At 44.5% G+C, this 228645-nt stretch carries 238 protein-coding genes, 2 tRNA genes, 1 other RNA gene and 1 pseudogene (1 of these 242 only partly in view); 168 read left to right on the top strand and 74 right to left on the bottom strand.

The features are described from left to right. The 7 genes from KFK88_RS09150 to KFK88_RS09120 all read left to right on the top strand — a co-directional run. Positions 1-1005, top strand: partial view of a thrombospondin type 3 repeat-containing protein gene (locus KFK88_RS09150; protein WP_223578777.1) — the end only. It extends 2910 nt beyond the left edge of the window; only the last 1005 of its 3915 coding nucleotides appear in the window; its start codon lies beyond the left edge, outside the window; its stop codon occupies positions 1003-1005. 205 nt (positions 1006-1210) lie between these two features. After that, the gene (locus KFK88_RS09145) at positions 1211-2887 is read left to right on the top strand and encodes a DUF1800 domain-containing protein (RefSeq protein WP_223578775.1); all 1677 of its coding nucleotides are present in this window, start codon (positions 1211-1213) and stop codon (positions 2885-2887) included. 10 nt (positions 2888-2897) lie between these two features. Next, positions 2898-4235 carry a DUF1501 domain-containing protein gene (locus KFK88_RS09140; protein ID WP_223578773.1) on the top strand — a complete coding sequence of 446 codons (1338 nt, stop codon included), beginning with the start codon at positions 2898-2900 and terminating at the stop codon, positions 4233-4235. A 170-nt stretch (positions 4236-4405) separates the two neighbouring features. Beyond that, on the top strand, positions 4406-4873 hold the full coding sequence (gene msrB / locus KFK88_RS09135) for a peptide-methionine (R)-S-oxide reductase MsrB (protein ID WP_223578764.1): 468 nt from the start codon (positions 4406-4408) through the stop codon (positions 4871-4873). Next, positions 4863-5393, top strand: coding sequence for a peptide-methionine (S)-S-oxide reductase MsrA (gene msrA / locus KFK88_RS09130; protein WP_223578762.1), 531 nt, complete (start codon positions 4863-4865; stop codon positions 5391-5393). Before msrB ends, msrA begins: the two co-directional genes overlap by 11 nt. 29 nt (positions 5394-5422) lie before the next feature. Continuing rightward, positions 5423-5704 carry a DUF427 domain-containing protein gene (locus KFK88_RS09125; RefSeq protein WP_223578760.1) on the top strand — a complete coding sequence of 94 codons (282 nt, stop codon included), beginning with the start codon at positions 5423-5425 and terminating at the stop codon, positions 5702-5704. Positions 5705-5727: 23 nt separating this feature from the next. Beyond that, positions 5728-6009, top strand: coding sequence for a GNAT family N-acetyltransferase (locus tag KFK88_RS09120; RefSeq protein ID WP_223578759.1), 282 nt, complete (start codon positions 5728-5730; stop codon positions 6007-6009). On the opposite strand, the gene KFK88_RS09115 is transcribed toward KFK88_RS09120, so the two are convergent. Next, on the bottom strand, positions 6006-6503 hold the full coding sequence (locus KFK88_RS09115; protein ID WP_223578758.1) for a peptide-methionine (S)-S-oxide reductase: 498 nt from the start codon (positions 6501-6503) through the stop codon (positions 6006-6008). The genes KFK88_RS09120 and KFK88_RS09115 overlap by 4 nt on opposite strands. Positions 6504-6842: 339 nt before the next feature. Between KFK88_RS09115 and rpsJ the strand changes: the two genes are divergently transcribed. The 28 genes from rpsJ to rplQ all read left to right on the top strand — a co-directional run bounded on the left by rpsJ (position 6843) and on the right by rplQ (position 20512). Beyond that, entirely contained in the window at positions 6843-7154 is a 312-nt protein-coding gene (gene rpsJ, locus KFK88_RS09110; protein WP_223578757.1) for a 30S ribosomal protein S10, read from the top strand. A gap of 49 nt (positions 7155-7203) precedes the next feature. Beyond that, positions 7204-7836 carry a 50S ribosomal protein L3 gene (gene rplC, locus KFK88_RS09105; protein ID WP_223578756.1) on the top strand — a complete coding sequence of 211 codons (633 nt, stop codon included), beginning with the start codon at positions 7204-7206 and terminating at the stop codon, positions 7834-7836. A 17-nt stretch (positions 7837-7853) separates the two neighbouring features. Then, positions 7854-8456 carry a 50S ribosomal protein L4 gene (rplD, locus tag KFK88_RS09100; protein WP_046561882.1) on the top strand — a complete coding sequence of 201 codons (603 nt, stop codon included), beginning with the start codon at positions 7854-7856 and terminating at the stop codon, positions 8454-8456. Continuing rightward, positions 8453-8749 (top strand): 50S ribosomal protein L23, encoded by a 297-nt coding sequence (gene rplW, locus KFK88_RS09095; protein WP_223578755.1) that lies wholly within the window; start codon positions 8453-8455, stop codon positions 8747-8749. The genes rplD and rplW overlap by 4 nt, the downstream gene beginning before the upstream one ends. A gap of 14 nt (positions 8750-8763) precedes the next feature. Beyond that, positions 8764-9591 (top strand): 50S ribosomal protein L2, encoded by an 828-nt coding sequence (gene rplB / locus KFK88_RS09090; protein ID WP_223578754.1) that lies wholly within the window; start codon positions 8764-8766, stop codon positions 9589-9591. A gap of 11 nt (positions 9592-9602) precedes the next feature. Continuing rightward, entirely contained in the window at positions 9603-9881 is a 279-nt protein-coding gene (rpsS, locus tag KFK88_RS09085; RefSeq protein WP_046561879.1) for a 30S ribosomal protein S19, read from the top strand. A 15-nt stretch (positions 9882-9896) separates the two neighbouring features. Then, complete coding sequence (gene rplV / locus KFK88_RS09080; protein WP_068993306.1) at positions 9897-10229, top strand: 50S ribosomal protein L22; 333 nt, start codon at positions 9897-9899, stop codon at positions 10227-10229. A 9-nt stretch (positions 10230-10238) separates the two neighbouring features. Next, positions 10239-10940 (top strand): 30S ribosomal protein S3, encoded by a 702-nt coding sequence (rpsC, locus tag KFK88_RS09075; RefSeq protein ID WP_223578753.1) that lies wholly within the window; start codon positions 10239-10241, stop codon positions 10938-10940. A gap of 11 nt (positions 10941-10951) precedes the next feature. After that, positions 10952-11359 carry a 50S ribosomal protein L16 gene (gene rplP / locus KFK88_RS09070; RefSeq protein WP_223578752.1) on the top strand — a complete coding sequence of 136 codons (408 nt, stop codon included), beginning with the start codon at positions 10952-10954 and terminating at the stop codon, positions 11357-11359. Then, on the top strand, positions 11359-11550 hold the full coding sequence (gene rpmC / locus KFK88_RS09065; RefSeq protein WP_046561875.1) for a 50S ribosomal protein L29: 192 nt from the start codon (positions 11359-11361) through the stop codon (positions 11548-11550). The genes rplP and rpmC overlap by 1 nt, the downstream gene beginning before the upstream one ends. After that, positions 11550-11807 (top strand): 30S ribosomal protein S17, encoded by a 258-nt coding sequence (rpsQ, locus tag KFK88_RS09060; protein ID WP_046561874.1) that lies wholly within the window; start codon positions 11550-11552, stop codon positions 11805-11807. The genes rpmC and rpsQ overlap by 1 nt, the downstream gene beginning before the upstream one ends. 110 nt (positions 11808-11917) lie before the next feature. Continuing rightward, positions 11918-12286, top strand: a complete 369-nt coding sequence (rplN, locus tag KFK88_RS09055) for a 50S ribosomal protein L14 (RefSeq protein WP_046561873.1) — start codon at positions 11918-11920, stop codon at positions 12284-12286. Between the two features lie 14 nt (positions 12287-12300). Continuing rightward, entirely contained in the window at positions 12301-12618 is a 318-nt protein-coding gene (gene rplX, locus KFK88_RS09050; protein WP_223578751.1) for a 50S ribosomal protein L24, read from the top strand. Between the two features lie 24 nt (positions 12619-12642). Beyond that, a complete protein-coding gene (gene rplE / locus KFK88_RS09045) occupies positions 12643-13182 on the top strand; it encodes a 50S ribosomal protein L5 (protein WP_223578827.1) in 540 nt (179 codons plus the stop codon). Positions 13183-13192: 10 nt separating this feature from the next. Then, the gene (gene rpsN, locus KFK88_RS09040) at positions 13193-13498 is read left to right on the top strand and encodes a 30S ribosomal protein S14 (RefSeq protein WP_223578750.1); all 306 of its coding nucleotides are present in this window, start codon (positions 13193-13195) and stop codon (positions 13496-13498) included. An 18-nt stretch (positions 13499-13516) separates the two neighbouring features. Beyond that, positions 13517-13909, top strand: coding sequence for a 30S ribosomal protein S8 (gene rpsH, locus KFK88_RS09035; protein WP_223578749.1), 393 nt, complete (start codon positions 13517-13519; stop codon positions 13907-13909). 12 nt (positions 13910-13921) lie between these two features. Next, positions 13922-14452 (top strand): 50S ribosomal protein L6, encoded by a 531-nt coding sequence (rplF, locus tag KFK88_RS09030; protein ID WP_223578748.1) that lies wholly within the window; start codon positions 13922-13924, stop codon positions 14450-14452. Between the two features lie 12 nt (positions 14453-14464). Continuing rightward, a complete protein-coding gene (rplR, locus tag KFK88_RS09025) occupies positions 14465-14818 on the top strand; it encodes a 50S ribosomal protein L18 (protein WP_223578747.1) in 354 nt (117 codons plus the stop codon). A gap of 10 nt (positions 14819-14828) precedes the next feature. Beyond that, positions 14829-15332, top strand: coding sequence for a 30S ribosomal protein S5 (rpsE, locus tag KFK88_RS09020; protein WP_046561866.1), 504 nt, complete (start codon positions 14829-14831; stop codon positions 15330-15332). Between the two features lie 4 nt (positions 15333-15336). Continuing rightward, a complete protein-coding gene (gene rpmD, locus KFK88_RS09015; protein ID WP_223578746.1) occupies positions 15337-15519 on the top strand; it encodes a 50S ribosomal protein L30 in 183 nt (60 codons plus the stop codon). A 4-nt stretch (positions 15520-15523) separates the two neighbouring features. After that, the gene (rplO, locus tag KFK88_RS09010) at positions 15524-15961 is read left to right on the top strand and encodes a 50S ribosomal protein L15 (protein ID WP_223578744.1); all 438 of its coding nucleotides are present in this window, start codon (positions 15524-15526) and stop codon (positions 15959-15961) included. Next, positions 15961-17292, top strand: coding sequence for a preprotein translocase subunit SecY (secY, locus tag KFK88_RS09005; protein ID WP_223578742.1), 1332 nt, complete (start codon positions 15961-15963; stop codon positions 17290-17292). The genes rplO and secY overlap by 1 nt, the downstream gene beginning before the upstream one ends. 17 nt (positions 17293-17309) lie before the next feature. Further along, on the top strand, positions 17310-17423 hold the full coding sequence (gene rpmJ, locus KFK88_RS09000; RefSeq protein ID WP_046561862.1) for a 50S ribosomal protein L36: 114 nt from the start codon (positions 17310-17312) through the stop codon (positions 17421-17423). A gap of 87 nt (positions 17424-17510) precedes the next feature. Beyond that, positions 17511-17867 (top strand): 30S ribosomal protein S13, encoded by a 357-nt coding sequence (gene rpsM, locus KFK88_RS08995; protein ID WP_223578740.1) that lies wholly within the window; start codon positions 17511-17513, stop codon positions 17865-17867. Positions 17868-17881: 14 nt separating this feature from the next. After that, positions 17882-18271: a 30S ribosomal protein S11 gene (gene rpsK, locus KFK88_RS08990; RefSeq protein WP_223578738.1), complete on the top strand. Its 390-nt coding sequence runs from the start codon at positions 17882-17884 to the stop codon at positions 18269-18271. An 18-nt stretch (positions 18272-18289) separates the two neighbouring features. Further along, a complete protein-coding gene (gene rpsD / locus KFK88_RS08985) occupies positions 18290-18910 on the top strand; it encodes a 30S ribosomal protein S4 (RefSeq protein ID WP_223578736.1) in 621 nt (206 codons plus the stop codon). A gap of 24 nt (positions 18911-18934) precedes the next feature. Continuing rightward, positions 18935-19915, top strand: coding sequence for a DNA-directed RNA polymerase subunit alpha (locus tag KFK88_RS08980; RefSeq protein WP_223578734.1), 981 nt, complete (start codon positions 18935-18937; stop codon positions 19913-19915). A gap of 192 nt (positions 19916-20107) precedes the next feature. Beyond that, on the top strand, positions 20108-20512 hold the full coding sequence (gene rplQ, locus KFK88_RS08975) for a 50S ribosomal protein L17 (protein WP_223578732.1): 405 nt from the start codon (positions 20108-20110) through the stop codon (positions 20510-20512). 63 nt (positions 20513-20575) lie between these two features. Here rplQ and KFK88_RS08970 read toward each other — a convergent pair whose 3' ends face one another. Genes KFK88_RS08970 through KFK88_RS08960 form a run of 3 tightly spaced genes read right to left on the bottom strand, consistent with a single transcriptional unit; the run spans position 20576 to position 22312 of the window. Then, positions 20576-21262: a hypothetical protein gene (locus KFK88_RS08970; RefSeq protein WP_223578730.1), complete on the bottom strand. Its 687-nt coding sequence runs from the start codon at positions 21260-21262 to the stop codon at positions 20576-20578. After that, the gene (locus tag KFK88_RS08965; RefSeq protein ID WP_223578729.1) at positions 21263-21907 is read right to left on the bottom strand and encodes a class I SAM-dependent methyltransferase; all 645 of its coding nucleotides are present in this window, start codon (positions 21905-21907) and stop codon (positions 21263-21265) included. A 33-nt stretch (positions 21908-21940) separates the two neighbouring features. After that, a complete protein-coding gene (locus KFK88_RS08960; RefSeq protein ID WP_223578728.1) occupies positions 21941-22312 on the bottom strand; it encodes a YkvA family protein in 372 nt (123 codons plus the stop codon). An 83-nt stretch (positions 22313-22395) separates the two neighbouring features. On the opposite strand from KFK88_RS08960, the gene KFK88_RS08955 reads away from it, so the two are divergent. Beyond that, a complete protein-coding gene (locus KFK88_RS08955) occupies positions 22396-23340 on the top strand; it encodes a cation diffusion facilitator family transporter (protein ID WP_223578727.1) in 945 nt (314 codons plus the stop codon). 12 nt (positions 23341-23352) lie between these two features. Here KFK88_RS08955 and KFK88_RS08950 read toward each other — a convergent pair whose 3' ends face one another. Next, positions 23353-23907: a response regulator gene (locus KFK88_RS08950; RefSeq protein ID WP_223578726.1), complete on the bottom strand. Its 555-nt coding sequence runs from the start codon at positions 23905-23907 to the stop codon at positions 23353-23355. Between the two features lie 183 nt (positions 23908-24090). Between KFK88_RS08950 and KFK88_RS08945 the strand changes: the two genes are divergently transcribed. The 10 genes from KFK88_RS08945 to KFK88_RS08900 all read left to right on the top strand — a co-directional run bounded on the left by KFK88_RS08945 (position 24091) and on the right by KFK88_RS08900 (position 32054). Beyond that, entirely contained in the window at positions 24091-24690 is a 600-nt protein-coding gene (locus KFK88_RS08945; RefSeq protein WP_396326654.1) for a transglycosylase SLT domain-containing protein, read from the top strand. Positions 24691-24825: 135 nt separating this feature from the next. Continuing rightward, entirely contained in the window at positions 24826-26076 is a 1251-nt protein-coding gene (gene glyA / locus KFK88_RS08940; RefSeq protein WP_223578724.1) for a serine hydroxymethyltransferase, read from the top strand. A 22-nt stretch (positions 26077-26098) separates the two neighbouring features. Next, complete coding sequence (gene nrdR / locus KFK88_RS08935) at positions 26099-26560, top strand: transcriptional regulator NrdR (protein ID WP_223578723.1); 462 nt, start codon at positions 26099-26101, stop codon at positions 26558-26560. A 14-nt stretch (positions 26561-26574) separates the two neighbouring features. Continuing rightward, positions 26575-27693 (top strand): bifunctional diaminohydroxyphosphoribosylaminopyrimidine deaminase/5-amino-6-(5-phosphoribosylamino)uracil reductase RibD, encoded by a 1119-nt coding sequence (ribD, locus tag KFK88_RS08930; protein ID WP_223578720.1) that lies wholly within the window; start codon positions 26575-26577, stop codon positions 27691-27693. A gap of 2 nt (positions 27694-27695) precedes the next feature. Next, complete coding sequence (locus KFK88_RS08925) at positions 27696-28298, top strand: riboflavin synthase (RefSeq protein WP_223578718.1); 603 nt, start codon at positions 27696-27698, stop codon at positions 28296-28298. Positions 28299-28308: 10 nt separating this feature from the next. Continuing rightward, complete coding sequence (gene ribBA, locus KFK88_RS08920; protein WP_223578716.1) at positions 28309-29427, top strand: bifunctional 3,4-dihydroxy-2-butanone-4-phosphate synthase/GTP cyclohydrolase II; 1119 nt, start codon at positions 28309-28311, stop codon at positions 29425-29427. 114 nt (positions 29428-29541) lie between these two features. Next, entirely contained in the window at positions 29542-30015 is a 474-nt protein-coding gene (gene ribH / locus KFK88_RS08915; protein WP_223578714.1) for a 6,7-dimethyl-8-ribityllumazine synthase, read from the top strand. Positions 30016-30048: 33 nt separating this feature from the next. Continuing rightward, the gene (nusB, locus tag KFK88_RS08910) at positions 30049-30477 is read left to right on the top strand and encodes a transcription antitermination factor NusB (protein ID WP_223578712.1); all 429 of its coding nucleotides are present in this window, start codon (positions 30049-30051) and stop codon (positions 30475-30477) included. A gap of 37 nt (positions 30478-30514) precedes the next feature. After that, complete coding sequence (thiL, locus tag KFK88_RS08905) at positions 30515-31534, top strand: thiamine-phosphate kinase (RefSeq protein ID WP_223578710.1); 1020 nt, start codon at positions 30515-30517, stop codon at positions 31532-31534. A gap of 22 nt (positions 31535-31556) precedes the next feature. Next, the gene (locus KFK88_RS08900; RefSeq protein WP_223578708.1) at positions 31557-32054 is read left to right on the top strand and encodes a phosphatidylglycerophosphatase A family protein; all 498 of its coding nucleotides are present in this window, start codon (positions 31557-31559) and stop codon (positions 32052-32054) included. 640 nt (positions 32055-32694) lie between these two features. Here the strand turns inward: KFK88_RS08900 and dxs are convergent. Genes dxs through xseB form a run of 3 tightly spaced genes read right to left on the bottom strand, consistent with a single transcriptional unit; the run spans position 32695 to position 35735 of the window. After that, the gene (dxs, locus tag KFK88_RS08895) at positions 32695-34536 is read right to left on the bottom strand and encodes a 1-deoxy-D-xylulose-5-phosphate synthase (protein WP_223578706.1); all 1842 of its coding nucleotides are present in this window, start codon (positions 34534-34536) and stop codon (positions 32695-32697) included. A 39-nt stretch (positions 34537-34575) separates the two neighbouring features. Then, positions 34576-35466: a (2E,6E)-farnesyl diphosphate synthase gene (gene ispA, locus KFK88_RS08890; protein WP_223578705.1), complete on the bottom strand. Its 891-nt coding sequence runs from the start codon at positions 35464-35466 to the stop codon at positions 34576-34578. Positions 35467-35474: 8 nt separating this feature from the next. Further along, positions 35475-35735, bottom strand: a complete 261-nt coding sequence (gene xseB, locus KFK88_RS08885) for an exodeoxyribonuclease VII small subunit (RefSeq protein ID WP_223578703.1) — start codon at positions 35733-35735, stop codon at positions 35475-35477. Between the two features lie 257 nt (positions 35736-35992). Between xseB and KFK88_RS08880 the strand changes: the two genes are divergently transcribed. The 7 genes from KFK88_RS08880 to KFK88_RS08850 all read left to right on the top strand — a co-directional run bounded on the left by KFK88_RS08880 (position 35993) and on the right by KFK88_RS08850 (position 44352). Beyond that, the gene (locus KFK88_RS08880) at positions 35993-37111 is read left to right on the top strand and encodes an MlaE family ABC transporter permease (protein WP_223578701.1); all 1119 of its coding nucleotides are present in this window, start codon (positions 35993-35995) and stop codon (positions 37109-37111) included. Between the two features lie 2 nt (positions 37112-37113). Continuing rightward, positions 37114-37914, top strand: coding sequence for an ABC transporter ATP-binding protein (locus tag KFK88_RS08875; RefSeq protein ID WP_223578699.1), 801 nt, complete (start codon positions 37114-37116; stop codon positions 37912-37914). A gap of 30 nt (positions 37915-37944) precedes the next feature. After that, the gene (locus KFK88_RS08870) at positions 37945-38922 is read left to right on the top strand and encodes an MlaD family protein (RefSeq protein ID WP_223578697.1); all 978 of its coding nucleotides are present in this window, start codon (positions 37945-37947) and stop codon (positions 38920-38922) included. Further along, on the top strand, positions 38919-39494 hold the full coding sequence (locus KFK88_RS08865) for a PqiC family protein (protein WP_223578695.1): 576 nt from the start codon (positions 38919-38921) through the stop codon (positions 39492-39494). Before KFK88_RS08870 ends, KFK88_RS08865 begins: the two co-directional genes overlap by 4 nt. 162 nt (positions 39495-39656) lie before the next feature. After that, a complete protein-coding gene (locus KFK88_RS08860; protein ID WP_223578693.1) occupies positions 39657-41339 on the top strand; it encodes a glutamine--tRNA ligase/YqeY domain fusion protein in 1683 nt (560 codons plus the stop codon). Between the two features lie 339 nt (positions 41340-41678). After that, positions 41679-43526, top strand: a complete 1848-nt coding sequence (locus KFK88_RS08855) for an AsmA family protein (protein WP_223578691.1) — start codon at positions 41679-41681, stop codon at positions 43524-43526. 58 nt (positions 43527-43584) lie between these two features. Next, complete coding sequence (locus KFK88_RS08850) at positions 43585-44352, top strand: DUF4097 family beta strand repeat-containing protein (RefSeq protein ID WP_223578689.1); 768 nt, start codon at positions 43585-43587, stop codon at positions 44350-44352. 57 nt (positions 44353-44409) lie between these two features. On the opposite strand, the gene KFK88_RS08845 is transcribed toward KFK88_RS08850, so the two are convergent. Continuing rightward, the gene (locus KFK88_RS08845; RefSeq protein ID WP_223578687.1) at positions 44410-45006 is read right to left on the bottom strand and encodes a class I SAM-dependent methyltransferase; all 597 of its coding nucleotides are present in this window, start codon (positions 45004-45006) and stop codon (positions 44410-44412) included. 91 nt (positions 45007-45097) lie between these two features. Here KFK88_RS08845 and uup point away from each other — a divergent pair, with 91 nt between their 5' ends. From uup to KFK88_RS08825, 4 genes are read left to right on the top strand one after another with little or no spacing between them, the layout of a single operon-like run. Beyond that, complete coding sequence (gene uup, locus KFK88_RS08840; protein ID WP_223578685.1) at positions 45098-46999, top strand: ATP-binding cassette ATPase Uup; 1902 nt, start codon at positions 45098-45100, stop codon at positions 46997-46999. A gap of 35 nt (positions 47000-47034) precedes the next feature. After that, on the top strand, positions 47035-47616 hold the full coding sequence (gene smrA, locus KFK88_RS08835) for a DNA endonuclease SmrA (RefSeq protein WP_223578683.1): 582 nt from the start codon (positions 47035-47037) through the stop codon (positions 47614-47616). A 10-nt stretch (positions 47617-47626) separates the two neighbouring features. Further along, positions 47627-48028, top strand: coding sequence for a hypothetical protein (locus KFK88_RS08830; protein WP_223578681.1), 402 nt, complete (start codon positions 47627-47629; stop codon positions 48026-48028). A gap of 17 nt (positions 48029-48045) precedes the next feature. Beyond that, positions 48046-49068 carry a lipid A deacylase LpxR family protein gene (locus tag KFK88_RS08825; protein ID WP_223578679.1) on the top strand — a complete coding sequence of 341 codons (1023 nt, stop codon included), beginning with the start codon at positions 48046-48048 and terminating at the stop codon, positions 49066-49068. Positions 49069-49075: 7 nt separating this feature from the next. Here KFK88_RS08825 and greB read toward each other — a convergent pair whose 3' ends face one another. The 3 genes from greB to KFK88_RS08810 all read right to left on the bottom strand — a co-directional run bounded on the left by greB (position 49076) and on the right by KFK88_RS08810 (position 50928). Further along, a complete protein-coding gene (gene greB, locus KFK88_RS08820) occupies positions 49076-49561 on the bottom strand; it encodes a transcription elongation factor GreB (RefSeq protein WP_223578677.1) in 486 nt (161 codons plus the stop codon). A gap of 7 nt (positions 49562-49568) precedes the next feature. Then, a complete protein-coding gene (locus tag KFK88_RS08815) occupies positions 49569-49781 on the bottom strand; it encodes a hypothetical protein (protein ID WP_223578675.1) in 213 nt (70 codons plus the stop codon). A gap of 169 nt (positions 49782-49950) precedes the next feature. Further along, positions 49951-50928 (bottom strand): transporter, encoded by a 978-nt coding sequence (locus tag KFK88_RS08810; RefSeq protein ID WP_223578673.1) that lies wholly within the window; start codon positions 50926-50928, stop codon positions 49951-49953. A gap of 263 nt (positions 50929-51191) precedes the next feature. Here KFK88_RS08810 and KFK88_RS08805 point away from each other — a divergent pair, with 263 nt between their 5' ends. The 5 genes from KFK88_RS08805 (at position 51192) to KFK88_RS08785 (ending at position 56038) form a co-directional block, all read left to right on the top strand. Beyond that, positions 51192-52352, top strand: a complete 1161-nt coding sequence (locus KFK88_RS08805) for a sensor histidine kinase (protein WP_223578671.1) — start codon at positions 51192-51194, stop codon at positions 52350-52352. Continuing rightward, positions 52349-52891 (top strand): response regulator transcription factor, encoded by a 543-nt coding sequence (locus KFK88_RS08800; RefSeq protein WP_223578669.1) that lies wholly within the window; start codon positions 52349-52351, stop codon positions 52889-52891. The genes KFK88_RS08805 and KFK88_RS08800 overlap by 4 nt, the downstream gene beginning before the upstream one ends. A gap of 82 nt (positions 52892-52973) precedes the next feature. Then, the gene (locus KFK88_RS08795; protein ID WP_223578667.1) at positions 52974-55199 is read left to right on the top strand and encodes a TonB-dependent receptor family protein; all 2226 of its coding nucleotides are present in this window, start codon (positions 52974-52976) and stop codon (positions 55197-55199) included. Between the two features lie 129 nt (positions 55200-55328). Further along, positions 55329-55667, top strand: coding sequence for a YqcC family protein (locus KFK88_RS08790; RefSeq protein ID WP_223578665.1), 339 nt, complete (start codon positions 55329-55331; stop codon positions 55665-55667). Positions 55668-55672: 5 nt separating this feature from the next. Next, entirely contained in the window at positions 55673-56038 is a 366-nt protein-coding gene (locus KFK88_RS08785; protein ID WP_223578663.1) for a TraR/DksA family transcriptional regulator, read from the top strand. Positions 56039-56057: 19 nt separating this feature from the next. Here KFK88_RS08785 and KFK88_RS08780 read toward each other — a convergent pair whose 3' ends face one another. Continuing rightward, on the bottom strand, positions 56058-56441 hold the full coding sequence (locus KFK88_RS08780) for an MGMT family protein (RefSeq protein ID WP_223578661.1): 384 nt from the start codon (positions 56439-56441) through the stop codon (positions 56058-56060). Positions 56442-56560: 119 nt separating this feature from the next. Here KFK88_RS08780 and KFK88_RS08775 point away from each other — a divergent pair, with 119 nt between their 5' ends. After that, a complete protein-coding gene (locus tag KFK88_RS08775) occupies positions 56561-57082 on the top strand; it encodes a DUF937 domain-containing protein (protein WP_223578659.1) in 522 nt (173 codons plus the stop codon). Between the two features lie 117 nt (positions 57083-57199). Here KFK88_RS08775 and KFK88_RS08770 read toward each other — a convergent pair whose 3' ends face one another. The 4 genes from KFK88_RS08770 to KFK88_RS08755 form a co-directional block, all read right to left on the bottom strand. Continuing rightward, entirely contained in the window at positions 57200-57739 is a 540-nt protein-coding gene (locus KFK88_RS08770; RefSeq protein ID WP_223578657.1) for a cytochrome b, read from the bottom strand. Positions 57740-57859: 120 nt separating this feature from the next. Beyond that, the gene (asd, locus tag KFK88_RS08765) at positions 57860-58711 is read right to left on the bottom strand and encodes an archaetidylserine decarboxylase (protein ID WP_223578655.1); all 852 of its coding nucleotides are present in this window, start codon (positions 58709-58711) and stop codon (positions 57860-57862) included. 183 nt (positions 58712-58894) lie between these two features. Beyond that, the gene (gene rsgA / locus KFK88_RS08760; protein ID WP_223578654.1) at positions 58895-59866 is read right to left on the bottom strand and encodes a small ribosomal subunit biogenesis GTPase RsgA; all 972 of its coding nucleotides are present in this window, start codon (positions 59864-59866) and stop codon (positions 58895-58897) included. A gap of 20 nt (positions 59867-59886) precedes the next feature. Then, positions 59887-60255 (bottom strand): 4a-hydroxytetrahydrobiopterin dehydratase, encoded by a 369-nt coding sequence (locus KFK88_RS08755; protein WP_223578653.1) that lies wholly within the window; start codon positions 60253-60255, stop codon positions 59887-59889. Between the two features lie 107 nt (positions 60256-60362). Here KFK88_RS08755 and orn point away from each other — a divergent pair, with 107 nt between their 5' ends. The 14 genes and pseudogenes from orn to KFK88_RS08680 all read left to right on the top strand — a co-directional run bounded on the left by orn (position 60363) and on the right by KFK88_RS08680 (position 75936). Next, positions 60363-60920, top strand: coding sequence for an oligoribonuclease (gene orn, locus KFK88_RS08750; RefSeq protein WP_223578652.1), 558 nt, complete (start codon positions 60363-60365; stop codon positions 60918-60920). A gap of 8 nt (positions 60921-60928) precedes the next feature. Beyond that, entirely contained in the window at positions 60929-62518 is a 1590-nt protein-coding gene (locus KFK88_RS08745) for an NAD(P)H-hydrate dehydratase (protein ID WP_223578651.1), read from the top strand. Between the two features lie 14 nt (positions 62519-62532). After that, positions 62533-63033 carry a tRNA (adenosine(37)-N6)-threonylcarbamoyltransferase complex ATPase subunit type 1 TsaE gene (tsaE, locus tag KFK88_RS08740; RefSeq protein ID WP_223578650.1) on the top strand — a complete coding sequence of 167 codons (501 nt, stop codon included), beginning with the start codon at positions 62533-62535 and terminating at the stop codon, positions 63031-63033. 55 nt (positions 63034-63088) lie between these two features. Further along, positions 63089-64405 (top strand): N-acetylmuramoyl-L-alanine amidase, encoded by a 1317-nt coding sequence (locus KFK88_RS08735; protein WP_223578648.1) that lies wholly within the window; start codon positions 63089-63091, stop codon positions 64403-64405. 20 nt (positions 64406-64425) lie between these two features. Next, a complete protein-coding gene (gene mutL / locus KFK88_RS08730) occupies positions 64426-66240 on the top strand; it encodes a DNA mismatch repair endonuclease MutL (protein WP_223578646.1) in 1815 nt (604 codons plus the stop codon). Positions 66241-66259: 19 nt separating this feature from the next. Beyond that, positions 66260-67204 carry a tRNA (adenosine(37)-N6)-dimethylallyltransferase MiaA gene (gene miaA, locus KFK88_RS08725; protein ID WP_223578644.1) on the top strand — a complete coding sequence of 315 codons (945 nt, stop codon included), beginning with the start codon at positions 66260-66262 and terminating at the stop codon, positions 67202-67204. A 180-nt stretch (positions 67205-67384) separates the two neighbouring features. Next, positions 67385-67732, top strand: a pseudogene (gene hfq, locus KFK88_RS12030) (RNA chaperone Hfq); the annotation flags it as partial. A 122-nt stretch (positions 67733-67854) separates the two neighbouring features. Continuing rightward, the gene (gene hflX, locus KFK88_RS08715; protein ID WP_223578640.1) at positions 67855-69144 is read left to right on the top strand and encodes a ribosome rescue GTPase HflX; all 1290 of its coding nucleotides are present in this window, start codon (positions 67855-67857) and stop codon (positions 69142-69144) included. Between the two features lie 114 nt (positions 69145-69258). After that, complete coding sequence (hflK, locus tag KFK88_RS08710; protein WP_223578638.1) at positions 69259-70314, top strand: FtsH protease activity modulator HflK; 1056 nt, start codon at positions 69259-69261, stop codon at positions 70312-70314. After that, on the top strand, positions 70307-71194 hold the full coding sequence (gene hflC, locus KFK88_RS08705) for a protease modulator HflC (RefSeq protein WP_223578636.1): 888 nt from the start codon (positions 70307-70309) through the stop codon (positions 71192-71194). The genes hflK and hflC overlap by 8 nt, the downstream gene beginning before the upstream one ends. Before the next feature lie 87 nt (positions 71195-71281). Next, positions 71282-71467, top strand: coding sequence for a DUF2065 family protein (locus KFK88_RS11935; protein WP_263296394.1), 186 nt, complete (start codon positions 71282-71284; stop codon positions 71465-71467). Between the two features lie 226 nt (positions 71468-71693). Next, complete coding sequence (locus KFK88_RS08690) at positions 71694-72995, top strand: adenylosuccinate synthase (RefSeq protein WP_223578634.1); 1302 nt, start codon at positions 71694-71696, stop codon at positions 72993-72995. Between the two features lie 113 nt (positions 72996-73108). Further along, positions 73109-74302, top strand: a complete 1194-nt coding sequence (locus KFK88_RS08685; protein ID WP_223578632.1) for a DUF418 domain-containing protein — start codon at positions 73109-73111, stop codon at positions 74300-74302. A gap of 155 nt (positions 74303-74457) precedes the next feature. Beyond that, positions 74458-75936 carry a catalase gene (locus tag KFK88_RS08680; protein WP_223578630.1) on the top strand — a complete coding sequence of 493 codons (1479 nt, stop codon included), beginning with the start codon at positions 74458-74460 and terminating at the stop codon, positions 75934-75936. A gap of 42 nt (positions 75937-75978) precedes the next feature. On the opposite strand, the gene efpL is transcribed toward KFK88_RS08680, so the two are convergent. From efpL to KFK88_RS08665, 3 genes are all read right to left on the bottom strand, one after another. Beyond that, a complete protein-coding gene (gene efpL, locus KFK88_RS08675) occupies positions 75979-76548 on the bottom strand; it encodes an elongation factor P-like protein EfpL (protein ID WP_223578628.1) in 570 nt (189 codons plus the stop codon). A 288-nt stretch (positions 76549-76836) separates the two neighbouring features. Continuing rightward, positions 76837-78339, bottom strand: a complete 1503-nt coding sequence (locus tag KFK88_RS08670; RefSeq protein WP_223578626.1) for a S10 family peptidase — start codon at positions 78337-78339, stop codon at positions 76837-76839. A gap of 160 nt (positions 78340-78499) precedes the next feature. Then, positions 78500-80248 (bottom strand): choice-of-anchor I family protein, encoded by a 1749-nt coding sequence (locus tag KFK88_RS08665; RefSeq protein ID WP_223578624.1) that lies wholly within the window; start codon positions 80246-80248, stop codon positions 78500-78502. A 388-nt stretch (positions 80249-80636) separates the two neighbouring features. Between KFK88_RS08665 and KFK88_RS08660 the strand changes: the two genes are divergently transcribed. The 6 genes from KFK88_RS08660 to argH are packed head-to-tail and all read left to right on the top strand — an operon-like array spanning position 80637 to position 87545. Then, positions 80637-81641 (top strand): N-acetylornithine carbamoyltransferase, encoded by a 1005-nt coding sequence (locus KFK88_RS08660; protein ID WP_345252454.1) that lies wholly within the window; start codon positions 80637-80639, stop codon positions 81639-81641. A 10-nt stretch (positions 81642-81651) separates the two neighbouring features. Then, positions 81652-82869 (top strand): argininosuccinate synthase, encoded by a 1218-nt coding sequence (locus KFK88_RS08655; RefSeq protein ID WP_223578620.1) that lies wholly within the window; start codon positions 81652-81654, stop codon positions 82867-82869. Then, positions 82869-83978, top strand: a complete 1110-nt coding sequence (locus KFK88_RS08650) for an acetylornithine deacetylase (RefSeq protein WP_223578618.1) — start codon at positions 82869-82871, stop codon at positions 83976-83978. Before KFK88_RS08655 ends, KFK88_RS08650 begins: the two co-directional genes overlap by 1 nt. After that, positions 83971-85293, top strand: a complete 1323-nt coding sequence (locus tag KFK88_RS08645) for an acetylglutamate kinase (protein ID WP_223578616.1) — start codon at positions 83971-83973, stop codon at positions 85291-85293. The genes KFK88_RS08650 and KFK88_RS08645 overlap by 8 nt, the downstream gene beginning before the upstream one ends. Next, entirely contained in the window at positions 85290-86231 is a 942-nt protein-coding gene (gene argC / locus KFK88_RS08640; protein ID WP_223578614.1) for an N-acetyl-gamma-glutamyl-phosphate reductase, read from the top strand. The genes KFK88_RS08645 and argC overlap by 4 nt, the downstream gene beginning before the upstream one ends. 6 nt (positions 86232-86237) lie before the next feature. Further along, positions 86238-87545, top strand: a complete 1308-nt coding sequence (gene argH, locus KFK88_RS08635; RefSeq protein WP_223578612.1) for an argininosuccinate lyase — start codon at positions 86238-86240, stop codon at positions 87543-87545. A 53-nt stretch (positions 87546-87598) separates the two neighbouring features. Here the strand turns inward: argH and hldE are convergent, their stop codons facing one another. Then, positions 87599-89020: a bifunctional D-glycero-beta-D-manno-heptose-7-phosphate kinase/D-glycero-beta-D-manno-heptose 1-phosphate adenylyltransferase HldE gene (gene hldE / locus KFK88_RS08630; RefSeq protein WP_223578610.1), complete on the bottom strand. Its 1422-nt coding sequence runs from the start codon at positions 89018-89020 to the stop codon at positions 87599-87601. Between the two features lie 156 nt (positions 89021-89176). On the opposite strand from hldE, the gene KFK88_RS08625 reads away from it, so the two are divergent. From KFK88_RS08625 to rlmB, 3 genes are all read left to right on the top strand, one after another. Further along, complete coding sequence (locus tag KFK88_RS08625; RefSeq protein ID WP_223578609.1) at positions 89177-89470, top strand: hypothetical protein; 294 nt, start codon at positions 89177-89179, stop codon at positions 89468-89470. A 147-nt stretch (positions 89471-89617) separates the two neighbouring features. Further along, complete coding sequence (rnr, locus tag KFK88_RS08620; RefSeq protein WP_223578607.1) at positions 89618-92017, top strand: ribonuclease R; 2400 nt, start codon at positions 89618-89620, stop codon at positions 92015-92017. A gap of 15 nt (positions 92018-92032) precedes the next feature. Next, positions 92033-92773 carry a 23S rRNA (guanosine(2251)-2'-O)-methyltransferase RlmB gene (gene rlmB, locus KFK88_RS08615; protein WP_223578605.1) on the top strand — a complete coding sequence of 247 codons (741 nt, stop codon included), beginning with the start codon at positions 92033-92035 and terminating at the stop codon, positions 92771-92773. Here rlmB and KFK88_RS08610 read toward each other — a convergent pair. The 5 genes from KFK88_RS08610 to asnA all read right to left on the bottom strand — a co-directional run bounded on the left by KFK88_RS08610 (position 92770) and on the right by asnA (position 97510). Beyond that, positions 92770-93711 (bottom strand): 5-oxoprolinase subunit C family protein, encoded by a 942-nt coding sequence (locus tag KFK88_RS08610; RefSeq protein ID WP_223578603.1) that lies wholly within the window; start codon positions 93709-93711, stop codon positions 92770-92772. The two genes, rlmB and KFK88_RS08610, sit on opposite strands and share 4 nt — an antisense overlap. Continuing rightward, positions 93701-94381: a 5-oxoprolinase subunit PxpB gene (pxpB, locus tag KFK88_RS08605; protein ID WP_223578601.1), complete on the bottom strand. Its 681-nt coding sequence runs from the start codon at positions 94379-94381 to the stop codon at positions 93701-93703. Before pxpB ends, KFK88_RS08610 begins: the two co-directional genes overlap by 11 nt. Continuing rightward, positions 94381-95142, bottom strand: coding sequence for a 5-oxoprolinase subunit PxpA (gene pxpA / locus KFK88_RS08600; protein WP_223578599.1), 762 nt, complete (start codon positions 95140-95142; stop codon positions 94381-94383). Before pxpA ends, pxpB begins: the two co-directional genes overlap by 1 nt. Positions 95143-95161: 19 nt before the next feature. After that, on the bottom strand, positions 95162-96379 hold the full coding sequence (locus tag KFK88_RS08595) for an Nramp family divalent metal transporter (protein ID WP_223578597.1): 1218 nt from the start codon (positions 96377-96379) through the stop codon (positions 95162-95164). 138 nt (positions 96380-96517) lie between these two features. Further along, a complete protein-coding gene (asnA, locus tag KFK88_RS08590) occupies positions 96518-97510 on the bottom strand; it encodes an aspartate--ammonia ligase (RefSeq protein ID WP_223578595.1) in 993 nt (330 codons plus the stop codon). Between the two features lie 159 nt (positions 97511-97669). Here asnA and asnC point away from each other — a divergent pair, with 159 nt between their 5' ends. Further along, entirely contained in the window at positions 97670-98137 is a 468-nt protein-coding gene (gene asnC, locus KFK88_RS08585; RefSeq protein WP_223578593.1) for a transcriptional regulator AsnC, read from the top strand. Positions 98138-98141: 4 nt separating this feature from the next. Here asnC and thrC read toward each other — a convergent pair whose 3' ends face one another. Genes thrC through thrA form a run of 3 tightly spaced genes read right to left on the bottom strand, consistent with a single transcriptional unit; the run spans position 98142 to position 102825 of the window. Continuing rightward, positions 98142-99425, bottom strand: a complete 1284-nt coding sequence (gene thrC / locus KFK88_RS08580) for a threonine synthase (protein WP_223578591.1) — start codon at positions 99423-99425, stop codon at positions 98142-98144. Then, positions 99407-100384 (bottom strand): homoserine kinase, encoded by a 978-nt coding sequence (gene thrB / locus KFK88_RS08575; protein WP_223578589.1) that lies wholly within the window; start codon positions 100382-100384, stop codon positions 99407-99409. Before thrB ends, thrC begins: the two co-directional genes overlap by 19 nt. Beyond that, positions 100384-102825 carry a bifunctional aspartate kinase/homoserine dehydrogenase I gene (thrA, locus tag KFK88_RS08570; RefSeq protein ID WP_223578587.1) on the bottom strand — a complete coding sequence of 814 codons (2442 nt, stop codon included), beginning with the start codon at positions 102823-102825 and terminating at the stop codon, positions 100384-100386. The genes thrB and thrA overlap by 1 nt, the downstream gene beginning before the upstream one ends. 394 nt (positions 102826-103219) lie before the next feature. Here thrA and rpsF point away from each other — a divergent pair, with 394 nt between their 5' ends. From rpsF to rplI, 3 genes are read left to right on the top strand one after another with little or no spacing between them, the layout of a single operon-like run. Beyond that, positions 103220-103615, top strand: coding sequence for a 30S ribosomal protein S6 (rpsF, locus tag KFK88_RS08565; protein WP_223578585.1), 396 nt, complete (start codon positions 103220-103222; stop codon positions 103613-103615). Between the two features lie 14 nt (positions 103616-103629). Beyond that, positions 103630-103857 (top strand): 30S ribosomal protein S18, encoded by a 228-nt coding sequence (gene rpsR, locus KFK88_RS08560; RefSeq protein ID WP_223578583.1) that lies wholly within the window; start codon positions 103630-103632, stop codon positions 103855-103857. Between the two features lie 24 nt (positions 103858-103881). Next, the gene (rplI, locus tag KFK88_RS08555) at positions 103882-104346 is read left to right on the top strand and encodes a 50S ribosomal protein L9 (RefSeq protein ID WP_223578581.1); all 465 of its coding nucleotides are present in this window, start codon (positions 103882-103884) and stop codon (positions 104344-104346) included. Positions 104347-104400: 54 nt separating this feature from the next. Here rplI and KFK88_RS08550 read toward each other — a convergent pair whose 3' ends face one another. The 7 genes from KFK88_RS08550 to KFK88_RS08520 form a co-directional block, all read right to left on the bottom strand. Further along, a complete protein-coding gene (locus KFK88_RS08550; RefSeq protein ID WP_223578579.1) occupies positions 104401-105951 on the bottom strand; it encodes an amidohydrolase family protein in 1551 nt (516 codons plus the stop codon). A gap of 82 nt (positions 105952-106033) precedes the next feature. After that, positions 106034-107065, bottom strand: coding sequence for a helix-turn-helix domain-containing protein (locus tag KFK88_RS08545; protein WP_223578577.1), 1032 nt, complete (start codon positions 107063-107065; stop codon positions 106034-106036). A gap of 102 nt (positions 107066-107167) precedes the next feature. Beyond that, positions 107168-107446 (bottom strand): hypothetical protein, encoded by a 279-nt coding sequence (locus KFK88_RS08540; protein ID WP_223578576.1) that lies wholly within the window; start codon positions 107444-107446, stop codon positions 107168-107170. Further along, entirely contained in the window at positions 107433-107858 is a 426-nt protein-coding gene (locus tag KFK88_RS08535; RefSeq protein WP_223578575.1) for a hypothetical protein, read from the bottom strand. Before KFK88_RS08535 ends, KFK88_RS08540 begins: the two co-directional genes overlap by 14 nt. 2 nt (positions 107859-107860) lie before the next feature. After that, positions 107861-108256, bottom strand: a complete 396-nt coding sequence (locus KFK88_RS08530) for a hypothetical protein (protein WP_223578574.1) — start codon at positions 108254-108256, stop codon at positions 107861-107863. Positions 108257-108267: 11 nt separating this feature from the next. Beyond that, positions 108268-108672, bottom strand: a complete 405-nt coding sequence (locus tag KFK88_RS08525; protein WP_223578573.1) for a thiol-disulfide oxidoreductase DCC family protein — start codon at positions 108670-108672, stop codon at positions 108268-108270. 3 nt (positions 108673-108675) lie between these two features. Beyond that, entirely contained in the window at positions 108676-109491 is an 816-nt protein-coding gene (locus tag KFK88_RS08520; RefSeq protein ID WP_223578572.1) for a tetratricopeptide repeat protein, read from the bottom strand. 198 nt (positions 109492-109689) lie between these two features. Here KFK88_RS08520 and dnaB point away from each other — a divergent pair, with 198 nt between their 5' ends. The 13 genes from dnaB (at position 109690) to KFK88_RS08455 (ending at position 124332) form a co-directional block, all read left to right on the top strand. Further along, complete coding sequence (gene dnaB, locus KFK88_RS08515; RefSeq protein WP_223578570.1) at positions 109690-111078, top strand: replicative DNA helicase; 1389 nt, start codon at positions 109690-109692, stop codon at positions 111076-111078. Positions 111079-111095: 17 nt separating this feature from the next. Further along, positions 111096-112190, top strand: a complete 1095-nt coding sequence (gene alr, locus KFK88_RS08510) for an alanine racemase (protein WP_223578569.1) — start codon at positions 111096-111098, stop codon at positions 112188-112190. Further along, complete coding sequence (locus KFK88_RS08505; protein ID WP_223578568.1) at positions 112190-112603, top strand: secondary thiamine-phosphate synthase enzyme YjbQ; 414 nt, start codon at positions 112190-112192, stop codon at positions 112601-112603. Before alr ends, KFK88_RS08505 begins: the two co-directional genes overlap by 1 nt. Beyond that, positions 112604-113305 (top strand): PepSY domain-containing protein, encoded by a 702-nt coding sequence (locus KFK88_RS08500; protein WP_223578567.1) that lies wholly within the window; start codon positions 112604-112606, stop codon positions 113303-113305. It begins immediately after the preceding gene. Between the two features lie 215 nt (positions 113306-113520). Then, the gene (gene htpX / locus KFK88_RS08495; RefSeq protein WP_223578566.1) at positions 113521-114417 is read left to right on the top strand and encodes a protease HtpX; all 897 of its coding nucleotides are present in this window, start codon (positions 113521-113523) and stop codon (positions 114415-114417) included. 122 nt (positions 114418-114539) lie between these two features. Next, positions 114540-115511, top strand: a complete 972-nt coding sequence (gene dusA, locus KFK88_RS08490; protein WP_223578565.1) for a tRNA dihydrouridine(20/20a) synthase DusA — start codon at positions 114540-114542, stop codon at positions 115509-115511. A gap of 46 nt (positions 115512-115557) precedes the next feature. After that, positions 115558-116547, top strand: coding sequence for a hypothetical protein (locus KFK88_RS08485; protein ID WP_223578564.1), 990 nt, complete (start codon positions 115558-115560; stop codon positions 116545-116547). Between the two features lie 21 nt (positions 116548-116568). Further along, on the top strand, positions 116569-117537 hold the full coding sequence (locus tag KFK88_RS08480; RefSeq protein ID WP_223578563.1) for a hypothetical protein: 969 nt from the start codon (positions 116569-116571) through the stop codon (positions 117535-117537). A gap of 4 nt (positions 117538-117541) precedes the next feature. Then, positions 117542-118477 (top strand): hypothetical protein, encoded by a 936-nt coding sequence (locus KFK88_RS08475; protein WP_223578562.1) that lies wholly within the window; start codon positions 117542-117544, stop codon positions 118475-118477. A gap of 74 nt (positions 118478-118551) precedes the next feature. Further along, a complete protein-coding gene (locus KFK88_RS08470) occupies positions 118552-119088 on the top strand; it encodes an SRPBCC family protein (protein ID WP_223578560.1) in 537 nt (178 codons plus the stop codon). Positions 119089-119231: 143 nt separating this feature from the next. Next, positions 119232-122087 (top strand): M16 family metallopeptidase, encoded by a 2856-nt coding sequence (locus tag KFK88_RS08465; protein WP_223578558.1) that lies wholly within the window; start codon positions 119232-119234, stop codon positions 122085-122087. 119 nt (positions 122088-122206) lie between these two features. Next, positions 122207-123319, top strand: a complete 1113-nt coding sequence (locus tag KFK88_RS08460; RefSeq protein WP_223578556.1) for a phospholipase A — start codon at positions 122207-122209, stop codon at positions 123317-123319. A 110-nt stretch (positions 123320-123429) separates the two neighbouring features. Continuing rightward, a complete protein-coding gene (locus tag KFK88_RS08455) occupies positions 123430-124332 on the top strand; it encodes an MBL fold metallo-hydrolase (RefSeq protein ID WP_223578554.1) in 903 nt (300 codons plus the stop codon). Positions 124333-124337: 5 nt separating this feature from the next. Here KFK88_RS08455 and KFK88_RS08450 read toward each other — a convergent pair whose 3' ends face one another. Continuing rightward, the gene (locus tag KFK88_RS08450; protein ID WP_223578552.1) at positions 124338-125021 is read right to left on the bottom strand and encodes a fumarylacetoacetate hydrolase family protein; all 684 of its coding nucleotides are present in this window, start codon (positions 125019-125021) and stop codon (positions 124338-124340) included. 71 nt (positions 125022-125092) lie between these two features. On the opposite strand from KFK88_RS08450, the gene KFK88_RS08445 reads away from it, so the two are divergent. The 4 genes from KFK88_RS08445 (at position 125093) to KFK88_RS08430 (ending at position 128099) form a co-directional block, all read left to right on the top strand. Beyond that, a complete protein-coding gene (locus KFK88_RS08445) occupies positions 125093-125548 on the top strand; it encodes a copper chaperone PCu(A)C (protein WP_223578550.1) in 456 nt (151 codons plus the stop codon). Positions 125549-125575: 27 nt separating this feature from the next. Beyond that, the gene (locus KFK88_RS08440) at positions 125576-126583 is read left to right on the top strand and encodes a DUF2333 family protein (protein ID WP_223578548.1); all 1008 of its coding nucleotides are present in this window, start codon (positions 125576-125578) and stop codon (positions 126581-126583) included. Positions 126584-127008: 425 nt separating this feature from the next. Continuing rightward, the gene (locus KFK88_RS08435; RefSeq protein ID WP_223578546.1) at positions 127009-127575 is read left to right on the top strand and encodes an RNA polymerase sigma factor; all 567 of its coding nucleotides are present in this window, start codon (positions 127009-127011) and stop codon (positions 127573-127575) included. After that, positions 127572-128099: a hypothetical protein gene (locus KFK88_RS08430; RefSeq protein WP_223578544.1), complete on the top strand. Its 528-nt coding sequence runs from the start codon at positions 127572-127574 to the stop codon at positions 128097-128099. The genes KFK88_RS08435 and KFK88_RS08430 overlap by 4 nt, the downstream gene beginning before the upstream one ends. Positions 128100-128193: 94 nt before the next feature. Here the strand turns inward: KFK88_RS08430 and ppa are convergent, their stop codons facing one another. Further along, positions 128194-128724, bottom strand: coding sequence for an inorganic diphosphatase (gene ppa, locus KFK88_RS08425; protein WP_223578542.1), 531 nt, complete (start codon positions 128722-128724; stop codon positions 128194-128196). 206 nt (positions 128725-128930) lie between these two features. Between ppa and KFK88_RS08420 the strand changes: the two genes are divergently transcribed. Both KFK88_RS08420 and KFK88_RS08415 read left to right on the top strand, forming a co-directional pair. Then, complete coding sequence (locus tag KFK88_RS08420; RefSeq protein ID WP_223578540.1) at positions 128931-130931, top strand: sodium-translocating pyrophosphatase; 2001 nt, start codon at positions 128931-128933, stop codon at positions 130929-130931. A gap of 151 nt (positions 130932-131082) precedes the next feature. After that, positions 131083-132519 (top strand): B-box zinc finger protein, encoded by a 1437-nt coding sequence (locus tag KFK88_RS08415; protein WP_223578538.1) that lies wholly within the window; start codon positions 131083-131085, stop codon positions 132517-132519. A 31-nt stretch (positions 132520-132550) separates the two neighbouring features. Here the strand turns inward: KFK88_RS08415 and KFK88_RS08410 are convergent, their stop codons facing one another. After that, positions 132551-134017 (bottom strand): rhomboid family intramembrane serine protease, encoded by a 1467-nt coding sequence (locus tag KFK88_RS08410; RefSeq protein ID WP_223578537.1) that lies wholly within the window; start codon positions 134015-134017, stop codon positions 132551-132553. A gap of 151 nt (positions 134018-134168) precedes the next feature. On the opposite strand from KFK88_RS08410, the gene KFK88_RS08405 reads away from it, so the two are divergent. Both KFK88_RS08405 and KFK88_RS08400 read left to right on the top strand, forming a co-directional pair. After that, positions 134169-134789 (top strand): energy transducer TonB, encoded by a 621-nt coding sequence (locus KFK88_RS08405; RefSeq protein ID WP_223578536.1) that lies wholly within the window; start codon positions 134169-134171, stop codon positions 134787-134789. Positions 134790-135039: 250 nt separating this feature from the next. Further along, positions 135040-135465 carry a hypothetical protein gene (locus tag KFK88_RS08400; protein ID WP_223578535.1) on the top strand — a complete coding sequence of 142 codons (426 nt, stop codon included), beginning with the start codon at positions 135040-135042 and terminating at the stop codon, positions 135463-135465. Between the two features lie 162 nt (positions 135466-135627). Here KFK88_RS08400 and KFK88_RS08395 read toward each other — a convergent pair whose 3' ends face one another. Further along, entirely contained in the window at positions 135628-136893 is a 1266-nt protein-coding gene (locus KFK88_RS08395; protein WP_223578534.1) for a 6-phosphofructokinase, read from the bottom strand. A 321-nt stretch (positions 136894-137214) separates the two neighbouring features. Between KFK88_RS08395 and mpl the strand changes: the two genes are divergently transcribed. The 6 genes from mpl (at position 137215) to KFK88_RS08365 (ending at position 142265) form a co-directional block, all read left to right on the top strand. Further along, positions 137215-138567, top strand: coding sequence for a UDP-N-acetylmuramate:L-alanyl-gamma-D-glutamyl-meso-diaminopimelate ligase (mpl, locus tag KFK88_RS08390; protein ID WP_223578825.1), 1353 nt, complete (start codon positions 137215-137217; stop codon positions 138565-138567). Then, entirely contained in the window at positions 138564-139187 is a 624-nt protein-coding gene (locus KFK88_RS08385; protein ID WP_223578533.1) for a flavin prenyltransferase UbiX, read from the top strand. Before mpl ends, KFK88_RS08385 begins: the two co-directional genes overlap by 4 nt. 150 nt (positions 139188-139337) lie before the next feature. Further along, positions 139338-140273 carry an ABC transporter ATP-binding protein gene (locus KFK88_RS08380; RefSeq protein ID WP_223578532.1) on the top strand — a complete coding sequence of 312 codons (936 nt, stop codon included), beginning with the start codon at positions 139338-139340 and terminating at the stop codon, positions 140271-140273. Next, positions 140270-141031, top strand: a complete 762-nt coding sequence (locus tag KFK88_RS08375) for an ABC transporter permease (RefSeq protein WP_223578531.1) — start codon at positions 140270-140272, stop codon at positions 141029-141031. The genes KFK88_RS08380 and KFK88_RS08375 overlap by 4 nt, the downstream gene beginning before the upstream one ends. Next, complete coding sequence (locus KFK88_RS08370) at positions 141024-141629, top strand: LON peptidase substrate-binding domain-containing protein (protein ID WP_223578529.1); 606 nt, start codon at positions 141024-141026, stop codon at positions 141627-141629. Before KFK88_RS08375 ends, KFK88_RS08370 begins: the two co-directional genes overlap by 8 nt. Before the next feature lie 87 nt (positions 141630-141716). Then, positions 141717-142265, top strand: a complete 549-nt coding sequence (locus KFK88_RS08365) for a hypothetical protein (protein WP_223578527.1) — start codon at positions 141717-141719, stop codon at positions 142263-142265. Positions 142266-142680: 415 nt separating this feature from the next. Here the strand turns inward: KFK88_RS08365 and fabV are convergent, their stop codons facing one another. Continuing rightward, positions 142681-143862, bottom strand: a complete 1182-nt coding sequence (gene fabV, locus KFK88_RS08360; RefSeq protein WP_223578525.1) for an enoyl-ACP reductase FabV — start codon at positions 143860-143862, stop codon at positions 142681-142683. Between the two features lie 201 nt (positions 143863-144063). Here fabV and KFK88_RS08355 point away from each other — a divergent pair, with 201 nt between their 5' ends. Next, positions 144064-145245, top strand: coding sequence for an ankyrin repeat domain-containing protein (locus tag KFK88_RS08355; protein ID WP_223578523.1), 1182 nt, complete (start codon positions 144064-144066; stop codon positions 145243-145245). Positions 145246-145350: 105 nt separating this feature from the next. After that, entirely contained in the window at positions 145351-146022 is a 672-nt protein-coding gene (locus KFK88_RS08350; protein ID WP_223578522.1) for an SMI1/KNR4 family protein, read from the top strand. Positions 146023-146207: 185 nt separating this feature from the next. Here the strand turns inward: KFK88_RS08350 and KFK88_RS08345 are convergent, their stop codons facing one another. After that, on the bottom strand, positions 146208-146930 hold the full coding sequence (locus KFK88_RS08345; RefSeq protein WP_223578520.1) for a hypothetical protein: 723 nt from the start codon (positions 146928-146930) through the stop codon (positions 146208-146210). Positions 146931-147110: 180 nt separating this feature from the next. Between KFK88_RS08345 and KFK88_RS08340 the strand changes: the two genes are divergently transcribed. From KFK88_RS08340 to KFK88_RS08320, 5 genes are all read left to right on the top strand, one after another. After that, complete coding sequence (locus KFK88_RS08340; RefSeq protein WP_223578518.1) at positions 147111-148826, top strand: DUF3592 domain-containing protein; 1716 nt, start codon at positions 147111-147113, stop codon at positions 148824-148826. 201 nt (positions 148827-149027) lie between these two features. Beyond that, positions 149028-149873, top strand: a complete 846-nt coding sequence (locus KFK88_RS08335) for a hypothetical protein (protein WP_223578516.1) — start codon at positions 149028-149030, stop codon at positions 149871-149873. Positions 149874-150090: 217 nt separating this feature from the next. Further along, positions 150091-151473 carry an ATP-dependent RNA helicase DbpA gene (gene dbpA / locus KFK88_RS08330; protein ID WP_223578514.1) on the top strand — a complete coding sequence of 461 codons (1383 nt, stop codon included), beginning with the start codon at positions 150091-150093 and terminating at the stop codon, positions 151471-151473. Positions 151474-151771: 298 nt separating this feature from the next. Beyond that, positions 151772-152020: a YHYH domain-containing protein gene (locus KFK88_RS08325; protein WP_223578512.1), complete on the top strand. Its 249-nt coding sequence runs from the start codon at positions 151772-151774 to the stop codon at positions 152018-152020. 77 nt (positions 152021-152097) lie between these two features. Next, on the top strand, positions 152098-155238 hold the full coding sequence (locus KFK88_RS08320; protein ID WP_223578510.1) for a P-loop NTPase: 3141 nt from the start codon (positions 152098-152100) through the stop codon (positions 155236-155238). Positions 155239-155341: 103 nt separating this feature from the next. Here KFK88_RS08320 and KFK88_RS08315 read toward each other — a convergent pair. From KFK88_RS08315 to KFK88_RS08270, 10 genes are all read right to left on the bottom strand, one after another. Continuing rightward, positions 155342-155418, bottom strand: a tRNA-Met gene (locus tag KFK88_RS08315). Positions 155419-155590: 172 nt separating this feature from the next. Next, a complete protein-coding gene (gene ychF / locus KFK88_RS08310) occupies positions 155591-156682 on the bottom strand; it encodes a redox-regulated ATPase YchF (protein WP_223578508.1) in 1092 nt (363 codons plus the stop codon). A 26-nt stretch (positions 156683-156708) separates the two neighbouring features. After that, positions 156709-157302: an aminoacyl-tRNA hydrolase gene (gene pth, locus KFK88_RS08305; RefSeq protein WP_223578507.1), complete on the bottom strand. Its 594-nt coding sequence runs from the start codon at positions 157300-157302 to the stop codon at positions 156709-156711. Between the two features lie 34 nt (positions 157303-157336). Further along, on the bottom strand, positions 157337-158026 hold the full coding sequence (locus KFK88_RS08300; RefSeq protein WP_223578506.1) for a 50S ribosomal protein L25/general stress protein Ctc: 690 nt from the start codon (positions 158024-158026) through the stop codon (positions 157337-157339). 282 nt (positions 158027-158308) lie between these two features. Continuing rightward, the gene (locus KFK88_RS08295; RefSeq protein WP_223578505.1) at positions 158309-159256 is read right to left on the bottom strand and encodes a ribose-phosphate pyrophosphokinase; all 948 of its coding nucleotides are present in this window, start codon (positions 159254-159256) and stop codon (positions 158309-158311) included. Between the two features lie 63 nt (positions 159257-159319). Further along, a tRNA-Gln gene (locus KFK88_RS08290) sits at positions 159320-159394 on the bottom strand. Between the two features lie 13 nt (positions 159395-159407). Then, on the bottom strand, positions 159408-160280 hold the full coding sequence (gene ispE, locus KFK88_RS08285; RefSeq protein WP_223578504.1) for a 4-(cytidine 5'-diphospho)-2-C-methyl-D-erythritol kinase: 873 nt from the start codon (positions 160278-160280) through the stop codon (positions 159408-159410). 3 nt (positions 160281-160283) lie between these two features. After that, on the bottom strand, positions 160284-160970 hold the full coding sequence (lolB, locus tag KFK88_RS08280) for a lipoprotein insertase outer membrane protein LolB (protein WP_223578503.1): 687 nt from the start codon (positions 160968-160970) through the stop codon (positions 160284-160286). 53 nt (positions 160971-161023) lie between these two features. Beyond that, positions 161024-163000, bottom strand: a complete 1977-nt coding sequence (locus tag KFK88_RS08275) for a tetratricopeptide repeat protein (RefSeq protein WP_223578502.1) — start codon at positions 162998-163000, stop codon at positions 161024-161026. 57 nt (positions 163001-163057) lie between these two features. Further along, on the bottom strand, positions 163058-163306 hold the full coding sequence (locus KFK88_RS08270) for a hypothetical protein (RefSeq protein WP_223578501.1): 249 nt from the start codon (positions 163304-163306) through the stop codon (positions 163058-163060). 40 nt (positions 163307-163346) lie between these two features. Between KFK88_RS08270 and hemA the strand changes: the two genes are divergently transcribed. The 11 genes from hemA to tldD all read left to right on the top strand — a co-directional run bounded on the left by hemA (position 163347) and on the right by tldD (position 177727). Next, positions 163347-164615 (top strand): glutamyl-tRNA reductase, encoded by a 1269-nt coding sequence (gene hemA, locus KFK88_RS08265; RefSeq protein ID WP_223578500.1) that lies wholly within the window; start codon positions 163347-163349, stop codon positions 164613-164615. Positions 164616-164681: 66 nt separating this feature from the next. Next, complete coding sequence (prfA, locus tag KFK88_RS08260; protein WP_223578823.1) at positions 164682-165773, top strand: peptide chain release factor 1; 1092 nt, start codon at positions 164682-164684, stop codon at positions 165771-165773. Positions 165774-165790: 17 nt separating this feature from the next. Further along, positions 165791-166630 (top strand): peptide chain release factor N(5)-glutamine methyltransferase, encoded by an 840-nt coding sequence (gene prmC / locus KFK88_RS08255; protein ID WP_223578499.1) that lies wholly within the window; start codon positions 165791-165793, stop codon positions 166628-166630. A 238-nt stretch (positions 166631-166868) separates the two neighbouring features. Further along, positions 166869-167912 (top strand): rod shape-determining protein, encoded by a 1044-nt coding sequence (locus KFK88_RS08250; RefSeq protein WP_223578498.1) that lies wholly within the window; start codon positions 166869-166871, stop codon positions 167910-167912. Positions 167913-168044: 132 nt separating this feature from the next. Beyond that, positions 168045-168926, top strand: coding sequence for a rod shape-determining protein MreC (gene mreC / locus KFK88_RS08245; protein WP_223578821.1), 882 nt, complete (start codon positions 168045-168047; stop codon positions 168924-168926). Then, positions 168916-169404, top strand: a complete 489-nt coding sequence (gene mreD / locus KFK88_RS08240) for a rod shape-determining protein MreD (protein WP_223578497.1) — start codon at positions 168916-168918, stop codon at positions 169402-169404. The genes mreC and mreD overlap by 11 nt, the downstream gene beginning before the upstream one ends. A gap of 27 nt (positions 169405-169431) precedes the next feature. Continuing rightward, a complete protein-coding gene (locus KFK88_RS08235) occupies positions 169432-170037 on the top strand; it encodes a Maf family protein (RefSeq protein WP_223578496.1) in 606 nt (201 codons plus the stop codon). Between the two features lie 22 nt (positions 170038-170059). Further along, positions 170060-171553, top strand: a complete 1494-nt coding sequence (gene rng / locus KFK88_RS08230; protein ID WP_223578495.1) for a ribonuclease G — start codon at positions 170060-170062, stop codon at positions 171551-171553. Between the two features lie 11 nt (positions 171554-171564). Next, entirely contained in the window at positions 171565-175449 is a 3885-nt protein-coding gene (locus tag KFK88_RS08225; protein ID WP_223578493.1) for a YhdP family protein, read from the top strand. Next, a complete protein-coding gene (locus KFK88_RS08220) occupies positions 175449-176264 on the top strand; it encodes a carbon-nitrogen hydrolase family protein (RefSeq protein WP_223578491.1) in 816 nt (271 codons plus the stop codon). The genes KFK88_RS08225 and KFK88_RS08220 overlap by 1 nt, the downstream gene beginning before the upstream one ends. 32 nt (positions 176265-176296) lie before the next feature. Then, positions 176297-177727 carry a metalloprotease TldD gene (tldD, locus tag KFK88_RS08215; RefSeq protein ID WP_345252448.1) on the top strand — a complete coding sequence of 477 codons (1431 nt, stop codon included), beginning with the start codon at positions 176297-176299 and terminating at the stop codon, positions 177725-177727. A gap of 65 nt (positions 177728-177792) precedes the next feature. Here the strand turns inward: tldD and yjgA are convergent, their stop codons facing one another. After that, a complete protein-coding gene (gene yjgA, locus KFK88_RS08210; RefSeq protein WP_223578489.1) occupies positions 177793-178320 on the bottom strand; it encodes a ribosome biogenesis factor YjgA in 528 nt (175 codons plus the stop codon). A gap of 123 nt (positions 178321-178443) precedes the next feature. Here yjgA and pmbA point away from each other — a divergent pair, with 123 nt between their 5' ends. Beyond that, positions 178444-179826, top strand: coding sequence for a metalloprotease PmbA (gene pmbA / locus KFK88_RS08205; RefSeq protein WP_223578487.1), 1383 nt, complete (start codon positions 178444-178446; stop codon positions 179824-179826). Between the two features lie 16 nt (positions 179827-179842). Here pmbA and mgtE read toward each other — a convergent pair whose 3' ends face one another. From mgtE to KFK88_RS08155, 10 genes are all read right to left on the bottom strand, one after another. Then, on the bottom strand, positions 179843-181222 hold the full coding sequence (gene mgtE, locus KFK88_RS08200) for a magnesium transporter (RefSeq protein WP_223578485.1): 1380 nt from the start codon (positions 181220-181222) through the stop codon (positions 179843-179845). A 101-nt stretch (positions 181223-181323) separates the two neighbouring features. Next, entirely contained in the window at positions 181324-182172 is an 849-nt protein-coding gene (rapZ, locus tag KFK88_RS08195; protein ID WP_223578483.1) for an RNase adapter RapZ, read from the bottom strand. Beyond that, positions 182169-182651 (bottom strand): PTS sugar transporter subunit IIA, encoded by a 483-nt coding sequence (locus KFK88_RS08190; protein WP_223578481.1) that lies wholly within the window; start codon positions 182649-182651, stop codon positions 182169-182171. Before KFK88_RS08190 ends, rapZ begins: the two co-directional genes overlap by 4 nt. A 7-nt stretch (positions 182652-182658) precedes the next feature. Continuing rightward, the gene (hpf, locus tag KFK88_RS08185) at positions 182659-182946 is read right to left on the bottom strand and encodes a ribosome hibernation promoting factor (protein WP_223578479.1); all 288 of its coding nucleotides are present in this window, start codon (positions 182944-182946) and stop codon (positions 182659-182661) included. Positions 182947-183428: 482 nt separating this feature from the next. Then, positions 183429-184154 (bottom strand): LPS export ABC transporter ATP-binding protein, encoded by a 726-nt coding sequence (lptB, locus tag KFK88_RS08180; protein ID WP_223578477.1) that lies wholly within the window; start codon positions 184152-184154, stop codon positions 183429-183431. A 1-nt stretch (position 184155) separates the two neighbouring features. Then, positions 184156-184989, bottom strand: coding sequence for an LptA/OstA family protein (locus KFK88_RS08175; protein WP_223578475.1), 834 nt, complete (start codon positions 184987-184989; stop codon positions 184156-184158). Further along, entirely contained in the window at positions 184986-185540 is a 555-nt protein-coding gene (lptC, locus tag KFK88_RS08170) for an LPS export ABC transporter periplasmic protein LptC (RefSeq protein ID WP_223578473.1), read from the bottom strand. Before lptC ends, KFK88_RS08175 begins: the two co-directional genes overlap by 4 nt. Next, positions 185540-186079, bottom strand: coding sequence for a 3-deoxy-manno-octulosonate-8-phosphatase KdsC (gene kdsC / locus KFK88_RS08165; protein ID WP_223578471.1), 540 nt, complete (start codon positions 186077-186079; stop codon positions 185540-185542). Before kdsC ends, lptC begins: the two co-directional genes overlap by 1 nt. Beyond that, complete coding sequence (locus KFK88_RS08160; RefSeq protein WP_223578469.1) at positions 186079-187059, bottom strand: KpsF/GutQ family sugar-phosphate isomerase; 981 nt, start codon at positions 187057-187059, stop codon at positions 186079-186081. The genes kdsC and KFK88_RS08160 overlap by 1 nt, the downstream gene beginning before the upstream one ends. Before the next feature lie 45 nt (positions 187060-187104). Beyond that, positions 187105-188094, bottom strand: coding sequence for a calcium/sodium antiporter (locus tag KFK88_RS08155; protein ID WP_223578467.1), 990 nt, complete (start codon positions 188092-188094; stop codon positions 187105-187107). 353 nt (positions 188095-188447) lie between these two features. Between KFK88_RS08155 and KFK88_RS08150 the strand changes: the two genes are divergently transcribed. Both KFK88_RS08150 and murA read left to right on the top strand, forming a co-directional pair. Beyond that, positions 188448-188693, top strand: coding sequence for a BolA family protein (locus KFK88_RS08150; RefSeq protein WP_223578465.1), 246 nt, complete (start codon positions 188448-188450; stop codon positions 188691-188693). Positions 188694-188730: 37 nt separating this feature from the next. After that, entirely contained in the window at positions 188731-189990 is a 1260-nt protein-coding gene (murA, locus tag KFK88_RS08145) for a UDP-N-acetylglucosamine 1-carboxyvinyltransferase (protein WP_223578463.1), read from the top strand. A 62-nt stretch (positions 189991-190052) separates the two neighbouring features. On the opposite strand, the gene KFK88_RS08140 is transcribed toward murA, so the two are convergent. Both KFK88_RS08140 and KFK88_RS08135 read right to left on the bottom strand, forming a co-directional pair. After that, positions 190053-191222 (bottom strand): S1C family serine protease, encoded by a 1170-nt coding sequence (locus KFK88_RS08140; protein ID WP_223578461.1) that lies wholly within the window; start codon positions 191220-191222, stop codon positions 190053-190055. A gap of 15 nt (positions 191223-191237) precedes the next feature. Further along, complete coding sequence (locus tag KFK88_RS08135) at positions 191238-191945, bottom strand: ZapG family protein (RefSeq protein ID WP_223578459.1); 708 nt, start codon at positions 191943-191945, stop codon at positions 191238-191240. Positions 191946-192071: 126 nt separating this feature from the next. Between KFK88_RS08135 and KFK88_RS08130 the strand changes: the two genes are divergently transcribed. The 4 genes from KFK88_RS08130 to zapE all read left to right on the top strand — a co-directional run bounded on the left by KFK88_RS08130 (position 192072) and on the right by zapE (position 195233). Beyond that, entirely contained in the window at positions 192072-192770 is a 699-nt protein-coding gene (locus KFK88_RS08130; protein WP_223578457.1) for a DUF2238 domain-containing protein, read from the top strand. Positions 192771-192954: 184 nt separating this feature from the next. Beyond that, a complete protein-coding gene (locus KFK88_RS08125) occupies positions 192955-193305 on the top strand; it encodes a hypothetical protein (RefSeq protein ID WP_223578455.1) in 351 nt (116 codons plus the stop codon). 197 nt (positions 193306-193502) lie between these two features. Further along, the gene (locus tag KFK88_RS08120) at positions 193503-194141 is read left to right on the top strand and encodes an alpha/beta hydrolase (protein ID WP_223578454.1); all 639 of its coding nucleotides are present in this window, start codon (positions 193503-193505) and stop codon (positions 194139-194141) included. Positions 194142-194144: 3 nt separating this feature from the next. Beyond that, complete coding sequence (gene zapE / locus KFK88_RS08115; RefSeq protein WP_223578453.1) at positions 194145-195233, top strand: cell division protein ZapE; 1089 nt, start codon at positions 194145-194147, stop codon at positions 195231-195233. Positions 195234-195291: 58 nt separating this feature from the next. On the opposite strand, the gene KFK88_RS08110 is transcribed toward zapE, so the two are convergent. Then, a complete protein-coding gene (locus tag KFK88_RS08110; protein WP_223578452.1) occupies positions 195292-195633 on the bottom strand; it encodes an HU family DNA-binding protein in 342 nt (113 codons plus the stop codon). Between the two features lie 342 nt (positions 195634-195975). Between KFK88_RS08110 and rplM the strand changes: the two genes are divergently transcribed. The 7 genes from rplM to KFK88_RS08075 all read left to right on the top strand — a co-directional run bounded on the left by rplM (position 195976) and on the right by KFK88_RS08075 (position 200913). Then, positions 195976-196404 (top strand): 50S ribosomal protein L13, encoded by a 429-nt coding sequence (gene rplM, locus KFK88_RS08105; RefSeq protein ID WP_223578451.1) that lies wholly within the window; start codon positions 195976-195978, stop codon positions 196402-196404. A gap of 11 nt (positions 196405-196415) precedes the next feature. Next, positions 196416-196805, top strand: coding sequence for a 30S ribosomal protein S9 (gene rpsI, locus KFK88_RS08100; RefSeq protein ID WP_223578450.1), 390 nt, complete (start codon positions 196416-196418; stop codon positions 196803-196805). A 310-nt stretch (positions 196806-197115) separates the two neighbouring features. Beyond that, positions 197116-197703, top strand: coding sequence for a ubiquinol-cytochrome c reductase iron-sulfur subunit (gene petA, locus KFK88_RS08095; RefSeq protein WP_223578449.1), 588 nt, complete (start codon positions 197116-197118; stop codon positions 197701-197703). Further along, entirely contained in the window at positions 197703-198914 is a 1212-nt protein-coding gene (locus KFK88_RS08090; RefSeq protein WP_223578447.1) for a cytochrome b, read from the top strand. Before petA ends, KFK88_RS08090 begins: the two co-directional genes overlap by 1 nt. Further along, positions 198911-199798, top strand: a complete 888-nt coding sequence (locus KFK88_RS08085) for a cytochrome c1 (protein WP_223578445.1) — start codon at positions 198911-198913, stop codon at positions 199796-199798. The genes KFK88_RS08090 and KFK88_RS08085 overlap by 4 nt, the downstream gene beginning before the upstream one ends. 51 nt (positions 199799-199849) lie before the next feature. After that, entirely contained in the window at positions 199850-200482 is a 633-nt protein-coding gene (gene sspA / locus KFK88_RS08080; RefSeq protein WP_223578443.1) for a stringent starvation protein SspA, read from the top strand. Further along, positions 200482-200913: a ClpXP protease specificity-enhancing factor gene (locus KFK88_RS08075; protein WP_223578442.1), complete on the top strand. Its 432-nt coding sequence runs from the start codon at positions 200482-200484 to the stop codon at positions 200911-200913. The genes sspA and KFK88_RS08075 overlap by 1 nt, the downstream gene beginning before the upstream one ends. 46 nt (positions 200914-200959) lie before the next feature. On the opposite strand, the gene KFK88_RS08070 is transcribed toward KFK88_RS08075, so the two are convergent. Genes KFK88_RS08070 through KFK88_RS08055 form a run of 4 tightly spaced genes read right to left on the bottom strand, consistent with a single transcriptional unit; the run spans position 200960 to position 204371 of the window. Then, the gene (locus KFK88_RS08070) at positions 200960-201487 is read right to left on the bottom strand and encodes a BON domain-containing protein (RefSeq protein ID WP_223578440.1); all 528 of its coding nucleotides are present in this window, start codon (positions 201485-201487) and stop codon (positions 200960-200962) included. Between the two features lie 3 nt (positions 201488-201490). Beyond that, positions 201491-202078, bottom strand: a complete 588-nt coding sequence (locus KFK88_RS08065; protein WP_223578438.1) for a phosphoheptose isomerase — start codon at positions 202076-202078, stop codon at positions 201491-201493. 17 nt (positions 202079-202095) lie between these two features. Next, complete coding sequence (locus KFK88_RS08060; protein ID WP_223578436.1) at positions 202096-202464, bottom strand: YraN family protein; 369 nt, start codon at positions 202462-202464, stop codon at positions 202096-202098. Positions 202465-202523: 59 nt separating this feature from the next. Continuing rightward, positions 202524-204371, bottom strand: a complete 1848-nt coding sequence (locus tag KFK88_RS08055; protein ID WP_223578434.1) for a penicillin-binding protein activator — start codon at positions 204369-204371, stop codon at positions 202524-202526. A gap of 65 nt (positions 204372-204436) precedes the next feature. On the opposite strand from KFK88_RS08055, the gene rsmI reads away from it, so the two are divergent. From rsmI to rnpB, 3 genes are all read left to right on the top strand, one after another. Further along, complete coding sequence (gene rsmI / locus KFK88_RS08050) at positions 204437-205336, top strand: 16S rRNA (cytidine(1402)-2'-O)-methyltransferase (protein ID WP_223578431.1); 900 nt, start codon at positions 204437-204439, stop codon at positions 205334-205336. Positions 205337-205347: 11 nt separating this feature from the next. Further along, entirely contained in the window at positions 205348-205884 is a 537-nt protein-coding gene (locus tag KFK88_RS08045) for a DUF3016 domain-containing protein (protein ID WP_223578430.1), read from the top strand. Between the two features lie 90 nt (positions 205885-205974). Then, positions 205975-206327: RNase P RNA component class A (gene rnpB / locus KFK88_RS08040), an RNA gene on the top strand. A gap of 551 nt (positions 206328-206878) precedes the next feature. Here the strand turns inward: rnpB and KFK88_RS08035 are convergent. The 3 genes from KFK88_RS08035 to KFK88_RS08025 form a co-directional block, all read right to left on the bottom strand. Continuing rightward, on the bottom strand, positions 206879-207406 hold the full coding sequence (locus tag KFK88_RS08035) for a TrmH family RNA methyltransferase (RefSeq protein WP_223578428.1): 528 nt from the start codon (positions 207404-207406) through the stop codon (positions 206879-206881). A gap of 233 nt (positions 207407-207639) precedes the next feature. Then, a complete protein-coding gene (locus tag KFK88_RS08030; RefSeq protein ID WP_223578426.1) occupies positions 207640-207870 on the bottom strand; it encodes a hypothetical protein in 231 nt (76 codons plus the stop codon). A 326-nt stretch (positions 207871-208196) separates the two neighbouring features. Continuing rightward, positions 208197-209147, bottom strand: coding sequence for a glutaminase (locus KFK88_RS08025; protein ID WP_223578424.1), 951 nt, complete (start codon positions 209145-209147; stop codon positions 208197-208199). A 637-nt stretch (positions 209148-209784) separates the two neighbouring features. Here KFK88_RS08025 and mraZ point away from each other — a divergent pair. The 16 genes from mraZ (at position 209785) to lpxC (ending at position 228139) form a co-directional block, all read left to right on the top strand. Then, positions 209785-210240, top strand: a complete 456-nt coding sequence (gene mraZ / locus KFK88_RS08020) for a division/cell wall cluster transcriptional repressor MraZ (protein WP_223578422.1) — start codon at positions 209785-209787, stop codon at positions 210238-210240. A gap of 2 nt (positions 210241-210242) precedes the next feature. Beyond that, positions 210243-211187, top strand: a complete 945-nt coding sequence (gene rsmH, locus KFK88_RS08015) for a 16S rRNA (cytosine(1402)-N(4))-methyltransferase RsmH (protein WP_223578420.1) — start codon at positions 210243-210245, stop codon at positions 211185-211187. Continuing rightward, a complete protein-coding gene (gene ftsL, locus KFK88_RS08010) occupies positions 211184-211531 on the top strand; it encodes a cell division protein FtsL (RefSeq protein WP_223578418.1) in 348 nt (115 codons plus the stop codon). The genes rsmH and ftsL overlap by 4 nt, the downstream gene beginning before the upstream one ends. A gap of 39 nt (positions 211532-211570) precedes the next feature. Continuing rightward, entirely contained in the window at positions 211571-213337 is a 1767-nt protein-coding gene (locus KFK88_RS08005) for a peptidoglycan D,D-transpeptidase FtsI family protein (protein ID WP_223578416.1), read from the top strand. Beyond that, the gene (locus KFK88_RS08000) at positions 213330-214889 is read left to right on the top strand and encodes a UDP-N-acetylmuramoyl-L-alanyl-D-glutamate--2,6-diaminopimelate ligase (protein WP_223578414.1); all 1560 of its coding nucleotides are present in this window, start codon (positions 213330-213332) and stop codon (positions 214887-214889) included. The genes KFK88_RS08005 and KFK88_RS08000 overlap by 8 nt, the downstream gene beginning before the upstream one ends. Next, on the top strand, positions 214886-216283 hold the full coding sequence (locus KFK88_RS07995) for a UDP-N-acetylmuramoyl-tripeptide--D-alanyl-D-alanine ligase (protein ID WP_223578413.1): 1398 nt from the start codon (positions 214886-214888) through the stop codon (positions 216281-216283). The genes KFK88_RS08000 and KFK88_RS07995 overlap by 4 nt, the downstream gene beginning before the upstream one ends. Before the next feature lie 2 nt (positions 216284-216285). Beyond that, positions 216286-217365, top strand: coding sequence for a phospho-N-acetylmuramoyl-pentapeptide-transferase (gene mraY / locus KFK88_RS07990; protein WP_223578410.1), 1080 nt, complete (start codon positions 216286-216288; stop codon positions 217363-217365). Between the two features lie 15 nt (positions 217366-217380). Beyond that, a complete protein-coding gene (murD, locus tag KFK88_RS07985; protein WP_223578408.1) occupies positions 217381-218706 on the top strand; it encodes a UDP-N-acetylmuramoyl-L-alanine--D-glutamate ligase in 1326 nt (441 codons plus the stop codon). Beyond that, positions 218703-219929 carry a putative lipid II flippase FtsW gene (ftsW, locus tag KFK88_RS07980; RefSeq protein WP_223578406.1) on the top strand — a complete coding sequence of 409 codons (1227 nt, stop codon included), beginning with the start codon at positions 218703-218705 and terminating at the stop codon, positions 219927-219929. The genes murD and ftsW overlap by 4 nt, the downstream gene beginning before the upstream one ends. After that, complete coding sequence (gene murG / locus KFK88_RS07975; protein ID WP_223578404.1) at positions 219922-221112, top strand: undecaprenyldiphospho-muramoylpentapeptide beta-N-acetylglucosaminyltransferase; 1191 nt, start codon at positions 219922-219924, stop codon at positions 221110-221112. Before ftsW ends, murG begins: the two co-directional genes overlap by 8 nt. After that, positions 221099-222553 (top strand): UDP-N-acetylmuramate--L-alanine ligase, encoded by a 1455-nt coding sequence (gene murC, locus KFK88_RS07970; RefSeq protein WP_223578402.1) that lies wholly within the window; start codon positions 221099-221101, stop codon positions 222551-222553. Before murG ends, murC begins: the two co-directional genes overlap by 14 nt. Continuing rightward, the gene (locus KFK88_RS07965; protein ID WP_223578399.1) at positions 222550-223566 is read left to right on the top strand and encodes a D-alanine--D-alanine ligase; all 1017 of its coding nucleotides are present in this window, start codon (positions 222550-222552) and stop codon (positions 223564-223566) included. Before murC ends, KFK88_RS07965 begins: the two co-directional genes overlap by 4 nt. Before the next feature lie 5 nt (positions 223567-223571). Then, complete coding sequence (locus KFK88_RS07960; protein ID WP_223578397.1) at positions 223572-224357, top strand: cell division protein FtsQ/DivIB; 786 nt, start codon at positions 223572-223574, stop codon at positions 224355-224357. A gap of 4 nt (positions 224358-224361) precedes the next feature. Then, positions 224362-225588, top strand: coding sequence for a cell division protein FtsA (gene ftsA / locus KFK88_RS07955; RefSeq protein ID WP_223578395.1), 1227 nt, complete (start codon positions 224362-224364; stop codon positions 225586-225588). 111 nt (positions 225589-225699) lie between these two features. Further along, positions 225700-226869 carry a cell division protein FtsZ gene (ftsZ, locus tag KFK88_RS07950; RefSeq protein ID WP_223578393.1) on the top strand — a complete coding sequence of 390 codons (1170 nt, stop codon included), beginning with the start codon at positions 225700-225702 and terminating at the stop codon, positions 226867-226869. Between the two features lie 355 nt (positions 226870-227224). Beyond that, the gene (gene lpxC, locus KFK88_RS07945) at positions 227225-228139 is read left to right on the top strand and encodes a UDP-3-O-acyl-N-acetylglucosamine deacetylase (protein ID WP_223578391.1); all 915 of its coding nucleotides are present in this window, start codon (positions 227225-227227) and stop codon (positions 228137-228139) included. Positions 228140-228179: 40 nt separating this feature from the next. Here lpxC and KFK88_RS07940 read toward each other — a convergent pair whose 3' ends face one another. Beyond that, positions 228180-228497, bottom strand: coding sequence for a DciA family protein (locus KFK88_RS07940; protein WP_223578389.1), 318 nt, complete (start codon positions 228495-228497; stop codon positions 228180-228182). Positions 228498-228645: the final 148 nt, after the last annotated feature.

The following is a 228645-nucleotide window of genomic DNA, read 5'->3' as shown; positions in this document are numbered from 1 at the left end:
GACGCTGATAACTGTCCGTTAGTACAGAACCCTGGGCAGCAGGATGTTGATAATGATGGTGTTGGCGATGTTTGTGACGTCGATGACGATAATGACACCATCGACGATGAGATTGATAATTGTCCTGCGGTATCAAACCCTAACCAAGAAGACGCTGATGGGGATGGCATTGGGGATGCTTGTGATGACTCTAATGACCAAACCGATAGTGACGGTGACGGTGTTGACGATAATACCGATAACTGTCCTGCTATTAGTAATCCGAATCAAAGAGATTCTGATGACGATGGGATCGGCGACCTGTGTGACAGGGATGGCCTAGATACAGCTGTGTCTGGCGGTGGTAGTAACTCTTTATTCTTGATATTGATGTTAGGAGTATTCATGCTTTATCGAAAAGCTAAAAAAGATACTTTCAAAAGTGTCAGTGTTTGCCTTATGGCATTAGTAGGGTGTGTGCTTATTACGCCGAATGCTAGTGCGAATGAAGGCGAAGCCTACAGTTGGTATGGGGGGGTAGGTTATGGTTTTAGCCAAGTAGATCCTGAAGGAGGTAGCATGGGGTGGAGCACATCCGATGATACTGACTCAGGCTTTAAGGTTACTGCTGGGACTCAAATTAACGAGAGCTTTGCCTTGAATCTTAGTTACAATGATTTGGGTGAGGCTGGACTAGGCAATAGCAATCCTGCAGTAACGGAAAGGTCAGGCGTAGAATATAAAGTCTACGCATTTATGGTTGATTATGCACCTTGGACTTTTAAAGATGGTGTAAACTTTTATGGAAAATTTGGTGTCTCGTCAATAAAAAATGAGGTCACTAATCAAGTTAGCTTTGATGGTTCAGATATTACACCAGCATATGACGATAAGACGGTGACTCAACTGGCGCTTGGTTTAGGGGTAAAGTGGGACTTAAGTGATACTTTCTTCATGAAAACCGAGCTTGAACGATTTGATCGGGATGCGTACTTTATCAGTCTTCAGGTCGGTGGGTACTTTTAACAAATAAGTGAAGGTTTTCCCGCTTAGTTATTCTAAAGCCCTCTATATTGAGGGCTTTTTTTTGGCCAAAGGCTAACGGTGAGTCTGTTAGTCAGACCCTACTATTTTGAGAAACAGTTGACGAACGAGTGTGATAGTGTCGAAAGATTTTACATGTCGATGAGTTTAGTATGACAATCTGTGTCACTCATAATATGTATGAATAATGATATCAAAAATACAAGGGAGCATTTTTCTTGGACTGCTCTTTTTCTTAACGGCGTGTGGAGGCGGGGGCGACAGCGAAGAGTCTAATACACCAGATCCTGGGGCTGGTGAAGACCCTCCGGCTCATGTAGAGCCACCGAGCTCAGGTAAGGCATCCCGTTTTTTACAACAAACAACGTTCGGTGCAACGCCTAGTTCGATTCAGCGAGTGGTTGATTTAGGCTATGAGGACTGGATTGATTGGCAAATGTCGCTATCGACTTCAAGACATACAGCTTATTACAACCGTTTCAATTACAACCCTGATGATACCTGGAGCTTGTATGTTGATGCGTGGTGGCACCGTTCCCTGAAAGCGGAAGATCAGTTGCGGCAGCGAGTAGCATTTGCTTTGAGCGAAATTTGGGTGATTAGCCAATATGGCGTAAGTTCTGGTGGCGTTGAGGGGAATCGTTCCTTGTCCAACTATTATGATATTTTGCTTGAGCATAGCTTTGGTAACTATCGAGATTTGATGCAGGATGTCACGCTTAGCCCTGTGATGGGCGAATACTTGAGTATGTTGCGGAATCGCAAGCCAGATCTAGAGCGGAATATTCGTCCAGACGAGAACTATGCACGTGAGTTAATGCAGCTATTCACAGTGGGCTTAGTCGAGCTCAATCTTGATGGTAGCCCAAAGCTCGACTCTCAAGGCAATACCATCCCTACTTACGATCAAGAAGATATTGAAGGTCTTGCACACGTCTTTACCGGCTGGACATGGCAAAATGCCGAGACTTTTTGGTGGTGGAGCGAAAGTCGTGACTTAGAAAGTCCGATGAAGGCATTCCCGGAATTCCACGCCGAAGGTGAAAAGCGAATTATCAATGGTGGTGTTATTCCAGCGGGACAGACTCCGGAACAAGATTTACAGCAAGCGCTGGATCATATTTTTAACCATCCCAATGTGGGCCCCTTCGTTTCTAAACAATTGATTCAGAAGTTGGTCACTAGTAACCCATCGCCAGACTACGTAGAGCGAGTGGCGACAGTGTTTAATGATAATGGGGACGGTGTGCGTGGTGATATGGCAGCGGTGGTTAAAGCTATTTTGTTGGATGATGAGGCGGTGACAGGAGTTGCATCACACGATAAGCCTTTTGGTAAGCTGAAAGAGCCTATCTTAAAGTTATCGGCCTTTTGGCGTGCCTTTAACGCGAACACCGGCTCGGGAACATTCGAATTTCGATGGGTCGATAGTGACTTTGGGCAAGGCCCGTTAAAATCACCGAGTGTGTTTAATTTCTTTTCCCCTAACTATCAGCCGGCGGGCACCTTAAAAGATGCAGATATCACCGCGCCAGAATTTGAAATTCATACCGAAGGCACTATGGCTAAGATGACGAACCATCTGCATTGGCGTTCGTTGAGCATGAATAATTTTGAGCGTACTTCTCCGGACGCTAAAGATATCATCGTGAATTATAACAGGGAGCGTGACTTGGCGAGCTCAAGCCATGAAGAGCTGATCGAGCATCTTAACATTCTATTGCTCGCTGGCAGTATGAGTGATCGCATGAAGACCGTGCTGACTGACTATTTAGCCACCATCAGCGACGATGATTATGAACGTAAAGCGATAGAAGCCGTGTCATTAGTCATCACATCACCAGAATTTGCCGTGCAACGATAGGAGCCTAAGAATGAAAAGAAGAGATTTTATCAAGTTAGGCTCTGCGGCTATTGCGACCTCAGGGTTGATGAACATTAGTCAAAGCGCTCATGCGCTTAATATTCCGACGGGGGATTACAAGGCTCTGGTCTGTATTTTCCTATTAGGGGGTAACGATGGTTTCAATATGGTGGTGCCGACCAGCAACTTCGACTATGACGAGTATGCTGCTTCGCGTCAAAATATGGCAATCCCCAAAGCGGACTTGTTGCCTGTGTCACCGATTTCTCATGGTGGCAGTAGCTTTGGCTTCCACCCACAACTTTCTGAGTTAAAAGGTCTGTTTGATAGTGGACGTGTGGCAGTTATGTCCAACGTCGGGAATTTAATAGAGCCGTTATCTCGGCAGCAATTTCTTGAGCGGAGTAAGTCCTTGCCGGATCAGTTGTTTTCACATAATGACCAGCAGGATCAATGGCGTTACGTAGACCCACAAGTTCAAAAGTCTGGGCTGGGTGGGCGTGTGATGGACTTGGCAGTGCCGAATAACCAAGACCCACTTTTGACAGGTATTGCTATCGATGGTCGAACCAACTGGCTTAGTAGCCAGCTCAATTTGGATTTATCGATTGGACGTAATGGTTTTGATCAATATGGCTACATTGCATCGGATAAGAACTGGACTCAAGACCGCCGAGCGGCCTTTAGAGAATTACTGAATAACAATTATAACGACCCTTTTATCGACGAGTTTAAAGGATTGCAGTCCAGAACCATGGAGCTCGTCGAGCGAGTCGGCGCACAGATTGATAATGTTCCTGACTTTACCACCGCTAAGCCGGATAGTCGTTTGGCGACACAGCTTGAAATGGTCGCGAAGCTGATTGCGATTCGAGCTGAACTCGGTATGGAGCGTCAGGTATTTTATGTCGGCATGGGTGGCTTTGATACCCACGATGGGCACATTACTCGTCAGCAGGAACTGTTTACTGAACTTAGCCAGAGTATGAGTTATTTCTACGATGTCACCACGGAGCTCGGTGTGCAAAACAATGTCACTAGTTTCACCAGTTCAGAGTTCGGTCGAACCTTAACCAGTAATGGCGATGGTACCGATCATGCCTGGGGAAATCACCAATTAGTCATGGGTGGTGCCGTTCGTGGTGGTGATATTTATGGTCAAGTGCCAAGCCTTGAAATTGACGGTCCTGATGATGCCAATAACGATGGTCGCATCATTCCAACCACCTCGGTAGAACAATACATGGCAAGCCCGCTGCGTTGGTTTGGTTTAACCGATAGCGAGCTGAATAGCGTGATGCCAAATCTGTCCGCATTCAACGCCAACGCTGTGGACTTTATGCTTTAGTTTGACTCTCTGAAACCTGTGTTAGTCTTTTTAGCCCCTTTATTAGGGGCTTTTTTCTAGCTGTAACATTTTGCATCTATGTGAATCTAATCAATGTGATTGTTCTGATCCTATCAATTAATGCCCAATTACATTTTTTGATGTTTTAATCAATGGGAGGTGCCGACACGATGAACTGGCATGATGTAATTTCATACGCAAACAATGGTAACCCTCAAGGTCCTCGAAAGGTATCTAAGTCTGAAGCGGAGTGGCAGCAACAGCTGTCTGCCGAGCAGTACCGCGTGATGCGCTTAAAAGGCACGGAGCGAGCGTTTGCTGGCGAACATTGCAACGTGTTTGAAGCTGGAATCTATGCCTGCGCTGGTTGTGGCGAGAAGCTGTTTGATGCTAATCATAAATTTGAATCGGGCTCAGGCTGGCCGAGCTTTACCGAGCCTTTGGCAGTTGGTGTGATACGCTATGATATGGATAATACTTATGGCATGACACGAATTGAGGTCAGTTGTAATGTTTGTGAAGGGCATTTGGGCCACGTTTTTCCTGACGGCCCTGAACCGAGCGGCTTGCGTTTTTGTATTAACTCAGTGTCTTTGATAAAAGCGTCGGAAAAAGAGGAGGGTGCTAATGACTCATAAAGCTACGTTTGGTGGTGGCTGTTTCTGGTGTGTTGAAGCTGTGATGCAACAATTAAAAGGTGTTGAGTCCGTAGTATCAGGCTATACCGCAGGCGATACCGATAACCCAACCTACCGAGAAGTATGCTCTGGGGAGTCTGGTCATGCCGAAGTGGTTCAGGTGACATTCAATCCTGACGAGGTGAGTTTTCGTGATTTGGTTGAAGTTTTTCTGACATCACACGATCCAACCCAAGTCGATGGGCAGGGCGCCGATATTGGCACTCAGTACCGCTCAATGATCATGTACCATACCGATGAGCAACGGCAGGTCGCAGAGGAAGTCATGAACGAGATGGCGCCTCTTTTTGATGCTCCTTTGGCAACAGAGTTAGTGGCTGAAGAGACCTTCCACCGGGCGGAGGACTATCACCAAGATTATTATGCCAATAACAGTCTGCAACCTTATTGTATGGCGGTGATTAACCCAAAATTGAACAAATTGCGTCAAAAACACGCGGATAAATTAAAAAGCACCTAGATGCAACGTCATCAACACAAGGAGTCACTATGAAAGCTGTATGGAATAACGTGATAATTGCGGAATCGAAAGATACGATCATTGTTGAGAATAATCATTACTTCCCGCCAGATTCCATTATTACCGAGTATTTTTCGCCATCAGAGCACAAAACTGTGTGTTCGTGGAAAGGAGAGGCCCACTATTATGATATAACGGTAGCAGGGCAGACCAACCATGATGCTGCCTGGTATTACCCACAGCCGCTACAAAAGGCGGAGCCAATAAAAGGCTACATTGCTTTTTGGCGCGGGGTAGAGATTGAAGGTTAAGGCTATTAACTGAGGAGGCGTTAGTGACCTATCAAGCAATTCATCATCCTATGGAAAACCTGTTCACGGTCGTGTTGGATCAGGGGCATGAAGCAAAAGTCACCTATACTCAGCAGGGCATGACGTTGCACTTGAACTATTCTGAGGTTCCAGAAGCGCTGCGTGGCAAAGGCTATGGCAGCGTTATGATGGAAGCTGTATTGCATGCGATTGAACAAGAAGGCTTTAAAGTGGTACCAGAATGCTCTTATATCAAGCATTACATGGATACACATAAAGACTGGGCGCACCTTAGAGCCAGTTAAGCACCTTTTAAATGTCGAGAGTAGCGTGACTTCAGTTTGGCCAACTTGGGGTCAATATAGGTCTTACAGAAAGGCTTATCTGCATGTTTTAAGTAATACTGCTGATATTTTTCGTCATTGAGTTTAAAGTCACGGAAAGGTAGTACCTGAGTGATGTAGCGCTTGTCATCAGCGTTGGCCAATTGAGCGATAAGCGACTTGGCTTCCGATGCTTGAGCAGGGTTAAACGTATAGACAGCACTGCGATACTTTTCCCTAAAGGCATGCATTGATGTGCTGCTATGAGTTAGTAAGTGAATATGAATTAGATCTTTCATTGGGATGGCGTCAGGGTCAAAGCGGAGTAATACCGCTTCGGAAAAGCTACTCGCATCGCCATCTGAGGCAATCCAACCTTGCTTGACGTCACTAACCCCCTTCAGATTAGCGAAAACAGCTTCTGTGCACCAGTGACAACCGCCGCCAAACCCAATGTGTTCCTTCTTTACGGTCATTATCTTTTTTGAAAAACCCTAAATAATCTATACTATAAGGTAAGAGTGCGGAACCAAAGTAATGTTACAGAATGGCCCGTAACGCTTGAAATTATTTAGGTTTCTGCCTTGCAATCCCTTTTCCGATCCCCTATAATTCGCGTCCCTTTGTAGGCGTAACGGCCACAATTAGGGTTGTTCTTGCGAAGCAATCTCAGACTTTATTGCAAAGTAAGTTATTGATTTTGCTAACAACAGGCTCGATTTGAGTCTGAAACAAGTTTGGTAACCGCACCCCTCACGAGTAGTAGGGTGGAGCGGTTTTTTATGTTCTTTTAATTAATAGTGGAGTTCTTTGCAATGGCAAAGCAACGTATTCGAATCAGATTGAAAGCGTTTGATCACAAGTTGATTGACTTATCGACTTCAGAGATCGTAAACACCGCTAAGCGTACTGGTGCACAGGTTAAAGGTCCTATTCCTTTACCGACGCGTAAAGAGCGCTTCACCATCTTGACTTCACCACACGTGAATAAAGATGCACGTGATCAGTATGAAATTCGTACGCACAAGCGTTTAGTGGACATCATCGAGCCAACAGAAAAAACTGTTGATGCGTTGATGAAGTTGGATTTGGCAGCTGGTGTTGATGTTCAAATCAGCCTTACTTAAGGCAAACATCAGTAGCAAGGTTATAACCATTTCGGTTGAGGTTTAAAACATGGCTATCGGAATAGTAGGTATAAAACGAGGTATGACTCGTGTCTTCACTGAAGACGGCGTGTCTATCCCGGTTACCGTAGTAGAAGCCGACCCAAATCGCATCACTCAGCTTAAAACAGCTGATGTTGACGGTTATGAAGCGGTTCAAGTCACTACAGGAAGCCGTAAGGCAAACCGTATCAGTAAAGCAGAAGCTGGACATTATAAGAAAGCTAATGTTGAAGCTGGTCGTGGTTTGTGGGAGTTCCGCGTGGACTCATTGGAAGGTTTCGAAGTTGGCGGTGAAGTCAAAGTTGAAGTTTTCGAGGAAGGTCAGAAAGTTGACGTAACTGGTACCTCTAAAGGTAAGGGTTATGCTGGCGCAATTAAGCGTTGGAACTTCCGCGGTCAAGACAGTACACACGGTAACTCATTAGCACACCGTGCACCTGGTTCAATTGGTCAAAACCAAACTCCAGGTCGTGTATTTAAAGGCAAGAAAATGTCAGGCCACATGGGTGCTGAGCGCGTAACGGTACAAACTCTAGAAGTTGTACGTGTTGACGCTGAGCGCAATTTGTTATTAATCAAAGGTGCCGTCCCAGGCGCTACTGGCGGTGATGTGATTGTACATCCTGCTGAGAAAGCCTAGGCCAAGAGGAGTTGACTATGGAACTTAGTTTGACATCTGGCGGCGCAATAAAGGTTTCTGAAGTAGCTTTTGGCCGTGAATTTAACGAGTCATTAGTTCACCAAGTAGTAGTTGCATATATGGCAGCTGCTCGTGCCGGAACACGTGCACAGAAGAACCGTAGCGCTGTAAGCGGTGGTGGTAAAAAGCCATGGCGTCAAAAAGGTACAGGTCGTGCCCGTGCTGGTACTATCCGTAGCCCATTATGGCGCAAAGGTGGTGTAACTTTCGCTGCGCAACCACAAGACTACACTCAAAAAGTTAACCGCAAAATGTACCGCGGTGCGATCCAAAGCATTCTTAGTGAATTGGTTCGTCAAGAGCGTTTGATTGTAGTAGAAGAATTTGCTGTTTCAGCTCCAAAAACAAAAGAGCTGGTTGGCAAGTTAAAAGAGTTAGATGCAAAAGAAGCGTTGATCGTGACTGAAGAAGTTAACGAAAACCTATTCTTAGCGTCTCGTAACTTACACAAAGTTGACGTTCGTGACGTTCAAGCAATCGACCCTGTCAGCCTAATCGGCTTTGACAAGGTTGTCATGACTGTCGCGGCTGTTAAGAAAGTAGAGGAGATGTTGGGATGAACCAAGAGAGAATCTTAAAAGTTCTTCTAGCGCCTCACGTTTCTGAAAAAGCGACGATTTTGGCTGAAAACGATAACCAATTCGTTTTCAAAGTAGCTAAAGACGCTAACAAGCGTGAAATCAAAAAAGCTGTAGAAACTTTGTTCGAAGTGGAAGTTGAAAGTGTTCGCACTTTGAACATGAAAGGTAAACGTAAGCGTTTTGGTCTACAAGAAGGCCGTCGTCCAAACTGGAAAAAAGCTTACGTCTCATTGAAGCCTGGTCAAGACCTTGACTTCGCAGGCGGCGAGTAACAAGGAGATTAGTAATGGCAATTGTAAAAGCTAAACCAACTTCTCCAGGACGCCGCTTTGTCGTTAAAGTGGTGAATTCTGACCTGCATAAGGGTAAACCTCATGCGGCTTTATTAGAGAAGAAATCAAGAAATGGTGGTCGTAATAACGATGGTCGCATCACGACTCGTCACGTTGGTGGTGGTCACAAGCAACACTATCGTATTATCGACTTCAAGCGAAACAAAGATCAGATCGCTGGTAAAGTAGAGCGTCTTGAGTACGATCCAAACCGTAGTGCACACATCGCACTTATCTGCTATGCAGACGGTGAGCGTCGTTACATCATTGCACCTCGTAACTTGAATGCTGGTGATTCTATCGTTTCAGGTGAGCGCGCTCCGATTCGTGTCGGTAACGCCTTACCAATGCGTAACATCCCTGTAGGTACTACAGTTCATAACATTGAATTGAAGCCTGGCAAGGGTGCGCAAATAGCTCGTAGTGCTGGTGCTTATGCTCAGATCGTTGCACGTGAAGGCAACTACGTGACCTTGCGTTTACGTTCAGGTGAAACTCGTAAAGTTTTAGCTGACGGCCGCGCAACTATCGGTCAGGTAGGTAATTCAGAGCACATGCTACGTAGTTTGGGTAAAGCTGGTGCCAAGCGTTGGCGCGGTGTTCGCCCGACGGTTCGTGGTGTCGCTATGAACCCAGTAGACCACCCACATGGTGGTGGTGAAGGACGTACCTCTGGTGGTCGTCATCCTGTGTCTCCATGGGGTACGCCTACTAAAGGTAAGAAAACACGTAGCAACAAGCGCACAGACAAGCTAATTGTCCGTCGCCGTAACAAACGATAGAGGATAGCACAGTGGCACGTTCGTTAAAGAAAGGCCCATTCATTGACCTTCACTTATTGAAGAAGGTTGAAGAAGCTGCGGCCTCTGGTTCTAAGAAACCAATTAAAACATGGTCTCGTCGTTCAACTGTTTTCCCGGAAATGGTTGGTCTGACGATTGCCGTTCACAATGGTCGTCAACACGTACCAGTCTTCGTTTCTGAAGACATGGTAGGCCACAAGTTAGGTGAGTTTGTATTGACTCGCACCTACCATGGTCATGATGTTGATAAGAAAGCCAAGAAGCGATAAGGCGAGGAGTGAAAGATGGAAGTAGCAGCTAAATTGCGTAATGCCACCATCTCGGCACAGAAGATGCGTCTTGTCGCCGATCAGATTCGTGGCTTACCAGTAGAAAAAGCGTTGAACACTCTTGAATTCAGCCCAAAGAAAGCGGCTCGTATTATCAAGAAGGTTCTTGAGTCTGCGATTGCTAACGCTGAGCACAATGAAGGCGCTGACATCGACGAATTGAAAGTTTCGACTATCTTCGTTGACGAAGCGGCGACAGCTAAGCGTATGCGTCCGCGCGCGAAAGGTCGTGGCGACCGCATTTTAAAGCGTAATAGCCACGTCACCGTTAAAGTATCGGATAACTAGGAGAAGGTAATGGGTCAAAAAGTTCATCCTACCGGTATCCGCTTAGGTATCGTAAAAAAGCATACGGCAACTTGGTATGCTGAGCGCGGCGATTTTGCGGATAACTTGGAAAGTGATATCAACATCCGTAACTGGTTGTTAAAAGAATTGAAGCATGCTTCAGTATCTCGCATCGAGATCGAGCGTCCAGCGAAAGCGATTCGTGTGACTATTCACACAGCGCGCCCTGGTATCGTTATCGGTAAGAAAGGTGAAGATATTGAGAAATTGCGTGGCAAGATCGCTGCTATGGCGGGTGTGTCTGCGCAAGTTTCTGTTGAGCAAGTTCGCAAGCCTGAGCTTGATGCTCAACTGGTTGGTGACAATGTTGCACAACAGCTAGAGCGTCGTGTGATGTTCCGTCGTGCGATGAAGCGTGCCGTTCAAAATGCTATGCGTCTTGGTGCTGAAGGTATCAAGATTGAAGTAAGTGGTCGTTTAGGTGGTGCTGAGATTGCTCGTACTGAGTGGTATCGTGAAGGTCGTGTACCTTTGCACACACTACGTGCGAACATCGATTACGCGACATCTGAAGCGAATACTACTTACGGTATCATCGGCATTAAAGTATGGATTTTCAAAGGTGAAGTTCTTCCTGGCCAAGAAATTGAAGAGCCAAAAGAAGAGAAAAAACCTCGCCGCAGAAAACCTGCTCCTAAAGCGAAGAAATAGGGGTAAGTATTATGTTATTGCCAAAAAGAACGAAATATCGTAAGCAGCATAAGCTGCGTAACCGTGGCTCTCAAGCTCATAGCGTAAGCTTTGGTGAGTTCGGTTTAAAAGCTACGGGTCGTGGCCGTATGACAGCTCGCCAGATTGAGGCTGCTCGTCGTGCGATGACTCGTCACATGAAACGTGCTGGTAAAGTTTACATTCGTGTATTCCCTGACAAGCCAATCACTAAAAAGCCTTTAGAAGTTCGTATGGGTAAAGGTAAAGGTAGTGTTGAATATTGGGTAGCTCAGGTTCAGCCAGGTCGTATGTTATATGAAGTTGAAGGTATCTCTGAAGATTTAGCGCGTGAAGCGTTTGCTTTAGCAGCAGCTAAGCTTCCATTCAAAACGACCTTTGTTAAGCGGACGGTGATCTAATGAAAGCGACAGAATTGAAAGATAAGAGCGTTGAAGAGCTCAACGTAACTTTGAACGAGCTTTTGCAAGATCAATTCAAGTTACGTATGGAAAAGGCTACGGGCCAAGTGACAGAAACACACAAGTTGCGTGAAGTACGTCGTGATATCGCCCGTGTTAAAACCATTATCAACCAAAAGGCAGGTTCATAATGAGCACTGAAACAATTCAACGCACATTACAGGGCAAAGTCGTCAGCGACAAAATGGACAAGTCCATTACTGTTTTGGTTGAGCGTCACGTGAAGCACCCTCTATATGGGAAGTTCATCAAGCGTTCAACTAAGATCCACGCTCATGACGAAGCTAACGAGTGCAAATTGGGTGATGTGGTGAGAATTGCTGAGTGTCGTCCTCTATCAAAAACTAAGTCTTTTAAGCTAGTTGAGATAGTCGAGAGCGCTCGCTAATTGAACCATAGTTAACCCTGAAGTGATTAATTTCGCCTCGGGGTTAGGATTTTTACTAATTTAATGGTATACTCCTGCGCCTTTTAGCGCGGGATTAAGCGGAGAAAACCATGATCCAGATGCAATCAGTACTAGACGTAGCGGATAATTCAGGCGCGCGTCGTGTAATGTGTATTAAGGTACTGGGTGGTTCGCATCGTCGTTACGCCAATATTGGTGACATCATCAAGGTGAGCGTAAAAGAAGCGATCCCACGCGGTAAGGTTAAAAAAGGTGACGTTCTAAACGCAGTTGTAGTTCGTACTCGTAAAGGTGTTCGTCGTCCAGACGGCTCTTTAATCAAGTTCGACGGTAACGCTGCTGTAATTTTGAACAGCAACCTACAGCCGATTGGTACTCGTATCTTTGGACCTGTTACTCGTGAACTACGTGGTGACAAGTTTATGAAGATCGTGTCTTTGGCACCAGAAGTACTTTAAGAGAGACGAGAATCATGCAAAAGATTAAAAGCGGCGACGAAGTCATCGTAATCGCGGGTAAAGACAAAGGTAAGCGTGGTAATGTTGACCGCGTTCTTGCCGATGGTCGCGTGATTGTGAGTGGCGTAAACATTATTAAGAAGCACACTAAGCCAAGCCAAAATCCTGACGGTTCTATCAACGAAGGTGGAATTATCGAGAAAGAAGCAGCGCTAGAAGCTTCGAATGTAGCAATCTACAACCCTTCAACGGGTAAAGCTGATCGTGTTGGCTTTAAAGTTGAAGATGGTAAGAAAACGCGCTTCTTCAAGAAAACTGGCGAAGCGATTTAATAGTTAACATTTAGGTAATAAATGATGGCGAAACTGCACAACTTTTACAAAGATACTGTTGTACAGCAGCTTCAAGAGAAGTTTGAGTACAAATCAGTTATGCAAGTCCCACGCATTACCAAGATCACATTGAACATGGGTCTGGGTGAAGCTCTTGCGGACAAGAAGATCCTTGAGCACGCGGTTAGTGATATGACTGCTATCTCAGGCCAAAAGCCTATCATCACTAAAGCACGCAAATCTGTTGCGGGCTTTAAAATTCGTGATGGCTACCCAATTGGCTGTAAAGTGACTCTTCGTGGCGAGCGTATGTGGGAATTCTTAGAAAGATTTATCTCTATCGCGGTACCACGTATTCGTGACTTCCGTGGTTTGAACCCTAAATCTTTCGACGGCCGTGGTAACTACTCTGTAGGTATCAAAGAGCAAATCATTTTCCCAGAAATTGATTATGACAAGGTCGACAAGGTTCGTGGTATGGATATTACTATCACCACTACGGCAAACTCGAATGAGGAAGGCCGCGCTTTATTGAGTGCGTTTAACTTCCCATTGAAATCATAAGAGGCACGCTATGGCTAAAAAATCTATGATCGAGCGTGAATTAAAGCGTGCAAAAACGGTTGAAAAGTACGCTGCAAAACGCGCAGAGCTAAAAGCAATCATCAACAACCCTAACTCGTCTGAAGATGAAGTTTGGGAAGCTCAGGTGAAGCTTCAAAAGCTACCACGTAATGCAAATCCTGTGCGTCAACGTAACCGTTGTCGTGTCACTGGTCGTCCACACGGTTACCTTCGTAAATTCGGTATGTGTCGCAACAAGTTGCGTCAGCATGCGATGAAAGGTGACGTGCCTGGTTTGGTTAAAGCTAGCTGGTAAGCTGTTGGAGAATCACTCATGAGTATGCAAGATCCTATAGCAGATATGTTGACTCGTATTCGCAACGGCCAAACTGCTGCGAAGAAAACTGTCGAGATTCCTGCTTCAAAAATTAAGAAAGCTATCGCTGAAGTATTAGTTGATGAAGGTTTCATCAATGGCTACAGCGTTAACGAAGGCGCTATCCCAACAATGACTGTCGAATTGAAATATTATCAAGGTCGTCCAGTTATTGATGAGCTAAAGCGTGTTAGCCGTCCTGGTTTGCGTATCTATAAGAAAGTTGATGAACTTCCTAAAGTCATCGGCGGTCTAGGTATCGCAGTTATTTCAACCTCTAAAGGTGTGATGACCGACCGTGCCGCGCGTAAAGCGGGTCATGGTGGCGAGATCATCTGCACTGTATCGTAAGGGAGAATTGAGATGTCACGTGTAGCAAAAGCCACTGTATCTATCCCTTCAGGTGTTGAAGTAAACATCAAAGATGGCGTGATCAGTGTAAAAGGTTCTAAAGGTCAGCTTGAAGAAAGAATGCATGATGACGTAGAAGTCAAAGTTGAAGATGGCGCGGTTTCATTCGCTCCTTCTAGTGCTTCTAAAAGCTGGGCTATGGCAGGTACTTACCGCGCATTAGTTAACAATATGGTAACGGGTGTAACTGAAGGCTTTGAGAAAAAGTTGAAGCTTATCGGTGTTGGTTACCGTGCGCAGGTTCAAGGTAAGAAATTGAACTTAACCCTGGGTTTCTCTCACCCAATCGAATTTGAGATTCCAGAAGGTGTGACTATTGAAGCTCCTTCACAAACGGATCTTATCGTAAAGGGTCCGAGCAAGCAGGTCGTCGGCCAAGTTGCGGCTAATATCCGTAGCTATCGTCCACCAGAGCCATACAAAGGCAAAGGTGTTCGTTATGTTGACGAGTACATTGTTCGTAAAGAAGCCAAGAAGAAATAGTAGGGCAGGGTCATGAAAAAGAAAATTCAACGTTTGCGTCGCGCGGCTAGAACCCGTGCAAAAATGCAGGAACTAGGTGTAACGCGCCTAGTGGTGAATAGAACCCCTCGCCACATTTACGCTCAAGTAATCAGCGGTGAGAACGGTAATGTAATCGCAAGTGCTTCGACTGTGGAAAAAGCCGTTCGTGGTGACGTTAAGTACACAGGTAACCTAGATGCTGCTAAGCAGGTAGGTACTTTGGTTGCTGAGCGCGCTATCGAGGCGGGTGTAAAGCAAGTTGCTTTTGACCGCAGTGGATTCAAATATCACGGACGTGTGGCAGCATTAGCTGACGCCGCTCGTGAAAAAGGCTTACAGTTCTAAGGTGTGAAGCATGGCAAAAGATATGAATAACCAAGAAGGTTTAGTTGAAAAGTTAGTCAACGTAAACCGCGTTGCTAAAGTAGTTAAAGGTGGTCGTATTTTCGGTTTCACGGCTTTAACTGTTGTTGGCGACGGTAAGGGTAAAGTAGGTTTTGGTCGCGGTAAATCGAAAGAAGTACCTGTAGCGATTCAAAAGGCGATGGAACAAGCTCGTCGCAACATGATTCAAGTAGAGCTTAAAGATGGCCATACTTTACAACATGCATTGAATGCCCGTCACGGCGCATCAAAAGTTTACATGCAACCTGCATCAGAAGGTACTGGTATTATTGCCGGTGGTGCGATGCGTGCAGTTTTTGAAGTGCTAGGTATCCAAAACGTCTTGGCAAAAAGTGTTGGTTCTACAAACCCAATTAACATCGTTCGTGCAACGATTAACGGTTTGACCCAAATGACTTCGCCAGAAGCTATGGCTGCCAAGCGTGGTAAATCAGTAGAAGAGATTTTGGACTAAGACGATGGCAAAGAAAATGATGAAAGTAACGCAGACGCGTTCTAGCATTAGCCGCTTAGAAGCTCACAAAGCTTGTTTGCGCGGTCTAGGTTTGCGTCGCATTGGTCATACTGTAGAAGTTGAGGACACTCCTGCAACTCGCGGTATGGTAAACAAAGTTTACTACATGGTTAGTGTTGAGGAGTAATATCATGCGTTTAAATACATTGATGCCAGCTCCTGGTAGTAAGAAAGACCGCAAGCGTGTAGGCCGTGGTATCGGCTCAACTGACGGTAAGACTGCTGGTCGCGGTCACAAAGGTCAGAAGTCACGTTCTGGTGGTTTCAACAAGATCGGTTTTGAAGGTGGTCAAATGCCTTTGAAACAGCGTTTACCAAAATTCGGCTTTAACTCGCGTAAAGCTTTGGTATCTGCTGAAGTTCGTTTGAACGAGCTTTCTAAAGTAGAGGGTGAAGTTGTTGATATGCTGACTTTGAAAAAAGCGGGCATTATCGGTGACAGCATCGAAAACGCTAAAATTATCTTGTCTGGCGAAATCGATCGCGCAGTAACCGTTTCTGGTGGCGTTCGTGTCACTAAAGGCGCGCAAAAAGCTATCGAAGCAGCTGGCGGTAAGGTTGAAGCATAATGGCATTATCACCACAGCAATTAGCTAAAAGCGGTGGTTTGGGTGAGCTCAAGCAGCGTTTGCTGTTTGTGCTCATTGCTATTGTGGTCTTCCGTCTTGGTTCTTTTATTCCAGTTCCTGGCGTTGATCCAAAAGCTCTTGCAGACTTTTTGAGTCAAGACACGATTTTTTCTTTATTCAATGTCTTCTCTGGCGGGGCAATGGAGCGTGCTTCTGTTCTTGCATTAGGTATCATGCCGTACATCTCGGCGTCGATTATCATGCAAATCTTGAGTTACGTTGATCCTCGATTGAAAGAGATTAAGAAGGAAGGCGAGAGTGGTCGCCGCAAAATCAACCAATACACTCGTTATCTAACAGTTGGTTTAGCAACTGTTCAAGCATTTGGTATGGCAACACAATTACCAAGTATGATTCCGGGACTGGTTGAGAATCCTAACTTTTCGTTCTACTTTGTCGCTATCGCTACATTGGTTACAGGTACAATGTTCCTAATGTGGTTAGGTGAACAGATTACGGAACGAGGTATCGGTAACGGTATCTCAATTATTATTTTGGTGGGTATCGTTGCAGGTTTCCCACAGGCTATTAAGCAAGTATTCTCACAAGCTTATGACGGTCAGCGTGATGTGCTAGGTATCCTAGTTTTCGCGGTGTTTGCACTAGCAGTGATCTACTTCATCGTATGGTTCGAAACGGCTCAACGTCGTATCACTATCAACTATGCGAAACGCCAGCAAGGTAATAAAGTTTTTGCAGCTCAAAGCAGCTTCTTACCAATGAAGTTGAATATGGCGGGTGTTATCCCAGCTATTTTCGCCTCTAGTATCGTACTTTTCCCAGGCACACTATTGTCTTGGTTCGGTAATGCTGGAGAAGTGAGTTGGTTAAGTACTTTAGCTCAGAATTTACAACCTGGTAACCCTGTGTATATGTTGCTATATGCCGCAGGTATTATTTTCTTCGCTTTCTTCTATACAGCGTTAACGCAAAACCCGCGTGATACTGCTGATAACTTGAAGAAATCCGGAGCATTTATTCCAGGTATTCGTCCTGGCCAACAGACGGCGAGCTATCTTGATAAAGTGACAACTAGACTAACGTTCTGGGGCGCGCTTTACATGACAGCTGTATGTTTGTTACCAGAGTTCTTGATTTTGCTATTTGAATATCCGTTCTACTTCGGTGGTACGTCGTTATTGATTATTGTAGTTGTTGCTATGGACTTCATGGCTCAAGTACAAGCGCACTTAATGTCGCAGCAATACGATTCGGTATTGAAAAAGGCAAATCTTAAAAAGCATGGCCCATCCGGTCGTGTTCGTCGCTAAGCATGTTGGAGTAACAAATGAAAGTTCGTGCTTCTGTTAAGAAAATGTGCCGTAACTGCAAAGTGATTCGTCGTCACGGCAGTGTTCGCGTTATCTGTGTTGACCCTCGCCATAAACAGCGTCAAGGTTAATTAGATAATTGTTTGATTTTTAGGCGTGATGTGGCTAAAATGGCCGCCCTTTCACGCCTGCTTATTTAATTTAGGAGATATTGTTAAATGGCTCGTATAGCTGGTATTAACATTCCGGTACATAAGCATGCTGATGTCGCATTGACCGCTATCTATGGTATCGGTCGTCCTCGTGCACAGAAAATCTGTGCTGATGCAGGGGTTGAACCTACTGCAAAGATCAAAGATTTGAACGAAGACCAAATTGAGAATCTACGTAACGAGGTGAGCAAATTTACCGTTGAAGGTGATTTGCGTCGCGAAATCAACATGAATATTAAACGTTTGATGGACTTGGGTTGTTTCCGAGGCATCCGTCACCGTCGTAACCTACCTTTGCGTGGGCAACGTACGAAGACAAATGCTCGCACCCGTAAAGGTCCTCGCAAACCGATTAAGAAATAGTTTGGTGGAACATAATGGCTAAATCACCTCGTACTACTAAGAAAAAAGTTAAAAAGACCGTAGTTGATGGTATGGCGCATATCCATGCGTCGTTTAACAACACCATCATTACGATCACAGACCGCCAAGGTAATGCTCTTGCATGGGCAACATCTGGTGGCTCTGGCTTCCGTGGTTCACGTAAATCTACTCCTTTCGCTGCACAGGTAGCTGCTGATCGCGCTGCTCAAGTAGTAAAAGAAATGGGTATGAAAAATGTTGAAGTATTCGTTAAGGGTCCTGGACCAGGTCGTGAATCAGCGGTTCGCGCACTTAACGCTGCTGGCTTTAAAGTCACCAACATTACTGACGTGACACCTATTCCACACAATGGTTGTCGCCCGCCTAAAAAGCGTCGTGTGTAACAATAACGGGAGTTTATAATGGCTAGATATCTAGGTCCAAAACTTAAATTGTCACGTCGTGAAGGTGTCGATCTAGGACACAAATCAGGCGTTCGTGCAATTGAAACCAAATGTAAGATTGAAGTTGTTCCTGGTCAGCATGGCGCTCGTCGTAGCCGTCTTTCTGACTATGGTTTACAGCTTCGTGAAAAGCAAAAAGTTCGTCGTATCTACGGTGTTCTAGAGCGTCAATTCCGTAATTACTACAAAGAAGCTGACCGTCTTAAAGGCGCTACAGGTTCTAACTTGTTGCAATTGCTTGAGTCGCGTTTAGACAACGTAGTTTATCGTATGGGTTACGCTTCTACGCGTGGCGAAGCTCGTCAACTTGTTAGCCACAAAGCGATTTTGGTTAACGGTGAATCGGTGAACATTCCTTCTTACTCAGTTAAAGCGGATGATGTGATCTCTGTTCGTGAGAAGTCACAGAAGCAAGCACGTATCGTCGCAGCTCTTGAGCTAGCGGCACAACGTGACAAGCCTGAGTGGATTGAAGTCGATGCAAAGAAAATGGAAGGTCAGTTCAAACGTCTTCCTGAGCGTACTGAATTAGACGCTAGCATCAACGAAAACCTAATTGTAGAGCTTTACTCTAAGTAATTTTTAATCCTTGAGAGGGATAGTATGTCAGCAACTGAATTTCTGACTCCGCGTCAAATTAAGGTCGAATCAGACGAGGGCACTAAAGCTCGCGTTATCTTGGAACCTTTTGAACGTGGATTTGGACACACTTTGGGTAACTCACTGCGTCGCATCTTATTGTCTTCAATGCCAGGTGCCGCAGTGACAGAAGTAGAAATCGACGGCGTCCTTCACGAATACTCAGCGATTGAGGGTGTTCAAGAAGACGTAATCGATATCCTTTTGAACTTAAAAGGGTTGGCAGTTCGCCTTGAAGATAAAGAAGAGGTTACTCTTACTTTACAAAAGAAAGGCGAAGGCGTCGTGACTGCTGCTGACATTGAAGAAGTTTCTGGTGCTGAAGTAGTGAACAAAGATCACTACATTGCTACTTTGAATAAAGGTGGCGCTTTAACTATGCGTATCAAGATTGTTCTTGGTCGTGGTTATGAAGCATCAAACACTCGTAAGCAACCAGAGGGCGAAGACAAGCCAATTGGTGTACTACAAGTAGATTCTTCTTTCAGCCCAATGAAGAAAGTATCTTACACCGTAGAATCTGCGCGTGTAGAGCAGCGTACAAACTTAGACAAGCTAGTTCTTGATCTTGAAACGAACGGCACAATTGACCCAGAAGAAGCTATTCGCCGCAGTGCGACGATTCTTCAACAGCAATTAGCAGCGTTTGTTGACTTGAAAGATGAGAAACAAGCTGAGCCTGAGAAAGAAGAGCCAGAAATTGATCCGATTCTATTGCGTCCGGTTGATGATCTGGAGCTAACAGTACGTTCTGCTAACTGTTTGAAAACTGAGAATATCCATTATATTGGTGACTTGGTTCAGCGTACCGAAGTTGAGTTACTTAAAACTCCAAACCTTGGTAAGAAATCTTTGACTGAAATCAAAGACGTACTTGCTTCACGTGGTTTGTCATTAGGTATGCGTCTTGAAAACTGGCCTCCATCAAGCATTCTTGGCGAGTAATCGTTAAGTAAGCTCAATTTAGCCAAGTTTTCTAACAAAATTAAGCGCAAGGTTATCCTTGCGCTTTTTTACTAAGTTAGTCATTGTTGAAAGTTTTGACTTAAATCAAAATTTTGAATGAGAAGCTGATTTAAATTTATCGTTTTTCCAGTACTACAGCAGGCTGGAATTAAATAGAGTGAGGAACTCAATATGCGTCATCAAAAATCAGGTCGTAAATTAAACCGTAATAGCTCACACCGTAAGGCAATGTTCCGTAACATGACTGCGTCATTGATCGAGCATGAACTTATTCGTACAACTTTGCCAAAAGCAAAAGAACTACGTCGTGTTGCTGAGCCTTTAATTACTTTAGCGAAAAAAGACACAGTAGCTAACCGTCGTTTAGCTTTTGCACGTATTCGTAGCAACGAAGCCGTAGCAAAGTTATTCAGCGAGCTAGGTGTTCGTTACCAAGATCGTCCAGGTGGTTACCTGCGCATCTTGAAGTGTGGCAACCGTCCTGGCGATAATGCTCCTATGGCATACGTTGAATTGGTTGACCGCCCAATCGTTGAAGACGAAGACGATTTTGAAGTTGAAGAAACTGAAGAGTAATCTTTAGTTTTAGAGACTGACGATTAGAAAAGCCCGCTTAAAGCGGGCTTTTTTGTATGCAATCTATGTTTTGTTATAAGCTCGAATCAACCACTGCGCCTCATCAGCAAGCATTAATACATATTTGCCCAACCTGTATACATTTGAATCGTGCTTAGGATTATTAATGCCGTAGTTCCTGCTAAACTCACTGTCATTTTTTGATTTGAAGCCTTCAATATTCCAGTGCGTCCCATGTAGAAGAAAAATATTCTGAGCCTCATGCAGCTCAGGAGATTTACTCCAAAATTTCGTTGCTAGGATAAGTTCTTTAAATTCAATCCAGTCTATATGTGAAATTTCTATATGATTGACTTTTGAAAGGTGAGTTGGTGGACAGCTATATATATCTTCAGTGGTTCTATTCCTAATACAGCTGGATACATGATAGCTATTGCGGTTTCGCTTTTTTACGGAGACCGAGTAAGTATCACTCCACTCCCAATGATTTATCCTAATAATCAGGTCAGGCTCATAATCACCTGTGAAGGTAAATCTATAGCTCTCTTTAATACCTTGCAAATAGTTTAGATAACTAGGTTCTTGTATGTCGTGATAATAACGAAAGGCCAAGTATTCAGTTCGTTCAGTCGTATTGATTTGTTCTTCATCAATCGTTTCAACCTGTGCAAAAGGGTCGTAAACAACAGCTGATTTTGGAGAACAACCAGTAATGACGATTAATAGAGTAAGTAGTAAAAATATCGGCATTTAGCTACCACTTGGGTTTTTGATATGAAGAATATCGCCTTCAAAGTACTCTGGCTCACTGGCGTACCAATCAATCAGGTCACTGTCTTCAAAGTAATCTAAGCATAGCTCCGCTAGTTCATAGAAAGGTTCGCGGCCGGGATCAGCAATAATGACTTCTTTGACACCTGCCTGAAAAGCTCTTTTGATTAGATTGAAATGAATTTTGGTTAACTTGTCCCAAAAGCAAATATCAGCGCCAATCAAAATGTCATAGTTTGACAGCTCTTTCTTAGTCAGCTTTTCAAAGCTGGCTTGTTTGGTGGTAACTTCGACTTCGTTCAACGCTGCTTGAACTTCAAAAAATGGAAAGACTTCGTCATCACGATCGACACCGGTTACTTTTGCAGAGGCATGCTGTGCGCAGAAAATACTGGCAGGTCCCCAACCACAACCTAACTCCATGACTTTTTTCTTATATCCCAGTGTCTCATTGTGAAGGAAGTAGTCCATCAATACAAAGCTGCTGTTCCAGGTCTTATGGCCGTGAATCGATGGGGTGTAATGTTTTTTTAGCTTGCGGACGAGGCGGTGGTTATTTTCAAGCAGTAATATTCCGTAAGCTTGAAAGATATTCTTTTCCGGCAATTCTTGTAATAACGGCATGGCGTTGTCGTCGTCGGTAATTTGTTTTACAGTTTAGGCGGTACGAGTCAATTTGTTAAGTTTCTCTCGTGCTTTTTGGATATGAGTATCATTAATGGATTTCGCTACTTTGGCAAAAGCCAGTGCTAACACACCAAGATCGTCAGTCCAGCCACCCGGCAGCAAATCGGGGATTACATCAAAAGGCATAACGAAATACCCCAGTGCACCCAGAATTATAGTTTTTTCTTTCTTTGGAGTGGCCGGGTCGTTGAAGCAGTAATAGAGGATAAGCAGTTTTTCCAGTGCTTCCTTTCCTATATTTACTGCAAAACGTTTTATCTTTTTCCAAAAGCCTTTGTCAGAGTAGTAATGCTTAGCAGTGATCTCTTCCTTATCGTTACTTTTAGGGGGTGTTTTTACCATTGTATTACATCCTCGGTATTAACTTTTTACATCGTAACTTGTTGGCTGATATAGTTAAGACCTGAATTTTAGTGAGGAGTTCTATGCATCATCACGGGCACAGTCATGCAAACGATGATGAGGGTCATCATCATCCAGTAGCTAGCCGAAAGCAAATGTTGTGGGCAGTGATACTCACTGGCAGTTTCATGTTAGTGGAAGTTGTTGGTGGCTTGATCTCTGGATCATTGGCACTGCTAGCCGACGCAGGGCACATGCTAACCGATGCCGCGGCTTTACTATTAGCGTTTTACGCTATGACTTTGAGTGCGAAACCTGCTGATAGCCAAAGGACCTTTGGTTATGGTCGCTTGCAAGTCCTTGCAGCCTATACTAATGGTATTTTTCTAATAGGCTTGACGATTTGGATTGTGTGGGAAAGTATTCAGCGTTTTTATGAACCCAACCCAATCCAGAGCGCTACAATGCTCGTTGTTGCGACATTAGGCTTAATCGTGAACATTGTTGTGTTTAAGATTTTACACAGCGCCAGTGGCACAAATATCAATGTGCGCAGTGCCATGTTGCACGTACTAGGTGATTTACTGGGTTCCGTAGGCGCCATTGCGGCGGCTCTAATTATTTGGCAGTGGGGTATTTTATGGGTTGACCCTCTTCTCTCTATTTTTGTCTCAGTGCTAATTTTACGTAGCGCTTATCATGTCATAAAAGATTCGTCGCATATTTTACTCGAAGGTAAACCACAAGAGTTGGATACACAGCAGATCCACAATGATTTGATGGCTTTGGACGGTGTTGTTGATATCCATCACATGCATTTGTGGAGTATCAGCGAGCAAGAGCCGCTGATGACGTTTCATGCCTTGATAAAGGATGATTATCCAGGTGATGACATGATTGATGTGATGTTAGAGCTACTACGTGTTAAGCACGGCTTAACTCACGCGACCATCCAGGTTGAACGCTCGAATTGCGTTGAAAACACGGAAGCCGTGGCATGTATTGATACAGCCACTAACCCAAAGTAATTTGGCGGGATTTTACCTTTGAACTTCAGCGAGGAAACGTCGTTGGTTCTCAATGCCTTCAAGTTTACGAGCGAGTTTGTGCTGTAACTCTTGAATACTTTTTGAATGAGGGGCTGTTGATTTGACCAGACTTTCAGCTTGATCGGTATATTTAGACAAGACTTTGGCCAGTCCGGATAGTTGCTGGTGAGTAAAGAACTGCCCTCGGCTAAAGAGAGTTCGCTTGATGCGATTAAACAGTTGCAATTCCTCGGTATCATGCCGGAAGAAGTGAGGAATATTGTGCTTGGTTATCCATTTAGAGATTGAACCATCGTTATCTTCAGAATAAACGATGATGGGAGCACGATCGGACATTAATGCTTGTAGCTTGCGCATCATCGGATAGCCCAAAGAGTTGTTTAAGGTAACCACCACTATTTGTACTGACGGACGCGACAGACGCAAGAAGTTAAGCGCTGTTTTATAATCGTCGACATAATCATATTTATAGCCAGACTGCTCCAAATGTTTAGCAGTACCCGCTAAAATGTGCGTGTTGTCGTCGACCAGTAAAATTGTGCTCATAAATTAGCTGCTTAATATCTTAAATCAGTGGTTGAATATCCCTTGCTAGTCGTGGAGACTAACCATAACTCGTGACATTTGCCGGTGAAGCATTATTTTTGCGGGCATTTTAGCATTGTTCGAGACATGATAAATTCATTTCTCAAAAAAACTTGTTATAAATTGTGAAAGGATACGTTTTTGATCAAAAAAGTGTTAATAATACTGACAGCTATTGGCGTATTGAGTTCATGTGCAACTTATAAGCCGAGTAATGTCAATGACTTGTGCAGCATCCTATCGGAAGAAGAGTGGTATGAATCTGCGTTAGATTCACAAGAAGAGTGGGGCACCCCCATTCATGTACAACTTGCCATTATGCACCAAGAGTCAAAATTCAATCGAACTATTCGTCCGGATATGGAGTGGTTCCTAGGCTTTATCCCGATAGGGCGCCCTTCGGATGCTTATGGGTATGCGCAAGCTCTCGAAAGCACGTGGGAGACTTACATCAAATCAACGGGTAACTGGAATGCTAAGCGTGATGAGTTTGATGACGCCATTCATTTTATTGGTTGGTACACCTACCATTCACACAAAAAACTGGGTATTTCGAAGTGGGACGCAAAAGCACAGTATTTGGCTTATCACGAAGGCTGGGGTGGCTACAAGCGCGGTACTTATCGCAGTAAATCTTGGTTGGTCAAAGTCTCGGATAAAGTAAAGCGACGCTCTTTAGACTATGCGCGGCAATACAAGCGTTGCCGTCCGCAACTTGACGACAACATTCGAGGCTGGTTCTAGGTTTTTACGAATATATTGAAAGGTTATATGTGGCACCATAAGTGGTAAGATATGCCGACTATTTATGGCGCATTTCGCTATTGGATCGGTTAGAATGAGCCCAATTTTGAAAACGAACATCAGAGGAATTTAGGTATGTTGGGTAATACGACGTCTCTAAGAGATTTTGACCCAGAATTGGTCGCTTCAATCGACGCTGAAGAAAAGCGTCAGGAAGAGCATATTGAGTTGATCGCGTCTGAAAATTACACCAGTAAACGTGTCATGGAAGCGCAAGGCTCTGTCTTAACAAACAAATATGCTGAGGGCTATCCAGATAAGCGCTATTACGGCGGTTGTGAGTATGTCGATGTCGCGGAAAAGTTAGCGATTGAGCGTGTTAAAGAGTTATTTGGCGCTGATTATGCAAACGTCCAACCGCACTCAGGCTCACAAGCTAACGCTGCCGTGTACATGGCATTGATCAAGCCGGGTGACACGATTCTAGGCATGAGCTTGTCGGATGGCGGTCACTTAACTCACGGCTCTAAAGTGAGCTTCTCAGGTAAAATTTATAACTCGGTTGAATATGGCGTTGATGAGAATGGCTATATTGACTATGACGAAGTTGAGAGCTTAGCACTTGAGCACAAGCCAAAAATGCTAGTAGCAGGTTTCTCTGCTTATTCGCGTACGGTTGATTGGTCGAAATTCCGTGCAATCGCAGACAAAGTAGGTGCTTACTTATTTGTCGATATGGCGCACGTTGCGGGCTTGATTGCTGCTGGCGAATATCCAAACCCTGTGCCTCACGCGCATGTGGTGACCTCGACAACGCACAAAACGTTAGCTGGCCCTCGTGGCGGTGTGATTTTAGCTCAAGCTAATCCTGAGTTAGAGAAGAAACTTAATTCTGCGGTATTCCCTGGCGGTCAGGGCGGTCCTTTGATGCACGTTATCGCGGCGAAAGCGGTTGCCTTCAAAGAAGCGTTAAGCGATGAATTTAAAGCGATGCAGAAACAGGTGAAAGCAAATTCTCAGGCCATGACGAAAGTCTTTGTTGAGCGTGGAGTGGATATTGTTTCTGGTGGCACTGAGAACCACTTGTTCCTAGTGGATTTAATTAGCAAAGATATTACCGGTAAAGACGCTGAAGCCGCTCTAGGTAAGGCAAATATCACGGTTAACAAGAATACCGTTCCAAATGAACCGCGCTCACCGTTTGTGACCAGTGGTTTGCGTTTAGGTACGCCAGCAGTCACTACTCGTGGCTTTAAAGAAGCTGAAGTGACAGAGCTTGCTGGTTGGATTTGTGATATTCTTGACGACATCGAGAACGAACAGGTCATTAACGACGTTAAAGCTAAGGTGATGGAATTAACGAAGCGTTTCCCTGTATATAAATAATCAATAGGAAGGATTAACGGCCATGTATTGCCCATTCTGCGCTAACCCAGACACCAAGGTGATTGATTCACGTTTAGTGGCTGATGGGAGTCAGGTTCGCCGCCGACGCGAATGTTTGTCGTGTGGCGAGCGTTATACGACGTTCGAAAGCGCAGAGTTGGTGATGCCAAAAATCATCAAATCAGACGGTACACGGGAACCGTTTGATGAACTTAAGATGAGAACGGGCTTGGCTAAAGCGGTGGAGAAGCGTCCAGTCAGTGTTGAGGACTTAGAAGCCGCCATTAACAAAATCCTTTCCAACCTCCGTGCGTTAGGTGAGCGAGAAGTCTCAGCTAGCGTTGTCGGAGAAGAAATCATGAAAGCATTACGCGCATTAGACGATGTGGCTTATGTGCGTTTTGCTTCTGTCTATCGCCGTTTTCAGGATGTTCAGGCGTTCCGTGAGGAAATTGATAAGTTACAGAGCGATAGCGACAAGTAATCTGCTCGGAATTTATGAGTTTTAATTCAAATGATGCGCGCTTTATGGCGCGAGCACTCCAACTAGCTCGTCGAGGCTGGTTCACTACTCGCTCGAATCCTCGAGTCGGTTGCGTATTAGTTAATGATATCAACGGTAAATTGACTGTCATCGGCGAGGGCTGGCATCAAAAAGCTGGCTTTGCCCATGCTGAAGTCAATGCTATGGAACACGCCAAGGCCAATGGGCATGATGTTAATGGCGCTACGGCCTATGTTACTTTGGAGCCTTGCTCGCATGAAGGCAAGACACCGCCCTGTGCCAAAGGCTTGATTGACGCTGGGGTATCACAGGTGATTTGTGCAATGACCGATCCGAACCCGCAAGTTGCCGGTCGTGGGATTCAAATGCTCCGTGATGCAGGAGTCTCTGTTGGCAGTGGCTTGATGGAGCAGGAAGCGAAGGAGCTAAATCTTGGTTTTATCAAGCGTATGACATCAGGCATACCGCGAGTGGTTGCGAAGACAGCGGTAAGTGTTGACGGCCGAACAGCAATGGCCAGCGGTGAGAGCCAGTGGATTACTGGACCTGAGGCGCGAGCTGAGGTGCAACGTCTGAGAGCTCAAAGTGGCGCTGTGATTACAGGCTCTGGAACTGTATTATTCGATAACCCTTCGATGAATGTTCGTGACAAGGATTTAGTGGGTGATCCTTACTTTGAACAGCCTTATCGAGTAATAATCGATTCTAAGCATCAAGTGAAGCCTGATTCAGAGATTTTTAAGAATCAAGGTCAATGCTGGTTAGTATCAGCTTCAAAGCGACAAGAAACGTTTAGTGCTAATGTTACTTTGTACCAAATTGCTGCGGGTGAGGATGGTTTCGTCGATCTGCGTGGTCTACTAAAGCTTCTGGCCGAAGAGGGCATTAACGATGTCTTGGTCGAAGCGGGAAGCGAGCTGCTTGGTGCTTTCTTACAGCTAGACTTGATTGATGAGCTGCAAGTTTTTATGGCGCCGAAATTACTAGGCAGTGCGGCCAAGCCAATGGCTAAACTGCCGTTTGACACAATGAGTCAAGCAATAAATCTGGAGCTACAGGATGTTCGGCAGATTGGTCAGGATCTAAAATTAACCTATCAACGAGTGAGCTAATTGTGTTTACTGGAATTATTGAAGCAACTGGTTTTATCGAGAGCATTGAAGCAAAAGGCGGCGATGCGCGTTATGTCTTTAATACGGGTAAGCTCGACTTAACCGATGTACAGCTGGGTGACAGTATCGCCTGTAATGGTGTGTGCTTGACGGTGATCGAAAAGTTACCCCAAGGTTTTGCTGCCGATGTGTCGGTTGAAACCATCGATGTGACCTGTATGAAGCATTATGCAGACAATCAGCCGGTGAATTTTGAGAAAGCAATGCTACCAACAACACGTTTTGGGGGCCACATGGTCAGTGGTCATGTGGATGCTATCGGCGAAGTTGTCGCGATTGAAGAGGCCGCGCGTTCGATTCAATACAAAATCAAAGCACCACAAGAAGTACTCAAGTACATTGCTATTAAAGGCTCAATTACCGTTGATGGCACAAGTTTAACGGTCAATGACCTTGAAAAAGACCAGTTTAGCCTTAATTTAGTACCTCACACACTGCAGGAAACTATCGCCGATAGTTATCAAGTAGGGACGCAGGTGAATTTAGAGATTGACCTAATCGCGCGCTACTTAGAGCGCTTAATGCACGCAGATAAAGCCGAGTAAGGCCAACGTTATGAAGCTAAACAGTATTGAAGAAATCATCGAAGACATCCGTCAGGGCAAAATGGTCATTCTTATGGATGATGAGGACCGCGAGAATGAAGGTGATCTCATCATGGCTGCCAGCCAAGTTCGTCCTGAGGACATTAACTTCATGGCGCGATATGGTCGTGGCCTGATTTGTTTACCTATGACGCGTGAGCGCTGTGAGCAAATTAACCTACCGCTTATGTCAGCCAGTAATGGAGCTAAATTTAGCACCAATTTCACTGTGTCAATTGAAGCTGCAACAGGCGTGACAACGGGTATTTCAGCCGCTGACAGAGCTAGAACGGTTCAAGCTGCGGTGGCACCAAACGCTAAGCCGGAAGATATCGTACAACCGGGTCATATTTTCCCGATCATGGCGCAAGAAGGTGGTGTATTGAATCGTGCTGGCCACACCGAAGCGAGCTGTGATTTAGCGCGCTTAGCAGGCTTTGATCCTGCTGCGGTCATCGTTGAAATTTTAAATGAAGACGGCACCATGGCTCGTCGTCCAGACTTGGAAGTGTTTGCTCAAGAGCATGGCTTGAAGATGGGCACCATCGCCGATTTGATCGAATACCGTACCGAAAAAGAGCAAACCGTTGAGAAAATTAGTGAATGTCACTGGCCAACAGAGCATGGTGATTTTAGGTTGCATACCTTTAAAGATACCATCGACGAGCAAATTCACTTTGCTTTAGTTAAAGGCAACCCAACTAACGATAAGTCTACGTTAGTGCGTGTTCACTTAACCGATAGCCTTTCAGACTTATTGGAATCGCAACGCGGTAAAAGCAAAAGCTGGACCGTGAGCGACTCAATCGAGAAAATTTCAGAAGAAGGCGAGGGTGTCTTGGTTCTTATTGCGAAAAAAGAATCGAGCGATGAATTGCTGGATCGGGTTCGTCAGTTCGAGCGCGAAGACCATGGTGAAACCTTAACTCAAGAGCAAAAGCGTAAAAAGAAACGTACCGTCGGTATCGGCTCTCAAATCCTTGTAAACTTAGGCGTGAGAAAGATGCGCTTACTAAGCTCTGGCACGCAATACACAGCGCTTGGTGGTTATGGCTTGGAAATTGTTGAGCACATAACGCCTGAAAAATAATCTTAAAAATTAGTGATTTCGCCACGGTTATAATACAATACCTGCCTGTAACCGTGGTGAAGCATGCCTTCCCCAAATAATTCAGCACCATTTCACAGTAAGAGCCTGCGCTTTATGAGCGACTTTAAACTAGACTTTTCAAAGACACAGTATCAAGGTGGTAAGATTGCCATCGTCCATGCACGTTTTAATCAACCGATCATTGATATGATGATTGAGGGTGTGGAGCAAAAGTTTGCGGAGCTTGAGGTTCCTGCTGACAAGGTTGCACGTTTTGATGTGGCTGGTGCCTATGAGTTACCGTATGCGACACAGCAAGTGGCCCTAAGTGGCGAGTTTGATGCTGTGATTGCGATTGGTGTTGTCATTCGTGGTGACACGCCACACTTTGACTATGTCTGCGCGGAATCGAGTCGAGGTCTAATGGATGTCTCGATTAAGCATAATCTTCCTGTGATTTTCGGCATCCTGACCGTGAATACAGATGAGCAGGCTGAAGAGCGGGCTAACCCGAAGAAAATGAATAAGGGTGGTGAAGCCGCGGCAACTGCGATCGAAATGATTAACTTAACCCGTAAACTAGGTTAACTACCCAAGCTAACTGAGAGTAAGAGCGTTTATATGGAACAAAATTTTAAACCAGCAGCACGTCGTAAAGCACGTGAATACGCGATGCAGGCAATTTATCAGTGGCAAATGACGGGTAATGCCTTGAATGAGATTGAGGCACAATACCTATTAACCATGAATAGCAAGAAAGTCGATATTGAGTACTTCCAAGAACTGTTCAGCGGTGTTTTGACAAGTTTAGATGATCTTGATGATGTGGTTGCTCCTGCCATCGACCGAAAAATGGAAGAAATTGATCCGGTAGAGCGTGCGATTATTCGTTTGTCTGCGTTTGAATTAAAAAACCGAATTGATATTCCACGCCGAGTGGTTATCAATGAAGGCATCGAGTTAGCGAAAACATTCGGTGCGACTGATGGCCATAAATTTATCAATGGTGTGCTGGATAAAATCAGTAAAACACTACGTCCTCACGAATGAAGCGGGGCAATAACGTAAGGGCTTAAGTTGCACTAATATGGCCGAATTTGACCTCATAGAGCGTTACTTTACTTTTGAGTATGACTTTACTCAAGCTTCTAATGGTTCGGCCAATAACAAATCATCTCAGAAAAACAAAAAGCCGAAAGTGGTCAAAGGTATTGGCGACGACTGCGCCATTTTTGAAATCCCTGAAAAATATCAACTGGTTACTTCAACCGATACTTTGGTCGATGGAGTTCACTTCTTTTCTGACCTAGAGCCTGAGTTGATTGCACATAAAGCACTTGCTGCTAACGTTAGCGACCTAGCCGCTATGGGCGCTAAGCCATTAGCGTTCACACTATCGATTAGTTTGCCAGAAGTGAATCAAGACTGGCTGAAGAGTTTCAGTGAAGGACTAAAAAACGCCAGCAAATTATTTAAAGTGCCTTTAGTTGGTGGCGATACGACACAAGGCCCGCTCAATATCAATATCACCGCTTATGGCTCAGTCAAAAAAGGTCGACTGCTTGAGCGGAATAACGCAGAAGTTGGTGACGATATCTGGGTCACTGGGTACTTAGGCGAAGCTGCCGCTGCATTGGAGTTGTACGACAAAGCTTTGGTTCAAAAAGCAGCACTGAATCATAGCGAAGCTGAATTATGGAAAGCGCTAACTCAGCCTATCCCACCACTAAAGTTTGCTCGAAAACTCACTAAATTATCACGTTGCGGGCTCGATATTTCCGACGGCTTAACCGCCGATTTAGGTCATATACTGTCAAAGAGCCAGTGTGGCGCAAAAGTATGTGTAGAGTCACTTCCTGTTTCTGAAGCTCTTGTGAACTTCGTCGGACTTGAGCAAGCAAGGCAGTATGCGCTGAACGGTGGTGATGACTATCAGCTCTGCTTCACTGCATCAAGTAAACACCGCAACAAAATTTTGAACTTGGCTGAGCGCTGCCAGATAAACGTCACTCGAATCGGTAAGGTGCAAGACGAGGGCTTACAATTAAACCTAAACGGACAGCCTTTCGAAAGTAATCGCGTCAGCTGGCAACACTTTAACCAATAACACCTAAAAGAATAAACACATTATGACGGTACCGCTAGCTGATAAAACTTTAATCAAAAGAATGGTCTTCACCAACCCTTTGCACTTTTTATCCTTTGGTTTTGGTTCGGGCTTAATGCCAAAAGCCCCTGGAACTTGGGGCACTATAGCCGCCATCCCAGTTTGGTACGGATTATCTTTTCTGACACTCCCTTACTACCTTCTTGCCACGCTCGTTTTGTCGATAGTCGGCATTGGGCTTTGCCACTACACTGCCAAGAAACTTGGCGTCCACGATCACCCCGGAATCGTCTGGGATGAAATCTGTGGCTACCTTATTACCATGATCGCCATTCCCGCAACATGGCAATGGGCACTTGCTGGTTTTGTATTATTCCGCTTCTTTGACATCCTAAAACCATGGCCGATCAAGTGGCTCGACAAAAAAGTTCATGGTGGATTTGGGATTATGGTGGATGATTTATTGGCGGGAGTGTTTGCTTTGGGGATTTTGCATTTAGCTCTTTTTCCTTTTAGTTAGTCATATTTTCTGTACTAGTTTCGCTTTCTTTTGGTTACTTTTCTTGCTTGTCCAAGAAAAGTAACCAAAAGAAAGCCCCCTGACGTTAGGCCTTACAGGCTTCCCTCATTCAAAAAAGTTACTGACGCGCCGTCAAACTCGACCTCCTGTCTCGTTTTGACTAAATTGGGCTATCCTTGCCCAATTTACGCTATAACTTTTCTTCTTTCGGCTAACTTTAAGGGGATAATCGTAGCCTGTCAGTGTTTTGCTATAGTTAAAATTTTGGTGAGAAATGTAAGGTTAGCTCCAGATACCCCATTATATTGAGCTGAACGAAGAAGCAGTCATAGCAATTCAAATCGTGGATGATTTGAATAGTGAAATTCAGCCCATGGAGGGACTGTATTTCACGGTGCGTTAAGTGACTGATACTGAGTGAAGGTAATTATTCGTAGAATAATCTCAATATAGGGGCGTCTTTTCTTTTCGCCCTTTTCTTTGGACGAGCAAAGAAAAGGGTAAGAGCGTAGGGAAACTTATAAAGGCCAAAGATTCCAAATTAAATTTGGAATGACAATACTTGAGGGGTAACCAATGCTAAGTTACAAATATAATACAGATTCCCGCCTACGCGGGAATGACGAGATAAAAAGGAAGGTTACGAAACAACCTTAACAATATCGTCTGCAGTCAAACCAATTCTTTCCAGTAAATCCCCGGTACTACCATGTTCAACAAACCTATCTGGCAGTCCTAGATTTTTGACTTTAACTTGGATCTCGTTGTTGAGGATAAATTCGTTGATGGCTGAACCGGCGCCGCCTTGTACGGCGTTTTCTTCGATAGTGAGAAATTGGTCGTGAGTTTCAGCAAGGTCACGAATCAACTGCTCATCAAGTGGTTTGACGAAGCGCATGTCGGCTACCGTAGCGTTAATTGTTTCAGCCGCTTCTAGTGCGGTTTGTACCATTGAGCCGAAGGCTAGGATAGCGATTTTTTCACCTTGGCGCTTCACTTCACCTTTACCAATCTCGAATGGCGTGAAAGATTTTTCAGCTTGTATACCTGAGCCCATGCCGCGTGGGTAACGGACTGCAACCGGACCTTCGTAGAGGTAACCAGTGTATAGGCATTGGCGACATTCGTTTTCGTCGCTTGGCGCCATAATGACCATATTAGGAATGCAGCGTAGGTAACTGAGGTCGAAGGCGCCATTGTGGGTCGCACCATCGCCGCCGACTAGTCCTCCACGATCGATTGCAAACAAAACGTCGAGATTTTGTAGTGCAACGTCGTGGATCAGCTGATCATAGCCACGCTGTAAAAACGTGGAATAAATGGCACAAACAGGTTTTAATCCTTCGCAAGCTAAGCCTGCGGATACGGTAACCGCATGTTGCTCGGCAATGCCGACGTCGTAATAACGTTCTGGGAATTCTTTTGAGAAGCGAATCAGATCAGAACCTTCCCGCATGGCTGGTGTAATACCCACAACACGCTCGTCTTTAGCAGCAATATCACACATGAAGTCGCCGAAAATGTTGGAATAGGTCTTTGGCTTAACGCCTTTGGGTAATTCGCTGGTTTTCGGATCAAAGATCGGCACGCCGTGGTAAGCAATCGGGTCGTTCTCTGCTGGGGCGTAACCTTTGCCTTTGCGCGTGACCACGTGTAAGAACTGTGGGCCTTTTAATTCTTTGATGTTGTTCAGCGTGGTTAATAAGGTCGGTAAGTCATGTCCGTCGATGGGGCCATTGTAGTTAAAACCTAGCTCTTCAAATAAAGTACCCGGTAAAACCATGCCTTTCATGTGTTCTTCGGCACGACTGACAAACTCTGACAATGGCTTAATCCCATGCAGGGCTTTTTTTCCAGTTTCACGAACCCGTTGGTAAAAACGCCCAGCTAGCAGCTTCGCCAAGTAGCGGTTCATGCCACCGACGTTTTCTGAAATCGACATTTCGTTGTCGTTAAGAATCACGAGCAAGTTAGCGTCGGTATCAGCAGCGTGATTCATGGCTTCAAACGCCATGCCGCCCGTTAAGGCACCGTCACCAATGACTGCGACACATTGACGTTCTTCGCCACGTTGTTTTGCAGCAAGAGCCATACCTAAAGCGGCGCTGATAGAGGTACTGGAATGTCCTACGGCAAAGGTATCGTACTCAGACTCGCTACGAACAGGGAACGGGTGCAGTCCATCCGTTTGACGAATGGTATGCAGTTGTTCACGACGACCCGTTAACACTTTATGAGGGTAAGCTTGGTGACCTACGTCCCACACAATGCGGTCCTCAGGTGTTTCAAACATATAGTGCAAGGCAACGGTTAACTCGACAGTGCCCAAACCTGCGGCAAAATGTCCGCCACACTGACTGATGGTATTAATTAAGTATTGGCGCAGCTCATCAGCCACATCAACCAGTTGATTTTTATCAACTTTTCGAAGGTCGTATGGGGTCGTGATTTGCGTCAATAAAGGATAAAGATCAGTGCTCATAGGTCTAAAACGTTCTTAAAAAGGTGCTTGTGAAAATATTCACGATTTTCGATGAACAATAAATTTAGCCAAATCGGCTAATAACTGTGTATTGTAGGGTAACTTAGCCAAGGCTTGTAGCGCTAATTGTAATAAATCGTCGAGTTTTTGACGTGAGCCGTCGATGCCCAATAGCGCTGGATAGGTGTTTTTCTCTTTTTCGAGATCTGAGCCTTGCGGTTTGCCGAGCGTTTCTGTGTCGGATTCGATATCCAGGATGTCATCTTTAACTTGAAAAGCTAGGCCAATAGCGTCGGCATAGTCGACCAGTGCGGTTCTCTCATCTGGCTTTAAAGGGCCAGAACATAAGGCGCCAAGTAATACACTGGCCTTGATTAAAGCGCCAGTTTTCATGCGGTGCATATTTTCCAGCATTGGCAAGTCGATGACCTTTTGCGTGGACTCCAAGTCAATGGCTTGGCCGCCGCCCATGCCAAGAGAGCCGCTCGCAACCGCCAGTTCACGAATCATTTCAAGCTGCTGCGGCTGTGCTTGAGCACTAAACTCAAATGATGATAGCTCTTGGAACGCCTGAGTATGCAGAGCATCGCCTGCTAAGATTGCCGTAGCTTCGTTGAACTGGATGTGACAGGTCGGTTTGCCTCGACGAAGATCGTCATCGTCCATCGCTGGCAAGTCGTCATGCACCAGAGAGTAACAGTGAATTAACTCAACAGCTAGAGCAGGTGACGACAGGTCGTGCTCTGTCGCGCCCAGCGCTTGCCCTGTAGCAAAAACTAGAATCGGACGAATGCGCTTACCACCATTCAACGCGCCGTAACGCATGGCTTGGTGGAGTGTATGCGGCACCGAGTCACTTTGTGGCAGGCGAACTTCGAGTAATTGAGATACCTGGCTTTGCCAGTGCTGTAGGTGTTGTTCAATCGTCATGTGAGGAATTATTCGTCTGGTGCGTCGAAATCTTGTTCTTGGCTATCCATCAAGTCATTGTCCATCAAGATCGTTACTTTCTGCTCAGCTTCTGACAGCATTTGTTGACATTGACGAGACAGTTTTACCCCTTTCTCAAATACTTTTAGCGCATCTTCCAGAGGTAATTCGCCAGACTCAAGCTGTTCAACGATAGACTCAAGCTCGGAGAGTTGGGTTTCAAAGTTGGTTTTGGAAGCTTGTTTCGCAGGCACTTTTTTTGCAGACATAGGTCTTCACGGAGAATTCATTAAGGCCTGCTATTGTCCTATATTGTGCATTAAAAGAAAAGCGGCTCAGTAGCTACTGTCTGTCACAACAACCCATAGCAACTATTTGTGAAACTATCTGTGAGCGCTAAGGCGAATAAAGCACCAGTTGCCTCCACAGTCAGCGTTAGCTACTATGGTAACAGTAATGCGAGAAAAGCTATCACCATCAAATACTTAGAAGCACTATTAAGAAAAACAGAGAAAAAGAATAGGGAATGAGTACGAGCCGATACCAGATAAGCGATGACAATGGTCAGAAAGCCCTGAAGCTTTTTGGCGATTGGACGATTCGGCATAGTGGGCAAGACTCAGAAGCTATCTTGGATCATTTTAAACAGTCCCCGTTTGAGGTGATTGATGGTGGCGCTGTTGAGCAGTGGGATAGCTCGCTAATCAGCTTATTATTACGCCTAGATACCTTTGCTAAAGAAGGGCAGCAACAGCTTCATTTTCAATCGTTACCACGCGGTGCTCATGAGTTAGTTGAACTAGCCAACACAGTACCTGAGCGTCAAGGGGCGGACAAAAAGAAAGAGCAACCGACACTATTAGCACATATCGGTGACAAGGTGCTGACTGACTATCGTGAAGCGCTCGGTTTTTTCTTTTTTCTCGGCGAAAGCGTCAAAAGTTTTTACCGTTTAATTCGAGGAAGAGCCCGATTCCGTGGACGTGATTTAAGAGAGATCCTTTCTGACACGGGGCCAGAAGCTTTGCCTATCGTGACGTTGATCAGTGTCTTAGTCGGAATCATTTTGGCTTTTGTCGGCGCGGTCCAGTTAAAGCAGTTTGGTGCAGAGGTCTATGTGGCGGATTTGGTTGGAATTGCTATGGTCCGTGAAATGGGCTGTATGATGACCGGTATTATCATGGCTGGGCGGACTGGCGCGGCCTTTGCGGCTCGAATAGGCACCATGCAGGTCAATGAAGAAATTGATGCTTACCGAACGCTCGGCATCTCGCCGATGGACTTTATTGTCTTGCCACGGATTTTGGCGCTGATCATTATGATGCCGCTGTTGTGCCTTTATGCGAACTTTCTGGGGATTTTGGGCGGTGCCATGATCAGTGTTGGTGCCATGGGCCTTACGTTTACCGAATATTGGACACAAACCATTAACGCTGTGGATATGACGGATATTAGTTTGGGTTTAGTCAAAGCCTTTATCTTCGGTATCGTGATTGCTATTACGGGCTGCATGAACGGCATGCTATCGGGCAGAAGCGCTTCTGCTGTAGGTAATGCGGCGACGTCTGCGGTGGTGGCTGGCGTGGTCTTTATTATTGTGATTGATGGCTTATTCGCCATCATTACCAGCTTGTTAGGGATTTAGTCATGGCTGATAAGTCGTCAAGCAATAGTATTATTAAAGCCGAAGACCTCACCATGGCTTATGGTGATTTTGTGGTACAAAAAGATTTAACCTTCGATATTAAATCACAGGACATTTTTATCATCATGGGCGGTAGTGGTTGCGGTAAAAGCACGCTGTTGAAGCACTTTATTGGGCTCAAGCAACCTGCTACTGGGCGGGTCCTGTTCCATTCGGATAGCCAGCAGAATCAGCGCGAAAGCGATTATATCGATTTCTGGCAGGCCGAAGAAAGTAGGCGACAGCGCCTCATGCAGCGCTGCGGTGTACTCTATCAAAGCGGGGCTTTGTGGAGTTCAATGACGCTTGCGGAAAATATTGCTCTACCGATTGGCGAATATACGGACTTGTCCGAAAGTGATATTCGACATTTAGCCTCATTAAAGCTGGCGCTGGTTGGCCTCAAGGGCTTCGAGGATTATTACCCTTCGGAAATTAGTGGCGGTATGAGAAAGCGTGCGGGCTTGGCGCGAGCGTTAGCGCTAGAACCTGATATTTTATTTTTAGACGAACCCTCTGCGGGGCTTGACCCGATTAGCGCTAGGCTATTGGATGACCTGATATTACAGCTTCGTGATAACCTAGGCTGTACTTTAGTCGTGGTGACCCATGAATTGGCGAGTATTTTCGCCATCGGTAATAATTCGGTATTTTTGGATGCTGAAACGAAAACCATGTTGACGACAGGTGATCCAAACGAGCTAGTGAAGCACTCTGAGCATGAAACGGTTCGACGGTTTTTGACTCGCGGCGCAGAAGAATAGCGCTTACGCGACATAACAGGAAGGCAAGCAATGAGCAACAAATCACAATCGACAGCTATCGGCGGCTTTGTATTAGGCGCCATTGTATTGTTGGTAGGCGCCATTTTGTTTTTTGCTAAGGCACGATTTAACGAGCCTGTGAATCACTTTGTGATGTTTTTTGATGGCTCCTTAGCAGGCTTAGATGAAGGTTCTCCGGTGGTCTTTAAAGGTGTTAAGGTCGGTTCTGTTAAAAAGATTGAAGTGGTGTCTGATCGAGAAAGCTTGGATATCTACACTCCCGTCTACGTCAACATTTACCCTGATAGTTTTAAGGGGTTGAATGGACATGCTGGCGAAGAGGACATGAAGGATATCACCAATCGAATCGTGGAAAAGGGGCTCAAGGGTACGTTAGAAACGCAAAGTCTGGTCACGGGCAAGATGCGAATTGCCTTAGAGTTTAGGCCCGAAATTCCGATTAAGCGACGAGGCATTATTAAGGATGTAACCGAGTTTCCAACGGCACCAAGCGCGCTGAGCGTGTTTGCTGACGAGGTGTCTAAGTTACCTTTGGCCGATATTGCCAATAATATGAACACCTTGCTAGAAAATGCGAATGATGTGATCAGCGCCGCCGATTTTGGTACCAGTCTTAATAACCTCAATGAAACGATCAGTCGCTATCGAGAGGTTGCGGATACGTTTAATAATGAAATTAAGCCTGTGGCGATTGAGTTTAAAGAAACCATGGATGAGTATGAGAAGTTTGCAAAGAACCTGAATGACACGGTTCCAAGCCTAATCACCAGCATGGAAAAGCGGTTTGAGGGCCTAGAGAAGGTCCTAACGGATACACAACAGTTAGTCGAGTCCGTTGAGCACACCTATGGGCAAGACTCCGAAGTGCAATTCCAGCTCAATCAAACTCTAGAAGAACTGTCAAAAGCGGCACACTCGATTCGAGTGTTAACTGACTATCTAGAACGTCATCCTGAGGCCTTGATTTACGGGAAGGATAAACAATGAACTATCGATTAATTACCCTATTAGCAATGACTGCGTTGTTAGTAAACGCTTGTTCAACGCGCTCCCCAAATTCTAATTTCTATCTGTTGGAGAACGAGCTGAATGATGTCGAGCGTACTGAAACAGTGAGGGTTGGCTTAGGGCCTGTAAGTGTGGCGGATTATTTGCAAAAGCCGCAAATCGCCATTCGCACTAACACTAGCCAGATTGTCTTTTCCGAGTTCGACCGCTGGGCTTCTGATCTGCGTGGTCTGATTATTACTTCTTTGCAGCACGACTTGAGTAACGAATTAAACTCTAACAATGTGTTCGAATACCCTTGGAGGAAGTCCGATCAGATTGATTACGCTATTCAACTGGACATCAAACGCTTTGACGCCAGTTTTGAGGACTCGTCGGCTTACTTGGAAGCCAAAATGGTGCTATCAAGCAAGAGTGGGCAGTCGATGGCTCGCTCTTTTGCCTTAAGTGAAAACTTCACTGGCGGCACATATGCCGCTGTCGTTTCAGCAGAACGCCGACTATTAGCCCGTCTCGCACAGCAAATGGCGCAAATCATCCAGCAGCAATAAGCTTGCTTTTTTGCGCCAAGCCCCCATTTTAGGCTAATAGCTATCGCATTAGTCATTGTTTCTCGTTAAAATCACTGGCTTGTGAAATGAAATTGCCTGCTCTGGGCAAATGAGCCAGTGGCTCGATTTAATACAACTAGATACTGTGTGAGCAATTCCAATATGTCTGAGACTAACTCAACAGAAAAAAACACTGAAAATTCAACGCCGACTAACTTTATCCGTAATAAGATCAACCAAGATCTTGCTGAAGGTAAAAATGACGGTCGTGTGCATACGCGTTTCCCGCCGGAACCAAATGGTTATCTGCATGTGGGGCATGCGAAATCAATTTGTTTAAATTTTGGAATTGCAGAAGATTACCAGGCGCCTTGTAACTTGCGCTTTGATGACACTAATCCAGCAAAAGAAAGCGAAGAATTTGCCCGTTCAATTGAAGACGATGTGCGCTGGTTGGGCTTTAAATGGGAAGGCGAGGTACGTCATTCTTCGGATTATTTCGATGAATTGTACAATTTTGCTGAAGAGCTTATTTACAAAGATCTGGCGTATGTTGACGAACAGCCTGCGGAAGATATCGCTAAAAACCGTGGTAATTTCCAAACACCAGGCAAAGAAAGCCCATATCGCAATCGTCCTGTTGAGGAGAGCCTAGAGCAATTCCGTAAGATGAAAGCGGGTGAGTATGCTGATGGTCAAATGGTATTGCGCGCTAAAATTGATATGTCACACCCGAACATGTTGATGCGTGATCCTGTGTTGTATCGTATTCGTCGTTTACATCACATCCGCACTGGCGATGAGTGGTGCATTTACCCGATGTACGACTTTACCCACTGCATTTCCGATGCGTTGGAAGGAATTACCCACTCACTATGTACGCTAGAGTTCGAAGTTAATCGTCCCTTGTATGACTGGGTCTTGGACAATATCGATGCGCCAGCTCGACCTCAGCAGATTGAATTTTCCCGTTTAAACTTAGCGTATACAATTACCTCGAAACGTAAGCTGACGCAATTGGTTGAGAGCGGCAAAGTCGATGGTTGGGATGATCCGCGTATGCCAACCATTGCGGGTATGCGTCGTCGAGGCTACACACCACAGTCTATCCGTGATTTTTGTAAGGCTGTCGGCATCAGTAAGGTCAATAGCGTCAGCGACATGACCTTACTGGAAGACGCGGTGCGTAACCATTTAAACGATACCGTTGAGCGTCGCATGGCAGTGCTAGATCCTATTAAGGTGATTATTACCAATTACCCAGAAGAGAAAGAAGAGACGGTACAAGGCAAAAACCACCCTAAAGATGATGATATGGGGACTCGTGACTTGCCGTTTACTCGTGAGCTTTATATTGACCGTGCGGATTATCGTGAAAGTGCCAACAAGAAATATAAGCGACTGGTCAAGGATGGCGAAGTTCGACTGCGTAATGCGTATGTGATCCGAGCTGATGAAGCGATTTTGGATGAGAACGGTGACGTCAAAGAACTTCATTGTACTTATGACCCAGAGACACTAGGTAAAAATCCTGAAGGTCGTAAAGTTCGTGGTGTGATTCATTGGGTTTCTGCGAAGTATGCCAAAGAAGCCACGGTTCGTTTGTACGATCGCTTGTTCAATGTGCCAAATCCAGGTGCGATGGATGACTTTAATGAGGCGCTAAACCCTGAGTCATTGACCGTTATCAAGGCCATGGTTGAACCAAGTGTGGCGGATGCTGAGCCTGAAACACGTTTCCAGTTTGAGCGAGAAGGTTACTTTACAACGGATCGCTATGAGCACAGTGCGGATAATATTGTGCTGAACCGTACAGTGACTTTGCGTGACTCTTGGAATGGGTAGTCAGAATACTTAGTTTAAAGCTCAGTACTCTGCTGCAGAAAAAAGAAAGGCCAACCCGTGGGTTGGCCTTTCTTTATGACTAACAACTCTTTAAACACTATTTTCAAGAAGTTTTACAAAGTAAGACGTATATCTACATGACTTTGTTTTGACTTCTAAACTCTTTAAAAAAGAGCAACTTATCTTAATAACAACAACAAAGAATCTTTACCTTTCAAATATTTAGTCTGTAATTTTTACAAATAGTTCAAATAAATAGTGATAAATTCGGTTGGAACATTTTTATAACAAGGTTACTCTAAGTCACATACACCCAAGTTATTGATATTGCGAGTGATTATGAAACGTTTATTTAAATGGATTTTAGGTCTGTTGGGCACGATTGTCGCATTGGTTTTAGTGCTGGGCATCGTGGCTGTCATTTTCTTCAACAGCGATGAGCTTAAAAATCAATTAGTTAAGAAGGTTAAAGCCGAAACTACCGCTGATTTGGTGATTGAGCAGGAGTTGTCGCTAGGCTTTTTCCCATGGCTACAAGTTGAAACTGGTGGCGTGACGCTATCCCAGCCAGCTAGCTTTAAAAGCGATAAGACCTTATTAAAAGTGGATAAAGTCGCTGCCAGCATTAAATTAATGCCCCTATTAAGTGGTGATATTGAAGTCGGCTCTGTCGAGTTGTCTGGCGCTGAACTGAATTTGCTACGCGATAAAGCTGGGCGCTCCAATATAGAAGCGTTAGTCAACGCTAAGGATAAAACGGTAGAGGCTGAGGAAACTCAATCAGATGCTGCTTCTAAGCGGGGTGCTTTAAGCTTAGATAGTTTGTCCTTAAAAGACTTCACACTGAATCAGTATGATTACTCACAGAAGCTAAGCCAAAGCTTCCATCTAAACAGTCTTGAAGTCAGCGACTTTAAGCCTGAGTCGACAACGCCCGTATCAGCTTCTGGTAGCTTGAAAGCAGGTGACTCACAATCTGAGTGGAGCTTATCTGGTGACTTGTGGGTTGGCGGTGACTTTAAGCAGTTTAAAGTTGGCGGACTGGATGCGGAGCTTGAAGGGCTAAGTGAGCAGCTTAAAACTATCGGCTTAAGCGGCGACCTTGAATTGAGTATGGCAGACAAAACAACCCAGTTAAATCATCAGGGTAAGGTAAACTTAAATGGTCAGCCGATCAGCATGCAGTTGAACGCTGGATTCAGTACTTTTAAAGATATTGACGTGAAATTGAGCGCCGAGCGTTTGGAGCTAGAGCAGTTCATGGCGGCGAGTGCTGGAGAGAAAAACTCTAAACAATCTGGTGCCATGGATCTTTCGCCTGTGGCTGATTTCTTAAAGCGTGCCCGAGTTAAAGGGCAACTGGATGTTGGTCAGTTGATTCTCAAAAATGCGACTTTTAGCAATGTGTCGGCTAACTTGAGAAATAAGGGGGCGACACTGTTTCTTGATCCTTTTAAAGCGGATGCGTTCCAAGGTCACATGGAAACCGTCGCCAGTGTTGATTTTGCGGCAAAACCTTTGGCGTTATCGGTCCAGCCTGATTTCGATAATATTCAGATTGGTGATTTACTCGCAGCATTTTTTGAGCTCGACAAGTTATCGGGGTTAGGCGAATTAAACCTAAACATGAAAACCAAGGGTGCTGATGTTAAGCAAATGCTTCAGAACCTCAATGGTAACGGTAACCTCCAGCTGACGGATGGTGCTTTTAATGGAATTGATATTGAGAAATTGATTCAATCAGGCCTGAGTTTGCAATCGTTAAATAAAGAAAGCTATAGCGGTAAGACTAGCTTTGCCAACCTGAGCAGCAACATTAAAGCGAACCAAGGCTTAATTGAGCTACCTGACTTCAAACTTAATTCACCAGTGTTTGATTTGGTCGGAAAAGCATCAACTAATGCTAATCAGGAAACGTTGGCAGGTAATTTTCAGTTGGTCTTAAAGGGCCAGTTAAAAGAAGTCGTCGAGGAGAAGTATCCTAAACTTAAGGGCAAGAAGTTACCGTTTGAGCTTAAAGGGACATGGGCAGAGCCTAAAGCCAGCATTGATATCGAGGCCATGCTCAAAGCTGAATATCAGGGTAAGATCGATGAAAAGAAGAAGGAGCTTGAAGATAAAGCCAAAGATGAGTTGAAAGATAAGCTGGGTGATATCTTTAATCGAAAAAAAGACAATGACAAATAAACCCTTTTGCTACCGTTTGCATCAAAAGAGTAAATGGTAGCAATAATTGAGGTATACAATGAATACAGTAAATAAGTGGATCGGTGTGGTTTCGGCAGTGAGTTTGGGTATTGCTTCACTGGCAGTTATGGCGAATGAGTCGAAAGATTATTCGAAAACGTATGAGTTCTCGAGTTCAGGTAGTATCAACCTAGATAACATCAACGGTAACATCTCTGTTTCGGGTTGGGATAAAGACGAAATTCTACTTGAGTACACAGTGACTGCTGATGATGCTGACGATATTGACAATATCAAAGTCGAAGTGAAGCACAGTAATGATGACTTTGACGTAGAAGTCGACATCAATTCTGGCGGCTTTATGAATTGGGGTGGCAATTCAGGCCAAGTGTCCTTTTCGCTCAAAGTACCTCAAGGCGCTTCACTCGATTCGATTGAATCGGTAAACGGCAACATCAGAATTGAAGGTGTGACGGGTGAAATTAAAACAGAAACCGTCAATGGCAAGATCATGATTAAAAACGCTTCTCAAGACGTGAAGTTTGGTACAGTGAACGGAAATGTTGAAGTCCATTTGGATCAATTATCAAGTTCAAGCCGAGTGAAAGGCGATACCGTCAATGGCGATATTGAAGTTTACTTGCCAGAAAATGATGGTTTTGAATTACGCACAGAAACTGTTAATGGTGACCTGAGTAACGACTTTGGTATCGAAGTTGACGAAGGTGAGTATGTTGGTGCAGACATGGACGGTCAGTACAAAGGCGGCGGCGCGAGCCTTAAGTTTGATACGGTGAATGGTGATATCGACGTCCGTAAGAAGTAATAAAGTCATTTTGCACAGTCTAAAGTACCGCTCAGCATCATGTTGGGCGGTATTTTTTTATGGAGCCTTTTTCTGCATGATGACGGTGTCGTTACCCGGAAACTCAAGGTGATAGTTGAACCGTTGCGCTATCCACTGAAAGGTTTCTTCTGAGAAAAAGCAGATATGGGTTGGATCATTCTTATAGTGCCAGCTTGCAAAGGCTTCTTTGCTGGTGGGGCGTTTGGTCATAATCCCTAGAAACCCTTGGTCATTAAGAAGCTGATCAAACCGTGCAAGCTCTTGGTGCGGCTGGCTGAAGTGTTCAATCGCTTCGGTACAGGTAATAAAGTCATAAGCTTTGCAAAGTGCAGCTTCATTGGGCTGATAGTAAATATCGTAATTCTGAACGGAGAAACCTTGGGCTTCGAGCATCGGCTTGATGGTCGGCCCAGGCCCGCAGCCGAAATCTAGCCCCTCGGCACCTTCAGGCAGTCGTTGAGCGAGCGGCGCGAGTAGTTTGTTAAGAAATGCTCGGTAGCCCTCATCTTCAGGCGAGTTTTGATGAAAATCATAGACTTGCTTCTCAGCCTCATGATCTAAGTGAAACAGTGGCGGCACGAAAATTAGCTGGCACTGACCACAAACCTCATACTCACGGTTTTTATCGCGCATATAAGGTTTTGTGTCATGTGATAAGCAAAGAGGGCAAGCAGTAGCCATGATTTTCAGTTAAAATGTGCCAAAGTTTTGATGATGTATTCTAATGTCTTTAGTTACCCTACAACAAGTTGAAGTTGGCTACGGCGGGCCAGCCCTGCTGGATAAGGTCGATTTTGCTATCGAACCTGGTGAACGAATCTGTATTATCGGCCGTAATGGCGTCGGTAAATCGACCCTGCTGAAAGTGGTCAATAAAGAAATTGTGCCTGATGACGGGGCATTACGCTTTCAAGAAGGCGTCAAAGTCGCCAAGTTGACTCAGGAAGTTCCCTCAGACACTCGTGGTACGGTATTTCAGGTGGTGTCATCGGGGCTTGGTAATATTGGTGAGCTACTACAATCGTTTTACCAGCTGAGCACCAGTACGGATAGCGCAGCACTTGAGAAAATGGCGCAGGTGCAGCAGCAAATCGAAGCTCAAGACGGCTGGGCGATCGATCAGCGTGTTCAATCTGTGATTAACCGTTTAGGGCTTGATGGACAAGCTCAGTTCGAGGCGCTGTCGGGTGGTATGAAGCGTCGTGTCTTGTTGGCGCAAGCGCTGGTGGAGCAGCCTGATGTGTTGTTGCTCGACGAGCCAACGAACCACCTTGATATTGATTCGATTGAGTGGCTGGAAGGGTTTTTAAAAGCCTACAAAGGCAGCATTCTTTTTATTACGCACGATAGACGTTTCTTGAAAAACCTTGCCACGCGAATTGTTGAGATTGATCGTGGGCAGCTAACCTCTTGGCCCGGTGATTATGGCAATTACTTGCGTCGTAAAGAAGAGCGCTTGGCCGCTGAAGAAAAGCAAAATGCAGACTTTGATAAAAAGCTGGCGCAAGAAGAAGTCTGGATCCGACAAGGCATTAAAGCTCGCCGTACTCGTAACGAAGGGCGAGTGAGACGTTTAGAGTCCGCACGGAAAGAACGAGCTGAGCGACGAAACCTGATCGGTAATGTCGATATGAAAGCGCAGCAGGCCGAATTGTCAGGGAAGAAAGTCATCGAGGCCACGGGCATTCATATGAGTTATCAGGGACGCCAGCTTATTGATGACTTCTCCACGCTCATTATGCGTGGCGATAAAATCGGTGTAGTTGGGCCCAATGGTTGTGGTAAGTCGACACTGCTGAAGATCTTATTGGAAGACCTGAAGCCAGAGCAAGGCACCGTGAAATTAGGGACCAAGTTGGATATTGCGTACTTTGATCAGCACCGTGCTCAGTTAGATGAGTCTAAATCGGCTATGGATAATGTGTCTGAAGGAAAAGACATGATGAGTATTAACGGTAAAGATCGCCATGTTATCAGTTATATGCAAGACTTTTTGTTCACGCCTGAGCGCGCTAGAGCACCAATTACTGCATTGTCAGGTGGCGAGCGTAACCGCTTGTTACTCGCAAAAATTCTGGCAAAACCTTCTAACCTGCTGATTCTCGATGAGCCAACCAATGACTTGGATATTGAGACACTTGAGTTGCTCGAAGAAATGTTAGATAGCTACAGCGGAACCATGCTTTTGGTTTCTCACGATCGTGACTTTATTAATAATGTCGTCACCAGTACGATTGTTTTCGAAGGCGAGGGTGAAGTCAAAGAATACGTTGGCGGCTATGATGATTGGCTACGTCAGCGACAGATGCAGCAACCGAAGGCTAAAGGTTCTAGTGCATCAGAAAAACAAAGCAAAACGAAACCTCGTCGCAAGTCTGCTAAACTGAGCTATAAAGATCAACGGGAGCTTGACCAGCTTCCTACAGATATCGCTAAGCTGGAAGAGCGTATTGAGGAACTGCATGCTGCGATGGCGTCTCCAGACTTTTATCAGCAGGACAGTGGTACTATTGCTCAGGCGAACGAAGAACTGGCAAGTCTAGAAACGAAGTTGGAACAGTGTTTTGAGCGTTGGGAGGCCCTAGAGGCACAAAAAGAAGCGCTCGAAAGCGAAGCTAATGAGTAAGTTCTAACAGTGACAGAACAGTAAATGGTGGTGTTATGGCACAAGATGATTTTGATTTATTTAAGAAAGAGTTGAAAGGTGTGAAACCCATCAAGAATGATCGTGTGAATTTGCATTCACCAGCAGATGAACCGTCATTATCGCAATTAGCTCGACAAGAAGCCGCTTTGGGGCGTAAGCCCAATCATGATCCTAACTACTTAACCACGGACTTTATTGAGCAGGTCGAGCCGAATTCGTGGTTAGAGTTCAAAAAATCAGGTGTTCAGGACGGCGTTTACAAAAAATTGAGGTTAGGTAAGTATGATATACAGGCTCATACGGATTTACATCGCCTAACCGTAAAACAGGCTCGTGATGAAGTGTTTTACTTTATCAAGGCTTGTGTGAAGCGTGGCAAACGAACGGTATTGATTACCCACGGTAAAGGGGAGCGTAGCGTTCCGCAAGCCGTTTTGAAAAGTCACGTCAATCATTGGCTACAGCAGCATGATTTAGTGATGGCATTTCATAGTGCCCAACAAAAACATGGTGGCTTGGGATCGGTTTATGTGTTGCTTAAGAAGAATGAAGAGGAGAAGCAACTGAACCGAGAAGCCTACAATAAAACGGTTTAAGGACAGAAAGATGACACAGAAAGAACGCGTGTTGGTTTTGACTCAAGAAGAGTCTACGAGCACATGGCGTAAGACGCGAAATTTATTGTTATTACAAGTGAAGTTATGGATAGATGCACTGAGGGATTTTGCTCTAATGCCGGTTGGACTGGTGTGCTATTTGCTGGATTTAGCGAGTGATAGCAAAGAAGATCGTTATTGGAATCGTTTAATGAAGTGGGGACGTCAAAGTGACCACCACATTAATTTATTCCAGCACGAGTCGTTTGATAAGAAAAAGGCAGTAACCGTAGATGACCTCGCCGATATCGTCGAGGATGTTTTGAAAAAAGATGTTAAAGATTCGCAAAACACACAACAGTTAGTGGAAACCATTAAACAGCGTGTTAAAACACAATTTCGTCCAGACTAGCAGAAGGAAATTTTCCCATGCGGAATTTACTCGCGGTACTGGGTTTTGCGGTTACTCCAGTGGTAGCGCTCGCCGAACCTAAAGAAGAAGCCTTCACCGGTGAAGAGCCTGGTGTAGGAGCTTTCGCAACATTGACATTAGAAAATGATTTATTCGCAGGGAAAGATGGTGGTTATACCAATGGTATTGGTTACAGCTGGGGTTATGGTCCTTATGATGACTATGCAGAAACTAGCGCTCCAAACTGGCTCGTCGGAATGGGGGAATATCTATTCTTAGATACTGACGATTCTCGAGAAAAGGCCGTAAGCTTCAGTATTTTCCAAGGTATGCAGACACCCGAAAATATTCAAGAAGAAGAGTTGATTGAAAATGATCTTCCTTATGCTGGATTACTGGGTTGGCGTGGGACTTTGTACGCTTGGGATAATGATGTTGCTGATCAGTTTTCAGTCATTGTGGGCATGGTTGGCCCTGCGTCATTGGCGGAAAAGACGCAAAAAGCAGTGCATGATATAACGGACTCAGAAAAGCCTAGAGGTTGGGACAACCAACTACACAATGAACTCGTCTTTAGTATCAATGCTCAACGCAGCTGGCGCTTTGATATGACCAATGGTGACGGTTTCGGTATGGATTTTCTAACTTTTGCAAGCGGCAGTTTAGGAACCTTTAATTCAGAAGTTGCTGCCTCTGGAATGGTTCGCTTAGGCTCTGGTCTTGAAGAAACGTTTCCAGCAGTAAGCATTTTGCCAGGGCGTGATATTAATCCTTTAGCAGGTTCTGAGGGCGATCATTTTTATATGTTCTTAGGTGCGCAGGCTCGGTATGTATTTAATGATATCTTTGTTGATGGAAACACTTTCCGAAACAGTCACTCAGTAACCTTGAAACACGAAGGTTTCATCGTTTCAACGGGCGCTGTTTGGAACTGGGAGCAGTGGGGGCTTTTATTTTCTGTAGCTGAAACCAGCTCTACTTTTGAGGAACGCGATGGTAAAGGACGTTTTGGATCACTGAGCGTAAGTTACCGTTTTTAAATGCTTTTTATTGGTGAGGGCTGGGGTAGCTAATCTCGACTATCCACAGCCTTTTGCTTTCTTCCGGAAGTTTGACAACCACTTCATCATCGAGTTCTTTTCCTAGCAACGCTCTTGCCATTGGCGAGTCCACGCTGATGTATTCCGGCGCGACATCAAACTCATCAGAACCAACAATTCGATAAACGGTTTCTTCATCGGAATCATCAACAACGGTTACCTTAGCCCCAAAAAACACTTTATCTTGCTGACTTGGTGTATGCTCGATGACTTGCATCTCTGCGGTGCGTTTTTGAAGGTATCGAACGCGGCGGTCGATTTCACGAAGCTGCTTTTTTCGATAGATGTATTCGGCATTCTCACTGCGATCACCTTCTGCCGCTGCCGCGTTAATGGCGCGAGTGACCTCGGGGCGTAAGTTTTTCCATAAATGAGCAAGCTCATTGCGTAGGCGCGTAGCCCCTGCTGCAGTAATCAGGTTCGAGCGTTTCATTTAGGTTTTACAGGGTATCGTCGTCTTTCTTTTGTGAGCTTTCTTCAAGTTGTTTGTTGATAGTATCAACGCGCTTATTCATTTCCTCTTCAACAGCTTTAGCTTTATCAAGTTGCTGCTGTTTGTAATCGCTCAACTCAGTTCGTTCCTCTTTTTCAGATCCGCAACCAGCGAGCATTAACAGCGTAGCTGATAGGGTGAGTAAGGCTCGGTAATTCATAATATCACCTACAATTCTTTAAACGGCCATTATAAAAAGTGTCACCAATATCAACAAGGGTTGAGTTGGCAACAATTGAGGGCAAAAAAAAGCTGGCCAAAGGCCAGCAACTGTAGTGGAGACTTATCTTATTATAGTAAAATCTTAGTGAGTATTAATTCTGTTTCTGCTAGAGCGCGTACTGCCAGCCGAGAGTTGCGTTCCAGTCATTGCCCAGTTGTGGTCCATCAAGGTTTTGGTGAACGGTTTTCTTTAGTTCTATGGCTAGGCGATGATGCCCATCAATTTTAATATTTGCGCCAAGGCCTAAGTCCCAAAAGTAACCGCTACGCAGATCAGTGCGGGCCGTTGGAACCATCATTGGGTTTAAATCGTCGTCTTGTCCTTTGATATCTCTTTGATTGGTATAGGTAACCGTAGTATTCAGTGATACTTGCTGGTTCAGGTTGTACGCAAACCAACTGTTGAGGTTAAAGCGATTACCTAGGCGATAATCGAGGTCATTGTAGCCAGTCCTAAACAGCTGCTTACCTTGTACTCCCCAAGATGACTGCTCAAAAAACTCAGTATGTGTAGCGCCTATTTCGATGTCGTAGGTACCTGAACCCAGCTGCATCGGATACGGAAGGCGGGCATAGCCCATTGGCGTCTGATCTTGCTCTTTGATACTGCCAGTCGGTAGCGATAGAGCAAGATTGATATGGCTCGCTGAGTTGTTATCTTTGTTGATATTGAGCAAGGTACCGATTTTTGTGTCCGAAATACCCGATGTCTCAGTCGTAAAGTTTATGCCCATGCGCGTGACATGATCCATTGAGGTGCTGAGGTAGTTCGCCATCAACATTAAGGTAACATCATCACTCGGTGCATACATGGCTCCTAGCATGTGCATATCCATGTCCATGCTTTGTGGTGACACCATAAAGTTTTGTAAGACTTGTTCCGTACTGACTTTATCGCTACCGACATAGTTATCTGCCATGCTCATGGTCATAAAGCGGTATGAGACCATCCACTCACCTTCGCTATGGGTATGGTCGCCCATGATTGAAATCGGTGCGTGACTGTCTGGTCGAGAACTGTTGTCTGCTAGGGCGGAAGCGGTAAATAACGTTGTTGATAGTGCAAGTAATGCTTTGAGTGACATCGTCATAATCTTTGGGTTGATGAATAAAACTGTGGCAATTGTAGTGTGTTGTGCCAAAGCTGAACATGCGACATATTGTCGCACTCAGTGATAAAGTGTCGCTCAACCCTAGGGAGTAGGGCTTGGTTGAATTATAATCATCGACAATAGCTTCTCTGGCAACTGTGTTGGGCATTGTGATCGATCATAAAAAGTTTACCCAAAGCATTTTAATTTCTCTGAGTTGGATTAGGGCGATCGCACTGATCATGCAGGTGGTTTACATGCTGTGGTTTGTGAACCCTATTCACATGATGGTCTGGGTGTTGATTGTGGTTCAGGTTTGCTTGTTGTTGTCAGGTTGGATAAACCAAAAGTTGCGCCTAAGTCAAAAGGCACTGTTAATTAATTTATTGCTGGACGTATTGCTGCTTGGTGGATACGTGTATCTGACAGGGGGAGCTTCCAACCCGCTGATTTCTTTACTGCTACTACCAATTGTGACCGCTTCAGTAGCGCTAAAGCGCTATGTGGCGGTGGTCGTGCTGGTAACTGCTGGGTTAGTTTACTCTCTGCTGTATGTGATCGATCAGCCACAGCATCATCATGCTAGTAACTTTTCGTCACACCTACTCGGCATGTGGTTGGTATTTATCGCCAGTGCGGGTTTAATTTTTTATGTGGCCAGCTATTTATCTAACGCCATAAGACAGCAACAAAAGCGTATTCAACAGCATGAGCAGCGACAATTAAGAGACGACTATTTGACCGCTCTTGGCTTATCGGCGGCGGATGCCGCTCACCAGTTAAATACCCCATTGTCATCTTTAACTGTATTGCTGGATGACATGATGGATGGTGATAGTCATAACGAACAGGACATGCGTGTAATGCAGCAGCAAGTTCAGCGCTGTCATAACATTACACAATCGATCCAGCAGCAGTTCGACGAGCTTAAGTCGGGTGAGTTTAGAACAATTGCCATCAAAGAATTGGTCGGTGTTGTGGCACGCAACTTCCGACTGCTTTACCCTGAAGTTCAGTTATTGGTTGAGAATGGCTCACTAGAAGGTAGGGTGCACAGCCATATTGGGTTGCAAAGCGCGCTCTTAAATTTACTGGATAATGCTGCTAAAGCATCCCAAAGTCTGGGTAAGAGTGAAGTTCACTTGAAATTGCATGACGATGATAGTTATTGCTATATCGATATTATTGATCAGGGGGCGGGCTTAACGGATGAGGATATTGATCGTTACGGTTGGCGCCCTCGTGAGGATCGCAACAGTCCCGGCGGTATGGGCATCGGTACCTTGATTTCTAATGCCAGCATCGAGCAGGTCGGCGGATATTTGAGAGTTTTGCCTTACAAACCCGGTGCAAAAATTCGAGTAGCGCTACCTTTACAAGCAAGCGGCTATGATAGTCATGTGGGAGCGTCGTCTTGACCGAAAGCTCTAATAAACAACTGTTACTGATTGAGGATGATGAAGTCTTTGCTCAAGTATTGAGCCGCTCTCTAGCTGCAAAAACTATCGATGTCACCGTGTGCTACTCGGTTGAAGAGGCGAAGCAGAGGCACCAGACACTTCAATTAGATTACATCATTCTTGATCTCTTCCTAGGAGATGATTCGGGACTCTCAATATTACCGGAGCTTCGAGAGCGCCATCCAAATACCAGTATTCTGGTCTTAACGGGTTATGCCAGCATCGCCACAACCGTGCAGGCAGTGAAATTAGGGGCGGATAACTACCTTCCTAAACCCGCTACCGCAAAGCAAATACTTCAGGCCTTATCGCAGCAGAGTTTAGACTCAACCAAAGTTCCTGAGGCTGAGCCGATATCAGTAGATCGTCTGGAGTGGGAGCATATTCAGGCAGTTTTGGCCCAACACGAGGGTAATGTTTCGGCTACAGCCCGAGCGTTGGGCATGCACCGTAGAACACTCCAACGCAAACTTGCCAAGAAACCTTCACAAAAATGAAATATGTGTTGGTAATCATTATCATTTAGATTTATAATCCCGCCGGAAAGTCAATTCTACAGATAACGAGTTAGGTAAAAACATGAAAGCTCCTTTTCATTTGAGTATCGTAGCGTCTGCTGTGATATTGGGGACAGCGATTGCAACGCCAGCAATTGCTGAAGAGAAACAAAAGGAAGACTTAGAGACCATCACGATTATTGGTGATAGCTCAAGTGCTAAAAAAGTTGCGGGTTCTGCACATATCGTAACTGAAGCTGAGCTAGAAGCGTTTAAATATAGCGACGTTAATCGTGCGGTTCGTCAAGTGCCTGGTGTTTATGTACAGCTAGAAGACGGTTTAGGGTTACGCCCAAATATCGGCCTTCGTGGCACCGGCACCAGCCGCACAGGTCGTGTGAGCTTGATGGAAGATGGTGTCTTGATTGCGCCAGCACCATACGCAGCATCGTCTGCTTACTATTTCCCAACATTTGATCGCATTACTGGCATCGAAGTATTAAAAGGCCCAGCAAGCATCAAGTATGGTCCTTTCACTGTTGGTGGTGCCGTTAACTTGATTTCACGCCAAATACCGCAAGATGGTCAAGGCCAACTAAAGCTGGAGAAGGGCGAGCATGAAGAGCAGCACGGCTACTTCTACTATGGCGATAGTTTCGATAACTTTGGTTACTTGGTTGAATTGAATGATCACCAGTCAGATGGTTTCAAAACAATTGACCGTATTGGCCAAGAGACAGGTTTTGAGAAGCGCGATCAAGTGGTCAAGCTTCGCTTTAACACTGATTCTGACGCAGCAGTATATCAGCAACTGGACATCAAACTGCAAAACTCTCATGAAGAGTCAGATCAGTCTTACATGGGATTAACGGACGTAGATTTCGCCGCAGATCCTTACAGAATGTATGGTGTATCTGAAGATGATAACTTCGTAGGTAAGCACCAACAGGTTGTTTTAAGCTATTTCGCCGATCTAAGCGATAGCTTGAACTTAAACGTCACGGCTTACCAAAACGACTTTGCGCGTAACTGGTATAAAACTGGCAAGTTCTACATGGAAGATACCGCGAATCCTGGCAGCTACAACAGCGTCAGCTGGTCTTCGGTTATCGGTGAAATTAACACCAACCCAGGTAGCACATTAGCAAATTACTACCAATCAATTCTTAATGGCGCGGATAGCGGCAATGACTTAATTGATAAAGTTGATGGTAATCGTGCTTATTTAAGTGAAGGTATTCAAGCGCGTTTAGATTGGAACTTCATGACAGGCAGCGCTGACCACTTATTACAACTGGGCATTCGTGTACACGAAGACGAAGCGGATCGTTTCCAACGTCGCGGTTTCTTCGCGCAAGAAAATGGTCAGTTAGTCGTAGTTGACCCAGGCGTATGGGGTGATGCAGGCAACCGTATCGACTCGGCAGAAGCTAACTCTTACTACATCATGGATACTATCACATGGGGTGACTGGACGTTTACGCCAGGCCTACGTTATGAAGACGTTGAGCTAAAGCGTGAAAACTGGGGTTCTGCGCCAGATCGCTCAGCAGCGGCGAGTGTTCGCACAAATAGCGTATCAGAAGTACTACCAGGCTTCGGTGCGGTATGGGATGTAAACGCTACCACAAGCATTTTGTTTGGTGCGCATAAAGGTTTCGCACCTCCAGGAAGCAGTGCTGATGACAAGCCTGAAGAAAGCTGGAACTATGAGCTAGGTCTTCGCTTCAGCGGTTCTCAGTACTCGAGTGAGTTGATTGCTTTCTACAGCGACTACGAAAACTTGCTTGGTGAGTGTACGTTAGCTAACAGCGGTTGTGATATTAACAACGAAGGCGACAAATTTAACGGCGGTAAAGCTGAAGTTAAAGGTGTTGAGCTTCTGGTTACTGGTGAGTTCGCTGAACACTGGCCAGCACGTTTGAGCTATACTTTCACGGATACTGAATTTGGTAGCTCTTTCGACAGTAACGTTTGGGGTGATGTCACAGCGGGTCAACCGATCCCTTACATCCCTGAGAACCAAGCGCAGTTGATGTTTGGTTATGACAACTCTGAGTGGAGTGTGCTAGCAAGCGTTAACTACTTTGACTCACTATGTACTAAGCCTGCTTGTGGTGAGTTTGAGCGTACGGACGAGCGTACTTTAGTTGACTTATCTGGTGAAATTCAAGCCAATGACAATGTTGCTTTCTACGCAACCATTGAGAATATCACTGATGAAGACTCAATTGTCGCTCGCGAGCCTTATGGCGCACGTCCAGACAAGCCAAGAACAGCTAAAGTTGGCGTTAGATTATCATTCTAATACCAAGTGTTTGTTCGAAAAGCCCGCCTTTTGGCGGGCTTTTTTGTGGTGACTGGAAATGTAACGTTCTCTGCAACAGAGCGTCAAATGGTGTAATATTAAGGTGATACTTTAGACATAGTGATACAAATGAAACAGATAGACTGGTTTGATGAATATTTAAAAGTGTTTGATAAGATTGAGCAGCGGTTGATGGAGCTTGGCTTGTGGTCGCAAAAGCGTCCTGCGCCTGAAGCATTGGAGAGCTCAATGCCTTTTTGTGTGGATACGTTAAAACTTGAGCAGTGGTTGCAGTTTGTCTTCTTGCCGAGAATGCGACGCAGTGTTGAGCGAAAGCAGCTTCCACCGGGCCCAGCGCAGATTGCGCCCATCGCAGAAGAAGCCTTCAAAGAAAAGAATGATACTGACAAGTTAATTCGCGCTATCCAAAAATTTGATGAAGTGTCGCACTTAAGCCATCTACACTAAACACCATGAAACCAGCTCAAATCGAACGTTATGAAAAAGAACTAATACAGCTCGAAGCGGAGCTGATGGGGTTTCTAGGGCTGTCCTCAGAATCAAGTCAAGCGGTTGAGTTGGACCAGGCGCGCATGGGGCGGGTATCACGCGGTGATGCCATGCAGCAACAGGCGATGGTTAGCGCTGCCCACCAGCGAGATCAAAAGCATCTTATTGCAGTACGAAAAGCCTTAAAGCGTATCAAGAATGACGATTATGGATTCTGTTTAGAGTGCGGGGAAGAGATTAACCTCAAGCGATTAGATGTCTCACCAGAAACCGAGTTGTGCTTGGATTGCCAGTCGCTGCAAGAGCAGCGTCAAAAAACTCGGTCCTAGTGGGCTAACCAAAGGCGGTTTATCGGAAAAAGTCTTCTGCTTGAATCCCTGAATTCTGGCTTGAAGTTTTTTTATCCCCTTCAAGCGGGTGCTTCCAAGCGTACAGTTTCAAGTCTACTTTGCCCTTTATCACTTTAACGCCTTCTTTTTCCAGCAATGACTGTTGTATTGCGAAATGGTCGCTGTCTGAGTTAAAAGCAATTTTTCCATCCGCACCAATGACCCGCTGCCATGGTAGTTTTTTCCGGTTTGGCGCTGATCCAAGAGCTTTGCTGACATGACGTGCATGCCGCGGAAAGCCTGAGAGTTTGGCGATAGCGCCGTAACTGGTGACTTTCCCTTTAGGAATTTTACTGACCCAGTAATAAACCTGTTGACGAAAGTGCTCCATTTGTTCACTCATCGGTAACTCCGAATAAAGCCAGAAGGTAAATATTTTTAAACTCTAGCATACCACTTTTGCTTATGAATAGAGCCCGGAGTATAGTGATTTTTTCAAAGGAGTATTATCAGGAGCCCTTCATGCAAGACTTAGTAAATATGGTCTTAGGATCGCAAAACTCAGGTGCTGTCGAGCAAATTGCTAAACAGTTTAATTTGGACACTCAGCAAACATCGAATGCACTGGAGCAGTTACTGCCTTCCTTAAAGCAAGGTATGAAGCACAACACGCAGCAGCAAGGTGGTTTAGAATCGTTATTAGGTGCATTGTTGAATAGTGGCAACCAGGCTTATGTTGAGCAGCCTGAAAAGCTGGCTGAGCCACAAGCGGTGGATAATGGTAATGCCATTTTGGGGCACCTGTTAGGTAGCAAAGAAACCAGTCGTCAGGTAGCCGAGCAGGCTGCTACAAAAACAGGTATTGATAGCGGTATTCTAAAACAAATCCTGCCTTTGGCTGCTAATATGCTAATGGGGTCTCTGACCAAGCAAACAAATGTCGAAAAAGAGCAACAGGGCTTTCTGCAAGGTTTCTTGGATTCCGATAATGATGGTTCGGTACTGGATGATGTAGCTGGTATGGCGAGTAAACTGTTCCGTTAAACTCGTTACAGCCGAAGTAAAAAGCCCTGACTATGCAGGGCTTTTTTGTGCGCTTTAGGCGAGTATTCACGGGCTGCGTGTTAAGCGTCTGGGCGATAAAGAAAACCCAATGATGAGTTACAGCATACGTTTTAGAACGTCAGTGTTTTTGTCTTTATCGAGGAAGCGATGCTTTAATGACCCGAGAAGATGTAACACGATGAGACCCAGTAATATGTAGGGTAAAATGCCGTGTGCATCGAGTGCGCCCTGAGAGCTTTCCATGTTGTCTTCGACAAACCCAGGAATTTCTACCCCAAACCATTCGACAGGGAAGCCCGCAAAGTCCGACATCATGTAGCCTGATATCGGCACTAATAACATTAGTAGATACAGCAGGAAGTGAACCGTTTTGGTTAAAACCTTTTCCCACCAAGCAAGCTCTTGAGGGATCTTGGGGACTGGGCTGAAAAAACGGACTAATAAGCGGATTACGACTAAACCAAGCAGGGTTATACCAACCGATTTGTGGATAGGGTAAATGTCGTATTTTGTTGGGTGCTCGTCGGGAAGGCCTGCCATGTACCAACCAACACCAATCATGCCCAGAATCAGTACTGCAATGAGCCAGTGTAGGATACGCATCAGTAAGGTATATTTTGTGGTCTCTGTTGCCATAGTGGTGACTCCAATTATTTTAATTATCAACTGCTTGGAGTAAGAATGGCAGAGATGCTTTTTAAAGGCAAGTTGGCGCTATTAAAGAATAGCGCCAGGATGGGGCTTTTGGAGACTGAGTTACTTAGTTGTAGCGAGCGCTGTTCCCATGACTGTTGGTGCGTAAGCTTTCATGTTGTCTTCCCATGCGATGGTATCTTTAGGGAATAGCAAGATCACGGTTGACCCCAGTTTGAATCGGCCCATTTCTTCGCCTTTTTCGAGGGTGATGCTCTTATCGTGATAATCCCAAGTTTTAATATCGTCACGTGTCGGCGGTGTGATAGTCCCTTCCCAAACCGTTTCGATGCTGCCAACGATAGTTGCACCGACTAAGACCATCGCCATTGGGCCAATGTCAGTATCGAACATAGCGACCACACGCTCGTTGCGCGCAAATAGATTGGGTACGTTACGCGCGGTCAAAGGGTTCACACTAAACAAGTTACCCGGTACATGAAGCATTTTAGTCAGCTTGCCTTTCATCGGCATGTGGACCCGATGATAATCTTTGGGTGACAAGTAAATCGTTGCAAACTCACCATTTTCGAAAGGTTTCGATAACTCAGCATCGCCACCCAGTAACGTCTTGGCGCTGTAACGATGACCTTTCGCCTGAAAAATAAAACCTTTCTCAATGGGACCTAACTGACTGACTTTGCCGTCTGCAGGGTTGACGATAACTGAATCACCTTCCGCAATTGGACGAACACCTTCCTTTAGGCTGCGCGTAAAGAAATCATTAAAAGTTTCATAATCCTCAGGATTTTCACGCTCGGCGATACTCATGTCGATGCCGTACTTTTTGATAAACCACTTCGCAAAAGCGTTTTTGATCGTTGGGTTTTTACTTTCCGCGATCTTGCCCATTAGAATCGACAAGCCGTGTTGCGGTATTAGATATTGTAATAAGACTTTGAGTTTATCAGCCATGGTGGTTTAGGTGTTTGCTTTAATTGATTGAATTGTAACTTAAATTAGTAAAACAGACTATTGTTATGCTCTTAGGTCAGAAATTCTTTCTTTTGGTTCCTTTTCTTGGCCACACAAGAAAAGGAACTCGCTATAAGAGCGAAAAGCACTATTTAGATAAGTGATTGATTGAAATTTTGAAATTTAACTAAACTGCTGATCGTAGTTCTGGATCAGGTGATGGTAATTCTTGATTCTAGACTCTGCTATGTCACCGCTTTTAGCGGCAGCTAATACAGCACAGCCAGGTTCTTTGATGTGCTTGCAGTCACGGAATTTACAGTGTTCGGCGAGCTTGTAAATTTCAACAAACCCTTGCTGAATATCATGATCTTCTAGGTGCCACAAACCAAACTCACGCACTCCAGGGGAGTCGACGAGGTATGTGTCATCGTCGAGCTTGTACAGCCTTGAGGCAGTGGTGGTATGAGTGCCGAGGCCTGAGGTTTCAGAAATATCGGCGGTGGCGACTTCGAGCTCTGGGAACAGGTACTTGATCAGTGTGGATTTGCCGACGCCAGACTGACCTGCTAATAATAATTGCTTGCCTCGTAAGTCTTTGACCAGTTCATCCACTTGGTCGCCATGCTTAGCGCTAATAAAATAAATGGGGTAACCAATATCTTGGTATGTTTTTAAGCGTTGCTGTATGTCTGCGCGTTCTTCATCGCCCAGCAAATCCCACTTATTAAACACCAGCCACACGGGAATATTGCTGGATTCGGCTGCGACTAAATAACGGTCGAGGAGCATTTCTGAAAAACCAAGCTCAGGCGCTAATAGCAGGGCTACTAGGTCGATATTGGCGGCTACGGGCTTAATGCCGTGATGTGGGGTCGGGCGCTTTAAAAGAGATGTGCGATCTTCAAACCTGACAAGCACGCCCGTATCCAGCTTTTCTTGGCGCTGAAAGGTTGCTTTGTCGCCCACTACAGGAACTTCTTTGGCGCGTCTCAAAAAGCAGCGGATGGTTTCGAAATTTTGGTCAGCAATATCGACCTGCTGACCAAAACGGCTGATCACAATCCCCTGTTCTTCAGGCCCAAGCTCTTCGGAATTGACCTCGTCAGGAACTTCCTGACGCTGTTTTTTATTGTGTTTACGTTTCTTTCCCAATGCTTAGGCCTTGTTTGATATTAGTCTTGAAAGTTCGGTCCGAATGAACCGTTATTGTCCAACGCATCGATGTGCGCCGCACAAATCAGATCGTTGAGGCATAAACTATTGCCCGCATCGTGCGTGGTGTAGCGGACTAAGCAGTGGCCATAGCTGACTTCAAGATCTGGGTGGTGGGCTTGTTTATTAGCAACCCAAGCCACAGCATTGACAAACGCCATGGTGTGGTAATAGTTTTTGAATTTGAATTTGCGTGATACTTCGCCTTTATCAGCATCGTAATTCCACTCGGGAAGCTGCTCTTTCAGCAACGAGTCGCGAGTGTCATTATCCAGAGGCTTTTTTGAGTCGTCGTTATGTACACATTGCTGAGATGCTAACTGTTCCATAATTACTCCAAAATTCGTTTCTTAGATCTGCATGAGTTAAAATTTGTGTCTATAATAACTGAAGTAACACCATATTTTTAGCAAAACTCAACAAACGGGAGTGTTTTGTGGCACAAAACGCAGATAATTTGATTTGGCTGGATCTCGAAATGACAGGGTTGGATCCTGAAACCGACAAGGTGATTGAAATCGCGACCATCGTGACTGATAAGGACCTGAATATATTGGCTGAAGGCCCTGTATTGGCGATTCATCAAGACGACGACACGCTGGAAAACATGAACGAGTGGTGCGTCGAGCAGCACGGTAAGTCAGGACTTACTAAGCGTGTGAAGGACAGCCGCGTCGATGAAGCCGAGGCTTCTCGCCAAACCATTGAGTTTTTGAAACAGTGGGTGCCGGAAGGTAAGTCGCCAATGTGCGGCAATTCTATTTGTCAGGATCGCCGCTTTATGGTGAAGCATATGCCTGAATTGGAGCGTTATTTCCATTACCGCCACTTGGACGTGAGTACCCTAAAAGAGCTGGCTCGTCGCTGGAAGCCTGCTATCTTGCCTGGTTTTAAGAAAAGTGCGACGCATTTGGCTCTGGATGATATTCGAGAGTCAATTGCAGAGTGTGCCTACTACCGCGAGCACTTTATCGACCTGACTGAGAAAAGCTAAGTTTTCGTATGCAGCCACTGTTTTCTGTCGACAGCATTAAAACGATCGAGCGTGCCTTTGTTGAGCAGCAAGGAATCGCGCTATACGAGCTAATGCAACGTGCTGGCGCTGCCGCTTTTGAACGAGCGAGAGGATTGTGGCCACAAGCAAACCACTGGGTGATCGCAACCGGCGCCGGAAATAATGCGGGCGACGGTTTGGTGGTCGCGCGTCATGCCTTGAGAGCTGGCTTTGATGTAACCTTGATTGCGTTGAAGCCTTACAGTGAATTTGAAGGTGATCCGCAGCAAGCGTGGCAAGAACTGCTGTCCATCAAAAAAGAAACCCACCAAAGGTTTGATATCCTTGGTTATGAAGAGGCGCTGGAAAAGGATTTATCGTTCGGTGACGTTGTGGTTGATGCCTTGTTGGGAACTGGTGTTAAGGGTGATTTAAAAGAGCCATACTGGCAAATTATTGAAAAGCTCAACCAGCTTAACTGCGCCAAGCTTGCTTTGGATATTCCGACGGGCATATATGCCGACAGCGGTAATTGTGCTAAGAAAGAAGGGCTGGATACGGTTTTTAGCGCGGACGCCACGGTGAGCTTTGTGGGTTTGAAAGTGGGTCAACGGTTAAACCATGCTCTGGCTCATCAAGGCCAGTTGATTTTAGAACCTCTTGGGGTTCGTAACCCGTTAGCTTTTGGCGTTACAGCAGAAGCTTGGTGGAGTGATATCCATCACTTAAAGAGTAAGTTACCACGCCGCTCCGAAGTTGGGTCTAAGTTTGACTGTGGGCACGCGCTTATTGTCGGTGGCGGGCAACACCTTGGTGGTGCAGCAATCTTAGCAGCGACTACAGCTATTCGCACGGGCGCTGGACTTGTGTCTTGTTGGCTGCATCAAGATAATCAAAGCGCTGCTTTGGCGAGCTACCCAGAAGTCATGTGGCGAGGCTTTTCATCTGACGCAGATTTTAGTGATCTGAGAAACTTAGAGCGTTATCAAAGTCTTGGATTTGGGCCTGGCTTGGGGCGTGATGATGTCGCTGGGCAAATATTCACTAATCTTATGTCTTCGGTCGTGGATAACGATATTGACTGCGTGCTGGATGCTGATGCTCTGTATTGGTTAGCTGAAAAATCATCCACAAAATTGCCCGAGCGAGTCATTATTACGCCTCATGCCAGTGAGGCACGACGTTTACTTAACGCACAGCAAGATGACGTGCTGTCGTCTGGTCGAATTGAGCCGCAGTTAAGCGTAGATACAGCTTATATTGAGCACAATCGTCTGAAAGTCGCTCGACAATTAGCAAAAAAGTATCAGGCAATTTGTGTGCTTAAAGGTGCTGGGACCGTGATTAGCGATGGTGAGCAGACTTTTGTGATGGCTGGAGCCAGTGCTGCCATGATGACGGCAGGTTTGGGTGATGTTCTAACAGGACTCATTACCAGTTTCATCGCGCAAGGAGCGGAGCCAATGGGTGCTGCGCTGCTTGCTACTGAGTTACATTACGAGGCGGCGATAGTTGCAGCTGGAAACCGACGTCGCGGTGTTGTGGCCTCTGAAGTGATTGAAGCACTCAATGTTTGGATCAATCAACTGGAACACTAATTGGGGGATAACCATTGGAAACTAAGGTATGTGACAAGCCGCGTTTAAGCTTTTTATTAACCAATGAGCATGAAACCGTTGCTTTAGGTTTAGCCTTATCGGAACTGTTACCCCTACCATTTGTCATTTATATGTATGGTGATTTAGGGGCTGGCAAAACAACATTTGTTCGAGGCTTGCTACAAGGAATGGGGCATCAAGGTGCCGTGAAGAGCCCTACTTATACGCTGGTTGAACCCTACAATCTGCAGAGTAAGGCGGTGTATCATTTTGATTTGTATCGCTTGGCTGATCCCGAAGAACTGGAGTTTATTGGAATTCGTGAATATCACGACGATGATGCGCTACTGATATTCGAATGGCCTGATAAGGGTGAGGGCATGATCCCTGAAGCAGACTTAGTGATTGGACTTGAGTATATGGACCGTGGGCGTAAAGCCGACTTTATGTTTAGTGATGTAGCGCTAGGCCAAGATATAGCGCAAAAAATCCGGCAAATACTGGCCGAAGACTAGCCAAGGCGCGCTATTTTGTGCCAAAATCAAATGGAGCAGTAACTGCAAAGTGACAATGATAAAAACGAAACTGACCAGAACATTACTTGCCGCGACCTTAATGTTTGGCTTTGCAGCTCAAGCTGCAGTGATCAAAAGCATGAGGTTTTGGCAATCTCCTGAATCGACGCGTGTGGTTTTTGACTTAACATCACCCGTTGAGCATGAACTGACTGTCTTAAAAAATCCTGACCGAATTGTTGTTGATATCCCCGAATCTCGCGTATCCGTTGATCTAAGCCAGCTTGAGATTAAAAGTGATCTGGTTAAACGGGTTCGTCAAAGCAAACCACCGAAAGAAGGTGTGTTGCGTTTGGTATTAGATCTTACCAAAAGCGCAGAGCCTAAAAGCTTCTCTCTAAAACCCTATCAAGAATACGGTGATCGTCTGGTCATAGACTTAGTGGACGAGAAGCGTGAAGTGATTAAGCCACCAGAGTCAGCGACCGGTGCTGACCGAGACATTGTGATTGCCGTTGATGCGGGACACGGTGGTGAAGACCCTGGCGCGATGGGGCCTAGTGGCACCCGAGAAAAAGATATTGTGTTGATGTTGTCTAAAGAACTTGTATCGGCGATTAATGCAGTGGATGGGCTAAAAGCGGTCATGGTTCGAAAAGGGGACTACTATATTCCACACCGTCAACGGACTGATATTGCTCGCAAGCATCGGGCCGATTTATTTGTTTCTGTCCACGCCGATGGATTTAAAAGTCCACACGCGAAAGGCGCGTCAGTTTGGGTGCTAAATTTATATGGCGCTAAATCTGAGGTGGCGCGCTGGATGAAGCTGCAGGAAGAGAAATCTGAACTGCTGGGTGGTGTTGATAGCACGGTGATGCTGTCTGAATACGACAACTCAGTTCGCTCGGTGTTACTTGACTTGCAGATGGAGAGTTCGATTGCTGAGAGTTTTAAGGTTGGTAGAGAAGTGCACTCAGCAATGAAGCGTGTCGCGCCAAAAATGCATAAAAACTATGTCGAAGAAAACTCGTTGTTGGTGCTCAAAAACCCCGACATTCCTTCTATTTTGGTTGAGTCAGGTTTTATTTCAAACCCAGGCGAAGAGCGTTTGCTGAAAACCTCATCTTACCGTCGAAAGTTAGCTGGCGCTGTTAAAGATGGTATTGTTGGTTACTTTAAGCAGCATGCGCCCGACGGTACGAAATTTGCCAGTCTGTATCGAAAAAATATTTATCACGTCAAGCGTGGCGATAGTTTGATTAAAGTCGCTAAACGTTTTAATACCAGCGTGAATGAAATTAAAAAAGCTAACAAAATGACTTCAAATACCGTGCGTATTGGTCAAAAGTTAGTCATCCCACGCAGCTAGTCTGAGCGTTAATCTTTGTGATGCAAATTAAGAAGCTATCTCCGTTGTTAGCTAACCAAATTGCTGCTGGTGAAGTTGTCGAGCGTCCTTCATCTGTGGTCAAAGAGTTGTTGGAAAATGCTGTGGATGCTGGGGCGACGCGAATACAGCTGGATATTGAGCGAGGTGGCACTCGCTTGATTCGCATTACTGACGACGGGCATGGGATTGAACGTGATCAGCTTGAGCTTGCGTTGGCGAGGCACGCCACCAGTAAAATTCAATACACCGATGATCTTAAAGCGATTCACACCCTTGGCTTTCGAGGTGAGGCGTTGGCGAGTATCAGTTCAGTAGCTCGCTTGAGTTTGAGCTCTAAAGCTTCCAACAGCGCTAGTGATGCTGCCGGCTGGTCTGCGATTGCTCAGGGGCAGGATATGGCGGTTGAGCTTCAGCCTCGTCCGATGCCCGTTGGCACTATCGTTGAAGTCAGAGATCTGTTCTTCAATACGCCAGCGAGGCAGAAATTTTTACGCGCAGAACGCACCGAGTATGTGCATATCGAAGAAACCTTGAAACGAGTTGCATTGGCGTCCTCACAGGTCGCTTTTACATTGAAACATAATGGTAAGGTGACAAAACGCATCCCAGCGGCACAGTCCCCAGAGCAACAAAAACAACGCATTGGCTCGATTGTCAGTAACCGCTTTCTTAGCCAGGCATTACATCTTGATACTCGTATCGATAGTTTACGGTTATGGGGCTGGTTATCACGCCCTGAGCATCATCAAAACTCCAACTTAAGCCAATATGTTTTCGTTAATGGTCGAGCGGTTCGAGATCGCACTTTGAATCATGCTATCAGACAGTCCTATCAAGATTTGTTACCTACGGGCCGCGTGCCTGCGTATGTATTGTATCTTGAGTTAGACGCGGAGCAGGTGGATGTTAATGTTCATCCAACCAAGCACGAAGTTCGTTTTTCTGATGCCAGACAAGTGCATGATTTTATATCGCGAGCAGTTGCAGAAGCTTTGCAGCCCCAAAACGAGGTACTATCGGCTGATGATTTGTCACATGTAGAGGAAGTGAGTAGGGCTTATGAACCTGCGCCGAGTCACTTCACTTCAGCAGAAACACAAAAGTCCAGACTTAAAGACGAGTATTACCATCCCAGATTAGAGGCGGGGATTTCTGTCGACTCTAATGCTGAGTTACAACCGCCACAATCCTCGCGACAGTCGCATGTGCGTGAAAGCCACTACCAGTCTTATGCACCGAGATCATCATCACAAGCGTCGAATAAGGCCGGCAATTTTATTGTAGTAAACGAGCAATATTTAATGCAGCCCGAAAACGAGCGCCTGGTGATTTTGGACATTAAACGTTTTTGGCTGAACTACACCGCTCATTTACTAAAGCAGGAATGGCAAAACGGTGTGGTTAAGCAGAAACCGTTATTAATTCCACAAAGACTAGGGATACCTGTGGATGAAGTGTCCGATGAGTTTATTCAACTTTGGACTAACTTAGGATTTGATTTGAATCTGACGGGGCCTAAGTCGGTTGCGTTGCGCAAAATACCTGCATCGGTCATGCACTTTGACATCTCGCAACTAACACAAGATTTGCTGTATAAGGAGTCTCAACAGGCTTCACTATCCAGTCTTGAAGAATTGCAATCACAGTTATTAGATTCGCTTCCTGATTACTGGAAGCCGGAGCCAAGCTGCGCTTGGTTAGAACTATTACAGCCGTTAAGGTGGCGCCAGTCCGATTACTGTCATGAATTGTCAGGCAGTGACATTGGAGCCTGGTTAACAGTTCAGGCCACCACACCAAGACACATAGGTTAAGGCCTTACCGATATTCGATATGCCAATAGCACCAAATAAACCCAAAGCAATATTTATTATGGGGCCGACCGCCTCAGGCAAAACCGATCTTGCCATGCGATTGGTCCAAGAGCATCAGTGTGACATTATTAGCGTTGACTCAGCGATGGTTTATCGAGGCTTGGATATTGGTTCCGCAAAACCTACAGCAGAAGAGTTAGCACTAGCGCCGCATCGTTTAATTGATATTTGTGACCCAAGTGAACCTTATTCAGCGGCACAGTTTAGGGACGATGCCTTGCGTGAGATGGCCAATATAGTTGAACAGGGCCGCACGCCTCTTTTGGTTGGTGGCACCATGCTCTATTACAAGGCGTTACTAGAAGGAATGAATAATCTGCCTGACTCTGATCCACAAGTGCGTCAGCAACTGCAGCGTCGGTTGGATTCTGAAGGCCTGCAAAGTTTGCATCAAGAGTTAGCCATGGTGGATCCTGACTCGGCCCAGCGAATACATGAAAACGACCCGCAAAGGACTTTGCGAGCGCTTGAAGTGTATCAAATCACGGGTAAGTCTTTGTCGCAGTTGCACTTCGAACAGCAACAAGAAGAGTTTCCTTACCAGGTGACGCAAATTGCAGTTGCCCCAGAGGACAGAACCTTTTTACATCAAAGAATTGAGACACGGTTCCACTTAATGATGGAACAAGGGTTCTTGGATGAAGTCAAAGCTTTGCACAATAGAGGTGATTTGAGCAGTGATTTACCCGCTATTCGTTCAGTAGGATACCGACAAATGTGGCAACATTTAGAGGGGGAGATAACTCTGGACGAAGCGATTGAGCGTGGAATTATTGCAACGCGTCAACTTGCAAAGCGTCAATTTACTTGGCTCAGAAGTTGGTCTGACCTACACTGGGTTGAGTCTCAGAGGAACCCATCTGAGATTTATCAGGACGTGACGCAATTATTAAAATTGGGCTAAAACAGCGCATATCTTATTGATATACCTCGATCCGCCTGATTAAATGATGTACACTTTCACTTGGAATTCGTTCCAATTTGATTTGTAGAAGTAATAAAAGAAGCGATTAGTTTGAGAAGAGTTTTTGCATAAAAAAAGCTAATCGAATAAACATAAATGAATAAAGAACAGGAGAGAGCAATGTCAAAAGGGCAATCACTACAAGACCCTTTCTTGAACGCACTTAGAAGAGAGAAAGTTCCCGTATCGATTTACTTAGTAAATGGCATAAAGCTACAAGGTCAGATCGAGTCTTTTGACCAGTTTGTCATTTTACTTAAAAACACGGTAAGCCAGATGGTTTACAAGCACGCGATTTCGACGGTCGTACCGATTCGTAACGTTCGTGGTCATTACCAAAATAATGAAAACGGCGGCCAGCGTGATGATCAGGGTAGCCAAGGGGGTATGGGCGGTCCTGGTGGTGGCATGGGTGGTCCTATGTCCAGCGGCAGTGGTGGCGGTGGTTATACCGGTGGCCCAATGGGCGGTCTGTAAACCCCACACAAAACCTACCATTCATATTCTGATACAACGACCTGCTGGTGTATTGCAGCGGGTCGTTTTACACTATTCATTTCATAGTTAACCACAACTGTTGAGGTTGTTTATTGTTTGACCGTCACAGTGGCGGCGAATCCGCCATCTTGGTTCATATAGATTTCGATCAGGAATCCAATCAAGAAGATCTACAAGAATTCGTTGAGCTTGTTCGCTCCGCGGGGCTGAAAGTGATGGATATTGTCACAGCCAAGCGTCACTCCCCTGATCCCAAATACTTTATTGGTAAAGGAAAGATCGAGGAGATTCAAAGCGTTAAGCAAGCGACTGAGGCGAATGTTATTATTTTCAATCATAACCTAGCTCCTTCCCAAGAACGTAATATTGAGAAGGTAGCCAAGTGTCGTGTAATCGACCGAATCGGTTTGATTTTAGACATTTTCGCGCAGCGTGCTTTTACCTTCGAGGGCAAGCTCCAAGTCGAATTAGCTCAACTAAGGCACCTGTCCACGCGCTTGGTCCGAGGGTGGACGCACTTAGAGCGCCAAAAAGGTGGTATTGGTATGCGTGGTCCTGGTGAAACGCAACTTGAGACTGATAGACGTTTAGTGCGAGATCGTATCAAGCACATTGAGAAACGTTTAGATAAAGTCGGTCGTCAGCGTGAACAAGGGCGTCGCTCACGTAAGCGTGCCAATATTAAAACCGTATCTATCGTTGGCTACACTAATGCTGGCAAATCGACGTTATTTAACTTACTGACAGAAGCTCAAGTGCTCGCCGAAGATAAGTTGTTCGCAACGCTTGACCCAACACTGCGTCGAGTATCATTACCGAAAGGAAGTGATGTGATCTTGGCTGATACTGTGGGCTTTATACGCCATCTACCGCATGAACTGGTGGCAGCATTCCGTGCAACGCTAGAAGAGTCGGTTGAAGCTGATATTTTACTGCACGTCATTGATGCGGCGAGTGAACGTCGAGATGAAAACATTGAGCAAGTGTTAGAAGTATTGACTGATATCGGTGCTAATGAAATCCGCACTTTAGAAGTGTATAACAAAATTGATATGATAGAGGGCGCAGAACCTAGGATTGATCGTGATGATGAAGGTTTGCCAATTAGAGTTTGGACTTCAGCGATCAAGGAACAGGGAGTTGAGCTACTTCTCGAAGCCATCGAAGAGCTGGCCGAGGAGAAGCAATTCAGTGCTAAGTTGCGTTTACCGCCACAAGAAGGACGTTTGCGTGGTTTACTGTATGAGTTACAAGCTATTGAAGAAGAGGGTGTTGCGGATAATGGTGACATGCTTTTAGATATCAGACTTGAGCAAGCTGACTGGATCCGCCTCGGGCGGCAGCTAGAGAAAGATTTGAACCAGTTTGTGCTCAGTTCATGATATTATGTGTTTACGAAAAAATAGGTTACGAAAAAGTAGTTACATTGAGTAGGGCTGGTAAGCCCTTAATTTATTTGTGGTTATTTCAATAAAACAGTAATTGGAGAAGTGTCTATGGCCTGGAATGAACCGGGTAATAATAATCAAGACCCTTGGGGCAAGAAACGCCCTAACAATAATAATGACCTTGATGACATGATCAAAAAAGCCGGTGAGAAGATTGGCGGTATTTTTGGTGGTGGTAGTGGTGATGGCAAGAAAAGTGACAGCAGCAAACCGTTTATCATCATAGGTCTTATCGTTCTAGTCGCGTTTTACGTGTTTAAAGGTTTTTATACCGTAAAAGAGGCTGAAAAAGCAGTTATTACACGATTCGGTGCTTATGATCGAACCGTTGGACCTGGTTTGGGTTGGGCGCCATTCTTAATTGATCGCGTTTACAAAGTAGACGTCAATACTCAATTAAAGAAAGAAATTTCAGGTACTATTTTGACGAAAGACAAGAACATCGTTGATGTCGACTTTACGATTGTTTATCGCATCGATGTGCCAGAAGATTATCTATTTAATGTGAATCATCAAGATAAAACTATTGAGCAGGTTGCTGAAGCTGCGATTCGTCAAACCGTTGGTCAGTCGCTGATTGATGATGTGCTGAAAGATAATAAAACGCGCATTATGGATGACACCTTGGTTGAGATGGAAAAAATTCTTGAGCCTTACAACATGGGTGTAGAGATTTATGAAGTCAACATGACGGAGTCCAAGCCACCGATTGATGTACGTCCGGCGTTTGATGATGTCACCAGCTCTATCAGTGATAAAAAGCGTTATGTTCAAGAAGCTACAGCGTATCAAAACGATAAACTACCAAAAGCAGAAGGTCAGGCAGCTCGGATTATTAATGAAGCGGAAGCTTATAAAAGCCAAGTGGTGGAGAAAGCCCGTGGTGAGGTTGCCCGTTTCCAGCAACTGCTTCCAGAGTATGAGTTAGCACCAGAAGTCACGCGTAAACGACTATACTTAGAAACGGTTGAGCGCGTCCTATCCAGTGTAAGCAAAGTCGTTATCGATACGGAAGGTAGTAGCAACTTAACGTACTTACCTTTGGATAAAATAGTGAATAAGAATAAGTCTCCAAAATCAAACGGAGGTCAAAATAATGAATAAGGCTCCTATTTTTGGTTTCCTAGCATTGCTAGTGATTATCGTCATATCATCCAGCTTGTTTATCGTAAAAGAGCAACAAAAAGGTTTTGTACTGCGCTTTAGCCAAGTGCTTAAAGACAACCAGGGTAATCCTGAAGTCTATGAGCCAGGTATTCACGTTAAGATACCATTTGTCGATAGAATTCAGTTGCTTGATTCACGTATCCAAACGTTTGACGGAAAAGCAGACCGTATTACTACAGCAGATAAAACGGATTTGATTGTTGATACCTACGTTAAATGGCGTATCAGTGACTATGCTCAGTTTTATTTGCGTACTCAGGGTAGCGTTGATCGAGCGAACGGTTTCGTCGACCGTTTCGTGGATGCTTCAACGAGGGCTCGATTTGGTACGCGTGATATTGAGGAACTAATTTACAAGGACCGCGACGAAACGATTAAAGAAATCAAATCAGAAGTAGCGTCGAAAACTCCTGAGCTTGGTATTGAAGTCGTTGATATTCAGGTGAAAAAGGTAAATTACCCAGATGAAATTCGTGGCAAAGTTTTCCAGGAAATGATTTCTGAGCGTGCTGAGTTTGCATCAGCAAACCGCGCAGAGGGTAGTAAAGAAGCTGAGAAAATCCGCTCACAAACAGACTCTCAAACAAAGATCATCTTAGCTGAAGCTGACCGCAAGGCGCGTGAAATACGAGGCCAAGCTGATGCAGAGGCCGCAAAAATTTATGCAGAAACTTATAACACGAACCCAGAGTTTTATGCGTTTTTACGAAGCCTAGATGCCTACCGTGAATCGTTTAAATCTTCGGATGATGTTTTAGTGATAAAGCCAGACAGCGAATTCTTTAAGTACTTTAAAGATGCTGAAGGCAGTAACTAGTATTACTAGAAACGAAAAGGGCCAGCTTAGCTGGCCTTTTTTAATGGATTTCCACTATTGGTTTTTTAAAGCGTGGAGGAAGTGACTATGTCGGAAGAGTGGTTGATTGCATTGGGTTTAGTGCTGGTTTTGGAAGGGCTCATTCCAACGCTGGCACCAAAAGCTTGGAAGAAGCTGGTTAGCGATATGGCCGCTCGGCCTGATGGGCAGTTGAGAGTGACAGGTCTCATACTAATGCTGCTTGGACTGGGCTGGGTTTTTTTCGTCAGTTAATTCTTTGATTGGCTTAAAGTGAGCTGTAGCTTTTCGGAATAACTTATTGAAATGCTGGCGGTATAACTAAAACCTATTTAAGAGTGGCGAAAATTTGAGCTTTTTTATAAAAAAAGGGGGATTTTCGCTGACGATAACGGTAAAATGCGCGGTTTGGTGTCCGTGTTAGGACAACGAACGATTCGTCTACAAACGCATCTACAAAAGTAGGGTAAAGAGTTTAGTAATGGCACAAAGTGTTGTGGTTTTAGGCACCCAATGGGGTGATGAAGGTAAAGGTAAGATTGTTGATTTATTGACTGAACAGGCGGGCGCGGTTGTGCGCTACCAAGGTGGTCATAATGCGGGTCATACATTAGTCATTCATGGAGAGAAAACCGTTCTCCACTTAATTCCATCAGGCATCTTGAATGATGATGTCATGTGCTACATCGGTAACGGTGTTGTACTTGCGCCAGACGCTCTTAAAAAAGAGATGGATATGCTGAAAGAGCGCAACGTTCCTGTTGAGCAGCGCTTGCGTGTCAGCCCAGCTTGTCCATTAATCCTGCCTTATCATGTGGCGCTAGATAATGCTCGTGAAGCAGCGCGCCACCCTGAAAAGAAAATCGGCACGACTGGCCGCGGTATTGGCCCTGCTTACGAAGATAAAGTGTCTCGTCGCGGCTTACGGGTCGAAGATTTGTTTGATGAAGCGCGTTTAGAGGAAAAGTTACGTGAAGTGATGGAACTGCATAACTTCGCTTTGGCGCAGTACTACAAAGCTGACGCTATTGATATTGAAGATACTTTGGCATTGTGTAAAGAATATGCCAAGTGGTTAAAGCCAATGGTTGCAGACGTACCTGCTATTTTGGCGAATATGCGACGCGACGGCCAGAAGTTGATGTTTGAAGGTGCGCAAGGCACCTTGCTCGATATCGATCATGGTACTTATCCTTATGTAACCTCTTCAAACACGACTGCGGGTGGCGTCGCCACTGGGGCAGGCGTTGGTCCTCGTCATATCGATTATGTGTTAGGTATCACTAAAGCCTACACGACTCGCGTTGGTGGAGGTCCATTCCCAACTGAGTTGTTCGATGACGTTGGGCTTGGTCTGGCTAAACGCGGTAATGAGTTTGGTGCAACCACAGGTCGTCCACGCCGTTGTGGCTGGTTGGATGCCGTTGCACTGAAACGTGCAGTTGATATTAACAGCGTATCAGGTCTTTGTATGACCAAGCTGGATGTGCTGGACGGTCTGGAGACAGTGAAAATTGCTGTTAAATACAGATGCCCAGAAAATGGTGAGTTAGAAAACACACCCTGTGGCGCTGAAGATTACGAAAAGCTAGAGCCAGAGTACATTGAGTTACCGGGCTGGAGCGAAACAACGTTTGGTGCGCAGTCTTTAGACGACTTGCCACAAAACGCATTAGACTTTATTGCTAAGGTTGAAGAACTAGTGGGTGTTCCTGTTGATATTATCTCGACTGGCCCCGATCGCGTTGAGACGATTATTAAGCGTCATCCATTTGAAGCTTAAAGCTTAAGACTTCATCGCAATGAATTTAAAAAGCGACCTTAGGGTCGCTTTTTTTATGCTCGACAACATTGTATATTATTTATCCACAACAATAAGCAATAGGGAAATTAAGTATGACGCAGGCTGTAGCCACGGAAATGAAACCATCACGCTTGACGGGTTTAGATGTACTACGTGGCATCGTGATCTTATCCATATTAATCATCAATATTAACTACTTCTCTACTCCAGATTTGATCCGCTACAACCCGATGGCATTTGGCGAGTTTACTGATCTCGATAAGTGGGTGTGGTTTTTAGAGTACAGCTTAGTCAAACAACGTTTCATGACATTACTGGCGTTGCTATACGGCGTTGGCATACTGTTGTTTGCAACCAAGTATGAAAAGCTGGGAGTTCATCCTACTAAGCCTTTTTTTGCTCGCTCGTTGTTGTTGCTAGTGTTTGGCTTAGCCCATGCCTATTTAATTTGGGACGGTGATATTCTAGTGGCGTACGCGATTTGTGGGGGCATCGTGTTTTGGTTGAGAGCATTGCCTGCTGTGTGGCTCGTCTTGATGGGGCTAGTATTGACGTTTGGTGTCGTCGCTCCGAATATTCTGAGTGCGAGTCAGGCGATGATAACGCCGCCAGAGACGCCAGGTTATTGGTTGCCCGGCAATCCTGCTGAGGCCCAGCAATATGCTGTGCAAAAGTATCAAGGTTCTTGGTGGAGCTTAACGCCTGAGCGTATTGCGAAAGCATGGGAAAGACAATCTTGGGACTTTATCTATTTTACCTTGTGGCGCTGTTGCGGTCTTATGTTGCTTGGTATGGGCTTGTGGAAGTGGGGTGCTTTGCAGTCGGAGAGAGTACTGAAGCAACTAACACTTTGGGGGCTTTTTATTGGCCTAATTATTTCCTTGGGCTCAACCTTGCCACTGATTGCGTCAGATTTTGATTACGCTATTTTTGTTGGCATTAATAGCTTGGGCTTTTATATTGGTAGCATTGTGTTGGCTCTGGGCTATTTAGGTCTGGTATTGTGGTGGGGGCGGACAAGCCTACTGCCGACTCTAAAAGCTGTCCTGGCAAAAGCAGGGCGTATGGCATTCACGCTTTACATTATGCAGAGCCTAATGTGCGCCGTCATTTTCTATGGCTATGGTTTTGATTTATATGGAAAAGTGAGCAGAAGCGAGTTGTGGGTTTATGTTGTTGGAATATGGGTATTCCAGTTAACTTTCGCGGTTGTTTGGTTTCAGTATTTTAAGCGTGGTCCGCTGGAGGCTGTGTGGCGTAAAGGCTATGAGTGGGTTGGTCGTTAGTAGAAATACTGTATGGCACCTCAGTCAATGATAATTAAAATCTATCATTATTATAATAATTAAATAATATTACTATCGCTTGTTCACTGATACATTAGATCTCAACAACTACAAATTAAGCTTTGTAGTCAGATTTTTAGAAGGAGAGACAAGTTATGAGTAACAAAGATAAAAAGCCTGGTTGTCCATTCATGACTCACAGCAATGGTGCGCCTGTGGTGGATAACCAAAACTCAATGACTGCGGGCCCTAGAGGACCGTTGTTATTGCAAGATGCTTGGTTTCTAGAAAAAATGGCCCACTTTGATCGCGAAGTGATCCCTGAGCGTCGTATGCACGCTAAAGGCTCTGGGGCTTATGGAACCTTCACGGTAACTCACGATATTAGCAAATACACTAAAGCAAAAGTCTTCTCGGAGGTTGGTAAGAAAACCGATGTTTTTGTACGATTCTCGACGGTTGCTGGTGAGCGTGGAGCGGCTGATGCGGAGCGTGATATTCGTGGTTTTGCAGTCAAGTTCTACACGGAACAAGGTAACTGGGATTTAGTAGGAAATAATACCCCAGTGTTTTTCTTGCGTGATCCTTTGAAATTTCCGGATCTAAATCACGCCGTAAAGCGCGACCCGCGAACTAATATGCGCTCTGCAAACACCAACTGGGACTTCTGGACTTTGCTACCAGAAGCGTTACACCAGGTGACCGTTGTGATGAGTGATCGAGGCTTACCCAAAACGTATCGTCATATGAATGGTTACGGTAGCCACACTTTTAGCTTTATCAGCGGTGATAACAAGCGTTACTGGGTTAAATTCCACCTAAAAACACAGCAAGGCATTGAAAACCTAACCGACCAAGAAGCAGAGGAAATCGTTGGTAAGGACCGAGAGTCTCATCAGAAGGATTTATTGGATGCGATTGATAACGGTGATTACCCACAATGGAAAATGCAAGTTCAGATCATGCCTGAAGAAGATGCAGAAAAGTACCATATTCATCCTTTCGATTTAACCAAAGTGTGGCCGCATGATGATTATCCCGTCATGGACGTCGGTATTTTAGAGTTAAATCGTAATCCAGAGAACTATTTCGCTGAAGTGGAACAAGCCGCGTTTAATCCAGCGCACGTAGTTCCTGGTATTGGTTTCTCACCTGACAGAATGTTACAGGGTCGTTTGTTTTCATACGGTGATGCCGCGCGTTATCGCTTAGGTGTGAACCACTCACAAATTCCCGTGAACCAACCTAAGTGTCCAGTACACAGTTATCACAGAGATGGTGCTATGCGTGTTGACGGTAACTTTGGATCGACTAAAGGCTATAACCCTAACAGCTATGGTTTATGGGAAGAACAGCCAGACTTTGCAGAGCCACCGTTAAAAATTAGTGGTGATGCTAAAAACTGGGACTTCCGTGAGGATGACGACGATTACTACAGTCAACCAGGAGACTTGTTCCGACTGATGTCGAAAGAGCAACAGCAGTTATTATTCGATAATACCGCCAGAGCCATCGACGGTGCAGAAAAACATATTAAAATTCGCCATGCACGCAACTGTTATAAAGCCGATCCAGCTTATGGTGAAGGTGTTGCAAAAGCCATGGGTGTTGATGTGGAAGAGATTAAGTCTTAGAAGTAAAAGGTCAGGCGGCGCCTGACCTTTTTTCTGGCCTTACTAATCCGCGCGACTCATAAATTTCTTTTCTTCGACGTTGATTTTAACTTTCTCGCCAGTCGAAATGTATTCAGGAACCTGAATGGTTAAGCCGGTGGAAAATTCAGCGGGCTTGGTTCTTGCTGTCGCAGAGGCGCCTTTGATGGATGGGTCGGTTTGTTCAATAACCATTTCAACGGACTGTGGTAATTCTAGACCAACGACCTTTTCGTCGGCAATCACGACTTTCAAATCTTGAATATCGTCAGTGATGAATAAAAGTTCATCTTCAATATCGTCACGGTTGAAGGTGTATTGACTGTAATCTTCACTGTCCATAAAGATAACGGTATCACCTTCTTCATAAGAGTAAGTGGCAGCGCGTTTAGTGAGGTCAACTAAAGTTAGCTGGTCGTCGCCTTTGAATGTCTGCTCGACTTTAGAGCCAGCTTGCACATCCGTAAAACGCATTTTATATAAAGTCGCCGCGCCACGAGCGCTAGGACTGCTGACTTCAATATTTTTAACAACTAACAATTTACCGTTATGCTCAACGGCCATGTTTCTTTTTATGTCACTAGCTTTTGCCATTGGAATGGTCTCTGTGTTTTGAGTTGAGTTTATTGTAATGGCTTGGTGATGTCTTGGAAAGTGGAAGTATATTGGTTGTTACTTTTCTTGCATAGCCAAGAAAAGTAACCAAAAGAAGGCTACCCCCGTCGTGAGATCCTACGGATTGCCCTTGCCAGTAAAAATCATGACGAGCCGTCAAACGAAACGTCCTGTTTCGTTTTGACTAAATTAGGCTTCCCTGCCTAATTTGCTCTATGATTTTATAATGGCTTCGGCTGACTCAAAGGGGGGATAAAGAGCCAAAGCCTATAGCGACTTCTTGAAGAATTCCGCCAAATCTTGCTTTAATTTAATCAAATCGTGCTCACGAATATACATCATGTGGCCTGATTCATAGTAGTACATATGAACATTGTCTTGCAGTTCTTGCGGTAAGCCCATGTGCGAGAAAGTGTACTCTGTGGCAAAGAACGGCGTGGCGAAGTCGTAGTAGCCGTTGCCCACGTAAACCTGCATATCAGGATTGCGTAACATGGCACTGGTCAGCTTATCGCTGATGTCGTTGCTTTGGCGATTAAAATCTTTGTAATTCCAACTTTTTACGCCACCGCCAAGGATGTGATAGGGCAGGTCAGATTTATAATTAAGCTCTTTCGACAAGTAGGTCATCAAAGTTTCGGTATAGGTGCCGTGTATCGCCATATAGCTTGGATCGCGATACCCCTGTTTGTTCATGGCATCGAGTTCTGGCGTGGTGAAACGGCTATCTAAGCGACCAACAGTTTCGCCTTCTTTGCGGTTCACATTGTGTAAAAAGTCGTTGAGCGTTATGCGCAAATCATTTTCCAATACTAGATCTACCGATAAGCCAGTAAAGTCAGCGACGCGCTCAGCTATCGCGAGCTTACGACGTGGCTCGAGGTTGTCGCCCTGTAGTAATGCTAAAGCATAATCGTTTAAGGCGAACTCTTTAGCTTGTTCGACCGAAGCTTGTAAATCGTTACTGAGTGGGGCTTTAAGTTTTTTGTGATACCAGGCTGCCGCTGTATAGCTCGGTAGCATAGTGATAGGCGCTAAGATGCCGTTGCGGTCACTAAAGTCGTCTAAACGGAAATCTAGAACGCTTGAGATCAACATGATGCCATTAAAGTAAACGCCATGGTTTTGACCCATGTGATAAGCGATACCCGCTGAGCGAGTCGTACCGTAACTTTCGCCCGCTAGAAACTTGGGTGAGCTCCAACGCTCGTTGCGCGTCATGTAAAGACGAATAAACTCTGATACGGTGCTGATGTCTTCCCATACGCCGTGAAAGTCTTCATTCTTACCTTTATCATGAGCACGACTATAGCCAGTGCCGACAGGGTCAATAAAGACGATATCCGTTAAGTCGAGAATTGAATATTCGTTATCAATAAAGTTAAACGGTGGTTTTAGCGGAAAACCTTCTTTGTCCATGACCACGCGCTTTGGGCCGAGCGCACCCATGTGTAACCAAACTGACGCAGATCCGGGGCCGCCATTATAGGCAAAAGTGATCGGGCGGTTTTTTGGATTGGCGCCTTTTTTAGTGTAGGCAGTAAAAAAGATAGAACCAATCACTTCGTTCTTATCATTGTAAACAAACGAATTACCTGTGGTGGCTTTGTATTTAATGGTTTTGCCACCGACGTCAGTAGAGTGTTCGGTAACGACAGTTCTTTCTTCAGGATACGGGTTTGGTGCAGAATCTTTTTGCTTGTCAGCAAGTGTAGCTTGGCTCATAGTCAAGCTAATGGCCAGTAACGCTGAGTATGCGAGTTGTTTCATGGTGTCTCCCCAAAAACATACGATGTAACAAAGTAAGTTTAGAGACTACCAAGTTCGGCGCCCATGGCAAAGTTAGAAACGCCGATTAACTCACCGATAAATCGTAACAAGATGTGAAAAAGCCGCTAAGAGAAGCGGCTTTGTATTATATTTCAATAGCTTAATGAAGTTGGTAGATGGAAACACTGCCGCTAACTTCATTGGCCACTGCGAGTAGCGCTTTGCCTGTTGGGCTGTCTTTGGCTGGAATAAAAGCAAGTCCTTCTGGCGCCAAATCACCAACTTCATCGTATGCACCTTTGAGCGCGACGGGGTCACTATCATCGTCAATCTCAAAGTCTTTACTGAAATCGCGATTGTTGACGTAGGTTTCAAAGGTTGGCTGTTTTGGGTTGGTGATATCATAAACCATGATGCCGCCGTGGCGTTCTAGGCCGATAAAGGCGTAGGTTTTACCCTCAATAACGCCTGTGGTGATGGCTTCTGGCTCAGCCCCTTTGTCATCAGAGCGACTGTCGCCTTTGTTTTCGTTTTCATTGCTGTTGAAGTTATCGCCATAGCGCTCGATCAATAGCTGCTCAAAATCATCTCCGCTATCATAAACTTGCTGAACGTTATCATCCCAAATACTGAAAGAGCGTGCACCATAGCTGTAAAGCTTCTCATGCATACCGTCGCCATTTTCATCGCCCAGTACGTTAGTCACTTTTAAACGGCCAATGCCATTCTTGTGATAATAAGAGTCGATTACGGAAGGTGACTTGATGGATAGTTTTTTCGCTCGGAATTCTTCAGTGAAACTGATACAGCCGTCTTCATCGTCAAATTTATGGCCAGCAGCTTTACAGTCTGCTTCGGTGGCATCATAAATATACTCTCGGGCATCGCCTTCGTTAGCGCTGAGAATATAGGTTTTACCGTCAACAACATATGATGCTATAGCATCCGGCTGGTACATACCATAAAGATTCTCATAAGTAGCTGCGTTGATGCCATCTTTGTTGCTGACATCAATTTTGTATTGTGACCAATCTTTAAAGCCTAAGCCTTTAACTCCAACAATGACTTCGTTAGCTAGATCGACAATCGCGATGGCATTATTTTCTTGTAGGCTGACATAAGCTTTGGTGTTGTCAGCATTAACAGCAATGTATTCAGGCTCTAAATCTTGCGCCACTGTGGTTCCCTTGGGGCTGGCGAATTTTACGCCACTCGACATAAGTTGTGCTTGTTGATGATTAAATTGGTGAAAGTTCAAATGCTTAGCTGAGTCAGCAATTTCTGGCTCGATGGCGATAATGCTAATAGTACCCTCGGGATCATTTCTATAGTCTTTACTCGGTTCACCCTCATTGGCGACAATCACTTTAGAACCATCATGAGTAAAGGTCACCATATCGGGTAGAGCGCCAGCGGTAACAGCCTTAATCAGCTGAGGCTTGGGTTGAACTAAACGATAGAACAGTATCGCGCCAGCCTGCTGCTTGTCTTTATTGGCAACAGCGACTGCCATAAGGTTGTTGTGTATGCTGAGTGAGTTAGGTCCACCGAGAAGTAAGTTTAGTTGCTCAGACGTTGAGACAGATTTGGGTAACTGTAAACGCTCGCTGGTGAGGTTTTGGCCACTGTAAGGAAGTGCTAAGGGCTGTATCGGAATATTTGAAATATCAATAATATCAATAGCTTTATCAGCACCGTTAACTACATAAAGCTTTTGACGAGCTGTATCATATTCAACAATTTCTGCTGCCCCTTCACCGTATTGGTTAGTAATATGACGACCAATCAACTCTAACTGAAGTGTTGGGCTGCTTGACAACCTGGTTTGCTCATCAGTGGTTTTACAAGCCGTGAGGCTCAAAAAACTACTGAGCAGTAATGTCGATAAGGCAATGCGCGTAATAGTCATAAGAGTATTTTAATTATCAATGGATTAGGTTTAATTATCCGCAGAGAATGTGACAGTGTGATGACACGCTTCGTTATACTCTTTTAGAATATACATTAGGAAAAAGGTTTACACTTAAATTTTTTCGTTGTACATTTGCTGAGCATTTGTAGCAAACGCACTGAATTTAACTTTGATGATTTCGCTTACGAGCAAACGATTGAACGACATGATAAACGTAAATAGCTTTAACACAGTACAGCAACGACGTCGCAGCCGAATAAAGCCGGCTGGGAGTAGCATCGTGTTGTCTAAGTAATCATCAGAACACAGAATTTAAAACCCAGCCATCGGCTGGGTTTTTTTATGCACGTCTAAAATTACCTCACCGATGGCATGACTGACAGGAATTGCCATGAGACATTTTTTAACTACCGAGCATTGGTCGCAAAGTGATTTGCAGGACATGATCGACTTCGCCAAAGTGCTGAAGAAAGATAAGTTCCAACCTCTGCTTAAAAACAAATCCGTTGCTTTATTGTTTTTTAACCCGTCACTAAGAACTCGGACGAGCTTCGAACTTGGGGTACACCAGCTTGGCGGTCAAGCCGTGGTCTTACAGCCGGGTAAAGATGCTTGGCCCATAGAGTTTGAGTTGGGATCCATCATGGATGGTGAAGCCGAAGAACACATTAAAGAAGTTGCAGCAGTTCTATCGGCTTACTGCGACATCATTGCGGTAAGAGCCTTCCCGAAGTTTCAGAACTGGAAAGACGATCGTCAGGATAGGTTGCTCAAAAGCTTGGCTCAATTTTCGACGGTGCCGGTGGTTAACATGGAAACCATTACGCACCCTTGCCAAGAACTGGCGCATATTATGGCGTTGCAGGAAAGCTTAGGGGATTTAAAAGGTAAGAAGTACCTGCTCACCTGGACTTACCATCCTAAGCCACTGAACACAGCGGTTGCCAACTCATCGTTGATGATTGCGACTAAATTTGGAATGGACGTGACCTTGCTGTGCCCAAACGAAGACTACCTGCTTGATGAGCACTACATGGCGCTAGGACAGACCTATAGCTCCCAACATGGCAATCAGCTCACAGTGTCTCATGATATTGATAGCGCTTATGACGGTGCTGATGTGGTTTATGCCAAAAGCTGGGGGGCACTACCTTTTTTTGGGCGGTGGGAAAAGGAAAAACCGATTCGAGATCAATATAAGCACTTCATGGTGGACGAAGCCAAAATGGCGAAAACCGATAACGCGTTATTTAGCCACTGCTTGCCCCTAAGACGGAACATTAAAGCGACCGATGGCGTCGTCGATTCAAACAACTGTATCGCGATTCTAGAAGCGGAAAACCGTCTGCATGTGCAGAAATCAATGATGAATACATTAATTAATACGTGAGGTTGTCGTTGTGAGTAAGGTAAATAAAGAAAAGGTTGTATTAGCATTCTCAGGTGGTTTGGATACCAGCTTTTGCGTGCCATATTTAATGGATAAAGGTTTTGAAGTGCATACTCTGTTTGTTAATACAGGTGGTGTCAGCACGAAAACGATTGAAGACATCGAGCAGACAGCGATGAAGTTAGGAGCTGAAAAACATTGGACCGTGGATGGACAAAAAGAGTTGTGGGACACCATCGTAAAGCCACTGGTGTGGGGTAATGCTTTATACCAAGATCAATACCCTGTGCTGTGTGCCGATCGGTATTTGATTGCTAAAGAAGCTGTGAAGCTGTGCAAGAAACTTGGCACAAAGTACGTTGCGCATGGTTGTACGGGTATGGGTAATGACCAGGTGCGTTTTGACCTATCGATAAAAGCATTAAGTGATTTAACTATTTTATCACCGATTCGTGATATTCAAAAAAATGTCACGGATGTTAGGCAGTATGAAATTGATTACTTGAGTCAAAAGGGTCACCAAGTGTCATCCGTTCATAAAAGCTACAGCGTTAATGAAAACTTGCTTGGCGTCACCATTTCAGGTGGTGCAATCGATAAATGGCAAGAGCCAGAAGACAATACTTACATCTTAACGAACCATCCAGCAAATATAGACAGCACCATAAGTAAAGTGTCTCTGGAGTTTGAAAAGGGTGAGTTGACTAAGCTCAACGGAAAGGACATTGATGGTGTTTCAGCAATGCAGGAGCTTAATAAAACCCTCGGCAGTTACGGTATTGGGCGTGGTATTTATACTGGCGACACTATTATTGGTCTGAAGGGACGGATCGTGTTTGAAGCACCTGCTCTAATAGGCTTATTTGCTGCGCACAAAGCTTTAGAAGAAGTGGTCCTGACACAACAGCAAAATCATTTTAAACCTACCTTGGCAAAAAAGTGGATCGATTTGGTGTATCAAGGGTTTTACTTTGATCCTTTGACCACCAACATCCAAGAGTTTCTTCAGTCGTCACAAGCTAACGTCACTGGAACTGTTGAGTTAAAGCTATCGGCAGGTCAGTTAGAAGCTGTGGCTGTGACTAGTCCGCACATGATTATTAATCACGATGTTGAGTATGCTCAAAAAGCAAACTGGGGAATTGAAGAAGCTGCAGGTTTCATCAAATTGTTCGGGCAAAGCACAGCGACTTGGTCGAGTGTACAGCAGCAAAAGGGTAGCTTCTAATGACGCAAAATAATGCTTTTAAAGCGGTAAAACAAGCGCCAACGATGCAGCAGGTTAAAAAACATTTAGCTGCTTTGGTGGGCTTTGATACGACAAATCCACCAAGGAAAATTGAAGAGTCAGGTATTCTCGAGTACTTAACCACAAACCTTACTGACGCACAAATTGATGTCATTAACTATGGTAATGGCTCGATTAATATTTTGGCGACGAAAGGTACCCCACAGTATTTATTTAATTATCATATAGATACGGTGCCAGTGACGGAGGGCTGGGCAAGCGATCCTTTTGAGCTGATTGAAAAAAACGGCAAACTGTATGGACTGGGAGCTTGCGACATTAAAGGCGCTGCGGCTTGTTTGTTGGCCTGCATTGAGTCGGGCCTAGAGCATTATGCGGTACTATTTTCATCCGATGAAGAACATGGCAACAGCTTATGTGTTCGTTCTTTCTTAGAGGAGAAACATCAGTACCAAGGCGTTGTCGTCGCTGAACCCACTCAAGCCAAAGCGGTATTGGCGCACCGTGGAATTATTACCGCCAATGTTGTATTTGAAGCGAAAAGTGGCCACAGCTCTGAACCTAGAGCTTTGACCGATAACAGTAACCACCAAGCAGCGCAATGGATTGTTGATGCCAAAGGCTGGGCTGGCCAGAAACTTGAAGAAAGTTTTGAGTCATTAGCAGGAACTTGCTTTAACGTGGGCAAAATCGAAGGCGGAATTAAGCCGAACATTATTGCTCCTATGACGACTATCAAATTTGGACTCAGACCTCTTCCCGGAAAGTCGGTAACTTTAACGTTAGAAGAACTGGTTAATGCAACGGAATTAAATGATGATCAAGTTGCTGTTGGATTTAAAGCGCCATCACTTCCCGCCAAAGATAGCGTCGGACAGAATCAAAACTTGGCTAAAAATTTAGGACTATCGGTTGGCGACCCTGTTAATTTTTGGACCGAAGCCGCGTTATTTTCTGAGGCTGGCTATCCATCGATAGTCTACGGGCCTGGTTCTATTGAGCAGGCGCATACCGCGAATGAGTGGGTTGATTGTAAAGAATTAGAGCAAGTGCTAGCTGAGTACTGGAGGATCTTACATCATGACTAGTTCCGTGAAAGATACGATTTATAAGTTGCTCACTGTTATGGACAGTGAAACGCAGATACGAAAGTACCTTAAACGTTTTTCCTCAGAACAGGGATTGAAGTTTGCTGTAATAAAAGTCGGCGGGAAAATTCTGAAAGAAGAAATGGAGAACCTAGTTGCATCGCTAACTTTTCTGAAGCAAGTGGGGTTAACGCCGATTATTGTTCATGGAGCTGGCCCTCAACTAACGGCGCGTTTGAGTGAGAAAAATATTGCAGCTGAGTTTGTCGACGGACAAAGAGTGACCAGTCCAGAAGTGCTTAAAGCCGCACGCGAAGTTTTTATTGATGAAAATCATAACGTAACATCGCAATTGAAAGAGTCGGGTGTTGACGCAACGTCTTTTTATTCTGGTGTTTTCGAGTGTGATATTCAACATCAAGACACTTTAGGCTTGGTGGGGACTATTACGTCCGTAGAAATAGAGCAGTTATTGAAAACGGTTAAAAAAGGTCGAGTACCGGTTGTTAGCCCGTTAGGTGAAACTAAGGAAGGTCAAATCGTGAATGTGAATGCAGATTCCGCCACCTTTAGTTTGGCCAAAGCAATTCAACCATACAAAATTATCTTTCTTACCGAAACGGGCGGCGTGCTTGATGAGGAAAGCAATATTATTCCAAACATTAGCATCGTCAATAATTATAAGTACTTAATTAAGCAGCCTTGGGTGCATTCAGGGATGAAGCTAAAGCTGGAAAAAATTAAAGACATTCTGGAAGTGATGCCAACAGCAACATCGGTATCAATCACTAAGCCTCAATTGTTAGCGAAAGAATTGTTTACGGATAAAGGATCGGGAACTTTGGTGAACATGGGTGAAAAAGCTATAGAATCAGAAAACTGGTCTGGTATTGAACAGGACAAACTAAGAATCCTTATTGAGTCATCCTTTAATAAGAAACTATCGAGTAATTATTTCGACGATATAGAGCTGTATAAAGTGTATGTAACTGAGTGTTATAGAGCGGCTATTATTTTGTCTAAAACAGATGGTATCCCCTATTTAGATAAATTTGTCGTTAATGATGATGCTAAAGGGGAAGGGTTAGGTCGTGCACTTTGGGAGAAAGTCATCTGGAAAAACAAAAAGCTATTTTGGAGAGCGAGCTTGCAGAACCCTGTAAACAAGTTTTACGCCACGGTAGCAGACGGTTTTATTAAAACGGGTGAGTGGAAAGTTTACTGGGTAGGACTGACTTCTTATGACGACATTCAACAAAGCGTACAGTATGCCATTTCAAAAAATAAAACTGTGAATGAGGAGTGGGCTGTATGAAAATTCAAGCTGTGTTAGTGGGAGCTAGAGGTTACGTTGGAGCAGAGCTTATTTCAATATTGTCTGAGCATTCAAGTATTGATTTGATCGCCGCCAGTTCGCGAGAGCTTGATGGAAAGCCCGTTGAGCAGTATTCAAAAAGTGAACTGATTTACGGTGACCTGTCACCACAAGATATCGTAGAGCTGTCACCTGACCTAGTAATACTGGCACTACCCAATGGTTTGGCAGAAAAGTTCGTCAAGCCACTGGACGAAACTAGTGCGCCTATTTCAGTGATTGATTTAAGTGCTGATTACCGTTTTGACCCAAACTGGAGCTATGCACTACCTGAAGTTCACTTAAATACTGTGGGCAGTCGAATCAGCAACCCTGGCTGCTACGCTACGGCAATACAGTTGAGTGTCGCACCAGTAAAAGACTTGGTAGATGGCAGCATTAGTTGTTTCGGTATATCTGGATATAGTGGGGCGGGTACGACACCATCTGATAAGAACAATTTAGATTTGTTAAAAGGGAATGTGATGCCCTACAGCTTAGTGAACCATTTGCACGAAAAAGAAGTGTCACATCATTTGGGCTTAGACATTAAGTTTTCGCCTCATGTTGCTGAGTATTTCCGTGGCATCAGCTTGACATCGCATATCCCGCTTAAAGAATCATCTGACATCAAAAGGATAAAACAGTTATTTCAAGAGTATTACCAAGGCAAGCCGCTGATCAAATTACAAGACGAACCACCACAGGTGGCGTCGTCAGCTCATTCTCACGGCGCTACGATCGGCGGCTGGTCATTATCCAGTGACGGAAAGCATCTTGCTTTGTGTTGTGCTTTGGACAATTTACTGAAGGGCGCAGCTTCACAAGCTGTACAAAATATTAATATTGCTTTTGGGCTGCCACAGCTAGAAGGCTTGCAAGTTACATCAGTTAGGTAAAATAGTATGACTCAACCTTTATGGAGCAAAACTGCGGAAGATTCGCAGACGATACTGCAAAAGAAAATCACGCAGTTTATGTCGGGTAATGACGTTATTCTGGATCGTCAAATTTTTGTTTATGATATTCAAGCCAGCCAAGCGCATGCTGAAGGTTTGGAACGAATTGGTGTTTTTAGTCCCAAAGAATTGACACAGATTAAGCGGGCATTGTTAGAACTTACAGAGCACTTTTTAAGTAGCAGTTTTGTGTTGGATGATCGTTTCGAAGATGGTCACTCTGCTATTGAATGGTACTTAACAGAAGAGTTAGGAGAGCTAGGAAAAAAAATTCACACTGGACGGAGTCGTAATGACCAAGTTTCTGTCGCAACAAGACTCTACTGTCGAGATGCTTTAACTAAACTTAAAAAACAGTGCCTAGCTATTGCTGAAAGCTGTTTAACACTGGCTAAAAAGCATGAGCTTGATATCCTGCCGGGTTACACGCATCTGCAAAGAGCTGTCGTGTCGAGCTGGGGAATGTGGTTCGCGTCTTTTGCCGAAGCTTTTTGTGATAATGCTTCTGATGCCAACAACACCTATCATTTAATTAATTGCAACCCTTTAGGAACCGCAGCAGGTTACGGTGTTAATTTACAGCTTGATCGTGACCATACCACTCAAGTGCTTGGTTTTAACCGTAAACAAATCAATCCTATTTATGCGCAAAATAGCCGCGGTAAGATCGAGTTGCAGGTGCTCAGCAGTTATAAAAATGCATTGCTGGATATCAGGCGTATGGCTTGGGATTTAAGTTTATTCTCGACTGCTGAGTATGATTTTGTCCAGGTTGGTGATGATTTTAGCACTGGCTCCTCCATTATGCCGAATAAACACAACCCAGATGCAGTGGAGTTAATGCGAGCATCGTATGCTCAGTTAGTTGGCTCTTATAATGAAATCGAATCGCTACTGTCGCTGCCCAGCGGGTATCAACGTGATTTGCAAAATACCAAAGGCGCTCTGCTACGTGGCGTTTCCACGGCACAGCAATGTTTGGAGTTGGTTCCTGATTTATTAGGCACCTTAACCATTAATCATCAACAGTGTGAGCAAGCTGTTGAAGCTTCTATGTTTGCCACGGATAAAGCTGTGGAATTAGTCATTGAAGAGAGCATGCCCTTTAGAGATGCCTATCGCCATATCAAACATAACTATGATGAGCTGGAAAGCCGTAGTGCGGTTGAGTCGATTAAACAACGAGTATCGCCGGGTTCTTGCGGGAACTTGATGCTACAAGAAATTTCGGAGCGACTAGAAAATCTTATTTAATAGACTCTAGAGAAAAGGCGACTTTGGTCGCCTTTTGTAATGAATGTTACGGACTATTTGTTTTTAGCCGCTTCAATTATTTTAGTTGTCGATACCCCGTCGACAAAATCAAGGATAATAACATCGCCTCCATTCGCTAAAACGCTCTCTGAGCCTGCGATCTCTTCAACTTTATAGTCGCCACCCTTGACCAAGATGTTTGGCTGCAAAGCTTCGATTAATCGCTGTGGCGTGTCTTCAGTAAACTCTACCACCCAGTCGACGCTAGAAAGCTCTGCTAAAACTTCCATGCGTTGCTGAGATGGGTTGATTGGGCGACTTGGCCCTTTTAAGCGCGATACGGAGTCATCGCTATTGACTGCAACAATTAGTCGATCACCAAGCTGGGCTGCCTGCTTAAGATAAGTCACATGGCCAGAGTGGAGGATGTCGAAACAACCATTGGTCATGACGACTTTTTCACCTGAAGCTTTGGCTTGCTTTAGTAACTCAATCAATTCGAGTTCAGTAGTAACGCCTTGTTGTAAAGGTTGCTGTTGCAACATGGCATAACTTAGCTCTTGTGGAGTGACGGTAGCCGTTCCAAGCTTGCCTACGACGACACCCGCTGCAAGGTTTGCAATCTGTACTGCTTCTGTAATCGACGTACCTGCTGCGATTGAGCTAGCCAAAGTCGCCACCACAGTATCCCCCGCGCCAGTCACATCGTAGACTTCGCGTGCTTGAGTTGGTTGGAGGTAAGGCTCTTGGTTAGCGCTAAATAAGGCCATGCCTTTTTCGCTTCGAGTGACCAATAAACTGTCAATGTTTAAGCTTTGTCGAGTTTTTCGGCCACGCTCAAAGAAGTCTTCTTCAGAGCTTGCTTTGCCAGCGATAGTGTCGAATTCTGATTGGTTCGGCGTGATTAAAGTAGACTGACGGTATTTGGTAAAGTCGGAGCCTTTAGGATCTACGATCACGGGTTTGTTGGAAACGAGCGCGGCCTGAATAATCGGTTGTGGATCGGCTAGAGTACCTTTACCGTAGTCCGATAAGACGACAACATCATGTTGCTCTATCAGTTTACTCAATGCTTCAATGTTGAGGCCATTAGTTAAAGAGAAGTCTTTCTCAAAGTCAGCACGTAACAGCTGCTGGCTGCGGCTCATTAACCGTAATTTAGTAATGGTTTGTTGATTGCTGCGCTTTTCAAAGTGGCAGTTCACTTTTTGGTGTTGAAGTATTTCCTCAAGGCTTTGAGCCGCTTCATCGTCGCCAGTGATGCCACACAGTGTCACCTCACAGCCCAAAACGGCAATATTCAAGGCCACATTACCCGCGCCACCAGCTCTATCTTCGGTATTGTTAACATTAACCACAGGGACTGGGGCTTCTGGTGAAATTCGCCCAGTATCGCCATACCAATAGCGATCCAGCATGATATCGCCTATCACTAATACACTTGAATTGTTAAATTTTGGAAGACTTAGGTTCAAAACGTGTCTCAAATACCAATATTAAGGATATATTAATCATATCGCGTTAACCTATTCGATGTAAGAGCTCGATGTAAGAGTTGAGATATATTTTGTTAAATATCAATAACTTTAAGGTAGACTGTTAGGCAGTTAAATACAGATTGGAGGTTTACTATGAAACAATTGATGATGTTGGTGGCTGTAAGTGTGATGGCTTTAGTACTAGCTTCTTGTGCTGGCGCTCGTAAAGGCTATAGCGCAGAGCAGTGCCGTCAGGCTGTGGATACGGCGTACGAAGAGTTGAACTTTGCTAAAAGTGAAGGCTTTGCTGGTACAGTAAACTACACAAAAGCTGCGAGCTTGCTCACGGCAGCGAAGACTAACCAAACGTTCGAAAGCTATGATGCTTGTGTTGAAAATGCTGAAAAGGCACGTTACTACATCAATGAGTCGAAGAAAGGTGAGTAACGCTTTTAGCGACACAAGCACAATAAAGAGCGACCTTAGGGTCGCTTTTTCGTCATAAAGCCGCTTTTATCGGAATTAGGCTTGGTTAGTGGCGACGATAATAGATACAATGAATAAAACTAGGATGCAATGTTGCACAGATAATATATGCCAAAAAAGACCCATCAAGACCCACAAGCAGAGCTAGAAGCACAGCGCTATGAAAACCCCATTGCGAGCCGGCAGTTTATTTTAAAACTGCTGGAGGACGCGGGTGAGCCAGTGTCATTTGAAACGATTGCTAAAAAGTCTAATATCGATGAGTCCGAGCAAAAAAGGGCCCTGCATAAGCGCCTCAATGCCATGGAACGAGACGGTCAGTTAATTTGTAATCGCAAGGGAAAATACTGCCTTGTCGATGCGACGGATTTAGTGAGAGGCAAAGTTCTAGCCCATCGAGACGGCTATGGCTACCTTGAGCTAGAAGAAGGTGGTGATGACTGGTATCTATCGCCTCGTGAAATGCACAGTGTATTTCACGGCGATAAAGTTTTGGCTCGAGTGAAGAAAGTCGATAAGCGAGGACGTACAGAAGGCGCTATCGTCGAAATTCTTGATGGCTCAACCAATCACGTGGTCGGCCGCTTATTCGAAGAAAGTGGCTTATTATTCATTTCATCTGAAGACCCCCGAATTTTACACGACTTGATTATTTCACCCGACGATACGTTAGGCGCTGAGATTGGTCAGGTGGTGGTGGCTGAGATTGTTCAGCGCCCCAAAAAGAATCAACACGCCCGAGGAATTATTACGGAAGTTCTTGGTGATCATCTTTCTGCGGGCATGGAAATTGAGATTGCGATCCGAAATCACCAAATTCCTCATGAGTGGCCAAAAGAAGTATCTTCAGAGGTCACTGAGTTACCTGTAGAAGTATCAGACAAAGACTGGGAAGGACGTGCTGATTTACGTAAGCTACCTTTGGTTACCATTGATGGTGCTGATGCTCGTGACTTTGATGATGCGGTGTATTGTGAGAAACAAAAAAAGGGCGGCTGGAAGTTATGGGTAGCGATTGCTGATGTCAGCCACTATGTGCGCCCGGGCTCTGCACTTGATAAAGAAGCGATAGAGCGTGGGAACTCAGTCTACTTCCCTGAGTTTGTGGTACCCATGTTGCCAGAACTTTTATCCAATGGTTTGTGCTCGCTGAATCCAAATGTAGACCGTTTGTGTATGGTTGCTGAGATGGATTTGAATGCTGAGGGTAAGGTAACCGATTCGGACTTTTACCCTGCAGTGATGCACTCTCATGCTCGGTTTACCTATGAAAAGGTATGGGCAATTCTAGATGGTGATGAAGCGCTTCGCGAAGAATACCAACCAAGAGTGAAAGAGCTTGAGGAGCTTTATGAGCTGTTCAAGGCGCGCATAAAACGTAAGACACAACGTGGTGCTATTGAGTTTGAAACCACAGAAACGCAAATCATTTTTGATGAAAATCGAAAGATAGAAAATATTATTGGTCGAAGCCGAAACGACGCACATAAAATTATTGAAGAGTGCATGATCTGTGCCAACGTTGCTGCTGCAGAGTTCATCGAGCAGAGTGAGCTGTCGGGTATGTTTCGAATCCATGAGGGACCGTCCGAAGAACGCCTCGAAAAGTTCAGAGCATTTTTAGGTGAACTGGGTATTTTCTTGTTCGGTGGCGAGAAGCCTGAGCCTATGCACTATCGTGAGTTACACGATGCCATTAAAGAACGCCCTGATTATGAATTGATTCAAACCATGATGCTGCGTTCGATGATGCAGGCTGTGTATAGCCCACAAAATGAAGGGCACTTTGGACTAGCCTTTGACTCCTATACGCACTTCACCTCGCCAATTCGACGCTACCCGGACTTGATTGTCCATCGAGTGATTAAAGCGTTACTCAAAAAACAAAAGGTGGCGGGCTCTGAAAGTGGTCAGGCGTATACCGAACAAGAGCTCGTGAACTATGCTGAGCATTGCTCAATGACCGAACGCAGAGCAGACCTTGCCACTCGAGATGTGGTGGACTGGCTTAAGTGTGAATATATGCTAACCCGAGTTGGAGAAGACTGCTGGGGTACCGTGGCAACCGTTACCAGTTTTGGTATCTTCGTTGCGCTGGATGAACTATTTGTCGAAGGCCTGATTCACATCAGCGAACTCGGCGATGATTATTACCATTTTGATGCTACAAAAATGCGCCTCATTGGAGAGCGTAAAGGACAAAGCTTCAGAGTGGGGGATAGAGTCAAAATCAAGGTGGCGAATGTTGATCTTGAGCAGCGCAATATAGACTTTGAGTTACTTGAGCGAGAAAAAGTTAAGCGTGAGGAAGTTAAAGGCTCTGAACGCAGAAAGCTTTACGCAAAGGCGAAACGCTCTGGCTCGTTATCGGGTAAAGATAAAAAATACGGTGGCAAAGGGAGTAACGGAAAAGGAAAAAGTGATAAGGGAAGAAAAGGTGGCGCGACTAAAGGTGGGAAAAACACTAAAAAGAAGCGCGGTAAAAGTGGCAAAAAGAATAGACGTTGAGAGTTGTAAGTTGGTATGTCAGAAATAGTTTATGGGTTGCATGCAGTTGAAGTACTGCTTAAAAGAAATAGCGATAGCGTTGAACGGTTGTATGTTCAAAGTAATAGGCACGACCAGCGTGCTCACAAGCTAGTCAAGCTAGCGCAGTCAAAAGATATTCCTGTCTCGCAAAAAAGTCGCGAGGAGTTGGATGAGATGACAGAACAGCGTCATCAAGGTGTTATTGCGATAAGTCGTCAGCTGCGCAAAAAACAGTACCATGAAAAGCATATCCCTGAACTGTTAGATGCAGTTGAGGGTGAGCCTTTAGTCTTAATTTTAGACGGCGTGACAGACCCGCATAATTTGGGGGCTTGCCTCCGTAGCGCTGATGCAGCAGGCGTAAATATGGTTATTGCGCCAAAAGACAATGCCGCGAGCATTACCGATGTCGTGCGCAAAGTTGCGTGCGGCGCAGCAGAATCCGTGCCCTTTATTCCTGTGACAAACTTGGTTCGAACCATGAAGCAGCTGCAGGAACGTAATATCTGGATTGCAGGCACGGCTGGTGAAGCTACCCAAGATATCTACCAAGCAAATTTAACGGGAGGTTTAGCAGTCGTCATGGGCGCTGAAGGTGATGGTATGCGCCGACTAACCCGCGAGAACTGTGACTTTTTAATTAAAATTCCTATGGCAGGCGAAGTATCTAGCTTGAACGTGTCGGTGGCCACTGGAGTGACCTTGTTCGAAGCCGTAAGACAAAGACAAAACTAATTTAACATTTGTTGAATAAAGTGTTCTTTTTGTTGATATAAACTCAGTGCCTTTTCGAAGCTTACCTTGTAGAAAGATACTGTTTCTTGGGCCTTAAGCTGCCCCAGTAAGTTTAAGTCGGCACTGATGACTTGGCCAATTCTGGGGTAACCCCCTGTTGTTTGGCCATCCGCTAATGTCACAATCGGTCGGCCACTATCAGGAAGTTGGATGGTTCCTGTTGTAACTGGAACTGTGGTCATTGAAAGTGCTTGTGACAAGTTGATTGGCTGGCTCTCTAGGGTTAATGCCATTCGGTTGCTGTAACTGCTGACTTTAAACTGACCTTCAAAAAGATCTCGAGCACTTTGCTCGGTTAGAAGATTGTCTTCTCTTCCTTTGGTTATTCGGACAATCACGTGTTTCTGTTGTAGGTTATGGTGCAATTCTTGCAGTAACTCTGATGGTGTCACGCGTGTATTTTTGATTGTTTTACTACTGATTGCTACTTCGTCCCCGTCTTTTAAAGCTCGCCCCTTGTAGCCTCCGAACTCAGCCAGCAGGTTAGTTGAGAAACTTCCCATGACACAACTTTTTTTCAGCTGTCCTGCGAAAGCGATATAAGCTCTGGCCCCAAAATGTAATTTGCCAAACTGTAAGACATCGCCTGCTTTTAGGTGCAGGGTTGTGTTCATTGGCTGTGGTGTGTCGTTAATCAATAACTCAAACTCCGCGCCTGAAATACCGATGGACATCGGCTGAGTAAACTCTAAAGTCGGCCCCAGCTGGGTAACCTCGAGTGTGGGGCTAGTTTTAGATTTGCCCACCAACCAATTGGCAATCTGATGGCTGTAGGAGTCTAATGCACCGTTTGAGGCAATGCCGTATTGGCGGTAAGTATGCCGCCCCAAGTCTTGGATAGTCGTTAATAACCCTGCCTTGATGATTTTAATGGTCATACTGATTAAACTCTTCAAGACTAATAGGTTTGAATATGATGGTATCTAAGGGTTTGGCGATAGCAGGGTTTTGTCGGGAAGAATCGAGCATGCTAATAGGGGTTTTACCAATAATGTGCCAGCCACCAGGGCTTGCAATCGGGTAAACCCCTGTTTGATCGCCGCCAATAGCGACTGACCCCGCATCAACTCGTGGACGTGGATTTTCTCGACGTGGGCAATGAAGCGCTTTGTTGAGGTTGCCCAGATAAAGAAACCCAGGCAAGAATCCTAGCATATACACCGGGTACTCTGCTTGAGAATGGAGCTTAATCAATTCCTCAGTGGGTATTCCAGCATGATTGGCGACATAAGCCAGATCGGGTGCCAGAGACTCATGATAACAAACTGGAATGTCATGACGTGTGCTTTGAGAAGGAGCTAGTGATTTGGTTTTGTCGAGCAATTCCTTTGTCTCTTGAAGCAGTCGTTCTACCTGAAACGCCTTTGGCTCAAAGATTAAGAGAAGGGAGTTATAAGCGGGAACAGCTTCAACAAAACCTTCAAGACTTGCTTTTTCTATAGCAAGCTTTGCACCAAGGATAAATCGAGAAAGCTCAAGGCTAATCTCCTCCTCAAACTCGATGATTAATGAGCAGTCGCTATTAATGTATAACGAATATTTTGCCATTAGTGACCTGCAGATATGTGGATGTTATTTTGTTGCAACAACCTATTAAGTTGTTTGGCAATATTCAGTGCATCAGGGTTGTCACCGTGAAGGCAAATAGAGTCAACTTGAATAGTGAGGCTCTGACCTGATGGAGTCGTTATCGCTTTGCCTTGAGCGAAGTTGAGAGCTTGTTGCAAGCTCTCATCAAGATGGCCATGTAACGCTATGGGTTCACTTCTGGGTACCAATGTTTTGTTCGGCTGATAATTCCTATCCATAAAGCCTTCATTGATAAACTCTAGACCTGCACGGTGAGCAGCATCCCGCATGGCTGATTCAGCCAGCCCCATAAATTGGATGGACTCGGAGAGCTGTGCAATTTCTTCCGCAATAGTCGTCGCGAGTTTTAGGTCCACTGCTGCATCGTTATACAGAGCACCGTGGGGCTTTACATGACTGAGCACAACTTCTTGATGACGGCAGCTTTCCAACATGAGTTGAAACTGCTCTCTCAGCGTTTGACGCAAAGCTTGCTCGCTTAACTTTAATGACTTCCGACCAAAGTTAACTTTATCTGGATAGGAAGGGTGAGCACCGACTGCTAATCCGTGCTGCTTCGCATTGTACACAGAGACTTCAATGCTTTTTCTATTCCCAGCATGCCCACCACAAGCAATGTTGCAGGACGAAATGAATGGCATAAGCTTAGCATCCTTAGCCCAGTCAGCTGGGTAAGTGCTTTCGCCTAAGTCGCAGTTGATGTCTATAGTCTGTTTCATGGCCTTATCTTAGCAATGGTCACAGTACCTGGAAAGCTGATAGCAAGCTTTTGCCGCCTAAAACAATCGAAACGATCACGACCACAAATCCTAAAATGTTTTGCCATATGCTATTTTTATGCTGTCCTAAAAAGCCTTGGTTCATAGCCCATAGTAGAAAGCTTGCAATAATCGGTAGCAATAAGCCGTTAGCTACTTGAGCAAACCAGATGACTGAAACAGGCTTTAAGCCTAGCGATGCCACTGCCACTCCAACCACTAGGATAACCATCCAGATGATCCGAAACTTATTGTTTCTGAGGTCCTCGGGGATGTTGAGGAGTCCAGACAAAGCATAAGCAGAGGCTAAAGGCGCTGTAATGGCTGATGAAATACCTGCAGCAAAGAGGCCTAAAGCAATCATGTATTGGGCTAGATCACCAAACGCTGGCTCTATACTTTTGGCCATATCTGCGGCGCTATTAATGTCCATCTGACTGCCAAAGAAGGCGCTGGCTGCGGTCGATACAATGGCGACCGATATTAAACCACCGATTGGAATGGAAATATAAATATCTTGCCGAGCTTGTTGCAGCTCTTCCGGCGTTTTCCATTTCTTTTTTGCACTAGAAGAGTGCAAGAATAGGTTGTAAGGAACCACGGTGGTACCAATTAAAGCGATGACTGTGAGCGTAGCACCATCTGGTAATGAAGGAATGAGCAACCCTTTAAATAACCCCACAATATCGGGCTTGGTAATGGCAAAAGTAACCAAAAAAGCGACACTCATTAATATGACAACGACGATTAAAATCTTCTCAATGAACCGATAGCTGCCCGTCCACAAGACAAAAAAGGCTGTTACACCGATGATCAAGGCTGCTAAATCAAGGCCTGCAAGATCAGGGTAGTCCCAGACAGCCTGTACGCCCAACGTCGCCCCCGCAATATTGCCACCCTCGTAGGCGGCATTGCCGATGATAATGGCGCTGACTACGAGAATAATGGATATGACTTTTAATACAGGATTTTTGACTAATTCGCGAATGGACTGTCCGAGTCCTTTCTGCCCGATAACACCGAGCCGGGCGGTCATTTCCTGCAGAATCATGGTTGCCAGGACCGAAAACAATAAGGCCCAAAGCAGGCTAAAACCGAAGTTTGCGCCAGCCTTAGTGGCTACCGTTACGGTTCCTGGACCAATAAAAGCGGCGGCAACCAGGGCCGCTGGACCGATAGAAAATTTAGACTTTGCCATTGGTGACGTTACCTTTTGGGTAAGGGTTACAAGTTTATCCAAAGGGTATCGGGTAATCAGGGTAATGGCAATGCATGAGGGATAAAGTAAAAGTGTGGCCTTTACCGATAGGGAGATAAAGACCACGGGGTAGAACTTTTATAAGACAGGTATTTCTAACTCTTCAGGCCATACGCTGAACTGTACTTGCCCGATGTGCTCTTTTTGTAGCAGGAACATGATTAACCGTGACTGCCCAATCCCTCCGCCGATGGTTTGTGGAAGATGGCCTGCCATCAGTTGTTGATGCCACAGATAGTTTAAGCGATGTTCACAGCCTCGAATTTGGAGTTGTTGGTGCATGACCTGTGGTGACACCCGGATTCCCATTGACGATAACTCGAAAGCATCCTTCAGAATAGGATTCCAAACCAGAATGTCGCCGTTTAGTCCATAATGTCCCTCATCGTTAGGAGTGCTCCAGTCATCATAGTCTGGTGCTCGACCGTCGTGAATCGAGCCATCGCTGAGCTCACCGCCGATACCGATAAGGAAAATAGCACCATGTTGTTTACAAGCCTCATGCTCACGTTGACTGGGTGATAAGTCCGGATACTGTTTTCTCAGCGCTTCGGTTTGAATAAATGTAATATCTCGCGGGAGTAAAGCCTCACGTTGCATGGCCTTGGCCACCACTTGATCGGTTTCCTGCATAGTCTTATAAATTTTCTGTACGGTCTCTTTTAGATAGTCTAAGTGTCTATCATTATCGGCAATGACCTTTTCCCAATCCCATTGATCCACATATAAAGAATGACGTTCGCTGAGGCATTCTTCATCAGGACGAACCGCACGCATTTGTGTCACGATGCCACTTTCCACATCGAAATCACTCCTTGCCAAAAGTTGTCGCTTCCACTTCGCTAATGACTGCACTATTTCCAGGGGTTTACTAAGGGTCTGGCTTTGTACCGCGACAGGCCTTTCAACACCGTTGAGGTCGTCCTGAATACCATCACCTTGGTAGGTCAGAATAGGTGCTTGTACTTCAAGTAATGATAACTCTTGGCTTAGTCGCTCGATAAAAAATGATTTTGTTCTTTGAATCAGCCTCTGATCTTGAATAAAGGCTTCTTTTGGTAATTTCTTCATGACGGTGCCTTGATACGTATTTGTTATTTAACGATTGATATTTTTATAGTTAAAGTGTTTTTTAATCAATAAGTATCTAACAAAAATGCAATGTTGATAAATTCTGTCTAATATTTGATAATTAATTTAATATTTGTATATTTTGGTGAGTGTTTTCCTGTGAAAAATTATGAAATTGATAATCTGGATAAAAAGATTCTCGCGCAATTACTTCAAGAAGCTAGAACACCTTACGCTAAAATAGCTGCGAATTTGGATGTGAGCCCAGGAACGATTCACGTCAGAATCGAAAAAATGCGTCAAGCGGGCATAATTAATGGCACAAAAGTAAAGGTAGAAGCTAAAGCACTGGGTTATGACGTTTGCTGTTTTGTCGGAGTGTATTTGAAATCGGCGAAAGATTACCAACCAGTGAAAGAACAGCTGATAAAAATACCTGAAGTCATTGAAGCCTATTACACCACGGGGCAATACAGTATTTTGCTTAAGGTTGTTGCGCCTGATATTGATCGGTTCCAGCATATTCTGATCAACAAATTGCAATCAATAGAAGAAGTGCGCTCGACGGAAACCTTGATATCCCTGCAAAACCCAATTTACAGGGATATCGATGGTTTGTTGCTTTAAGTTGTTAGTGTGATGAGTGAAGTGCTAACAAGTAGTCTTTAAAATCATCAAAGTCATTATCGAGTGAGTCCGATAGGTTCGGTTTGTCTAAAGCTCGACTAATGGCTTCTGGTCTATCGATGGGTTGCTTTAAAATGTCTTCCAGCACATCTGCAAACTTAGCGGGATGTGCTGTCGCTGCAACCATATCGTTGCTCTGATCTGAAAATAATTCTACACATTGGGTTGCTCTGAGACCCACCGCGGTGTGTGGATCAACCATGTAGTTCTGCTTAGCGAAGTATTTAATCATTGAGCAAGTCCGTTGGTCATCGACACTTATGGCGCTCATCTCGTCAAATAATTTGTCCAGTTCATTTTGATAGTGGTACAAAATTCTTGAAAAGTTATTTGGCTTGGATACGTCCATAGCATTAGATAACGTTCGCTGTGTTTCTTTCGGGTACCAAGTTTTGTCTAGAAAAAAACGTGGCACCGTGTCGTTCTTGTTAGTTGCCGCCACGAGGTGATTAATAGGGGCCCCCATCGCTCTGGCTATCATAGCGGCAGTGAGGTTGCCAAAGTTGCCGCTGGGCACGAAAAGGCGGTCGATTGGCTCATCCAACAAAGCTGGAAGCGCATTGTAGTAACACACCTGAGCCACTAGCCGCGCCACATTGATCGAGTTTGCTGAGTTTAGGTTTAGTGTATTTGTGACTTCATCATCACTAAATGCCTGCTTGACCAGAGTTTGGCAAGCATCAAAGTCACCGTTAACTTGAACCGTATGGATATTGTCGCCTAAGGTGCAGAACAGTTGTTCTTGTTCCTTAGAAATTTTTCCTTTGGGATAAAGTATCACGACGTCAATATCTGGCTGGCCATGAAATGCGTGAGCAACTGCTGCGCCGGTATCACCGGACGTCGCGGTGACGATGGTGGCTTTATCTTTATTAAAGTGTGCTAAACATTCAGCGAGAAAGCGTGCGCCGAAATCTTTAAAGGCGAGTGTTGGACCATGAAAAAGCTCAAGCACATGCAGTCTTGAGTTTAGTGACTGCACGCGAATAGGGAAGTTAAACGCCTTGCTGACCATGCTTTTTAGTCGCTCTCTTGGCAACTCTCCCGAGATGAGGCTGTTAAGTGTTTCAACTGCGATGGTCTGAAAGTCTTTAGTGGCAAAGACTTTCTCTGGTAGTCGCTCGATGTTTTGTGGAAAGTAAATGCCACGATTCTCGCCTATAGGGTTGAGCACGGCATGTCCGAATGAAACGATTTGTTTTTGTTGAGCTATATTGACGAACGACATGCTTCATCCTCCCCAAATTTACTTAATTGTTGTGCACCTTGTTGATTGAGCTGACAAATATGACTAAAAGCTCGGTCGTTTTCATTGTAGTAATGTGCCAAGTAATCATGAACCCCATGAGCAGCTTCTAAGTTTTCACATACAGCGAAAATAGTAGGCCCAGAGCCTGAAATCCCCATGGCGCTGGCACCATGTCCGAGTAGTTCGGCTTTGTGCTTTTGAAAATTGGGCAGTAGTTCATAACGGTACGGTTCGGCAATGACGTCCTTTAAGTGGTACAGAGCGCCTCTTTTGTCTTGTCGATAAAGGCTGCTGATAAAGTTAGCCAAGTTTTGTGCATACGCCGTTGCTTGAGTTAAGTCGATAGATGAGGGGATCGCTTCACGCGCAGCTTTTGTCAGAATATTCGTGCCCGGATTAGCGACCACAATGTACCAGTCATCAAACCATGGCAGTGCGTTACTGATGGACTCGTCGGCAGACATCAGTTGTAAGCCACCCAAATAACAGGGTGCGATATTGTCGTAGTGGAGGCTGCCACTGATTTGGGCCTCCATATTGCCCATCATTAACAGTAATTCTCTTGATGAAAAAGGTTCTTGATACCATTGATTGAAGGCGGCAAACGCTGCAACAATCGAACTACTGCTGGAGCCTAGCCCACTACCGACAGGTAAGTTTTTCTCAAGAGTCACTAGTAATGCGTCCTGCTCAACCCCTTTTCGTTCCAGCTTTTGATGAAACAGTTCATAGCATTGATGGACGATATTGTCACTGGCATTAGCAGGCAGTTGCTGTGCAAAGTTGCCTTCAGTGATTAACTGATAGTCGCTGGCTGAATCTACGCGAACCACATCACCGAGCAATGAGCCGTCGATTGGGCTTATCGCTGCGCCCAGTAAGTCGTAACCGACAGAAAAGTTGCCGATTGAGGCCGGTGCAAATACTTCGATACTCATTACGCTAGCTCCTGTTCACGGTGTGGTAAGGTTTGCAGAATGTCGGAAAATATTCCTGAAGCTGTGACAGAGGCTCCTGCACCATAACCTTTTATCACAAAAGGGATCGGCGAGTAGTAATCGCTATACACGGCGATAGCATTTTCTCCGCCTTTAATATCATACAGCGGATGGTCTTGTGAGACCTGTTGTAAACCTACGTGAAGCCGTCCGTTCTCAAAACTGGCAACGTACTTGAGGGTAGCGTTATCCGTTTTAGCCTTGCTGAATAGTGTTGCAAAGTGCTCGTCAATTTTTGGTAAAGATGTCATAAACTGTCCAATGGAACCAGTGGAGTTAAAATTCTTGGGCAGTAAAGAGCTAAGCTCAATGTCTTCCAATTCTAGCTCTGCTCCTAGCTCTCTTGCTAGAATCAATATCTTCCTGGCAACATCCATACCGCTTAAATCGTCACGAGGGTCAGGCTCAGTGAAACCTTGCTCTTTGGCTTGTGACACGGCCTGAGACATGGGGATGCCTTCTTCGACAAGACCTAAAATGTAGGAGAGTGAGCCTGATAGAATGCCTGAAATATTGTGAACTTTATCGCCAGAACACAATAGGGAGTCCAGTGTTTTCAGAATCGGTAAGCCCGCGCCAACGTTTGTTTCATAGAAAAAATGGCGAAAGCGACGAGATGCCGATTGACGAATATTGCGGTAATTATCCATGTCACTGGAATTAGCCTTTTTATTGGCTGTTACTAGGTTGAAGCCCATATCGAGGTAGTCGGCATAGTTCGCGCTGACTTCATCTGAGCAAGTGCAATCGACAATTGTTGGATTAACATAACGTCCTGATAGCAGTAGTTGCTGTAGTTTTTCGTTGCTTAAGCTCTCTTTACTCTGTTCCAGCATCGGACGCCATTCGATGCTATCCAATGCATCATCTGCACAGTAATATTTGGAGTTGGCTATAAGTCGGACATTAGCACTAATGCCTTTTGAGTCGAGGTAAGGGCGCTGGGTTTGAACTTGGCGAATAAGTTCTGCGCCGACATTACCACAACCAAGAATAAATAAATCAACTTGCCGTTTGCGATCGAAAAACTCTGCGTAGACTCTGTGATAGGCCGATAATAATTGATTGTCTTCGATCACGGCTGAAATCGAGAGCTCTGATGAACCTTGCGCAATGGCTTCGATATTGGCACCGCCAGAAGAAATGGCGCTTAAAAATTTGGAAGAGATACCTTTCTCTTGGATCAAGCCTTGACCCACCACGGTTAGAATGGAGCGGTTAGGACGAGTATCGATAGGGTCTAATTGATGTTGATTCAGTTCTCTGGCGAATTCCTCTTTTAAGGCGTGTTTTGCTATAGCAGCATCTTGCTGGCGAATGGCAAAGCAGACGCTGTACTCAGAAGACGACTGGCTGATGAGAATGATGGAGATATGGTGTCTGGCTAAGCAACCAAAGATTCGCTCGGCAGCGCCGTAAGTATCGCAAAGATAACTACCGCTAATGCTGACTAAACTGATTCGGCCTTGGCTTGAGATAGCTTTGACCTTGGCATCGTTCGAACACCTAGGTGCGATGACCGTGCCCGGATCGTCAGGAGCAAAGCTATTTTTAACCGTGAGCGGGATGCCTTTTTGACGAACTGGGCCAATGGTTTTGGGGTGGATAACGCCAGCTCCGTGGTGTGCGAGTTCCATCGCCTCACGGTAGGAAATACTGTTGATCAGCTTAGCCTGTGGGATCTTTTTGGGGTCTGCATTATAGATCCCTGACACATCAGTCCAAATGTCTAGAGCATTAGCGTCACACAAGTTTGCCAAGATCGCTGCAGAGTAATCCGAGCCGTTACGGCCCAACAGACACGCTTGACCATACTCATCAGAAGCAATAAAGCCCGGAGCGATTATAAAGTGAACATTAGAGGGTAGCGATAGTGCTTTCCAAGCTTTTTGGCTCGCCACAAGATCGGCTTTAGACTCTAATGTCGGGCCATTAGCAATAATGGCGTCGCGGCTATTGAGCCAATGACTGGAATACCCATGGCTTTTAATCAGAGCGTGTAAGATGTATGAGCTAAGATACTCTCCCGCTGAAAACACTTCGCTGAGCAAGTGTTGATCGATCACATCAGCACTGTGGTGTGCTTCCCAGTGTTTGATCAGTATCTGTTCCAGCTGATGAAACTGCTCCAGTAGCGCACCAGAACCCTCTATTTTTAGCTCATCAACGATCCGTTTATGACGCTGGAAAAGCTTGGCAAGTAGTTCTTTTGCTGAAAACTTATCCTCAGTTTCAATAAACAGGTGCAAGGTATCGGTAGTGGTCGCTGTCGCAGAAACGGTAATGATACTGCGCGTTGTGCGTGCAGTGATAATTTTTGCGACATTGCTAAAGCCTGCGCTGTCTGCCAGCGAGGAACCACCGAATTTTAGAACTTTCATAACATTTCCTGTTGATTGAATCGGGCTGGTCGGCCCGAGGTTAGTAAATTTAAAGCAAAAAAAAGCCCGAGGTTTTGAGGCCTCGGGCTTTAGTGTTCGTTTTTTTCTACACAATAACTAGCCAGCGACCTCCGTTAGGAAAATCGTTGTGGTGGTAGTTGTTGTGTTAAAAATAATCATTGAGCCGAGATTAACCTTAAATATTTTAAGTGTCAACGCCTAACTAAATGGTTTGAGCAGTTAAATTGGTTGATCTTTAGGCGCTAAATCCTTAAAATACGCGCCCTTGGTCATTGGTGGCCAAGCTTTTTACAATCAGGTTTACTCCTTGTTGCTTATAGATCGCAGTTTTCATACTGGCTATAGGTGGCTGGAAACCGAAAGGAGACTTTAAATGAGACACTACGAAATCGTATTCTTGGTGCACCCAGATCAGTCTGACCAAGTTCCAGGCATGATCGAGCGTTACAGCAAGATGATCACTGATGCTGCTGGTACTGTTCACCGTCTAGAAGACTGGGGCCGCCGTCAGCTTGCATACCCTATCAATAAGCTTCACAAAGCGCACTACGTTTTATTAAACGTTGAAGCGACTGGTGAAACTATCGAAGAATTAGAAGATAGCTTCCGTTATAACGACGCCGTTCTACGTAACATGATCATGCGTCGTAAAGAAGCGATCACAGAAGCTTCTCCAATGGCTAAGAAAGACGAGAAACCTGCTCGTGACGAAAAGCCAGCTAAAGAAGAAGCTAAGAAAGAAGAATCAACTGAAGCTGCGGCTGAGTAATAAGGAGACATATCATGGCACGTTTTAACCGTCGTCGTAAGTTCTGCCGTTTCTCGGCTGAAGGCGTAACTGAGATCGATTACAAAGATACAGCTACGTTGAAAAACTACATCACTGAAACTGGTAAAATTGTTCCTAGCCGTATTACCGGTACTAGCGCAAAATACCAACGTCAATTAGCTAGCGCTGTAAAGCGTGCACGCTTCTTGGCTCTTTTGCCATACACTGATAGCCACGAATAAGCGGCATTTTGAGAGGGTATAACGATGAACGTCATTTTACTTGAAAAACGTCGCAACCTTGGTGATTTAGGTGATACGGTAACTGTAGCTGCTGGCTATGGTCGTAACTTCCTTATCCCTACGGGCAAAGCAGTTCCTGCGACAAAAGAAAACATTAAATACTTCGAAGAGCGTCGTGCTGAATTAGAAGCAAAAGCTGAAGAAGTACTTAAAGCTGCTCAAGAGCGCGCTGACAAACTAGCTGGCCTTGAAGTTACTGTTGCTGCAAACGCCGGTGACGAAGGTAAACTTTTCGGTTCTGTTGGTACAGCAGACATCGCTGAAGCAGTTACTGAGCAAGGTGTTGAGTTAGAAAAGAAAGAAATTCGTATGCCAGAAGGCGCTATCCGTCAAACGGGCGAATATACTTTCGAAGTACATTTACACCCAGAAGTTGAAGCTAACATCAAAGTTGTTGTTGTTGGTGAATTCGACGAAGCTCAAGCTTAATTCTGAATTAAGTTTTAGAGTTAAAAAAGGCACCTTCGGGTGCCTTTTTTGTTTCTAGTGGTTATGGCCTGCATGAGTAAAGTCTTTAATATTATGTTGGCGGCTGAGGTCATTTGCATTTTCTACGGCTTCTAACATCATGTTCAATGTTTCTTTGGAATAAAGCCTACCATTAGAGATAACGGTGTTTATAGTTCGTGTGTTCGAGATGTTATCCAAAGGGTTTTTGTCTAACAGTACTAGATCTGCTTGGTAGCCAATCTTTATTTGGCCTGACAAGATCTTCATGTGACTTGCTGGAGCCACTGTCGCTGAGAAAAGTACTTGCTGTTCGGTGAGTCCAATTCTAACGAGAGACTCTAATTCCTCATGTAAAGAAAAGCCGGGAACCATAACTGGAACATTGGCATCGGTGCCTGCCAGTACTTTCGCATTTTTGTCAGATAAGGCCTTTAATAGTATATGATTGGCTTTAACATAGGCTTCCCAATACAATTTATCTGATTCAAGTGCGTCTTGAGTATGATTTCCTGCGATTCTGTAAATATTTGAGTCGGGCAGCCAACCCATGACTTTTGAAGATAGAGGAGACAACTCAGTAATGCCTGGGTTGACGTAAGCTAGTTGCACATTCCGTAACGATTCTTCTAGTGGGGCGTGCCTTTGATCAGATATGCCCTCTATGAGTCTTATGGTCGACACGATCGCCATGTCTTTCTCAGTAATGTGCTTTGCTATATCGTGACTGCGGCTTTCAATGAAACTAATGAGCTCGTCTTGTTTTTCACGCTGAAAGCCTCCAAACTCTCGGAATAAAGCTTTGACCAATTCCTCAGTATGAGCAAGCTCTGTCATGTTAGATTGCCATATATCATCAAGGGTGACTGTTTTCGGAATATGACCAAGAAGCGGTAATTTGTGAGAACGTGAGCTTTTATCTAAAGCTAGAAAGTGCTCTTTATCGAGATGGGTGTAGACCTTAATCGCGTCAAACTGTTGGTTGGTCGCATTACCATAGATTTTTTCAGCATCACTCTTACTGTTCATGCTCATCATATTCGCGGTCCAGTCCTCGATAAGCCCTGTAAAAAAGGCGTTACTATTGATTCTTGCCGAGGCAACAAATAAATCAGGCCCTGGGCGTCCCTCGCGGATAGCACTTTTCCACTCAAGATGTTCTTGATTACCATTTAATTCACGAATATGAGTTACCCCGTTAGCAAGGTAAAGCAATAAGTCGTTTTGGCTTTGCCAAAGATGAATATGTGAGTCAAAAAGTCCCGGAATAAGGTACTTGCCTTTGCCATTCACGATTTTTGCATTAGTGGGTATCGGAGCACTGTCAGAAACTGCTGTGATAGTGCCATTTTCGATAAGAACGGTCTGATTATGGAGCATTCGGCCTGCATCAGGCGACAAAACATTCGTGTTTGTGATGGCGATAGTTTGCTGTGGTGTACGGAATTGGTCGTATTTGACGATTTCAGTCTGACCGCCCCACATGCGGTTAATTTGATAATCCATCCATACAAAAGTTACCAGACTTGAGACTAAGAAAAATCCTAGAAGGATCAATGACCATTTTTTTACGCGTTTTGTATTCATGATGTTCAGCTCCTGTTTTAAAGCTAACATCCTAATTTATAGAGGTTTTATTGCTGGTCGATAGTGGGGGAAGTCTGGTCGATTATGGGGTTTTTAATGTTTTTTGCCTAAATTGGGTCGGTGTCATCCCTTCAGTGGCTTTAAATGCCCGATTAAAAGGGGATAAGGAGTTAAAGCCATGATCGAGTGCTAAAGTGAGTACTGGTATGTGAGCATTATCCGGATTTGCTAGAGCCAGCTTAATGCTTTCCACCCTAAACTGATTAATATATGAACTAAAATTGGTATAGCCTAACTTCTGGTTGATAAACTCTCTCAAGCGATAAGCGCTAACACCAAGTCTCTTTGCTAGAGACTCTATGGTGAGACTGCTTTCTAGATAACACTTGTTTTCAATAATTTCTGTATCGAGTTTTTGTTTTAATATTTTATCTTTTGAGTTTAGGTTTATTGAGTCGGCTTTGAACTTTGAATAAAAATTAAACTTTGAAGGTTCGATACTGAGTAACCATAAAGCGAGCCCAATGATCGATGGCCAAATACTGAGGACATTCACGGTAGCTTGATATTTATGTAGTAGTATCGAGCCAAATACGATGGCTGAAAGAGTCGAAAGGATACTCATGACTAAGAGATAGCGACGGGTTTTACGACGACTTTCAATCAAATCATCGCTTTTTCCCTTGAAGCTAACGTAAATGATATGGAGCACGAGTGCGAAGGTGAAGCCGTTAACGATATAAGCCCACCATTTAGGTAGTGAACTCAGGGAGCCAAATGAAACGAATCGCTCCAATAGTATCGGCACGCTATAGAGCGCGATAACCAACAGGTGTAAATAGCCAAATTTAAAGTCCTTTTGGAATAGCGATAAAATAAATAGCCAAATCATTGCTACCATAAAGACATCAAGCAATCTCAAAGGAATTTCTACGCTAACCGGGAGCTCGAAGATCTTTGGAGTAAAGCCTAAAAAGTGACAGCTGATGCTGATGCAAGCTAACAGCAAATAAACAGTCGAGCTTGAGCGCTTCAGATCTCTGATGGTGAGAAATATCAGCAGTAGTAATATACCTAACCCAGAAAACCGAAAAAATGCATCGAGAAGTGTCATGTTGTTCTAGACTGGTTAGGACGTGTAATTAAAGTGTATGCACTTTTTGATAATATCTCAATATACTATCTAAACTCTGGTATTAAGAGCCCATAGCATTATTTATAATATTTTTGGTGTGTTTAGCCACTGTGTTCTAGGTGTGACTTCTAACTGAATTCCAACATCATTAGTCACGCTGATGATGTGGCTGAACCAATCTGAGTAAGACCACTTTCTAGGTCGCGGTGCTTGAAAAGCCTTGAGCCTTTGATCCCAGCAGACTTGGCGACCTTGTCGGTAAATATGTTGGTACATGCTTTTACCACCGCTTTCTAAATAAACACACAGTTCTCCCTGAGTGTTTATTTCAACTTTTGAAATCGGCTCAGGACGCATCATTACTTCCTTTTCCTTGAAAGTGAGCCTTTAACTTTAATAACGGGAGCAAAATGATAATTGCTACTAAGCCATTTATATAAAGGTGAGTTGTAATATTAAAGAACAACGAAAAAGTTGTATCAAAAACTAGCCATACCATAACTGCTGCAAAGAGAAGCCACCAATCTCGCGGTGTTTTGCTTTGAAAAGCTTTGCCTACTGCGCAATAGAATAGAAGTCCCCAGCTAGCAACCGTCGGACCAAACACACCAACCAAGAATCTCAGTGACTCTATATCGCTATCAGGAAAAGCATTGAGCAGGTGCTCGAAGTAAGATGTGGCTAGAGGTGTAAACACCATAAAAGGTAGTATCACGCCGCCAATAATGTGGATTACAGCTATCAACTTTAGCCATCTTTCTACACTTATCATACTTACCGCTTTATATATTGAGTAAGGTCATCGTATTCATATGAGTCAAAGCACAGCCTTATACTTCCATCCTTTGATTTTACTGGCTTGTATACTAACCTAAGACTAGCCTCTTCAAACCATTTGTCATTTGCGCAGACTATACTGCTTAATAATTTTGGATTTCCATGGGGCATGATTTCCATGTAAAACTTTAACTCAGGCTCATAAGTGATGAGTGAAACGCTGGAAGGGGTTGCTTCATCATAATCTTTAGGGTACAAAATCTGGTAAAGAGTATAGCCAGAGCTATTTTCAGGTTCTTTACCAATCGTGATTTTTGGTTTACCCGTTTCATTACAGGCTGACGCCGATAGGGAAAGAAATAATAATATTAAAGTTATAAATGTTTTGGGCATAATCATCTTGATTATATAAACCGATCAGTAATATCTTTTGTAGGTATCATACAGTAATTGTGTTTCCCAAACAGTTTATAACGGTTAAGGGCGATACGGTCATAAACCCAGTCTCTAAATTTTTTAGGAAAGACTCGAAATATACGAAGCCAAGGCCACGGTTTGTTGAGGTCTTTGATTACTTCGAAAAAGGCTTCCGAGCGGTAGTAGGGCGTTCCGTCTTTGAGTAGTACCATGGTTTGGTAGTCTTCTGTAGGTAATCCCAATGAGTTGAGTAGCTCCTGTCCTTTTGGAGATTGTACCGAACAAAACTTAAATTCAGCCTTGTCATCGCGTTTGATGACAAAAGGCACCCATTTAGAGCATAAGACGCATTCGCCATCGAAGAGAATAATACCACTAAAATTGCTTTGCACCGTTCACCCTGAAAAGTCTGATAAAAGTCGATTGATCTCTAAAAGAGTCTCTTTCTCTAGGCCTTCTTTCTCTATAAATCCCATTACCATTTTTTGATATACCCCTGAAGGGCTATGGTTGTGCTTAGAAGCAAGAGTGAACCAAGCAAAGGATTTAGGGTAGTCCCACAAGTGGAAGTATGCTTTTCCTAAGTAGTGCATAGCGAGAATCCTGCCTTGCTTTGCTTCTTTCTCTAAAAGCGTAATAATTAAGCGTAAATTTTTTTCTGCTTCAGAGTTTGACTTTTCAGTGGTTTGGGGCGTGACTGCAAAGGTGTAGCTTGTCAGTTTGTAATACATATACGTAGCTACACCATCATTTGCACGAAATCTATCCATTAAGCCTTTTAAAGCAAGTTTAGTTTCATCATCTCTTTTAGTTAGATTTTTTCCATCATAGTCTATATGCCTAGCAAGTTTATAATAAGCATATGGGTGTCCGTTTTTTGCCGCTTCACTATACCATTTCTTTGCTTTTTTCTTTGAGAAGTCAAAAGGCTCTAGAGGTTTATACCAGCTAGGGTAGCAATTTCTGTAGCCACTACACTCTACCATATGTTCTGCAAAGTCATACATTTTTGCAAGTGTATACTGTGCATTAATATCACCGCTTTCAGCCAGAGCTTTGATCTGAGGGTAGACTTTAATGTACTCACCTTTATAAATATAGGTAAGATATGAAGCTTCTTGGTTGTCGATTTTTTGCCATGAATCGAAATTATTAAATCCGCAAACAAACAAGCTAATGGATAGTAAATAGCAAACTTTTATTATTTTCATATATTTATGTTCTTATTAAATGCACACTATATCCATTAATCTTAACATATAGTAGCGGTTCTAACTTATTCAGAACTTATCCACAGGGTTATTCTATTTCGTATTGCCTAAAAGCTGTTAGTATATAGAATAGTTTTGAGTAGGCTTACGGCGCTACTTGTATTGATTGACCGCCCATTTTGATAATAGAAGCAAATCATGCTATCAGCACAACAATCTGACAATAGAATCAAAGACTTAAAAGTTCCTCCGCATTCCATTGAGGCTGAGCAGTCAGTGCTTGGTGGGGTTATGATCGATAATGATCAGTGGGAAAAAGTGGAAGAGATCCTGCTTTCGACCGACTTTTACGTCAAAAACCACCGTGAGATTTTCAAGGCTATGGCTGAGCTGGCGAATATGGCGAAGCCGATGGATGTTATCACCTTATCTGAGCATTTAGAGCAGATGGGTGAGGTTGATATAGGGTTAGCATATTTAGGTGAGTTAGCTCAGAACACGCCAACGGTGGCTAACATTCGAGCTTATGCTGAAATTGTTCGTGAAAAAGCAATTATGCGCCAACTGATTTCAGCATCGAATGAAATTGCTGATGCGAGTTTTAATCCGCAAGGACGTGGTCTGGCTGAGTTGCTAGACTTGGCGGAGCGGAAAGTTTTTGCTATTGCAGAATCTAGGGAAACCAGTGGCGAAGGTCCGAGCAAGGTTGAGGACATTTTAAAGTCTACGATTGAGCGTATTGAGCAAATCCAAAAGACGAAGGGTGGTGTGACTGGTCTTTCGACTGGATTTACTGATCTAGACAATATGACCTCAGGTTTACAGAAAGCTGATTTGGTCATTATCGCGGCCCGTCCATCGATGGGTAAAACCACCTTTGCCATGAATATTGTGGAAAACGCGGCGCTAGCTAGCGACTTGCCTGTGCTTGTTTTTAGTCTTGAGATGCCGAGTGAGTCGATCATCATGCGTTCGATCTCGTCTTTAGGTCGACTTGAGCAGAATAAAATCCGTAGCGGACAAATTCAGTCGAAAGAAGACTGGGACAAATTTAACAGCGGTGTTTTACAGTTAAAAAATCATACCAAGTTACTGATTGATGATACGGCGGGTTTGTCGCCTGCTGAGATGCGCTCTCGTGCACGTCGTGTTGCTCGTGAGCATGGTGGTATTGCGTTAATTATGGTGGATTATTTGCAGTTAATGCAGGTACCGGGCATGAGTGATAACCGTACGTTAGAGGTGAGTGAGATTTCACGTTCCTTGAAAGCTTTGGCTAAAGAGTTGGAAGTACCCGTTATCGCATTATCGCAGCTTAACCGCTCTTTGGAGCAGCGTAGTGATCGTCGCCCAGTGATGTCTGACTTGCGTGAGTCGGGCGCGATTGAGCAGGATGCGGACTTAATTCTGTTCATCTATCGTGATGAAGTTTACCATCCTGAAACTGAGCGCAAAGGCATTGCCGAAATCAAAATTGGTAAGCAGCGTAACGGCCCGATTGGCTCAGTGGAGTTGAGTTTCCAAGGCCAATATTCGCGTTTTGATAACTTGGCGCATAATGATTATGAAGCCATGGGCGATTACTAAGGTACTTTTTTACGCTTATGCGACCGACAACGGCTGTTATCGATCTTGATGCTTTACGGCATAATTTCAAAACTATTCAATCCATAGCCTCTGGTAGCCGCGTGATTGCTGTGGTTAAAGCGGATGCCTACGGCCACGGCTTAGCGAAGATTGCTAAAGCATTACCGGATGCTGAGATGTTCGCAGTAGCAACCCCTCGGGAAGCCTATACTCTGCGTAAAGCGGGAATTCAACAGCCTATATTATTGTTGGAAGGCTTTTTCGAAGAAAAAGAGTTACCACGAATAATCGAGAACGACCTTCAACTAGTCGTGCACCACAGTCCACAAATCGACGCTCTGAAGCGCTTAGAAACAGACAAAAAGATCCATATCTGGCTGAAAGTTGACTCTGGCATGAACCGTCTCGGCTTTAAGGTCGAGGAGCTTCCACAGATCGAGCAAGACTTGATGGATGTTGAGTGTATCCATAAGCCTATACGATTGATGTCGCATTTTGCGAGCGCGGATGACCCCCAAGACGGTTTTACGTCACAACAGATTGAAACCTTCCTTAAAAGCACAAAACATCTTGTTCTTGAACGCTCGATGGCTAACTCTGCGGGTATCCTTGAAGCGAAGGCTGCACATTTTGACTGGGTTAGGCCTGGCTTGATTCTTTATGGTTGTTCTCCAATGGTCGGCACCACGGGAGCAGACTATGGTTTACAACCCGTGATGAATCTAGAGTCTAAAATCATGTCGATCAGAAACGTCAACAAGGGTGAGTCGACAGGTTATGGCCGCCATTGGTTTGCGGAAAAAGATACCGTCATTGGCCTAGTTGCGATTGGTTATGGCGATGGCTATCCGCGTCATGCTAAAAACGGTACGCCGGTTTGGGTGAATGGACGTATTGTTCCGTTGGTCGGCCGCGTTTCTATGGATATGTTGGCCGTGGAACTAGGGCCTGAGCATAGCGATAAGATTGGTGACCGGGTTGTGCTTTGGGGTAAAGAGCTTCCTGCAGAAAAGGTTGCGGCTCACGCAGATACGATTCCTTATACCTTGAGCTGTGGCGTGACGGGGCGAGTGCACTTTGTTTACCGAGAGCAGAAAAGTCGAGAGTCCTAATGTCTGAGCAAACCACACTTTCTATATCAACTCATGGTCAAGGCCTATACGAGTTCACACAACAGGCTGCGGACTGGGTGAAAAAACAGGCAGTTGTTACGGGTATTTGTCACCTGTTTGTGCAGCATACTTCTTGCAGTTTGACCATCCAAGAGAATGCGGATCCCAGTGCAAGGGTTGATTTGGAAAACTGGCTCAATCGATTAGTACCTGAGAATGATCCCCTCTATACCCACACGATGGAAGGCCCAGACGATATGCCTGCACACATTAAGGCGATATTAACCAATGTGTCTCTGAGCGTTCCAGTTGTTGATGGTCGTTTGGCGCTGGGTACATGGCAGGGCTTGTATCTTTGGGAGCACCGTCACCATGCACATAAACGAAACGTCATACTTCACATAAGCAATTAAATGAAACCTATTATCTTTTTTAGAAAATTCCACAAGTGGCTTGGACTTATTATCGGTTTGCAACTGTTATTATGGGTTGTGGGCGGTTTTGTGATGAGCTTTTTTGACATAGAAGAGGTTCGAGGTGAGCACCGAATTGCTATGCAGGCTCAGGCTGACCTAACTCAACCGGTACCAGTTACGGTTAATCAAGCAGTGCAGACAACAAACCTTGCTCCTAAAAAGGTCCAGTTAAAATCTTGGCTTGGAAAGCCTGTTTGGCTAATCAGTAATGATCAGCAACAGTCAATTGTCGATGCGCACACAGGGGATTTAATATCACCGCTTGATGAAAGCCTAGCTCGTGATGTGGCCATGGCAGACTATTCTGGTGATGACGCAATTAAAGAAGTTCGATTGATCGAAGAGCCTTTAGGGGAGGTCAGGGGGAAAGCGCTACCATTGTGGCAGGTAACTTTTTCAGATAATGAAGAAACGCGATTGTATGTATCGCAACACAGCGGTGAGGTTGTTGCCCGCAGAAATGATACTTGGCGTCTATTTGACTTCTTTTGGATGCTTCACATCATGGACTATAAAGATAGAACTGACTTTAACAACCCGCTGTTGATCATAGCTGCGCTGTTAGCGATATTGATGAGCTTGAGCGGGCTTTACTTGGTCATAAAGTTAATCTTTCTTAAATCAAAAAGGCCTCGGTAGGTGGCCAAAAGTAACTTCAATTGGAAGTACGTTTGCTTTGCGGTAGCGTTACTGGCTATCGCTTTTTGGTGTGTTAAGTTACTGATCTTTAACTATTTAATATAAAAACACACGAATATTTACAAATTCCTATCTAACCCTGACGAAATTCACTTGTTTCTACCCCCGCAATCCCCATAATTAATACAGTGAATTGATCTTTTTTGGAGACTTCGATGTTACGAATTGGTTTGTTCTTATTAACCAACTTTGCAATTTTGCTTTTAGCTGGTGCGGTTCTTAGCTTTTTTGGCTTTGATAGTATCATGGCGCAAAATGGCGTGGACCTGAATTTAACGGCACTGCTGATCTGGTGCGCGGTTATTGGTTTTGCTGGTTCATTGATTTCGCTATTTGCGTCGAAGTGGATGGCGAAGAAATTCATGCACGTGCGCATGATTGATAAGCCACGCAATGAAACTGAGCAGTGGTTGATTGATACTGTGGATAGCTTATCCAAAGATGCGGGTGTTGGCATGCCGGAAGTCGGTATTTTTCCATCGCCTCAGTCTAATGCTTTTGCAACCGGTTGGAATAAAAATCAATCGTTAGTTGCTGTGAGCGAAGGGCTTTTGCAGCGCATGAACCGCGACGAAGTCCGAGCTGTGTTGGCACACGAAATAGGCCACGTGGCTAATGGCGATATGGTCACATTGACCTTGATTCAAGGCGTGGTGAACACATTCGTCTTATTCTTCTCAAGAGTTATTGGTCACTTTGTGGATCGAGTGATTCTTAAGAATGAACAAGGTCATGGCATCGGCTACTTTATTTCAGTGATGGTTGCACAGATTATTTTGACTATTTTGGCGAGCATGGTGGTTATGTGGTTCTCGCGTCGACGTGAGTTCCGAGCGGATGAAGCTGGAGCACAGCTTGCTGGCTCTGCGGCCATGATTGGTGCGCTTGAAAAGCTGAAAGTAGAGTACGATATGCCATCGGATATGGGCGAAACCTTTACCGCGTTTGGCCTTAAAAATGGTCGTACCGGATCTTTCCAGGAGAAATTTGGTCACCTTTTCATGTCTCACCCTCCATTGGATGCGCGTATCGCCGCGTTGAGAAACCAATAATCTCAGTGTATTAACTAGGCAATTGTCTGAAAGCGAGCTTCGGCTCGCTTTTTTGTGTCTGGCTTTTGTCTGAACACGGCTTGCCAGCTATAATAGCGCCACATTTCGACGCCAGTTTTATTATGACAAAAGCGCTTGACCGAAAAATTTGTATTGCTCCAATGTTGGATTGGACGGACCGTCACCAGCGGCGCTTCATGCGATGTATAACCAAGCACGCAGTGCTGTATACGGAAATGATTACCACGGGCGCTATTATCCATGGCGGCGAGGAGCGTCACCTGAAGTTTAATCAGGAAGAGCACCCAGTGGCAGTGCAGTTAGGCGGCAGTGATCCAAAAGACTTAGCTCATTGTGCGAAAGTCTGTGAAGATTATGGGTACGATGAAATTAATCTCAATGTGGGATGCCCTAGCGACCGGGTGCAGAATGGTCGTTTTGGTGCTTGTTTAATGGCAGAGCCGAAACTCGTTGCTGACTGCATGGCAGCCATGTCAGATGCGGTGCAAATCCCCACTACGGTTAAAACCCGGATAGGGATTGACGACTTAGACTCATACGAACACCTGCATACTTTTATTGATACTGTGCGCCAGGCCGGTGTTAAAACCTTTATTATTCATGCTCGAAAAGCCTGGCTGTCAGGACTCAGCCCAAAAGAAAATCGTGAAATCCCCCCGCTCAAGTATGACGTCGCATACCAAGTCAAAAAAGACTTCCCTGATTTAGAAATAATCATTAATGGCGGCGTTACGACTCTTGAACAGGTTGAAGACCACATGCAGCACCTCGATGGCGCAATGATAGGGCGTGAAGCCTATCATAATCCTTATTTTCTAGCAGAGGTGGATAATCGTTTTTACGGCAAGAGCTACGACATATCCAGTCGAATTGAAGTCGCCGAGGAATTTTGTAATTATGTTCAAAGTCAACTCGACCAAGATGTGTATCTTGGGCATATGACTCGGCATATTTTAGGACTGTTTTATGCTCAGCCAAAGGGCAAGCTGTGGCGCCGGCATCTGAGTGAGAATGCCTATAAAAAAGGTGCTGGTCTTGAAGTCATTGAAGAGGCATTAACACTATTTAAATAAAATCGCTATTAATTAACAAGCGATAGAACAGTTAAGGAAAGGAATCATGAAAAAGATACTAATCATTGGAGTCATCGCTGTTATCGTTGCTGTTGCAACTTTCGTTGTAAATCAAGCTGATGAGCCAGCACTTACTGAGCAAAAAATCTCAGAGCAGAATAGCCTTAATGCTTCAGGTGAAGCTGTAAAGTCTGAGGATTCTAACTCCACCCCTCAAGATTCAGATGAAAGCATAGAAGAAGTTGAAGCTGGTGTTATGGTTGTTGATGACTCACCCCTGACTGACAGCGAGAAGTATTGTGAGCAGTTGGCTGCATCGCCCGAAATTACTAAGTACAGAGAGGTATCACTTGAAACCTACAAAAAGGTGTATTCTCAGGTGGGAGACAGTACTTATGAAAAGTTACCATTAGAGTCAGTAAAGTCCTACGCCGATAACGGCGAGGCATCAGCTATGTGGCACTATGGTGTAGAAGTCATGTGGAAGGAAGCGCTTGGAAGCTATCGTAACCCAGTAAACCAGGAAAAACCGTTTACACAAGAAGAGTTATGGGAAGTATTGAAAAAGCATGACCCGAACTTTGAAATGTTCAATCATGGCAAAGAGTATGCCTTTAGAGCGGCAATACAAGGGAGAGTGGGGGCCATACTAGAAACTGCTAATATGGAAACCTTTCTGGCACGTCAAATTAAAATTAGAGAAGGTCGTGACAAGGATGCGATTAATGTTTTGGCCAGTGCTGTTGCCCACATTAAGTTAATGGAATATATCCATCGAAATGATCCTTCTGTAATTGCAAACATGGGGTTTGAGGAACGGATAAAAAATAAAATCAGTACTGCTTATAATTACGAAGAGTTTATGGAGAACGAAGAGTTTACTCAGCAGCTGAATAATAAAGTGAAACAACTTCTTCCTGAGTTAGAGCGTCAGTGGAAAGAACACCGTTTACAGCAGAGCCTACCTATACACTTAGACTTGTTTGATGACGAATTAGAAGCAGCCTTTATGGATTATGCGGATCAGTGTTTATAATAAGATAGAACAAATAACATTATGATGAAAAAAATCGTTGTTGCCTTGGTCGTGGTATTTATTGTCGCCTGGGTTTGGAACCTTGTTATTTATGACGTAGAGTTGCTGTCAACTCCTGAGCTTTCAACTGAGCGCGAAAATACGGTAGAAAAAATTTTCCCTTCTAAGCCTGACTTACCTGAAGTTGATAAGTCGCAGCCCATTAAGACACTTGTCAGTGAAGATAGCTTAACTAGTGAAGCTAGTGATGGAACTTGTGCTGATAAGTACCAGTCCCGTCCTGAGTGGAAAGAAATCGAGGCTATAATTAGTTCAATATACATGAACGGTGAAGAAGCGGCTGGGCAGGGTGTTTATCAGCAGATGCCAGTTGATGCTGTAAAGTCGTATGCTGATGCTGGTGATGAAACTGCTTTGTTACATTATGGTTCAGAGGTGATGTGGAAGGCCGCTTTTGGGATTTATTTGAATCAAATAAATCGCAATCCTAACGATGCGCGAGAGGAGCTGAAAAAACGTGTTAAGCAACACCGCCCCAATCTTGATGCATTTTATACTGGAGCAGATTATGCCTATCGAGCAGCTGTCAAAGGGAAGTTAGGGGGTATCATGGAAGTCTCGTCGATGAGCCGTGGTTTGCTAAGGCGAGTGATAAGGTCTGATATGTCGATGGAGGATGTTAAAACTGTACTAATTAAACGTCATGCGTACTTAAATCTGATGCAAACGATCCATACGAATGACGCAGAGTTACTTCTCTTCTTTTCTGGAAAGGATGAACTTGAAGAGGATCTCGGTGTTATCTTCGAAGGGAAAGCGCAAGACGATTTTTTAGTTGCTACATTAAAAGAAGAGATTGCTTCAGAGTCGGAGAAGTTACTCGAGCAATGGGGTAATGATAGAGCTCGTTTAGGCTTACCGCAGTATCCCGATGTCATTCCTGAAAGACTAGAGTTATTACTGAGCAATATGGAAAGAGAGTGTGGTTAGCTAAATGAAGAAGGTTGTATTGATTACTGCCACAATATTAGTCATTTTGTATATTCTATGGAGTTTTTTCTTTGTAGCCGAGCATGCTAGCGATGAAGTAACCATTTCAAAAGCAAGAATAAGTAAGGAAGTCGAAACAAAAGTAAAGTCACAGGTAACTAAAAGCGGTACTAAGCCCTCTGAAGGAACTAAACAAGCAGATCCTGAAGACTTTAAAGACTCTAGTGGCTGTATTAATGATCCTAATTTTCTTTCAGTTTTTAAGAGACTTGATGCTTTAGGTATTGGTCAGGCAAATCTAGTTGGTCGTGGTCACTATCAAGAACTAAACTTATCGAGCCTTGCTTCGTACGCCGATGCTGGAGAGCCGGATGCAATGTTTCTTTATGGTTTAGAGTTAGTCTGGAAAGGGCTTTTTGGGATGTATCAAACAAAGCATTATAGGGAGCATCCTGTGGGAAGCACTAGTTTCAAGGAGAGTCTTAAAAATCATAAAGTTGATTTAAGCAAAGTTAGGGAAGGAGAAAAGTATTTGTTTAAGTCAGCCGTACAGGGAAAGTTACTCGCTTTAGGAGAAATTGCGGCATACTTTGCGATTTCGGTTAAGAGTTTAAAGAAACAAGAGGAAAGTGAAGATCAGATCAAACGTTACTTAGTTGAAAGTCACGCTTATACACTGCTTATGAAGGATGTATTCAAAAATGATTACAGCCTCTTGGAATCTTTGACGATTGATAATAAGTCTCTTGATACAACATTGAAGATTGCTTTTCCTGATGGTGTACCTCAGGGTGTTGAGGCGGATTTGATCAATAAAGCCCAAAACCGCTTCAAGGAACTGAAAGAAAAGTGGCGGTCATCTCGAGAGTATTTTGGTTATGATGTATACCCAGATCTATTTACTACAGATGAAGAAGAGCTTTATATAACATGTAGTTAAAGTTGTTTATTTCTTGCACATTTGCATTGCTTTAGTCTAAAGTAATTAGCTCTAGGTTGCTCAATGGGGGAGCTATGAAGTTTTTAAAGAATTTATTCATCGGCATCGTTATCTTGGCTATCGTGTTGGTTGTGGTAGGCTTTTTTCTACCAAAAGATGTTCATGTTGAGCGTTCAATCACGATTGATGCAGCGCCGGATACAGTGTTTCAGCAGGTTAATACGTTTTCTGAGTACAACAGTTGGTCTCCTTGGTTTCAAAGAGATCCTGAAGCAGAATATAACTACAGTGGACCCGATAGTGGCGTGGGAGCCATGATGTCATGGAAAAGTGACAATCCACAAGTTGGCAATGGTTCTCAAAAGATTGTAGAAAGCACTTATCCCAAGTTTGTGAAGACGGAATTGTTGTTTGGTGACGATCCTGAGCCAGGTTATGCCACCTTTGAACTAGAGGAGCTAGCGCCTCGCCAGACAAAGTTAACTTGGAGCTTTGATGTAGATTTCGGTAATAACATCATCGGGCGATATTTCGGATTGTTTATGGACAATATGCTAGGGCCAGATTATGAAAAAGGACTTAAGTCTCTAAAAGCTAAGATAGAAAGCTAGTATGGCTACATACAATAAGCCTCAGTTTACTGGGGCTTTTTTATGTCTGTATCATAATTTTCAAAAGTGTATCAAAGTATGTATTTGCCCCCATTTTAGACGTCCATCTGTATAATAAAGCCACCATTTCGGAGGAGAACAATATGTTTAAACAGACAATAACCACGATACTTGTGGCAGGATTAATTGGCTGTGCATCATCGCCATCGGGTGATACTGAGGTTTCTGAGGGTGTTAAGCTTTTAGAAACTGTTGAGCAGCAGCCAGATCAATTAGTGATTCCTTATAAAAAATTTGTTTTGGATAACGGCTTAACAGTCGTCTTACATGAAGACGATAGTGATCCTTTGGTGCATGTGGATGTTACCTATCACGTGGGCTCTGGGCGTGAAGAAATTGGAAAATCTGGTTTTGCGCACTTTTTCGAGCATATGATGTTCCAGGGATCAGAAAATGTCGCTGATGAGCAGCATTTCAAGATCATTTCAGAAGCTGGCGGTACTTTAAATGGTACAACCAACTCAGACCGTACGAATTACTTCGAAACAGCACCATCAAACCAACTAGAAAAAATGTTGTGGCTTGAAGCTGATCGTATGGGCTTTCTGCTTGATGCTGTAACTCAGAAGAAATTTGAAGTGCAGCGTGAGACGGTAAAAAACGAGCGCGGACAACGCGTGGATAATCGCCCTTACGGTCGCCTAGGTGAGCGTGTTGCACAAGCACTATACCCAGAGGGTCATCCTTATTCTTGGCCGGTTATTGGCTACATGGAAGACTTGAATCGCGCTAACGTGAACGATGTGAAAAAGTTCTTTTTGCGTTGGTATGGCCCAAATAATGCGACTTTAACCATCGGTGGTGATATTGATGAGGAACAAACGCTGGAGTGGGTTAAGAAATACTTTGGCTCAATCCCTCGTGGTCCAGAAGTAAAAGATCCAACGCCTACAGAAGTGACGTTAGACGCTGATCGTTATATTTCATTAGAAGATAACGTGTCGTTACCTTTGTTGTATATGGCATACCCAACAGTAAGCCGTTTACATCCTGATGAGGCGCCATTAGATGTGTTGGCGTCGATTATTGGTCAAGGCAAAACCTCGATTCTTTATAAGAACTTAGTCAAAAATGGTGTTGCTGTGCAAAGTAGCGTGAATCATGGCTGTAAAGAGTTGGCGTGTGAATTTGTCTTGTATGCACTACCGAATCCAATGTCGGGAAAAGGGCTTGCAGATTTAGAGAAGTCGATTCGTGACAGTTTTAAAGAGTTCGAGCAACGTGGTGTTAAAGCTGATGATATCGAGCGCGTTAAAGCAAGCATTAAGTCGCAATTGATTTATGGCTTACAAAGTGTCTCAGGTAAAGTGTCTCAACTCGCTGCGAATCAAACGTTTGAAGGAAACCCTAACCTTATTCAGAAAGAGTTAGAGCGTTATGAAAACGTGACCGAAGATGATGTAATGCGAGTTTACGAGAAGTATTTAAAAGACCAGCATGCTGTCATCATGAGTGTGGTTCCAAAAGGCATGAAAGCGATGGTTGCTCATGAAGATACTTGGACTCCTGAGCCACGAAAGATTCCTGAATACCAAGAAGTCACAGAAGCTGATCTTGATGTGCGCGTGGCCAAAGATGACTTTGATCGCAGTGTTATGCCAGAGGCTGGCGATAACCCAACGATTAAAGTACCTGAAATTTGGAGAAGTGAGCTTTCCAACGGCATTAAAGTACTCGGTGCAGTGAACACAGAGACGCCAACTACTGCAATTAGCCTTCGTATCAAAACCGGCACGTCTAACGATCCATTAAATAAAATTGGCTTGGCGAGCATCACGGCTAGCATGTTGAATGAAGCGACTGAAAGTTACTCGAATGAAGAGTTGAGTGATATTCTGCAAAAGCTAGGCAGCTCTGTATCTATTTCTGCAGGTGAACAATATACGCAGGTGACGATTCAAAGCTTGACTGAGAATTTAGACCGCACACTGCAAATAGCGAACGAAAAATTACGTGCGCCAAAATTTGACCCTGCTGACTTTAAGCGAGTTAAAGAGCAAACTATTGAAGGCATTAAAAGTGCAGCTAAGCAACCTGCAGTTGTCGCTAGCAATGTCTACCAGAAGCTATTGTTCGGTACCGATAATGCATTCGCTTACCCAAGTTCAGGTTCTATCGAAACGGTTAATAATATTACGCTAGAAGACGTAAAGAACTTCTACAATACATATTACTCACCAGCAATTAGCTCGATTGTTGCGGTATCCGATCTTGAAGAAGATGAGCTTAACAAGAAGCTGAAGCGCTTTAGTTCTTGGGAAGGCGGTGATGTTCAGCAAGTGGCTATGAAGCCATTCCCTGAGTTGCAAAAAGCCATCTACTTTGTAGACAAGCCTGGAGCTGCTCAATCTGAAATTCGTATTGGTAAGCGTGCGTTGCCATACGATGCGACTGGTGAGTACTATCGCGTTAATCTGATGAACTACAATCTTGGTGGCGCTTTTAACAGCCGTATCAACATCAACCTTCGTGAAGACAAAGGCTATACCTACGGCGCGCGTTCGGGCTTCCGAGGTAGCGAAGATTACGGTTATTTCACGGCATCTGCTGGTGTTCGTACCGACGCGACTGATAAGTCAATTATTGAGTTCTTAAAAGAGATTAAGGCTTATCACAACAGTGGCATGACGGAAGCTGAATTAGAGTTTATGCGAAACTCACTAGGCCAGCGTGATGCGCGAGATTATGAAACGCCACGTCAGAAATTAGGCTTCTTAGGTCAAATCATGGCATACGACTTAGATGAAGATTATGTTGATGAGCAAAGTGATATCTTGCAGTCGATTGAACTCGAAGAGTTAAATCAGCTAGCACAGAAACACTTAGTGTTAGATGACATGATTATCGTTGTCGTTGGTGATAAAGCTTCGGTAATGCCTGGGTTGGAAAAGCTGGGCTACGACATTATTGAAGTTGATGCTGAAGCGAACAAACTCTAGTTCGGGTTTGTAAAATTGAGCAAGATAAGGGCCTTTCGAGGCCCTTTTTTGTTTTTGTCATAGAAGAAATGGTTGGATTTGCTACAATTTAACCAAAATAACCTAAGGAAGTTTTCCCTATGAGTTGCTCATTTCAACGTCGTTCGATATCTGCCTCTCTCCTAATGTCATCATTATTCTTGACTGGCGAGGCATTGGCGAATGAAGAAGACAGAGTGGATTATGACGAGTGTGTGCTACAAAGAATTGAGCTCGCTGATAAAGACACGACGGTTAAGGAAGTTAAGGAGTACTGCGAGAAGCGAAGTGACCTGGCTATATTTCGGCCGAGCAAAGAGCTATTGGCATCGGAGGAAACAGAACAAGACAAGTCGGTGACAGAGGATGGCGAGGAAGAGAGCCCAAAAGAGGGGTCAGCATTATTAAAGAAACGACTCAGAATGGAGTATCGGGTTCGAGACAATCGCTTTGCCATCATTCCGCATAAGCCGAATTATTTATTACCAGTGACCTTTAATAACACTCCGAATGAAGAGAGCTTAGAGAATGCAGGAGACGAGCGCCAAGTAGATAATGTTGAAGTGAAGTTTCAGGTCAGCTTCAAAACACCATTCTGGGAAAAGCCGTTTGGTGAAAACAGTGCACTATTTTTTGCCTATACAGGTCAATCTTATTGGCAGGCCTACAATAAGGACGTGTCTAGCCCGTTCCGAGAAACCAACCATGAACCAGAAGTTTTTGCCGCTTGGGCAACCGATTGGCAGTTGGGCGGTTGGCAGATTCCCTATTTCTCTGCAGGTATTTCGCATCAGTCGAATGGACGATCTGGCTTAGGCTCGAGAAGTTGGAACCGAATTTATACCGAGTTTGCCTTTGAGCAAGACCGTTGGGTTCTTGCTTTTAAACCTTGGTGGAGAATTCCAGAGGACCGTAAAACCGATCCATTGGATCCTGATGGCGATGATAATCCCGACATTGATGATTACATGGGTTACTTTGAACTCTATTCTGCCTATCAGTGGGATGAGCATAATTTCGGGATCTTGCTGAGAAATAACTTACGTGGTGATAATAAGGGCGCGGTGCAGTTCGATTGGACGTTTCCGTTGGATGATGAAGGCAAGCTTCGTGGCTATGTACAATACTTTAACGGCTATGGTGAAAGCTTGATTGACTACAACCGACATGTCAATCGCTTAGGCGTTGGGTTTGTACTCACTGATTGGTTATAGTTTGTAAGGCGTCAGAAATGACGCCTTTTTAGTATTAGGTTTACGTGAATTTACGGTTTTTTCACAAGAGTGTGGTAGTGTATGGAAAACACATATGAAAGGGGATACCAATGATTCGTTTTAATCGACTTAGTTGGCTGTGGGGGGTACTTCTGGCGAGTTCGGCCTCGACAGTATTAGCGCATGGTGAAGAACGACCCGAAATTACTATTAAGGCACAGCAATTATCAGATGGTCTGTATGTATTATTTGGTCAGGGCGGTAACATCGGATTGTCGGTAGGTGATGATGGTGTTTATATCATTGACGACCAATATGCCCCTTTGACAGAAAAAATTAATCACGCCATCGATAAGATCACTGAACAACCCGTTAAGTTCGTCATTAATACGCATTGGCACGGCGACCATACTGGCGGTAATGAAAACTTTGGTAAAGCGGGCGCAACCATTATTGCGCATGACAATGTGCGTGAGCGTATGAGTAGTGATCAAGTGATGGCGTTTTTTGGCAGAGAAGTTCCAGCGTCGCCTAAAGATGCACTGCCAGTGATCACCTTTAGCAATGAGCTCAGCTTGCACTTAAACGGTGATGACATGCGGGTTTATCATGTAGCGAAAGCCCACACCGATGGCGATGCCATTATCTATTTTGCAAAAGATAATGTTCTCCACATGGGGGATACCTATTTTAATATTGGTTATCCCTTTATTGATACCGACAGTGGAGGTTCAATTGATGGCTATATCGCTGCTTTAGAGAAAGGGTTGGAGCTTTCGGATGACAAAACACAAATCATCCCTGGTCATGGACCTATGGCAACTCGAAAAGAGATGGCTTTGTACGTGGCAATGCTCAAAGAGCTTCGTCACAATGTGGCCGAACTAAAAGGCGAGGGCAAAAGCCTTGAAGAGACGATCGCCGCTAAGCCTAGTGAAAAGTTTGATGCTAAAAATGGCCAAGCCTTCATCAAGCCAGACCAAATCGTGACGTTTATTTATAACAGTTTGTAGTATAGCTACTCAATGTAAAAGTCGAGGCTAAGTTCTTGGTTGAGCTTGGCCTCTATTTTGTCCCCACGCTCTACCACACCAACACCCGACGGGGTTCCTGTAAAAATTAAATCACCTGGCTTTAATGTGACATGTTTTGATAGTTCCACAAGAATTTCTGTTGGTGCCCACACCATATCTGAAAGTTGCCCCTCTTGTTTAAGCGTTTGATTGACGGACAGAGAAATAAGTCCGTTATTGATTTCATCTAAATCAGCGATAGGCTGTATAGCGGAAATGGGTGCAGACTGATCAAAGCCTTTGGATAAGTCCCAAGGCCGTCCTTTTTGTTTGGCTTCCGCCTGAAGATCGCGCTTGGTTAAATCAATCCCTAAGGCGTAGCCGTAAATGCTATCTGCAGCTTGGTGTTCATCGGCTTCAACCAGTTCTTTACTAATCGCAATAACCAGCTCAACTTCGTGGTGAAGTTCATTGGTCATTGGCGGGTAGGCCAGAGCTTTTGGCGTAATCACTAAACTATCAGCTGGTTTGGTAAAGAAGAAAGGAAGTTCGCGTTCATCGTGGCCCATTTCTTTGGCATGAGCAGCATAATTTCGACCAACACAGTAAACTCGTCTCACTGGAAATGATAAGTCACTACCGAGAATTGGAAGTTGTGGTGTGGCTGGAATAGGGAACAATGTAGTCATGACAAACATAGAGTTTACGGATAGTTCAAAGTACAATAACGACTTTCAGACTGTTTGCCAATGGAATTATTATGAACCGTTTTGACTGTGTTAACACTATCAGCAAGTTACTAATTATAAGCATATTAGGACTTACGCTTGTTGCTTGTAATCAAGAGCCGCCGAAAGAGGGTATTGAAGTCACTGATGCGTGGATACGCAAAATGCCGCCAGGTGTGAGCAATACTGCTGCCTTCATGACCATAACCAACCATACTGGCAGTGCTGTAACGTTAACCGGAGTATCAATGGATGATGCTGGTCATGTCATGATGCACGAGACAAAAGTTGTTGATGATATGGCTAAAATGCAGCATTTAGATACGGTTGTGATAGAACAGTCCGTGAATTTTGAGCCAGGCGGTAAGCACGTGATGATTATGGGGCTAGACATGTCTCAGGGCGCGACAAGTTATAACATCAGGTTACACTTTGCTAACAAGCCGTCACTTGATGTTACCGCTGAAGTACGCGATGCTAATCAATAGCATCAATCAATAGATTTAGGGTGAGCCATGAATTTTGATACTCAACCACAGGCTTCCAAAAAGCGTAAAAAGTTGACTTGGATTGTGACAGCCGTTGTGTTGTTGCTAATCCTAATGCTCGTTTTTATCTTTATGTGGAGCAGTGAGCCGGAGCCGGTCGATACCAAGAAAATCGGGCAGGAATTCCCAGGCGAGGCGCCAATTGGTTATGTCACGGTTGAAACGGTAGCACAGGTTGCAGAGTCATTATTGAATAAAAGTGGCGGGTATCTGAGCAATGACATCTTGCCGCCTAGCGTGTTTATGGACAATATGCCGTCCTATGAGTTTGGTGCTTTGGTACAAATTCGTGACATCGTGCAGGTGCTGAGAAACGACATTAGTCGCTCACAGTCGCAGTCTCTCGAAGATGAGGCGTTAAAGTTCGCAGAACCAGCCTTTAATATTCACCATAAAAAGTGGATGTTCCCGCGAGCGGAGCGTGAATATCAAAAAGGTGTCGACTTATTGCGCGATTATCGTGACCGTTTGACTGACCCATCTGATACGGAAACGCAGTTCTATGCTCGTGCAGATAATTTGCGTTCGTGGCTTTACCTCGTCAGTAAGCGCTTGGGTGGTCTGTCGCAACGTTTAAGTGCCAGCGTTGGTCGTACTCGGATGAATACGGATTTAGCCAATGATCCTTCGGCACAGCAATCAACAGGCAAAGGGCAGTTGGTAACGGTTAGAACACCATGGATGGAGATCGATGATGTGTTTTGGGAGGCTCGTGGCTCGACTTGGGCAATCATCCAATTCTTAAAGGCAGTGGAGCATGATTTCGAGCGCGTCTTGCGAGACAAGAATGCCGTCGCATCATTCCAGCAAATCATCATGGAGTTAGAAGCTACCCAGGAAACCATTTGGAGTCCGATGATTGTTAACGGCAGCGAATTTGGCTTCTTAGCGAACCACTCGCTGGTGATGTCTTCCTATATTTCTCGTGCTAACGCGGCGATCATCGATCTTATTGAGCTGTTAAAGCGCGGTTAGCTTGTATCGCAGAATTAAGCCCATGATAGTAAACGACTATCATGGGTATCAAATCAATCAATTTTACCTTCCTATCTTAAGAACCGATAATAACTCCTAGCGTAAAAACGTTGATTTAGCCACGTTTTTATAGAGCTTGCTGTAGCTCATTGTTAGTTAAGTTATTGATTTACAAGTACATCGGGTCTTGACGAAAACTTCACGCCAGTCTCGTTAAAGTATCAGTGTTGATTACTTTTTGTACTCTATAGATATTGTTGAATAGTAGTTGGCATGGAAGCCGATTGAGTCATGTTCTTCCCCAAATCTTGTTTAGAAATGACTCTTTTTTGCCCCGCGCCCCAATGCGGGGCTTTTTTTACTTTGCCTTTAAACCTTTTTACTGCAATCATCATCTAATAAGAAAACACTAAGCAGTAAAACGTTTGTCAGCGATTGAAGCGGTAACACTAGAGCCGGAATCTGTTCTTAGCCTCGTAAAAAAGGCTCAGGAAGGATCGGTGAGCGCGTTTGAAATACTCTATAGACATCACTCCAATCAGATCTTTCTTCTTTGTTTAAGAATGTCAGGTTGTCGCACGCACGCTGAAGACTTTATGCAAGAGACGTTTATAAAAGCATGGCAGGCGCTCGCTTCCTTCAAAGGCGATAGCCAGTTTTCAACTTGGCTACATCGTATCGCCGTGAACACTGTATTAGCAGATAAGCGGAAAAGTACGCTTGATTTAGTGCAGGGTCATGATTGGGAGCGAGAGGTTGAGCAAAGTCTGTCTGCTACGCATAACAGCGCTCAAATAGATCTTGAAAAAACGATTGTTCAATTACCAGCGCAGGCACGGCACGTGCTAGTATTGCATGACTTGATGGGGATGACCCACCAAGAAATCAGTCAGCAATTGGATATTGCTGCTGGTACCAGCAAAGCCCATCTCAATCGAGCACGAACGCTGATGAGGGATTTGCTAAATAATCCTAGTGAGAAACCAGTATGAGTAATGAGACTGATCTATTAAAGCAGCTTCAAAACTTGCCGAATGAGGCGCATGCCCCTGATCGTTGGCAAGCGATTGAGCAAGCAATTCATGATGACACTAGAAACATGCCGCAAGATACTAAACGTCCGTGGTGGCTTTATGCCGTTGCTGCAAGCGTATTATTCATCGCGGCATTATCGCCAGTATTCCTAAATCAAAGTGTCCCGTCGGCTATCAATACTCAGCCTGTGGCACAAGAAGAAGCTGAAAAAGACCAGCCTAGAACACCAGAAGTGTTTGTGTTGACTATAGAAAGTCTTCAGCAAGGTAACGCGTCTTATTACGCGAAATTAGGTCATATGGTGCGTGACGGCAATCATCTTGTGTCGCCACAAACGCTGGATTCATTAGATAGCTTGCGCCAAGCACAGCAGCAATACCGTGAGGCGCTAGCCCAAAAGCCAGAGAGTGGCCGTATTCAACAGCGATTATTTTGGCTGTACCAAAAAGAGCGTCAGTTGCTGCGTCAGTTAGTCGTTTAGCACTGAGCGAGCCTGTCCAAAGTCATCAGGCAGAAAAAAGCCCGCGAACAAGAAGAGTTTAGCGGGCTTTTTAATGAGGCTGTCTTAAAACAGATTAGCTGTTTTTGAACATTTCGATGCTGTCTAGGATTTCTTTCTTAGCAGACTCTGCGCCTTCCCAACCAGCAATCTTAACCCACTTGCCTGGCTCAAGATCTTTATAGTGCTGGAAGAAGTGCTCGATTTGGTTACGTAATAATTCTGGCAGCTCGTCAACTTCGTGGATACCTTGGTACATGCTGCTTAATTTACCCGTAGGAATCGCAACAACTTTCGCGTCTTCACCAGACTCATCCGTCATTTTTAATACGCCAACTGGACGACATGGAATGACACAACCTGGGATTAAAGGGAAAGGTGTTGGTACCAAAACGTCAACCGGATCGCCGTCTGCTGACAAAGTTTGGTTCACATAACCATAGTTTGTTGGGTAGTGCATGCAGGTCGCCATGAAACGGTCTACGAATACTGCGCCTGTGTCCTTGTCCACTTCATACTTGATCGGATCACTGTGTGCAGGGATCTCGATAATGACGTTAATTTCTTCTGGGATGTTTTTACCAGCAGGTACGTTATCCAAACTCATTACTTTACCTTTATTTGCGTGTTAGTGCGTTGGGGCAGCAGCCCCCAGAGGGCGCGTATTATAGCGGTCTTTGTTCACAAAATAAATTGGTTAATCAACAATCATCTTGTATATAAATTGTACAATTGTTAAAACTGCTATAGACTGAGGACGCAAAGAAAAAAATTTATATAACTTTCAAAGAGATAAATCTAAATGGGGGCTTTATGCAAGAGATGCTTTACCTGCCACCAGCACTAGGTGTGCTGGGATTGATTATCGCGTTTGTTATTTATGGCGTGGTAAAAAAATACCCTGAAGGGGATAGCGCCATCAAGAAGATTTCGGATGCTATCCACACAGGTGCCATGACGTTCATGCACAGAGAATATAAAATGCTCGCAATTTTCGCGGGCATTTTGCTTATTATACTCTGGGTTTCTCCGCTCGGTGCCAATACTGCTCTAGCATTTGCGGTAGGAGCTATATCATCAGCACTGGCTGGCTATATCGGTATGTACACCGCAACCAAAGCCAATGTACGAACCACTACTGCGGCACACAGCAAAGGACCCGCAGAGGCCTTAAGCGTGGCTTTCTTTGGCGGCTCTATCATGGGCCTTTGCGTGGCGTCGCTTGGTTTGATTGGTCTCGGGGCACTGTACTGGTACTTCGGCTCGGATCCTACCAGCGCACATTATATTCATGGCTTCGGCATGGGCGCCTCATCGGTGGCACTGTTCAGTCGTGTCGGTGGTGGTATTTACACCAAGTCTGCGGACGTCGGTGCCGATCTTGTGGGTAAAGTCGAAGCCGGTATTCCTGAGGACGATCCACGCAACCCAGGCGTCATTGCGGACAACGTGGGCGACAACGTAGGCGATGTGGCTGGCATGGGCTCGGATATTTTTGAGTCTTACTGTGGCTCTATGATTGCCTCCATTGCCATCGCTGCGACGTTAGTGGGTAGTGATTTAGGCAGCAAGAACGCACTCATGTCGGCGCCACTGGCGTTAGCCTCAGTCGGTCTGATTTGCTCAATCTTGGGCATACTGATGGTCAAAATGATGTCGCGCAAAAGCCCTGAAGTGGCATTACGAATTGGTACCATCGGCTCGGCGGTACTGTTTATTGCAGCGGCTTACTTTCTATTGAACTCCATGGGCGTTTCGACCAATGTCTGGATGGCGGTATTATGTGGTGCTGTTGGCGGCATCATTATTGGCTTAGTCACTGAGTACTACACCTCGGCTAAGCCAGTGCGCAAAATTGCCCAGTCTGGTGAAACCGGCTCTGCAACCGTTATGATCACTGGTTTGTCGGTAGGTATGCAATCGGTGGTACTTCCGATCTTAACTATCGCTGCCATTATTTATATTTCAACCGAATTGGCGGGCCTGTATGGCGTAGGCATTGCCGCAGTGGGCATGTTGGCGACGGTTGGTATTACCATGGCAATTGATGCTTATGGCCCAGTTGCTGATAACGCAGGTGGTATTGCCGAGATGGGTGGGTTAGGAGAAGATACGCGTAAGATCACTGACTCGCTTGATGAGCTCGGCAACACAACCGCAGCGATTGGTAAAGGCTTTGCTATCGGCGCAGCGGCTCTTGCAGCGTTAGCCATTATCGCAGCCTTTGTCGAAACGTTGGAGGCCCATAGAGGGTCGAGTTTCATGCTGCATATTGGTGATCCCACCGTATTGATGGGGCTCTTTATTGGTTGTGTTATTCCGTTCTTAATCGCTTCAATTACCATGACTGCAGTAGGGGATGCGGCGTTTGCCATGATCCATGAAATTCGTCGGCAGTTCCGTGAAATTAAAGGCTTGCTTGAAGGCACAGCAGATCCAGATACGAAAAAGTGTGTGGATATTGCGACCACCGCTGCCTTGAAAAAAATGGTTCTACCGGGCGTAATTGCAGTATCAGCGCCGCCACTGGTTGGCTTCTTGCTCGGGGCGGAAGCGCTGGGTGGCATGTTAGGTGGCGCTTTGATCAGTGCCGTAGCATTAGCCTTGATGATGGCGAATGCCGGTGGTGCTTGGGATAACGCGAAGAAATTCGTGGAGAAAGGGAACCATGGCGGTAAAGGCTCTGAAACCCATGCGGCCACGGTCGTTGGCGATACCGTTGGCGATCCATTTAAAGATACGTCAGGCCCATCAATGAACATTTTAATTAATGTGATGGCGATTGTGTCTTTGGTCATAGCGCCACTGCTTTAAAGCCCCTAAATGTGTCGCTGGTGTTGTTTCATGCATCAGCGGCATACTTTATCCCCTAAAATCCATTCCTTTAATTCTCATATTGCTTAAGCTTTGCTAAAGTGTATGGCTTATAAAAAGTCTCAAATAATAATGACTCAAGGAATAGGGAATGAATTGTAAGTACCATACCCATGAAAAAGCGCAGTGGTATTGTCATCAGTGTGACATTTCGTTTTGCGTGAACTGTTGTGATATTCATGAGCGTGAAATTGCGCCGCGCTGTTTGCTGTGTCGAACACACCTAGAATCCTACGGTGTCAGCGATAAAGTCACGCCTTTCTGGAATAAACTGTCCGAATTTAATAAATATCCTTGGCAAAAGAATGCCTATAACTTTTTACTGACGTACATGGGCATTGCGTTTGTGATCGGCCTGATCACGGACTTTATTCCAATCATGATGATTCAGTTGTTATTGTTGCTGGCACTTTACTCAATTGGAATCGGATATGTCTTCACTGTGTTAACCAGAACGGCGAGGGGAAAGTTCGATGCGCCCAGTTATGATGAAGCGTTAACCTTTAATTCCGATTCGATGACGGGCAAAGTCATTGGTCTCTTTTTGACAATAATCGGCATTGGTTTTATAGGGTATCATATTTTTGGCAGCGGCTTCATTCTGCCCTACATTGCCGTCGTTTCGTTTGCTAATCCGGCCATGCTTATCATTTTAGCGATGGAGAAGCATGTTACTTCAGCGATAAACCCAGCACGAATAGCGAGTTGCGTTAAAGCTATTGGGTGGCCCTACTTATTACTCTTTGGCTTTTCCTTCTTGATTGATACGGGACTTGAGTTCGCACAAAGTCAGCTTCATTTCTGGTTACCACAATCCATCGCCTATCCAATGCTCTTTGCAGCGTTGGCGTATTTTTATATCGTAAAATTCAGTATGTTTGGTTATGTCGCATTCCAATATCACAATGAGCTGGGTTACGGCATTGATGCTGAAAACTTGCTGGACAACGACAGTGAGTCAGCGCTTGAAAAGCGCTTAATGGCGAAAGCTGATGTCTATATTCAAGAAGGGCGTTTTGAGGATGCAGAAGATGTGCTTTACGATTTAGCACAAGACAAAAAGCACACGGTTAAAGCGTTAGAGCGTTTGGTGCGTTTGAACATCGTGCGACAAAATCCTGCTGGAGCGATAAAAGCAGCTAATAATTACTTCCAAAATCCAAACTTGTCTGGGATTGGTGTGGAGGCGGTTCGCTTATATCAAGAAATCGTTGCTTATGAACCCCACTTTAGGCCAATGAATGCAATGGCAAGATCCGTATTGATTAATCAAATGAAGCATAAGCGCTATCTTGAGGATGTTAACAAGCTCACTTCGATATCTGAAAAAATGCAAAATGACGTTAACTTACCTTGGTTAATGCTATCTCGAGCGAAGTTCGAATCAGAAGTCATGAACGATGACGCTAAAGCACTTGGCATGGTCAATAAATTACTGAGCAAATACCCTCGCGGCTCCCACCAAAGAGAAGCCGAGCAGTTGAGGCAAGTGTGTCAATCAATGCAACAAAAGGCACCATCGGCTTAGTCTGTGAAGAGCTTCATATCCTAGAAAAGCTTTAGCTGGGCTTTGCTAAAGCTTTTTTAGCTTCTTGACCAATAAACGTATCAGGGTGTTTTTTACTTAGGTAAGTAAACACCTTTTGATAGGTGGTGTGGTCATCATTTTTTTCACAAGCAAGACCGAACTGAAATAAAAGCTTTGGTAGCTGCTCATTAAAGTCATAGTGCTTGACCACAAAGTTAATGATCGGCTTAGCTTGATGCAGTTGGCCCTTCTTGACCAAGTGTAAGGCGTACTGAATTAAGGTTTCAGCCGGCAGCACTTTCAACCCTTGACCATTGCCGGTTAACTCACCCAGAGCAACGTCTGTAAGTTTGGCAAACTGATGATCCTTAACATTTCGTAGCACGATGCGGTTACACAGTGCATTGAATGTTTGTGAGCTTGGGTTAATCTTTTCCAGTGCGTAAAGCTTGGTGTAGTAGTCAATGTTCTGCGGATCCTGCTCAATCAATTGTGAAAACAGTGTTCTGGCACGATCAAACTCCAGCTGCTGAAAAGCTGAACAGGCTTCGTCATACTTAGCCTTCAATGGATGAGTATCTACTTCAGGGACGGAAACTTCGGCATCGTTGTTATCAGTACGGCTCTTAGGTAAATACTTAAATAGTAGCGCACAGATAAAGCCCGCAACTAAACCACCAAAGTGAGCCATATAAGCAACATTGTCATCGCTGATGACCGACATGATGTATTCTTTTGCTAAGAAGTAGAAAAACACCAAAGCCGCAGGCAGCTTTACATAATCAAAAATCACGAATAGCCAATAGAAGTAGCGAATATTCTTAAGTCCATACCAGCCGCAGAAGCCGCCCATTAAGCCCGAAACCGCTCCCGACGCACCGAGACTAGAGCCATAAATTGTTGATGAGGTGACTATATAAAAGCCAGCGGCCCCAAAACCAGATAACAGATATAGAAAGAGAGTCTTTCCTCTTCCCATCAATAACTCCAAATTGAAACCAAAAAGGAACAGGAAAAGCATGTTGAAAAATAGATGCATGTGGTCTGCATGCATGAACATGGCTACTAGCGCATCTATAACATTAGGTGAATAGTTTTTGAGAAGGTATTTATTAGTGAAATCTTTTTGAAGAATGTCTTCAAGTTTTTGCCTTTTGTTTTTCCATTCAAGAGAGTACGAGCTTAGAGATTCTATGTGCTGTGCAAAATCTTTCCGGATAATAATATAGCTAATCAGCTCTCTATCAGATAAGCGGTTAGAGAATCTTTTTAGATTGTTATAGGTGTCTATATCGTTATTAAGGAGGTAGTCGTAAAAGGCATCTTTTTCCTCGTCGAGTAACTCCGATTGCTTATAATACTCTAATGCCTGAGTGTGTACTTTCTCTCCATCACCCTGTAGGAAGTAAAATACCCATACATTCATTAGGATTAATAAAATAGTTAAGTAGGGCGGGTTTTTCTTAGAAATACCGTTTTCAGCGGGTAATAAAAGCATGGCAAGCGCTCCGATCCTTCGTCGTTATTATGGTTCTCAATGGTTATTGTTTATCGTCATTGGGCTAATTATAAACAAATGACAAAAAATTTAACCCCTTTTATTGGTTTAGCCGTTTATAGAATTGAAAGTACTAAAAAAGGGGAACATTATGAGAACAATTCTATCTGTCATACTCGCCGCCGTAGTCACTGCAGGCTTGTTATTTTGTATGAGCCTACTGATCAAAGATCAGCACATTAAAGAAGAAGAGCCGCCACCAACGGTAGAGCTCAGTGACATAACCATTCCTGAGGAAAAGCCTAAGCCGACACCTGAAGTGGTAAAACCGCCACAACCACCAGCGATTGAACCAGCGCCAAAAAGTGATGGCGATCCCATAGACACAAGCGAGATTGATGCTCCAACAGAGAAGTGGGTGTCTATTGAGACGCCAGACGTTATCGGCCTACCAGATGGTATAGGAGATGTACCTGCAGTGGATTTTTCTCAGGAGTCCGAAGCCATGCCCATGTACCGCACACAACCGAATTACCCTATTATGGCGCAACAACGCGGGCTTGAAGGTTGGGTACTACTGACATACGACGTCGATACCAGCGGCACCTTGTCTAATATCGCCGTTATGGACTCTGAGCCACGCAAGATTTTTGATAGAGAAGCGATGAGGGCCTTACGTAAGTGGAAATTCAAACCCGCCATGACAAATGGACAGCCTATTGCCAGCGTCGGCCAAACCGTCAAGATTGAGTTTAATATGGATCAGGAGTGATCCAATTTTTATTTCGTCATCCCGCGGTACCGAGGGCACTCCCTTGGGTTGCTAACCGCGGGATCCAGTGTCTTTAATAGTAGGGCGGGCCTTGGCCCGCCAAAAGACAAGTTACCCACTCACACACTTCCCCTAACCTACTGATCTTGCTACTATCAGCAAAGCAAACACGACAATGAAAATAAATATTCTAATATCAAAGGTTATCAGCGCTGTCTGGTAATATAATGTTAGGCTCATAGGAGAAATTATGAAATATGGAGTATTAGTCCTTCTCTTAACAACTTCGCCCTGCTTTGCTGAGCAGTACATTTGCGTCGCCGATATGTCAACAGGCTTCTCATATAGTGAATCGACAAAGCGCTGGAAAGAAACAAGCTTTAGAACAGATGAAAACAAATACATAATTTCAAAATCTGATTTTGGAAAATATGTGCTGAAAGTAACCCAAATTGGTTCAAAGTATCCACTCGCTTATTGTGAACAAACATTTAACGAACAAGGCTACCTGTTTTGTTCAGGGCTTGGCGGAGAGTTCAAAATGCAAAAAGATAATGGCCGCTATATTTTGTCGTACACATTAGGTTATTACAATGTATTACCTTCAGTTAATGAAATTACAGACAGCTCAAGTGATACACCACTTTTGGAAATTGGTAAATGCTCACCACTGTAAGCCTAACAATGGGCTCCAAGGGATGCTCCGCTTCGCTACTCGGCCCTGAGCCCGGGCGTTATGTTGTGGAGCTTGATAGTAGTAAACTTGAAACTACCATCAGAATTGATTCAGCAATAAAAAAGGCCTCAACCGAGGCCTTTTTACTAGCAAATAAGACTATTAAATTTCAAATTTAGTTTTTAACTTCTTTTTGATCAGTTCGTTTTTAAGCTCCACATATTGTGGCAAGCCGTTTTTGTAAGGTGGGTAGGCTTCGCCGACAATTAGTGGCTGTAAGTATTCACGACATTCTTCGGTAATGCCGAAGCCGTCACGTGAGATGTATTTGCGTGGCATCATTTTTTCAACGTTAGCAACGTCCGCTAATTTCGCTTCGCCAACCGTCCAGCGGTAGGTTTTTGTATTCTTGCGAACGATGGTCGGCATGACGGCGTTTTTACCAGCGTCAGCAAACTCAACTGCTGCTTGACCCATGGCATAGGCTTGCTCAACGTCTGTTTCAGAGGCGATATGACGTGCTGCACGTTGTAAGTAATCGCACACTGCCCAGTGATACTTGTAACCAAGCTCACCTTTGATCATTTGAGCTACTACTGGTGCAACGCCGCCAAGTTGCTTGTGACCAAAGGCATCCACTGTGCCTGCGTCAGCAAGGAAGGTGCCGTCTTTATAAGCCGCGCCTTCAGAAACGACAATCGCGCAGTAACCGTGTTTCTTAACGGTGCGCTCGACTTTCTTTAAGAACTTTTCTTTATTGAAAGCGATTTCTGGGAACAGAATAATGTGTGGCGCGTCGCCATCTTTTTCGCAGGCTAAACCGCCTGCCGCTGCAATCCAGCCTGCGTGACGTCCCATCACTTCCATCACGAAAACTTTAGTCGAGCTTTCCGCCATCGACTTAACGTCAAACGCTGCTTCACGAATCGAAACCGCAACATACTTAGCAACCGAACCGAAGCCTGGGCAGTTGTCGGTAATCGGTAAATCGTTATCCACGGTTTTTGGAATACCGATACAAGTGATTGGGAAGCCCATCTTTTCGCTTAATTGAGACACTTTGTGCGCCGTATCTTGCGAATCGCCGCCGCCGTTATAGAAGAAATAGCGAATGTCATGTGCTTTAAATACTTCGATTAAACGCTCATACTCGGCTTTGTTCTCTTCAAGGCTTTTCAGCTTATAGCGGCAAGAACCGAAAGCACCAGAAGGCGTATGCTTTAGTGCAGCAATGTCTTTCTTAGTTTCTTTGCTGGTGTCGATTAATTCTTCACGCAAAGCACCGATAATACCGTTACGGCCTGCGTAGACTTTATTGATGTTGAGTGATTTGCGCGCTGTTTCAATCACGCCACAGGCTGTCGCGTTGATGACTGCTGTTACGCCGCCGGATTGGGCGTAGAAGGCGTTATATTTTTTCTTTGGCATAGAGTTTCCTCTGTAAAACTTGTGCTATCGAGCTTCCTATTAGCTACTGCGCCACAGTAAGCATTGTTAAAATTAGCTCAAAACTCTTCATTTATTAGTACATAAAATCATCGTTTATCGCTAATTTTGCCGCGCTTACCGTTTTGCTCGTGACGCGAATAGTTCAGCTCATTAACTGAATGTGTCATGACAGGTGATGAAACCTGCAAAATTGTGGCGATTTTACCGTATTTTGAGATTTCTTTCCTGAAAAGATGACGAAAAATCATGCTTGGCTTATGATTGTCAGCAAAGTTTCATCAGATTATTGATAATTCATACATGCATATTCATATTTTAGGCATCTGCGGTACTTTTATGGGCGGGATTGCTTTGCTGGCTAAGCAGCAGGGGATTTCGGTCAGTGGTAGTGATCAGAACGTTTATCCGCCGATGAGCACTCAGCTGGAGGAGCAGGGCATTGAACTGATTCAGGGCTTTGATCCGAAGCATATCCCCGAGCATACGGATTGTGTGGTGGTGGGTAATGCGATGTCTCGCGGTAATCCTTCGGTGGAGTATGTGCTTGAGCAGGGTTTGAATTATCGCTCTGGGCCGCAGTGGTTATCGGAGAATATTCTAAACGATAAGTGGGTACTAGCAGCCTCGGGAACGCATGGTAAAACCACCACGTCGAGTATGACGGCATGGATTCTAGAGTATGCCAATCTTAATCCTGGGTTCTTAATTGGCGGTATTCCTGAGAACTTTGGATTATCGGCGCGCTTAACCGATTCGCCGTTTTTTGTGGTCGAAGCGGATGAATACGACACGGCTTTTTTCGATAAACGATCTAAGTTTGTACATTATCGGCCGCGCACCTTAATAATGAACAATCTTGAGTTTGATCATGCGGATATTTTTAAAGATATCGACGCCATCAAAACTCAGTTCCATCAATTAATCAGAATCGTCCCAGGCAATGGCCTGGTCATTTACCCGGAAGATGAGCAGTATCTGCAAGATGTTGTTGATATGGGCTTTTGGTCGCAGAAAGAGCTAATCGGCCCTGACAATGGCTGGCAGTTTAAGTTATTAGCAGAGGACGGTAGCCACTTCGAAGTGTTTTTTGCGGGCGAAAAGCAAGGTGAGGTGAATTGGACTCTCATCGGCATGCATAACGTGGTCAATGGCTTGGCCTCGATTGCTGCGGCACGTCATGCAGGCGTTCCTGCACACCACTGCTGTGATGCTTTGTCTGAGTTTCAAAACGTTAAGCGTCGAATGGAACTGAAAGGCGAGGCGGGCGGAGTTGCAGTGTATGATGACTTCGCACATCACCCAACAGCGATTCAAACCACCTTATCAGGTTTCAGAAAAAAGGTCGGCGATAAGACCATCATCGCAATTTTAGATTTACGCTCAGCGACCATGCGATCAGGGATTCATAAAGATACTTTAATCCCTACGCTGGAAGAAGCAGACGAAGTGATCATTCACAAACCTGCTGAATACGACTGGACGTTCCCGCAAGAACAGCTTGAAAAGCTCAAAAGCGTCCAGATATTAGAAGACGTGCCTACCATTCTGCAAGCAGTTTCAAAGATGGTACAATCGGGTGACCAAATTCTTGTAATGAGTAATGGCGGTTTTGGTGGCATTCATCAAAAACTGCTGGAGCAACTGGCTGAATGAGCAATAATCAAGACAAGGCAATTACCTTAGCGGTGACTGGAGCATCAGGAGCGCCTTATGCGTTGAAGCTGCTGCAAGAGTTATCGAAGCATTATCAAAAAGTGTACCTCATGCTGTCCAGTGCTGCGCGCGTGGTCTTGGCTACTGAATGCGGTGTGCAAGTTAACAAATCACCCAGCACCATTGAGAAAGAGCTGACCCAACAGTTAGGCCTTCCAGTCGATACGCTTGAAGCCTTTTCCAGCGATAACTGGATGTCACCGGTGGCGAGCGGGTCGAGTGCGCCAAAGCAGATGATTGTCTGCCCCTGTAGCACTGGAACCTTGAGCGCCATCGCTAACGGTGCTTCAGATAATTTAATTGAGCGTGCCGCGGATGTGGTGATGAAGGAGCGGGGGCAGTTGATTCTAGTCCCGCGTGAAACACCGTTTAATACGATTCATTTAGAGAATATGACTCGCTTATCGCAGATGGGCGTCACTATTATGCCTGCGTCTCCTGGCTTTTATAACGAACCGACATCGATTGATGATTTGATCGACTTCATGGTGGCGCGTATTCTTGATCATTTGGATCTAGAGCACGACCTTGGACATCGCTGGGGTTACAGCGGTAATTGACGGCTTCGCTGTCATCCTGAGCTTGACTCAGGATCTTTTCTGGTATGAGATTTACGTTTTATGAGATCCTGAATCCAGTTCAGGATGACAATATCCGCGCTCCTGAGTTTACTTGTGGAGTGATGTGACAAATAAAAACATGGTACTTAAATGACAAAAGCATTATCTATTAAAGACTTATGCAAGACCTACGATAATGGCACACAAGCGTTAAAAGGTATTAGCCTCGAAGTAGAGCAGGGTGATTTTTTTGCGTTACTTGGGCCAAATGGTGCGGGTAAATCTACAGCTATCGGCATTATTAGCGCTTTGGTCAACAAGAGCGCCGGTAAGGTTGAGGTGTTCGGTCACGATATCGATAGCGACCTGACCAACGCCAAAAAGCAATTAGGGTTAGTGCCACAAGAGTTTAACTTCAACATGTTCGAGGGCGTTGAGCAGATCGTGGTGCAACAAGCGGGTTATTACGGCATTCCGCGCAAAGAAGCGAAAAAGCGTGCACAGCCTTTGCTCGAACAGTTGGGTTTATGGGACAAGCGTGATGCTCAATCACGAGAACTGTCTGGTGGTATGAAGCGTCGTTTGATGATTGCGCGTGGATTGATTCACGATCCTAAACTGCTAATTCTGGACGAGCCAACGGCTGGCGTCGATATTGAATTACGTCGTTCGATGTGGGACTTCATGCAAGAATTAAACCGCGAGAAGAAAACCACCATTGTTCTAACAACCCACTACCTCGAAGAAGCTGAGAGCTTGTGCCGCAACATCGCTATTATCAATCACGGCGAAATTGCTGAAAATACCAGCATGAAAAGTCTGCTGGCCAAACTCGATATGGAAACTTTCGTTTTAGACACTACGGGTTTACCAGCGGAGCTGCCACAGCTGAATGGGTACGAGGTACGAGTGCGCGACGAAAACACGATTGAAGTCGATGTCCATAAAGGTGCTGGTGTGAATGGCGTGTTCCAAGAACTGAGCAAGCACGATATTACGGTGTTGAGTATGCGCAACAAAGCAAACCGCTTAGAGGAGTTATTTGTGCGTCTGGTTGAAAATCCACACGGAGGGCAGAAGTCATGAATTTAGTTGCTTTCCAAACCATTGTTGTTAAAGAAATTACTCGCTGGACTCGTATTTGGACACAAACCTTATTACCACCAGCGATCACCATGACCTTATATTTTGTGATCTTCGGTAATTTGATTGGTTCTCGTGTTGGCGAGATGGACGGTTTCGACTATATGGAGTATATCGTGCCGGGTTTGATCATGATGTCAGTGATCACAAACTCTTACGGTAACGTTGTATCGTCGTTCTTTAGCTCAAAGTATCAACGTTCGATTGAAGAAATGATGGTTTCGCCAGTATCCAACTGGGTGATTCTCGCGGGTTATGTCGGCGGCGGTGTTTTGCGTGGCTTGTTGACCGGGCTTGTTGTAACCGTTATCGCATCGTTCTTTGTAGATTTGCAGATCCACAATTTCTGGGTGGTGATTAGCGTGGTCTTATTGACCTCGATACTATTCGCCATTGGCGGTTTAATTAACGCGGTTTTTGCCAAGAAGTTTGATGACGTTGCGATTGTCCCGACCTTTATTTTGACGCCGTTAACCTATTTGGGTGGTGTCTTCTACTCGATCAGTTTGCTACCTGAGTTTTGGCAAGGCGTGTCCAAATTAAATCCTATCATTTATATGGTGAATGCTTTCCGCTATGGCTTCCTTGGTAAGTCTGATATTCAGATTGGTATCGCCTTCGGCATTATCTTTGTCTTTATCGGCTTATTAACCTTCTTCGCGATGTACCTACTGAACCGAGGTATTGGCTTACGTGCCTAGCGCAGAGAGCATCAGAAGCGAGAATCAAGTTCTTCCCATATTCCCGCTCCAGCGGGTTGTGTTCCCAGATAGTGTGCTTCGATTGCAAATTTTCGAGCAACGCTATCTGGACATGATTGCTAGACAACTATCTAATGAACAAGGTTTTGCTACTTGCCTCATTAAAAAAGGCAACGAAACAGGGATCCCGGCGACGCCTTTTGATTACGGCACTTACGTTGAAATCGTCGACTTTGATCAAAGGGAAGACGGTATTTTATTGATTACCTGCCTCGGTAAGCAGCGTGTCAGAATTAACTCAACTTCAATTCTCCCCGATAAGCTCATTAGCGCCAACATCTCATTCTTAGAGAACCTACCGCAAGAGCCGATCACTGAACATCAAAATGAATTGATTGATCTCTTAATGGATCTAGGTAAACACCCCCAAGTCGAAATTCTTGAGGCCCCAGAACGCTGGCAGCACATGGATTTTATTGTGGAGCGGCTGACAGAGTTTTTGCCAGTATCCGAAGCACAGAAGCAGGCTGTATTAGAGGAAAGCCGGTTGGATACGCGAATCGCCATGTTGTATCAGATGTTGGCTTGGCTGAAGTAATAAGAATTTATAACTCATTGCGCTTTTGCACCAAATCTGAGATTATTTCGCAGGATTTTTACTCAAACCAAAAAAACAGGGATACATATGAAGAACTATAAATTATTTATCGTCTTGCTTGGCGTTTTATTTTTAACTGCATGCGCAACAAGATTAACCCAACCTCAAGGTCCAGCATTACCACCCAAAGTACCATTTAAAGCCTTTGAAAGGGTAGCTTTGTACCCTATAACTATAAGCCCTGACTTTGCAGATGATGGGGCAAATATAGACGCCAGAGATAAAATGGATGGCTACTTAAAAGAGTTGTTGAGTGCGACCTTTTCTAATAAAGAGTTTGTGATACTAGAGGAAGGGGACACCATTACTCCATCTGATAAAAGAACGTTAGCTATTTCTCCACGTATAAAAGAAATAAAGTACATCAATACGGCAACACGTATTTTTGCGGGTGCGATGGCTGGAGGTACCGCTTCATTAATGGACGTTAAGTTTGAAGATGTTTCTAACAATGTAGTTATTGGTCAGCCTGAATTTTATGCTGACGCAAGTGCTTGGTCAGGCTGGGGTGCTGACAATAAGGCATTGAATCGAGTTATCGAAGATATTAATCATTACATCAGAATTAATCATTAACTTTTCTTTCAGGCAAAAAAGAGCCCACCAGGTGGTGGGCTAATGGCTTGCGCATTGATAAACCTATCTAAGTTAACTCGTTTGAGTATTGGGGAAGACAATGAAGCTCAAACAATGAATATAGATTAACTGTATTAATTGTATTTTTCTATACCGTACAATGTAAAAATGTTAACTAACACACGTTTGGAAGTGTTTGTTTTTCAAAGAAATGTAAATTATTCTGACAGGTTATGCAGTGGTGACTTAAGGCCAAAACCACATCTGCATTAAAGAGTATTTCATAAGAATTATTAATGCAAATATGGCTTGGGTCATACTGCAAAGTATTTCTACAAATCGTGCCAATAAAAAAGGCACCGTAGCGGTGCCTTTTATTTTTACAGTAAATGCCCTAGTAAGAGCAAGCATTGACTTAAACGATAGGGCTTGTGTCCTTATCGTAATCCACGCCATCAACTTCGAAGCCAAACAGCTTGAAGAATTCATGCTGGTAGCCTTTGTAGTCTGAGATCTCGCCAATGTTTTCTGTGTTAGCGATTTCCCAAAGACGCTCAACTTCGCCCTGAATCTTGTCGTCTAACTCTTTTAGGTCAACGCGGAAACGGCGAGTATCGTCGTATGTCGCATCGTTACCGTACATTTGATCGGCAATAAGCTCACGAATCTGCTCGATTGGCCCTTCATGAACACCGTTTTCCTTCATGACTTTATAGAGTAATGAAATGTATAGCGGCATGACAGGAATCGCTGAGCTTGCTTGAGTCACTACAGCCTTCAGTACCGCAACGTTAGCCGTACCGTTATACTTGTCTTGCAACATCTCATGAATAGCATGCGAAGCGCGGTCTAAGTCTTCTTTTGCCTTACCAATGGTGGCGTGACCATAAATTGGCCAAGTCAGTTTTTTACCAATATAAGTATAAGCCGTCGTTTTCACGTTATCCGCCAAGACGCCAGCTTCGTCCAGAGCCTTCATCCAAAGCTCCCAGTCTTCGCCGCCCATGACTTTAATCGTGTTTTGAATATCGTCTTCCGTCGCCGGCTCGATTGAAATGTCGTGAACAATACCTTTGTCAGTATTCAAGGTTTTTTCAGTGACCGCTTCACCGATAGGCTTTAACGCAGACTTATAAACGTCGCCAGAGTCAGGATCTTGACGGCGTGGAGAGGCTAATGAATAAACCACTAGGTCAATCTTGCCCATCTCTTCTTTAATGATCTTAATCGCATCTTCTTTTGCTTGGTGCGAGAAAGCATCACCATTGATCGACTTATTCCAAAGCCCAGCTTCATCAGCCGCCAACTCGAAACCACGATTATTGTACCAACCCGCAGTCCCCGTCTTATTCTCAGTGGCTTCTTTCTCAAAGAACAAACCTAAAGTCTTAGCGCCATAACCAAACGCCGACACAATACGCGACGCCAAGCCATAACCCGTCGAAGAACCAATAACCAACACATTTTTAGGGCTATCAGCCGTAACTTCAGGCTTATTATTCTTAACGTATTCAATCTGCTCATTGACGTGAGCGATACAACCCTGAGGGTGCGCCGTGGTACAAACGAAACCACGTACTTTCGGCTTAATAATCATAAAAATACAACTCCAGATAAAAATATGGCGCTATTGTAACGTTTTTTTGGGGTAAAGGGGTACTACCAGCTTATTGATTGGGAAACAGGTCGAATTTAGGGCAGCCCGGAGCCTTGCTATTAAGTTATGGCCTGAATAGACTATGCAGCAGTTTGAAAACTAGTAAACATTATAATAAATCATCGAAGGAGAAAGGAAGAAATGTTATTTAAAAGTTTTGTGGTGTTGATGGCGTTGACAGTGGCCAGTATGGACGTATCGGCTTCTGTGAAATGGGACGAATTATCTTTAGATCCAAGCAAAATACCTAGCAAGGTTCACTATAAACTGGGCTCTGAAATGAAAACAGAAAAGGATGGGTTAAAGGTATCTTTTAAGTTACAAGCGATGCTTGCCATGGAAACTGATGTTGATGACGACATAGTTAGTTTTAGCGATACTTTAGATTTTGGAACTCGCTCAGGGTTATTTGCTACTGAGGCTAAAAGTGATAACTACCTTATGCCGATTTCTATCGTTAATAGGCAGTACCGAAGAGGTGAGCTAAAGCGTGAAATTGAAGCAGACTTCGATGAGATGGATTATGAGTTAGATTATGGCTCAAAAGTGGTAGAGCGTAGCTATCCGCAGGATACGTTGACTCTGAATGTCTTTTTAAGATATTTACCGCAGCTTCCAGCTGAAGACGGCTTTGAAACACGTGTTATGTTTTCTGACAAAACCCTAAAGAATGCTTTTTTGAACAAAAATGATTCTAAAGAAGTGACGATCAAGTATGTCGGTAAAACAAGTATCCAATCTGATGAACGCGAGGTTAATCATTTTGCTATTGAAGGGTTAAGTGGCGCTGCTAACTTTTATAGTGTTGGTGGTGAGGTAGTTCGGTTTGAACAAGGTGGTTCTAATGTTGCGGTCTTGATGTCTTCCCAAGAAGTTGAAGAGTACCTAGCACAAAAAGCTGTGTTTATTGAGAAAGCTAAGCTTAAAGCTGAAAAAGTAAAACAGTTTTCTAACAAAGCTTATGAGCTTATTAAAGAAGGTAATGTAGCCAAAGTGAAGAAGCTCTATGAAAAAGATCGGTTGAAAGTTAATTTACCTATTAAATTTAACAAACTTCCTTTACATTTGGCGGCCGAGTCCAATCAACCAAAGCTTGTTAAGCTATTTGTAGAGTATGGTGCAGAGATTAACCGTAAAGCAAAGTATGACAGAACTGCATTACATGCCGCTGTATGGGGAAAGTCTTTAGAAGCAGTAAAAGTATTAGTTGAGTTGGGAGCCGATGTGAACGTTAAGGATGCAAATGGCTTAACGCCTTTGGTTACTTCAAAGCGCCTACAAGGGCGAAAGGAAATTACTGGCTTTCTTGAAAGTCTGAAGTAGCGTTAAGGTCTATTTACTTTCAATAACTAACCGTTGAGACCAAGAGTTGGGGGTGATTTCAATTTCTGTACCCCCAACTATTTTTATAATAATAAGGTGATTAATTTGATAAGCAGCAATAATAAAGTAAAAGAGTTTTTTAATGCCATTCGTTCCAAAATAGAAATAACAGAGCATTGTTTTAATACAGGAGCTTCACAAGAGCAGTTAAACCACCTTGAAGTAATGATTGGTTATGAACTTCCTCTAACTTATAAAGAGCTTTTACGCTTTGCGAATGGAGAGGGCGAGAAAAGATTGTTAACAATGGGGTTGTTTTTCTCTAGCGTGCAAAATGTTATAGCTGAAATAGAGCGTTTTAAGTCTTATAAAGATCATAAGCCTGACAGTCTTTATCAAGATGGAATGGTGAAAGCTAGTTTATATAACCCGAAACGCCTACCGTTTGCCTCAGATCAGTCTGGTCAATACCTATGTATAGATTTTGACCCAGACAAAAATGGTAAATTTGGACAAGTTATTTATTTACCGAGTGCTGAGCCAGAACCTATTTCCGTTATCGCCAATACTTTTGATGAATTTCTTGATTTTATAATATCAGCAATCAACAACAATCAGCTAAGCGTATATGATGAGCGAGATGATTGGGATGAAGATGATTGGGATGAATGGAGAGAGGATGAGAATGAGGATTTGAGGAAAGTTGATGTGTATTTTGAAAAGCAATGGCGAGATGATTGGACAGATATTGCAGAGGATTATAACCGTAATCAATAGCTATGAGCTATAAAGTGACTGGGTACAAAGTATAACTTCTGATATTTGTATTTTTTCAAAGGAACGAGCGATTGGTTCACGCTTTTTATCATGTGGTTGTATTTACTGGCGGTAATAGCCCAGTCGGTTTGACCCGATGGGCTATGTGACTACTTGCAGGTTTCTCTTGTTTGCCTTTGATCTATTTAATTCCAGCCAGCGAATCTAAAGCCATTAACACCATTAGCAATGAAAGCTGCCGTGTGGGTATTGCTATCAAGCCAACTGACTTTGAACTTGGCAAAAATCTTCACTTGCGGCTGAACATTGTCTTTTGATCCTAAGTTTGAGGGTTCTGTGACTTCAGCATGAGCATCCAGTCTAAACGAGAAGCCCACATGGATTTTTACTACATTGAAGTGTACTGAAGGCATATAGTGACCATGAGCAATATCTGGCTTTGATGGTGTGGCGTAATAGGTTCCTTCGAGGCGTGATGTAGTATCGACAAGGATCCAGTCCTTAATCCAGGCATCATGCACATAAAAGCGCACATCTACACTTTTGCCTTCTCGAGCTTTTTCGTAATCCAGTGGGTCAGTATCTTTAATGATGACAGACGTGGTGGTGTCTTTAGCATTGCTAACGGCTTTATTGTCTTTAATAAACTCCCAAGCAAACTTAGTAACTTCGAGTGCCGTTTTAGCAGGATCGGATTTACCTTCCTGAAGTGTGTGAAGCTCTTGGGCTTGTGGTGTAACCCATTGCTCATCGACCAGTTTTGTCTTTAATCCTTGCTCGAAGTTGCCGTCTTCCGGTACTTCAAGAACTTCATACTCGCGCTTCATGAGAGTTTGTCCATTGGTGACATCTTCTAACACTGCGACCAGCTTTTGGCCTTGATAAACCGTTCTTTCTGGCTGATTCATATATACTCCTTGTAAATATTTATGGTGGTAAGAGGCTCATTTATACGACGTTCAAAGAAGCCTGGGTATCGCCCTAACGGGTTAACCCTACTTAAAATATCGGCTATCAATAATCTAAGGCACTGTTTTCATTAGGTAAATTTTGGTACTTTAGTTTTAACGAAGTTAAGGGCGAATAACATGAAAAAAGGTACGGGCTGTTTAACTGTCTTTGGAGGCATCTTTTTCCTAGCCGGTTTGGGGATATTTCTTTGGGGATTGTATGCCAGCATCAATGTCTGGCGCGCCCAAGATTGGTCACAGGTTGATGCTGAAGCGATCAGTTTAAACCAAGTAACTTCGACAAATGATGGAAGCACAACCTATGGTGTGCAGGGAACTTACCGGTATCATTTTAATGGAAAAGACTACCAGTCCGAGCAAATTTCATTCTATTCAGGTACCGATAATATCGGTGATTACCAGCAGCAACTCTACAGCAAGCTAAACCGAGCAAGAAACCAGCAGCGCTTAACGGCTTTTGTGAACCCTGAAAACCCAGAAGAAAGCGTGCTTGACCGCACCATGCGCTGGGGAATGCTGGGCTTTTACTCGATATTTTTAGTCGTATTCGGTGGTGTGGGTCTTGGTATTATTCTGTGGAGTCGGTGGGGCGCGAAGCGATTAGCTGAGAAAGAAGCCTTACAAGAAACTCATAGTGAAGAACCATGGTTGTGGCGTAAAGAGTGGCAGGGCAATGATTTTAGATGTCAAACCAAAAGCGCCTATAAGGTCATGCTCGGCTTTGCCATTATTTGGAATCTGATTTCGTTGCCGGGTGCTATTGGAGTGCTTCACGAGGGCAATTATTTCAAGGAGCCACTACAGCTGTTGGTGTTTTTGTTCCCGCTCGTTGGTATAGGACTCATTGCCATAACCGTTATCTATTACCGAAGGGAAAAAGCATTCGGCGATTCGAAACTTGTTTTGAATGAAACACCTTTGGTCATTGGTGGTCGAAATAAGGGAACCGTCATCATTGATGGCGATCTTAAGAGCTCAGAAGTCATGCTAACGCTAACCTGCCAGAGAGTGACGCGACGACGTACAGGCAAAGAAACGAGGACAACCACCAAAATCCTATGGCAAGATGATCAAAGACTGGCAGTTAAGCAACATCAGTCGCAACAGTTTGCGGTAGATTTTGAAGTAAAGATTCCAGAAGGCTGGCCTGAGTCAAGTGACTCGGACGTCAATAATAAAATTGAATGGGTCCTCAAAGTCGAGCAAAAACAAAAAGGACCAGACTTACAACTGATGTTCGAACTGCCTGCATTTGTGGTGGCACATCGACTAGACGCCGAGTTACCGGAAGACGACTTGTTCGTACAGCCAGAGTCCTACGATTCAGCTTCCTCGAAAGGGGGTGATTGGCGTTATCTGGATATTGTCGAGTCGTTTTCAAATCATGGGAGAGAGTATTACTTCAGGCCTTTCCGCCACAAAGCCGTTGGCATATCGACCTTTATCATCGGCTTGGTGTTCTCCTCAATAGGCGTAGGTATTTTTATGGCGGAGTCCAGTTACCTTTTCCTCATTGCCTTCGGCGGTATAGGCTTACTGTTATTAAGTATTGGACTGCATGTCATCTTCTTCAAGAGCCGCATAGCGGTGAGCTCCGGGGCTCTTATCTGCCGGAAAGGAACCTTATTTAACAAGACCTATCGCTTCGATAAAAGTGATATTCAGAGTATCAGCCGAGGTAGTAATATGAGCTCTGGTGACAAGAAGTATTATCATATTGCGGTCAACTCAAAAGATGGTCGAAAAGAAGTTATCGCCAAGTACTTGCTGAATTCAAACGATGTGGATGACTTTATTCAGCACCTCAACAACGAGTTGGGGAGGCGGCTTTAACCAAACAACAAGTAAGATGTACTTTTTGTGGTTCATAAAGTCTTTTATACACATACATATTGATTAGAACGATAAAAAATTGATATTAATCAGGGGCTTATCTATACTGCTTCTTGGCTTGTTCATTCCGTTAACGAAACAATAAGGTTTAACAGCCAGTAAAACTATTACAACTTAACAAACAACAATTCTGGGTAATCTATGAATTTTTCTAAAACTTTGGGCGTACTAAGTGCGTCAATTTTACTTGTGGCGTGTGGCAGTAGCGAAGATCCTCAAGCATTTGGTGAAGATCTTTTTGATAAATTAAAACAAGGTCAGTCCGAGGCAATTATTGAATTAACTGCTAATGAAGACGACTACTATTGGATGGTTGCTGAAAAAAGTAAGGAAGGAGAGGCGAGTAAAAAGCCAAGTCCAGCCGAGGTGAGTCAGCATGTGGCGAAGCAAAAGCGCAAAGTCGAAAAAGCCATAAAGGAAATTATAGCCTACGGCAAAATGAACGGTGGCTGGGATAACGCGACATTAGCTAAAGTTGAGTTTGATGAACTTGGCGATGATTTTTCTCAGGATATAACTCTTCATATTGAGATCGATGAGAAGCAATACCGAATTCTTTTTGATGATGTAGCATCAACGGATCGTGGTCATGTGTTAGCTGACGACCCTCGCTGGTTAGGTTTATCGTATGATCCACAGTTTGATAAATTGATTGGTGAGAAGCTAAGCGTTAAGCCAAACAATGTTTTTGTGAGCTGCCAGACACCTCAAGATGTTACTAAGCTTGATATTCTACTCAGAGGCAAATCAAACAACTCCGAAGTTACACAGTTCCTAAATAGCGGAAACTGCACAGCTAATAAATCATCTTCAGCGGTTACGGTGACTATTGAGGAACTCGGTGAATACACCTATAGTTCGCAAAAGAACTACTTCGATAAGAAAGCAGAGTTTCCTTTTGAAGATATCAAGATTAGCTTTGATATCGACGGTCAATCAAAAACCGGTTGGACATACGTCCGGTGGTTAGCCGACCAAGCGAACTAATCAACGTTAATAGCTAAAGCCGTGTTTATCACGGCTTTTTTTATGCCCAGCAACTCCCCATCTCCTTTAAGCAGAAAACCGAATAACTCCTTTCATAGCTAGCGAGTAGTGTTTATAATTTACTCAGTTGTGGTAGCTATAACGCTGTCATACTACCCGCAAGAACCATCTCTTTGCTTACTAGAGCACTAAACCCCGAAATCATCAGGATATCCCCATGAGTCACGCCGCTTTTGCAACTTTAAACCTTAAACCTGAGCTGACTGCTAACCTTGCTGAGTTAGGGTTTGAAGGCATGACACCGATTCAGGCGCAAGCATTGCCGCAGGTGCTCGACGGTAAAGACGTCATCGCCAAAGCGAAAACCGGCTCGGGTAAAACTGCGGTGTTTGGTTTAGGCATTCTCGAAAAACTCGACCCAAAGAACTTTTCAGTGCAATCGGTGGTGATGTGCCCAACACGCGAACTGGCAGAGCAGGTGGCGGAAGAAATACGCCGTTTAGCACGCCCAATCGCTAATGTGAAAATTTTAACGCTATGTGGCGGAACGCCGCTGCGCCCACAAGCGGACTCGCTTAAGCATGGTGCGCATATCGTGGTTGGAACGCCTGGCCGTATTCTTGACCATCTGGAAAAGCAAACTTTAGAGTTGGATGATGTCACGACCTTAGTGCTCGACGAAGCCGATAGAATGCTAGACATGGGCTTTCAAGACGCCATGGACGATATTGTTGACGAGATCCCAAGGCAGCGCCAGACATTGCTATTCAGCGCGACTTACCCTAAAGAAATCGCTGCTGTCGCCGAGCGCGTTATGTACGATCCGCTATTGATTGAAAGCGAAGATCAACACACCAGCGCCAGCATCGAGCAAGACTTCTACCGAATCAGCGACGAAGGCGAGCGTGATGTTGCCGTACGATTATTGCTACTACAATTCCGCCCTGACTCCACCGTGATCTTCTGTAACACCAAGCGCCACGTCAAAGACTTAACCCAATACCTAAAAAGTCACGGCTTCAGCGTCCTAGCGCTACATGGCGATCTTGACCAGAAAGAGCGTGACCAAGCCCTCGTGCGTTTCACCAACAACAGCGTCTCGATCATGGTCGCCACCGACGTCGCCGCCCGTGGTCTCGATATCGACTCGCTCGACTTAGTGATTAACTACCACATCGCCAGCGATTCCGAAGTCCACGTCCACCGTGTCGGCCGAACTGGCCGCGCAGGCAATAAAGGCCACGCCTGCTCAATCGTTATCAATAAAGAAAAGCACAAACTCAAGCGTCTTGGTGAATATTTAGGTCAAGAATTAGAAACTTTCGGACTACCCGACACAAAGCTATTAAACCAACCAACCTACAAAGCCCCAATGTCTACCATCCAAATCGACGGAGGTAAAAAGCAAAAACTCCGCCCCGGCGATATTCTCGGCGCACTTACAGCAGACTACAGAATCGAAGGCAACGACGTTGGCAAAATCCAAATCGCCAACAGCTGGGCCTACGTCGCCGTGAAAAACGACATCCTCGACGCCGCACTACAACTATTAAACGGCGGCAAAATGAAAGGCAAGAAATTTAGAGCAAGGAAGATTTAGATTTGCCTCAAAATACCAAATAAATTTGTCATTCCCGCGAAAGCGGGAATCTACTCTTTGAGCATAAATAGATCGGTACTCTTTACTCTCCTTCGTCTCTAAGCATTATTCTGATTGTCATCCCGCTACTGTGACTGTAGGGAATACCTTTAGGTAATAGCGGGATCCAGTGACTCTAAAAATAACTTACCTATTTTGTTTCCCTAAAACTAACAATGCAATTGTGCATTAAATGAGCAGTTGCAAAAAAGTGTGACGCAGTTTACATTGTTTCAGGGAAGACAAAGGGAGAAATAAAATGAAAACTAAGTGGTTACTTGGAGCATTTCTATTTGCATTCACGTTTGCAGCAGACGGCCATAGCGGTAGATTAGATAAAAAGGGCGGTCATAATTGTAGCAAGAAATCTAAAGAGAAAGGCCTATGCTCTGGTTACCACTATCATCGGGATGGTGATATAGCTCATAGCCATGATAGTGAAAAGCATTCTCACGTAGCTGAAAAATCTAAAAAAGAGAAAGCAGTTGCCGATACACCTACTACTTAAAATCGCAAGGAAAAGTTATTTTAAACGTACTCTGACCCCAATTATTAAAATGGAACGAGAATCAAGTAATGGTAGTCATGACGAATAATATCAAAAAAGAAGAATTTCCCTCTTATATCAAACAACAAATTGAAAAAGGAAATGTAATTCTATTTCTTGGCTCCGGGTTTAGCAAAGGCTCAAAATGCTCAGAAGGAAAGTCTCCACCATCAGGTGAGCAGCTTAGGAATGAATTATGTGATGAATACCTAGATGGAGAAATGAAAGAAAAACCGTTAATTACTGTAGCTAATTATGCAAAGAACGAAAGCAGTAGGAGGGTTGTTGAGCAATTCATTAAAGATAGATTAATTAACCTATCACCGGAAAGTTATCATCGCGCAATATCCAATTTTAAATGGCACTCTATCTTTACCACAAATTATGATTTGGTTTTGGAAAATGCATATTCAGAAAACAAAAACAGAAGGCAAGAATTAGCACCTATACTTTCAGATGAACAGGATTTCAGTGAAATAATAAAAGATAAAGATAATCTTCCATATTTTAAGCTACATGGATGCATTACAAACATAGGCTCAGAAGCCCCTTTGACATTAACCACCGAAGAATATGCTAAGCACAAAAAGAATAGGATTAAATTGTTTCGGCATTTGCGCGATAACGCCAGAGATAAACCGATAATTTTTATTGGTTACTCTATAAGTGATCCAAATATCAACTCTATTTTGTTTGATCTCACTGATAATAATATTGAGCGGCAGATGTATGTAACTGTTGACCCTGGCCTTAATGAATTTGACAGCAGAATGTGGTCTTCACACAGGATACATCCGATTAAAGCAACTCTGGAACAGTTTGTAAGTTTCCTTGATGGCTCAATTGACACAAGAAAATACGACTTTTCAGTAGTGAATGAGCAAAGAGATAACCCTATATATAAATATATACCTAAAGATATTTCAATATCGCCTGATGCTATAGAGTACATAAATTCAGAATTAAAGTTTATCCATAATGAAATGACAGTTACGGGGGTTACTCCAAAAGATTTCTATAGAGGCCTTGATATAGGTTGGGGTGGCATACACCAAAAATTAGATGTGGAGAGAAGAGTCTGCAATAGAATCATTTCAAGTACCATAGACCACTTAGATGAAAAATCTCCAACTGTTATTTTATTAAAAGGGTTTGCGGGTAGTGGTAAAACTATTGTTTTAAAGAGATTTTCATGGTCTATGGCATTTGATTTTGAAGAACCATTATTTTATTTAAACAAGGGAGGTGTATTGAGATTAGACTTGGTAATGGAAGTTTTAAGCTCGTTTAACAGGAGAGTGATTTTAGTAATAGATGATGTTCTTCATTCATCTGCAGAGTTTATGAACTTGGTGAATGCAATAAAGTCTGCGGACCTAAATGTATTAATAATAGTATCCGCTAGAAATAATGAGTGGAACCAAGATACCAATGAGTGTGATAGTTTAATTGATAACACGTTTGAGTTAGGTAAGCTATCCGCAAAAGCTATACCAAGTTTAATCAAAGAACTTACAAAGCATAAATGCTTTGAAGATAGTGTCTTAAATAACTATAACGAAAATGATCTCATCGTACATTTTGAAGATAAGTTGGATAAGTTGCTGTTAGTAGCATTGCACGAAGTTACTTCTGGAAAAACATTTGAAGAAATCATTGTTGATGAATTTAAAAGAATAGTACCTACCCAAGCTAAGATTATATACAAAGATATATGTACTTTAAATAGACTTGGTGTGCCAGTTAGAGCAGGTTTAATATCACGCGTATCAGGTATAAAGATTGAGGACTTCAATAAGCACTTTTTAGCTCCTCTTGAACATGTTGTAACAGTATTTATGGATTATTACTCTAGAGATTATGCCTACTCTTCCAGGCATCCATATATTGCTGAAATAGTATTTAACCACACAATTGGAAGCCAAGAAGAAAAGTACGAACAAATAGTCAGGTTGGCAAGTAAAATGAATTTAGACTATACATCCGACAACCAGGCTTTTAGGAAAATAATATCCGGTAAAAAGCTTGCAACGATGTTCTCTGATAAATCATATGCCTTAGGTATTTACGATATTTTTGAAAAAATTGGTGCAGATTCATCACATATAAACCATCAAAAAGCAATGTTTGAAATACATCACTCAAACGGAAACCTAAAAAGCGCATTGAGTTTTATAGCAGAAGCTAAGAATCAGTCTGAATACGGAGATACTAATAGGGCAATAAAGCATACAGAGGGTACAATATTACGAAAACTTTCTAGGAAGGAGCCTAACGTTTTACTAAAAAGTAAATATAGAGAAAATGCTAAAGACATCTTTAAAGAATTAATGTCAGGAAAACCAAATGATTCTAGAAACCATGTAGGTTACTTATATACTTTACTTGATGAACTTAATGACATGAGAGAAGCTACTGAAAGTTTAAGTGATGATGAAGTGTTCGTAGATACTGTAAAGAAAGCACAGTCAACAATTAATAAAGCTCTGCAACTATTTCCCTCTGATACACATGTCCTTGAAGTTGAAGCAAGATTAGAAAATTTTTTACAGAACTTTGAGAAAGCAAGAGAACTTATAGAAAAAGCTTATTCTATAAATTCAGACAACTTTTATGTAACTATAAGACATGCGAGAAATCTTGTTAAATCAAATAAAGAGAAGGAGGCTATCAAGATTTTAGGTGATTCCCTTGCTAAGCAGCCAAATAACATGGCGATCAACTTTGAAATAGCTAAAATATTAATTAGTAAAAATGATGAAGGACTATTACCTCAGATAGAAACATATTTAAAACGTAGTTTTGCAAAATTTGATGGTAATTACCTAGCTCAACTTTGGTATGCAAGGCATCATTATCTTTATGGAGACTACAGTGTAGCTAATGAGATTTTTTCGCACTTAAAATCAGCTAGAATCTCTCCGGCAGTGAAAAATAACGAAAAAGGTATAGTTCTAGACTCAAATAATTCCCCAATGATATATAGTGGGTACATTAAACAAGACCATGGTAATTTCTATTTTATTTATTCAAACGAGCTGCGTGATACTGTTTTTGCGCATCAAGACGATTTCAATGATGATGTTGATGATGATAATATTCTGAACAAAAATGTAAGTTTTAACTTAGTTTTTACAATGAAAGGGCCAAAAGCTAAGAATATACATATATTGAAATAACAATTGATGGGGTAAGAGTACAGTTCCTGTACTTGAGATGAACTAGATAAGATACTAGGTAACAAAAAAGGCTTACAGATTGCTCTGTAAGCCTTTTTTAATATGGTAGCTATGGGTGGACTTGAACCACCGACCCCAGCATTATGAATGCTGTGCTCTAACCAGCTGAGCTACATAGCCTTAATTCAGTGGCGCGTATTTTCGTGATTTCGGGGCTTTATGTCAAGCCTAAAACGATAAAACAATCAGATTTTTTTCTTTAATCGGAAGTCCGATGTTTATGAGCCGAGGTTACCCGGTCAGGCCGGGTAATGACGTGCTATTTGAAAATATGCGCCTTTTTTGTAATCGGTTATACGTTGAAGCGGAAGTGCATGACGTCGCCGTCTTTGACGATGTAGTCTTTGCCTTCTAGGCGCCATTTTCCGGCTTCTTTAGCGCCTGCTTCGCCGTTTCCTGCGATGTAGTCGTCGTAAGCCACGACTTCGGCGCGGATGAAGCCTTTTTCGAAGTCTGTGTGAATCACGCCAGCGGCCTGCGGGGCTGTGGCGCCGACTTTAACTTGCCATGCGCGGACTTCCTTTTCACCTGCGGTGAAGTAGGTCTGTAGCTCTAGCAAGTTGTAACCAGCGCGGATTACTCGGTTTAAGCCAGGTTCTTCTAGGCCTAGGTCGTTGAGGAAGTCGATTTTGTCTTCATCATCTAGAGCAGCGATTTCAGATTCGATAGAGGCGCAGATTGGCACCACTTCGGCGTTTTCTGAGGCGGCGAACTCACGAACTTGGTCTAGGAGAGGATTATTTTCGAAACCGTCTTCGCTGACGTTGGCGATGTACATGGTCGGCTTAATCGTGATCAGCTGGAACTTGCGCATGAGTTTGCGCTCGTCTTTGTCTAAGTCCATGCTGCGTAGGGCGTTACCTTCGTCGAGGCAGGCTTTCGATTTCTCTAGCAGCTCTAATTCGATTTTGGCGTCTTTGTCGCCGCTTTTAGCGACTTTCGCGGTTTTGATGATGCGTTTTTCAACCGCTTCAAGATCCGCAAGCGCTAGCTCTGTGTTAATCGTTTCGATATCAGCCAATGGATCGACTTTACCATCGACGTGTACCACGTCGTCGTTGGCGAAGCAGCGCACCACGTGGGCGATAGCGTGAGTTTCACGGATGTTGGCGAGGAATTTGTTACCTAAGCCTTCGCCTTTAGAGGCGCCCGCAACCAAACCTGCGATATCCACAAACTCCATGGTCGCTGGTAAGATTTTTTGTGGCTTAGCGATCGCTGCGATGGCGTCTAAGCGCGGATCAGGGATTGGTACTACGCCAGTATTCGGCTCAATCGTACAGAAAGGGTAGTTGGCGGCGTCGATGCCTGCGTCTGTCAGTGCATTGAAAAGTGTTGATTTTCCAACATTGGGCAAGCCCACGATTCCACAATTTAGTGCCATGTTACGTCTCTCTACGATTGTTTGGGTTATTCAGCGCCAATTTTTACGCTGTGTAGTCGTTGTACGGCTTTGTCCCAGTCGCCATTTAATAGCGTTGGGGTTTCGCGTACCGCTTCATCGATGGCGAGGTTGATGGCGTTACGATCATCAGGACTCGGCTTGCCGAGCACGTAACCCGTGACTTGGCTTTTGTGTCCTGGATGGCCGATGCCAACGCGCAAGCGGATGAAGTCTTTGTTGTTACCTAATTTACTGATGGTGTCACGCAAACCGTTGTGACCACCGTGTCCGCCACCTTTTTTGAGCTTTAGCGTGCCCGGGTCGATATCCAGCTCATCGTGTGCGACGAGGATTTCTTCGGGAGCAATTTTATAAAAGTTAGCGACGGCCTGAATGGCTTTGCCGCTGACGTTCATAAAAGTGGTGGGGATTAATAATTTGATTTCTTCAGAGCCAATTAAGCCTTTGGCGAAGAGGCCATGGAACTTACTTTCGACTTTGAAGGGGATGTTATAAGCTCGTGCCAGTTCTTCGACATACCAGGCACCAGCGTTATGACGGGTATCTTGATATTGTGAGCCTGGATTGGCCAGACCCACAATTAATTTGATGCTAGACATTGTCTAACTCAAGGCGTTCGAAGTGAACGAAGAATTAATCTTCGTTCTTTTCTTCTGCGTCGTCGCCTTCGTCACCTTTCTGTTCGCTAGCTGGAACTTCAGTTTCATCAACTTCGTCAGCGTCGTCTTCAACTTCTTCAACCGCTGGCGGTACCATGTTAGCTACAGTTAGGTCGTTCTCTTCAACATCACCGTGCATGAAGGCAACTAGCTCAACGCCTTCTGGCAATGTGATTTCACTCAAGTGGATAGAGTCACCAATGTTCATCTCACCTAGGTCAACTTCGATGTACTCAGGTAAGTTACGTGGACGACATGAGATCTCAACCGTTGTTAATTGGTGAGACATTACGCCACCGTCTTTCTTACCAGGTGCTTTATCTTCGTTGATGAAGTGCAATGGAACGTTAGCTTCCATGTTTTCACCACGTACGATGCGTTTGAAGTCAACGTGTAGTAATTTTAGTTTGTATGGGTGACGTTGAAGGTCTTTGATAAGAACTTCTTCAGTTTCACCGTCGATTACTAGGTTGATGATTGAAGAGTACGCTGCTTCGTCGTCAAGCATGTTGTTGATTTCGTCATGCTCTAGAGTGATTGACTTAGCGTCTTCTTTACCGCCATAAACGATGGCAGGGATTTTGTCCGCAAGGCGACGTAGGCGGCGGCTCGCACCTTTCCCTATATCGCTGCGTGATTCAGCTTTTAATGTAAAATCGCTCATTGTGTTTCTCCACAAGTTGAGTGTAAGTAAAGGTTAAGCCTTGCGACCAGGCTCAACCCGAAAAAATCGGACGCGAATTATACCGTGATCAAGAAGTAAGAAGCTAGCCTCTTTAGGGCTAATTTCAAGGTTTTTTGGGCATTTCGGCGGATTTTGGGTGTGATTTTGTGTGAAAGGGGGGCTAGATACAAAAATCCCGCGGCAATGCGCGGGATTTTGATGTGTTCGAGCAATGGATTATAGCGTCATACGCTAGTCCAAGACTTTTAGTCTAAGAACACCTTAATCCAAGAACATAGTCGAAATCGATTCTTCAGTGTTCACACGGCGAATCGACTCACCTAATAGCGGTGCTAAGTCCAGTACTTCAATACGATCGCAAGCTGTTGCTTCGTCGCTCAAAGGAATCGTATTGGTAATAACAAGCGCATCAAGATCTGAGTTATTCAGGTTGTCGATAGCTTTACCCGATAAAACTGGGTGAGTCGCGTAAGCCGAAACGCTATTCGCACCGTTATCTTTTAGTGCTTTCGCTGCTTGGCAAAGCGTGCCAGCCGTATCAACCATGTCATCAACGATAACGCAGTCACGACCTGTCACATCACCGATGATGTTCATCACGCCGACTTCGTTAGCGCGCGGACGACGTTTATCAATGATTGAAAGGTCTGCGTCGTTTAAACGTTTCGCGATAGCGCGAGCACGAACAACGCCGCCTACGTCTGGCGATACAACCATCAGGTTTTTGCCAGCTTGTGCTGTGATGTGATCAAGAAGCACTGGCGTCGCGTAAACGTTGTCTACTGGAATATTAAAGAAACCCTGAATCTGATCGGCGTGTAGGTCAACCGTTAATACGCGGTCAAAACCAACACCACTGATCATGTCAGCGACGACTTTGGCACTAATCGGTACACGCGCTGAGCGAACTCGGCGATCTTGGCGTGCATAACCAAAGTAAGGAACAACCGCTGTAATACGCTTTGCTGAAGCACGCTTTAACGCGTCAGCCATAATGATCAACTCCATTAAGTTGTCATTCGTAGGCGCACAGGTTGATTGAATAATGAAAACGTCTTTACCACGAACATTCTCAAGGATTTCAACATTGCATTCGCCATCGCTAAAACTAGACGAGTTGATTTTACCAAGAGGAACTTTGAGATAGGTAGAGATACGTTGAGCGAGATCAGGAGTGGCGTTACCACTAAAAAGCATTAAATCTGACATCGGAAAGCCCTGTGTTTTGCCCCAAATTCACAAGCAGAGAGTTGATGTTTAAAGTAAAGAAAATGGCAGGGGTAGCTGGATTTGAACCAACGAATGGCGGCATCAAAAGCCGCTGCCTTACCGCTTGGCGATACCCCTGCAATGTTGCACCTTAAACGAGCGGAGAGGTGTTGATTCCTCGTGCTGTTAAGGTTAGCCAGCGCTGCTTGCACAGTGCCGCTATTTTACGGACTTCTCGCTCATTGTCAAAGGTTAAGAACACACAACTTCCAGTTCCTGTCAGCGTTGCTTTTCCAAATTTACTAAGAAACTCAAGAGCTTCCAGTACTTCCGGATAGAGCTTCGCGACAAGAGGCTCAAAGGCGTTGTAACCAAGTTCTAAACTTGCCTCTGTGCGAGTGGCGCGTAATTTAATCGGTTTGTTGTCTCTTGTCAACGCTGGATGTGAAAAAATTTTCGAAGTGTTTATTTTTACATCAGGATAGACAATTAAATACCACTTTTCGGGCACTTTGGTCTCGGTTAAAATTTCACCAATGCCTTCAGCCCAAGCGGTTTTGCCTTTCACAAAAACCGGCACATCGGCACCAAGATTTTTTCCAATCTCACAGAGCTGCTCGTTAGGTAGTCCAAGTGACCATAAATGGTTCAACGCGACCAAGGTTGTGGCTGCGTCAGAACTGCCGCCACCAAGCCCAGCTCCCGACGGTAGTTTTTTATCCAGTTTGATAGAGGCACCATCAGAGGACTTTCTATAAGGGAGGAGTGCGCGAGCGGCTTTGATGACTAGATTGTCGTCGCTAGGGACTTCGTCGTAGTCGGATTCGAGTGTGACTTCGCCAGAATCGTTGGGCTTTATCCATAACTCGTCGCCAATATCGAGGATTTGGAACAGGGTTTGCAGTTCGTGATAACCATCATCGCGCTGCCCTAGGATTCGTAACTCAAGGTTAAGCTTAGCTGGAGCAGGCCAAAAGGAATAGCCCTGTTCGTTAGTGAAGCCCGTTGGATGTTCGAAACTCATCGGCTAGTCTCCGCTTTGAGCTAAATCCCAAGAACGAATCGAGAGGACGATTTTGTTCTCACCTTGCTCGCCATTGTCCTGAACGATGCGGATCTTATCTGGCATCTTTAGCTCAATAGTGTCGTCACCGTTGTTACTCATACTGGTTTTAGGTTGCTCGGCGACGTCATAGCGTACATAGTCGACCGTATAATTAAGGTACTTAATCTGTTGTAGGGTGCCGTCGGCGTTAATCAAGAGGTCACTTTTGTTGATGCCTGTGGGCAAGCCCTTGATCCAGTCCTGCATTAAGGTGACTGGAATATCCCAGCCTGAGACACCATAAAGCAGTTGGCGAGCATCAAAGCCTTCGTAGTGTTGGTCGTCACCAGTCGATAGCGTGCTGAGGCTCGGCTGGACTTTTAAGATCATGTAGGTTTGCCCAAAAGCGCCATACATTCTAAAGGTGAAGCGGTTGGGTTCTTGCTGTTGCCATAAAAAGTTTGAGGAAAAACTGTCGTCAGGGTGCGTGATTCCGATTCGTCCTTTGAGTTGGTACTGCTCAAAAGTTTTTAATAGCTTGTAATGCTTTTGCCACAGAGGGTCGTCCCAAACGGTGGTTTCTTGTTTGACGGGTACGGTTTCACAAGCGGCAAGCAAAAGTATGAACAATGAGCTGATAACGAGATTTTTTATGGTTTTTATCGACATAACGTGTTGGGAACAACCTTATGTTTGTTGGAATGTAAGTTTGGGACGCTAGACTAACGGTTTAATAGGTTAGCCTCTGGGAAACGCCTTAGTGTGCGCAAAATATACTGGTTATTAGGGTTCATACGCAAGGCTTTTTGCCACACCGCAATGGCTCGCTCCTGTAAATCCATGCTCCAAAGCACTTCACCTAGGTGCGAAGCGATTTCTGGACTTTCCTGTTGTTTGTAAGCCATCTCGAGGTATTTTAAGGCTTCATCATAATTGCCAAGACGGTAGTGAACCCAGCCCATGGAGTCTTGAATGGCAACATTATCAGGCTGCACTTGGTAGGCGCTTTCGATCAGGCTCTTCGCTTCTTCTAAAGAACGATTCAAATCGGCGAGGGTATAGCCTAGCGAGTTTTTGGCGTGGTGATGGTCTGGATCGATCTTAAGTACCTGCCGTAAATCGCGCTCCATTGAGCTGTAATATTCTAATGGCTCAGCTGCCAGAGCTTTGCTGTACAAGAGCTCGACATTGTCTGGCTCATTCTCCACCGCGTCTTCGAGCAGCTGGTAAGCCAGCAAGTAACTGTTGCGACCTTGCAGGAAATTAGCGCCAATCAGCACAATGTCGTTCTTTAGCTGTGGGGTCTCCACGCTTTGTTGTAACGACTTAACGGATGCAATGAACTCAGCAACGGATTGCGTTTGGTTTAACAACTGTAACTTTAAATAGAACAAGAAAGGTTTGTTTGGGCTGACCTGCAACGCAGAAGTAATGCGTCGCTCGGCTTGCTCGTAATCGCCCGACTGGGTAAGCAGGTTGATTTCAAACTCTAACAAGCGTTGTCGATCATCGAGACCGACGGTGCGTTGCGCCGACCGTAAACTATTGATTGCTCGTTGCATCATGTCGTTTTCAGCATAGAGCTGTGCCAGTTCGGTGCGTGCAGTCATGTAGTAACGACCGATGGGAACCATTTCGTAGCAGCTGTAGGCCTTAATGAAGTCATCCACGCGTGATGCTGAATCTGCGCAGTAGTAACTGCTAATTTCGGTTTTGTAGTTGTCCTGCGCCAGTTGCCAGAAAAGTTGGCTGGCTTTGGCATAATTTTCCATGGCGTAGTAGCTGCTGGCTTCAAGGAACTGAGTTTGTTTGTCTTTGGGACGCTCCTCGAGCACACGGCTGAAAGCTGTTAAAGCGTCAGCAAAGCTTCTTTGAGTATAGAGTAACTCACCAATTTTATAAGTTTGATCAAGCGTTAATTGGTTATTCTGTAGCACTTGGCTGAGGTAGTGTTGACGCTGTTGGTCGGAATTTAGCGCCAACGCTTCTCCTTTTAACTCAATCGCTGACAAGAAATTCGGTTGTTTGGAGAGCGTGAAATCCAGTAGCGACAAGATACGATCGTATTGCTCAAGGGGCTGGCTCGACTTTAGACGCAAATAGGCTTCGGCCGTGGCTATGATCGGTGATGATAGCGGCTGATTGACCTGCTCAAAAAAGGCGATGAAGTCTGCTTCTTCTTGGAAACTGGCCATGCGAAGAAGTTCGTAAAGTTTTTCATCGTCACTTTCAGGTAGCAGCGGAAGTAATTGATGTAAATAGCCTTGAGCTTGTTGTTGCTTGTTTTGAGCTAGGCTCGCGATCAATGCAATTTTGTAGGCATTCTTATCATTGGGATCTGATGCCACCCATAAATCGATAGCTTCCAGAGCATTGGTGTAGTCACGCTCAATAAGGGCGACCATGGCGGCACGAGAGGATAACTCCTTACTGCCCGTTTGTTCAGCTGCGTAAAAGTAGTTGCTTTGAGCAACGTCGTAAAGTTTTTGTTTGTTGGCAATGTTCGCCAGAAGGATACTGAAGTAAAGCTGACCGCGGTCTTCGGCTGATAAATTGGTAACAGAAGGGTGCTCCGGTGTTTTGGGGACACTGGCTTCCGTGGGTGTTTCAATCTTTTGAGGCTGTGTTGTTGAACATGCGGCGAGCAAAATACAGCAAGTTGAAACGAGTATGGTTTTAGCCGAAAAACGTCTATTCATCCGTATAGTATAAAAGATTCCGATAAACTTTTTGTGAAGGTGCTCCGCATCCTGTATTTAAAAGCCAATCGTTTTCAGTTCATCTTGAACCAAAAGGCTCAAATAGCGTGTGAGTGAGGAGTACATAAAGGCTTTCATCGAAATGAAGCGACCTATCGACAGATTATCAGGAAAAAGGTGGGAGTACAGCGCAAAAATGTCTTTTTGACGAATTTTTAAAATTAGCGGACGCATTGAAGCGGTGTTATAATTCGCGCCAATTGCATGTCTTAGTGTTTTCGCTAGTGCTTTTGCTAAGACCGTCATGCCTTTTGTGAGAGACCTTTTTGATAGCTGCTTCTAACCTATGTCTTTGATTGTTTTAGGAATTAACCATAAAACTGCGCCACTCGCCATCCGTGAGACGGTTGCTTTTGCCGATCATGAGTTGGGTGAAATCATGGCGGAGGTTAAAGAGAAAACGGGCGGTTCTGAAGTCGCTTTATTATCAACCTGTAATCGAGTTGAGTTTTATCTATCGAATGAGTCGTTAAGCCATGAGCAAATCAAAGAGCAGTTACTGGTTTGGTTGAAAGCCAAAAAAGAGCTGAATGATGACTTGGAAGCGTCGATTTATTATCACAAAGGCTTGGATGCGGTGAAGCATTTAATGCAGGTTGCCAGTGGTTTGGACTCGATGGTGCTTGGTGAACCTCAAATCTTGGGGCAGCTAAAAGCTTGCTATCAAAAAGCTAGGCGCGCAGGAGCGGTGGAGCAGATCATGGAGCGTTTGTTCCAGAAAACTTTCGCTGCTGCTAAACGCGTGCGTCACGAAACTGATATCGGTTCGAATCCCGTGTCGGTGGCGTATGCGGCGGTGACTTTGGCTCGACATATTTTCGCAGATTTCTCCAAGTTAACAGTGTTGTTCGTTGGTGCAGGTGAAACCATCGAGTTGGCCGCGCGCCACTTAGAGCAAAGCGGCGTTAAGCAGATGATCATGGCGAATCGAACCTTAGCCAATGCTCATAAATTGGCTGACGAGTTCGGTGGTAAAGCGGTGGGGCTCGACGCTATTCCTCATTATTTAGCGCAGGCGGATATCGTGATTAGTTCGACGGGAAGTATGTTGCCGATTATCGGTAAAGGTATGGTCGAAACCGCGATTCAAGAGCGTCGCCGAAAAAGTATGTTTATGGTGGATTTGGCGGTACCACGAGATATCGAAAGCTCGGTGGCTAAGTTGGATGATGTCTACCTCTATAGCGTTGACGATTTGGAAGGCGTGATTCAAGAAAATATGCAGGCTCGCCAAGAAGCAGCTGAAGAAGCCTTAGTGATACTGGATGAGTTTGCCGAGGATTTTGAAAAGTGGCATGCTGGCCGCCAGAAGCATGATACAGTGCGTGAGCTGCACCAAGTATTCGCTGACATTGCTCAGGCAGAATTGGAGCGGGCCAAAACACAGTTAAAGAACGGTAATGATATTGAAGCTGCGTTAGAGCATTTTTCACACCGTTTGACCAAAAAGTTTTTGCACCAGCCGATGGTGTGGTTGCGAGAAGATGATGAAGAGTTGGACCGTCATGAGATTACGCGGCAGCTATTCCAGCTTGACAAAAGCTCTGATGATTAAGTAAAACCACATCTTACTGGTTGTTTTAAAAAGAATTTTACCCATAGGATTAAAGAAAATAGCATGTTGCAGGATTCTGTTAGTCAAAAGTTAGAAGGTCTGGTTGATCGCCACGAAGAATTAGAAGCTTTGTTGGGCGACCCTGAGATTATTTCTGATCAAAATAAATTTCGCGATCTTTCGAAAGAATATTCTCAGCTAGAAGAGGTCGTAAAAGCCTTTCAGGAGTATCAAGAAGCGGTTGAAAATCTTGAAAATGCAGAAGAAATGCTGAAAGACGACGATCCTGACATGCGTGAAATGGCTCAGGAAGAGTTAAAAGCATCAAAGGCAACCATTGAACAGTTGGAAGTTGACCTGCAAAAGTTGTTGTTACCGCGCGATCCCAATGATGACAAAAATACTTTCCTTGAAATCCGTGCTGGAACTGGTGGTGATGAGGCGGCGATTTTCGCTGGCGATTTGTTCCGTATGTACAGTAAATATGCGGAAAAGAAGCGCTGGCAAGTCGAAGTGATCAGCGAAAGCCAAGGTGAGCACGGTGGCTATAAAGAAATTATTCTGCGTATCGTTGGTGATGGCGTGTTCTCGCACTTAAAATTTGAGTCTGGCGCGCATCGTGTTCAACGTGTTCCAGAAACTGAGTCGCAAGGCCGTATCCATACCTCGGCTTGTACCGTGGCCGTAATGCCAGAAGCGGATGAGTTGGATGCGATTGATATCAACCCAGCAGATTTAAAAGTCGATACGTTCCGTGCGTCTGGCGCGGGTGGTCAGCACGTTAACAAAACCGACTCGGCGATTCGTATTACTCACTTGCCGACCGGTGTGGTGGTTGAGTGTCAGGACGAGCGCTCACAGCACAAAAACCGTGCTAAAGCCATGTCTGTGTTACAGTCGCGTTTGCAAGCCGCGGAAGAAGCGAAGCAGCAGTCTGAACAGACTGAGATGCGCCGCAACTTAGTCGGCACGGGTGATCGTTCGGATCGTATTCGTACCTATAACTACCCGCAAGGTCGTATGACCGATCACCGTATCAATTTAACCTTGTATAAGTTGGATGAAATCATGGAAGGGGATATTGACCAGATCCTTGAGCCACTGGTTCAAGAGCATCAAGCCGATCAGTTGGCAGCCCTGTCGGGTCAATCTGATTAATTAGCGGGATATAACCTTTGAGCAAAACAGTTCAAGAAGCACTGAATTGGGCTGTTTCAGAACTTTCACTTGTTGACACAGCCAAACTAGACGCCGAAGTTATTTTGGCTCACGCCTTAGGCCAAAATCGAACTTGGCTTAAGACGTGGCCGGATAACACTCTGAGTGATGATGACCTAGAACATTATCAGGAGCTTGTTAAACGTCGAAGCGACGGTGAGCCTGTTGCCTATATTACTGGCAAGCAAGATTTTTGGACATTAAGTTTAAAAGTCACGACCGATACCTTGATTCCCCGCCCGGAAACTGAGCACTTGGTCGAATTCGCGCTCAGTAAGATACCTCAGAACGATGCATGTCTGGTGGCTGACTTAGGCACTGGGACGGGCGCCATTGCTTTATCCATCGCCAGCGAACGTCCGAAAGCAACGGTTTGGGCAATGGATATCAGCCAAGGTGCGTTGGCAGTCGCTGAACACAATCGTCGGCAGTACGCGCTGGGTAACGTCACTTGTCATCAATCTTCATGGCTGGATAACTGGAATGGCGACTCGTTTGATGTGATTGTCAGCAATCCTCCCTATGTCGAACAGCATGATCCTCACTTGGATAGTCTTAAATATGAGCCGATAACGGCGTTAGTGGCTGAAGATAAAGGTTTGTCCGATATCAAAATCATTGCACGACAAGCAGCACAGCACCTCAAGCCTTCGGGTTGGTTGATGTTCGAACATGGTTTTGAGCAAGGTCCTGCGGTAAGGAACATTTTAACGGAGCAGGGGTTTGTCGAGGTCGGGACCGAGCAAGATTACGCTGGGTTAGACAGAATGACTTTTGGGCGAAAAGCTGAACTTTAAGGCCCAAAATAGGTCAGTTCTTAAGTGTTTGGGGATAAAAGGCTCACCAAGTCGCCAATCTGTGAAAATAATCTTGTATGCTAGGCTTTTAAGCTTGCCGAGTTTGGCGAGTATTGTTAGAGTAACGCGATTGAGAATATTCTCACAAGCCTTGTCGCTATTGGTTTTAAGCCCTTTTGATTGACAATTATTTTAACGAATTTGAGTAAAACAAGTTTTAAGCGGGAAACCTCCTCCGATGTTTAATAAATTACGTGGCCTTTTTTCTACCGACCTGTCTATTGATTTGGGTACGGCAAATACTTTGATTTATGTTCGTGACCAAGGAATCGTTCTTGATGAACCTTCAGTGGTCGCCATTCGACAAGACCGCTCAGGCGGCGCTAAGTCGATTGCAGCAGTCGGTGAAGCGGCGAAGAGAATGTTGGGCCGTACGCCTGGCAACATTGTAGCGATTCGTCCATTGAAAGACGGTGTTATCGCTGACTTCGAAGTCACTGAAAAAATGCTACAACACTTCATCCGCAAAGTTCATGACAACACCTTTTTCCGTCCTAGCCCACGCGTACTGGTTTGTGTACCTTGTGGTTCGACACAGGTTGAGCGTCGTGCGATTAAAGAATCAGCGCTAGGCGCGGGTGCTCGTGATGTTTACCTTATTGAAGAACCTGTGGCGGCAGCTGTGGGTGCGGGCTTACCAGTAAACGAAGCGCGCGGCTCGATGGTGGTGGACATCGGTGGTGGTACGACAGAAATCGCGATTTTGTCGTTGAACGGTGTGGTTTACTCAGATTCTGTACGTATCGGTGGTGACCGTTTCGATGAAGCAATTATCGAATATATTCGCCGCAACTACGGCACCATTATTGGTGAAGCAACCGCTGAGCGCATTAAGCACGAAATTGGTACTGCCTACCCTGGCACTGAAGTTCGTGAGCTCGACGTTCGTGGCCGTAACTTGGCTGAGGGTATTCCAAGAAGCTTCACTATTAACAGCAATGAAATTCTTGAGGCGTTACAAAACCCATTGCATGGCATCGTCCGTGCGGTGAAAACGGTTCTTGAGCAGTCGCCACCAGAGCTTGCGGCTGATATTTCAGAGCGCGGTATGGTCTTAACTGGCGGTGGTGCTTTAATTCGTGACGTCGATAGATTGCTGATGGAAGAAACTGGTTTGCCGGTGATTGTGGCTGAAGATCCACTGACTTGCGTAGCTCGTGGCGGTGGTAAAGTCTTAGAAACCATTGACGAGCATGGTGGTGATTTGTTCTCTGACGATTAATCGAACAAAAACTCCATTAAAATCGGGCACTTAGATTGCCCGATTTTTGTATCTATTCCATAAAAATTGCTAAACTAATGTCTATTGATGTGGACTAACTATTTGAATTTACTCTGGCGGGAGGAGTAGGCCATCAAAAATCTATTCACACGAGGCCCATCCTTGGTTTTACAGCTGGTCATGAGTTTAATTTTGGCTGCTGTCTTGATGGTACTGGATTATCGTTACGATTATTTGAGTAGCGCTCGTAAAGGTGTATCCACGGTATTGGCCCCGATTTACTTCTTAGCAAACCTCCCCAATGAAGTTGCCGCTTGGGCCGACAGTAATATTGTCAGTCGTAATGACCTTCTCAATGAAAACCGCCGTTTAAAAGACGAGCTTCTGATCTTGAAAGCACAGAACCAACGATTGATTGGTTTGGAATCTGAGAATGCTCGGTTGCGTGCTTTGTTGGGTTCATCTCGGACCCTGCGCGGAAAACGCGTGATTGCGGAAGTACTCAACATCGATAGCAGTTTGTTTGCTAATGAATTGTTGCTCAACAAGGGCAGTCTAGATGGTGTCTTTGTAGGGCAGCCGGTAGTTGATGCTGAGGGGATTATGGGGCAGGTGACAGAGGTATCGACCTCGACATCGCGAATGATTTTGTTAAATGATCAAAAGCATGCGATCCCTGTCCGAGTTGATAGAAACGGTGTTCGTGCGATTGCGCAAGGCAACGGTAGGACGCTTTACTTACGTCATCTACCGAATACGATTGATATTGAAGAGGGTGACTTGCTGCTGAGTTCTGGCCTAGGGCAGAAATTCCCTGATGGTTACCCTGTGGCGAAAGTGATTTCTGTGGTGCGCCAATCGGCACAGCCTTATGCTGAAATTTTGGCGGAGCCAACGGCGAATATTAACCGTGCCAATCATGTTTTGCTGTTGTGGCCATATCATGACCCTGAGCAAGGCTCTGAGAGCAAAACGTCTGACTCTGAACTAGAGGGAGGCGATAATGCAGAATAAGCAAAAACGTGGCACTTGGGTCATTATTTTAACGCTTTTGATTGCGTTGATTCTTAGTGTGATCCCACTCCCCGAGTCGTGGTTACCGTATCGACCTGACTGGCTTCTGTTAGTCTTTTCGTACTGGGTGATAGCGTTACCCCACCGGATTGGGTTGCTTTGGGCATTTATCTGGGGACTGATATTCGATGCGCTATTGGGTAGTACCCTAGGTATGCACAGTTTTACTCTATGTGTTATCGCGTTTATTTTGCAGCTTAATTATCTCCGTATACGGATTTACCCAATCTGGAAGCAGGCGTTAACCATGGGTGGTTTTAGTTTGTTATATTTGGCACTGGTTTTATGGTTATCTCGGGTGACAGGAAGTCCTGAAAGCGATCTCAGCTACTGGATTTCGTCAGCCATCAACGCTTTGTTATGGCCTTGGCTGTTTATTTTACTACGTGATATTCGTCGCTACTTCAAAGTCAGTTAATGCTTTATTTATTGAGGGCAGATTCATATGGTTCCGAGTTTTTCAAAAATTTATCTCGCCTCTGGCTCTCCTCGTCGGCAAGAGCTGTTGACGCAACTGGGAGTGGACTATATCCAGATTGAGAATAACTTTGATGAAACGCGTCTACCGAAAGAGTCGCCAAAAGACTACGTAGAGCGAGTTGCTCTGGGTAAAGCACAATCTGCAAAACAGAAAATGGACGGTATGGCTGTCTTGCCTATACTCAGTGCCGACACCACAGTGGTACATAATAATGAGCCGTTAGGGAAACCTGATGATTTGGAGCATGCAGTTGAGTTGCTGCTGAGGTTGAGTGGTGAAAGACACTTGGTCATGTCGAGCGTTGTGATTGCTATGGAAGATACATTTCTACAAACCACGGTTGAAACCGATGTTCAGTTTGCTGCACTTAAAGAAAAGACGATTAGGGCTTACTGCCAGACTCAAGAGCCATTGGGAAAAGCGGGTGGTTATGCGATACAAGGCTTAGGTGGCAGTTTAATTGAGACGATAAAGGGCAGTTACACCAACGTGGTTGGTTTGCCGATTTATGAGACCCGTCAATTACTTGAGCAGGCCAAGGTTCAGTTTGCATTAAGCAGCTTAGACTAAGCTGGAAACAGGCAGAAATATCATGCGCGACGAAATACTCATTAACATTACGCCTCAAGAAACACGAGCTTCGATTGTGGAGAACGGCGTGTTGCAAGAAGTCCACATTGAACGTCGGGAGAACCGAGGGATTGTTGGTAATATTTATAAGGGTGTGGTGAGACGTGTGATGCCAGGGATGCAGGCTGCCTTTGTTGATATTGGTCATGAGAAAGCGGCATTCCTGCACTTAGCGGATATTGTTACCGATAAAGCTGAAGGGAGTAAGCAAGCGATAGAAGGTTCACAATTATTAGACAAGCAGCAAGCACAAGAGACCGATATCACTACAGTATTGCATGAAGGGCAAAAAATCATTGTGCAGGTGATTAAAGACCCCATCAGTAGTAAAGGTGCTCGGCTGACAACGCACATTACGATTCCTTCGCGTTACTTGGTACTGATGCCCGATACCGAACATGTCGGTGTGTCACAACGAATAGACGACCAAGATGAGCGTCTTCGACTGCGTGAGTTACTCGAAGAGCACGAGGAACTGGATAATGGTTTTATTATTCGCACAGCAGCAGAAGGTGCTTCAGAAAAAGAGTTAGTCCGAGATGCGCTTTTTTTGGCAAAACTATGGAACGGTATTACCGAGCGCTCGAAACAAGTAAACGCACCGGGCTTGGTTCATGAAGATTTAGGTTTAGAGCTTAGGATCATGCGCGATATTTTTGCTGATGATGTTGAGCGTGTTCGTATTGATGATGAGGCGACTGTTGGGCGAATCATTGACTTTGTCAGAGAGTTTCTTCCTGAAATGGAAAGCCGGATTGAGTTGTATCAAAGTGAGCGCCCGATTTTTGATTTATACAACGTTGAAGAAGAAATCAAGAAAGCCTTAGAAAGGAAAGTCCAATTAAAGTCTGGGGGGTATTTAATTATCGATCAGACTGAAGCCATGACTACGGTCGACGTCAATACAGGAGCATTTGTTGGTCATAAAAATTTAGAAGAGACCATTTTTAGGACTAACCTTGAAGCTGCGACTGCTTTAGCCCGACAGTTAAGACTTAGAAATTTAGGCGGTATTATTATCGTCGATTTTATAGATATGAAGGAAGAGGAGCACAAGCGACAGGTGCTTAGAACTCTGGAGAAACTTCTAGAGAAAGATCATGTCAAAACACAAATAACCGAAGTCTCAACATTAGGGCTTGTTGAAATGACCCGTAAGCGCTCCAGAGAAAGTCTTGAGCGTTTATTGTGCGAGCCTTGTCAGCAGTGCAATGGTCGGGGTTATGTAAAAACAGCGGTGACTGTGTGTTATGAAATCTTCCGAGAGTTGAGCCGTGCTGCACGAACCTATGATGTTCAAAAGTTCTTAGTATTGGCAAGTCAGGAAGTGGTGGACTGTTTATTGGACGAAGAAGCCAGTAGCCTTGGTGATCTTGAGGTTGAAATTGATAAACCTATTAAGTTGCAGGTAGAAAGTTTGTATTCGCCTGAGCAATTCGATGTGGTCTTAATGTAGTTGGATATTTGATGGCGAAATCTTTGACAAGGCTATTGCGACGTTTTCTGACCTATATCTTGTGGTTGGTGTCGATACTCGTCATTGTTTTCGTATTGTTTGTTTCTGTCGTTAAGCTTTCTCTGCCGTACTGGACCGATAATAAAGAGCGCATGATCGCCTTGGTGGAGGAGCAAGTAGGAGGCTCCTTCAATTATTCAAGTTTAGATATTGATTGGTCAGAGTTTAAACCCAGTATTTTTATTAATGGAGCAACTTGGTCCAACGAATCAAAATCACAATCTTACAATGTTGAGAAAGCACACATCACCTTAAATTTTTGGGAAAGTCTCTTCAAAGGTTATTTAATTACCGAAAGCATTGATCTTAACCAGGTTAATGCTGAGCTTCTGATGCCCCGATTTGATCAAGATGAGGGGGCTATCTCAACTGATATCACCTTGTTGTTAAAGCGCTATCCAGAAATCATTGATCAAGAATCCATTCAAATTAATGATCTTAGTTTAAACCTGCATAAGGATGAGGCGTTACGGACTATTCGGATTGAGACATTAACCTTTACTAAGCTTGGCAAGCAGAGGCAGCTCATCATTGAAACTCAAAGCTCTTTTGCGACCTACGGTAAGTTGATAATTGAGTCGAGTGGCCAGCCGTTCGCTAATGATAATCCAATTAAACTTTATGGACTGCTCAGAGATTTTGATGTCGTTGATAGTTCGTCATTTTTTGATTTACCGCAAGGTATACCGGTTGAGTTAGCGGATAGTGAGTTTTGGTTTGAGTATGAAGGTGAGACACCTAAGTCTGGACGTTTGTTGTTTTCTGCGAGTAGTACTAGCTCTCAAGTCGCGCAGCTTGATGCGGAAATTAATTATCTAACAGAAGATGGATTATCTATCTTTTCCAGTGACCAATTTCATGTGGTTGAGCGTTTAGAATCTGAGCAACTCAAACGCTATGACAGCTATTTTAAATTAGTCCGTGATGGGAGGCAGCCATCAAAAGTTGGGTGGTTATTGGAAGCAAGAAACACTCCTATCGGTTATTTTTCAACATTAGCTAGTCCATTTCTAGCCCCAAGCATTAGGGACATACTTCTCAAGGTCAAGCCTCAAGGCGAGTTAGTCAGTCTTGATATCGAAGCTGAGCAAATTGAAGAAGGCCTAGTACCAAAATATGGTCATGCTGAATTGGTGAACCTTTCCACAGAGCAAAGCGATGTTTCTCCGGCTGTTCAATTGGATCAGGTCATTATTCGTGATGAGGGTAAGGGCTGGAATTTACAGTTTAATGCAGGCGCTAAAACACTGGCGTGGGCTGGTGTATTTCAATCAGCTATTCCAATTGAGCAACTTCAATTAGATGCTTGGGTAAGCTTTATTGATAGGCCCTTGGCGCGCATTAATCATCTTGAGTTTGTGAATGATGACTTATCGGTATTGGCAAATGGAGCGATCAGGGGATTGGACAACGATGTCGATCTATCTGTTTATGCCGAGGCTAGTCAGATTAATATCGCTGCCCTTGAAAAGTATTGGCCAAGGAATGAACTCGAAGAGGATGTTTTAGAGTTTCTGGACATGGCATTAATTAGCGGTAGCGTAGATTTAGCAAAGCTCACTTGGCGTGGCAACATCGAAGATTTCCCGTATGTGGATCATCAAGGACAGTTTGATATCCAAGCAAAAGTTTCAGAGAGCACCTTCAAGTTTGATCCAGATTGGCCAATTGTTGAAGGTTTAAACGCTGATGTTCAGTTCTCCAACAATGAGATGTTGCTACGGGCCAGTAAGGGGCAGATTTTAGGTAATGGTGTAGATAGTGTTAATGGTGTGATTGAGTCACTGTTTACTGAAGGGTCGATATTAAAATTAGATATCAACAACCACGTTTCCTATGAGCCTTATCAGAACCTTTTTCTCAACTCGCCTCTTAAAGAGTGGTTAGGCGAAGAACTGCTCGATCTTGAATTTAGTGGTCGGCTAAGCAATCGACTAAAGGTAACAGTTCCATTAAGTGAAGACAGCGACGATACAACTTTGGATGGGGAGATCACCTTCGCTGGACAAGATATTGAGCTTAGAAGTTATCAACTAGGTTTAAATGGCTTGCAGGGTAAATTGCATTATACCGAGCGAGGTGCATATGCAGAGGATATCAAAGCCAAGTTATGGCAGAGCCCAGTTACCATTGATATTGGTGTAGATGAGTACACTAATAACGATGACTTGGTTAATATCAATGCCAATTCTAATTTTGACGTAGCGAAAGCCGTTGCTTCGTTGAATGTTGAGTTACCTATTTATGTTGAAGGTAATAGCTTGGTCAATCTGCACTATCGACAAGATAGTGAGGGCTCGGAGTCACTCATTGTACGTAGTGATTTAAGCGGGACAGAAATTAATGGGCCATCGTGGTTGAGTAAAAGCAAAGATGAAAAAAGCTCTTTTCTATCCACGCTGTACCGAAAAAATAATCGCATACATGCAAGAACCATCTATAGAGATACCATTTCTTCTCAACTGGACTTTGGGGTAGACACTCCTGAGGATATTAATGGTGTGATTGCAATGGGAGACCTAGCCACGCACTCTATAGATGTACCCAAAAAAGGCGTTGCGATTCAGGGATTCTTCGCAGAAATTCACAGTAATGAATGGCTGAATAGTTTGCAGGTAAAAAAACAGGGCGATTTTTACTGGCCAGAATGGATTGACCATATTTCGATTCGAACAGCGCTTTTTACTATTGCCGGACAGTCATTACATGATGTTGTGTTCACCGATTCTTTACTGGAAGACGAGAGTGTGAGGTTTAATGTTGAGGCTAGAGAAGGCGCTGGTCATTTAACTCTTTATTCTGATGGTAGAAAGCATGTCACTGTGCAGAAACTCGATATCGAGCTAGATTCATTCAGTCGTCTTTCTGACTCCGAAGTGAGTATCAATAAGTCGTCGCTAGACCATTGGCAGTTGGAGTGCCTAGACTGCACCATTAATGGCATTGATACGGGTAAGCTAACCTTGGTATCCAGCTTGGAAGATGGTGCAGTGGTTGTTAAGGGTGATAGTCAAATTCAGGGCCAGCTCTCTGCTTACTTAGAAGGTCAATGGAAAGGAAATCGTAGCGAGGTTAATATTAATTTTACTACGATTGATACTGGTAGCTTGCTGAAGCGTTGGGGCTATGGCGATGGTCTAAAAGAAGCACAAGCGACTGGTGCTATTAAGCTCAACTGGGAAGGTGGCTTTCACGATATTAGCCTGAACAATTTGAATGGTAACATTCGATTAGAAACTGGTGAAGGTGTAGTGAAAGAGTTAAGTGACCGCCAAGCTCGGGTGTTCAGTCTCTTTTCTTTACAAAGCGTTAGACGTCGGTTGTCTTTAGACTTTAGTGATTTGTTTGAAGATGGATTCTTCTTTGACAAAATCACTGGTGAGTTCACGATTAAGAATGGTGTAGTCCACAGTGATAACGTGTTTATTGACGGTGCTGCTGCAGATGTTAGAGTGAATGGCTCGACGAATCTCGTAAAACAGACTGTTGATCAGAATGTAACGGTTGTCCCCAAACTTGGCTCAAGTTTACCTGTTTTGGCGGGCTGGGCTGTCGAACCAACCACTGGGCTGATCATGTTACTGGTGAATAAAATATTCGAACCCGTGATCGATGTCGTGGTGAGTATTGAGTACAAAGTGAGTGGTAGCTTGACTAACCCAACGGTGGTTGAGGTCAGTAAAAAGTCAAAAGAAGTGGCTGTTCCCGAAGTAGAAGAGGTGCCAGAAGCCCTACCGAAAGAGGTACTACCTGAGAATTTACCTGATCTGCAAGAGCAAGCCGAAGAGCCTGAAGAAGGTCGTGAGCAGTCAGAATCAGAAGGTGAGCAGAATTAATGTCTAAAGAAATTACCATAGGTTTGATTCAGCTATCTTCGTCCAGTGTGATTGAGGATAATTTACAACAGGCTGAAAAATTAATTAAGGCGTCTGCTGCTGATGGTGCAGACATGGTGGTGTTGCCTGAAACCTTTGCTTTAATGGAAAAGTACAATGGGCAGAAGCTAGATTTTGTTGAACAACATTTAGGTGGCCCGATACAAGGTTGGATGCAACGTGTGGCGAAGGAAAACCAGGTAGCTGTTATTGGTGGCACAATTGCAGTGGCATCTGGCGTAGATGATAGACCGTTCGCACGCTGCTATGTCTATGACAAGCAAGGCGAGCTAGTCACCTATTATGATAAAATTCATATGTTTGATGTGGCAGTCAAAGCCGATGAAGTTTATTCAGAATCGAACAACACACTGGCAGGCGATGAGACTAAAGTTTTTGAATTGATGGGTGTGACGTTTGGTTTGTCAGTTTGTTATGACTTGCGCTTCCCTGAGCTTTATCGTTTATATCAACAGCAGGGTGTTCAAATCATATTGGCACCATCGGCGTTTACTCAGAAAACTGGTGAGGTTCATTGGCAGCTATTATTACAAGCAAGAGCTGTTGAGAATTTATGTTTTGTCGCCGCCTCCAATCAAACGGGTGAGCATGATAATAAACGCAAAACGTTTGGCCATAGTATGTTTATCGGACCGTGGGGAGACGTGTTAGGTTCAATGTCCCAGCAGGAAGGATTTATCAATAGAGCCATCGATATTGAACACATTGAGAAAATTAAAAAGCGCTTTCCAGTACATACGCACCGACGTTTGTAGCGCGAAGTATAAGGTAGAGAATGACAAGTATCATACAAGAGGTCGAGAGCCATTTATTTCTAGAGTCGGATCTGTCCGTAGAGGCTATAACCAAAGCAGTTGAGTCTATGAGCCGTTACCAACTAGACTATGCGGATATTTTCGTACAGGAAGTGGTGATGGAATATTGGCAGCTAGAGGATGGTCTGGTCAAAGACGCCAGCTTTAACTTAAATAAAGGCTTAGGTATCCGTAGCATTGATGGCGAGAAAACGGGCTTTGCTTATGCCAACCAATTTGAAAAAACTGCCTTGAATAATGCCTTAACAGCGGCAACGAGTATTAGCCGTGCAGGTCAGTCTAAAACGGTCAGTTTTAACCAGACCAACGAACAACGCAGGCTTTACACTGCTAGTAAAACGTTAGGTAAAGTAGAGCAGTCTCATAAAATTGCACTGCTAAGGCAGTTGGATGCCACAGCACGTCAGTTAGACGAAAAAGTGAAGCAAGTGATCGTCAGTTTATCTGCTGCGGATGAGCATATGCTGGTTGCTGGTATCGATGGTACCTTGGCTGCTGATATTCGACCTATGATTCGGTTGAATGTGACTGTGGTCGCGGAGCATGATGGGCGTAGAGAGCGAGGCAGCTCAGGCATGGGTGGGCGCTACGATTGGTATCACTTAATGAGCTTGGATTTGGAAGCATTGGCCAAAAAAGCCGTTGAACAAGCCGTAATCAATCTCGATGCTGTTGAGGCTCCGGCCGGAACGATGGAGGTTGTTTTAGGTAATGGCTGGCCAGGAGTATTGCTACATGAAGCGGTTGGTCATGGTCTAGAAGGTGATTTTAATCGTAAAGGCTCTTCAGCTTACGCTGGCCGTATCGGTCAGAAGGTTGCATCCGAGTTATGTACGGTGATAGACGATGGCACACTGGACAAGCAAAGAGGTTCTCTAAATGTCGATGATGAAGGAACGCCCAGCCAATCAAACGTGTTGATTGAAAACGGGGTTCTAAAAGGGTATATGCAGGATAAACATAATGCTCGGCTGATGGGCCAAGCACCTACAGGTAATGGTCGTCGAGAGTCTTATGCCCACTTACCGATGCCACGAATGACCAATACGCTGATGCTAGGTGGTCAGTCTGACCCTGAAGACATTATTCGTAGTGTCAAAAAAGGAATTTATGCGCCGAATTTTGCCGGTGGTCAGGTAGACATTACATCGGGTAATTTTGTGTTCAGTGCGAGCGAAGCTTATTTAATTGAAGATGGTAAGTTAACGGCTCCGATAAAAGGAGCAACTTTGGCTGGAAACGGTCCAGAAGTTTTAAAGTACGCGAGTATGGTGGGTAATGACAGCCAACTGGACCCAGGCATTGGCGTTTGCGGCAAAGATGGGCAAAGTGTTCCTGTCTGTGTCGGCCAGCCGACGTTGAAGGTGGATAAGTTAACGGTCGGCGGGACTATGTCTTCTTAGAGCAATGTCTGTTTAGGACCATGGCTTTTTAGAGTCATGGCTGTTTAAAGTCATGGCTGGCTAGGCTAATTGTGATTGTCGTGAAACTCGGCGTTATCACGTAAATAACGGTAAAGCTCACGTTGGTATTTAGGCGGTTTGTTGAGTTGTTGTTCTTTTGAAGCATTACGCACTAGTTGGCGCAGCTGTTGGCGATCGAGGTTTGAAGTGATTTGTAAGAGTTCAAATGTTGCTGCATCGCCTTCTGCCAACAATCGGTTTCGCCAGTGTTCACATAGCTTTTCGCGCTGAACTTCTAAAGTGTGTTGCTGGTTATCGAGTATTAGTTGTTGCTCAATGGCTTCGACATCTTCGTTGCGCAATAATTTGCCGATGTACTTAATATGGCGCTTTAAACCAGTATGATGATTGATCTTTGAGACTTCATTGAGCGCATGTTTCAGGGTGTTGGATATAGGTAAATCAAGCCAATGTTGTTTTGACAGTTTACTTAAACGTTCTCCTAAAGCTGTAAGCTCAAGGAGCTCCTTTTTGACTTGCGACTTGGACTTATCGTGTTCAAGGTCGCTGTTGTCATCAAAGTGTTCAGTCATGAAGGTATTTAGTTTCTGGTTTGGCTTAATGATAACGCTTTCCAGCAACAAGTGGTAGTTTGAGTAAGAGCTTGAGCAATAATTTAACTGAAGTAATTAATATAAAAAGTAACGAATAACAGAATGGTGAATCGATTGGCACAAGGTAACAACAAGCAGTTAACGTTAGTTGAGATCGCAGAACAGCAGAAGCAAACCTCTGGGACGATGCAGAGTATTGCTGATGCCGTTATTAGTCAGGCAAAAAAACTTGGCGCAGATGACGCAGAAGTATGGAGTTACAACACCATCGGTAATAGTGTCGAAGTCCGTAATGGTGAACTCGAAACGCTTGAATATAACCAAGACAGCCACTTAGGTATAAACGTCTATTTTGAGCAACGCAAAGGCACGGTATCTATCAATGATTTAACCGAGGCGGCTGCCCTTCAGGGCTTAGAAGCAGCTTGTAATATCGCTAAATTTACCGAGCCAGATCCTTATGCTGGTTTAGTGGAAGCCAGTCGAATGGCTTCAGAGTTTAAAGACTTGTCTCTAGATCATCCGTTTGCTTTGAGTATTGATGATATGCTCGAAGCTGCCAAGCTTGCTGAGTCTTCTGCTTTGGACAACACACACATTAAGCAGTCAGAAGGGGCTAACTGTTATAGTCACCGTTCCGTGTCCTGCTATGCTAACAGCCATGATTTTTGTGGTTTTAATAAAACCACGCGATACAGCTTGTCGAATGTGCTGATTGGGCAAACCGACAAAGGAATGCTGCGAGATGGTTACTATACGTTAGGCCGCGAGTATGCAGACTTACTGGCACCGAACTTGGTTGGAGCAGAAGCCGCAAATCGAATTCAAAGCAAGCTGATCCAAGGCACCTGCAGTTCCGGTAAGTTTCCTGTGATATTCAATCCTGAAGTTGCACGGGGGTTATGGACTCATTTGTTTGGTGCGCTCAAAGGTGGGGCTTTATACCAAAGATCTTCGTTCATGCTTGATAAGCTAGGCGAAACCATTTTACCTAAGGAAATCACGATTATAGAAGATCCTTTTATCTTAAAAGGGTTGGGTAGCTCTAATTATGATAGTGATGGCGTAGCCACAGCAAAACGAACGATAGTGGAGCAGGGGCAGCTCGAAGGTTATTTCCTGAGTGGTTATTCTGCAAGACGACTCGGAATGGAAACGACGGGTAATGCTGGTGGTATTCATAATATTCTGATTGATTCACCAAAGCAGTCATTGCAATCTATGATGAAAGACTTGGGAACCGGACTATTGGTCACGGAAGTCATGGGGCAAGGGGTTAATATCGTCACCGGTAATTATTCGCGGGGTGCCAGTGGTTTCTGGTTTGAGAATGGCCAAATAAAGCACTATGTTCAAGAAATCACGATCGCTGGTAATTTAGAAGATATGTTCCAATCTATCGTGGCACTTGGCGATGATGTCGATAGCCGCTCGAGCATTCTTACGGGTTCGGTTGCCATTAGGAGTATGACTATCGCTGCTTGATGCAGGGGTTGGATTGTTAGGCGAAAAAGTAAGTCGCTAGCCCAAGTAGTGCAAAGAAACCCGCAACATCGGTCACAGTCGTTAACACCACACCGCCAGCAATGGCGGGGTCAATATTGAGCTTTTTTAGAATCAGCGGAATACTAGCTCCGCTGAGCACGCCTGTAACAAGATTAAATAGCATAGCACCGCCAATCGTGATGGCGAGGTGCATGTGGTTGATACCTGATTCTTTGTAATATGAGAAGGCATACACTAGGGTTGAAATAATAATGGCCCATAGAATGCCGTTAATGACACTGACGGCTAGTTCTTTCTTTAATAAATAAGACTGGTTACCGTCACTAATATGGCCCAGCGACATACCACGAATAACCAGCGTAAGGGTTTGAGTACCCGCGATACCGCCCATACTTGGGACAATCGGCAGTAATACAGCGAGTAGCGTCACTTTGCCTATCGTACTTTCGAAAAGCCCGATAACGAGTGCCGCAAGAATAACGGTTAATAAGTTAATACCCAGCCAGATAGCTCGTTTTCGAGCAGTCACCATGACGGGACCAAAGGTGTCCTCTAATTCATCTAAGCCAGCCATCGACATTAATGAGTGATCCGCTTCTTCGCGGATGACGTCAACCACATCATCAATCGTAATACGGCCTAGTAGGCGGCCTTCTTCATCCAATACCGGTGCGGATACTAAATCATGACGCTCAAAGATTTGTGCCACTTCAGTGTCTTTCATGTCTGCAGGAATCGTGAACATCTCTTCGTCGACAATTTGCGTGATTGACGTGTCAGGGTCACAGGTCAAGATCGCACTGATAGGAACTGAGCCTATAAGCACGTCCCTTGAGTTCACCACGTACAAATGGTCGGTATTAGGTGGCATACTGCCACGAATACGCAAATACCGTAACACGACCTCAACCGATACCCTGGGTCGAATCATGATGGTATCAATATTCATCAAACCGCCTGCAGTGTCTTCTGGATATGTCAGTGCATGCTCGATAAGAGCACGATTCTGTTCATCCAGTAGGCGAAGAACTTGGTTACTGACGTTATTGGATAAATCACCAAGAATATCCACCACGTCATCGGTATCAAGATCGGCTAGCGCGTTGGCCAGCTCTTGTGGCTGCATGTTTTCGATGAAGTTTTGGCGAATTTCATCGTTTAAGTGCTGTAATACATCACCTTCACGCTCTTTATCCAGCAACTGCCAGATGACGTTACGAACTCGCGGGGGAGTCGATTCAAGAAGGTGTGCAATGTCCGCCGAGTGGAGCTCTTCCAATAAGTTGCGGACGGGGATAAGGTGACCACTATCAAGCGCGGAATTAAGAAGCTGTAGCTGTTCTTGACGAGTCTGATTGTTTTGGTTCTCAGCCATAGCTCTTGCCTCGTTAGTGGTTGATTTTATTGCTTATTCTAACGTAGCTGTCGCGTCTTATCCAGCAAGATTTAGGCGTCCAGAGTGTTGTTTAATAAGATTTACAATTTGTTCAGGCGACTATGTTCAACGGAAATATTGGGATAGTGCTGTTTCAGGTAATGCCCTAAAGTCTCGACCATGTAAACGGAACGGTGGCGACCACCAGTACAGCCAATCGCACAAGTGAAATAGCTGCGGTCTTGTTTACTGAACTCAGGAATCCAAGTGGTCAGGAAGACCTTAAGCTGCCAAGTGTATTCCATCACAAGGGAGCTGGAGGATAAGTAATCAGCAATTTCTTGGTCTTTTCCTGTAAAGTCTCGTAGCTCTTCAACCCAATAGGGATTAGGCAGGCAACGTACATCAAACACAAAGTCAGCATCTTTAGGTGCGCCATGCTTAAAGCCGAATGATACCAGCCTGATGTCCATTTGTGGGGCTTTGTTAGAGCTGACGCGCTCTCGAACACGCTCCCGTAGTTCGTGTGGAGTGAGCTCGGATGTATTGACCACTAAGTCGGCGAGAGCCCTAACTGGCGCGAGCAATTGATTCTCTTCATTGATTGCATCACGAAGCGAGTAACCTTGCTTAGTCAGGGGGTGACGACGGCGAGTTTCGCTGAACCGTTTCAGTAAGACATTTTCATCGGCATCAATAAACAGAATACGGGCGTGTGGCGCGGCAGCTTTGATTTGCTCCATTTCATCGGAGAACTTTTCAAGATCCGATGGGTTGCGAGCATCTACGCTGATGGCGATGAGTTCATTCTTCAAAATGTGATCATTGATCACGTTGAGCGTTAAACTCAGCGGTAAATTGTCAATGCAATAATAGCCAGCATCTTCTAATGCTTTAAGAACAACGGACTTGCCTGACCCCGAGCGTCCGCTGACGATAACCAGTTTCACGAAGCTTCTTCCTTAGTGCTATATTCTTTAATGGCATGTTCAATAATATCAAATAATGCTTCATTGTTGTGAGCATTTCGGATCTGAGCACATAATGTTTTGTTATCAAATATCGCTTTAATAAGTTCAATGCCGTGCAAATCTCTGAAGTCTAGTTCTTTTGGAATTAACAAAGCGAATATAATATCCACGTTTTCTCTATCAGAAGCAAAGAAGTCCACCGAATTTTCTAACGTTGCCAAAATAGCGACAGGCTGCTCACAAGCTTCTAGTCGTCCATGTGGCAAAGCAATACCATGACCAATGGCAGTACTACCAAGTTGTTCACGTTCAGTGAAGGCTTGCAGTATTTCAAAAGAATCGAGAGCTTCGTTATCCTTGCTGAAATGGTTGGCTACGGCTTGTAAGGCTTTCTTCCTGCTGGTGGCTTGCAGCCCGAGCTGACATCGCTCGGGCGCAATCGTGTCTAATATGTGCATTATGTATTTAGTGACGTGTCATCTTTTCCTTATGTTTTATCACTTGTCGGTCTAATTTATCAATCAATAAATCAATCGCAGCATACATATCTTCTGATTCACTGTTGGCGAAAATCTCGCCGCCATTGACGTGGACGGTCGCTTCGGCAATTTGACGAATTTTCTCAACACTTAAGATAACGTAAACATTATTGATGTGATCAAAGTGTCGTTCTAGTTTTGAGAATTTTTCGTCGACAAATTCTTTTAGTGGTTCTGTAATTTCTAAGTGACGCCCTGTTAGATTGATTTGCATAATTAACTTTCCTTCTATCATTGATTTAATGGAAATTTCTGTAATCGTTTTGAAACTGATTACGGTATCTAAGGTGGGAAGGTTCCACACGTAGACGGTAAGGTTGGTAACAATAAATGAGAAGTATTAAATTGACGTGTTTTGATAGTTCACCTCCTGTTATGTGTTGGAGACAACTGTTGAAGAAAGTATGCAGGGTAAAACGGTTTGCTTGATTCGTTGCTTGTAAAGTGATTGGCTTAAACACATTCTTTGGTTGTGATTTGAACCAAATAAGAAGGGATGTGAATTGTAGGCGATGAGTTGTTGCCACGTAAGCCAATCGTTTCCTTTTTATTACCCTTTAACTACAAGTTACCTTGAGATTCGTTATCTTGCAAGGCTTACTTATTAATCTGGGGATTGGCAAATATTTTTCAATAGCTTGGGAGGGTTTCTGTCTGAAATTTATACGAGTACGAACTCCAGACTATAGATTATCGCTACATCTTAAAGTGTTCACCGAGGTATCGCTGTCTAACGACTGGGTTTTCTAAAATAGTATCGGTATCGCCGTCTGCAATGATGTTGCCGCTATCCACAATGTAAGCTCGTTCACAAACATCCAAGGTTTCGCGCACGTTGTGATCCGTGATTAGTACACCTAAGCCACGTTCTTTGAGCTGCATGATGATGCTTTTGATTTCAATTACCGATATGGGGTCGACGCCGGCAAAAGGTTCATCAAGGAGAATAAATTTAGGGTCATTTGCTAACGCTCTAGCGATTTCAACGCGACGGCGCTCACCGCCTGATAAGCTCATACCGAGACTCAGGCGAATGTGTTCGATATGGAATTCTGCCAGTAATTCATCGAGCTTTTCTTCGCGCTGCTGCTCGTTTAAGTCTTTTCGAAGTTGAAGGATCGACATGATGTTATCTTGCACCGAAAGCTTGCGAAAAATAGAGGCTTCTTGTGGTAGATAACCAATACCTTTCTTAGCACGAGCGTGCATAGCTGCCCCAGTAATGTCTTCATCTGCCAGAAAAATTTGTCCAGCATCGGAAGGAACCAAGCCAACAATCATATAGAAGGAGGTCGTTTTCCCAGCACCATTTGGCCCTAATAAGCCAACGATTGAGCCTTGATCAACTTCTAGCGAAACGCTTTCTACGACTTTCCTTGTTTTGTAACTTTTAGCTAAATTTTGTGCGCGTAATGCCGTCATATTATTGGTTGTCCCTTTCTTTGGCTACAGTGTCGGCCTCTTCTAGGTTTGAGGCATCTTCTAGCTCGCTGGACTCATTTGACTGGTCTTCAGAGCTTTCCTCTAAAGCCTTTTCTGTTTCAGTCTTTTCTTTTTGCGGCTCGTCCTGCCAGTAGAACTCTGTGACTACCTGCTGTGAGCCATCAGAGCTTTGGTCTGCTGAAATACGTTTTGTTTGACCGTCATAGGTCAGTAAAGCGGCTGATGTATTTGAAGAGCCCTGACTTAAGTTCACCGAGCCAACCAACTGAGTTTTTCGGTCTTTGCCATTTGAGCGCAATGTGTCGGCGACAGCAGTGATATCACCCTGATTCGGTTGCTTTAGGATGAACTTTGTAGGGTTTCCGGTAAGAACAAAACTAAAACCGTTTGTAATTCTCTGGTTAGCTCGTAATTTATTGCCGAGGAGCGTCAGCACGTCTTGCTCTGAGGTTTGCACAATGGTGATGTCACCATCAGCAGCTAATTCCCCCGTTTTTTGCTCATAACTGATACTTGGCGCTTCGATATCCGTAGTTTCACCAAACTCATCAACATAATGGATATTCACTGGTGAACCTTCCGCCGTTATGGTGCCAGCGTCTTCACCTGTCTTAATCAACTTGTCGGCCCGAATAACCATTTGCCCATGCTCGTAAACAACGTTGTTTTCATAAACAACGGTTGGAGTGTCCTTCGATGCATCGAGATAAGAATTGTCGGCTTTAAGTCGAGATTTCTCAAATTGTGCAGCTTGAGCTGGTTGCCCTAGCAGCAGGGCAGTAAAACATAATGTTAAGATATTCAATGATTTCATAGTTCTTCTGAAACAACCTGAGATTTAAATTCTATCGTATTCGATTTCAAGTCAGCGCTCATCCCTTTTGCTGTTTGACGGAAAATCGAGTTATTTAATTCAACTTCTGAATCGGTAAAAGCGGTTTGAGTGGTGAAGTCGACTCTGAGCTCAGGCATTGAAAGGGTCATTGGTGGGCTCGACTCTTTCGAATTTAAAGTGATCGTAACGTTACCTGACAAGTCTAGCTGTTCACTGAGTTCGTTACTTACGGCCTGATTTGCTGATACCTTCCAATTCTGCTCGGGCGACATCATGCTGAACTTGGGTTGTTCAAGCCTTGTTTGCATAATGTCCTTAAAGTGTGAGGTTTTCTCACTAGTAAACTTTCGAGTTCTTAGTCCTTCGGGATTAAACTCAAGGGTTGTGGTATTTACAAGGTAGTAGTCGGGATCGTTATCTGCTGCAACGAAGTCAGGTTTCTGTTCTACCGAGCTGTCCCACAAAAAAGCGACCATAAACGCGGCTGGTACCAGCAACCATAGAATGTGACGGCCTTTTAGAAATTTCACTAACAGTACTCCTGATGAAGCTTTTCAAGTTGACCCTTACTTTCGAGAATAAGGTCTGTGACTTCTCGAACGGCACCAAACCCACCCTGGTTGCTAGTGACCCAGTCAGCTTTTTGACGTACAAACCAATGTCCATCTGCTACTGTAACACCAAGGCCTGAACGCCGCATTAACGGCAAGTCGGGCAAGTCGTCACCCACGTGACATACTTGGCTTGGTTCAAGGGAAAGTTTGTCACAGAGCTCTTCGTAAGCGGCTACTTTGTCGGATTGACCTTGGTAACAGTGTTTAATGCCCAGCTCACGACAGCGTTTCTCGACAATCTCGGAGCGACGGCCTGTGATGATGGCTACGTCGACTTTATTATTCATCAGGCTCTTTAAACCCAAACCATCTTTAATGTTAAAGGTTTTAAGTTCTTCGCCTTGGTTACCGATAATCACTTGGCCATTGCTAAGGACGCCGTCAACGTCACAAATTAAAAGTTTAATTTCTCGCGCTTTGCGTAGCAGTTCTTGTGAATAAGTGGGTTTGTCCATTAAACAACTCCTGCTTTAAGAAGGTCGTGCATATGAACCGCGCCAATGGGTTTATTGTCACCATCAACCACAATAAGGCAGGTAATGCTGTTTTGTTCCATCAAACCAACAGCGTCTACTGCTAGCGCATCAGCAGCAATGGTTTTACCGCCAGTGGTCATGACCTGCTCGATTGCGGTGTCGACGCTAATTCCTTTCTCGAAGGCTCGGCGTAAGTCACCATCTGTGAAAATACCCATTAAATGCTTATCGCTGTCTAGGATTGCTGTCATGCCTAGTCGCTTGTCGGTAATTTCCAATAAAGCGTCTTTGATTGAAGTCTGTGGCGAGACAGCTGGAAAATTTTCAGCTGTGTGCATTAAGTCATCCACATGCAAGAGTAAACGTTTGCCCAAACTGCCGCCTGGATGGGATAGGGCAAAATCATCGGGCGTAAAACCTTTGGCTTCCAGTAGGCTGACGGCTATGGCATCGCCTAATGCTAATACTGCGGTAGTCGATGCCGTTGGCGCCAAGTTATGAGGACAGGCTTCTTGCTCGACTTTGACCGTGAGGTGCGTTTCGCTGGCTTTAGCTAAGCTTGAATTCGGGTTACTGGTGATGCTGATTAGTGGAATGTCACGGCGTTTAATCACAGGGATTAATGCTGTTACTTCATGGGTTTCACCAGAATTAGAGAGGGCAATTACCACATCACGCTCCTCAATCATGCCTAAGTCGCCATGACTCGCCTCAGCTGGGTGTACAAAAAAAGCGGGAGTGCCTGTGCTGGCAAGTGTGGCAGCCATTTTGCCCCCAATATGGCCTGATTTACCCATGCCAATAACGACGACTTTGCCCTTGCAGTCGAGCAAACGTTGGCAAGCTGCAACAAAATCATCATTGAGCTGTTGAGCTAACGCTGATACAGCTTGGCTCTCGATACTGATCACGCGTGCGGCACTGTCTAATAGTTGTGCTTTAGTCGGTTTCTGACTCAAACTTTGCTCCCTAACTCTTTGGGTTGTATGGTTTTTTCGGGGTGTCTATAGCACGAAGAACCGAACTATATAATACCCTAGGAAGACAGCAACTAAAATAGTCCCTTCAATACGGTTGATTTTGCCTGGTCCACGGAAGCCATAAGCCATGACTGCCATAGCAATAATTAACCCTAGCATCAGAGGATAGTCAATATTCAGAATATTCTTCTCAATCGTCGGCGCCGCAATCGCTGCAGGGATGCCCAGTACACCAAGAAGATTAAAGATGTTCGAGCCAATGACGTTACCAATGGCGATTTCATGTTCATTTTTCAGAACGCTGGCTACCGATGCTCCAAGTTCTGGCAAGCTGGTGCCAAGGGCAACAATGGTTAAACCGATCACTGTTTCTGAGACACCGAAGGCTAGGGCGATACCGCTGGCGCCTTCGATTAATAATTTTGAGCTTCCGACAAGAAGCACTAGGCCAACAATAACCCAAAACGTCGCTTTACCCGTGGGCATGCCTTCGGGTAGCTCTTCAATCATTTCATCGACCATCGGATCGTGATTTTTTCGTGACTGTATGCCAACACGAACCAACCAGATAAAGTATAAAACCAGTCCTGTTAGGAGGATAAAGCCTTCAGTGTGGCTTAATTTATAATCCCAGAAAAACACAAAAGCGGCGGCTGAACTTAAAAATAGGATGGGTATTTCACGCTTTAGCAACCCTGAGTGGATCATCAGAGGGCGAACCAGAGCTGTAATACCAAGCACTAATGCGATATTGGTGATATTAGAGCCAAGGGCATTACCGATAGCTACTTCGGGGCCACAGTCAGGTTTGTCGGGAGCACAAGTTTTGAGTGAGTCGAGGATTGAGACGAAAATCTCAGGGGCGGAGGACCCGATAGCCACAATAGTCAAACCCACGATGAGACGTGATACGCCCAAGTTGCGTGCAATAGCAGCCGCACCGTCTGTGAAGCGATCCGCGCTCCACATTAAAAGAGTAATACCGATAACGATATACGCAATATGTTCTAACATGAGGACCTTAATGGACTGTTCTGGTGACTATTATAGGCTCAGTAAGCGATTGAATTACAGCAACAAAGTGTAACTAAGATTTGCCGTGTGGAGCCCTGAAACCCTAATTGAGCGGGCCATTGTACTAGGTCGCTGTGAGCTTGTCATTAAGAGCTCGCTGAACTCTCCGTGTAGGATTTCTGTGTGGAATGTGGACTAGAATAGGTGTTTATTGAGCAGTTTTGCGGTAAAATCGCGCCACTTTGCAGTCACATTTGATAGCTCCGTGGCCTTTTTCGGGCTTTAATTCGTCAATATCAGACGTCATACTGTGGGCTAATCAGTCATTTATCAGCAATATAAAGAATTTCCTAATGATAGAAGAGATTAAAAAACTAATTGAGCAAGAGATTAATACGACCGAACTTCGCGTTGATGGCGATGGCAGTCATTACCAAGTGATCGTGGTGAGTGAACAGTTTGACGGTTTACGTCCTGTAAAAAAACAACAGATGGTTTACGCAGCTGTGAATGAACACATCGCCAGCGGTGAGATTCATGCCTTGACGATTAAGGCTTACACTCCTGCTGAGTGGGAAAAAGCGAAGTTATTTGTATAACAATGGTTTAAGTTAGCGAACGTATTAAGGCTTACTGATGGATAAATTATTAATCAAAGACGCTGGTCCACTGGACGGTTCAGTAAAAATTTCAGGCGCGAAGAATGCTGCGCTTCCGATCTTAATGGGCAGCTTATTGGTTGATGGTGTGACTTCCATCGGCAACTTACCACACTTAAATGATGTCACCACAACCTTAGAGTTATTGGGACGTTTAGGCGCTCAGTTAACGATTGATGATAAATTTAACGTTGAAATTGACGCCTCGGATATCCACAGCCATGAAGCGCCGTATGATTTGGTGAAAACCATGCGTGCTTCGATTTTGGTATTGGGTCCTTTGGTTGCTCGTTATGGCCAAGCTGAAGTGTCGTTACCGGGCGGTTGTGCAATTGGCGCGCGTCCCGTAAACCTTCACATCGATGGTATGCGCGAGATGGGTGCTGAGATCGAAGTGGAGGGTGGTTACGTTAAAGCTAAGGTTAACGGCCGCTTGAAAGGCGCTAAGATCGTGATGGATACAGTGAGCGTTGGTGCTACTGAAAATCTGATCATGGCAGCGACATTGGCCGACGGTACGACCATCATTGAAAATGCAGCGCGGGAGCCTGAGGTGGTGGATTTAGTGAACTTCTTGAATAAGATGGGCGCTAAAATTACCGGTGAGGGCACTTCCGTTATTACGGTTGAAGGTGTTGAGCGTTTGCACGGAGGTGAGCACAATGTTCAGCCTGATCGTATTGAAACAGGGACTTACCTCGTTGCCGCAGCAGTGACACGCGGGCGTATTTTGTGTAAAAACACGGATCCGATGTTGTTAGATGCGGTCTTAAAAAAGCTCGAAGAGTGTGGTGCTGAAATCAATATCGGTGACGACTGGATTGAACTTGATATGAAGGGTAAGCGTCCAAAAGCGGTCAACATTAAAACGGCACCGTATCCAGCGTTCCCAACGGATATGCAAGCACAGTTTTGTGCCCTTAACGCTGTAGCCGAAGGAACTGGAACAATTACAGAAACCATTTTTGAGAACCGCTTCATGCATGTGCTAGAAATGCAGCGAATGGGCGCCGATATTGCCATCGAAGGTAATACAGCGATTTGTCGTGGTGTAGAAAAACTGTCGGGAGCACAGGTGATGGCGACTGACCTTCGGGCTTCTGCGAGCCTCGTATTATCAGGTTTGGTAGCTGGCGGAGAGACTCTAGTTGATCGTATTTATCACATTGATCGTGGTTACGAAACGATAGAAGAAAAGTTACAAAATATTGGTGCTTCCATTAAGCGAGTTGGTTAAATGCTTTAGAAGTCATTTTAAAAAAGGCGCCCGTTGGCGCCTTTTTTAGTGAGTTGTTTCAATTATCCTCTTTGCCCAAGCACGATATCTTGGTTGTACTTTTTCCCGGCCCGCATGTATTCGACATTGACGGTGCTTTGTGGAGGGAGGTTCCAGATGGCGGAAATCAAGTCAATACTGTTGTAGATTGGTTTGCCATTGACTTTAGTGATGATATCTAAAGGTTGCAATTGAGCCTGGTCGGCTGGGCCTTGTGGGTTAATGCCAGTTACAACAATACCTTTGCCGTAAGGTAGTTGGTTTATTCGTTGTTGTAAGCGTTGCTTTTGCTCTGGGTTAAGACTCAACTCCATGCTGATTGAATCGAGGTTAATCGTCATATCCCCATCAAGCCCAAGCCAGCCACGACGAACTTCACCGTGCTCTTTGAGCTGCTCGACAACATGAGCAACGTTGTTGGCGACGATGGCATAGCTTTGGTAGTGCTTTTCACCTTGCTCATTTTGGGTGCTAAGTGATGTGATACCAATCAATTCGCCCTGAGCATTGACAAGCGCGCCGCCGGAGTTACCAGGCTTTAGCGCAGCGTCAGTCTGAATATAGTGGCTAACGCGGGAAAAGAACTTTGAGCTGATAATACCTTGAGTGACGGTTTGGTTGAACGCCATATTTGGTGTTCCTATCGCAAAGACCCAGTCACCAACACGACTTTGATCAGTTTCTGGTAGCGATAGAAAGTGGCTGGGCTCTGCATCAACTTTCAGTAGGGCAATGTCGGATTCAACATCAACACCTATGACCTGAGCCTTGAGTTGCTGTCCTGATGTCAGTTCAACTACGATAGTCGACGCTTTATCCAAAACATGGGCATTGGTGACAAGGTAGCCTTTATCATCAATAAAAACACCTGAGCCGTTGTTTAAGAATGCACAGGCGTTTGTTTCTGGTGGAAGTGCTTGCAGGCGTGAGCTACAAGCTTCGCTGTTTAAAGGAAACGCCTGAGAGCGAGCTTTGATTCCAACCACCGCCGGTGTCACTGATTCCAGCATATCAGCAAAGCCTTGTTGCGGTTTGTTGTTCTCAATTATGGGTTGAGTTGTCTGAGAGGTGTGTGGCTTTTCATCTTTCTGAGACGAAAAGCGTTCGGGCATAAATACGATAAACAATGCTGCAATGCCAAGCCCTATGAGTAAGTACTTGATGATAAAACCTAAAAATTCCAGTAACTTCATTATACGCTCGTGTTGTTATGCTTTAGTGGTCTGAGACTTGCCATCGCTCTCGTCATTATCGTCGCTAGGTGTATCGTTACTCTCTTTGTCATAACCTGGTGCACTAGGTGTTTTGACCTCTTCGTTCGCTAGGTCACTAAACTCTGACTCTTTCACTTTCGAATCGTTCGGGTGGTAATCGTCATCCATGTCGCCATCAGCCCAATCTTTTGGTGGCGAGACCTCAATATCTAAGTCAGGCTTGTTTTCTTCATCGGCTTGACCGTCTTTTTCGTTGTCTACCTCTGATAGGTCGGCATTAGGTTCATTATCACGAATAAAGCTTTCTTCTTCATGGGACTGGTCTTCTTTTGACGTGTCGATATCTTTACTCAAGTGTTCTTCAGCGTCGATCACTTCAGCCGCATTTGCTTCCGACGGCAAAGCTTCTTGCCCGACTGGGGCTGATAGTTTGACCTTAAACTCACGTTTTGACAGCTTGTTGGCACCAGTCGCTAGGTGTTTATATAGCGTTTTATACTCTTCGGTTAGGTTGGAAAATAGTCGCGCCGTTTCGTCAAAGTGTTCATCAACGCCTGACTTTAATTCATCTAATTCTTTATCTTTGGATTCTAACTCTTTAGTGAGCTCTTTGGTGCCAGTGGATAAGCCATGCCAGCGACCAATGAAGAAAGCTGCTACGGCAGCGATTAAAATAAGAATGATACTAACAACTGGTGACATTCAGATATCCTTTTGTCGGTGTTACATTCAGAACAGAGTTCATCGTCAGTGAGCCCTACAAAATTGCGGACTTCAGTGCTTTACGCTTATGATACACAAATTATAAGGCAAAGTTCGAGAAGAATAATGACACACAATACGCGTTTTTTAATGATTCTTGGGGTACTTTTTGGCATCGTCTTTACGATTTGTGCGATTAACCCTCATGATCGTGCTGACTGGATGTTGGAAAATGTTCTAACGGTGCTGTTCGTTATTGGGCTAGCGGCTACGTACAGAGTTTTTCCGTTATCAAAAATTTCTTATACCTGTATCTTTATTTTTCTCTGTTTACACGAGATCGGTTCACATTACACCTACGCTAAGGTTCCCTACAATGATTGGACGTTAGCGGTGTTTGGCTCAGAGCTTAACAGTTGGTTTGGCTGGGAGCGTAATCATTTCGATCGCTTAGTACATTTTTTATACGGTTTACTTTTTGCTTACCCAATTAGGGAAGTTTTCGTTCGTGTAGGCAACGTCAAAGGTTTTTGGGGGTACTTCTTACCGCTAGATTTGACCATGTCGACGTCGATGATCTTTGAGTTAATCGAATGGGGTGCCGCAGAATATTTTGGGGGAGACCTGGGGATTGCTTACCTTGGAACACAAGGGGATGTTTGGGATGCTCATAAGGACATGGCACTAGCCAGTATCGGCGCGTTGATCACGATGTTGATCGTGGCTGGCATTAATTTCAAGTGGCAACGCGACTTTGCCAAGGAGTGGAGTGACTCTTTTAGTGTAAAAGATAAACGGCCACTGGGAGAACACGATAAAATATAGATAACCATCTGTTTACTAAGGATTTATACCGTTAGTCGATGAACCAGTGTGAGTTATTTCACGAAAAAGCTAAATTCTATTAAAAAGTGTAAAAGATGGCTTTTTTAAGCTTCAATCGCTAGATGATAAGGAGATCTTGAGATAGCCTGAAAGTCCACTTTGAGAAAAACAGCAGGTGTTGATTATGAAAACACAATTAGCAATTGCAACAATTATCGCGATGTCTTTATCCGCTGGTGCTTCAGCAGTCGGCGTGAAAAGTCAGGTTGAAGTAGAGAAAAAACTGGAAGTACAGGAATCGACTGAAAAAGCTATGGAAAAAGCACAGGAAGAGCGTGAAGCGGCTCGTGAGCGTGCTGAAGAAGCGAAAGAGCGCGCAGAGCGAGCGAAGGAACGTGCGGCAGAAGCTAAAGCTGAGGCTAAGGCTAAAGCTAAATCAGAGAGTAAGGCTGAAGTTTCAGAGGAAGAAAAGGATGCCCGAATTAAAGCAGATACTGAGGCTGAAGCGGAAGCAAGTTTCGAAGACGAGAAATAAGACTGCTTAGCCAGTCACGATCATGGTGCTCTTGAAAAACAGAGCAAGGAGTCCTTCGGGGCTCCTTTTTTGTGTGCATAGAGGTCACTGGGCATACATGCTCCAACATACCAAAATCGAGTGCTTATTGAAGCAGGTTCCATGACTCCTGAAAACATGCGAAAATAATTCTATAAGTCCCTATTCCTTTTATCATTTTGAGCAAAGATAACTTTTTAATTGACGGCCCTGCCGGTGATATCGAAGCCACATTGGATGCGCCAGAAGGTACTGAATTAAACGCTGTGGCAATTTGTTGTCACCCTCATCCCGTTCATGGCGGTGCCATGACCAATAAAGTGATCTATACCGTATCTCGAACAATTGCTGGTTTAGGCATCCCATCCATTCGCTTCAACTTCCGCGGTGTTGGTCGTTCTGAAGGGGAGTATGACGAAGGGCGAGGTGAGCAGGGTGACCTAATTGCTGTAATACAGTGGGCTAAAGCTGAGTATCCTGGTCGCCCCTTGTGGTTAGCGGGCTTTAGTTTTGGTTCCTGGATTGCTGCGCTTCAAGCGAAAAAGCAAGGAGCCGAGCAACTGGTGTCTATTGCTCCTCCTGTGAACCGCTTTAGTTTTGATGACTTTGAAATTCCTGACTGCCCGTGGTTAGTGGTGATGGGTGATGCCGATGAGGTGGTTGATCCTCAGGCTGTATTTGATTGGGTTGATGAGCTGAAGCCTCAACCTGAGATGGTCAAGATGGAAGGTGCCGGGCATTTTTTCCATGGCCGGCTGGTCGAGTTACGTGAACATTTAGAGTCTTCACTAAAGCCACTCCTGCCACAAGAGCGATAGCCAATGACGCCCTTAGAGAAGTACCAGCAAGACTTGGCTAGCGGGTTTACCAAAGACCCAGCTCAAGAAGAAGCCGTGAAAGCATTGCAGAAAGTCTATGACGATCTGATGGAGTCGCGTCCTTCGGCTGGCTTTATGCAGAAGCTGACGCGCTGGCTGTCTGGTGATAGTCAGCCGGTAAAAGGTTTGTATATGTGGGGTGGCGTAGGTCGCGGTAAGACCTATTTGATGGATACTTTCTTTAATCTGCTACCCTTGAAAGCCAAAATCAGGCTTCACTTCCACCGCTTTATGCACGAAGTTCATAACGAGCTCAAGTCTTTGGCAGGCGAAAAGAATCCATTAATCAAAATCGCTGATCAGCTGGCTGAAAGAGCTAAGATTATATGCTTTGACGAGTTCTTCGTTACGGACATTACCGATGCCATGATATTGGGCAGTTTGTTCGAGGAGTTATTCAAGCGCCACGTAGTGTTAGTGGCAACCTCAAATATTCCACCTGATCGCCTGTATTGGAATGGTTTGCAGCGCGATAGATTTTTGCCGGCAATTGAGTTAATCAAAGAAAACTGCGAAGTTCTTAATGTGGATGCAGGTATTGATTACCGCATGAGAACCTTGGAGAAGGCGGAAATTTACCACTATCCACTGGATCAAGCGGCCAATGCGAACATGCGTGAATATTTCAAGCAGTTAGCAGCGACCGAAGGGAAGGAGCATTGCAAGTTGAAAGTTGAGGGGCGCTTAATTGATGCGGTCAGGCTTTCAGACAGTGTGGTTTGGTTTACCTTTGATGCGATTTGTCGAACGGAGCGTTCAGCTTCTGACTATATCGAGATCTCACGTGGTTACCATACGGTTTTTGTTGGACAAGTACCGCAGATGGATGACTCGCTGAATGACGCAGTGCGTCGCTTTATTGCTCTAATTGATGAGTTTTACGAACGCCATGTGAAATTAATCATTTCGGCAGAAGTACCGATGGACGAGCTGTATATCGGCAAAGGGCTCGCTTTTGAATTTAAGCGAACCCTAAGTCGTTTGCAGGAAATGCAGAGTAAAGAATATCTTAGCTTGGAGCACTTGGCTTAGACATAGGCATAAAAAAAGCTGGCCTCGGCCAGCTTTTAAGGAATTCTTTAAGGCAGTTTTACTTCGCCATATCCTTTAGCTTTTTAAGAGGACGAACTTTAACCGCTGTAGAAGCAGGCTTTGCTTTAAAGGTGGTTTCTTCCCCAGTGAAAGGGTTGATACCTTTACGTGCTTTAACAGCAGGCTTTTTCACTGTGCTAATTTTTAATAATCCAGGAAGGGTGAATTCGCCTACGGAACGTTTCTTGATATGACGCTCAATAACAATCCCTAGTTCATCAATTACAGCACCTACATCTTTCTTAGTAAGGCCTGTTTGAGCAGCGATTTCATTTAAAATTTGGGTTTTGGTGAACTTCTCTTTGACCGCAGTAATCTTGCGAGCTTTATTATCTGCCATTTTTCCTTTGCCTCTTGGGTTGTTTGACTGTTAAAATACGTACTGTCTTGGCGAGCAATGCAAAATTGACTCTCCCAACGCAGTTTTATTTATAGCGTTAAAAGCCCCGTAAATAAAGTCTTTTTGAAAGGATTTGTTTGAAAATTCGTAAATTTGCCCAAGACGAAACATAAATTTAGTAAATCCTTCGCCTGCCACTTGTAATATAGGGGCGGGTTCTGTATGATTTGCGCTCTTTTTTATGGGCTGGTGACTGACTTATAGCGAGCGTCAGCGGTCTGATAGGTCGTCTATGACGGCTTATTTTTGCGAGTGCAAATGGCTTTTTGGAGCTTAACGAATATGAAAACATTTAGTGCAAAGCCTGAGACTGTAAAACGCGACTGGTATGTCGTTGATGCAGAAGGCAAAACATTAGGTCGCTTGGCGACTGAAGTCGCTCGCCGTTTAAAAGGCAAGCATAAAGCTGAATACACACCTCACGTTGATACTGGCGATTACATCGTTATCATCAATGCTGAGAAAGTTACCGTAACTGGTAAGAAAGCGGACGATAAGATGTACTACCGTCACTCTGGTTACCCTGGTGGTATCAAAGAGACTAACTTCAATAAACTTCAAGCTGAAAAGCCTGAAATGATTATTGAGAAGGCGGTTAAAGGTATGTTGCCTAAGAACCCATTAGGCCGTGAAATGTTCCGCAAATTGAAAGTTTACGCAGGCTCTGAGCATAACCATGCCGCTCAGCAACCTATTGAATTAGATATTTAAGGTAGGAAATCATGGCTGAACAATATTACGGTACAGGTCGTCGTAAAAGCTCAACAGCTCGCGTATTCTTGCGTCCTGGTAGCGGTGCGATCACTGTAAACCAAAAGAGCTTAGACCAATATTTTGGTCGTGAGACGTCACGTATGGTCGTTCGTCAACCACTTGAGTTGACTGAGCTTCTAGAAAAATTCGATGTTTACGTTACTGTTTCTGGTGGCGGTGGTACTGGCCAAGCGGGTGCAATCCGCCACGGTATTACTCGTGCACTTATGGAATATGACGAAGAGCTTCGTACGCCACTACGTCAAGCGGGTTATGTGACTCGTGATGCACGTGCTGTTGAGCGTAAGAAAGTTGGTCTTCACAAAGCACGTAAACGTCCTCAGTTCTCTAAGCGTTAATTTATTACGCAACTTTTTCGAAAGTTCGAGAAAACTGGATTACGAAAACACCTGCCATATGGCGGGTGTTTTTGTTTAGACAGTATTATTTTCAAAGACTTAACTTCAATCCGCTGAAACCTTCTTAAAGTTGACTTCTGGTCTGACCACATTGTAATAACCCCACAATTCCTATAAGATATGCGCCCAGTAACCTGCCACTGACACCGTGTTTCGATTCGAGCGGTTTGGCGCAGTTTATTTATCAATATTGATTTTGTCCCACGTGTTGTTGTAACAGGTGGGTTTTCTTCGTGGGGAGACTATTCGAATGAGTAATCAGGGCGTTAACAAAGGACGCAGGAATCTCCTAATCGGGGCTACTTCAGCAGTAGGCGCGGTTGGTGTGATTGGTGCGGCTGTACCTTTTGTACGTTCCTGGGCACCGAGTGCGAAAGCACAATCCGCCGGTGCGCCAGTAGAGCAAGAATATAGCAAACTAGAAGTTGGTCAGCAGATTACTGTTGAGTGGCGTGGTAAGCCGGTATGGATTATCCGTCGTGATCAGAAAATGCTAGGCAGCATCTCTAATAGTGAAGAGAAAGTTGCGGATCCAAACTCAGAAGCTGATCAACAACCTGCTTATTGTAAAAACGAGTTCCGCTCAATTGAGCCTGAGATCTTCGTTGCTGTTGGTTTGTGTACACACTTAGGGTGTTCACCAACGCTTTACGCTGAAGCTGGTTCATTGGAAAACGATTGGCTTGGTGGTTTCTACTGCCCATGTCATGGTTCTAAGTTTGACTTGGCTGGCCGTGTTTACGCGGGCGTACCAGCGAACGCTAACTTGGAAGTTCCGCCTTACACAATTGACACAGCGAGCAAAGTTATCGTTGTGGGCGAAGATGGGGGTGCCTAATGTTTAAAAGCTTTATGTCATGGCTTGACGCACGTTTCCCTGCGACAAAAGTTTGGAATGAGCATCTTGCTGAATACTATGCGCCAAAGAACTTTAACTTTTGGTATTTCTTCGGTTCATTAGCACTTCTTGTGCTAGTTAACCAACTATTAACCGGTATCTGGTTAACCATGTTCTACAGCCCAAGCGAGCCGTTTGCGTCTGTAGAGTACATCATGCGTGATGTCGACATGGGTTGGATTATCCGTTATCTACACTCGACAGGTGCTTCTGCCTTCTTTGTGGTCGTTTACTTACACATGTTCCGTGGCATTATTTATGGTTCATACAAGAAGCCGCGCGAGTTAGTGTGGATCTTCGGTATGATTATTTTTGTACTATTAATGGCTGAAGCGTTCATGGGCTACTTATTGCCATGGGGTCAGATGTCGTTCTGGGGTGCTCAGGTAATTATTAACCTCTTCGGTACTATCCCAGTCATCGGTCCTGACTTGGTTGAGTGGATTCGTGGTGACTTTACTTTGTCCCTTGCGTCTCTTAACCGTTTCTTTGCGTTACACGTGGTTGCAGTACCATTAGCACTTGTTGCTATGGTGTTCTTACACATCGTTGCACTACACAAAGTCGGCTCTAACAACCCTGACGGCGTTGAAATCAAAGAGAAGAAAGACGAGAACGGTATCCCACTAGACGGTATCCCATTCCACCCATACTACACAGTGAAAGACATTGTGGGCGTGGTGGTCTTCTTGATGATCTTCTTAAGCATCGTGTTCTTTGCTCCTGACTTTGGCGGCTATTTCCTAGAGCGTCCAAACTTTGAGCCAGCGAATCCGCTGAAGACACCGCCTCACATTGCTCCAGTTTGGTACTTTACACCGTTCTATACGATGTTACGTGCAGTTCCAGATCCGTTTGGTGGCTTTGTGGTGATGGCATTGGCGATTGTGATTTTATTCCTATTGCCATGGTTAGACCGTCAGAAAGTGAAGTCAATTCGTTACCGTGGTACTTCGTTTAAAGTTCTATTGTTCTTCTTCGTTGTATCGTTCATCATCCTAGGCGTGTTGGGTGTCATTGCAGTTACACCAACAACAGCGCTACTGGGTCAAATTTGTACGGCTTACTACTTCTTCTTCTTTATCGCGCTTTGGTTCTTACCGAAGTTTGAGAAAACGAAGCCAGTACCAGAGAGGGTAACAGACAAATGAAAAAGTTAATCACAGCTATTTTATTCCTGCTACCTGTCGCCGCTATTGCTGCGGGTGGTGGTACGACTTATCCAAACGATAAGGCAAACGTCAACTATGGTGATAAGGCGTCGATTCAGAATGGCGCCAAGTTATTCGTTAACTATTGTCAAGGTTGTCACTCAATGGAGTACGTACGCTATTCACGTATTGCACAAGACTTGGACTTAACTGAAGAACAAGCGTCAGAGCTGATTCTAGGTGAAGGCAAGCTTGGTGACACTATGGATAAAGCGATGGATAACGATCTTGCTGAGAAATGGTTCGGCGTTAATCCACTCGATTTATCGTTAGTGGCACGTGTTCGAGGCAATGACTGGGTATATAACTACCTGCGTGCTTTCTACCTTGACGATGCTCGTCCATATGGCGTGAACAACACAGTTTTCCCAAGTGTTGGTATGCCGCACGTATTGTCAGATTTACAAGGCTTGCAGCGCAAAAGCGACGAACTATTAGCCGTTGAAGACACTATTGCTAGTGGCAAAGCTCGTATCGAAGAGCTAAAAGCAACGCTAAAGAACTCAGAAGCTTCAGCTGAGGCGGTAGCTAAAGCAGAAGAAGAGATTGCATTGATTGAAGAAGAAGTGCATGACGCTGAGTTGGAAGTTACTAAGATTGCTCGTGAAGGCAATATGTTCACTATCGTAGAAGAAGGTGAAATGACGCCGGAAGAGTATGACCACGCGATGCGCGACTTGGTTGCTTTCATGGCGTATACCGCTAATCCAGTGAAATTGAAGAGTAAGGCTATCGGTCTTTGGACATTATTGTTCTTATTGATCCTACTGGTATTAGCTTACTTCTTGAAGAAAGAGTTCTGGAAAGACATTAAGAAGAAGTAATTCGGTTTGATGGGCCTCGCTCAGAGGCCCTTACTGTTTAGGAGAAAAAGTATGGCCGTAGTTGCCAAACGTTCAGTAATGACACTTTATTCAGGCAATGATGTTTACAGTCATCAGGCACGTATTGTGCTGGCTGAAAAAGGTGTGAATTATGAAGTGGTAGAAGTGACTTCTGACAAAGTCCCGGAAGATTTAATGGATCTGAACCCGTATGGCTCAGTACCAACTCTAATTGACCGTGATCTTGTGTTGTATGAAGCAAGTATCGTGATGGAATATTTAGATGAGCGCTTTCCTCATCCGCCATTGATGCCTGTTTATCCTGTCACTCGTGGCCGCAGTCGTTTAATGATGCATCGTATCCAGAAAGAGTGGTACAGCCAATACGAAATCATTGTGAACGGTACCGAAGCTAAAGCAAAGAAAGCGCGTAAAGAGCTACAAGAAAGCATTTTAGCGTTATCTCCGGTATTTGCGAGCAACCCATATTTCATGAGTGAAGAGTTCTCGTTGGTTGATTGCGTTATCGCACCTTTATTGTGGCGCGCAGACCAGCTGGGTATCGAAATCAGTGGCCGTGGCAGCAAAGCCATCCACGAATACATGGAAAAAATCTTTGAGCGCGAATCTTTCAAAGTCAGTTTGACTGAAGAAGAGCGTGAAATGAAACTAGGCTTAATGTAATGGCGGATACCACGCCATTACAGCCTTATCTTCTCATCGCTTACTATGAGTGGATGATAGATAATGGCTGGACCCCTCAAGTTCTCGTCGATTGTTCTCACCCAGAGGTAGATGTCCCTCAGCAATTCGCGAATGATGGCAAAATCGTACTTAATATTGCACCAGAAGCAGTGGCTAACTTTGAGCTTAATCATGACTTTTTAAGTTTTAGCGCTCGGTTTTCTGGCAAGTCTCTTAACATTTATATTCCAATGAACTCGATCGTTGCCATTTACGCACGAGAGAACGATCAAGGCATCATGTTCTCGCCAAACATGTACGGTGATGGTGAGTCGCCTCAATCATCGGAAAACAATGGTAATGATGATGGCCCAGATGATGAACCGCCGACGCCTCCAAAAGGCCGACCAAACTTAAAAGTTGTTAAATAAAAAAGCCCAGCAAATGCTGGGCTTTTTTATAGCTGTGGTCAGGGCTTTAGTTAATGTATTCAAAGATCTTAACGACTTTCTTAACGCCTGAAATATTACGGGCTACTAAAGCTGCTTTATCACCTTCTTCGCGGGTGACCAGACCCATCAGGAAAACCTCACCTGCTTCTGTGGTGACGTTGATGCGTTTGGAGTCTAGACCTTTTTCTGCCGCAAGACTGGACTTTACCTTGGTCGTGATCCAAGTATCAGACATGGTGCTGACAGAATCAGGATCTGCTATGCGGAGTTCATTAAAGACTTTACGGATCTCAGGGATGCCTTTTACTTCTCTTGAAACTTGTGCTTTTACTTCATCAGAAGGTACCTGCCCGTAAATCAAAACATAAAGGTTATGACTTTCAACGCCAATGAAGGATGGTTTATTTTTCGCTTCGATAGCGTCTGTAATCGTGTATACACGGCTTTCAATGCTACTATCTTCCGCCAAGGTGCCGAATGTTGTGCAGGCCGGTAAAAAGGTCGCTGTCACGATGACTAGGCTAAATATGCGCAAAGTTTGTTTTAAATTCATGAATTAAGCCTCAGTACCAAATAGGGAGTTATCGATAAAATCACACAGTGCATGAATGACGACTAAGTGAACTTCCTGTATTCTGGCCGTGGAATTTGAAGGAACACGGATTTCGACATCGTTCTGTCCCATCAAGCCCGCCATCTCACCGCCATCCTTGCCTGTTAAAGCGACAATAAGCATATCTTTACTGAGCGCAGTTTCCATGGCATTGATCACATTACGGGAATTACCACTTGTCGAAATTGCTAATAAAATGTCGCCAGGCTGACCAAGAGCTCTTAACTGTTTAGCAAAAACGTCGTTATAACTGTAATCATTAGAGATCGACGTCAAAGTACCTGTATCTGTGGTTAACGCTATGGCTGGTAAGCTTGGGCGCTCGCGCTCAAAGCGGTTAAGCATTTCCGAGGAAAAGTGTTGGGCATCTCCAGCTGACCCGCCGTTGCCACAACTTAACACTTTATTGCCAGCTAGCAGTGAGTTCACCATAACCTGGCCTGCTTTAGCGATGGACTCAGGTAATGAGTCGGCTGCAGCAATTTTGGTTTGAATACTTTCTGTAAAAATGTCGCGTATACGTTCTATCATGGATAGCCTAAGGTCGTTTACCAGCCGCTTTGTTGAAAGGCATCTTTATACCAATCGGCTGACAATGTTTTGTGTTCTAATGTTACGGAAACTACATCAAAACGACAATTCAGATGTTGATATTTTTTCTCTTGTTGCAGAAAAAACTGAGCCGTTTTAATAATTTTTTGCTGTTTTCGATAATCTACACTTTCGGCGCCGGAGCCATGAGTAACTTTAGCTCGGAATCTAACTTCAACAAAAGCCAGTGTTTTGCCATCAAGCATGATCAAATCAATTTCGCCATAACGTGAAGTCACGTTTTGCTTTACTAAATTGAGGCCTTGTAGTTTGAGGTATTTCAATACAAAGCGCTCAACTTTATCACCTTTTACCCTTGCTAACATATCAATCCTTGATAATGACTTTGACCCTACAACGGATTAAAGTTCCGAAGAGCTGGGCGTTACCGGTCCAAGCTCGTTTGCACACTAACTGGTATCATCTTGCCGTTCTTGAACATTCCCCAAGACAGTTGTCGTATAAATTGACCATAAGAGTCCATACTCAAAGTGCCGGACAAGCCTTCTATAAAATGGTTGGGGTTTTGAGCAAATTCAGCTAATTGAGGGATGATAGCGTAAGCATCGTGGCCCAAAGCAAAGAAACGTGCCAAGGTTCCAGTTGAGTTTGGAACTAATTGATTCATTTTTGTACGACTGTCTTTGATGGACTCAGTACTACCTAACATCCAAGGGGCGTCGGTAAACGAAATACCATCCAAGTCATTGTCGCGAGTCGGGTTGGTGTATCCTTCGTAGACGTTTGAAGTCGCGTACACCGGTAAATCGTAGGCGTAATAGTAATTCAAATAAGGCTTAATAATTCTAGCTTTGTCGACTTTTGATATGAGGAAAATAAAGTCGGCTGTAGCGGAGCCTTGCCCACTGGCCTCAATAGGTACGTTGAGGAAATTTTGCAGATCTTGCGCGCGCTTTTCAGCTTGATCAGCTCCGAGCATGGTCATGACTGCAGCTTTTACGTTTTGGTTGTGTGAGATATTGGCTACTTTAACGATGTAACCCCCCATTTGCTCAAACTCTTGTGTGAACGCTTCGACTGCACGTTTACCTAGTGATGAGTCTGCGTTGATAACAAACGCTCTGTCTTGCCCTTGGCGCATGGCGTGGCGTGCAATTTGTCGCGCCTCATCTTCTATCGGTAAGCCAAACTGGAAAAAGTTGCTCGGGATATAGTGTGAGTCCAAGCGGTTTAGCGCCAGTGTCGGGATAGGTAAACTCGGCTGTGCCGCTAAGTCTTCCATATTGGACTTAAGTAATGGCCCCACCACAAAGTCCACACCTTCTTCAAAAGCTCTTTGGTAGAGGGTTTGCATATCAATACCGTGAGTATCATAAACGACCACGTCCGCAGACTCAGCAGTGATGGCTTGCTCATAATAGCCAGCCATGAAGCCATCTCGTATTAGTTGGCCAACTGGTGCTAGGTTGCCGGATAATGGCACGAACAAACCGATCTTTGTTGGAGCTGATATTGTGAAGTCAAACGAGCCCATTTGACTCATATCAAGATAATCAATCGCAGGATGTTCAGGATAGATTTGTGACCACTCTTCCATGGCGACCGACATATTCGAAGCGTTTCGCATATAACGATGACGGATAATCGCCATGTCTAACCAACCAAGAATGTTGTGATCTGAAGCACGCGATCGTTTAAGCTCGATGGCACCTACAGGTGAAGCTAATAACTCCTGCCATGCTTTCTCGAATTGTGATTCAAGGATCCGATAATCTTCTATCAGAGGCTCCGCTTTTAAGCGTACAACCGCAGCATCAGCCAGTCGGTTGTTAGCCGCCAAACTATCCGCAAGCGTCTTGGCGTAGTGGGCTTGCCAGTTTTGGCTATGGGTTTGAGGATTGCCGATAGACTGTAGCGCACGAATAGACTCAAAAGGCTTATCCTGCGTCAAAGCAACTTCACCTAGTAGGAGGTAATATGCATCGCGCTCATCGGCTGGAAGCTCGGTTGGCTGAAAGCTGCGTAATAGGGCATAAGACTCTGTTGGCTGGCCCATTTCTTGGTATGCAATAGCCGCTTTGAGCTTAAAAGGTGATTGAGCCGTTCCTTGTTGTTGCTCAGCTTGCTGTAAATAAAAGTCGGGCGACTGCGCGACACGATCACGAATACCATCGTCTGACGTTGACTGACGAGGTTGAGTCGTGACACAAGAAACGACTAAAAAGCTACAAATCGCTAATGATAGGTTCTTGTTAAAGGACTTTTTTGTCATAATTCCATTCTCAAGAAGTAGATGGTGTTATTCTAAGCGCTCATGCATGACAAGGCAAAGAACCAATGGCAGATTTGACAGATTCTCACAACAAAAATTCACAACAAATCAAACAGTTCCAGATTGCAGCAGGAACTTTGTATGTTGTGGCGACGCCGATTGGTAATATTCACGATATTTCTTACCGTGCAATCGAAACCTTAAAGCAGGTTAGCTTAATTTGTGCTGAAGATACGCGGCACAGTCAGCGACTCATGTCACACTACGGTATTACAACACCTATGATGTCGTTGCATGAGCACAACGAAGAAGCTCGAATCGAGCAAATCGCAGCGAAGCTAGGTACTGGTGAATCGATTGCATTAATTTCTGACGCGGGTACGCCGCTGATTAGTGACCCAGGGTTCAAGTTAGTGAGAGGCCTACGTCAACACAGCGCCAAGATTAGTCCTGTCCCTGGTGCTAGTGCTTTAATCTCAGCCTTATCTGTCGCTGGGTTAGCTACTGACAGTTTCAGTTTTTGGGGCTTTCTGCCGTCAAAGTCGAAGGCGAGATGCGAACGGTATCAAGCTTTGGCTGATAATAAAGAAACGCTGGTTTTTTATGAATCTTCTCACCGTATTGTCGATAGTTTAAAGGATTTGAGCGATGTAATGGGTGATAGACATATAGTGATTGCGCGAGAAATCACCAAAAACTTTGAAACGATCTTGTCGGGTACTGCGTCTATAGTACTACAACAGGTAATAAACGACCCGAATCAACAAAAAGGTGAGTTTGTGTTGATGGTCGAAGGCGTCACTAAAGCTGTTGCAGACGAAAGTATCAGTAGCGAAGCGAAACATATCATGTCGCACTTGGTATCGGAATTACCGCCAAACAAAGCGGCAAAGCTGGCAGCTCAAATCACAGGTGCAAAAAAGAAAGACCTGTATCAGTGGGCGCTACAGCAAAAGACAGATTAAGTGGAGGTTTTATGAAAAACTACAAACACATTTTTATCACTGCCGTTAGTGCCTTAGCCTTGAGCTGGGCTGGCGTGAGCATTGCTGATTCTAGCGCTTCCAAGAATACCGCTCAGTCTACGTCAGCGATTAAAGTGCAATGGAAAGACTTTGATGACTATCGTGATGTTCGCGCTGCTACTGAGCCGAAAGGTACATTTCATAAGCGCGTTAAAAAGAGCTTCGACAAATTCTTTAATGATTACGGTAAAGAATTACCAGAAGGCCAAACATTATCTATTGAAATTAAAGATTTAGACTTGGCAGGTCACGTTCAGATGTCAGGTACGCGAGATTTTCGTGTGATGCGAGACATTGACTTCCCACGCATGGAGTTCAGTTACACGCTAACAGGAGCTGATGGTAACGTGATCAAGCAGGGTGAAGCGAAAATTAAAGACATGAACTACTTGTATCATGAAAAATCTTGGAAACGGTACAGAGAAGGCTTCTATTATGAGAAGCGTATGTTCAGAGAGTGGTATGAAGATACGTTAGGTAAAAACTAGTTGCTTTAAGCCATACACAAATTTTGCCCCGAAAAGGTAGGGAAGTTAAGTTTTCCTTGCCTTTTTTTGTACGGCGACTAAACTTGCTGCAAAGCTGGCCAGACAGTCGCTGCCTATGATTTTCATAGGGAGAGGAAAGTCCGGACTTCACAGAGCAGGGTGCCAGGTAACGCCTGGGCGGCGCAAGCCGACGGCAAGTGCAGCAGAAAATATACCGCCTATGTTCCTCGGAGCAGGTAAGGTTGAAATGGTGCGGTAAGAGCGCACCGCGCTTCTGGTAACAGTAAGCGGCGAGGTAAACCCCACCCGAAGCAAGACCAAATAGGGTTCCGTACGGCGTTGCTCGCGTTGGAACCGGGTAGGTTGCTGGAGCCATCGAGCGATTGGTGGCCTAGACGAATGACTGTCCACGACAGAATCCGGCTTATCGGCCAGCTTTTCTTTTTCTTCCTTCTGACTTTTCTTGTCATTCCAAACTGTGGCCAATGGCAATACCTTTAGGTAACTTGGAATCTAGTTATATTATTAGCAATCTATTTCGCCCCTCGGCGAGTCACTTTTTCTTGTGCGAGCAAGAAAAAGTGACCAAAAAGAAACACGCCCCGATATTGAGGTCATGTGAACATGACTTCCTGCTCTATTTCCAAAATACTTAACGCATCAGAGTTTACAGCACTTCCTTGTGCTGAAAACTCTTACCAAAATCATCCACGATTTTGGTTTGCTATATTTTGTAAATAGCACAGCTCAATATAAGGGGAAATTTGTGCAGGCTTGTGCTGTTAATACCCCCTTAAAGTTAGCCGAGAGAGAAAAAGTTATAGCGTAAATTAGGCATGGAGCCTAATTTAGCTAAGACGAAACAAGGACGTTTCGTTTGACGACGCGTATGTAACTTTGATGAGCGAGGGAAGTCCGAAGGACCTAACGATCTGGGGTGCCTTTTCTTTTGGTTCGTTTTCTTTGGGCAAACAAAGAAAATGAACATCTAAAATTAATTATTGATTAAAGTAAGACTATAAACCGCTATCCCACAAGCCGTCGCGACATTCATGGAGGAGTTGTGGCCGAGCATGGGGATGTGGGTGGTGATGTCTGATAGCTTGAGTAACTCTTCGCTGACGCCAGTATTTTCTGAGCCGAGTATGAGGCAAACTTTCTGAGTTTTTCCTAGTTGTATTTCTTGTAATGGAACGCTGTCACTGGTGATTTCGAGGGCGATGATGGTGTAGTTTTCTTCTTTTAGTCTATTTATTAATTCAACAAGGTTTTCTACTGTTTCATAGGGCACATATTTTTCTGTGCTGCGTGAGGTTTTGCGGATCTTATTATTAGGCGGAATCGGTGTGTCGCCTGATACGTAGATTTTTTCGACACCGAGTGCGTCCGAAATACGGAAGAGGCTGCCGACGTTCATGGGTACGGTGATGTTGTGTGCAAGTAGACTGATCTGGCGATTGCCTTTCTTTTTTGTGTTTTTGTTTTCTAAGTGATCGGCGTGTTCGAGTTGTCTGTTGCTCATGACAGCGTCAGCTTTATTAGGTTGTGATTAGTTTGCCTGAGCAGGTTTGGTTTAGCAAATAGGGATTGTATCAAAGTGGTGTTGGGTAAAAACAAAAAACAGCCAGCGCGAAGGGTTACTAAGGGGTAGTCAGTGTCTTGGTTAGAAGACTGCGCTGGCTGTTACACTGAAGTAAAGCTGAGTAAGAATTAGTTAACTATGATTTCAACAATTGTTTCGATTAGGGGGTTCGATTACGATTCTTCTTCACCCGTTTCTTCAGATTGGGTAGTGACTAGGGCGCGAGTATGGTCGCCGTAGACAGGTTTTTCGTTGCGTAGCATATCCATCATGATCTGGAACTCTGCTGCATTGACATAAACGCTTCGTTCGCGAGTGTTATCGTAATAGGTAAACCAGAAGTGGCCGCGGTTTTGGCTAGAGTCCCACCAGCCTTGGTATTTTTGAATCAGCTTGATCGCCATAGTAAAGTCCTTTTCGTTGTTTCCGTTAATACATCCGTTAGGTTTTTGCTACTGGGAAGGATGTTGAAAGGGAAGTAGCACGTCCTGTGCCATTCCCTTTTCATCAACATGCTCATCCTGAGCCTTCTTTCCTTAGAATATTGTCTCTTCCTGAGACGGTCCATTAAAACCTCTTCCTGAGGTGTCCCTGATACTCTCGTCCTTAAGAGCAGAACCATTCCGTCGGTTCAGTGCTATTTAATAATAAACAGAGGTGACAAACTAGGTGTATTCGATGAAGCTTTTGTGAGAGATCGACTACAGTTGGGTTACGAATTCACGTGTCTCTATTCGTATTCGAGTTCGTCGAAGATTGGCGAAGGCCCGAAAACGTTGGATTGAGTAATCGTTGTAAAGATTTCCAGGGCTTTAATGCCTTTGCTGGAATTACCTTTGCTGTTTAAACCAGGACTCCACACGGCGATACTGTATTGGTCGGGGTAAATGGCAACAATACCGCCACCAACGCCACTTTTGCCTGGTAGCCCGACTTTAAAGGCAAATTCGCCCGCTTCGTCATAAAAACCGCAGAGCAACATTATGGCGTTGATACGTTTCGTTTCTTGTGCGGTCAGTATACGTTCATTATTGAGCGGATTTTTTCCGCCTCGGGCCAGAAACATGAAGGTTTGCGCCAGATCTTTGCATGACATTTCGATAGAGCAAAGGTGGAAGTATAAATCGAGGACTTCCTCAACGTCGTTATCGATATTGCCGTAAGACTTCATTAGATTGATGTGAGCATTATTCTTAAAGCCACACTCTTTTTCGGACTCAGCTGTTTCTTTGCAGTAATCGATGTTTGGGTTACCTGCTAAATTACGAACGAACTGAATAAAGTCTTGGTATGGGTTATCGAGCTGACTTACCAGAATGTCACAAACGACAATGGCTCCAGCATTGATGAGCGGGTTACGAGGGACCCCTTGTTCGTATTCAAGCTGCACTAATGAGTTAAAGGGGCTGCCTGATGGTTCGACCCCCACTCGTTTCCATAAGTCAGTACCTACTAACTTGAAAGCGTAGACAAGTGATAGAACTTTAGAAATACTCTGGATGGAAAAGTTTTCATCAACATCACCATGGTCGTATTCGTGACCTTCTTCGGTCACCAAATACATACCAAACTTATTGGGGTTAGCCTTTGCCAAGGCCGGAATATAGGTCGCAACTTGTCCTATTTCGTCAAAATCGTTCAGTTCGTCGCTGATTTGTTCGAAAATCTCTTTGTAATTCATAACCTTAGACTTCGCTGAGTGCTTATCACAGTCTATGCAACTATCAGTGGAATTGCTACCCTCAAATCTGAGCTTATGCCGTTAGGCTATATGTTTAAAAGGAAAGTAGGCAATGTCTTTAGACATTTTGCGCTATCTCCTGGAATTTAAGCTGTAATTGTAAAATTGTTTTACCGAATTGCCCGATATTTGGTCGTTTCAGCCGATTTTTGAGTTCGAAAGTGAAAATAAATCGCCTTCTAACTTAAAGTAGTTTCTAACTTATAACGCTAATTTGATGAAAAGTCTCGCTTTTATTTTTGCCTGTTTGTTAGTGCCAACTAACTTTCGCTAAGTGTTTGTCAAATAAGGACATTTTTCACATTTTGCATGCAGATTTGCCTTGCAAAAATCACCCAAACTTCATATAGTGTAGAGAAGTGGAGAAAAGTGTCGCAAAGTGGATCGTAAAGGATCAGTGACGATCAAATCGATTTACTGTGCGTTGTAACAAACCATCATTAGTGATGGCGAGCTTTGAAAAAGACCCTTGAAAGAGCCTTGCTTAATCTCTCTCCTAGCAATCCTCTTTCAAGCTTCTTTCTAAAACTGCCCTTAATGATGCAACAGTCGAGTTAATCGGGGTTAAGAGAAGCCAATGTTTAGAGGCGCAACAGCAATCAATATGGACGCGAAAGGTCGTATCGCCATTCCGGCGAAGTACCGTTCGCGTTTTCATGATGCTTGTGCAAATCAAATCGTGGTGACCATTGACCTGTTTGACCCGTGTTTACTGCTTTTCCCGCTTCCCCAATGGGAACAACTCGAAACCACTTTAGACACTTTTTCCAATACTGACCCTAACCAACGACGTATTAAGCGCATGTTACTCGGCCATGCCTCTGAGCATGAGATCGACGGTAACGGCCGTATTTTACTACCTCCAGTTCTTCGTGAATATGCACATCTTGAAAAAGAAGTGTTATTAGCGGGCCAAGGTAAAACGTTCCAGATTTGGAATGAAACCAACTGGCACAAGAAGATCGAAGATGATGTGGCTGCGTTGGGCGAGGGTCCATTAGATACAGAGAATTTACCGGACCTGGCGTTTTAATCATGAACTCTAGTCATGAAAAGACTGCACACGATTCGGTTCTACTCGATGAGGCAGTGGAGGCTCTGGTGATCAACCCTGACGGTATTTACATTGACTGCACCTTTGGCCGTGGCGGCCATAGTCGAGCGGTACTGTCAGTGCTGTCTGAAAACGGTCGTTTGTTGGCGTTTGATAAAGATCCTCAGGCGATAAAAGAAGGTAAAGCATTAGAGCGAGAAGATGCAAGATTTGAAATCATCCACGAGAGCTTTTCCCTTTTAGAACAAAAGGTTAGCGAAAAGCAGTTGGTCGGTGAAATCGATGGCATCTTAATGGATTTAGGCGTGTCGTCACCACAGTTAGATCAGGCGGAACGCGGCTTTAGTTTTATGCAAGACGGGCCTTTGGATATGCGCATGGACACCACGCGCGGCCAAACGGCTGAAGAGTGGATTGCTGAAACTAAAGAAGAAGATATGGTGTGGGCGTTCAAAACCTATGGTGAAGAGCGTTATGCCAAACGAATCGCGAGAGCGATCATTGAGAAGCGACAAAAAGCCTCAATTAACCGCACCTTAGAGTTAGCGGCCATTATAAAAGAGGCGCATCCGCGTTGGGAAAAGCATAAGCACCCAGCAACTCGCTGTTTTCAGGCAATTCGCATTGCCGTCAACAGTGAGCTGGATGATTTACAAAAAACTTTAGAGCAATCTTTAGAGTGCTTGAAAGTCGGTGGCCGGATGGTCGCCATCAGTTTCCATTCGCTGGAAGATCGAATGGTCAAACGGTTTATACAGAAACAGGAAAAAGGCCAGGATTTTCCACCTGGCTTGCCGGTTACGGAAGACATGATTAACCGACGAATGAAGAAGGTGGGTAAATTCACCAAAGCAGGTGATAAAGAGTTAGAACGAAATAACCGCGCGCGTAGCGCGGTTATGCGTGTTGCGGAGAAACTCTCTTGAGCAAGAAAAAGGTTAAAGAAACCAATAGCTTATGGCCTTTTTATAGTTTGATGGCAGCATTCGCAAGACGCTTTGGAGTGATTGCTCTAGGTGTAGTGGTTGTAGTATCGGCAGTAGTCGTGGCGTACCAAACACACCAGCTTCGTCAGGCAACGATTGAGTTAAAGAAGCTGCAGGACGAGCAAACAGCGCTGGATTTGCAATGGCAAAAGTTACGGCTGGAGCAGAGCGCCTTAGCTGACCACAGCAGAATCGAGCAGTTGGCGCAAGAAAAGTTACAAATGAAACATACAAACAATGATGACGAAATCATCATGAAACCTGCTCTTAGAGACAAAGAGTAGTTGACGGTTAAGTAAATAGGCTTAGGACCAGTATAGAGAATGAAGAAGGTTAGAAACCGCAAAGTTAAAACAGTACCACTGTGTACATGGCGTTTTTACGTCATGATCGTAGTGCTATTGTGCGGTTTCGTTGCGTTGATGGGCCGAGCGGCTTACTTACAAGTAGTCAGCGCTGATGACCTTGCTAAAGCAGGAGACTCTCGCTCAGTAAGGGTCAAAGGTATTTCAAGCCATCGGGGATTAATTCTCGATCGAAACGGTGTTGAGTTAGCGCGTTCGGTACCAACCGAGTCGGTATGGCTGGATGTAAAAACCTTATTGCAAACGCCAAAAGTATTACAAAGTGAGCAGTGGAAAGCCTTTGCTGCAGCGCTAAAGCGAAATGAAAATGAATTAAATCAGTGGGTTATGAATCGCTCAGAGCGCCAGTTTGTATGGCTAGAGCGTCAGGTAGACCCTAACGTATCGCTCTACATTAAACGCCTTGATATTAAGGGTGTAAATTTTAAAACCGAATATCGCCGTTATTATCCAAGTGCGGAAGTTGCTGCGCATGTGGTCGGTTTTACCGGTGTTGATGACAAAGGTTTGGAAGGTGTAGAAAAAGCATTCGACAGTTTCTTAACAGGTAAACCAGGCAAAGAAAAAGTCGTGGTTGATCTGTATCGACGCGTGGTTGAAGAGCGCGGCGTTCTTGCCAAAGCTGAGCAAGGCAATGATTTACAACTAAGCATCGACTCGCGTATTCAAGCGGCTGCCTACAAAGAATTAAAGAAAGCGGTCTTGTCCAATGGAGCGAAAGGTGGCTCGGTTGTCGTGATGGATGTTGATACGGGCGAAGTGTTAGCGATGGCTAGCCAACCGTCGTTTAACCCGAATCGTTCAGATAGCCGCTTGCCAGAGCTAACACGTAATCGCTCTATAACTGACATGTTTGAACCAGGCTCAACAGTCAAACCGCTAACAGTGATTAGTGGATTGAGCAGTGGGAAGTTTGGACTAGACACTGAAATCGATACGTCACCAGGGCGTATGTATTTGGATTACGCGTGGGTAAGAGATACTCGTAATTACGGCGTGCTAGATCTTGATGGAATTATTAAAAAGTCGAGCAACATGGGTGTGTCTAAAATCGCACTCGAACTAACCGATGAAGAATTTTTAAGCACGCTATATGCCGTTGGTTTTGGCGTGAACACTGGACTGGGTATTCAAGGCGAAGCAGAAGGTCGGTTATCACCTCGCCCAAATTGGTCACGACATGAGAAAGCAACTTGGTCTTATGGTTATGGCTTTATGGTAACGCCGATGCAGCTTGCGCAAGCATACTCAATTCTGGGTGCGGGTGGTATCAAAAGAATCCCAACTTTATTAAAGCGTCCTGAGCATGAGGAAATTGAGGGGGAGCGTGTGATTCAACCTGAAATTGCCTCGCAGGTCGTGAAGATGATGGAGCAAGTAACGCAAAAAGGTGGTACTGGTACGCGTGCTCGAGTCGATGGTTACCGTGTTGCAGGTAAAACTGGTACTTCGCGGAAAGCGATTCGTGGCGGCTATGGCGATGAGTATGTGACTTACTTTGCAGGTTTAGTACCCGCTACTGATCCAAAGTTTGCCATTGTGGTTATGGTTGATGAACCCGCTGGTGATAGTTATTACGGCGGTACGGTTTCTGCGCCAGTCTTTTCTAAAGTAGCAGATACCGCATTGCACTTACTGAACGTGGCCCCTGACGGTGAGCTTGATCGCCCAGCGGTTGCTACAGCTACCGGCGGAATAACACAAAAGGGGGCGGGTAATGACTAGCTTCCAAGGTACAAGCTTTAAACCAAAGGCTTTGTCAAAAGTACTGAAAAAGCACTTTAACAAAGAGCAGTTAGGCGAATTTGCTTCGCTGGATGTGTCTGGCGTCAGTTTAGACAGTCGAGCTGTTTCCGAGGGCGTGATGTTTATTGCGTACCCAGGACATCAATCTGATGGTCGCCAGTACTTACAGCAAGCTGTTGATGCTGGTGCAAGTGCTCTGGTTGTTGAAAAAGAAGATCTGGAAAAATTTGCGACTGTTAAAAGTGATGTCGCAGAGTTTTCAGGCGTGCCGCTAATAGCCATCGAAAACTTAGCTCAGGCGAGCGGAGATATTGCTGCGCGTTTTTACGGTAATCCAACGCGTAAAATGTCAGTAACAGGAATTACTGGTACTAATGGTAAAACAAGTTGCTGCTACTTATTAGCTCAAGCACTGGAGTTCTTGAATTATCCAACCTTAATGCTAAGCACGATTGGTAACGGTAACCCAACAAACTTACAAGCGACAACAAATACCACGCCTGATGCAGTGTCGTTACAGCGTATCTGCGCGGAGTATTTACAGCACAAGAATCATTATATGACCATGGAAGTTTCGTCCCATGGTTTGCTGCAAGGTCGTGTGAATGGTGTTGAGTTTACCGTTGCCTTGTTTACCAATTTGTCGGTCGATCATTTGGACTACCACGGCGATATGGAGTCGTACTTCCAAGCGAAACGTCAGCTGTTCTTAAACAAAGATTTGAAAGCGGTCGTGATTAATGCGGATGATGAGTACGGCCGCCGTTTATTAAAAGACAATAAGATCAAGTGTCAGAAAATAGCTTATAGCCAGTTCAGTAAGGACTCTGCCGAACACCATGAGCTGCCAACTGAACATTGGATTACCGCAGATAATGCGGAGCTCAGTTTAAATGGTTTAAAAGCGGACCTGCATACGCCTTGGGGTAGTGCAAAGTTACATTCTCGCCTTCTGGGGCAGTTTAACTTATCAAATTTGATGGCGGTCGCTGGTGCGTTAGGCGTGATGTTAGGCGATAGCCACAAATGGATTATTGCGTTGAATTCAGCCAACCCGGTTCCAGGTCGTATGCAGCAGTTCAGTGCTGCTGGCAAACCAACCGTTGTAGTGGACTATGCTCATACGCCAGACGCCTTAGAGAAAGCATTATCAGCGCTAAAAGCTCACTGCGAAAAAGGCAAAGTGTGGGGCATCTTTGGTTGTGGCGGTGATCGTGATAATTCAAAACGATCCATCATGGGACAAGTGGTTGAGGCTAACGCCGATGAAGTCATTATTACCGATGATAACCCTCGGACAGAAAAGCGTGAAGCAATTGTCGATATGATTCGTCAGGGGATGAAAAATAAAGACGTGCCTTACATCAGCAGTCGATTTGAAGCCATTAAATATGCATTAGAAAACGCCAGTACAGAAGACATGATCTTGGTTGCAGGTAAAGGGCATGAAGATTACCAAGTTATTGGTACTGAAAAGATTGATTACAGCGACTTAGATTCCGTTAAAACTTTAATGGAGGTGCAGTCATGATTCCATTGAAACTTTCTGCAATAGCAGATTTCTGTGTTGGTAAATTGCATGGCAAGGACTTAACTGTAGAAAAAGTCATGACAGACAGCCGAGCGGACTGTACGGACGCATTATTTGTGGCCTTAGTCGGCGAGCGATTTGATGCACATGAATTTATTAATACTGCTGAAAACCAGGGTGCAATAGCGCTCATGGTTAGCCGTAAAGTGGATAGTGAGCTGCCGCAAATAATTGTAGAAGATACGGAAAAAGCATTAGGGCAGTTGGCTCGGTTTGTGCGCCAAGAAGTAAACCCAAAGGTTGTGGGTATTACTGGAAGCGCGGGCAAGACGACGGTCAAAGAGCTCGTTGCTTCAATACTGCGTTTGGTAGACACAGGTTCTAAAGAAAGCGTTTTAGCCACAAAAGGGAACTTTAATAACCATATTGGTGTGCCGCTGACTTTATTAGATCTCAACAAAGAACATGAATATGCGGTTATTGAAATGGGGGCAAACCATAAAGGTGAAATAGCGTATTGCGCTAGCCTTGCCAAACCGAACGTTAGTGTCATTAATAACGTTGAACCAGCTCACTTAGAAGGCTTTGGTTCAATTGAAGGTGTTGCAGAGGCAAAATCTGAAATATATCAATCGCTTGGTGAAAGCGGTACGGCGATTATCAACCTTGATTGTGAGTTTGCTTCGCAATGGCTAGAAGAGTTTATTGACTGTCATAAAGTTACAGTCTCTCGCCATAATGATGCCCACTTTAGCGCCAATAATGTGCACTTAAACTCCGAAGGTTTGGTGACATTTGATTTGATTAAACGACATTTGACGGGGAAAGACTCAGTCACAGTAACGTTGCAATTAGCGGGTTTGCATAATGTTTCTAACGCATTGGTGGCAGCCGCAATTTGTAGCCAGTTTGACGTTGAATTAGACACGATCAAGCGTGGTTTAGAACAAGCTGGTTCTGTAAAAGGCCGATTGAACCTTATCGCGGGATTGCAGGGGTGTCTCATCATTGATGATACCTACAACGCCAGCGTTGGCTCGGTAAAAGCGGCAATTGATGTACTTGTGAGTAAACAAGGTGAACCTATTTTTGCATTTGGGGACATGGGTGAACTGGGCACAGAAAGTGCTCGTTATCATAAAGAAATTGGCGATTACGCTAAGCAGAAAGGCGTAAAAAAATTATTCGCTTTCGGCACGGAGGTTGCTCATACCGTAAAGGCTTTTGGGGACGGTGCAGAATTTTTCATTGATAATAACGCGTTAATTGATGCTGTTCGGGGACAGCTAGATTCAACGCAAGTTATTTTAATAAAAGGCTCGCGCAGTGCTCGCATGGAGCAAGTAGTACAGGCGTTACAAGAGCCACAACAAACAGAAAAAAGGGGAGGTTAACCATGCTAACCTGGTTGGCAGAATATCTATCGCAGTATTACTCAGGCTTTAACGTTTTCCAATATTTAACGTTCCGTTCGATATTGAGCGTGTTAACTGCATTGGGTATTTCGTTGATAGTGGGACCTCCAATGATCCGTCGCTTGAGCAGTTACCAGATTGGGCAAACGGTACGCGACGACGGCCCTCAAACACACTTGAGTAAAGCCGGCACTCCAACCATGGGTGGCGCTTTGATTATTGTAGCAATCGTACTTGCTTGCTTGTTGTGGGGTGAGCTTGATAACCGTTATTTGTGGGTGTGTCTGATTGCAATTGTTGGTTTCGGTTTAATTGGACTTGCAGATGATTACATCAAGCTGGTACGCAAAGATCCAAAAGGTTTGATCGCGCGCTGGAAATATTTGTGGCAGTCGTTGATTGGCGCGGGCATCGCGATTTATTTGTTTTATACCGCTAGTCCACAAGAAACGCAGCTACTGATTCCGTTTGTTAAAGACGTGATGCCACAGCTTGGATTGATGTTCATCTTCATGACCTATTTCGTGATTGTGGGAACCAGCAATGCTGTGAACTTGACGGACGGCTTAGATGGTTTAGCAATCCTACCAACAGTATTAGTCGCTGGTGGTTTAGGTATTTTTGCTTACTTAACGGGTAACCAAGTGTTTTCCGAGTACTTAGCTATTCCTTATATCCAAGGCGTCGGAGAGCTTGTGATTTTTTGTGCCGCAATTGTCGGCGCGGGACTCGGCTTCTTATGGTTTAACACTTACCCAGCGCAAGTCTTTATGGGTGATGTCGGCGCATTAGGGCTTGGAGCTGCTCTCGGCACAATCGCCGTATTGGTCCGTCAAGAGTTAGTGCTATTCATCATGGGCGGTGTGTTTGTCATTGAAACCGTGTCCGTGATATTGCAGGTCGGATCCTACAAGTTAACCGGCAAAAGAATTTTTAAGATGGCGCCATTGCACCATCACTATGAATTAAAAGGATGGCCAGAGCCGCGCGTGATTGTGCGCTTCTGGATTATTTCACTGATATTGGTACTGATTGGTCTAGCGACCTTGAAAATACGCTAAAGGTAAGAAACGTTGATGCAAACGCACGCAATTGAACAGAAAAATCGCTTGATTCTCGGTCTGGGACAGACCGGGCTTTCGGTTGCGCGTTATTTATCTGCGAATAATCAACCGTTTAAAGTAATGGATACCAGAGAGCAAGCGCCAGGTGCTGACAAGCTTGCACAAATCGATAGCAAAGCATTGATTCCTTGGAACGGTGAGCAAATGTTGGGTTATGACCAATTAGTCGTTAGCCCTGGTATTGCCGTAACCCAGCCGGATATTGCTAAAGCGCATGATTATGGCGTTGAAATTGCTGGTGACATTGAGTTGTTTGCACAAGCCAACCGTTTACCGGTTATCGCCATCACTGGCTCCAACGGTAAAAGCACCGTGACGGAACTGGTTGGGAAGCTGTTGGAGGCTTCGGGGTTAAAAGCCTTGGTAGGCGGTAATATCGGGCTTCCTGCATTGGATTTGTTATCTAACGCAAGCGATGATGCTGTGGTGGTGTTGGAGTTATCAAGCTTCCAGCTAGAAACAACGTATTCGTTGAAACCAGCCGCAGCAACCATTTTAAATCTAAGTGAAGACCACCTTGATCGTTACGCTGACTACAAAGCCTATGTCGAGGCAAAGCAACGTATTTTCGATAACGCAGAGACCATTATTGAGAATTCAGAAGATGAATTAACTCAACCTCGCTCGACGCAAGCAAAACGCTTATCGTTCGGTTTTTCTGCGAATAGCGATTGGCAGGTGGATATTCCCGGGGGAACCTTAAAGCGAGCAGAACGCACGGTTCTTAAGTTAAACGAATTGACGCTACAAGGTGCGCACAATGCGCTGAACGTCGCAGCCTCTTTTGCCTTGTTAGAAGCAGCAGGCGTTATTGTTGATGAGGCGGTAATTGATTGTGCTAAGCGCTACAGTGGCATGCCGCACCGTAGCCAGTTAGTGGCTGTTAAAAGTGGCGTCACTTACATCAACGATTCCAAAGCTACGAATGTAGGAGCTACGGTAGCAGCCATTAATAGCTTCGCACCGGAGTTCGGGCAGAGAATCATCTTGATTGCGGGTGGAGATGCAAAAGGTGCAGACCTTACAAGTTTACAGCAAAGCATCAGAGACCATGTCAAAACCGTCATTTGTTTCGGCAAAGATGGAGCAGAGATCGCTGGGCTAGCGCAGGAAAAATCCATCACTGTCAACAATTTACAGCAAGCTGTAGAACAGGCAGTGGTTTCGGCTAAAAAAGGCGACTGTGTACTGTTGTCACCAGCGTGCGCCAGTTGGGACATGTTCAAAAATTATATTGAGCGTGGTGAACAATTTGAACAGTTAGTGGGGGCGCTATGAGTAGCATTACACAAGTCCTTCGCTTAAACGACTTCGTCGAGCAGTTAAAGTTGTCCGATCCACGTACTCGATTGGACCCTTGGTTGTTAGGCCCTGTTATAGCACTACTAGCGATTGGTGTGGTCATGGTGGCTTCAAGCTCGATGCCTTATGCCGAAGACCATATGAACGGGAATGAATTCCACTTCCTCGTTCGTCACTGCATTTACTTATGCATAGCCTTAGCTGCGGCAGTGTTTGCTTTGCAGCTAGATACGCGCTTCTGGCAAGAAAACGGCCCTAAGTTTTTGGTGCTTGGCGTGTTGTTACTGGTCGCGGTGCTATTTGTTGGTCGGGAAGTCAACGGCAGTAAACGTTGGATTGGCGTTGGGCCATTAACCCTACAGCCAGCTGAGCTGATGAAGTTTTTTATCGTAATTTATTTAGCGGGTTACTTAGTCCGCCGCAGCGATGAATTACAAACACAAATTCGAGGTTTTATTAAACCATTGATTGTACTGGGGTTAGTGGTTGCCTTCTTATTACTGCAGCCTGACTTTGGAACTTCGGCAGTGATTGTTGCGACTGCATTAGCCATGATGTTCTTAGCAGGCGCACGTTTGTGGCAGTTTATTACGCTGACAGCGTTCGTTGGCATCGTTATGGGCTTAGTTGCTTGGCAGGAGCCCTATCGAATGAAGCGACTGACCAGCTTTCTAGACCCTTGGGCGGATCAGTTTGGAAGTGGGTATCAGCTAGTGCAATCATTAATTGCTTTTGGTCGTGGTGACTGGTTTGGCGCTGGGTTAGGTAACAGTGTTCAGAAATTATCGTACTTACCCGAAGCGCACACCGACTTTGTATTCGCAGTATTTGCTGAAGAGTTTGGCTTTATTGGGGTTGCGTTAGTGATTACCTTATTCGCGATCATTTTTATGAAAAGTTTAAGTATTGGTCGCCGCGCACTCAAGATGGAACATTATTTTGCGGCTTACATGTCGTACGGGTTTGGGTTTTGGTTGAGTTTACAAGCGTTAATTAACATAGGCGTCGCTAGTGGCTCGTTGCCAACTAAAGGCCTAACTCTGCCGTTTATTAGTTATGGTGGTAACTCACTCATTGTCAGCTGTGTTGCTATTGCAGTTTTACTACGAGTAGATTTTGAAGTTCGCCGAAAAGAGCATGAATATGTGTCAGCGAAGCAGTCATACCGCGGCAAAAGCCGAGGAGGTCGTGATGAATAAATCGAATAAAACGATCCTATTGATGGCGGGTGGTACTGGTGGCCATATTTTCCCTGCGTTAGCTGTAGGTAAAGAGTTACAACAGCAAGGTTGGACATTGCACTGGCTTGGTTCAGAAGGGGGCATGGAAGAAGAGTTAGTGCCAAAGCATGGTATTAACATGACATTGTTGCCGGTTAAGGGCGTGCGCAATAAAGGTCTAGCTTCATTAATTAAAGCTCCATTTCAGCTGTTTAAAAGTGTGATGTTGGCGAGAAAAGCCATCAAGAAAATCAAGCCTGATGTAGCGCTTGGCATGGGAGGCTTTGCCAGTGGACCGGGCGGCTTAGCGGCGAAGCTTAGTGGCGTGCCACTGGTGTTGCACGAACAAAATGCCATTGCCGGAATGACAAACCAACAGCTCAACCGTTTTAGCAATATCACCTTGCAGGCATACCCAGGAGCATTTGTTGAAGCTAAGAAGATTGCTACCGTAGGAAACCCTGTGAGAACAGATCTCATGGCGTTACCTTCAGCGAAAGAGCGTATCAATACAGAAGAAGGAAGTATTAATTTATTAGTGGTTGGTGGAAGCCGTGGTGCTTTAGTCTTGAACCAAAAGGTACCAGCGATGTTGAACATCATCAATGGTGGTTTAAGAGTGAACGTCCGTCACCAATGCGGAAGGGGGAACCTTGGAGATGTTGCTGCTCGATATAAAGAGTTGACAAACACTCTAGTTGAACATGATGTGACGGAATTTATTGATGACATGGCTGCGGCATACGAATGGGCAGACTTAGTTATTTGCCGTGCCGGTGCGCTAACCGTTGCTGAGATTGCTATGGCAGGCTGTGCGGCGATATTTATTCCATATCCTCATGCCGTTGATGACCATCAAACACATAACGCCCGTTATTTGGCGAATCAAGGTGGAGCGCTGATTATCCAGCAACATGATTTGGATGAGCAGCGTTTGGCCCATCAAATTACGGCTTTGGCGAATGACAAACAACGAATAATAGACATGGCCACAGTCGCTAAAAGTTTGGCAAAACCAAAAGCGACGACACAAGTGGCTGAGTATTGCAAACGAGCAGCGGTAGGTCAGTTTGAGATTATGAGCGATACAGAAAGTAGCAGTGATGCGCGATCAGGCGCGGTAAAAGATAACGCTGCGGAGAGTGCTAATGAGCAACGATAATTTACTACAAACGATTCCTGAAATGCGCCGCATCAAGCGTATCCACTTTATTGGTATCGGTGGTGCGGGGATGAGTGGCATCGCTGAAGTGTTATTGAACTTAGGTTATGCCGTGAGTGGATCAGATTTGCGTCAAAGTCATGTCACTGAACGATTAAAAAGCCTAGGGGCAGAAATTTTCCTGGGTCATCGTAGTAACAATATTTTAGACGTTGATGTCGTGGTTTGTTCTACAGCAATACCAAAGCATAACCCTGAAATAGAAGCAGCAAAAGAGCGACGTGTTCCGATTGTTCGCCGAGCTGAAATGTTGGCTGAGTTAATGCGCTTTAGGCATGGGATTGCGGTGGCCGGTACGCACGGTAAAACAACGACGACCAGTTTGCTGGCCAGTATTTATGCTGAAGGTGGTTATGATCCAACTTTTGTTATCGGTGGCCTGCTCAATAGTGCTGGCTCTAACGCTAAACTAGGGAAAAGCCGTTACTTCATCGCAGAAGCTGATGAAAGTGATGCATCGTTTTTACATCTACAGCCCATGGTATCGGTAGTGACCAATATAGAAGCTGATCATATGGATACTTATGGCGGTGATTTTAAAAACTTGGAAAGTAATTTTATTGAGTTTTTACATAACTTACCGTTTTACGGTTTAGCTGTAATGTGTGTAGACGATGAGACGGTACAAGAGCTAATACCTCAATTATCTCGCCCAACGATCACATATGGTTTCAGTAAAAAAGCTGATGTTCGTGCCATCGATTTCGAACAAAAAGGGACAAAAAGCTATTTTAAAGTAGTGCGTAGAGACTGTGTCGGTCAACTGGATATCGAGTTGAACCTTCCTGGGATGCATAACGTACAGAACGCTTTGGCAGCGATCGCTGTAGCAACAGATGATGGCGTTAGTGATAAGGCCATACAAAAAGCATTAAGTGAATTTGAAGGAATTGGCCGACGCTTCCAGATGTACGGTGATTTTACTGTGAATGGTAAGACGGTCACTTTGATAGATGACTATGGCCATCACCCAAGTGAAGTTGGTGCGACGATTAAAGCATTGCGAAAAAGTTGGCCTGAGCGCCGCTTGGTGATGGTGTATCAACCCCACCGATATTCACGAACACGTGACTTATACGAAGATTTCTGTTCGGTGCTATCAGAGGTAGATGAACTGTTAATGCTAGAAGTGTACTCGGCAGGAGAAGAGGCTGTACCCGGTGCGGACAGTCGTTCTTTATGTCGTAGTATTCGTCAGCGCGGAAAAATTGAACCGATATTTGTAGAGTCGATAGCAGAGTTACCCGAGGCATTACACCACATTCTAGAAGACGGTGATGTGTTAGTGACCCAAGGTGCAGGTAATGTTGGTTCGTTAGCGCCGTCATGGGTCCAAGTGGGCTTAGATTTTGAGCGCTTGATGAAAAAGGAAGATGAATGAGCTTGAGTTCAATTGACCACACATCGCAAGCAAGTCGCTTGCCAGCAGACTACGGTAAAGTTGCTGTGGCTTATGGTGGTTTTTCGGCTGAGCGAGAGATCTCACTGATTTCAGGTGAGACCGTATATCAGGCGTTAGTGAAAGCTGGCGTGGATGCATACAAAGTGGATCCAAAAGTAGATGGTTTGAGTGCTTTAACCGAGCAAGGCTTTGATCGGGTATGGAATGCACTACATGGGCGTGGCGGTGAGGATGGCGTTATTCAAGGTTTCCTTGAGCTGCACCAGATCCCATACACAGGTTGTGGGGTGATGGCGTCTGCAATCGCCATGGATAAGTTGAGAACCAAGCTGTTATGGAGTGCTCAGGGCCTACCAGTGGCGAAGCACTTAATGGTAACAACGGGTGAACTGTCCGAGAGTGAAGCACAAGCACTATTAGATGAGCTAAATGGTTGTGTGATGGTGAAACCAATCCATGAAGGCTCTAGTGTTGGTATGGCTCGGGCAGATAATGCCGCACAACTGCAGCAAGCTGTGGCAGATGCGCAGCAGTTTGATACTGAAATTATGCTAGAGCAGTGGATCTATGGTGAAGAATACACAGTATCCATTTTAGATGGTAAAGCGTTGCCGAGTATTCGAGTGAAAACACCTCATGCGTTTTACGATTTTACGGCTAAGTACAAAAGTAACACTACAGAGTATCACTGCCCGAGTGGATTGACGCAAGAGGAAGAATCAGAGCTAGCAGAATTAAGTGAAAAGGCGTTTAAGTCACTTGGCTGTTATGGTTGGGGGCGTGTGGATTTTATGCATGATAGCAAAACCAATAAATGGCTATTGCTAGAAGTAAATACGGTACCTGGGATGACGCAAACATCGCTAGTACCAAAGGCGGCTAAAGTTAAAGGCATCAGCTTTGAACAGTTAGTGTTAAAGGTTTTAGACACTAGTTTTGAGCAACAGGATGGTTTGTTTAGAGATGCCATTCAGACGCAAGAAAAGGGTTAATTGTTATGGCAAAGATGGCAACACGTGGCGACAAAAAGGAGCACACTTTTGAAGGTCTTAAAAAACCTTTGAAATGGGCTGCTGGTTTGTTTGCGGGTGCTTTAGTTGCCATAGCTCTTGTATTTGGTGGGATCTGGGTGTTTAGCGTTAACACTGACAATGTGTTTCCAATCAATAAAGTTGAGTTGAAGAAACATAAATTTACACATGCTGTTGGCGTCTATGAAGTGCTACGGAGTATCGATGATCGCGGTTTCTTCACCATGGATATGCAGCAAGTTGAGGAGCGTTTAGTCGAACTGCCTTGGATAAAATCAGTGCAGTTACGAAAGGTATGGCCTGAGACATTGCAGGTTTCTGTCGTTGAGCATCAGCCCATGGCTTATTGGGGCGACAAAGGCATCGTTTCGATGGAAGGCGAAGTGTTTTATCCAGTAACGCAGCCACAGGGTGACTGGGTTAAGTTAAGTGGTCCAGATGCTTTAGCGAAAGATTTAACGGAGTTGCTACAACTGTATCAGCAGCAACTTTTAGAGAAGAACATGATTATCGACAGAATGGAGTTAAGCCAACGTGGCGCGATTAGTTTGGTCCTAACGGATGGCTTAGAGGTACGGCTAGGGAATGTGCATGTGGAAGAGCGGATTGAGAGATTTATGCAGTATATCGATAGTGTAAAACAACAAAAAGAAGCCACTTTGGCATACGTTGATCTGCGATACCAGAATGGTATGGCGGCGCAATGGTTAGAAAACGAAACGTCAGTCGTGAGTGACGGAGGCAGCAGATAAGACTATGTCTAAATCAACAGATAAACGATTAATTGTGGGGCTTGATATTGGTACATCCAAAGTGGTGGCCATTGTTGGAGAAGTTGGTGCTGATGACACGGTCGATATTATCGGCATAGGCTCACACCCATCACGCGGTATGAAAAAAGGTGTGGTGGTTAATATTGAGTCGACAGTTGCGTCAATCCAACGTGCCGTTGAAGAAGCAGAATTAATGGCGGGCTGTCAGATCCACTCAGTGTATACCGGTATTGCAGGTAGCCACATTAAGAGTTTGAACTCGCACGGTATTGTGGCGATTAAAGATAACGAAGTCGCACAAAGTGATGTGGATCGGGTTATCGATGCAGCGAAGGCTGTAGCGATTCCAGCGGACCAAAAAATTATGCACGTACTGCCACAAGAGTTTGTAATCGACAACCAAGAAGGTATTCGTGAACCGATTGGCATGTCCGGTGTGCGCCTTGAAGCGAAAGTTCACATGGTCACTGGTGCAGTCAGTGCCGCGCAGAACATCACTAAGTGTGTGGCTCGCTGTGGTTTGGAAACAGAAGACGTGATTTTGGAGCAGTTGGCTTCGAGTTATTCGGTATTGACTGAAGACGAAAAAGAGTTAGGCGTTTGTTTGATTGATATCGGCGGCGGAACGACGGATATCGCAATTTTCACGGGTGGCGCGATTCGTCATACCGCAGTGATTCCAATTGCCGGTGATCAAGTAACGAACGATATAGCAGTAGCGCTGAGAACACCGACACAGCATGCAGAAGATATCAAAGTGAAGTATGCCTGTGCGTTAAGGCAGTTGACGAATTTGGATGAAACAATCGAGGTACCCGGTGTTGGTGAACGTCAACCGCGTCGTGTCTCGCGTCAGATTTTGGCGGAAGTCGTTGAGCCACGTTACAGCGAACTGTTTGAGTTGGTTCACGCAGAAATTCGTCGTAGCGGATTTGAGAATTTAATTGCTTCGGGCATGGTCATCACTGGTGGCGGCTCGAAGATGGAAGGTTTGATGGAGTTGGCGGAGGAAGTGTTCCACATGCCAGTTCGTCAAGGGATGCCACAGCACATTAAAGGTTTAGTGGATGTTGTGCGCAATCCAATTTATGCCACGGGCGTTGGTCTATTAATTTACGGTAAACAAGACGTAGGCCATCACCGTGAACGAAATGTGACTGGTTTTAATGGGCTCTGGGAGCGCATGAAAAGCTGGTTTAGTGGATTTTAATGATTAGCTTTTTCAGCTAGTGATTAAAGTGGAGAAGTCACTTATGTGCTTTAAATATTGTGTACAAGGCTTAAGTGAAAAATTGGCTAAACAATCGAAGGGGATATAGTTATGCCTAATATGTTTGAACTCGTAGATAGCTGCCAGAACAGTGCAGTGATAAAGGTCGTTGGTGTTGGTGGCGGCGGTGGTAACGCCGTTGAGCACATGGTGAAAGCCAACATTGATGGTGTTGAATTTATTTGTGCCAATACGGATGCTCAGGCGTTGGAATCTTCAACGGCAAAAACGACCATCCAAATTGGTCAAAACATTACTCGCGGTCTCGGCGCGGGCGCTAACCCTGATGTGGGCCGCCAAGCTGCGCTTGAAGATCGCGAAAGACTAATGGAAGTGCTACAAGGCTCTGACATGGTCTTTATTACGGCTGGTATGGGCGGTGGTACCGGTACAGGAGCTGCGCCAGTGATTGCTGAGATTGCCAAAGAGATGGGTATCTTGACCGTTGCAGTGGTGACTAAGCCGTTTAAGTTTGAGCGCAAAAAGCGCATGAAGCTAGCGGAAGCCGGTATTGATGAGTTGCGTAACGTGGTTGATTCATTAATCATCATCCCAAATGATAAGCTAGTATCTCAATTCGCTGGCCTACGTTTAACTGAAGCTTTTGCATCAGCAAACTCTGTATTGCATGGCGCAGTACAAGGTATCGCTGAGTTAATTACATGCCCTGGCTTAATCAACGTTGACTTTGCGGACGTTCGTACCGTTATGGCAGAGCAAGGCCAAGCGATGATGGGTACTGGTATTGCATCAGGTGAAGGCCGTGCACAAGTGGCTGCGGATATGGCGGTTGCGAGTCCATTGCTAGAAGATGTAGACCTGTCAGGTGCTCGCGGTATTTTGGTTAACGTCACTGCAAACGAAGAGTTCACTATCGACGAATTCTCGGAAGTGTGTGAAGTCATCGAAGATATAGCTCACGAAGATGCTATTGTGGTTGTTGGTACAGCTATTGATGATTCAATGGGCGATGAAATGCGCGTGACCGTTGTTGCAACAGGCTTAGGCCAAGAGGCAGGCATGCGTTTAGTTGCTGATAACAAAGAGAAGGATGTTCGTAAGCCAAGTGGTGAGCTGGACTTCAATAAGCTTGACGTTCCACCTGCCGCTCGAAAGCAGGCTGGTGTTGACGAGTCTGAAAGGACACAAAAAATGGCGGTTGGAAGTGATGTTGATAACTTTCTTGATATTCCGGCGTTCCTGAGAAAGCAAGCGGACTAACCGGTAGTATTTTGAACCGATGAACAAGGTAATGGAGTAATACATGCAAGACGTTAGAGGTGTCGTGTTCTGATTTAATGAAACTAAACGCAACACTCGCGTTCATAGAGATTAAGGAGGCAATCCCTTCGAGCCTCCTTAACTCGCCTTGCTCTGCATTCAGTGCCGATTAAGGGTGTGATGATAAAATTAGGGATAATGTGGGAATTTGTGCGGAAGATGCGAATTCAAACAAATGTTCAAAAAACGTTCAAAAATTGTTCAAACAATAGAAATATTGTGGTAACATGCGCTAAAATTTCGACATCTTCCACCCTAAATTCTTGATATATCAAGAAGTTGGAGAAAACACTGAATGATACGACAACGTACGTTGAAAACAACCATTCGCGCCACTGGCGTAGGTTTGCACACTGGAGATAAAGTGTATTTAACCCTACGACCAGCACCAGTGGATACAGGGATTGTGTTCCGTCGCGTTGATCTTGACCCGATTGTAGAAATTGATGCTAAACCTGAAAATGTTGGTGATACCACGCTTTCCACCTGTTTGGTGAAAGACGGAGTGCGTATCTCTACCGTTGAGCACTTGTTGTCAGCGATGGCAGGTCTTGGTTTAGATAATGCATACATTGATGTCTCTGCACCTGAAGTCCCTATTATGGACGGCAGTGCGAGCCCGTTTGTATTTTTATTGCAGTCTGCCGGAGTAACTGAGCAGAATGCACCTAAGAAATTTATCAAAATTAAAAAGAAAGTCACTGTCGAAGACGGTGATAAAAAAGCAACATTTGAGCCATTTGATGGTTTTAAGGTCGCGTTCACAATTGATTTTGATCACCCAGTGTTTAAGAAAAGTAGCCAAACATCAGTTATAGACTTTTCGACAACATCGTTTGTAAAAGAAGTTAGCCGTGCGCGTACGTTTGGTTTTATGAAGGATATTGAGTTTCTTCGTGCCAACAATCTTGCGTTAGGTGGTAGTCAAGATAACGCTATTGTTATGGATGATTATCGTGTACTGAACGAAGATGGATTGCGTTATGACGATGAGTTCGTCAAGCATAAGATTCTTGATGCGATTGGTGATTTATTCTTATTAGGTCACAGCTTAATTGGTTCGTTTACTGGCTATAAGTCAGGACATGCACTGAACAACCAGTTGATTCGTACGCTAATGGCGGATGAGTCTACTTGGGAGTTGGCGACTTATGAAGATGCTAAAACCGCACCGATTTCATACATAATGAACCCAGTTCTTTCGGTTTAAACTAACCGTAAATAACTTCTGGTGTTTTAATACTTTTTAACTATCGGAATTGACTTGGCTTTATTTTTATTTGAATATTAGCCAGTGAATAGTGGCCAGCCTTTCTTAGGTTGGCTAACAGTTCTGAAGAAATATAACGAAGACGTGTACTCCAAGCTGCATTTTCTGCAGTAATGATAAGACTAGTCTGATTGAACTCTGAGACCTGGCAATGGTCTTTTAGCTCGTCGGGTAGCATTTGTTGTACGCTATCGTTAATGGACTTAAGGTTGTTGGATTGTTTCAACAGCCCTTTTAATACACCGTCAGGTGTATCTAGAATGTCGGCCACGGACTTGGCGCGGGAAGGACGCTTCATAAGCTTTATGCTTCTGGGCTAAGTTAGGTGTTAGCTACTATTGTATGCTGACGTAGTTGAATTTGTCATCCGAAACGGCGGTATAAACCGCAAAAATTTGTAAACCTTCACGTTTTGCAATTTCGATGACTTGAGTAACTTTTGGTTG

This window comes from Kangiella taiwanensis, assembly GCF_020005165.1.
Taxonomy (GTDB): domain Bacteria; phylum Pseudomonadota; class Gammaproteobacteria; order Enterobacterales; family Kangiellaceae; genus Kangiella; species Kangiella taiwanensis.
The sequence above is the reverse complement of the archived record's forward strand: the minus strand, read 5'-3'. Positions and strand labels throughout refer to the sequence as shown.

Excerpts from the sequence above, each read along its gene's own strand:
- KFK88_RS09145 (WP_223578775.1), top strand. The coding sequence starts at position 1,211 with ATGATATCAAAAATACAAGGGAGCATTTTTCTTGGACTGCTCTTTTTC.
- KFK88_RS09140 (WP_223578773.1), top strand. The coding sequence starts at position 2,898 with ATGAAAAGAAGAGATTTTATCAAGTTAGGCTCTGCGGCTATTGCGACC.
- msrB (WP_223578764.1), top strand. The coding sequence starts at position 4,406 with ATGAACTGGCATGATGTAATTTCATACGCAAACAATGGTAACCCTCAA.
- msrA (WP_223578762.1), top strand. The coding sequence starts at position 4,863 with ATGACTCATAAAGCTACGTTTGGTGGTGGCTGTTTCTGGTGTGTTGAA.
- KFK88_RS09125 (WP_223578760.1), top strand. The coding sequence starts at position 5,423 with ATGAAAGCTGTATGGAATAACGTGATAATTGCGGAATCGAAAGATACG.
- KFK88_RS09115 (WP_223578758.1), bottom strand. The coding sequence starts at position 6,503 with ATGACCGTAAAGAAGGAACACATTGGGTTTGGCGGCGGTTGTCACTGG.
- rpsJ (WP_223578757.1), top strand. The coding sequence starts at position 6,843 with ATGGCAAAGCAACGTATTCGAATCAGATTGAAAGCGTTTGATCACAAG.
- rplC (WP_223578756.1), top strand. The coding sequence starts at position 7,204 with ATGGCTATCGGAATAGTAGGTATAAAACGAGGTATGACTCGTGTCTTC.
- rplD (WP_046561882.1), top strand. The coding sequence starts at position 7,854 with ATGGAACTTAGTTTGACATCTGGCGGCGCAATAAAGGTTTCTGAAGTA.
- rplW (WP_223578755.1), top strand. The coding sequence starts at position 8,453 with ATGAACCAAGAGAGAATCTTAAAAGTTCTTCTAGCGCCTCACGTTTCT.
- rplB (WP_223578754.1), top strand. The coding sequence starts at position 8,764 with ATGGCAATTGTAAAAGCTAAACCAACTTCTCCAGGACGCCGCTTTGTC.
- rplV (WP_068993306.1), top strand. The coding sequence starts at position 9,897 with ATGGAAGTAGCAGCTAAATTGCGTAATGCCACCATCTCGGCACAGAAG.
- rpsC (WP_223578753.1), top strand. The coding sequence starts at position 10,239 with ATGGGTCAAAAAGTTCATCCTACCGGTATCCGCTTAGGTATCGTAAAA.
- rplP (WP_223578752.1), top strand. The coding sequence starts at position 10,952 with ATGTTATTGCCAAAAAGAACGAAATATCGTAAGCAGCATAAGCTGCGT.
- rpmC (WP_046561875.1), top strand. The coding sequence starts at position 11,359 with ATGAAAGCGACAGAATTGAAAGATAAGAGCGTTGAAGAGCTCAACGTA.
- rpsQ (WP_046561874.1), top strand. The coding sequence starts at position 11,550 with ATGAGCACTGAAACAATTCAACGCACATTACAGGGCAAAGTCGTCAGC.
- rplN (WP_046561873.1), top strand. The coding sequence starts at position 11,918 with ATGATCCAGATGCAATCAGTACTAGACGTAGCGGATAATTCAGGCGCG.
- rplX (WP_223578751.1), top strand. The coding sequence starts at position 12,301 with ATGCAAAAGATTAAAAGCGGCGACGAAGTCATCGTAATCGCGGGTAAA.
- rplE (WP_223578827.1), top strand. The coding sequence starts at position 12,643 with ATGGCGAAACTGCACAACTTTTACAAAGATACTGTTGTACAGCAGCTT.
- rpsN (WP_223578750.1), top strand. The coding sequence starts at position 13,193 with ATGGCTAAAAAATCTATGATCGAGCGTGAATTAAAGCGTGCAAAAACG.
- rpsH (WP_223578749.1), top strand. The coding sequence starts at position 13,517 with ATGAGTATGCAAGATCCTATAGCAGATATGTTGACTCGTATTCGCAAC.
- rplF (WP_223578748.1), top strand. The coding sequence starts at position 13,922 with ATGTCACGTGTAGCAAAAGCCACTGTATCTATCCCTTCAGGTGTTGAA.
- rplR (WP_223578747.1), top strand. The coding sequence starts at position 14,465 with ATGAAAAAGAAAATTCAACGTTTGCGTCGCGCGGCTAGAACCCGTGCA.
- rpsE (WP_046561866.1), top strand. The coding sequence starts at position 14,829 with ATGGCAAAAGATATGAATAACCAAGAAGGTTTAGTTGAAAAGTTAGTC.
- rpmD (WP_223578746.1), top strand. The coding sequence starts at position 15,337 with ATGGCAAAGAAAATGATGAAAGTAACGCAGACGCGTTCTAGCATTAGC.
- rplO (WP_223578744.1), top strand. The coding sequence starts at position 15,524 with ATGCGTTTAAATACATTGATGCCAGCTCCTGGTAGTAAGAAAGACCGC.
- secY (WP_223578742.1), top strand. The coding sequence starts at position 15,961 with ATGGCATTATCACCACAGCAATTAGCTAAAAGCGGTGGTTTGGGTGAG.
- rpmJ (WP_046561862.1), top strand. The coding sequence starts at position 17,310 with ATGAAAGTTCGTGCTTCTGTTAAGAAAATGTGCCGTAACTGCAAAGTG.
- rpsM (WP_223578740.1), top strand. The coding sequence starts at position 17,511 with ATGGCTCGTATAGCTGGTATTAACATTCCGGTACATAAGCATGCTGAT.
- rpsK (WP_223578738.1), top strand. The coding sequence starts at position 17,882 with ATGGCTAAATCACCTCGTACTACTAAGAAAAAAGTTAAAAAGACCGTA.
- rpsD (WP_223578736.1), top strand. The coding sequence starts at position 18,290 with ATGGCTAGATATCTAGGTCCAAAACTTAAATTGTCACGTCGTGAAGGT.
- KFK88_RS08980 (WP_223578734.1), top strand. The coding sequence starts at position 18,935 with ATGTCAGCAACTGAATTTCTGACTCCGCGTCAAATTAAGGTCGAATCA.
- rplQ (WP_223578732.1), top strand. The coding sequence starts at position 20,108 with ATGCGTCATCAAAAATCAGGTCGTAAATTAAACCGTAATAGCTCACAC.
- KFK88_RS08970 (WP_223578730.1), bottom strand. The coding sequence starts at position 21,262 with ATGCCGATATTTTTACTACTTACTCTATTAATCGTCATTACTGGTTGT.
- KFK88_RS08965 (WP_223578729.1), bottom strand. The coding sequence starts at position 21,907 with ATGCCGTTATTACAAGAATTGCCGGAAAAGAATATCTTTCAAGCTTAC.
- KFK88_RS08960 (WP_223578728.1), bottom strand. The coding sequence starts at position 22,312 with ATGGTAAAAACACCCCCTAAAAGTAACGATAAGGAAGAGATCACTGCT.
- KFK88_RS08955 (WP_223578727.1), top strand. The coding sequence starts at position 22,396 with ATGCATCATCACGGGCACAGTCATGCAAACGATGATGAGGGTCATCAT.
- KFK88_RS08950 (WP_223578726.1), bottom strand. The coding sequence starts at position 23,907 with ATGAGCACAATTTTACTGGTCGACGACAACACGCACATTTTAGCGGGT.
- glyA (WP_223578724.1), top strand. The coding sequence starts at position 24,826 with ATGTTGGGTAATACGACGTCTCTAAGAGATTTTGACCCAGAATTGGTC.
- nrdR (WP_223578723.1), top strand. The coding sequence starts at position 26,099 with ATGTATTGCCCATTCTGCGCTAACCCAGACACCAAGGTGATTGATTCA.
- ribD (WP_223578720.1), top strand. The coding sequence starts at position 26,575 with ATGAGTTTTAATTCAAATGATGCGCGCTTTATGGCGCGAGCACTCCAA.
- ribBA (WP_223578716.1), top strand. The coding sequence starts at position 28,309 with ATGAAGCTAAACAGTATTGAAGAAATCATCGAAGACATCCGTCAGGGC.
- ribH (WP_223578714.1), top strand. The coding sequence starts at position 29,542 with ATGAGCGACTTTAAACTAGACTTTTCAAAGACACAGTATCAAGGTGGT.
- nusB (WP_223578712.1), top strand. The coding sequence starts at position 30,049 with ATGGAACAAAATTTTAAACCAGCAGCACGTCGTAAAGCACGTGAATAC.
- thiL (WP_223578710.1), top strand. The coding sequence starts at position 30,515 with ATGGCCGAATTTGACCTCATAGAGCGTTACTTTACTTTTGAGTATGAC.
- KFK88_RS08900 (WP_223578708.1), top strand. The coding sequence starts at position 31,557 with ATGACGGTACCGCTAGCTGATAAAACTTTAATCAAAAGAATGGTCTTC.
- dxs (WP_223578706.1), bottom strand. The coding sequence starts at position 34,536 with ATGAGCACTGATCTTTATCCTTTATTGACGCAAATCACGACCCCATAC.
- ispA (WP_223578705.1), bottom strand. The coding sequence starts at position 35,466 with ATGACGATTGAACAACACCTACAGCACTGGCAAAGCCAGGTATCTCAA.
- xseB (WP_223578703.1), bottom strand. The coding sequence starts at position 35,735 with ATGTCTGCAAAAAAAGTGCCTGCGAAACAAGCTTCCAAAACCAACTTT.
- KFK88_RS08880 (WP_223578701.1), top strand. The coding sequence starts at position 35,993 with ATGAGTACGAGCCGATACCAGATAAGCGATGACAATGGTCAGAAAGCC.
- KFK88_RS08875 (WP_223578699.1), top strand. The coding sequence starts at position 37,114 with ATGGCTGATAAGTCGTCAAGCAATAGTATTATTAAAGCCGAAGACCTC.
- KFK88_RS08870 (WP_223578697.1), top strand. The coding sequence starts at position 37,945 with ATGAGCAACAAATCACAATCGACAGCTATCGGCGGCTTTGTATTAGGC.
- KFK88_RS08865 (WP_223578695.1), top strand. The coding sequence starts at position 38,919 with ATGAACTATCGATTAATTACCCTATTAGCAATGACTGCGTTGTTAGTA.
- KFK88_RS08860 (WP_223578693.1), top strand. The coding sequence starts at position 39,657 with ATGTCTGAGACTAACTCAACAGAAAAAAACACTGAAAATTCAACGCCG.
- KFK88_RS08855 (WP_223578691.1), top strand. The coding sequence starts at position 41,679 with ATGAAACGTTTATTTAAATGGATTTTAGGTCTGTTGGGCACGATTGTC.
- KFK88_RS08850 (WP_223578689.1), top strand. The coding sequence starts at position 43,585 with ATGAATACAGTAAATAAGTGGATCGGTGTGGTTTCGGCAGTGAGTTTG.
- KFK88_RS08845 (WP_223578687.1), bottom strand. The coding sequence starts at position 45,006 with ATGCGCGATAAAAACCGTGAGTATGAGGTTTGTGGTCAGTGCCAGCTA.
- uup (WP_223578685.1), top strand. The coding sequence starts at position 45,098 with ATGTCTTTAGTTACCCTACAACAAGTTGAAGTTGGCTACGGCGGGCCA.
- smrA (WP_223578683.1), top strand. The coding sequence starts at position 47,035 with ATGGCACAAGATGATTTTGATTTATTTAAGAAAGAGTTGAAAGGTGTG.
- KFK88_RS08830 (WP_223578681.1), top strand. The coding sequence starts at position 47,627 with ATGACACAGAAAGAACGCGTGTTGGTTTTGACTCAAGAAGAGTCTACG.
- KFK88_RS08825 (WP_223578679.1), top strand. The coding sequence starts at position 48,046 with ATGCGGAATTTACTCGCGGTACTGGGTTTTGCGGTTACTCCAGTGGTA.
- greB (WP_223578677.1), bottom strand. The coding sequence starts at position 49,561 with ATGAAACGCTCGAACCTGATTACTGCAGCAGGGGCTACGCGCCTACGC.
- KFK88_RS08815 (WP_223578675.1), bottom strand. The coding sequence starts at position 49,781 with ATGAATTACCGAGCCTTACTCACCCTATCAGCTACGCTGTTAATGCTC.
- KFK88_RS08810 (WP_223578673.1), bottom strand. The coding sequence starts at position 50,928 with ATGTCACTCAAAGCATTACTTGCACTATCAACAACGTTATTTACCGCT.
- KFK88_RS08805 (WP_223578671.1), top strand. The coding sequence starts at position 51,192 with ATGCTGTGGTTTGTGAACCCTATTCACATGATGGTCTGGGTGTTGATT.
- KFK88_RS08795 (WP_223578667.1), top strand. The coding sequence starts at position 52,974 with ATGAAAGCTCCTTTTCATTTGAGTATCGTAGCGTCTGCTGTGATATTG.
- KFK88_RS08790 (WP_223578665.1), top strand. The coding sequence starts at position 55,329 with ATGAAACAGATAGACTGGTTTGATGAATATTTAAAAGTGTTTGATAAG.
- KFK88_RS08785 (WP_223578663.1), top strand. The coding sequence starts at position 55,673 with ATGAAACCAGCTCAAATCGAACGTTATGAAAAAGAACTAATACAGCTC.
- KFK88_RS08780 (WP_223578661.1), bottom strand. The coding sequence starts at position 56,441 with ATGAGTGAACAAATGGAGCACTTTCGTCAACAGGTTTATTACTGGGTC.
- KFK88_RS08775 (WP_223578659.1), top strand. The coding sequence starts at position 56,561 with ATGCAAGACTTAGTAAATATGGTCTTAGGATCGCAAAACTCAGGTGCT.
- KFK88_RS08770 (WP_223578657.1), bottom strand. The coding sequence starts at position 57,739 with ATGGCAACAGAGACCACAAAATATACCTTACTGATGCGTATCCTACAC.
- asd (WP_223578655.1), bottom strand. The coding sequence starts at position 58,711 with ATGGCTGATAAACTCAAAGTCTTATTACAATATCTAATACCGCAACAC.
- KFK88_RS08755 (WP_223578653.1), bottom strand. The coding sequence starts at position 60,255 with ATGGAACAGTTAGCATCTCAGCAATGTGTACATAACGACGACTCAAAA.
- KFK88_RS08745 (WP_223578651.1), top strand. The coding sequence starts at position 60,929 with ATGCAGCCACTGTTTTCTGTCGACAGCATTAAAACGATCGAGCGTGCC.
- KFK88_RS08735 (WP_223578648.1), top strand. The coding sequence starts at position 63,089 with ATGATAAAAACGAAACTGACCAGAACATTACTTGCCGCGACCTTAATG.
- mutL (WP_223578646.1), top strand. The coding sequence starts at position 64,426 with ATGCAAATTAAGAAGCTATCTCCGTTGTTAGCTAACCAAATTGCTGCT.
- miaA (WP_223578644.1), top strand. The coding sequence starts at position 66,260 with ATGCCAATAGCACCAAATAAACCCAAAGCAATATTTATTATGGGGCCG.
- hflK (WP_223578638.1), top strand. The coding sequence starts at position 69,259 with ATGGCCTGGAATGAACCGGGTAATAATAATCAAGACCCTTGGGGCAAG.
- hflC (WP_223578636.1), top strand. The coding sequence starts at position 70,307 with ATGAATAAGGCTCCTATTTTTGGTTTCCTAGCATTGCTAGTGATTATC.
- KFK88_RS11935 (WP_263296394.1), top strand. The coding sequence starts at position 71,282 with ATGTCGGAAGAGTGGTTGATTGCATTGGGTTTAGTGCTGGTTTTGGAA.
- KFK88_RS08690 (WP_223578634.1), top strand. The coding sequence starts at position 71,694 with ATGGCACAAAGTGTTGTGGTTTTAGGCACCCAATGGGGTGATGAAGGT.
- KFK88_RS08685 (WP_223578632.1), top strand. The coding sequence starts at position 73,109 with ATGACGCAGGCTGTAGCCACGGAAATGAAACCATCACGCTTGACGGGT.
- KFK88_RS08680 (WP_223578630.1), top strand. The coding sequence starts at position 74,458 with ATGAGTAACAAAGATAAAAAGCCTGGTTGTCCATTCATGACTCACAGC.
- efpL (WP_223578628.1), bottom strand. The coding sequence starts at position 76,548 with ATGGCAAAAGCTAGTGACATAAAAAGAAACATGGCCGTTGAGCATAAC.
- KFK88_RS08670 (WP_223578626.1), bottom strand. The coding sequence starts at position 78,339 with ATGAAACAACTCGCATACTCAGCGTTACTGGCCATTAGCTTGACTATG.
- KFK88_RS08665 (WP_223578624.1), bottom strand. The coding sequence starts at position 80,248 with ATGACTATTACGCGCATTGCCTTATCGACATTACTGCTCAGTAGTTTT.
- KFK88_RS08650 (WP_223578618.1), top strand. The coding sequence starts at position 82,869 with ATGACGCAAAATAATGCTTTTAAAGCGGTAAAACAAGCGCCAACGATG.
- KFK88_RS08645 (WP_223578616.1), top strand. The coding sequence starts at position 83,971 with ATGACTAGTTCCGTGAAAGATACGATTTATAAGTTGCTCACTGTTATG.
- argC (WP_223578614.1), top strand. The coding sequence starts at position 85,290 with ATGAAAATTCAAGCTGTGTTAGTGGGAGCTAGAGGTTACGTTGGAGCA.
- argH (WP_223578612.1), top strand. The coding sequence starts at position 86,238 with ATGACTCAACCTTTATGGAGCAAAACTGCGGAAGATTCGCAGACGATA.
- KFK88_RS08625 (WP_223578609.1), top strand. The coding sequence starts at position 89,177 with ATGAAACAATTGATGATGTTGGTGGCTGTAAGTGTGATGGCTTTAGTA.
- rnr (WP_223578607.1), top strand. The coding sequence starts at position 89,618 with ATGCCAAAAAAGACCCATCAAGACCCACAAGCAGAGCTAGAAGCACAG.
- rlmB (WP_223578605.1), top strand. The coding sequence starts at position 92,033 with ATGTCAGAAATAGTTTATGGGTTGCATGCAGTTGAAGTACTGCTTAAA.
- KFK88_RS08610 (WP_223578603.1), bottom strand. The coding sequence starts at position 93,711 with ATGACCATTAAAATCATCAAGGCAGGGTTATTAACGACTATCCAAGAC.
- pxpB (WP_223578601.1), bottom strand. The coding sequence starts at position 94,381 with ATGGCAAAATATTCGTTATACATTAATAGCGACTGCTCATTAATCATC.
- pxpA (WP_223578599.1), bottom strand. The coding sequence starts at position 95,142 with ATGAAACAGACTATAGACATCAACTGCGACTTAGGCGAAAGCACTTAC.
- KFK88_RS08595 (WP_223578597.1), bottom strand. The coding sequence starts at position 96,379 with ATGGCAAAGTCTAAATTTTCTATCGGTCCAGCGGCCCTGGTTGCCGCC.
- asnA (WP_223578595.1), bottom strand. The coding sequence starts at position 97,510 with ATGAAGAAATTACCAAAAGAAGCCTTTATTCAAGATCAGAGGCTGATT.
- thrC (WP_223578591.1), bottom strand. The coding sequence starts at position 99,425 with ATGTCGTTCGTCAATATAGCTCAACAAAAACAAATCGTTTCATTCGGA.
- thrB (WP_223578589.1), bottom strand. The coding sequence starts at position 100,384 with ATGAGTATCGAAGTATTTGCACCGGCCTCAATCGGCAACTTTTCTGTC.
- thrA (WP_223578587.1), bottom strand. The coding sequence starts at position 102,825 with ATGAAAGTTCTAAAATTCGGTGGTTCCTCGCTGGCAGACAGCGCAGGC.
- rpsF (WP_223578585.1), top strand. The coding sequence starts at position 103,220 with ATGAGACACTACGAAATCGTATTCTTGGTGCACCCAGATCAGTCTGAC.
- rpsR (WP_223578583.1), top strand. The coding sequence starts at position 103,630 with ATGGCACGTTTTAACCGTCGTCGTAAGTTCTGCCGTTTCTCGGCTGAA.
- rplI (WP_223578581.1), top strand. The coding sequence starts at position 103,882 with ATGAACGTCATTTTACTTGAAAAACGTCGCAACCTTGGTGATTTAGGT.
- KFK88_RS08550 (WP_223578579.1), bottom strand. The coding sequence starts at position 105,951 with ATGAATACAAAACGCGTAAAAAAATGGTCATTGATCCTTCTAGGATTT.
- KFK88_RS08545 (WP_223578577.1), bottom strand. The coding sequence starts at position 107,065 with ATGACACTTCTCGATGCATTTTTTCGGTTTTCTGGGTTAGGTATATTA.
- KFK88_RS08540 (WP_223578576.1), bottom strand. The coding sequence starts at position 107,446 with ATGATGCGTCCTGAGCCGATTTCAAAAGTTGAAATAAACACTCAGGGA.
- KFK88_RS08535 (WP_223578575.1), bottom strand. The coding sequence starts at position 107,858 with ATGATAAGTGTAGAAAGATGGCTAAAGTTGATAGCTGTAATCCACATT.
- KFK88_RS08530 (WP_223578574.1), bottom strand. The coding sequence starts at position 108,256 with ATGCCCAAAACATTTATAACTTTAATATTATTATTTCTTTCCCTATCG.
- KFK88_RS08520 (WP_223578572.1), bottom strand. The coding sequence starts at position 109,491 with ATGAAAATAATAAAAGTTTGCTATTTACTATCCATTAGCTTGTTTGTT.
- dnaB (WP_223578570.1), top strand. The coding sequence starts at position 109,690 with ATGCTATCAGCACAACAATCTGACAATAGAATCAAAGACTTAAAAGTT.
- alr (WP_223578569.1), top strand. The coding sequence starts at position 111,096 with ATGCGACCGACAACGGCTGTTATCGATCTTGATGCTTTACGGCATAAT.
- KFK88_RS08505 (WP_223578568.1), top strand. The coding sequence starts at position 112,190 with ATGTCTGAGCAAACCACACTTTCTATATCAACTCATGGTCAAGGCCTA.
- KFK88_RS08500 (WP_223578567.1), top strand. The coding sequence starts at position 112,604 with ATGAAACCTATTATCTTTTTTAGAAAATTCCACAAGTGGCTTGGACTT.
- htpX (WP_223578566.1), top strand. The coding sequence starts at position 113,521 with ATGTTACGAATTGGTTTGTTCTTATTAACCAACTTTGCAATTTTGCTT.
- dusA (WP_223578565.1), top strand. The coding sequence starts at position 114,540 with ATGACAAAAGCGCTTGACCGAAAAATTTGTATTGCTCCAATGTTGGAT.
- KFK88_RS08485 (WP_223578564.1), top strand. The coding sequence starts at position 115,558 with ATGAAAAAGATACTAATCATTGGAGTCATCGCTGTTATCGTTGCTGTT.
- KFK88_RS08480 (WP_223578563.1), top strand. The coding sequence starts at position 116,569 with ATGATGAAAAAAATCGTTGTTGCCTTGGTCGTGGTATTTATTGTCGCC.
- KFK88_RS08475 (WP_223578562.1), top strand. The coding sequence starts at position 117,542 with ATGAAGAAGGTTGTATTGATTACTGCCACAATATTAGTCATTTTGTAT.
- KFK88_RS08470 (WP_223578560.1), top strand. The coding sequence starts at position 118,552 with ATGAAGTTTTTAAAGAATTTATTCATCGGCATCGTTATCTTGGCTATC.
- KFK88_RS08465 (WP_223578558.1), top strand. The coding sequence starts at position 119,232 with ATGTTTAAACAGACAATAACCACGATACTTGTGGCAGGATTAATTGGC.
- KFK88_RS08460 (WP_223578556.1), top strand. The coding sequence starts at position 122,207 with ATGAGTTGCTCATTTCAACGTCGTTCGATATCTGCCTCTCTCCTAATG.
- KFK88_RS08455 (WP_223578554.1), top strand. The coding sequence starts at position 123,430 with ATGATTCGTTTTAATCGACTTAGTTGGCTGTGGGGGGTACTTCTGGCG.
- KFK88_RS08450 (WP_223578552.1), bottom strand. The coding sequence starts at position 125,021 with ATGACTACATTGTTCCCTATTCCAGCCACACCACAACTTCCAATTCTC.
- KFK88_RS08445 (WP_223578550.1), top strand. The coding sequence starts at position 125,093 with ATGAACCGTTTTGACTGTGTTAACACTATCAGCAAGTTACTAATTATA.
- KFK88_RS08440 (WP_223578548.1), top strand. The coding sequence starts at position 125,576 with ATGAATTTTGATACTCAACCACAGGCTTCCAAAAAGCGTAAAAAGTTG.
- KFK88_RS08430 (WP_223578544.1), top strand. The coding sequence starts at position 127,572 with ATGAGTAATGAGACTGATCTATTAAAGCAGCTTCAAAACTTGCCGAAT.
- ppa (WP_223578542.1), bottom strand. The coding sequence starts at position 128,724 with ATGAGTTTGGATAACGTACCTGCTGGTAAAAACATCCCAGAAGAAATT.
- KFK88_RS08420 (WP_223578540.1), top strand. The coding sequence starts at position 128,931 with ATGCAAGAGATGCTTTACCTGCCACCAGCACTAGGTGTGCTGGGATTG.
- KFK88_RS08415 (WP_223578538.1), top strand. The coding sequence starts at position 131,083 with ATGAATTGTAAGTACCATACCCATGAAAAAGCGCAGTGGTATTGTCAT.
- KFK88_RS08410 (WP_223578537.1), bottom strand. The coding sequence starts at position 134,017 with ATGCTTTTATTACCCGCTGAAAACGGTATTTCTAAGAAAAACCCGCCC.
- KFK88_RS08405 (WP_223578536.1), top strand. The coding sequence starts at position 134,169 with ATGAGAACAATTCTATCTGTCATACTCGCCGCCGTAGTCACTGCAGGC.
- KFK88_RS08400 (WP_223578535.1), top strand. The coding sequence starts at position 135,040 with ATGAAATATGGAGTATTAGTCCTTCTCTTAACAACTTCGCCCTGCTTT.
- KFK88_RS08395 (WP_223578534.1), bottom strand. The coding sequence starts at position 136,893 with ATGCCAAAGAAAAAATATAACGCCTTCTACGCCCAATCCGGCGGCGTA.
- mpl (WP_223578825.1), top strand. The coding sequence starts at position 137,215 with ATGCATATTCATATTTTAGGCATCTGCGGTACTTTTATGGGCGGGATT.
- KFK88_RS08385 (WP_223578533.1), top strand. The coding sequence starts at position 138,564 with ATGAGCAATAATCAAGACAAGGCAATTACCTTAGCGGTGACTGGAGCA.
- KFK88_RS08380 (WP_223578532.1), top strand. The coding sequence starts at position 139,338 with ATGACAAAAGCATTATCTATTAAAGACTTATGCAAGACCTACGATAAT.
- KFK88_RS08375 (WP_223578531.1), top strand. The coding sequence starts at position 140,270 with ATGAATTTAGTTGCTTTCCAAACCATTGTTGTTAAAGAAATTACTCGC.
- KFK88_RS08365 (WP_223578527.1), top strand. The coding sequence starts at position 141,717 with ATGAAGAACTATAAATTATTTATCGTCTTGCTTGGCGTTTTATTTTTA.
- fabV (WP_223578525.1), bottom strand. The coding sequence starts at position 143,862 with ATGATTATTAAGCCGAAAGTACGTGGTTTCGTTTGTACCACGGCGCAC.
- KFK88_RS08355 (WP_223578523.1), top strand. The coding sequence starts at position 144,064 with ATGTTATTTAAAAGTTTTGTGGTGTTGATGGCGTTGACAGTGGCCAGT.
- KFK88_RS08345 (WP_223578520.1), bottom strand. The coding sequence starts at position 146,930 with ATGAATCAGCCAGAAAGAACGGTTTATCAAGGCCAAAAGCTGGTCGCA.
- KFK88_RS08340 (WP_223578518.1), top strand. The coding sequence starts at position 147,111 with ATGAAAAAAGGTACGGGCTGTTTAACTGTCTTTGGAGGCATCTTTTTC.
- KFK88_RS08335 (WP_223578516.1), top strand. The coding sequence starts at position 149,028 with ATGAATTTTTCTAAAACTTTGGGCGTACTAAGTGCGTCAATTTTACTT.
- dbpA (WP_223578514.1), top strand. The coding sequence starts at position 150,091 with ATGAGTCACGCCGCTTTTGCAACTTTAAACCTTAAACCTGAGCTGACT.
- KFK88_RS08325 (WP_223578512.1), top strand. The coding sequence starts at position 151,772 with ATGAAAACTAAGTGGTTACTTGGAGCATTTCTATTTGCATTCACGTTT.
- KFK88_RS08320 (WP_223578510.1), top strand. The coding sequence starts at position 152,098 with ATGACGAATAATATCAAAAAAGAAGAATTTCCCTCTTATATCAAACAA.
- ychF (WP_223578508.1), bottom strand. The coding sequence starts at position 156,682 with ATGGCACTAAATTGTGGAATCGTGGGCTTGCCCAATGTTGGAAAATCA.
- pth (WP_223578507.1), bottom strand. The coding sequence starts at position 157,302 with ATGTCTAGCATCAAATTAATTGTGGGTCTGGCCAATCCAGGCTCACAA.
- KFK88_RS08300 (WP_223578506.1), bottom strand. The coding sequence starts at position 158,026 with ATGAGCGATTTTACATTAAAAGCTGAATCACGCAGCGATATAGGGAAA.
- KFK88_RS08295 (WP_223578505.1), bottom strand. The coding sequence starts at position 159,256 with ATGTCAGATTTAATGCTTTTTAGTGGTAACGCCACTCCTGATCTCGCT.
- ispE (WP_223578504.1), bottom strand. The coding sequence starts at position 160,280 with ATGAGTTTCGAACATCCAACGGGCTTCACTAACGAACAGGGCTATTCC.
- lolB (WP_223578503.1), bottom strand. The coding sequence starts at position 160,970 with ATGTCGATAAAAACCATAAAAAATCTCGTTATCAGCTCATTGTTCATA.
- KFK88_RS08275 (WP_223578502.1), bottom strand. The coding sequence starts at position 163,000 with ATGAATAGACGTTTTTCGGCTAAAACCATACTCGTTTCAACTTGCTGT.
- KFK88_RS08270 (WP_223578501.1), bottom strand. The coding sequence starts at position 163,306 with ATGACGGTCTTAGCAAAAGCACTAGCGAAAACACTAAGACATGCAATT.
- hemA (WP_223578500.1), top strand. The coding sequence starts at position 163,347 with ATGTCTTTGATTGTTTTAGGAATTAACCATAAAACTGCGCCACTCGCC.
- KFK88_RS08250 (WP_223578498.1), top strand. The coding sequence starts at position 166,869 with ATGTTTAATAAATTACGTGGCCTTTTTTCTACCGACCTGTCTATTGAT.
- mreD (WP_223578497.1), top strand. The coding sequence starts at position 168,916 with ATGCAGAATAAGCAAAAACGTGGCACTTGGGTCATTATTTTAACGCTT.
- KFK88_RS08235 (WP_223578496.1), top strand. The coding sequence starts at position 169,432 with ATGGTTCCGAGTTTTTCAAAAATTTATCTCGCCTCTGGCTCTCCTCGT.
- rng (WP_223578495.1), top strand. The coding sequence starts at position 170,060 with ATGCGCGACGAAATACTCATTAACATTACGCCTCAAGAAACACGAGCT.
- KFK88_RS08225 (WP_223578493.1), top strand. The coding sequence starts at position 171,565 with ATGGCGAAATCTTTGACAAGGCTATTGCGACGTTTTCTGACCTATATC.
- KFK88_RS08220 (WP_223578491.1), top strand. The coding sequence starts at position 175,449 with ATGTCTAAAGAAATTACCATAGGTTTGATTCAGCTATCTTCGTCCAGT.
- yjgA (WP_223578489.1), bottom strand. The coding sequence starts at position 178,320 with ATGACTGAACACTTTGATGACAACAGCGACCTTGAACACGATAAGTCC.
- pmbA (WP_223578487.1), top strand. The coding sequence starts at position 178,444 with ATGGTGAATCGATTGGCACAAGGTAACAACAAGCAGTTAACGTTAGTT.
- mgtE (WP_223578485.1), bottom strand. The coding sequence starts at position 181,222 with ATGGCTGAGAACCAAAACAATCAGACTCGTCAAGAACAGCTACAGCTT.
- KFK88_RS08190 (WP_223578481.1), bottom strand. The coding sequence starts at position 182,651 with ATGCACATATTAGACACGATTGCGCCCGAGCGATGTCAGCTCGGGCTG.
- hpf (WP_223578479.1), bottom strand. The coding sequence starts at position 182,946 with ATGCAAATCAATCTAACAGGGCGTCACTTAGAAATTACAGAACCACTA.
- lptB (WP_223578477.1), bottom strand. The coding sequence starts at position 184,154 with ATGACGGCATTACGCGCACAAAATTTAGCTAAAAGTTACAAAACAAGG.
- KFK88_RS08175 (WP_223578475.1), bottom strand. The coding sequence starts at position 184,989 with ATGAAATCATTGAATATCTTAACATTATGTTTTACTGCCCTGCTGCTA.
- kdsC (WP_223578471.1), bottom strand. The coding sequence starts at position 186,079 with ATGGACAAACCCACTTATTCACAAGAACTGCTACGCAAAGCGCGAGAA.
- KFK88_RS08155 (WP_223578467.1), bottom strand. The coding sequence starts at position 188,094 with ATGTTAGAACATATTGCGTATATCGTTATCGGTATTACTCTTTTAATG.
- KFK88_RS08150 (WP_223578465.1), top strand. The coding sequence starts at position 188,448 with ATGATAGAAGAGATTAAAAAACTAATTGAGCAAGAGATTAATACGACC.
- murA (WP_223578463.1), top strand. The coding sequence starts at position 188,731 with ATGGATAAATTATTAATCAAAGACGCTGGTCCACTGGACGGTTCAGTA.
- KFK88_RS08140 (WP_223578461.1), bottom strand. The coding sequence starts at position 191,222 with ATGAAGTTACTGGAATTTTTAGGTTTTATCATCAAGTACTTACTCATA.
- KFK88_RS08135 (WP_223578459.1), bottom strand. The coding sequence starts at position 191,945 with ATGTCACCAGTTGTTAGTATCATTCTTATTTTAATCGCTGCCGTAGCA.
- KFK88_RS08130 (WP_223578457.1), top strand. The coding sequence starts at position 192,072 with ATGACACACAATACGCGTTTTTTAATGATTCTTGGGGTACTTTTTGGC.
- KFK88_RS08125 (WP_223578455.1), top strand. The coding sequence starts at position 192,955 with ATGAAAACACAATTAGCAATTGCAACAATTATCGCGATGTCTTTATCC.
- zapE (WP_223578453.1), top strand. The coding sequence starts at position 194,145 with ATGACGCCCTTAGAGAAGTACCAGCAAGACTTGGCTAGCGGGTTTACC.
- KFK88_RS08110 (WP_223578452.1), bottom strand. The coding sequence starts at position 195,633 with ATGGCAGATAATAAAGCTCGCAAGATTACTGCGGTCAAAGAGAAGTTC.
- rplM (WP_223578451.1), top strand. The coding sequence starts at position 195,976 with ATGAAAACATTTAGTGCAAAGCCTGAGACTGTAAAACGCGACTGGTAT.
- rpsI (WP_223578450.1), top strand. The coding sequence starts at position 196,416 with ATGGCTGAACAATATTACGGTACAGGTCGTCGTAAAAGCTCAACAGCT.
- petA (WP_223578449.1), top strand. The coding sequence starts at position 197,116 with ATGAGTAATCAGGGCGTTAACAAAGGACGCAGGAATCTCCTAATCGGG.
- KFK88_RS08090 (WP_223578447.1), top strand. The coding sequence starts at position 197,703 with ATGTTTAAAAGCTTTATGTCATGGCTTGACGCACGTTTCCCTGCGACA.
- KFK88_RS08085 (WP_223578445.1), top strand. The coding sequence starts at position 198,911 with ATGAAAAAGTTAATCACAGCTATTTTATTCCTGCTACCTGTCGCCGCT.
- sspA (WP_223578443.1), top strand. The coding sequence starts at position 199,850 with ATGGCCGTAGTTGCCAAACGTTCAGTAATGACACTTTATTCAGGCAAT.
- KFK88_RS08075 (WP_223578442.1), top strand. The coding sequence starts at position 200,482 with ATGGCGGATACCACGCCATTACAGCCTTATCTTCTCATCGCTTACTAT.
- KFK88_RS08070 (WP_223578440.1), bottom strand. The coding sequence starts at position 201,487 with ATGAATTTAAAACAAACTTTGCGCATATTTAGCCTAGTCATCGTGACA.
- KFK88_RS08065 (WP_223578438.1), bottom strand. The coding sequence starts at position 202,078 with ATGATAGAACGTATACGCGACATTTTTACAGAAAGTATTCAAACCAAA.
- KFK88_RS08060 (WP_223578436.1), bottom strand. The coding sequence starts at position 202,464 with ATGTTAGCAAGGGTAAAAGGTGATAAAGTTGAGCGCTTTGTATTGAAA.
- KFK88_RS08055 (WP_223578434.1), bottom strand. The coding sequence starts at position 204,371 with ATGACAAAAAAGTCCTTTAACAAGAACCTATCATTAGCGATTTGTAGC.
- rsmI (WP_223578431.1), top strand. The coding sequence starts at position 204,437 with ATGGCAGATTTGACAGATTCTCACAACAAAAATTCACAACAAATCAAA.
- KFK88_RS08045 (WP_223578430.1), top strand. The coding sequence starts at position 205,348 with ATGAAAAACTACAAACACATTTTTATCACTGCCGTTAGTGCCTTAGCC.
- KFK88_RS08035 (WP_223578428.1), bottom strand. The coding sequence starts at position 207,406 with ATGAGCAACAGACAACTCGAACACGCCGATCACTTAGAAAACAAAAAC.
- KFK88_RS08030 (WP_223578426.1), bottom strand. The coding sequence starts at position 207,870 with ATGGCGATCAAGCTGATTCAAAAATACCAAGGCTGGTGGGACTCTAGC.
- KFK88_RS08025 (WP_223578424.1), bottom strand. The coding sequence starts at position 209,147 with ATGAATTACAAAGAGATTTTCGAACAAATCAGCGACGAACTGAACGAT.
- mraZ (WP_223578422.1), top strand. The coding sequence starts at position 209,785 with ATGTTTAGAGGCGCAACAGCAATCAATATGGACGCGAAAGGTCGTATC.
- rsmH (WP_223578420.1), top strand. The coding sequence starts at position 210,243 with ATGAACTCTAGTCATGAAAAGACTGCACACGATTCGGTTCTACTCGAT.
- KFK88_RS08005 (WP_223578416.1), top strand. The coding sequence starts at position 211,571 with ATGAAGAAGGTTAGAAACCGCAAAGTTAAAACAGTACCACTGTGTACA.
- KFK88_RS08000 (WP_223578414.1), top strand. The coding sequence starts at position 213,330 with ATGACTAGCTTCCAAGGTACAAGCTTTAAACCAAAGGCTTTGTCAAAA.
- KFK88_RS07995 (WP_223578413.1), top strand. The coding sequence starts at position 214,886 with ATGATTCCATTGAAACTTTCTGCAATAGCAGATTTCTGTGTTGGTAAA.
- mraY (WP_223578410.1), top strand. The coding sequence starts at position 216,286 with ATGCTAACCTGGTTGGCAGAATATCTATCGCAGTATTACTCAGGCTTT.
- murD (WP_223578408.1), top strand. The coding sequence starts at position 217,381 with ATGCAAACGCACGCAATTGAACAGAAAAATCGCTTGATTCTCGGTCTG.
- ftsW (WP_223578406.1), top strand. The coding sequence starts at position 218,703 with ATGAGTAGCATTACACAAGTCCTTCGCTTAAACGACTTCGTCGAGCAG.
- murG (WP_223578404.1), top strand. The coding sequence starts at position 219,922 with ATGAATAAATCGAATAAAACGATCCTATTGATGGCGGGTGGTACTGGT.
- murC (WP_223578402.1), top strand. The coding sequence starts at position 221,099 with ATGAGCAACGATAATTTACTACAAACGATTCCTGAAATGCGCCGCATC.
- KFK88_RS07965 (WP_223578399.1), top strand. The coding sequence starts at position 222,550 with ATGAGCTTGAGTTCAATTGACCACACATCGCAAGCAAGTCGCTTGCCA.
- KFK88_RS07960 (WP_223578397.1), top strand. The coding sequence starts at position 223,572 with ATGGCAAAGATGGCAACACGTGGCGACAAAAAGGAGCACACTTTTGAA.
- ftsA (WP_223578395.1), top strand. The coding sequence starts at position 224,362 with ATGTCTAAATCAACAGATAAACGATTAATTGTGGGGCTTGATATTGGT.
- ftsZ (WP_223578393.1), top strand. The coding sequence starts at position 225,700 with ATGCCTAATATGTTTGAACTCGTAGATAGCTGCCAGAACAGTGCAGTG.
- lpxC (WP_223578391.1), top strand. The coding sequence starts at position 227,225 with ATGATACGACAACGTACGTTGAAAACAACCATTCGCGCCACTGGCGTA.
- KFK88_RS07940 (WP_223578389.1), bottom strand. The coding sequence starts at position 228,497 with ATGAAGCGTCCTTCCCGCGCCAAGTCCGTGGCCGACATTCTAGATACA.